This is a genomic window from Enterobacter sp. Li2LvB3 (genome assembly GCF_056156645.1).
This window is the reverse complement of record NZ_JBSICG010000006.1, coordinates 1-192248: the sequence shown is the minus strand read 5'-3', so window position 1 is coordinate 192248 and position 192248 is coordinate 1. Positions and strand designations below refer to the sequence as shown.

Annotated in this window: 172 protein-coding genes, 7 tRNA genes, 1 other RNA gene and 1 pseudogene; 64 read left to right on the top strand and 117 right to left on the bottom strand. The window is 53.8% G+C overall.

Annotated features, from left to right (window positions below):
- Positions 1 to 94 (top strand): phosphate acyltransferase (locus ACS603_RS07540; protein ID WP_474944044.1); only part of this gene is annotated, 94 nt, incomplete at its 5' end.
- A 107-nt stretch (positions 95 to 201) separates the two neighbouring features.
- On the opposite strand, the gene ACS603_RS07535 is transcribed toward ACS603_RS07540, so the two are convergent.
- The 5 genes from ACS603_RS07535 to ACS603_RS07515 form a co-directional block, all read right to left on the bottom strand.
- Positions 202 to 1155, bottom strand: coding sequence for a transketolase family protein (locus tag ACS603_RS07535; protein ID WP_166716418.1), 954 nt, complete (start codon positions 1153 to 1155; stop codon positions 202 to 204).
- Positions 1148 to 1978, bottom strand: a complete 831-nt coding sequence (locus tag ACS603_RS07530; protein ID WP_182061870.1) for a transketolase — start codon at positions 1976 to 1978, stop codon at positions 1148 to 1150. Before ACS603_RS07530 ends, ACS603_RS07535 begins: the two co-directional genes overlap by 8 nt.
- Positions 1975 to 3366, bottom strand: coding sequence for a PTS ascorbate transporter subunit IIC (locus ACS603_RS07525; RefSeq protein WP_182061871.1), 1392 nt, complete (start codon positions 3364 to 3366; stop codon positions 1975 to 1977). The genes ACS603_RS07530 and ACS603_RS07525 overlap by 4 nt, the downstream gene beginning before the upstream one ends.
- Positions 3367 to 3388: 22 nt before the next feature.
- Positions 3389 to 3661 (bottom strand): PTS sugar transporter subunit IIB, encoded by a 273-nt coding sequence (locus ACS603_RS07520; protein WP_014071121.1) that lies wholly within the window; start codon positions 3659 to 3661, stop codon positions 3389 to 3391.
- 80 nt (positions 3662 to 3741) lie between these two features.
- The gene (locus ACS603_RS07515; RefSeq protein ID WP_315686278.1) at positions 3742 to 4185 is read right to left on the bottom strand and encodes a PTS sugar transporter subunit IIA; all 444 of its coding nucleotides are present in this window, start codon (positions 4183 to 4185) and stop codon (positions 3742 to 3744) included.
- A 236-nt stretch (positions 4186 to 4421) separates the two neighbouring features.
- On the opposite strand from ACS603_RS07515, the gene ACS603_RS07510 reads away from it, so the two are divergent.
- Positions 4422 to 5441 carry a LacI family DNA-binding transcriptional regulator gene (locus tag ACS603_RS07510; protein WP_182061874.1) on the top strand — a complete coding sequence of 340 codons (1020 nt, stop codon included), beginning with the start codon at positions 4422 to 4424 and terminating at the stop codon, positions 5439 to 5441.
- A gap of 3 nt (positions 5442 to 5444) precedes the next feature.
- Here ACS603_RS07510 and yfcD read toward each other — a convergent pair whose 3' ends face one another.
- The 3 genes from yfcD to yfcF are packed head-to-tail and all read right to left on the bottom strand — an operon-like array spanning position 5445 to position 7306.
- Positions 5445 to 5999 (bottom strand): NUDIX hydrolase YfcD, encoded by a 555-nt coding sequence (yfcD, locus tag ACS603_RS07505; RefSeq protein ID WP_182061875.1) that lies wholly within the window; start codon positions 5997 to 5999, stop codon positions 5445 to 5447.
- A 55-nt stretch (positions 6000 to 6054) separates the two neighbouring features.
- Complete coding sequence (gene yfcE, locus ACS603_RS07500) at positions 6055 to 6606, bottom strand: phosphodiesterase (RefSeq protein ID WP_182061876.1); 552 nt, start codon at positions 6604 to 6606, stop codon at positions 6055 to 6057.
- A 55-nt stretch (positions 6607 to 6661) separates the two neighbouring features.
- On the bottom strand, positions 6662 to 7306 hold the full coding sequence (gene yfcF / locus ACS603_RS07495) for a glutathione transferase (protein WP_474944041.1): 645 nt from the start codon (positions 7304 to 7306) through the stop codon (positions 6662 to 6664).
- Between the two features lie 139 nt (positions 7307 to 7445).
- Between yfcF and yfcG the strand changes: the two genes are divergently transcribed.
- The 4 genes from yfcG to ACS603_RS07475 all read left to right on the top strand — a co-directional run bounded on the left by yfcG (position 7446) and on the right by ACS603_RS07475 (position 9962).
- Positions 7446 to 8075: a GSH-dependent disulfide bond oxidoreductase gene (gene yfcG, locus ACS603_RS07490; protein ID WP_182061878.1), complete on the top strand. Its 630-nt coding sequence runs from the start codon at positions 7446 to 7448 to the stop codon at positions 8073 to 8075.
- A gap of 74 nt (positions 8076 to 8149) precedes the next feature.
- Positions 8150 to 8518 (top strand): dihydroneopterin triphosphate 2'-epimerase, encoded by a 369-nt coding sequence (gene folX, locus ACS603_RS07485; RefSeq protein WP_182061879.1) that lies wholly within the window; start codon positions 8150 to 8152, stop codon positions 8516 to 8518.
- A 13-nt stretch (positions 8519 to 8531) separates the two neighbouring features.
- Positions 8532 to 9437, top strand: coding sequence for a TIGR01777 family oxidoreductase (locus ACS603_RS07480; RefSeq protein ID WP_474944040.1), 906 nt, complete (start codon positions 8532 to 8534; stop codon positions 9435 to 9437).
- A gap of 3 nt (positions 9438 to 9440) precedes the next feature.
- Entirely contained in the window at positions 9441 to 9962 is a 522-nt protein-coding gene (locus tag ACS603_RS07475; protein WP_474944039.1) for a GNAT family N-acetyltransferase, read from the top strand.
- 94 nt (positions 9963 to 10056) lie between these two features.
- On the opposite strand, the gene hisP is transcribed toward ACS603_RS07475, so the two are convergent.
- The 15 genes from hisP to pdxB form a co-directional block, all read right to left on the bottom strand.
- Positions 10057 to 10830 carry a histidine ABC transporter ATP-binding protein HisP gene (gene hisP / locus ACS603_RS07470; RefSeq protein WP_182061882.1) on the bottom strand — a complete coding sequence of 258 codons (774 nt, stop codon included), beginning with the start codon at positions 10828 to 10830 and terminating at the stop codon, positions 10057 to 10059.
- An 8-nt stretch (positions 10831 to 10838) separates the two neighbouring features.
- A complete protein-coding gene (locus ACS603_RS07465; RefSeq protein ID WP_182061883.1) occupies positions 10839 to 11555 on the bottom strand; it encodes an ABC transporter permease in 717 nt (238 codons plus the stop codon).
- Positions 11552 to 12238: a histidine ABC transporter permease HisQ gene (locus tag ACS603_RS07460; protein ID WP_182061884.1), complete on the bottom strand. Its 687-nt coding sequence runs from the start codon at positions 12236 to 12238 to the stop codon at positions 11552 to 11554. The genes ACS603_RS07465 and ACS603_RS07460 overlap by 4 nt, the downstream gene beginning before the upstream one ends.
- 88 nt (positions 12239 to 12326) lie before the next feature.
- Positions 12327 to 13109, bottom strand: a complete 783-nt coding sequence (hisJ, locus tag ACS603_RS07455) for a histidine ABC transporter substrate-binding protein HisJ (RefSeq protein WP_182061885.1) — start codon at positions 13107 to 13109, stop codon at positions 12327 to 12329.
- 242 nt (positions 13110 to 13351) lie between these two features.
- Entirely contained in the window at positions 13352 to 14134 is a 783-nt protein-coding gene (argT, locus tag ACS603_RS07450; RefSeq protein ID WP_182061886.1) for a lysine/arginine/ornithine ABC transporter substrate-binding protein ArgT, read from the bottom strand.
- 289 nt (positions 14135 to 14423) lie between these two features.
- The gene (locus ACS603_RS07445; RefSeq protein ID WP_315686290.1) at positions 14424 to 14993 is read right to left on the bottom strand and encodes a UbiX family flavin prenyltransferase; all 570 of its coding nucleotides are present in this window, start codon (positions 14991 to 14993) and stop codon (positions 14424 to 14426) included.
- Between the two features lie 89 nt (positions 14994 to 15082).
- Positions 15083 to 16600 (bottom strand): amidophosphoribosyltransferase, encoded by a 1518-nt coding sequence (gene purF, locus ACS603_RS07440; RefSeq protein WP_182061891.1) that lies wholly within the window; start codon positions 16598 to 16600, stop codon positions 15083 to 15085.
- Positions 16601 to 16780: 180 nt separating this feature from the next.
- Entirely contained in the window at positions 16781 to 17269 is a 489-nt protein-coding gene (gene cvpA, locus ACS603_RS07435; protein ID WP_014071138.1) for a colicin V production protein, read from the bottom strand.
- Between the two features lie 187 nt (positions 17270 to 17456).
- Positions 17457 to 18158 carry a cell division protein DedD gene (dedD, locus tag ACS603_RS07430; protein WP_182061892.1) on the bottom strand — a complete coding sequence of 234 codons (702 nt, stop codon included), beginning with the start codon at positions 18156 to 18158 and terminating at the stop codon, positions 17457 to 17459.
- A complete protein-coding gene (gene folC / locus ACS603_RS07425; protein WP_315686293.1) occupies positions 18148 to 19416 on the bottom strand; it encodes a bifunctional tetrahydrofolate synthase/dihydrofolate synthase in 1269 nt (422 codons plus the stop codon). The genes dedD and folC overlap by 11 nt, the downstream gene beginning before the upstream one ends.
- A gap of 69 nt (positions 19417 to 19485) precedes the next feature.
- A complete protein-coding gene (accD, locus tag ACS603_RS07420) occupies positions 19486 to 20391 on the bottom strand; it encodes an acetyl-CoA carboxylase, carboxyltransferase subunit beta (RefSeq protein WP_182061894.1) in 906 nt (301 codons plus the stop codon).
- Between the two features lie 154 nt (positions 20392 to 20545).
- Positions 20546 to 21205 (bottom strand): DedA family protein, encoded by a 660-nt coding sequence (locus tag ACS603_RS07415; protein WP_014071141.1) that lies wholly within the window; start codon positions 21203 to 21205, stop codon positions 20546 to 20548.
- Between the two features lie 27 nt (positions 21206 to 21232).
- Complete coding sequence (truA, locus tag ACS603_RS07410) at positions 21233 to 22045, bottom strand: tRNA pseudouridine(38-40) synthase TruA (protein ID WP_474944038.1); 813 nt, start codon at positions 22043 to 22045, stop codon at positions 21233 to 21235.
- Positions 22045 to 23058, bottom strand: a complete 1014-nt coding sequence (locus tag ACS603_RS07405; protein ID WP_446493638.1) for an aspartate-semialdehyde dehydrogenase — start codon at positions 23056 to 23058, stop codon at positions 22045 to 22047. The genes truA and ACS603_RS07405 overlap by 1 nt, the downstream gene beginning before the upstream one ends.
- A 67-nt stretch (positions 23059 to 23125) precedes the next feature.
- A complete protein-coding gene (gene pdxB / locus ACS603_RS07400; protein ID WP_474944037.1) occupies positions 23126 to 24262 on the bottom strand; it encodes a 4-phosphoerythronate dehydrogenase PdxB in 1137 nt (378 codons plus the stop codon).
- Between the two features lie 113 nt (positions 24263 to 24375).
- Here pdxB and flk point away from each other — a divergent pair, with 113 nt between their 5' ends.
- Positions 24376 to 25380 (top strand): flagella biosynthesis regulator Flk, encoded by a 1005-nt coding sequence (flk, locus tag ACS603_RS07395; RefSeq protein ID WP_315686298.1) that lies wholly within the window; start codon positions 24376 to 24378, stop codon positions 25378 to 25380.
- 90 nt (positions 25381 to 25470) lie between these two features.
- Here flk and ACS603_RS07390 read toward each other — a convergent pair whose 3' ends face one another.
- Both ACS603_RS07390 and fabB read right to left on the bottom strand, forming a co-directional pair.
- Positions 25471 to 26649, bottom strand: a complete 1179-nt coding sequence (locus ACS603_RS07390) for an arabinose transporter (protein WP_474944036.1) — start codon at positions 26647 to 26649, stop codon at positions 25471 to 25473.
- A 68-nt stretch (positions 26650 to 26717) separates the two neighbouring features.
- Positions 26718 to 27935 carry a beta-ketoacyl-ACP synthase I gene (gene fabB, locus ACS603_RS07385; protein ID WP_182061900.1) on the bottom strand — a complete coding sequence of 406 codons (1218 nt, stop codon included), beginning with the start codon at positions 27933 to 27935 and terminating at the stop codon, positions 26718 to 26720.
- A gap of 158 nt (positions 27936 to 28093) precedes the next feature.
- Between fabB and mnmC the strand changes: the two genes are divergently transcribed.
- Positions 28094 to 30094, top strand: coding sequence for a bifunctional tRNA (5-methylaminomethyl-2-thiouridine)(34)-methyltransferase MnmC2/FAD-dependent 5-carboxymethylaminomethyl-2-thiouridine(34) oxidoreductase MnmC1 (gene mnmC, locus ACS603_RS07380; protein ID WP_474944035.1), 2001 nt, complete (start codon positions 28094 to 28096; stop codon positions 30092 to 30094).
- A gap of 45 nt (positions 30095 to 30139) precedes the next feature.
- On the opposite strand, the gene ACS603_RS07375 is transcribed toward mnmC, so the two are convergent.
- From ACS603_RS07375 to prmB, 6 genes are read right to left on the bottom strand one after another with little or no spacing between them, the layout of a single operon-like run.
- Positions 30140 to 30415 carry a YfcL family protein gene (locus tag ACS603_RS07375; protein ID WP_014071149.1) on the bottom strand — a complete coding sequence of 92 codons (276 nt, stop codon included), beginning with the start codon at positions 30413 to 30415 and terminating at the stop codon, positions 30140 to 30142.
- Positions 30416 to 30428: 13 nt separating this feature from the next.
- On the bottom strand, positions 30429 to 30974 hold the full coding sequence (locus tag ACS603_RS07370; RefSeq protein WP_182061902.1) for an elongation factor P hydroxylase: 546 nt from the start codon (positions 30972 to 30974) through the stop codon (positions 30429 to 30431).
- Positions 30974 to 31783, bottom strand: a complete 810-nt coding sequence (locus ACS603_RS07365) for a sulfite exporter TauE/SafE family protein (RefSeq protein WP_446493642.1) — start codon at positions 31781 to 31783, stop codon at positions 30974 to 30976. The genes ACS603_RS07370 and ACS603_RS07365 overlap by 1 nt, the downstream gene beginning before the upstream one ends.
- On the bottom strand, positions 31783 to 32607 hold the full coding sequence (gene mepA, locus ACS603_RS07360; RefSeq protein WP_182061904.1) for a penicillin-insensitive murein endopeptidase: 825 nt from the start codon (positions 32605 to 32607) through the stop codon (positions 31783 to 31785). The genes ACS603_RS07365 and mepA overlap by 1 nt, the downstream gene beginning before the upstream one ends.
- Positions 32608 to 32609: 2 nt before the next feature.
- Positions 32610 to 33695, bottom strand: a complete 1086-nt coding sequence (aroC, locus tag ACS603_RS07355) for a chorismate synthase (protein ID WP_182061905.1) — start codon at positions 33693 to 33695, stop codon at positions 32610 to 32612.
- 60 nt (positions 33696 to 33755) lie between these two features.
- Positions 33756 to 34688 (bottom strand): 50S ribosomal protein L3 N(5)-glutamine methyltransferase, encoded by a 933-nt coding sequence (gene prmB / locus ACS603_RS07350; protein ID WP_182061906.1) that lies wholly within the window; start codon positions 34686 to 34688, stop codon positions 33756 to 33758.
- Positions 34689 to 34833: 145 nt separating this feature from the next.
- Between prmB and smrB the strand changes: the two genes are divergently transcribed.
- The gene (smrB, locus tag ACS603_RS07345) at positions 34834 to 35385 is read left to right on the top strand and encodes an endonuclease SmrB (protein WP_182061907.1); all 552 of its coding nucleotides are present in this window, start codon (positions 34834 to 34836) and stop codon (positions 35383 to 35385) included.
- A 37-nt stretch (positions 35386 to 35422) separates the two neighbouring features.
- On the opposite strand, the gene sixA is transcribed toward smrB, so the two are convergent.
- From sixA to ACS603_RS07325, 4 genes are all read right to left on the bottom strand, one after another.
- The gene (sixA, locus tag ACS603_RS07340; protein WP_182061908.1) at positions 35423 to 35908 is read right to left on the bottom strand and encodes a phosphohistidine phosphatase SixA; all 486 of its coding nucleotides are present in this window, start codon (positions 35906 to 35908) and stop codon (positions 35423 to 35425) included.
- A gap of 209 nt (positions 35909 to 36117) precedes the next feature.
- Positions 36118 to 38265: a fatty acid oxidation complex subunit alpha FadJ gene (gene fadJ, locus ACS603_RS07335; RefSeq protein WP_182061909.1), complete on the bottom strand. Its 2148-nt coding sequence runs from the start codon at positions 38263 to 38265 to the stop codon at positions 36118 to 36120.
- On the bottom strand, positions 38265 to 39575 hold the full coding sequence (gene fadI / locus ACS603_RS07330; RefSeq protein WP_474944034.1) for an acetyl-CoA C-acyltransferase FadI: 1311 nt from the start codon (positions 39573 to 39575) through the stop codon (positions 38265 to 38267). The genes fadJ and fadI overlap by 1 nt, the downstream gene beginning before the upstream one ends.
- 205 nt (positions 39576 to 39780) lie before the next feature.
- Complete coding sequence (locus tag ACS603_RS07325) at positions 39781 to 40065, bottom strand: YfcZ/YiiS family protein (RefSeq protein WP_182061911.1); 285 nt, start codon at positions 40063 to 40065, stop codon at positions 39781 to 39783.
- A gap of 371 nt (positions 40066 to 40436) precedes the next feature.
- Here ACS603_RS07325 and fadL point away from each other — a divergent pair, with 371 nt between their 5' ends.
- A complete protein-coding gene (fadL, locus tag ACS603_RS07320; RefSeq protein ID WP_182061912.1) occupies positions 40437 to 41783 on the top strand; it encodes a long-chain fatty acid transporter FadL in 1347 nt (448 codons plus the stop codon).
- A 44-nt stretch (positions 41784 to 41827) separates the two neighbouring features.
- On the opposite strand, the gene mlaA is transcribed toward fadL, so the two are convergent.
- On the bottom strand, positions 41828 to 42580 hold the full coding sequence (gene mlaA, locus ACS603_RS07315) for a phospholipid-binding lipoprotein MlaA (protein ID WP_182061913.1): 753 nt from the start codon (positions 42578 to 42580) through the stop codon (positions 41828 to 41830).
- A 314-nt stretch (positions 42581 to 42894) separates the two neighbouring features.
- On the opposite strand from mlaA, the gene ACS603_RS07310 reads away from it, so the two are divergent.
- Both ACS603_RS07310 and ACS603_RS07305 read left to right on the top strand, forming a co-directional pair.
- Positions 42895 to 43824 carry a formate/nitrite transporter family protein gene (locus ACS603_RS07310; protein ID WP_474944033.1) on the top strand — a complete coding sequence of 310 codons (930 nt, stop codon included), beginning with the start codon at positions 42895 to 42897 and terminating at the stop codon, positions 43822 to 43824.
- A 75-nt stretch (positions 43825 to 43899) separates the two neighbouring features.
- A tRNA-Arg gene (locus ACS603_RS07305) sits at positions 43900 to 43974 on the top strand.
- Between the two features lie 71 nt (positions 43975 to 44045).
- Here the strand turns inward: ACS603_RS07305 and ACS603_RS07300 are convergent.
- The 26 genes and pseudogenes from ACS603_RS07300 to ACS603_RS07175 form a co-directional block, all read right to left on the bottom strand.
- Positions 44046 to 45419 (bottom strand): VasL domain-containing protein, encoded by a 1374-nt coding sequence (locus tag ACS603_RS07300; RefSeq protein WP_474944032.1) that lies wholly within the window; start codon positions 45417 to 45419, stop codon positions 44046 to 44048.
- A gap of 240 nt (positions 45420 to 45659) precedes the next feature.
- On the bottom strand, positions 45660 to 46109 hold the full coding sequence (tssE, locus tag ACS603_RS07295; RefSeq protein WP_474944031.1) for a type VI secretion system baseplate subunit TssE: 450 nt from the start codon (positions 46107 to 46109) through the stop codon (positions 45660 to 45662).
- Positions 46102 to 46638 carry a type VI secretion system lipoprotein TssJ gene (gene tssJ / locus ACS603_RS07290; protein ID WP_474944030.1) on the bottom strand — a complete coding sequence of 179 codons (537 nt, stop codon included), beginning with the start codon at positions 46636 to 46638 and terminating at the stop codon, positions 46102 to 46104. The genes tssE and tssJ overlap by 8 nt, the downstream gene beginning before the upstream one ends.
- On the bottom strand, positions 46619 to 47722 hold the full coding sequence (tssG, locus tag ACS603_RS07285) for a type VI secretion system baseplate subunit TssG (protein ID WP_474944029.1): 1104 nt from the start codon (positions 47720 to 47722) through the stop codon (positions 46619 to 46621). The genes tssJ and tssG overlap by 20 nt, the downstream gene beginning before the upstream one ends.
- On the bottom strand, positions 47677 to 49440 hold the full coding sequence (gene tssF, locus ACS603_RS07280) for a type VI secretion system baseplate subunit TssF (RefSeq protein ID WP_315686316.1): 1764 nt from the start codon (positions 49438 to 49440) through the stop codon (positions 47677 to 47679). The genes tssG and tssF overlap by 46 nt, the downstream gene beginning before the upstream one ends.
- Positions 49441 to 49460: 20 nt before the next feature.
- Positions 49461 to 51056 carry a type VI secretion system protein TssA gene (tssA, locus tag ACS603_RS07275; protein WP_474944028.1) on the bottom strand — a complete coding sequence of 532 codons (1596 nt, stop codon included), beginning with the start codon at positions 51054 to 51056 and terminating at the stop codon, positions 49461 to 49463.
- Positions 51056 to 54499 (bottom strand): ImcF-related family protein, encoded by a 3444-nt coding sequence (locus tag ACS603_RS07270; RefSeq protein WP_474944027.1) that lies wholly within the window; start codon positions 54497 to 54499, stop codon positions 51056 to 51058. The genes tssA and ACS603_RS07270 overlap by 1 nt, the downstream gene beginning before the upstream one ends.
- Complete coding sequence (locus tag ACS603_RS07265; RefSeq protein ID WP_474944026.1) at positions 54499 to 55680, bottom strand: BAR domain-containing protein; 1182 nt, start codon at positions 55678 to 55680, stop codon at positions 54499 to 54501. The genes ACS603_RS07270 and ACS603_RS07265 overlap by 1 nt, the downstream gene beginning before the upstream one ends.
- Before the next feature lie 2 nt (positions 55681 to 55682).
- Entirely contained in the window at positions 55683 to 55940 is a 258-nt protein-coding gene (locus ACS603_RS07260) for a PAAR domain-containing protein (protein WP_446493654.1), read from the bottom strand.
- Between the two features lie 233 nt (positions 55941 to 56173).
- Positions 56174 to 56479 (bottom strand): hypothetical protein, encoded by a 306-nt coding sequence (locus ACS603_RS07255; protein ID WP_446493655.1) that lies wholly within the window; start codon positions 56477 to 56479, stop codon positions 56174 to 56176.
- A gap of 101 nt (positions 56480 to 56580) precedes the next feature.
- Entirely contained in the window at positions 56581 to 57546 is a 966-nt protein-coding gene (locus ACS603_RS07250; RefSeq protein WP_474944025.1) for a formylglycine-generating enzyme family protein, read from the bottom strand.
- Between the two features lie 12 nt (positions 57547 to 57558).
- A complete protein-coding gene (locus ACS603_RS07245; RefSeq protein WP_474944024.1) occupies positions 57559 to 57744 on the bottom strand; it encodes a hypothetical protein in 186 nt (61 codons plus the stop codon).
- 9 nt (positions 57745 to 57753) lie between these two features.
- Entirely contained in the window at positions 57754 to 58710 is a 957-nt protein-coding gene (locus ACS603_RS07240) for a formylglycine-generating enzyme family protein (RefSeq protein WP_474944023.1), read from the bottom strand.
- A gap of 12 nt (positions 58711 to 58722) precedes the next feature.
- On the bottom strand, positions 58723 to 59079 hold the full coding sequence (locus ACS603_RS07235; protein WP_446493659.1) for a hypothetical protein: 357 nt from the start codon (positions 59077 to 59079) through the stop codon (positions 58723 to 58725).
- A 3-nt stretch (positions 59080 to 59082) separates the two neighbouring features.
- Entirely contained in the window at positions 59083 to 59979 is an 897-nt protein-coding gene (locus ACS603_RS07230; protein ID WP_474944022.1) for a tetratricopeptide repeat protein, read from the bottom strand.
- Positions 59980 to 60021: 42 nt separating this feature from the next.
- Positions 60022 to 62268, bottom strand: a complete 2247-nt coding sequence (locus tag ACS603_RS07225; RefSeq protein ID WP_474944021.1) for an ATPase — start codon at positions 62266 to 62268, stop codon at positions 60022 to 60024.
- Between the two features lie 12 nt (positions 62269 to 62280).
- Positions 62281 to 64791 carry a type VI secretion system Vgr family protein gene (locus ACS603_RS07220; RefSeq protein ID WP_474944020.1) on the bottom strand — a complete coding sequence of 837 codons (2511 nt, stop codon included), beginning with the start codon at positions 64789 to 64791 and terminating at the stop codon, positions 62281 to 62283.
- A gap of 291 nt (positions 64792 to 65082) precedes the next feature.
- Positions 65083 to 65724 (bottom strand): hypothetical protein, encoded by a 642-nt coding sequence (locus ACS603_RS07215; protein WP_474944019.1) that lies wholly within the window; start codon positions 65722 to 65724, stop codon positions 65083 to 65085.
- Between the two features lie 25 nt (positions 65725 to 65749).
- Positions 65750 to 68383 (bottom strand): type VI secretion system ATPase TssH, encoded by a 2634-nt coding sequence (gene tssH / locus ACS603_RS07210; protein WP_474944018.1) that lies wholly within the window; start codon positions 68381 to 68383, stop codon positions 65750 to 65752.
- A 175-nt stretch (positions 68384 to 68558) separates the two neighbouring features.
- A complete protein-coding gene (hcp, locus tag ACS603_RS07205) occupies positions 68559 to 69050 on the bottom strand; it encodes a type VI secretion system effector Hcp (RefSeq protein WP_001007319.1) in 492 nt (163 codons plus the stop codon).
- A gap of 4 nt (positions 69051 to 69054) precedes the next feature.
- Positions 69055 to 70779, bottom strand: a complete 1725-nt coding sequence (locus ACS603_RS07200) for an OmpA family protein (protein WP_474944017.1) — start codon at positions 70777 to 70779, stop codon at positions 69055 to 69057.
- Positions 70780 to 70782: 3 nt separating this feature from the next.
- On the bottom strand, positions 70783 to 71436 hold the full coding sequence (gene tssL / locus ACS603_RS07195) for a type VI secretion system protein TssL, short form (RefSeq protein WP_474944016.1): 654 nt from the start codon (positions 71434 to 71436) through the stop codon (positions 70783 to 70785).
- Positions 71433 to 72770, bottom strand: a complete 1338-nt coding sequence (tssK, locus tag ACS603_RS07190) for a type VI secretion system baseplate subunit TssK (protein WP_474944015.1) — start codon at positions 72768 to 72770, stop codon at positions 71433 to 71435. The genes tssL and tssK overlap by 4 nt, the downstream gene beginning before the upstream one ends.
- Before the next feature lie 18 nt (positions 72771 to 72788).
- On the bottom strand, positions 72789 to 74336 hold the full coding sequence (tssC, locus tag ACS603_RS07185; protein WP_474944014.1) for a type VI secretion system contractile sheath large subunit: 1548 nt from the start codon (positions 74334 to 74336) through the stop codon (positions 72789 to 72791).
- A gap of 34 nt (positions 74337 to 74370) precedes the next feature.
- Positions 74371 to 74868 (bottom strand): type VI secretion system contractile sheath small subunit, encoded by a 498-nt coding sequence (gene tssB / locus ACS603_RS07180; RefSeq protein ID WP_474944013.1) that lies wholly within the window; start codon positions 74866 to 74868, stop codon positions 74371 to 74373.
- A gap of 799 nt (positions 74869 to 75667) precedes the next feature.
- Positions 75668 to 76631: pseudogene (locus ACS603_RS07175) on the bottom strand (diguanylate cyclase).
- A gap of 165 nt (positions 76632 to 76796) precedes the next feature.
- Here ACS603_RS07175 and ACS603_RS07170 point away from each other — a divergent pair.
- The 3 genes from ACS603_RS07170 to ypdK all read left to right on the top strand — a co-directional run bounded on the left by ACS603_RS07170 (position 76797) and on the right by ypdK (position 78914).
- Positions 76797 to 77273 (top strand): WbuC family cupin fold metalloprotein, encoded by a 477-nt coding sequence (locus ACS603_RS07170; protein WP_474944012.1) that lies wholly within the window; start codon positions 76797 to 76799, stop codon positions 77271 to 77273.
- A gap of 308 nt (positions 77274 to 77581) precedes the next feature.
- Positions 77582 to 78502, top strand: a complete 921-nt coding sequence (gene lpxP / locus ACS603_RS07165; RefSeq protein WP_182063443.1) for a kdo(2)-lipid IV(A) palmitoleoyltransferase — start codon at positions 77582 to 77584, stop codon at positions 78500 to 78502.
- Positions 78503 to 78842: 340 nt separating this feature from the next.
- A complete protein-coding gene (gene ypdK / locus ACS603_RS07160) occupies positions 78843 to 78914 on the top strand; it encodes a membrane protein YpdK (RefSeq protein WP_099458937.1) in 72 nt (23 codons plus the stop codon).
- A gap of 65 nt (positions 78915 to 78979) precedes the next feature.
- Here ypdK and alaC read toward each other — a convergent pair whose 3' ends face one another.
- Entirely contained in the window at positions 78980 to 80203 is a 1224-nt protein-coding gene (alaC, locus tag ACS603_RS07155; protein ID WP_182061918.1) for an alanine transaminase, read from the bottom strand.
- Positions 80204 to 80589: 386 nt separating this feature from the next.
- On the opposite strand from alaC, the gene ACS603_RS07150 reads away from it, so the two are divergent.
- Complete coding sequence (locus tag ACS603_RS07150) at positions 80590 to 82287, top strand: sensor histidine kinase (protein WP_182061919.1); 1698 nt, start codon at positions 80590 to 80592, stop codon at positions 82285 to 82287.
- A gap of 13 nt (positions 82288 to 82300) precedes the next feature.
- The gene (locus ACS603_RS07145; protein WP_166716470.1) at positions 82301 to 83032 is read left to right on the top strand and encodes a LytR/AlgR family response regulator transcription factor; all 732 of its coding nucleotides are present in this window, start codon (positions 82301 to 82303) and stop codon (positions 83030 to 83032) included.
- Positions 83033 to 83069: 37 nt separating this feature from the next.
- On the opposite strand, the gene glk is transcribed toward ACS603_RS07145, so the two are convergent.
- Positions 83070 to 84035, bottom strand: a complete 966-nt coding sequence (gene glk / locus ACS603_RS07140; protein WP_474944011.1) for a glucokinase — start codon at positions 84033 to 84035, stop codon at positions 83070 to 83072.
- A 204-nt stretch (positions 84036 to 84239) separates the two neighbouring features.
- Between glk and ACS603_RS07135 the strand changes: the two genes are divergently transcribed.
- Positions 84240 to 85475, top strand: a complete 1236-nt coding sequence (locus tag ACS603_RS07135) for an ion channel protein (RefSeq protein ID WP_474944010.1) — start codon at positions 84240 to 84242, stop codon at positions 85473 to 85475.
- On the opposite strand, the gene ipdC is transcribed toward ACS603_RS07135, so the two are convergent.
- Positions 85476 to 87134 (bottom strand): indolepyruvate decarboxylase, encoded by a 1659-nt coding sequence (gene ipdC / locus ACS603_RS07130; RefSeq protein ID WP_474944009.1) that lies wholly within the window; start codon positions 87132 to 87134, stop codon positions 85476 to 85478.
- A 184-nt stretch (positions 87135 to 87318) separates the two neighbouring features.
- On the opposite strand from ipdC, the gene ACS603_RS07125 reads away from it, so the two are divergent.
- Together ACS603_RS07125 and ypeC are read left to right on the top strand one after the other, a co-directional pair.
- The gene (locus ACS603_RS07125) at positions 87319 to 88317 is read left to right on the top strand and encodes an aldo/keto reductase (protein ID WP_474944008.1); all 999 of its coding nucleotides are present in this window, start codon (positions 87319 to 87321) and stop codon (positions 88315 to 88317) included.
- A gap of 126 nt (positions 88318 to 88443) precedes the next feature.
- Positions 88444 to 88779 (top strand): DUF2502 domain-containing protein YpeC, encoded by a 336-nt coding sequence (gene ypeC / locus ACS603_RS07120; RefSeq protein ID WP_182061924.1) that lies wholly within the window; start codon positions 88444 to 88446, stop codon positions 88777 to 88779.
- 34 nt (positions 88780 to 88813) lie between these two features.
- Here ypeC and ACS603_RS07115 read toward each other — a convergent pair whose 3' ends face one another.
- A complete protein-coding gene (locus ACS603_RS07115; RefSeq protein ID WP_182061925.1) occupies positions 88814 to 90052 on the bottom strand; it encodes an Nramp family divalent metal transporter in 1239 nt (412 codons plus the stop codon).
- Positions 90053 to 90402: 350 nt separating this feature from the next.
- On the opposite strand from ACS603_RS07115, the gene ACS603_RS07110 reads away from it, so the two are divergent.
- Entirely contained in the window at positions 90403 to 91590 is a 1188-nt protein-coding gene (locus ACS603_RS07110) for a NupC/NupG family nucleoside CNT transporter (RefSeq protein ID WP_182061926.1), read from the top strand.
- A gap of 43 nt (positions 91591 to 91633) precedes the next feature.
- Here the strand turns inward: ACS603_RS07110 and ACS603_RS07105 are convergent, their stop codons facing one another.
- From ACS603_RS07105 to ACS603_RS07095, 3 genes are all read right to left on the bottom strand, one after another.
- Complete coding sequence (locus ACS603_RS07105; protein WP_474944007.1) at positions 91634 to 93823, bottom strand: sensor domain-containing phosphodiesterase; 2190 nt, start codon at positions 93821 to 93823, stop codon at positions 91634 to 91636.
- Positions 93824 to 94037: 214 nt separating this feature from the next.
- Positions 94038 to 94113: transfer RNA gene (locus tag ACS603_RS07100), tRNA-Ala, on the bottom strand.
- 41 nt (positions 94114 to 94154) lie between these two features.
- A tRNA-Ala gene (locus ACS603_RS07095) sits at positions 94155 to 94230 on the bottom strand.
- A gap of 217 nt (positions 94231 to 94447) precedes the next feature.
- Here ACS603_RS07095 and ACS603_RS07090 point away from each other — a divergent pair.
- Positions 94448 to 94804, top strand: coding sequence for a YfeC-like transcriptional regulator (locus tag ACS603_RS07090; protein WP_182061928.1), 357 nt, complete (start codon positions 94448 to 94450; stop codon positions 94802 to 94804).
- A gap of 1 nt (position 94805) precedes the next feature.
- Complete coding sequence (locus ACS603_RS07085) at positions 94806 to 95201, top strand: YfeC-like transcriptional regulator (protein ID WP_182061929.1); 396 nt, start codon at positions 94806 to 94808, stop codon at positions 95199 to 95201.
- Positions 95202 to 95244: 43 nt separating this feature from the next.
- Here ACS603_RS07085 and gltX read toward each other — a convergent pair whose 3' ends face one another.
- Positions 95245 to 96660 (bottom strand): glutamate--tRNA ligase, encoded by a 1416-nt coding sequence (gene gltX / locus ACS603_RS07080; protein ID WP_315686368.1) that lies wholly within the window; start codon positions 96658 to 96660, stop codon positions 95245 to 95247.
- A gap of 258 nt (positions 96661 to 96918) precedes the next feature.
- Between gltX and ACS603_RS07075 the strand changes: the two genes are divergently transcribed.
- The 5 genes from ACS603_RS07075 (at position 96919) to ACS603_RS07055 (ending at position 97453) form a co-directional block, all read left to right on the top strand.
- Positions 96919 to 96994 (top strand) — tRNA-Val (locus ACS603_RS07075).
- 42 nt (positions 96995 to 97036) lie between these two features.
- Positions 97037 to 97112, top strand: a tRNA-Val gene (locus tag ACS603_RS07070).
- A 30-nt stretch (positions 97113 to 97142) separates the two neighbouring features.
- Positions 97143 to 97218, top strand: a tRNA-Val gene (locus ACS603_RS07065).
- Positions 97219 to 97222: 4 nt separating this feature from the next.
- Positions 97223 to 97298: transfer RNA gene (locus ACS603_RS07060), tRNA-Lys, on the top strand.
- Between the two features lie 29 nt (positions 97299 to 97327).
- Positions 97328 to 97453: non-coding RNA, RtT sRNA (locus ACS603_RS07055), on the top strand.
- Between the two features lie 84 nt (positions 97454 to 97537).
- Here ACS603_RS07055 and ACS603_RS07050 read toward each other — a convergent pair.
- The 3 genes from ACS603_RS07050 to xapA form a co-directional block, all read right to left on the bottom strand.
- Positions 97538 to 98425: a LysR family transcriptional regulator gene (locus tag ACS603_RS07050; RefSeq protein ID WP_182061931.1), complete on the bottom strand. Its 888-nt coding sequence runs from the start codon at positions 98423 to 98425 to the stop codon at positions 97538 to 97540.
- Positions 98426 to 98493: 68 nt separating this feature from the next.
- The gene (locus ACS603_RS07045; RefSeq protein WP_474944006.1) at positions 98494 to 99750 is read right to left on the bottom strand and encodes a nucleoside permease; all 1257 of its coding nucleotides are present in this window, start codon (positions 99748 to 99750) and stop codon (positions 98494 to 98496) included.
- 52 nt (positions 99751 to 99802) lie between these two features.
- On the bottom strand, positions 99803 to 100627 hold the full coding sequence (xapA, locus tag ACS603_RS07040) for a xanthosine phosphorylase (protein ID WP_182061933.1): 825 nt from the start codon (positions 100625 to 100627) through the stop codon (positions 99803 to 99805).
- A gap of 204 nt (positions 100628 to 100831) precedes the next feature.
- On the opposite strand from xapA, the gene ACS603_RS07035 reads away from it, so the two are divergent.
- On the top strand, positions 100832 to 101176 hold the full coding sequence (locus tag ACS603_RS07035; RefSeq protein ID WP_474944005.1) for a FlxA-like family protein: 345 nt from the start codon (positions 100832 to 100834) through the stop codon (positions 101174 to 101176).
- Here ACS603_RS07035 and ACS603_RS07030 read toward each other — a convergent pair.
- On the bottom strand, positions 101167 to 102108 hold the full coding sequence (locus ACS603_RS07030; protein WP_474944004.1) for a LysR family transcriptional regulator: 942 nt from the start codon (positions 102106 to 102108) through the stop codon (positions 101167 to 101169). The two genes, ACS603_RS07035 and ACS603_RS07030, sit on opposite strands and share 10 nt — an antisense overlap.
- An 89-nt stretch (positions 102109 to 102197) precedes the next feature.
- Between ACS603_RS07030 and ACS603_RS07025 the strand changes: the two genes are divergently transcribed.
- A complete protein-coding gene (locus ACS603_RS07025; RefSeq protein ID WP_315686371.1) occupies positions 102198 to 103193 on the top strand; it encodes a bile acid:sodium symporter family protein in 996 nt (331 codons plus the stop codon).
- On the opposite strand, the gene ACS603_RS07020 is transcribed toward ACS603_RS07025, so the two are convergent.
- The 3 genes from ACS603_RS07020 to zipA form a co-directional block, all read right to left on the bottom strand.
- Positions 103190 to 103405, bottom strand: a complete 216-nt coding sequence (locus ACS603_RS07020; RefSeq protein ID WP_182061937.1) for a DUF3820 family protein — start codon at positions 103403 to 103405, stop codon at positions 103190 to 103192. The genes ACS603_RS07025 and ACS603_RS07020 overlap by 4 nt on opposite strands.
- Position 103406: 1 nt before the next feature.
- On the bottom strand, positions 103407 to 105422 hold the full coding sequence (gene ligA, locus ACS603_RS07015) for an NAD-dependent DNA ligase LigA (protein WP_474944003.1): 2016 nt from the start codon (positions 105420 to 105422) through the stop codon (positions 103407 to 103409).
- 69 nt (positions 105423 to 105491) lie between these two features.
- Positions 105492 to 106460, bottom strand: a complete 969-nt coding sequence (zipA, locus tag ACS603_RS07010) for a cell division protein ZipA (RefSeq protein WP_474944002.1) — start codon at positions 106458 to 106460, stop codon at positions 105492 to 105494.
- Positions 106461 to 106690: 230 nt separating this feature from the next.
- On the opposite strand from zipA, the gene cysZ reads away from it, so the two are divergent.
- From cysZ to crr, 5 genes are all read left to right on the top strand, one after another.
- The gene (cysZ, locus tag ACS603_RS07005; RefSeq protein WP_182061940.1) at positions 106691 to 107452 is read left to right on the top strand and encodes a sulfate transporter CysZ; all 762 of its coding nucleotides are present in this window, start codon (positions 106691 to 106693) and stop codon (positions 107450 to 107452) included.
- 163 nt (positions 107453 to 107615) lie between these two features.
- Positions 107616 to 108587 carry a cysteine synthase A gene (gene cysK / locus ACS603_RS07000; RefSeq protein ID WP_182061941.1) on the top strand — a complete coding sequence of 324 codons (972 nt, stop codon included), beginning with the start codon at positions 107616 to 107618 and terminating at the stop codon, positions 108585 to 108587.
- A gap of 317 nt (positions 108588 to 108904) precedes the next feature.
- Complete coding sequence (gene ptsH / locus ACS603_RS06995; protein ID WP_000487600.1) at positions 108905 to 109162, top strand: phosphocarrier protein Hpr; 258 nt, start codon at positions 108905 to 108907, stop codon at positions 109160 to 109162.
- A 44-nt stretch (positions 109163 to 109206) separates the two neighbouring features.
- The gene (gene ptsI, locus ACS603_RS06990; RefSeq protein WP_182061942.1) at positions 109207 to 110934 is read left to right on the top strand and encodes a phosphoenolpyruvate-protein phosphotransferase PtsI; all 1728 of its coding nucleotides are present in this window, start codon (positions 109207 to 109209) and stop codon (positions 110932 to 110934) included.
- A gap of 40 nt (positions 110935 to 110974) precedes the next feature.
- On the top strand, positions 110975 to 111484 hold the full coding sequence (gene crr, locus ACS603_RS06985; protein ID WP_003861316.1) for a PTS glucose transporter subunit IIA: 510 nt from the start codon (positions 110975 to 110977) through the stop codon (positions 111482 to 111484).
- A 44-nt stretch (positions 111485 to 111528) separates the two neighbouring features.
- Here crr and pdxK read toward each other — a convergent pair whose 3' ends face one another.
- The 10 genes from pdxK to ACS603_RS06935 form a co-directional block, all read right to left on the bottom strand.
- Positions 111529 to 112365 carry a pyridoxine/pyridoxal/pyridoxamine kinase gene (gene pdxK / locus ACS603_RS06980; RefSeq protein ID WP_474944001.1) on the bottom strand — a complete coding sequence of 279 codons (837 nt, stop codon included), beginning with the start codon at positions 112363 to 112365 and terminating at the stop codon, positions 111529 to 111531.
- A 5-nt stretch (positions 112366 to 112370) separates the two neighbouring features.
- The gene (gene cysM, locus ACS603_RS06975) at positions 112371 to 113282 is read right to left on the bottom strand and encodes a cysteine synthase CysM (protein WP_315686377.1); all 912 of its coding nucleotides are present in this window, start codon (positions 113280 to 113282) and stop codon (positions 112371 to 112373) included.
- Between the two features lie 115 nt (positions 113283 to 113397).
- Positions 113398 to 114492: a sulfate/thiosulfate ABC transporter ATP-binding protein CysA gene (cysA, locus tag ACS603_RS06970; protein WP_474944000.1), complete on the bottom strand. Its 1095-nt coding sequence runs from the start codon at positions 114490 to 114492 to the stop codon at positions 113398 to 113400.
- A complete protein-coding gene (gene cysW / locus ACS603_RS06965) occupies positions 114482 to 115357 on the bottom strand; it encodes a sulfate/thiosulfate ABC transporter permease CysW (RefSeq protein WP_182061946.1) in 876 nt (291 codons plus the stop codon). Before cysW ends, cysA begins: the two co-directional genes overlap by 11 nt.
- On the bottom strand, positions 115357 to 116190 hold the full coding sequence (gene cysT / locus ACS603_RS06960) for a sulfate/thiosulfate ABC transporter permease CysT (protein ID WP_315686378.1): 834 nt from the start codon (positions 116188 to 116190) through the stop codon (positions 115357 to 115359). Before cysT ends, cysW begins: the two co-directional genes overlap by 1 nt.
- A complete protein-coding gene (locus tag ACS603_RS06955; RefSeq protein ID WP_474943999.1) occupies positions 116190 to 117203 on the bottom strand; it encodes a sulfate ABC transporter substrate-binding protein in 1014 nt (337 codons plus the stop codon). Before ACS603_RS06955 ends, cysT begins: the two co-directional genes overlap by 1 nt.
- A 154-nt stretch (positions 117204 to 117357) precedes the next feature.
- Positions 117358 to 118257, bottom strand: coding sequence for a Dyp-type peroxidase (locus ACS603_RS06950; RefSeq protein WP_182061949.1), 900 nt, complete (start codon positions 118255 to 118257; stop codon positions 117358 to 117360).
- Between the two features lie 92 nt (positions 118258 to 118349).
- Entirely contained in the window at positions 118350 to 118925 is a 576-nt protein-coding gene (locus ACS603_RS06945) for an RpoE-regulated lipoprotein (RefSeq protein WP_182061950.1), read from the bottom strand.
- Between the two features lie 62 nt (positions 118926 to 118987).
- The gene (locus tag ACS603_RS06940) at positions 118988 to 119437 is read right to left on the bottom strand and encodes a DUF2919 domain-containing protein (RefSeq protein WP_315686381.1); all 450 of its coding nucleotides are present in this window, start codon (positions 119435 to 119437) and stop codon (positions 118988 to 118990) included.
- Entirely contained in the window at positions 119424 to 119849 is a 426-nt protein-coding gene (locus ACS603_RS06935) for a GNAT family acetyltransferase (protein WP_014071258.1), read from the bottom strand. Before ACS603_RS06935 ends, ACS603_RS06940 begins: the two co-directional genes overlap by 14 nt.
- Before the next feature lie 213 nt (positions 119850 to 120062).
- Here ACS603_RS06935 and amiA point away from each other — a divergent pair, with 213 nt between their 5' ends.
- Positions 120063 to 120938, top strand: coding sequence for an N-acetylmuramoyl-L-alanine amidase AmiA (gene amiA / locus ACS603_RS06930; RefSeq protein WP_315686383.1), 876 nt, complete (start codon positions 120063 to 120065; stop codon positions 120936 to 120938).
- Positions 120938 to 121837, top strand: coding sequence for an oxygen-dependent coproporphyrinogen oxidase (gene hemF / locus ACS603_RS06925; RefSeq protein ID WP_182061954.1), 900 nt, complete (start codon positions 120938 to 120940; stop codon positions 121835 to 121837). The genes amiA and hemF overlap by 1 nt, the downstream gene beginning before the upstream one ends.
- A 77-nt stretch (positions 121838 to 121914) precedes the next feature.
- On the opposite strand, the gene maeB is transcribed toward hemF, so the two are convergent.
- The gene (maeB, locus tag ACS603_RS06920; protein ID WP_182061958.1) at positions 121915 to 124194 is read right to left on the bottom strand and encodes an NADP-dependent oxaloacetate-decarboxylating malate dehydrogenase; all 2280 of its coding nucleotides are present in this window, start codon (positions 124192 to 124194) and stop codon (positions 121915 to 121917) included.
- Positions 124195 to 124487: 293 nt separating this feature from the next.
- On the opposite strand from maeB, the gene tal reads away from it, so the two are divergent.
- Together tal and tkt are read left to right on the top strand one after the other, a co-directional pair.
- Positions 124488 to 125438, top strand: coding sequence for a transaldolase (tal, locus tag ACS603_RS06915; RefSeq protein ID WP_474943998.1), 951 nt, complete (start codon positions 124488 to 124490; stop codon positions 125436 to 125438).
- Positions 125439 to 125457: 19 nt separating this feature from the next.
- Positions 125458 to 127446, top strand: coding sequence for a transketolase (tkt, locus tag ACS603_RS06910; protein ID WP_182061960.1), 1989 nt, complete (start codon positions 125458 to 125460; stop codon positions 127444 to 127446).
- Between the two features lie 49 nt (positions 127447 to 127495).
- Here tkt and ACS603_RS06905 read toward each other — a convergent pair whose 3' ends face one another.
- Positions 127496 to 127828 (bottom strand): tRNA-binding protein, encoded by a 333-nt coding sequence (locus ACS603_RS06905; protein WP_182061961.1) that lies wholly within the window; start codon positions 127826 to 127828, stop codon positions 127496 to 127498.
- A gap of 138 nt (positions 127829 to 127966) precedes the next feature.
- On the opposite strand from ACS603_RS06905, the gene ebgR reads away from it, so the two are divergent.
- The 6 genes from ebgR to ygjK all read left to right on the top strand — a co-directional run bounded on the left by ebgR (position 127967) and on the right by ygjK (position 137595).
- Complete coding sequence (gene ebgR / locus ACS603_RS06900; RefSeq protein ID WP_182061962.1) at positions 127967 to 128950, top strand: transcriptional regulator EbgR; 984 nt, start codon at positions 127967 to 127969, stop codon at positions 128948 to 128950.
- 155 nt (positions 128951 to 129105) lie between these two features.
- Entirely contained in the window at positions 129106 to 132189 is a 3084-nt protein-coding gene (gene ebgA, locus ACS603_RS06895; RefSeq protein WP_474943997.1) for a beta-galactosidase subunit alpha, read from the top strand.
- Positions 132186 to 132635 carry a beta-galactosidase subunit beta gene (locus tag ACS603_RS06890; protein WP_315686393.1) on the top strand — a complete coding sequence of 150 codons (450 nt, stop codon included), beginning with the start codon at positions 132186 to 132188 and terminating at the stop codon, positions 132633 to 132635. Before ebgA ends, ACS603_RS06890 begins: the two co-directional genes overlap by 4 nt.
- A gap of 57 nt (positions 132636 to 132692) precedes the next feature.
- Positions 132693 to 134129: an amino acid permease gene (locus ACS603_RS06885; RefSeq protein ID WP_446493690.1), complete on the top strand. Its 1437-nt coding sequence runs from the start codon at positions 132693 to 132695 to the stop codon at positions 134127 to 134129.
- 38 nt (positions 134130 to 134167) lie between these two features.
- On the top strand, positions 134168 to 135226 hold the full coding sequence (ygjJ, locus tag ACS603_RS06880) for a protein YgjJ (protein ID WP_315686397.1): 1059 nt from the start codon (positions 134168 to 134170) through the stop codon (positions 135224 to 135226).
- Between the two features lie 17 nt (positions 135227 to 135243).
- On the top strand, positions 135244 to 137595 hold the full coding sequence (gene ygjK / locus ACS603_RS06875; RefSeq protein ID WP_474943996.1) for an alpha-glucosidase: 2352 nt from the start codon (positions 135244 to 135246) through the stop codon (positions 137593 to 137595).
- Here ygjK and ACS603_RS06870 read toward each other — a convergent pair.
- From ACS603_RS06870 to aegA, 3 genes are all read right to left on the bottom strand, one after another.
- Positions 137592 to 138635, bottom strand: a complete 1044-nt coding sequence (locus ACS603_RS06870) for a DUF1176 domain-containing protein (protein WP_182061968.1) — start codon at positions 138633 to 138635, stop codon at positions 137592 to 137594. The genes ygjK and ACS603_RS06870 overlap by 4 nt on opposite strands.
- Before the next feature lie 109 nt (positions 138636 to 138744).
- Positions 138745 to 139335 (bottom strand): GDP-mannose pyrophosphatase NudK, encoded by a 591-nt coding sequence (nudK, locus tag ACS603_RS06865; RefSeq protein ID WP_474943995.1) that lies wholly within the window; start codon positions 139333 to 139335, stop codon positions 138745 to 138747.
- A gap of 67 nt (positions 139336 to 139402) precedes the next feature.
- Complete coding sequence (aegA, locus tag ACS603_RS06860) at positions 139403 to 141379, bottom strand: formate-dependent uric acid utilization protein AegA (protein WP_182061970.1); 1977 nt, start codon at positions 141377 to 141379, stop codon at positions 139403 to 139405.
- 194 nt (positions 141380 to 141573) lie between these two features.
- Here aegA and narQ point away from each other — a divergent pair, with 194 nt between their 5' ends.
- Positions 141574 to 143268 (top strand): nitrate/nitrite two-component system sensor histidine kinase NarQ, encoded by a 1695-nt coding sequence (gene narQ / locus ACS603_RS06855; RefSeq protein ID WP_474943994.1) that lies wholly within the window; start codon positions 141574 to 141576, stop codon positions 143266 to 143268.
- Between the two features lie 201 nt (positions 143269 to 143469).
- Positions 143470 to 146583 (top strand): multidrug efflux RND transporter permease AcrD, encoded by a 3114-nt coding sequence (gene acrD / locus ACS603_RS06850; protein WP_182061972.1) that lies wholly within the window; start codon positions 143470 to 143472, stop codon positions 146581 to 146583.
- A gap of 189 nt (positions 146584 to 146772) precedes the next feature.
- Here acrD and ypfM read toward each other — a convergent pair whose 3' ends face one another.
- Positions 146773 to 146832: a protein YpfM gene (gene ypfM, locus ACS603_RS06845; RefSeq protein ID WP_015572204.1), complete on the bottom strand. Its 60-nt coding sequence runs from the start codon at positions 146830 to 146832 to the stop codon at positions 146773 to 146775.
- Between the two features lie 385 nt (positions 146833 to 147217).
- Between ypfM and ACS603_RS06840 the strand changes: the two genes are divergently transcribed.
- Genes ACS603_RS06840 through ACS603_RS06830 form a run of 3 tightly spaced genes read left to right on the top strand, consistent with a single transcriptional unit; the run spans position 147218 to position 148928 of the window.
- Entirely contained in the window at positions 147218 to 147574 is a 357-nt protein-coding gene (locus ACS603_RS06840; protein ID WP_182061973.1) for an ArsC family reductase, read from the top strand.
- A 3-nt stretch (positions 147575 to 147577) separates the two neighbouring features.
- The gene (dapE, locus tag ACS603_RS06835) at positions 147578 to 148705 is read left to right on the top strand and encodes a succinyl-diaminopimelate desuccinylase (protein ID WP_166716562.1); all 1128 of its coding nucleotides are present in this window, start codon (positions 147578 to 147580) and stop codon (positions 148703 to 148705) included.
- Between the two features lie 25 nt (positions 148706 to 148730).
- Positions 148731 to 148928: a YpfN family protein gene (locus ACS603_RS06830; RefSeq protein WP_059179411.1), complete on the top strand. Its 198-nt coding sequence runs from the start codon at positions 148731 to 148733 to the stop codon at positions 148926 to 148928.
- Positions 148929 to 148976: 48 nt separating this feature from the next.
- On the opposite strand, the gene ypfH is transcribed toward ACS603_RS06830, so the two are convergent.
- The 6 genes from ypfH to dapA all read right to left on the bottom strand — a co-directional run bounded on the left by ypfH (position 148977) and on the right by dapA (position 155489).
- Positions 148977 to 149672, bottom strand: a complete 696-nt coding sequence (gene ypfH / locus ACS603_RS06825) for an esterase (RefSeq protein ID WP_182061974.1) — start codon at positions 149670 to 149672, stop codon at positions 148977 to 148979.
- A 73-nt stretch (positions 149673 to 149745) separates the two neighbouring features.
- Positions 149746 to 151746 (bottom strand): tRNA(Met) cytidine acetyltransferase TmcA, encoded by a 2001-nt coding sequence (locus ACS603_RS06820; RefSeq protein ID WP_474943993.1) that lies wholly within the window; start codon positions 151744 to 151746, stop codon positions 149746 to 149748.
- A gap of 3 nt (positions 151747 to 151749) precedes the next feature.
- Entirely contained in the window at positions 151750 to 152616 is an 867-nt protein-coding gene (gene ypfJ, locus ACS603_RS06815) for a KPN_02809 family neutral zinc metallopeptidase (RefSeq protein WP_182061976.1), read from the bottom strand.
- A 120-nt stretch (positions 152617 to 152736) separates the two neighbouring features.
- Positions 152737 to 153450, bottom strand: a complete 714-nt coding sequence (gene purC, locus ACS603_RS06810) for a phosphoribosylaminoimidazolesuccinocarboxamide synthase (protein WP_474943992.1) — start codon at positions 153448 to 153450, stop codon at positions 152737 to 152739.
- Between the two features lie 109 nt (positions 153451 to 153559).
- Positions 153560 to 154594, bottom strand: coding sequence for an outer membrane protein assembly factor BamC (gene bamC / locus ACS603_RS06805; protein ID WP_474943991.1), 1035 nt, complete (start codon positions 154592 to 154594; stop codon positions 153560 to 153562).
- 16 nt (positions 154595 to 154610) lie between these two features.
- Positions 154611 to 155489 (bottom strand): 4-hydroxy-tetrahydrodipicolinate synthase, encoded by an 879-nt coding sequence (gene dapA / locus ACS603_RS06800; RefSeq protein WP_182061978.1) that lies wholly within the window; start codon positions 155487 to 155489, stop codon positions 154611 to 154613.
- Between the two features lie 145 nt (positions 155490 to 155634).
- On the opposite strand from dapA, the gene ACS603_RS06795 reads away from it, so the two are divergent.
- Both ACS603_RS06795 and bcp read left to right on the top strand, forming a co-directional pair.
- On the top strand, positions 155635 to 156204 hold the full coding sequence (locus ACS603_RS06795; RefSeq protein WP_182061979.1) for a glycine cleavage system transcriptional repressor: 570 nt from the start codon (positions 155635 to 155637) through the stop codon (positions 156202 to 156204).
- Positions 156204 to 156674, top strand: coding sequence for a thioredoxin-dependent thiol peroxidase (bcp, locus tag ACS603_RS06790; protein WP_182061980.1), 471 nt, complete (start codon positions 156204 to 156206; stop codon positions 156672 to 156674). The genes ACS603_RS06795 and bcp overlap by 1 nt, the downstream gene beginning before the upstream one ends.
- An 85-nt stretch (positions 156675 to 156759) precedes the next feature.
- Here bcp and ACS603_RS06785 read toward each other — a convergent pair whose 3' ends face one another.
- Positions 156760 to 157824: an AI-2E family transporter gene (locus tag ACS603_RS06785; RefSeq protein ID WP_182061981.1), complete on the bottom strand. Its 1065-nt coding sequence runs from the start codon at positions 157822 to 157824 to the stop codon at positions 156760 to 156762.
- 221 nt (positions 157825 to 158045) lie between these two features.
- On the opposite strand from ACS603_RS06785, the gene bepA reads away from it, so the two are divergent.
- Both bepA and arsC read left to right on the top strand, forming a co-directional pair.
- Positions 158046 to 159509: a beta-barrel assembly-enhancing protease gene (bepA, locus tag ACS603_RS06780; protein WP_182061982.1), complete on the top strand. Its 1464-nt coding sequence runs from the start codon at positions 158046 to 158048 to the stop codon at positions 159507 to 159509.
- Between the two features lie 18 nt (positions 159510 to 159527).
- Positions 159528 to 159884 (top strand): arsenate reductase (glutaredoxin), encoded by a 357-nt coding sequence (gene arsC / locus ACS603_RS06775; protein ID WP_182061983.1) that lies wholly within the window; start codon positions 159528 to 159530, stop codon positions 159882 to 159884.
- On the opposite strand, the gene ACS603_RS06770 is transcribed toward arsC, so the two are convergent.
- Positions 159881 to 160705 carry a transposase family protein gene (locus ACS603_RS06770; protein ID WP_474943990.1) on the bottom strand — a complete coding sequence of 275 codons (825 nt, stop codon included), beginning with the start codon at positions 160703 to 160705 and terminating at the stop codon, positions 159881 to 159883. The genes arsC and ACS603_RS06770 overlap by 4 nt on opposite strands.
- A 159-nt stretch (positions 160706 to 160864) precedes the next feature.
- Here ACS603_RS06770 and celB point away from each other — a divergent pair, with 159 nt between their 5' ends.
- From celB to ACS603_RS06755, 3 genes are read left to right on the top strand one after another with little or no spacing between them, the layout of a single operon-like run.
- On the top strand, positions 160865 to 162184 hold the full coding sequence (gene celB, locus ACS603_RS06765) for a PTS cellobiose transporter subunit IIC (RefSeq protein ID WP_182061985.1): 1320 nt from the start codon (positions 160865 to 160867) through the stop codon (positions 162182 to 162184).
- A gap of 3 nt (positions 162185 to 162187) precedes the next feature.
- Positions 162188 to 163141, top strand: coding sequence for a glycosylasparaginase (locus ACS603_RS06760; protein WP_474943989.1), 954 nt, complete (start codon positions 162188 to 162190; stop codon positions 163139 to 163141).
- A 2-nt stretch (positions 163142 to 163143) separates the two neighbouring features.
- A complete protein-coding gene (locus ACS603_RS06755; RefSeq protein ID WP_474944043.1) occupies positions 163144 to 164568 on the top strand; it encodes a leucyl aminopeptidase family protein in 1425 nt (474 codons plus the stop codon).
- A gap of 95 nt (positions 164569 to 164663) precedes the next feature.
- On the opposite strand, the gene ACS603_RS06750 is transcribed toward ACS603_RS06755, so the two are convergent.
- The 5 genes from ACS603_RS06750 to bglK form a co-directional block, all read right to left on the bottom strand.
- Positions 164664 to 165365 (bottom strand): DnaA inactivator Hda, encoded by a 702-nt coding sequence (locus ACS603_RS06750; RefSeq protein ID WP_217187534.1) that lies wholly within the window; start codon positions 165363 to 165365, stop codon positions 164664 to 164666.
- A 96-nt stretch (positions 165366 to 165461) separates the two neighbouring features.
- A complete protein-coding gene (uraA, locus tag ACS603_RS06745) occupies positions 165462 to 166751 on the bottom strand; it encodes a uracil permease (RefSeq protein WP_315686423.1) in 1290 nt (429 codons plus the stop codon).
- Positions 166752 to 166838: 87 nt separating this feature from the next.
- Entirely contained in the window at positions 166839 to 167465 is a 627-nt protein-coding gene (gene upp, locus ACS603_RS06740; protein ID WP_014071296.1) for a uracil phosphoribosyltransferase, read from the bottom strand.
- Positions 167466 to 167689: 224 nt separating this feature from the next.
- Entirely contained in the window at positions 167690 to 169120 is a 1431-nt protein-coding gene (locus tag ACS603_RS06735) for a 6-phospho-beta-glucosidase (RefSeq protein WP_474943988.1), read from the bottom strand.
- Between the two features lie 10 nt (positions 169121 to 169130).
- Positions 169131 to 170024, bottom strand: a complete 894-nt coding sequence (bglK, locus tag ACS603_RS06730; RefSeq protein WP_446493706.1) for a beta-glucoside kinase BglK — start codon at positions 170022 to 170024, stop codon at positions 169131 to 169133.
- Between the two features lie 259 nt (positions 170025 to 170283).
- Here bglK and purM point away from each other — a divergent pair, with 259 nt between their 5' ends.
- From purM to ppx, 4 genes are all read left to right on the top strand, one after another.
- Positions 170284 to 171321 (top strand): phosphoribosylformylglycinamidine cyclo-ligase, encoded by a 1038-nt coding sequence (purM, locus tag ACS603_RS06725; protein WP_182061991.1) that lies wholly within the window; start codon positions 170284 to 170286, stop codon positions 171319 to 171321.
- Positions 171318 to 171959, top strand: a complete 642-nt coding sequence (gene purN / locus ACS603_RS06720; RefSeq protein WP_474943987.1) for a phosphoribosylglycinamide formyltransferase — start codon at positions 171318 to 171320, stop codon at positions 171957 to 171959. Before purM ends, purN begins: the two co-directional genes overlap by 4 nt.
- A 205-nt stretch (positions 171960 to 172164) precedes the next feature.
- Positions 172165 to 174225 carry a polyphosphate kinase 1 gene (gene ppk1, locus ACS603_RS06715; RefSeq protein ID WP_182061994.1) on the top strand — a complete coding sequence of 687 codons (2061 nt, stop codon included), beginning with the start codon at positions 172165 to 172167 and terminating at the stop codon, positions 174223 to 174225.
- A 3-nt stretch (positions 174226 to 174228) separates the two neighbouring features.
- Positions 174229 to 175776 carry an exopolyphosphatase gene (ppx, locus tag ACS603_RS06710; RefSeq protein ID WP_474943986.1) on the top strand — a complete coding sequence of 516 codons (1548 nt, stop codon included), beginning with the start codon at positions 174229 to 174231 and terminating at the stop codon, positions 175774 to 175776.
- A gap of 4 nt (positions 175777 to 175780) precedes the next feature.
- Here ppx and ACS603_RS06705 read toward each other — a convergent pair whose 3' ends face one another.
- Positions 175781 to 178021: an EAL domain-containing protein gene (locus tag ACS603_RS06705; RefSeq protein WP_315686426.1), complete on the bottom strand. Its 2241-nt coding sequence runs from the start codon at positions 178019 to 178021 to the stop codon at positions 175781 to 175783.
- Between the two features lie 353 nt (positions 178022 to 178374).
- Between ACS603_RS06705 and ACS603_RS06700 the strand changes: the two genes are divergently transcribed.
- Positions 178375 to 178563 (top strand): YfgG family protein, encoded by a 189-nt coding sequence (locus ACS603_RS06700; RefSeq protein WP_182061997.1) that lies wholly within the window; start codon positions 178375 to 178377, stop codon positions 178561 to 178563.
- Here the strand turns inward: ACS603_RS06700 and ACS603_RS06695 are convergent.
- Positions 178560 to 179450 (bottom strand): LysR family transcriptional regulator, encoded by an 891-nt coding sequence (locus ACS603_RS06695; RefSeq protein ID WP_474943985.1) that lies wholly within the window; start codon positions 179448 to 179450, stop codon positions 178560 to 178562. The genes ACS603_RS06700 and ACS603_RS06695 overlap by 4 nt on opposite strands.
- A 97-nt stretch (positions 179451 to 179547) precedes the next feature.
- Between ACS603_RS06695 and ACS603_RS06690 the strand changes: the two genes are divergently transcribed.
- Positions 179548 to 180777, top strand: a complete 1230-nt coding sequence (locus ACS603_RS06690; RefSeq protein WP_474943984.1) for an MFS transporter — start codon at positions 179548 to 179550, stop codon at positions 180775 to 180777.
- Positions 180778 to 180833: 56 nt separating this feature from the next.
- On the opposite strand, the gene ACS603_RS06685 is transcribed toward ACS603_RS06690, so the two are convergent.
- On the bottom strand, positions 180834 to 181277 hold the full coding sequence (locus tag ACS603_RS06685; RefSeq protein ID WP_474943983.1) for a winged helix-turn-helix transcriptional regulator: 444 nt from the start codon (positions 181275 to 181277) through the stop codon (positions 180834 to 180836).
- A 115-nt stretch (positions 181278 to 181392) separates the two neighbouring features.
- On the opposite strand from ACS603_RS06685, the gene ACS603_RS06680 reads away from it, so the two are divergent.
- Positions 181393 to 182607, top strand: coding sequence for an MFS transporter (locus ACS603_RS06680; protein WP_474943982.1), 1215 nt, complete (start codon positions 181393 to 181395; stop codon positions 182605 to 182607).
- Here the strand turns inward: ACS603_RS06680 and iolB are convergent.
- The 8 genes from iolB to iolG are packed head-to-tail and all read right to left on the bottom strand — an operon-like array spanning position 182573 to position 191957.
- Entirely contained in the window at positions 182573 to 183397 is an 825-nt protein-coding gene (gene iolB / locus ACS603_RS06675) for a 5-deoxy-glucuronate isomerase (protein ID WP_474943981.1), read from the bottom strand. The genes ACS603_RS06680 and iolB overlap by 35 nt on opposite strands.
- 9 nt (positions 183398 to 183406) lie before the next feature.
- The gene (gene iolE, locus ACS603_RS06670; protein ID WP_315686432.1) at positions 183407 to 184297 is read right to left on the bottom strand and encodes a myo-inosose-2 dehydratase; all 891 of its coding nucleotides are present in this window, start codon (positions 184295 to 184297) and stop codon (positions 183407 to 183409) included.
- Positions 184298 to 184308: 11 nt separating this feature from the next.
- Positions 184309 to 186213, bottom strand: coding sequence for a bifunctional 5-dehydro-2-deoxygluconokinase/5-dehydro-2-deoxyphosphogluconate aldolase (locus tag ACS603_RS06665; protein WP_315686433.1), 1905 nt, complete (start codon positions 186211 to 186213; stop codon positions 184309 to 184311).
- Between the two features lie 12 nt (positions 186214 to 186225).
- Positions 186226 to 187359 (bottom strand): Gfo/Idh/MocA family protein, encoded by a 1134-nt coding sequence (locus ACS603_RS06660; protein ID WP_474944042.1) that lies wholly within the window; start codon positions 187357 to 187359, stop codon positions 186226 to 186228.
- A gap of 8 nt (positions 187360 to 187367) precedes the next feature.
- Complete coding sequence (locus ACS603_RS06655; protein ID WP_028014045.1) at positions 187368 to 188396, bottom strand: ABC transporter permease; 1029 nt, start codon at positions 188394 to 188396, stop codon at positions 187368 to 187370.
- An 11-nt stretch (positions 188397 to 188407) separates the two neighbouring features.
- Positions 188408 to 189955, bottom strand: a complete 1548-nt coding sequence (locus tag ACS603_RS06650; protein WP_182062005.1) for a sugar ABC transporter ATP-binding protein — start codon at positions 189953 to 189955, stop codon at positions 188408 to 188410.
- 54 nt (positions 189956 to 190009) lie between these two features.
- Complete coding sequence (locus ACS603_RS06645; protein WP_014071315.1) at positions 190010 to 190939, bottom strand: sugar ABC transporter substrate-binding protein; 930 nt, start codon at positions 190937 to 190939, stop codon at positions 190010 to 190012.
- A 31-nt stretch (positions 190940 to 190970) separates the two neighbouring features.
- A complete protein-coding gene (gene iolG / locus ACS603_RS06640) occupies positions 190971 to 191957 on the bottom strand; it encodes an inositol 2-dehydrogenase (protein WP_182062006.1) in 987 nt (328 codons plus the stop codon).
- Between the last annotated feature and the right edge of the window lie 291 nt (positions 191958 to 192248).

The window sequence follows — 192248 nt, the reverse complement described above, 5'->3', positions numbered from 1 at the left end:
CAAACCTGTGAACGACCTGTCTCGTGGCGCGCTGGTAGACGATATCGTCTACACCATCGCTCTGACCGCGATCCAGTCTTCACAGCAGCAGTAAGATAAAAAGCCCGGTGGCGCTAGCGCTTACCGGGCCTACGGTTTTGTAGGCCGGATAAGCGAAGCGCCATCCGGCAAGAAAGGCGACTACAGAGTCGCCTTTTTTATTTACAGCAGCTCTCTTGCCGCCGACACAATGTCATGTGCCGTCAGGCCGTACTCTTTTTGCAGGAAATCCTGCGTACCCACCTGGCCGTAACGTTCCTTCACGCCCACGCGCCGCATCGGCACCGGACACGTCTCTACCAGCACTTCCGCGACGGCTGAACCCAGCCCGTTATGAATACTGTGGTTTTCGCAGGTGACGATACGCCCGGTTTTCTCTGCATAATTCTTCACTAACATGCGGTCAATGGGCTTGAGGGTAAACATGTCGATGACCGCAGCGCTCACCCCTTCCTGCTCAAGCTGACGCGCGGCTTCCAGCGCTTCTGCCACCATAATGCCGTTGGCAATCAGAGTAATGTCGGTTCCTTCACGCAGCACGTTGCCTTTACCGATAGTAAACGTCGAGCCCGGCGCATAGACGCTCGGTGCCTGCTTACGGATGGTGCGCACCCAGTAAAAGCCTTCGAGGTCGATAAGCTGGCGCAAAACATCTTCGAACATCACTGCATCGGTGACTTCCAGCACTACCGAATGGGCAAGGCCACGCACAATGCCCATATCCTCAAACGACATATGCGTGCCACCGTTGTGACAGGCCGTCACGCCGGCATCAGATGCGATAACTTTCACGTTATTACGCTGGTAGTCCAGGGACATAAACAATTGGTCAAAACAGCGGCGGCTGGCGAACGCGGTAAAGGTATGCACGAAGGGTTTACGTCCGGTGAGAGACAACCCAGCCGCCGTACCAATAACGTTAGCCTCCATAATGCCGCAGTTAATCACATGCTGCGGGTAATCGCGCGCCACGCCGTCCATTGCCATAGAGCTCATCAGATCGGCTTCCAGGGCGATTATCTTGCTCCCGGCCTCAATCTGTTTTGCCACAAAACCGGCGTAGACTTTACGCATCTCTACGGCATCTTTTTGTCCTGCGGGTGCAACCTTAATCATGTGAAGCCTCCAGTTGGCGGATTGTCTCGTTGAGTGCCGCTTTGCTCTCTTCGGTCAATCGCAGGTGGTGCGAATTGCTAAGCTGCTCCAGATACGGCACCCCCTGCCCTTTGATGCTGTCGAGGATCACCACCCGCGGACGCGCATCGGCCTGCGGTATCAGGGATGTCACCTCCAGCAGCGCCGGGATGTCGTCACCTTTTACCGTCACCACGTCAAAGCCAAAGGCGCGGAATTTCCCTTCCAGGTCGAATGCGCTGATGATTTCGTCCAGCTCGCCATCAAGCTGCTGTTTGTTCCAGTCAACGAACACCGTCAGGTTGTTCAGGCGATGGTGGGCAATAAACTGGAACGCTTCCCAGCACTGCCCTTCGTTCAGCTCGCCGTCACCCACGATGCAAAATACCCGGTTCGGCCTGCCTGACAGCTTGTGCGACAGCGCCATTCCGCCTGCGATGGAAATCCCCTGCCCCAGGGAACCGGTGGTAGCGTCCACACCACGCGTTTTCAGCCTGTCCGGGTGGCTTGGCAGACGCGTTCCGTTCTGGTTCAGGGTGCTCAGCTCTGCAACCGGGAAGTAGCCCTTAATCGCCAGGGTGCTGTACAGCGCCGGGCCAGCGTGTCCTTTCGACAGCACAAAGTAGTCACGCTCTGGCCAGTCGGGGTCGGCCGGGTCAATTTTCATTATCGCCCCGTACAGAACGGCCAACGTTTCGACCACCGACATACTGCCGCCATAGTGACCAAAACCCAGCTGCGTCAGTGATTTCAGGGTTTCAACGCGGATTTCACGCGCCAGTTGGGTGATTTCAGTGACATTCATGATTTGGCTCCGGTGTTTTCCTGCGCATTACCGCCCGCAGATTTGTTTTTAGCGAACACGTTGTACGCCACCAGCAGCGCGAACAACGCAACAACAAGCCCGGTGATCGCCATTGGCGACAGGAAGCGTGCGAGGTTGCCCAGCACAATCCCGACTGCGCCGAAATCAGCATCCGAGAAGGTGGTGTTGGCAAAACCAATCGCCCCGAGAACCGGCAGCAGCAGTACAGGCAAGAAGGTGATCAGCAGGCCGTTGGCAAACGCGCCAATCATGGCCCCGCGACGCCCGCCGGTTGCATTACCGAACACACCAGCCGTTGCGCCAGTAAAGAAGTGCGGCACCACGCCCGGCAGGATAAGCACCCAACTGAACTGACCGCAGATGAACAGCCCGACCAGACCGCCGAGGAAGCTGAACAGGAAGCCAATCAGCACCGCATTTGGCGCATACGGGTAGACCACAGGGCAGTCCAGCGCCGGGCGCGCATTCGGCACCAGTTTTTCAGAGAAGCCGGTAAAGGCCGGAACGATCTCCGCCAGAATCAGACGCACACCTTGCAGGATAATGAACACGCCAGCCGCAAAGGTAATCGCCATGATGATGGCATACACCAGGTAGTTCTGGCCGCCGCTGAAGGTCGCCTCTACATATTCACGCCCGGCACTTACTGCCATGATCAGATAGATAATCATCATGGTCAGGGAGATAGAAATGGAGCTGTCGCGCAGGAAGCTAAGGTTCTTCGGCAGATTCATCTCTTCGGTTGAACGCGAGCCTTTGCCGCACTTGCTGCCAATCCAGCCTGAAAGCACATAACCAAGCGTGCCAAAGTGGCCGAAGGCGATCTCATCGTTGCCGGTAATGCGCTTCATGTAACGCTGCGCAATCGCCGGGAAGAACGCCATGATCAAGCCCAGGATCAGTGAGCCGGTGAACACCAGGCCGACACCTTCAAACCCTGCCACTGTCAGGATCACGCCAATCATGCACGCCATATAGAAGGTGTGGTGTCCGGTCAGGAAGATGTACTTCAGGCGGGTGAATCGCGCGACAATAATATTTGCCACCATCCCGAAGGCCATAATCAACGCCGTGGATGCACCGTATTTCTCCAGCGCAATAGACACAATCGCTTCGTTATTAGGGATGATGCCCTGAATAGTAAAGGCATGTTCAAACATTCCACCTAACGGATTTAAGGAGCCCACCAGTACCGTGGCGCCGCCGCCCAGAACAATAAAACCCAGAATGGTTTTAATTGTGCCTTTAACGACATCGGAAAATGCTTTTTTCTGCGCAACCAAACCGATTAACGCAATTAAGCCAACCAGCACCGAAGGGACTTTTAAAATATCAACAACAAAATTCAGCGTTTCAAGGATAAACATATCCACCTCGCCTCTTCAGGGTTTATTGTTTTGCGAACCAGGCACGCAGTTGCGTTTCAAGTTCGTTGATATCGATGATGTTATTGATCACCACCAGTTGGCTTTCTGGCACGCTGGCGCTGGCCGCAATGTCTTTTGCCATCACAAAGAGATCGGCGGCACCCGGCGTGGCTGATGAGAGATCGGAGTGTTCGACATCCGCGTCAATTTCCAGTTTTTTAAGCACCTTTTTAATATTCATTTCGACCATAAAACTACTGCCCAGGCCAGAACCGCAAATAGCCATGATTTTCATTGTTATCCCCTTTTTTGAGTAGAGTACGTCGCATCACGCTTTCGCGTAATGTTGAGACCAATCGGTTTAAAGTAATTAAATCAGAAGCGGTCGATAATCTTTTTAATATCCTCCAGCGTATTCGCCTGATGCAATTCAGCCATATCTTCGTCACTGGAAAATAACTCTGCCAGCGCAGATATCATTTCAATATGACTATGCTTATCGGGGGCCGCCAGCATAACGATCACATCAACGGGATCGAATTCTCCGGCACCAAAAGACACTCCGTGTTTCAGTTTTAATAATGACAGGCCAAGTCCTTTTGCCCCCTCTTCTGGCCGCGCATGTGGCATAGCCAGCCCTGGTGCCAGCACATAATACGGCCCGAGCTTATGGTGCTGCTCAACGATTGCCGTCACATACTCTGGCGCGATCACCTGCATGTCGAGCAACGGTTTTGCACACAGCTCCAGCGCCTGAGGCCAGTTCTCTACGCTGTCCTGAAGGGTGATGGTTGTATCATATATCCAGCTTTTGAGCACTTTGCTCTCCCGGTGTTACGCAAAAGATGAGCAAACTTTATTCAACACCTGAATACTTGACTGCGATCATGATCACAAAGATAGCGCTACCAATCACTAACATTCAGAATTGTGATAGCGCTATCAAATTGTAATCAATGTGTGAAATCACAGAAAATAAAGGGATTTAAGGCGTATACTGCCTGTCACGTGAAGCGAAGGATGAAATGAGTCGCGACTGGTCAGCAGGAAGGTGTATGTCTCTAACCCGAAAACGACGTAGTACCGGTAAAGTGACACTTGCCGATGTTGCACAACTTGCTGGTGTGGGCACGATGACCGTGTCCCGTGCGTTACGCACACCCGAACAGGTTTCCGATAAACTACGTGAGAAAATTGAAGCCGCTGTGCAGGAACTGGGGTATATGCCCAATCTGGCCGCCAGCGCGCTGGCATCGGCCTCCTCATGGACGATCGCAATGGTTGTTCCCAACCTTTCCGAAGCAGGTTGCTCGGAAATGTTTGCCGGTTTACAGCAGGTACTGCAACCCGCGGGCTACCAGATAATGCTGGCAGAATCTCAGCATCGTCTTGAACAAGAAGAGAAACTGCTCGAAACCTTGCTGGCATCAAACATTGCCGCCGCGATTTTACTCAGCGTCGAACATAGCGATACCGTGCGCCACTGGCTGAAGAATGCCTCAATTCCGGTGATGGAAATGGGGGCAATGCGTGCCGACCCTATCGATATGAATATCGGGATCGACAACGTGGCCGCCATGTATGAGCTGACGGAGATGCTTATCCAGCGCGGCTACCAGAACATAGGCCTGCTGTGCGCTAACCAGGAACAGTGGATATTCCAGCAACATTTGCAAGGTTGGTACAAAGCCATGCTGCGCCACCATATGTCGCCTAATCGGGTGATTAATGCCGCCATGCCGCCTAATTTCTCCACCGGCACGGCGCAACTGCCGGAGTTTTTACTGGCCTGGCCTGAGCTGGATGCGCTGGTTTGCGTCTCGGACGAGATGGCCTGCGGGGCGTTGTACGAATGTCAGAGACGTCGCATCAAAGTGCCGGACGAGCTTGCGGTGGTCGGGTTTGGCGATAGCGATGTGAGCCGTGTCTGTCAGCCGCCGCTGACCACAATGGCCGTGCCGCATCGTAAGATTGGTATTGAAGCGGGAAAGGCGCTGCTGGAACGTCTTAATGACGGAGACTGGAGCGATCATAAACCTATCGCCTCCAGCCTGTGTTTGCGAGAGAGTTGTTAAGGCTTATTCAGCCTCTTCCTGTTTCTCGGGTTTTGCGGATTCGTTATTGGCGTTGCGACTCATCCACAGCGCCAGCGCTTTTAACGAATCTGGGGTGAATTCATCGCAGCGAGCGGTGATCTCTTCAGGGGTCATCCAGCTCACTTCGCTGACTTCTTCTTCCTGAAGCGCAAATGGCCCATGGGATACGCAGCTAAACAGCCCGCCCCAGACGCGGCAATTTTCGTCTTCAAAATAGAACTGACCGTGCTCGGCAAACGGTACGCCCGCAATACCTAACTCTTCTTCGGCTTCACGACGTGCTGACTCCAGCAACACTTCGTCTGCCTGAACGACGCCGCCCGCAGTGGCATCCAGCATCCCGGGGAGAAAATCTTTGGTGTCAGTGCGACGTTGTACCAGGATTTTGCCCATACCATCATGAACCACGATATAGGTTGCACGGTGGCGCAGACGCTCTGCACGCATTTGCGCGCGGCTTGACTGCGCGATCACTTCATTGTCTTCGTTGACAATGTCTACCCACTCTGTACTTGCCAAATGACTCTGCTCCACCATCGGGAAACCTTTTCGTCTGAGCGCTCTTACGGCGCGTTTGCAGTTGAGGTGTAACTTACGGATTAATCGTTACCTGCGCAATAACTTGCTGATCATTAAGTGCGATAACGCTTAACGTATTCTCATCCAACAACCCGTAGCTCGCCGGGTATCCGCCTTTCGGTATGCTCACTGAACCGGGGTTAAAGTGATAAATCTCCCCACGTTTTTCCGCCACAGGAATATGAGTATGACCATAAACCAGGACATCGCCAGCGGCGAGCGCAGGGAGATTGTCCGGGCTAAAAAGATGACCGTGAGTCAAAAAGAGACGGCATTTTTCCAGCACAACCTGCTGCCAGGGTGCCGTCATGGGGAAATGCAGCAGCATCTGGTCAACTTCACTATCGCAATTACCGCGCACGGCAATAATGCGCTGTGCAACCGTGTTGAGCTTCTCAGCAACCTGCGCCGGGGCGTACCCTTCCGGTAACGCATTGCGCGGGCCATGGTTCAACACATCGCCCAGAATAACCAGCCACTGCGCCCGGCTCTGTGCGAACAGAGATAACACCTGCTCTGTTGCGGGCAGCGACCCGTGAATATCCGACGCAAACATAAGTTTCATCAGCCACTCCTCAGGAAAACAGACTGCCCTATCATACCTGAAGCCTCAGGGCTTATCAGCACGCACGCTTAGCGGAGAGTGCCACAAAGCGCTGTACTGACGCGCGCTGCCACTGGAATGTCGCATAATCGACCAGCAACTGAGGAACTTCGTCGCCGTTGAGAATAAGACGGTTCAGCATCAGCGCCAGGTCGATATCGGCAATACACCATTCACCAAAAAGATTCGGATTACCGTGGGCCAGCAGCGATGATGCGGTATCAATGAGTTTACGCGCGCTGGCAAGGCCTTCCTCACTGAGCGGCGGTTTTTTCACCCCGGCAAAAACAACATCGGTGGAGCGTTCCACACGGATCGGCACCAGGTCACTGCGTAACCACGCCTGGATCTGACGCGCCCGCGCACGTTTCTGGAGATCGTGCGGGTAGATGCGTTCCCATTCCGGCGGCGCAAACCGCTCTTCCAGGAATTCCGCAATCGCCGACGATTCGCTGAGCTCGAACCCGTCAATTTCCAGCACCGGCACGCGGCGGGTCAGCGTGTAGCCCTGCCATTCTGGTTTCAGGTGAGAGCCACTGTTCAAATCAACGGTTTTAAGCGTAAACGACAGCCCTTTTTCGGCCAATGCGACGTACACGCTCATGACATATGGGGAAAAGAAATCGGCATCGGACCATAACGCAATTGCAGGTTGGTTCATAATTTCCTCATCGACTGACTGGTTTTCACTCAACATATAATCTCTTTGCTTCCCTGTCACTTGATGAAAACTCACGATTTACAACAAGCACCTATACTCGTTTTTATCGCCCGGCACTTTGTCATAACAGGAGATGAGAATGATAGACCTCTACTATGCCCCTACCGCGAATGGTCATAAGGTCACCCTCTTTCTGGAAGAAGCAAAACTGGATTACCGGATCATCCGTGTCGATATCAGCAAGGGCGACCAGTTCAGACCGGATTTTCTTGCCATCTCACCCAATAACAAAATTCCTGCCATTGTTGATAACGCGCCAGCGGACGGCGGTAGACCGCTTAGCCTGTTTGAATCAGGCGAGATTTTGCTGTATCTGGCAGAGAAAACCGGCAAGCTTCTCAGCGGTGAATTGCGTGAACGCCACCACACACTGCAATGGTTGTTCTGGCAATCAAGTGGGCTCGGGCCCATGCTGGGGCAGAATCACCATTTTAATGCCTTCGCGCCGCAGCTGATCCCCTACGCGATAGAGCGCTATCAGGTTGAGACACAAAGACTTTATGGCGTGATGAATCGTCGGCTGGAAAAATCACCCTGGCTCGGAGGCGATCATTACAGTATTGCCGACATCGCCTGTTGGCCGTGGATCAACACCCACGAACGGCACCGTATTGATTTAGCCACTTACCCTGCGGTGAATAACTGGTTCGAGCGCATCCGTACGCGCCCGGCCACCGAGCGCGCCCTGCAAAAAGCGCAACAGATTTAAACACCTGCCCCTCTTGGGCAGGTGTTATATCCTCATGTATCATAGAGGAAATAATGACACGGAGAAGACCTGCAATGTCGCAACATGACGCTATTATTCGCATCAAAAACTTACGCTTACGCACCTTCATCGGTATCAAGGAAGAAGAGATCGCCAACCGCCAGGATATCGTCATCAATGTGGCAATCCACTACCCGGCCGACAAAGCGCGCGCCAGCGAAGACATCAACGATGCGCTGAACTATCGCACCATTACCAAAAGCATCATCCAGTACGTTGAGAACAACCGCTTCTCTTTGCTGGAAAAATTAACTCAGGATGTGCTCGATATCGCACGCGAACATCATTGGGTCACTTATGCTGAAGTAGAGATCGATAAACTTCACGCCCTGCGTTACGCCGACTCAGTCTCCATGACGTTAAGCTGGCAACGCCAGGCATAAACCTGGAGGTTGTATGAAGATTCTGCTGACTGGCGGCACTGGTCTGATTGGAAGCCATCTCATTCCTCGCCTGCAAGCATTACACCACGAGATTACTGTTGTCACCCGCAGCCCGGAAAAAGCACGTCAGGTGCTCGGAACAGGGGTCGACATCTGGAAAAGTCTGGCAGAGCAGCAGAATCTTGACGGTTTTGATGCCGTTATCAACCTTGCCGGCGAACCCATCGCCGACAAACGCTGGACAGCAGAGCAAAAACAGCTGCTGTGCAGCAGCCGGTGGAATATCACTGAAAAGCTGGTTGAGCTATTCCGTAACAGCCATACCCCGCCAGCGGTGTTCATATCCGGCTCTGCTGTGGGATATTACGGCGACCTGGGTGAAGTGGTGGTTACCGAAGAGGAACCACCGCATAACGAATTTACCCATAAACTCTGCGCTCAGTGGGAACGCATCGCCTGCGCCGCGCAGAGCGATAACACCCGCGTTTGCCTGCTGCGAACCGGCGTGGTACTTGCGCCAAAAGGCGGCATTCTGGCGAAGATGCTCCCCCTCTTCAGGCTGGGACTGGGCGGACCGATCGGTAATGGCCGTCAGTATCTTGCCTGGATCCATATCGACGATATGGTCAACGGTATACTCTGGCTTCTGGATAACGATCTGCGCGGGCCGTTTAATATGGTGTCTCCATATCCGGTACGTAATGAACAGTTTGCTCATGCGCTGGGTCATGCGCTTCATCGCCCGGCGATATTGCGCGTGCCTGCAACGGTAATCCGGTTAATGATGGGCGAAGCGTTTGTGCTGGCGCTCGGCGGGCAGCGCGCGCTGCCAAAAAGGCTGGAAGCGGCGGGATTTGCGTTTCGCTGGTACGACTTAGAAGAGGCGCTGGGGGATGTGGTGGGTCATTCTCACCCGTAGATTATGGCAACTATCACCACACCCCGGCTTCACCTGACTCCTTTCGAACCCTCTGACTGGGCGTTTTTCCGCACCCTGCGGGAAGACCGCGCCATCATGCGCTATATGGCTGCCATCGCACCGGAAAAAGAGACGCGTCGCGTGTTCGCTGCGCGCCTGACCGCGCCGCATATTTTTGTTATTCGTATGCATGATGATGATACCCCGCTTGGTGATATTGGCCTGCAAATCAGCGCGGTAAACCGCGAAGAAGCGGATATTGGTTATACGGTGGTGCCCGCAGCGCAGGGAAAAGGGATCGCCAGCGAAGCGCTTTGTGCGATGTGTGAGTACGCGTTTAACCAGACGGGCGTGAAGGCAGTTAACGCCTACGTGCTTGCGGATAACGGCGGGTCGGTGCGGGTGTTAGAAAAAGCGGGGTTTGTGCGTACCCAAGTGCTGGAAAAGGCGTATGAGATTGACGGGGTTCGGTATGACGACTGGGTTTATCGACTGGAATCTACCGGACGGCAACAGACTTTGTAGGCCCGGTAAGCGAAGCGCCACCGGGCGAATTGGCGGTACTGCGGCCTGATGCCCTCACCCCGTCCCTCTCCCACAGGGAGAGGGAGAACTCCAGTTACTTCAGAGAGCCTTTCAGGAACTGTTGCAAACGCGCGCTTTGCGGGTTCGCTAACACCTCATCCGGGTGTCCTTGCTCTTCGATTTTCCCCTGATGCAGGAAAATCACGTGGTTCGACACGTTACGGGCAAAGCCCATTTCGTGCGTCACCACCACCATCGTTTTCCCCTCTTCGGCCAGCTTCTGCATAATGCGCAGTACCTCGCCAACCAGTTCAGGGTCCAGCGCAGAGGTCGGTTCATCGAACAACAGCACTTCCGGCTCCATCGCCAGCGCGCGGGCAATAGAGACACGCTGCTGCTGACCACCGGAGAGATGCACCGGGTACTTCATCTGCTGACGCTCATCAATACCCACTTTCGCCAGGTATTTGATCGCGCGTTCGCGTGCTTCCTGCTTGCTTAAGCCCAGCACCTGAACCGGCGCTTCCATCACGTTCTCCAGCACCGTCATATGGCTCCAGAGGTTAAAGTGCTGGAACACCATTGTCAGGCGGGTACGCAGCAGGCGCAGCTGGTTTTTATCCGCCACTTTCAGCTGACCGTCTTTATCTCGCACCAGGTTGATGTTCTGGCCGCTTACCACGATGGAGCCTTCGCTCGGCTTTTCGAGGAAGTTAATGCAGCGCAGGAAGGTACTTTTACCCGAGCCAGATGAGCCGATAATACTGATCACATCGCCCGCATTAGCCTGTAGCGACACCCCTTTCAGCACTTCATGTTCGCCGTAGCGTTTGTGCAAGTCGATAACGTTTAGTTTGTTCTCAGCCATCATAATTCTCAGTGCGTCGAAGAAGGTTTTATATGCTGCAACCAGCGTTTTTCAGCCTTGCGGAACAGGCTAATCAGGACATACGAAATAATCAAATAGAGTACTGCCGCAATGCCAAACGCGGTAAACGGCTGATAGGTCGCGGAGTTAATATCACGGGCGATTTTGAGCAGATCCGGCACAGTGGCAGTAAACGCCAGCGCGGTAGAGTGCAGCATCAAAATCACTTCGTTGCTGTATGCCGGCAGTGCGATACGCAGTGCCGATGGCAAAATAATGCAACGGTAAAGCTTCACAGAAGAGAACCCGTAGGCACGCGCGGCTTCGATTTCACCGTACGGCACTGAGCGAATAGCACCGGCGAAAATCTCGGTGGTATAGGCACAGGTATTCAGCGTTAAGGCCAGCACCGTACAGTTCAGACCGCTACGGAAGAAGGCATTCAGCATTTCAGTGCCTTTTACTATCTCCAGGGTGTACATACCGGAGTAGAACACCAGCAGTTGCACGTACAGCGGCGTGCCGCGAAAAACATAGGTAAACAGCCAGATAGGGAAACGAATAAATTTGTTATTCGACACGCGACCAATGGCCATAAAGATCGCCAGAATGCCGCCCATCGCCACCGACGAAATCAGCAGCCACAGGGTTATCGCCACACCGGTGAAGCGATAACCATCTGTCCACAGCAGCGATTTCCAGTATTCCTGAATAATCTCAATCACAGGTCAGCCCTCTTCACACCCACGGAGTAGCGACGTTCGAGCAGAAGCAGCACACCATTGGAGACGGTCGTAAAGACCAGATAGATAACGCCACATACCACAGCAAAGTAGAACGGCTCCCAGGTACTCTTACCCGCAAGCTGCGTCGCTTTAACCACGTCTTCCAGGCCGAGCAGAGAAACCAGCGCGGTCGCCTTGAGGATAACCTGCCAGTTGTTACCGATGCCCGGCAACGCGTAGCGCATCATGGCCGGGAACATGATCCGGCGAAATGTTTGTGAGGAGGTAAAACCAAACGCGGTCGCTGCTTCAATATGCCCTTTCGGCACAGCCATGTAAGCACCGCGGAAGGTTTCCGTGAAGTACGCACCGTAGATAAAGCCGAGGGTAATAATACCGGCCACCATTGGGTCGATATCAATTTGCTCCATGCCGATGGCGTCTGTCAGGCTGTTCAGCGCAATCTGGAGGCCGTAAAAAATCAGCAACATCAACACCAGATCAGGAACACCGCGAATCAGCGTGGTATAGCCTTCAAACAGCAGCGCCAGAGGTCTGTTTGCTGAAAGCTTTGCCCCTGCACCCGCCAGGCCTATCAGCACCGCCAGCACCACGGAGCTGATAGCCAGCTCAAGGGTGACCAGCGCGCCTTGTAAAATAACGCCAGAAAATCCGTACAGCATACCGCGTGCCCTGTCGTATCGTGAGTAGTGAAACCGTGTCTTTTCCCCTCCCATATCAGGAGGGGGCGCACGTTATATGACGGGGTGATTAGCCGCCGTACACGTTGAAATCAAAGTATTTTTTCGCCAGTTTTTCGTAAGTACCGTCAGCACGCATTTCTGCAAACGCTTTATTCAGTGCTTCACGCAGTTCGTTGTCTTCTTTGCGCAGGCCCATACCGGTACCCACACCAAAGAGTTTCACATCCTTAATGGACGGACCACCGAACTTGTAATCTTTACCCACAGGCTGTTTCAGGAAGCCTTCGCTTGCGGCGACTTCATCCTGGAATGCGGCATCAATACGGCCAGCCGTCAGGTCAGCGTAGATATTTTCCTGGCCCTGATAAGAGACAATTTCAATCCCCTTTGGCGCCCAGTGTTCGTTACCGTAGGTTTCCTGAGTGGTCCCCTGCAACACGCCCACGCGTTTGCCTTTCAGTGATTCAATCGTTGGCTGGATATCAGAAGTTTTTGCCACCACCAGGCGAGAATCCGCAGCGTAGAGTTTGTCCGTGAAGGCAATTTCCTGCTGGCGTTTTTCGGTGATAGAGAGAGAGGACATAATCACGTCGATTTTTTTCGCTTTCAGCGACGGGATCAGCGCATCCAGTGGGTTTTCAACGTAGGTACATTGCGCTTTGATACGTTTGCACAGTTCGTTGGCCAGATCGATGTCAAAACCGATCAGTTCCCCTTTCGCATTCTTCGATTCGAACGGGGCATAGGTTGGATCAGTACCAATACGAATTTTTTGCGGAATGGCAGCGAAAGCCGCGGTTGTGCTGGAAACGGCCAACACCAGAGAAAGTGACAATATCAGTTTTTTCATATCTATCCTCAACAGACTGGATTCTTACGGGATTTTTTACTACGACGGGGTGGCCTTAATGTGCCATTAATCCCCTCCGCAAGGCAAAAGATAATGCCCCACCGGTGGGATTTTTTGCATCATGAGTGCTTAAGTATGCATTAAGAGGCCATTTACTGACCGCCAATGCACCATAATGGTTCACCAACACCCGTAAAGCACCACGACAGCCCCCTGCCATGGTGCATTCCCGCCAGCAGCGATTAGTCGCCGTATACGTTGAAGTCGAAGTATTTCTTCGCCAGTTTGTCGTAGGTACCGTCTTTACGCAGCTCTGCAAATGCTTTGTCGAACGCTGCTTTCAGCTCAGTATCGTCTTTACGCAGGCCAATACCGGTGCCGTCGCCAAAGTATTTTTTGTCTTTAACAGACGGGCCAGCAAACGCATAATCTTTGCCCGCAGGTTGTTTCAGGAAGCCTTCGCTTGCGGCCACTTCGTCCTGGAACGCAGCATCAAGACGGCCTGCCGCCAGGTCAGAGTAAATCAGATCCTGGTTCTGGTAAGCCACCACATCCACGCCTTTTTCACGCCAGGTCGCATTGGCGAAGCCTTCCTGGGTTGAGCCCTGAAGCACGCCCACGTGCTTACCTTTCAGCGAGTCGATGGTTGGCTGGATTGGGGAGCCTTTCGCGGCAATCAGACGAGAGTCTGCGGCGTAGAGCTTGTCAGAGAAGGCAATCTCCTGCTGACGTTTTTCGGTGATGGAAAGAGAGGAGATAATGGCGTCAATTTTCTTGGCTTTCAGTGACGGGATCAGCGCGTCGAAGTCACTGCCCACCCATGTGCATTTAACCGCAATGCGTTTGCACATCTCATTTCCCAGATCGATATCAAACCCAACGAAATCGCCTTTCGCATCCTTGGAAGAGAATGGCGCGTAGGTTGCGTCTGTACCGATACGTACTGTCTGTGGAAGCGCTGCGTAGCTACCTGCTGCTGCACTTAACCCCACGAGCAAAGACAGAGCCAAAACCGTCTTCTTCATACATTTACCCTCAAGTACCGTGATTTTATTATGTATTGTGTTGTGTGTTGTGTTGCAGGCTTCTCTTGCAGGTCTTATGCCACATTGCCGTCTGGTCAAAAAATCGACGTTAAATATGTTAATAAAACGTTGCATATTGCCTTAATGGTGAAAGATAGCAGGTCTGCCGAACGAACCGGAAAGAGAAAAAGGGAAAAAGCGAATTAAATGTTGAGGATATGATCGCGGTTGCAGTTTTGCCCTGAAACAGGGCAACTTGTCTTTTCATGCACACATCTGGTGCACAGATTCAGGCACCTTGCCAGCGCGTGAAAAGGTCTTCAGGCAGGTCGATATCAAACTGATCCAGCACGCGGTTAACCGTCTGATTAATCACATCATCCAGCGACTGAGGCCGGTGGTAGAACGCCGGCACAGGCGGCATGATAACGGCACCCAGCTCTGCCGCCTGGGTCATTAAGCGCAGATGCCCCAGGTGCAGCGGCGTTTCGCGCACGCATAATACCAGCGGGCGGCGCTCTTTCAGCACCACATCCGCAGCGCGCGTCACCAGCGTGTCGGTATAGCTGTTAACAATGCCTGAGAGGGTTTTAATTGAGCAGGGCAAAATCACCATTCCCGCCGTTTTAAACGAACCCGAAGAGATGCTGGCCGCGATATCACGGGCATCGTGAACCACATCAGCCAGTGACTGAACATCGCGCAGGGAGAAATCGGTTTCGAGGGAGAGTGTCTGACGCGCCGCCTGGCTCATCACCAGATGGGTTTCCACTTCTGCCACATCACGCAGTATCTGCAACAGACGAACGCCGTAAATTGCGCCGCTGGCACCGCTGATCCCTACAATGAGTCGTTTCATGATTTTTGCCCTTGCTGAATTCAGGGCTGACTGTGCAGGATTTTATGGGGAGTTGCAAGTGAGGGCGAACGCCCTCACTTGCCGAAACATCAACCTTCGTTGTGCATCTCTAAGCTTTCGAGATCGTTTTGCAGCTGGACGGCTTTCGCATCGTCGTTGCGCAGCGAGTCAAGGTAGTCGAGATACTGCTGGTCAACGTCTTTAGTTACGTAGATACCGTTGAATACGGAGCATTCGAACTGCTGAATATCCGGGTTCTCGGCGCGTACGGCGTCGATCAGATCGGTCAGGTCCTGGAAGATCAGGCCGTCGGCACCGATTATCTGGCGAATTTCGTCCACTTCGCGACCGTGAGCAATCAGCTCATTGGCGGTTGGCATATCGATGCCATACACGTTCGGGAAGCGGATTTCCGGTGCTGCAGAGGCCAGATACACTTTCTTCGCACCAGCTTCACGCGCCATCTCGATAATCTGCTCAGACGTCGTACCACGCACGATGGAGTCATCCACCAGCAGCACGTTCTTGTCGCGGAACTCAGCACGGTTGGCGTTCAGCTTACGGCGCACCGATTTACGGCGCAGCTGCTGGCCCGGCATGATAAAGGTACGGCCAACGTAACGGTTTTTCACAAAACCCTGACGGTATGGCTTATCCAGAATGCGGGCGATTTCCAGTGCGATATCGCAGGAAGTTTCCGGGATTGGGATAACCACGTCGATATCAAGATCGTCCCACTCGCGGGCAATCTTCTCACCCAGTTTGGTGCCCATGTTCACGCGTGCGCTGTACACAGAAATCTTATCGATGAAGGAGTCAGGACGGGCGAAATAGACGTATTCGAACAGGCATGGGTTGCTGACCGGGTTGTCGGCACACTGACGGGTAAACAGCTGGCCCTTCTCAGTGATGTAAACCGCTTCGCCTGGTGCGACGTCGCGCAGGAACTCAAAGCCCAGGGTATCCAGCGCCACGCTTTCAGAGGCAACCATATATTCAGTACGGCCATCGCCAAGATCGCGCTTGCCGAGCACCAGCGGACGGATACCGTTTGGATCGCGGAAGGCAACCATTCCGTGACCGATAATCATCGCCACACAGGCATACGCGCCACGGATCTGGCGGTTAGTCGCGGCAACGGCGGCAAAGATGTTGTCTGCTTCCAGCGGATAATGGCGGAAGTTATCCAGCTCACTGGCGAAGATATTGAGCAGGATTTCAGAATCAGAAGTCGTGTTAATGTGGCGACGTTTCTCTTCGAACAGCTTTTTACGCAGCTCATGGGCGTTGGTCAGGTTGCCATTGTGGGCAAGCGTGATGCCGTATGGAGAGTTAACGTAGAAAGGCTGAGCCTCAGAGGCGCTGGAACTGCCAGCAGTAGGATAACGAACGTGACCAATCCCCATATTACCTTGCAGGCGCTGCATATGCCGGGCTTCAAACACATCGTTTACCAGGCCGTTTGCTTTACGTAAACGGAAGCAGTTGTTTGCATCAATGGTGATGATGCCTGCTGCATCCTGTCCACGGTGCTGAAGCACCGATAATGCGTCATAAATAGACTGGTTTACCGGCATGAAACCGGCGATACCGACAATACCGCACATTCGTCTTTTCCTCGTTAAGAGTTTGGTTTAGTAGGCGTAATTGTCGCAGACAGTTTGAACACGGACAGCGCGCAACAACCGGAGCGTACACGTAGTACGCGAGGATTGTGAGCACTGCCCTGGTTCAAAATGGCAAGTAAAATAGCCTAATAAACCAAACTCTAAGCCACATCTCAGAGCTTATGCCCTGGGCAAGAAACTCGACGAGCTTTGCAGATAGTCAAAGAACCATCTGATGATGAAGCTGAACTCTGGAATGAGCTGCGACTTCTGCCAGTCTTCACTTTTTGAGAACCCGGTAAAGGTATCAAGGAAGAACAGTATCGCAGCTACAATCAGCACGCCACGCAACGCCCCGAAACAGATCCCGAGCACCCTGTCCGTTCCTGACAGACCGGTTTTCTCGACCAGCTGACCTATCACGTAATTCACGATAGCGCCGACTAACAGCGTCGCGATAAACAATACCGCGATGGCGATTCCATTTCGGACCAGTTCATCTTCAAAGCCCGTGAACCAGACAGACAGGTAAGTGTAGTAATGACTGGCAACAAAGAAAGCACAACCCCATGTCACCAGCGATAACGCTTCACGTACAAAGCCACGGATCAGGCTAACCAGACAGGAAAAACCAATCACCGCAATGATGGCGTAATCAATCCAGACCATATGTGTCCCACGATTAAACGCCCTGTCATCCAGTTCGGGGCGAATTCTAACAGAAAAAGAAAACGTTTGCGTAGGGATTTCCTTCCCGCGCGTAAATAAAAAAGGCGCTGAAAAAATGTTCAACGCCACAGGCTTTTTACGTCTCTGCGGACGTATGTTTCCCTCACCCCAGGGGGAGAGAGGAAGATCAGTTCGCGCTGTAATTCATCACCACACCGCTCAGACCAGAGATTTGCTTCAGTTCGCCAAGCGATCCTTTCAGCTTATCTTTAGATGCTTCCGGCCCCACGAGAATACGGGTGATTTTACCCTGTACAGGCGTGGAAGGTGAAGTGTAAACCCGATAACCCGCACTGCGCAGTTTACCCACTACCTCATTGACTTTATCGGCATTTTTTAGCGCACCGAGCTGCACAACGTAGGCTTTACCGGTTGGGGCAGCATCCTGCTGAGCCGGTTTTGCCGGAGGCGGTGTTTCTGACGCAGCCGCAAGCTGATCGGTGGTTTTATCACGCTGCGGTTTTGGCTGTGGTTTCTCGACAGGTTTCGGTTTTTCAACAGGCTTAGGCTGCTCAACCGGAACAGGCACAGGATCGATTTCACTGTTGGTGTTCACTGCCAGACGAGAAGGATCGAGCGACGGTGCCGCAGCATCCCCTGCCCGCACCTCTTCAGCCGCACCTTCCGGGGGCTGAGCAGGCAGAGCCTGAGTGGCAGCAGGAGACATATCAGGCTCGTCACGGTCGCCCGGTTTAGGGACCAGCGGGATTGCCGCGAATTCGTCCTGATAATGCTTTTTCTGCCCGTCGAGCAAACCGGGGAGAATAATCACCCCCAGCGCAACAAGCACAATGGTTCCTGTTAAACGGTTCTGAAACTTACTCGCCACCGGTTCTCCCCGCGTCCATCACTTCCATGACATGTGCTACGGTGTGGAACGACCCACACACCAGCACGGTATCTTCTGGGTTAGCATCTGCCATCGCAGCTTCCCAGGCCAGCGCCACGCTTTTATAGATTTCGCCTTTGCCGAGATGTTCCATCAACTGTTCGGCAGTGGCGCCACGTGGCCCCTCCAGTGGAGCACAATACCAGCAATCGACCACAGTCTCCATGCAGGCCAGCGTGCCAGCGATATCTTTATCATGAAGCATACCGATAACCGCCAGGACGCGCCCGGTTTTTGGTAACGATTTAAGACGTCCGGCAAGATATGCTGCCGCATGAGGGTTATGCGCCACATCCAGGATCACGCGCGGTGACTCACTGACAATCTGGAAACGCCCGGGCAGAACCGCATTCCGGATGCCATCGCGAATCGCCTGTTCACTAACGTTCAGTCCACTGGCACGCAGCGCTGCCAGTGCGGTTGCCGCATTCGGCTGCGGCACCTGCGGCAGCGGCAGGTTTTCCAGCGCACCCTGAGCATCGCTGAAACGCCAGCCGTTTTCCTGCACCTCGTACTGCCAGTCAACCCCGCGACGCAGTAGCACAGCGCCCTTCTCTTTCGCAACGTCAGCAATGGTGTGCGGCATATCCGGCTCGCCTACTACAGCAGGCCTGTTAGCGCGGAAAATACCGGCTTTCTCGCGGCCAATGCTTTCCCTGTCCGGCCCCAGCCAGTCGGTATGATCCAGGGCAATACTGGTCACCACGGAGACATCAGCATCCACCATATTGGTGGCATCAAGACGCCCGCCCAGGCCAACTTCCAGAATCACGACATCAAGCTGTGCCTGCTTAAACAGCCACAATGCAGAGAGCGTACCGTATTCAAAATAAGTTAATGAGATCTCACCGCGCGCGGCTTCGATTTCGGCAAAGGAGGCGGTATGGGCAGATTCCGGCAATTCGCTGTTCTGTACGCGCACACGCTCGGTATAACGCACCAGATGCGGAGAGCTGTAAACGCCAACCTTAAAGCCCGCGGCCATCAGTATCGATTCCAGCGTGCGGCAGGTGGTACCTTTACCGTTAGTGCCCGCAACAGTAAACACGAAAGGTGCCGGTTTTAACACGTCCAGACGCGCGGCGACCTGGCTTACGCGCTCAAGCCCCATATCAATAGTTTTACTGTGCAGGTTTTCCAGATAAGAAAGCCACGCGGCCAGGGGCGACGTGGCTTGGGGAATGCTGTTATTTTCCATGATGCCCGGTTGTCATTAACGATTAGAAAGAAAAAGGGCAGCGCCAACCGGCCCTGCCCTTTTCAGTTATCAGGCTTCGGGTTCCTGATCCGGTACGACCACGCCTTCGCGCGGCTCATCCGGGTTAGGCGCTGGCAGATTCATCAGCTTCGCCAGAATGCTTGCCAGTTTCAGGCGCATTTCCGGGCGGCGAACGATCATGTCGATAGCGCCTTTCTCGATAAGGAATTCACTGCGCTGGAATCCAGGCGGCAGTTTTTCACGTACGGTTTGTTCGATAACGCGAGGGCCCGCAAAGCCGATCAGCGCTTTTGGCTCAGCGATGTTCAGATCGCCCAGCATCGCGAAGCTTGCAGAGACACCACCCATGGTTGGGTCGGTCAGTACAGAAATGTACGGCAGACCGCGTTCCTGCATTTTCGCCAGCGCAGCAGAGGTTTTCGCCATCTGCATCAGGGACATCAGCGCTTCCTGCATACGTGCGCCACCAGAGGCGGAGAAGCAGATCAGCGGGCAGTTGTCTTCCAGCGCCTGCTCTACAGCACGAACGAAACGCGCCCCCACTACGGAGCCCATTGAGCCACCCATAAAGGAGAACTCAAACGCTGCGGCAACAACCGGCATCTCGTGCAGAGTGCCTTTCATCACGATCAGCGCGTCTTTCTCGCCAGTCTCTTTCTGAGCAGAGGCCAGACGATCTTTGTATTTTTTGGAATCGCGGAACTTCAGCACGTCTTTCGGCTCGAGTTCGCTACCCAGTTCTACCAGAGAACCTTCGTCCAGCAGACTATGCACGCGGTTACGCGCCGACATGCGCATGTGGTGGTCACACTTAGGACACACCTCAAGATTGCGTTCCAGCTCCGCGCGGTACAGAACCTGGCCGCAGCTATCACACTTCGTCCATACCCCTTCTGGAATACTCGCTTTACGAGTCGGGGTTATGTTGCTTTTAATTCGTTCAATCCAGCTCATTGATAACCTTTCTGCCTGAACCTGGTCGGATGCCAGTTTTGCTATAAGAGGCGAATAATGCCATTTTTGCCTCCAACAGACCATGAATGTTGCACATTAAAACATAACAGCCCGAAACTTTGGATAAAAAAGTGGTCGAACCGCCGATGTGCATTTACTTCGCTTGTTTTGCCGCCGCGCGTCTGTGGCGAATAATTTCGATAACGCCTGGCAGGATTGAGAGCACAATAATGGCTACAATCAGCAACTTAAGGTTTTCCTGCACCACCGGAAGGTCACCAAACAGGTAACCTGCGTAGGTAAACAGCAGTACCCACAGCAGTGCACCAACAACGTTGTACGCCGCAAAGTGACGATAGGACATATGGCCCATTCCTGCCACAAAGGGGGCAAAAGTACGAACAATTGGCACAAATCGCGCAAGGATAATAGTTTTGCCGCCATGACGTTCGTAGAACGCGTGCGTTTTGTCTAAGTAGCTACGGCGGAAAATCTTCGAGTCAGGGTTGCTGAATAATCGCTCACCGAACACCCGACCAATGGTGTAGTTGAGGGCATCACCCACAATCGCTGCGACAACCATCAGCGCCACCATCATATGTACATTCAGATCATTCGTTGGCAGCGCCGATAACGCCCCGGCAACGAACAGCAGCGAATCTCCCGGCAGGAAAGGTGTAACTACCAAGCCGGTTTCACAGAACAGGATCAGGAACAGAATGGCATATACCCACACGCCATATTGTGCGACCAGCTCCGCCAGGTGAACATCGATATGCAGAATGAAATCAATCAGAAAACGTATTAAGTCCATATTATCTAAGCCTTAATTGCACCTTGTTTAGTCCGCTAAAAATAGCGGGCCCATTGGCGGTTTAGGAAGGTCAAACCGTTCCGGATAATCGACTGATACCAGATACAGCCCTTCAGCTTTCGCCGTTGCTGCCGCAAGCGTTCTGTCCTTAACTGCCAGCAGTTCTGCAATCCAGCTCTCCGGCTGGTGTCCGGCGCCCACTTCCATCAGGCTGCCAACAATATTCCTGACCATATGATGTACAAAGGCATTGGCTTTGATATCTACCACCACATATGCGCCATAACGACTGACGTTAATGTGCATGACGTTACGCCACGGCGTACGGGACTGACACTGCACCGCACGGAACGACGTAAAGTCATTTTCTCCTAACAAAGACTGCGCCGCACGGTGCATACGTTCTGCATCCAGCGGTTCATAAAAATGGGTCACGCCCTGGCTTAACACCGCAGGACGCAGGCGCTGGTTATAGATGACATAGCGGTAGCGGCGTGCGGTGGCGCTGAAGCGCGCATGAAAATCATCCGGCACAGCTTTCACCCAACGAACCGCAATGTCTCCAGGTAAATTCGCATTTACGCCCAGCGTCCATGCGGCGTCTTTACGTTCAGCGGTGGTTTCGAAATGAACCACCTGCCCGGTGCCGTGGACACCGGCATCCGTGCGGCCAGCGCACAGGACGTTGATCGGCTCATTCGCCACCTGAGAGAGCGCTTTTTCCAGCTTTTCCTGGACGCTGCGCACTTCATTCTGACGCTGCCAGCCATAGTATTTACTGCCATCGTATTCGATACCGAGGGCAATTTTATGAACTGGCTTTTGTTCCACTTCCGACATTAGTACAGGTACTCCTGCACCAGTTTTTCAGCAATTTTTACCGCCATCAGCGCGCCGCCAAAGCGCACGTTATCGGCAACGGACCAGAACTGAACTTGCTCCGGCATCCCGTAGTCGTTACGCACACAGCCAACGGAAAGGTGTGCGCTACCGGTGGCATCGCCAACCTGGGTCGGGAATTCGCTCTCTTCAGACAGCGCGATATCGTCACCACGACCAAACGCATCGCGCGCTTCTTCCGCCGCCAGCGGGCGCAGTGCTTCAAAACTCACCATCTGCGCATGACCATAGAAAACAGGTGACTGCACCACGTTTGCGGAGATCATCAGGCCATCGTCCTGCATAATTTTGCGGGTTTCATCAACGATACGGCGTTCTTCGCGCACTGAGCCTTCGCGGTCTGGCAGCAATGGCAGCATGTTGAAAGCCAGCTGACGACCAAAGAAATCGTCTTCGTCAATCGGGATGCCGTTCAGCAGCTTCGCACTCTGCCCCGCCAGCGCATCGACGGCCTTTTTGCCGTTCGCGGAGGCGGACAGCAGGCTGGTCACGGTGATACGTGACAGGCCGCCATCGTCGATCAGCGGTTTCAGCGCGGTAAGCAGCTGGCTGGTCAGGCTACCTGGAACCGCAATGATATTGCGGTTACGGTAGTCAGCCAGAACAAACGGGTTCACATCCGGCACAACCAGCGGAACATCAGGCTCCATTGAGAACAGGCCGCTCAGATCAATCACCAGGCAGCCGGAGTTGGTGGCGTCTTCAATGTAAGACGCGGTGGCTTCAACGCCAGCTGCGAAAAACGCCAGCTGCGCCTGCGTCCAGTCGAATTCGGCCGCATCCTGAACCATGACGGATTTACCGGCAAAACGCAGATGTTCGCCTGCGCTGTCGGTACGCGCCAGGGCGTAAATCTCTCCCACCGGGAACTGACGCTCAGCAAGGGTTTCAAGCAGGGCTTCGCCCACGGCGCCAGTGGCACCTAAAATGGCAATGTTCCAGCCTTCAGACATGGTGGTTTACTCCAGAAATAAAAAAGCGTCCCTGCCGGAGTATCCGACAGGGAGCATTAAGAAGACATTAACGCGCCGGGTTATGTGTGGCGTTAAAACCCAGTCGATGCAGCAGCGTCGCCGCCGCTGCGTCGTCGCACATTACGTACAGGGAAGACCATTCACGACGCTCAAGATAGTTCTTGCGCAGCTTGTCAAATTCACCCGGAATACCTGCGACTTTTCGCAGCAGCGCGTCATCGCGGCGCACATCATACACCAAATGCACCAGTCTTTTCAGCGTAGCCTCATCAAGCGGGCCATGCAGCGTGATGCGACCAAATTCCGGTGCAGGCAGCAACATATCCAGCGCGACCTGCTGCGGTTTGCCAATAAAGGCGCTATAGGCTTCAAAGACCTGCGTGGTACCACGCGCTTTGCCTTCAAGGGTATAGCCTGCAATATGCGCGGTGGCCACATCGGCCCTGTTGAGCAGCTCAACATTAAGTTCCGGTTCAGGCTCCCACACGTCCAGTACGACGCTCAGTTCCTGCCCTTCTTTCAGGCATTTCAGCAGCGCCGCATTGTCAACAACCGGGCCACGGCAGGCATTTATCAGAATAGTGCCAGGCTTCAGACGGCGGATAAGGGTTTCATCAACCAGATGCAGCGATTTATACGGGCCATCTTTGAAGAGAGGCGTATGGAAGGTGATGACATCGCACTGCGCGACCAGCTCGTCTAGCGTGCGGAAATCCCCCTCATCACCCTTATCTTTACGCGGCGGGTCGCACAGCAGCGTACGGATGCCCAGCGCTTCAAGGCGCTTTTGCAGACGTCCGCCGACGTTGCCCACCCCCACAATTCCCACCGTGCGGTCTTTCAGAGCAAAACCATCGCGCTCGGCCAGCATCAGGAGTGAGGAGAAAACATATTCCACTACAGCAATGGCATTGCAACCCGGTGCGGCAGAGAAACCAATCCCCGCCTGGCTGAGCCATTGGTCATCCACATGATCGGTCCCTGCAGTTGCCGTCCCGACAAATTTCACTGCTTTGCCGGAAAGTAACGACTCATTTACTTTGGTCACCGAACGCACCATCAGCGCGTCAGCATCATCCAGCTCGTTGACTGGAATTGGGCGACCCGGGACAGCCTTAACCTCACCCAGGCGGCTAAACAGCTCACGGGCGTAAGGCATATTTTCATCAACGAGGATTTTCACGTCTGAGTACCTGTTTGAGAGGAAGAAAACCTGCCAAGTGTGCCATAATCTTGCCGCCAGGCATACACGAAACCCTAGTTTAGGCAGAGTTTTGACTTTAAGGATTTTTGACGATGCAGCCCATTTCAGGTACGCCTCCGCGCCCTCCCGGTGAAGGCCCCGTAACCCCCAATGTCGCAGGTGAACAACCGCTATCCACGCAACAGCGTACCGTGCTGGAGCGCCTGATAACACGCCTGATAGCCCTCACTTCCCAGCAAAACGCAGAGGTATGGGCCGGGGTGAAGCATGATTTAGGAATAAGAAACGACGCGCAGCTCCAGTCGCGTCACTTCCCTGCTGCAGAGCAAAACCTGAATCAGCGCCTGAATTCGGCACAACTTAACCACAATACTCGCCAGATTATTGCGCAGTTGACTGAGCTGTTGGGCCAGGGCAATAACCGCCAGGCGGCGAGCGATTTCATTCGCCAGCAGTACGGCCAGACCGCGCTCAGCCAGCTCACACCAGAACAGTTAAAGACCGTGCTGACGCTTTTGCAAACCAATCAGCTTGCTATCCCTCAGCCGCAGCAGCGCCCGGCGACCGAACGCCCGCTACTGCCCGCAGAGCACAATACGCTTAAGCAAATGGTGACAAAACTGGCGGCCGCGACGGGCGAACCGACGAAGCTAATCTGGCAATCGATGCTGGAACTTTCTGGTGTGAAAGCCGGAGAGATGATCCCGGCAAAACAGTTTACCCATCTGGTTACGTGGCTCCAGGCGCGCCAGACACTCAGCACCCAGAGCGCCCCGACCCTGCAAACGTTACAGGCAGCACTAAAACAACCGCTTGAGCCGCATGAGTTTGAGGCTGTTCAGGATTACGCCCAACAAACCTGGCAGGCAACGCCGCAAACGATACTGACCACGCCGCAGGTGCAGGATTTGCTGAATCAGATCTTTGTCCGCCGCGCAGAACGCGAAGGCGGTATACCTGAAGCGCGCAACATTCAGCCGATCTACAGCCCGCTGTTTGCGCCGGTAGTGGAGACGTTCAGAACCTTGTCTGCCCGCCCTGGGTTGATGTTTATTGCGCTGTTGGTGGCACTGGCGATTTTCTGGCTGGTTGCGTGATGTTTTGCCCGGTGGCACTTCGCTTAGCGGGCCTACAACGACTCGAACCGTAGGCCGGGTAAGGCGCAGCTGCCACCCGGCAACAATGGCTCAAGACCTGCGAAACGCCACCAGTGTCACCACGATCCCAACAACCGCGGATACCGCACCTGCCAGGAAGACGGACGGATAACCAAAGGATGTGGCAAGCACTCCCGCCAGTGGTCCGGTCACCCCGTAGGAGATATCCTGAAACGCGGCATAACCGCCAAGAGCAGTCCCTCTGACCTGCGGCTGAACACGTTTAACCACCTCGACGCCGAGCGCCGGGAAAATAAGCGAGCAACCGCAGCCGGTCAAAGCCGCGCCAAGCAGAGCAACAGACGCCACAGGTGCCTGCCAGAGCATGACCAGACCGATGGCCTCAATCACCAGCGATACCACCGCCACTTTCACCCCACCGAAGCGATCCGGCATCCAGCCGAACAGTACGCGCATCAGCACAAAGGCACCACCAAAGGCCGTCAGGGTAAAACCGGCCATCGCCCAGCCACGGCTTATAAAGTAAAGCGAGACAAATGTGCCAATCACCGCAAAGCCGACGCCCTGCAAGGCTAATCCCAGCCCGGGTTGCCAGATTTTCCCGACCACACTCCACAGGGACGGACGTTCACCTTTATGAGCAGGCACTTTACGCACCGAACCGTTGAACGCCCACGCCAGCAGTGGCAGCACCATGGTCGTACCCGCCAGCGCTGCAAAACCAAACTGACTGTTGATCAGCAGCCCTAATGGTGCCCCCGCGGCCAGTGCGCCATAAATGGCCATCCCGTTCCAGGACATCACTTTACCCGAACACGCCGGGCCAACCAGCCCCATTCCCCAGGTCAGGGTGCCGGTCAGGAGCTGGCTTTCACCAAACCCCAGAATCAGACGCCCCACAATCAGCAGCGCAAATTTATACAGGGGCTCCACAGGCAGGAGTGCCGCCACTAGCCAGGCGCCACCTGCCAGCCCGCAGGCGAACATGCCCTGTAGCGCAGAACGTTTAGCCCCGTGCTGATCGGCCAGCCGTCCGGCATAACCACGCGTTAATACCGTGGCTAAAAACTGGATACCGACGGCAATGCCGACCATGGTGTTGCCATAGCCCAGCTCCTGATGAACGAACAGCGGGATCACCGGTAGCGGCAGGCCAACGGTCATGTAGGTCAGGAATACTGCAAAGGCGATGCGAAACAGAGACACGTTCCCGGAGGAGGCATTTTTTGCTGAGGTAACGGCCGTCATGCATAACTCCATGTTCAGGCATAAAAAAAGGGAGCCATCAGGCTCCCTTCTACTATACATTCAAAAACTTATGCTTTCAGCTTACGCATAACCAGGGTGGCGTTTGTGCCGCCGAAACCAAAGCTGTTGGACATTACGGTAGTCAGTGTCGCTTCAGTTGGTTTGGTTACGATGTTCAGGCCAGCAGCCTGCTCATCCAGCTCTTCCACGTTGATGCTTGGGGCGATAAAGCCGTTTTCCAGCATCAGCAGAGAGTAGATGGCTTCCTGCACGCCAGCCGCACCCAGAGAGTGACCGGTCATCGCTTTAGTTGCAGAGATTGCCGGACCGTTGTCGCCAAACACTTCACGGATCGCACCCAGCTCTTTCACGTCGCCTACCGGAGTAGAAGTACCGTGGGAGTTCAGGTAGTCGATTGGGGTATCAATGCCATGCATTGCCATCTTCATGCAGCGCACTGCGCCTTCGCCAGATGGTGCAACCATGTCAGCGCCGTCAGACGTTGCGCCGTAACCCACGATTTCAGCATAGATGTGAGCACCACGAGCCAGAGCGTGTTCCAGCTCTTCAACCACAACCATACCGCCACCGCCAGCGATAACGAAGCCGTCACGGTTCGCATCATAGGTACGGGAGGCTTTGTCTGGCGTTTCGTTGTATTTGGTGGACAGTGCGCCCATCGCATCGAACTCACAGGCCATTTCCCAGCCCAGCTCTTCGCCGCCGCCAGCAAATACGATGTCCTGTTTGCCCAACTGGATCTGCTCAACCGCATTACCGATACAGTGCGCGGAAGTCGCACAAGCGGAGCTGATGGAGTAGTTAACGCCGTGGATTTTAAACGGCGTTGCCAGGCACGCGGAAACCGCTGAACCCATCGCTTTGGTCACAACGTAAGGACCCACAGCTTTCAGGCCGCGCGGGCTACGCATCGCGTCAGCACCAAATACCTGGGCTTTAGAAGAACCACCGGAGCCTGCAATCAGACCAACACGCGGGTTGTTCTGGTAAACTTCTTCGCTCAGACCGGCGTCAGCAATGGCTTCCTTCATAGAAAGATAGGCGTAAATAGAGGCATCGTTCATGAAACGAACCACTTTACGGTCGATCAAACCGGTGGTGTCCAGTTTGACGTTACCCCATACGTGGCTACGCATTCCCGAATCTTTAAACTCTTCAGAGAAAGTGATCCCGGAGCGTCCTTCACGCAGAGATGCCAGGACTTCCTGCTGGTTATTACCGATGCTGGAAACGATGCCCAGGCCAGTAATCACTGCACGTTTCATTCAATACCTCTGTAAGTCGCACTATATTAAGTTTCGAGTCGCACAATAGCGTACACTTGTACGCCGAACAAGTCCGATCAGCCAATTTCTGCGGAAATTTGCGCCGATGGGCTCACATCGTTAAGATCGTGCCACTGCCTGCCAGACGAGTAACTTACGTGAAACAAAACGCCATACAACCCGCCAACCTCGAATTCAACGCTGAGGGTACACCTGTTTCCCGAGATTTTGATGATGTCTATTTTTCTAATGATAATGGACTCGAGGAAACCCGGTATGTTTTCCTGGGCGGAAACCAGCTTCCCGATCGTTTCCCTTCGCATCCGCGCAGCCAGTTTGTGGTAGCGGAAAGTGGTTTTGGTACCGGGCTTAATTTCCTCACCCTCTGGCAGGCGTTTAACCAGTTTCACGCGACGCATCCTGAGGCTACGCTACAAAGATTACATTTCATCAGTTTCGAAAAATTTCCGCTGACCGCGCACGATCTGGCGCTCGCGCATCAGCACTGGCCAGAACTTGCCCCCTGGGCCGGGCAGCTTCAGGCGCAGTGGCCACCGGCCGTTGGTGGCTGCCATCGCCTGTGGCTTGACGGCGGGCGCGTGACGCTGGATTTATGGCTTGGCGACATCAACGACCTGACCGATAAGCTCGACGATACACATAATCAGAAAGTGGACGCCTGGTTCCTGGATGGTTTCGCTCCCGCCAAAAACCCGGATATGTGGAGCCAGCATCTGTTTATGGCAATGGCGCGACTGGCACGCCCAGGTGCAACGCTTGCTACCTTCACCTCAGCAGGTTTTGTCCGCCGCGGGTTACAGGAAGCAGGCTTTACCATGCAGAAAACCAAAGGATTTGGCCGCAAACGTGAAATGCTGACGGGCGTGATGGAGCAAACTCTGGAGCAACACGCTCAGGCCCCCTGGTTTGCCCGTTGCGCCAGCACATCCCACGAGACCGCAATTATTGGCGGGGGCATTGCCAGCGCCCTGCTCTCTCTCGCGCTTTTGCATCGGGGCTGGAAAGTGACGCTTTACTGCGCTGATGACGCCCCGGCAACAGGCGCATCGGGTAATCGTCAGGGCGCGCTCTACCCGCTGTTGAGCGCACACGATCCAGCGCTGAGCCAGTTCTTCCCGGCGGCATTCGCCTTTGCCCGCCGCCTGTACGACAACCTGCCGGTGTCATTCGATCATGACTGGTGCGGCGTCACGCAACTCGGATGGGATGAAAAGAGCCAGCAAAAAATCATGCAAATGCTCTCTCTGGAATTACCACCCGAGATAGCCCGCCCGGTAACGGCGCAACAGGTCCTGGAAAGCACCGGCCTCAAAACCGGTTGCGATGGCATTCAGTATCCGCATGGCGGCTGGCTATGCCCGGCAGAACTGACCACTGCGGCAATCAGCCTTGCCCAGTCACGCGGATTGACGGTGCACTACTCCCGTGAGATTGCGTCATTGAGCCGGGACGACGAGCATTGGTCCCTGCACTTTACCCAGGGTGAGCACGCGCAACATGCCAGCGTGGTGCTGGCGAACGGGCACCACATCAACCAGTTTAGCCAGACGAAAAACCTGCCGCTCTATCCGGTCGGCGGTCAGGTCAGCCATATTCCCGCAGCGCCTGAACTGAGCAAACTGCGCCAGGTACTGTGCTATGACGGCTATCTGACACCGCAAAACCCGTCTAACGGGCATCACTGCATCGGTGCCAGCTACCATCGTGGCGCGACGGAGATGCACTACAGCGAAGAAGACCAGCACCAAAATCGTCAGCGCCTGATTGACTGCTTCCCGCAGGCTGGCTGGGCGAAAGAGGTGGACATCAGCGCCGGAGAAGCGCGCTGCGGCGTGCGCTGCGCCACCCGCGATCATCTGCCAATGGCAGGTAATGTGCCGGACTATGATGCAACCCTTGAGGCTTATCGGGATCTCGCCGAAAACAGGGAAAACGCAGTCAGTGCTCCGGTGTACCCGGATCTGTTTATGCTGGGCGGATTGGGATCCCGCGGATTGTGTTCTGCGCCGCTGCTGGCTGAAGTGCTGGCCGCGCAGATGAGCGACGAGCCAATTCCGCTGGACGGGGTTACGTTGGCGGGGCTCAATCCGAATCGCTTGTGGGTGAGAAAATTGCTGAAGGGAAAGATGGTTAAGTAAGGTGCGGTCTGGTGCCCTCTCCCACAGGGAGAGGGGATCCACGACTTAACGTTTGGCCTGCTGGAACAACGTGTCCCACATACCCAACACTAGCGTCTGGTCGCGCGGGGAGAGTTCACCCGCCTGAATGGCTTTCTCAAGGCTGCGAGTCACTTCCTGATGCACGGCTTCAGCAGAGTGATCGTCCCCTGCTTCCAGCTCGGCAACCGCCAGCGTCAGGTGACCACGCAGATAACCGCTGGCGAACAGCTCATCATCACTGGCGTGTTCCACCATGTCATCAATTAACGCCAGAATGCGTGATTCAAATTCTGCGATCATCTTATTTCCTCAGTTAAAGATCTTCCGGCCACGGGAAGCAATCCGCCGTCATCTCCGGCGTGTGGTAATAATTCTGTAAAGCCCTGATGAGAGTCGCCGGACGTGCCGGGATCCCTTTTTCAAGATATTCCATCACCTGCGCATGCACACGGCGCTGGAAGACAATGCGGTCCGGCTCGAAGTCACCTTCGAGGTTGTCACAGCTGACATTAAACGGAAATCCTGCCGCTACGCACAGCAACCATTCCAGCGCCTGCGGTTTCACTTCTACGTCTTCAAACTGCCCCTGGGTCGCGGCGTCGCGTCCGTCCGGGCAGTACCAGTAACCGAAGTCCACCAGCTCACGACGCGCTTTTCCCGCAATACACCAGTGAGAGATCTCATGCATCCCGCTGGCATAAAAGCCGTGCGCAAACACAATTCGGTTGTACGGGATCTCTGCATCAGCAGGAAGATAGATCGGTTCGTCGTCGCCTTTAATCAGACGTGTATTAAAATCAGCGGCAAAACAGCCATCAAAGATCTCAATCAGCTGTTCGTAATTATGCTTACTGTCCATTAGTTCATCCCCAACCAGTGGAGGATCTCCTGTCCATGGCTATCATAAAGAAGCTTGGAACTCATCACCGCCGACACCACAACAATCATCGGACGGATCAGTTTCTGCCCTTTGCTTAACACCAGACGCGAGCCTGCGCGCGCACCCAAAAATTGCCCCGCCATCATCACAAACCCGGTCGCCCAGATAACTTTTCCACCAATGATGAACAACAGCAAGCCGCCTACGTTGGAGGTCGCATTGAGTACTTTGGCATGAGCAGTCGATTTGGCGAGGTTAAACCCGGCCAGCGTCACAAACGCTAAGGCATAAAATGAACCTGCACCTGGCCCGAAGAAGCCATCGTAAAAACCGACGCAACCACCCGCGATCAGTGCAAACGGCAAACCATGCAGGCGACGCTGTCTGTCTTCTTCGCCAAGCCGTGGCATCAGTAAAAAGTACAGGCCAATACAGATAACCAGGATGGGCAGGATCTGACGCAAAATGTCGGACTGCACGTGCTGAACCAGCAGTGCGCCAGACGTAGAGCCGATAAAGGTCATCAGGATATTCAGTTTCTGATCGGCAAGATTAACCACCTTACGGCGGATAAAATAGAGCGATGCGGATAGAGACCCGCCACAAGCCTGAAGCTTATTGGTTGCCAGGGCCTGTGCAGGGTTCATGCCAGCGGCCAGCAGGGCCGGAACAGTCAGCAAACCGCCCCCACCCGCCAGCGCATCAATAAATCCGGCTAACATAGCGACAAAAAACAGCACCACCAGCAGCGTGGGTGACACCATAAACAGATCGACGAAATTATCCATTAGAGTACATGCTCATCCAGTAGCGCCTGGCAGGAAGGCGGCAACGGAGGCGGTGTCTTCTTCTCAGGCTTAGAGGTTCCAGGTTTTGCAGGTTCAAACCAGCTTTGCAGTTCCGCGCCACAGCCATCGCCTGGCGGCGGTAACGGCTGATCTTCGCATTCAAGACTGTTTGCCGGGCAACGCAGACGAACGTGCATATGCGCACGATGCTGGAACCACGGGCGCACTTTGCGCAGCCAGTCGCGATCGGTGCCGGCATCCTGGCAGAGCTGCTGTTTAATGGCCGGGTTCACAAAAATCCGCGTGACGTCGTTATCTTTCGCCGCCAGCTTGATCATGCTGGAGACATCCTGCGACCAAAGTGAGGGCACAACGTTTTTACCGTCGCCCGCGACCAGATCCAGCGCCTGCGGTTTCAGTAGTTGTGAGGAACTCCAGCGCGCTTTCGGCAGTTGCAAGAAGATATCGACATCCAGTCCGGTCTGGTGGCTGGCGTGTCCACTGTTGAAACGCCCACCGGCAGGCATTCCCATATCGCCGATGAGCATGGTCCCCAGCCCCAGATTGTGCACCTGGTTGCCCAGACGCTGAATAAACAGCACCAGGTCCGGGTGACCAAAATAGCGGCGCTGGTCAGTGCGCATCACCTGATAGGTGTCTGATTGCAGCGGCAACTCTTGTGCGCCAACGATACAGCCGTTCGAAAATGCACCAATAGACTGCGCACTCCCCGCTACCGGATGGCTGATTTTTTGCCACGGTGTAGCAGCCAGACTGGCTCCACTGGCGAGTAACGCCAGCAGAGCAATTGCGGTTTTTTTCATGTTTACCAGCGTGGAATGGTGGTCGTCACATCCGCATTCTGCGCGCGCTGGCGCAGGAAGTGATCCATCAGCACAATCGCCAGCATCGCTTCAGCAATCGGCACTGCGCGGATCCCCACGCACGGATCATGACGGCCTTTCGTGATCATCTCGACTTCTTCACCAGAGCGGTTAATCGTATGACCCGGTACGGTAATGCTGGAGGTTGGTTTCAGTGCGATGTTAGCGACAATCTGTTGCCCGCTGCTGATCCCGCCAAGAATACCGCCCGCGTGGTTGCTCTGGAAACCGTCTTTGGTAATTTCGTCACGGTTCTGGCTACCACGAAGCTGAATCACGCCAAAACCGTCGCCAATCTCAACGCCTTTCACCGCATTGATGCTCATCATCGCGTGGGCAATATCAGCGTCAAGACGGTCAAAGACCGGCTCGCCCCAGCCTGCGGGAACGCCATCTGCCACAACGGTCACTTTGGCACCGATGGAGTCGCCCTCTTTCTTCAGGCCACGCATCAGTTCGTCCAAAGCCTCCAGCTTATCGGCATCGGCGCAGAAGAACGGGTTTTGTTCAACCTGGTCCCAGTCTTTAATCGCCAGCGGAATGTCGCCCATCTGGGTCAGACAACCGCGGATAACGATGCCAAATTTTTGCGCCAGGTATTTTTTCGCGATCGCGCCTGCGGCTACACGCATGGCAGTTTCACGCGCGGAAGAACGACCGCCACCGCGATAATCACGAAAACCGTATTTTTGCTCGTAGGTGTAGTCAGCATGACCCGGACGGAAGACGTCTTTGATGGCACCGTAGTCCTGCGAACGCTGATCGGTGTTTTCAATCAGCAAGCCAATGCTGGTACCGGTGGTACGGCCTTCGAACACGCCAGAGAGAATTTTGACCTGGTCCGGCTCGCGACGCTGCGTGGTGTAGCGAGAGGTGCCAGGGCGACGACGGTCGAGGTCGTGCTGTAAATCAGCTTCGGTCAGCTCGATGCCTGGCGGGACGCCATCAACGATACAACCCAGTGCCAGCCCGTGCGACTCACCAAAGGTGGTCACGCGGAATAATTGTCCAATACTGTTTCCTGCCATCACGGCTCCGCTGTCGTTATTTGTGTTTGAGCGTTGTGAAACGGGCCGAAGCCCGCTGGATTAATCTTTGTAAATGCTGAAGTGTTCACGCGCGTCGAGAAGCTGCGCTTTGGTCAACATAAAGACGCCATCACCGCCGTTGTCGAACTCGAGCCAGGTGAACGGCACATCCGGGTACTGCTCTATCAGATGTACCATGCTGTTGCCGACTTCACAAATCAGAACGCCATCGTCGGTCAGATAATCCGGCGCGCAGGCCAGAATACGACGCGTCAGTTTCAGGCCATCAGAGCCTGATGCCAGCCCCAGCTCCGGCTCGTGGCGATACTCATTTGGCAGATCGGACATGTCTTCCGCATCTACATACGGCGGGTTAGTCACGATCAGATCGTACTGGAGCACAGGCAGATCGCGGAACAGATCAGAGCGGATCGGCGTAACGTGATGGATAAGCCCATGCTCTTCAATGTTGTGTTCAGTCACGGCCAGCGCATCGGTGGAGATATCCACGGCATCCACTTCCGCTTCCGGGAAGGCATAAGCACAGGCAATAGCGATACAACCGCTGCCGGTACACATGTCCAGAATATGCTGCGGCTGGTGATTAATCAGGCCATCGAAGTGGTTGTTGATCAGCTCACCGATCGGCGAGCGCGGTACCAGAACACGTTCATCAACATAGAATTCGTGGCCACAGAACCAGGCTTTGTTGGTCAGATAGGCAACAGGAATACGTTCGTTAACGCGACGGATCACGCGCTCAACGATGCGATGTTTTTCGCTGGAGGTCAGGCGCGCACTGCGCATGTCTTCAGGGATATCCAGCGGCAGATAGAGTGACGGCAGCACCAGCTGAACAGCCTCATCCCACGGGTTATCGGTACCATGACCGTACCAGATATTCGCGGCGCTGAAGCGGCTAACCGACCAGCGCAACATGTCCTGTATGGTATGCAGCTCGTTTACTGCTTCATCGACAAATATTTTATCCACTCTTTCCTCCAGGGCACGCTCGCATAATTTTCGGCGGCTAGTTTGCCATGAAGACGGCGATAAATCAGCAATGACGCTTACTGCTTGAGGTTAAAAAATGCGTTTAGTCAGGTACACTATTGGAAATAAGAGATGAGACAGGCTAATGAAAAAGAAAACAACGCTCAGCCAGGAGGATCAGTCGCTCTTCCGTCAGCTCATGACCGGAACGCGTCAAATCAAGCAGGACACCATTGTCCAACGCCCGATTCGTAAGAAAATCACTGAAGTACCGGTTAAACGTTTATTGCAGGAACAGGCTGATAACAGCCACTATTTTTCGGATGAATTCCAGCCGCTGCTCAATACCCAGGGCGCAGTGAAGTATGTACGTGAAGACGTCAGCCACTTTGAGCTGAAAAAATTACGTCGGGGAGATTATTCGCCGGAACTGTTTCTCGATCTGCACGGGTTAACCCAGATGCAGGCGAAGCAAGAGCTGGGGGCATTAATTGCCGCGTGCCGTCGGGAACACGTTTTTTGTGCCTGCGTGATGCACGGCCACGGTAAACATATTCTGAAGCAGCAAACGCCGTTATGGCTTGCCCAACACCCGCACGTGATGGCATTTCATCAGGCACCAAAAGAGTACGGCGGAGATGCCGCATTACTGGTGTTGATTGAAGTGGAAGAGTGGCAGCCACCAGAACTGCCCTGACAGACTGGCGGGTGGCCCCGCCAGAATGCAAGTCAGGTCAAATAGCTTTCGCCATCTTCAGATTGCACGGACTCATTTGCCAGTTAAAGACCCCTTTGCCCGTTTCGTCGAGTGTGACGTTAGCAATGGCAGAAGTCGTAAACATCGGTGGCGTTTCGCCCGGGCACAGTTCAGATACCAGATAGCCAACCAGTGGCAGGTGGGAAATGACCAGTGCAGAGGAGACTCCCTCATTGCACAGCGCCTGAAGATACGCGCTCACAAGGCCAACATCGCCGCACGGCGTGAGTTCTGGGAGAACATCGACGTCGGAAGGCAGGATCATACACTCACCCACCACTTCAAGGGTCTGTTCTGCACGCAGGAACGGACTCACCAGAACACGTTCGATGTCCACTTTTTGACCTTCAAGCCAGGTAGCCATTTGACGGGATTCGTCGCAGCCACAAAGGGTCAAAGGACGTACTGAGTCACTGGCGGCATCGAGTGCCGCGTCGCCGTGACGCATGATAAAAACTTGCATATTGCACCGCTTTTGTTAACCAGAATCACCAGCGCTGACTACCTGGGATGATGCCATAGAGGTAGAAAACCTGGTGGCCGGGCATTGTGCCTGATCCATTCGGTGAATGAAACGCTGTTTTTTACCTCAATGGCGTAAGTATAGTCAATCTTTGTTTACAAATTCGCCAAAACAGGTTCGCTCAACTCAGGATTTACCCTTCTTTGACCTCAACTTACGAGGCCAGTTTCCCTTGCAGACCAAAAAGTTTGGCCGCGTTCCGCCATTTGCAATAATTCGTCACAGGGCGTAAACCGCGGACCAAATTGCGTGGCAAGACGTTGCAGAGTGGCAACCACTTCACCCGCTCCCAGTGTATCCATGTAACGGAACGGGCCGCCAAGGAACGGCGGGAAACCGATACCAAAAACAGCACCTATGTCACCATCGCGTGCGCTTTTGATTACCTGCTCGCCAAAGCAGCGCGCTGCTTCGTTAAGCATCATCATCACACAGCGTTCAGCACACTGAACCGCCGACAGTTTTCCCTGCCCGGTTGCTGAAATAAGCCCATAAACCGAAGGGTCGACCTGTTTCTTGCTTTTACGCCCTTTCTGCACGTAAAGATAGAAACCGCGTTCATTTTTTCTGCCTTTGCGATCGTCCTTCAATATTGCTGAAACAATGTTTGCAGGCGGGCTAAAACGATCTCCATATGCGGCCTCCAGCACTGGTATAATTTTAGTGCCGGTATCTATTCCTACCTCATCCAAAAGTTGGATTGGGCCAACCGGGAAGCCAAACTTAACCAGTGCCTCGTCTACATGTTCGATCTTCTCCCCTTCCGTCAGTAGCCGCATCGCCTCATTTATATAAGGCGCAAGAATACGGTTAACGTAAAAACCGGCTTTATCGGCCACCACAACCGGGGTCTTGCCCTGCATTTTGGCAAGCTTCACTACGGTTGCGATGGTCTGCGGGCTGGTCGTGGCGTGTGGAATGACCTCCACCAGCGGCATTTTTTCGACCGGGCTAAAGAAATGCAGGCCAATCACCTGTTCAGGACGCGCCGCGTGCATCGCAATATCACCAATCGGTAACGATGAGGTGTTAGAGGCAAAGATGGTATGGGGTGCGCAATGCTGCTCGACATCCGCGACCATCTTTTGCTTCAGCGCTAAATCTTCAAATACCGCTTCAATAACAAGGTCACGATGGGCAAAACCGCTATAGTCAGTCGCACCCGAAACCAGCGCCAGCGTTTTGTCTCGCTCACTTGCCTTTATATGGCGCCGTTTGACCTTTTGATCAAGCAACTGCCAGCTGTATTGCAGCGCATGATTAATCCCTTTCGGATTGATGTCTTTAATACGCACGGGCAATTTGCCCTTGCTGGCGGTCACAAAGGCAATACCGCCGCCCATCAGCCCGCCACCCAGTATTCCCACAGCGCGCAAAGATGCAGGTTCTGCGTCACTGCCCGGATCTTTTTTAACATCGGTGCTGGCAAAGAAGATGCTACGCAACGACTGAGACTGCGGCGTCATAGCCAGTTCACCAAAGGCCTTTGCCTCAGCGGCATATCCACTGCTGCTGCCGTGCGCCAGACCGGTTTCAATCACCTCCAGAATGCGCGTGGTTGCCGGGTAATTGCCCTTCGCTTTTTGCTCTGTTTTTTTACCGACCATACTGAAAAGCAGCGCGCGTCCAAGTGGCCCCGCCAGGATACGCTCGCGTACCGGCAGATGCCGTTTGGCCTGGCGCCCTTTCAACGCCCGCTCAACTGCGGCTTCCAGCAATATCGAATGCGGCACAACCTCATCCACCAGACCCGTCCTCAGCGCCTGACGCGCACGAAGTTGTTTGCCGGTTAAGATCATCTCCAGCGCCGTACTGACGCCAACCAGTCGCGGTAAACGCTGCGTGCCACCCGATCCTGGTAGCAGTCCAAGTTGTACTTCGGGTAAGCCTAAAACGGTTTTCGCATCGTCGGTACATATCCGGCTGTGACAGGCCAGGGCAAGTTCCAGCCCGCCACCGAGACACGCTCCGTGAATAGCCGCAATCACCGGAACAGGCAACGCGTGGATCTCAGCCATCACCTGCTGCCCCTGCCGCGCCAGGTCTTCCGCCTCCTGGGCGCTTTTTGCACGGGCGATCATGTTGATATCCGCCCCGGCAATAAAGTTATCTGATTTGGCCGAAATAAAGACCAGCCCACGAAGGTCTTTATTTTCGCGGATCTGCTTTAACATCGCCCGCACCTGAACACCAAACTCGGCCTTCAGGGTATTCATCTTTTCGCCAGGGACATCAATAGTGACAACAGCGACGTTATCGGGGCGAACATTCAGCGTAAATGCCGATGTCATGTCCATTATTCAGCCTCCACAACCATTGCCGCACCCAGCCCACCCGCCGCACAGGCGGTGACCAGCCCAAATCCGCCGCCGCGGCGACGCAGTTCATGTAATGTTTGGGTTATCATTCGCGCGCCCGTGGCCGCGAAAGGATGGCCGTAAGCGATAGAGCCACCCAATACGTTAAATTTGCTTTCGTCCACTTCACCGGTGGCGTTTGCCCGCCCCAGAACTTCGCGTGCGAATCTGTTGCTTGCCAGAAGCTGCAAGTTTGCCAGTGTTTGTGCGGCAAAGGCTTCGTGCATATCAATGAGCGTCAAATCAGCCAGCGTTAACCCGGCGCGCTCCAGTGCCAGTGGCGTAGACCAGGCAGGGCCTAACAGCATGTCCTGCCAGACATCAATAGCCGTAAACGCGTAGCTGCGCAGATAACCCAGCGGTTTTATGCCCAGCTCTCTGGCGCGGGATTCGGTCATCAGGATCACAGCGGCGGCGCCGTCCGTCAGTGGCGTACTGTTGGCGGCGGTAACGGTGCCATGTTTGCGATCAAATGCCGGGCGTAGTTTTGCATAATCCGCCAGCGTCGACGTGCCACGAATATTGTTATCTTCCACAAGCGGTTCACGGTAAGGGGGAACATAGGCGGTCATCACCTCGTCGGCCAGTTTGCCTTCAGACCAGGCTTTTGCGGCGAGCTGGTGCGAACGGTGTGCCAACGCATCCTGCTGTTCACGCGTGATGCCATAGGTTTTCGCCATCTGCTCGGCGGTATCGCCCATGCGCAGACCGGTCGAATACTCTGCCACGGCGGGCGGTACAGGCATCAGGTCGCGTAAACGCAGGCGTGAGAAGAGTTTGAGTCGCTGCCCGGTGGTACGGGCTTTATTGACGTCCACCAGAATGCGGGCCAGCTTTTTACTAACCCCGATTGGCAGTACGGAAGAGGAGTCGGCACCGCCGGCAATTCCCGCGCGGATTGTACCGGTCATCAGGCTTTCCGCCACGTTGGCAACCGCCTGAAAACTGGTGGCACACGCGCGGCTGACGCTATAAGCATCGGTATGCACGTTCATGCCTGTACCCAGAACAATTTCACGCGCAATGTTGGGCGCTTCCGGCATTTGCACGACCTGGCCGAAAACCAGCTGTTCAATGACCTCAGGTGGTATTTCGCTGCGAGCCAGCATCTCTCCCACCACCATTTTTCCCAGATCGACCGCCGGGATGCCGTGAAACGCCGTTGCCTGACGCGCAAACGGCGTGCGCAACCCGCTGACAATGGCGATGCGGTCACCTTGTCGGGTGATAAGCGGTAATGCCTGACTCATAACACTCCCCTGTAAAATTCATGCTCAACGCAAAGTGGTCTGACCTGATAACAGTCTTAACCATTTTTTTACATTCAGCCAATCGGGGAAACGAAAAAGTGCGAGCTAAAACACAGAGAGGAAAAAGAAAATGCCCCTGCAAAGCAGAGGCATGGTGCGAGTTATTACGCCCTCTCTTGTGGGAGGACGCATCAGACCGCAGAGATTAGCGCAGACCCAACTGGAAGATCAGGGTTTCTGCTTCACAGGCGAATACAAAATCGATATCCAGCTGCACGCCGCCTTCAACCTCTTTGAAGGTCGATTTGATGTCGCACGGTTCGGACTCAACATCACGCGCACGCTTAGTCAGCGCTGCCAGGGTTTCGTCAGCGTCGGCACGGTTAGCGAACACACGGCTGTAGGACGCGGTGCAATCGGTGTTGTCCATGATGGTACCAACATCCATACAGCAGCAAACCGGGGTTTCATCAGCACTGCATTTACTCATAGTAGCTTTCCTCTGTATTCGCGCCGGGCGCGAGATAAACACGTTGCCGATATTTTACGCCCCGATGACCAGGTGCTCCAGCCGTTAATGGCGCAAAATGGGATAAGTGACCAATATCACGCTTAAAAATGATCTAAAACAAAAATCACCCTTTCGGATGAGATGCGATGGTCACATTTTTGCCAAGCAGATCTCGTTTCAAGAAACATATTGGAAAAACTTAATAAACAAACTTGCAACATTACATCTGGTCAGACCTATACTCACGCCACTGGTCTGATTTGTATGTTTTAACACAGACCCTACACTTCGCGCTCCTGTTACGGTATGTAACAATTTTTGAATAAAAATAACTCAATGAGGTTATGGTCATGAGCCAGAAAACCCTGTTCAAAAAGACTGCGTTAGCAGTTGCAGTGGCAATCGTCTCAACGTCCGCCTGGTCAGCGGGCTTTCAGCTTAACGAATTTTCTTCCTCTGGCCTTGGCCGCGCGTACTCCGGGGAAGGTGCAATAGCTGATGATGCAGGTAACGTGAGTCGTAACCCTGCGCTTATCACGATGTTTGATCGTCCTGCCTTCTCTATCGGTGCGGTTTATATCGATCCTGATGTTAACGTCACCGGTAATTCAGCCTTAACCGGCCAAAGTGCTAACCAGGACAACATCGCGCCAAGCGCGTGGGTTCCTAACATGCACTATGTTATGCCAATCAACGAGCAGTTTGGTTGGGGTGCATCCGTGACCTCAAACTATGGTCTGGCAACTGAATTTGGTGAAAACTACGGTGCCGGTATTTATGGCGGTAAAACCGACCTGCAAACCGTTAACCTGAACCTGAGCGGTGCCTATCGCCTGGATAGTAACTGGAGCTTCGGCTTAGGCGTTGACGCCGTTTATGCAAAAGCGAAGATCGAGCGTTATGCCGGCTCTCTGGGCCCACTTCTGGCAGGGCAGCTCAATGGCAAGGTTCCCCCTTCTTATCTGGATGGGATCAGCTCCCCGGACGACCAGATCGCGCACCTGAAAGGTGACGAATGGGGCTTCGGCTGGAACGCGGGTATCCTGTATGAACTGGATAAAAACAACCGCTGGGGTCTGACCTACCGTTCTGAAGTGAAAATCGACTTCGACGGCGACTACAAAAGCTCCATCAACCCGAACCTGAGCACCATTCTGGGTAATATGGGTATGACTGGCCTTCCTGCTGGTACCGGCGGGCGAACCGAGAACGGTTCTTTGTCGTTGCATCTGCCAGAAATGTGGGAAATCTCCGGTTATAACCGTGTAGCACCACAGTGGGCTATCCACTATAGCCTGACTTACACCAGCTGGAGCCAGTTCCAGGAACTGAAAGCCACCGGTGATAACGGCCAGACACTGTTCTATAAAGATGAAAGCTTCAAAGATGCGTATCGTATCGCACTGGGTACAACCTATTACTACGATAAGAACTGGACTTTCCGTACCGGTATCGCATTTGATGATAGCCCGGTTCCGGCCGACAAGCGTTCTATCTCCATCCCGGATCAGGACCGTCTGTGGCTGAGCGCCGGTGCGACTTACGCATTTAACGATGACGCCTCAATCGACGTTGGCGCATCTTATATGCACGGCCAGAAAGTGAACTTCACCGAAGGTGAAGGCGCGGCGGCTTATACCTTCCACTCAGAAGGCAAAGCCTGGCTGTTCGGTACGAACTTCAACTACAAGTTCTAATCGCACAGAGATCAAAAAAGGTGAGCATTGCTCACCTTTTTTATTTACTGCGAATCGATATCTTTTAATTCGTTTTCGATTGCCTTCGCGTTTGGATTCTCTTCCGGCTTCAGCTTGCCGCCATTAGCAATAAAGTCGTGATTCTGGAAGTACGCTTCACGAACCATGATGTACGGATCGGAAGACTGGCGCAGCAGACCGTCGGAATCCAGCAACTGGGCACGGGTTTCAATACCTTCAACCGTCCATTTCCCAATTGATAGTGGCCACGTCAGCCACGACAGCACCGGATACAGCGTATCGACCATATCGCCGCCATCATCACGGACAGTAAAGCTGCCGTAGAATGGCAACTGCATATACGGACCATAACCCACGCCGTAACTGCCCAGGGTACTACCAAAACGGTGTGGTTGTTCACGTTGCAGTTTCTGGTTCGCCATACCTGCAACATCAATAAAGCCGCCCATACCCAACAGGGTGTTCAGGAAGAAGCGGGTGAAGTGCACCATGCCCTGGTAAGGATCGCCTTGCAGGAAGTAGTTCACCATCACCGCAGGCTCTTCCAGGTTACTGGTGAAGTTGCTCAACCCGTTACGTGCAGGCTGTGGAACATAATCGCGCCACGCAACCGCCACCGGACGGACCACATAGGGATCCAGCACGTTGTAGTTGAAGTTGTACATGGTGCGGTTAAACCCTTCTAAAGGATCAGAGCGCCCAGTTTGCTCGCCCGAGCTTGCACAGCCCACGAGCAACGTAGTGCCCAGCGCAAGCGCCGACAGCCGAAGTTTCATAAATATCTCCCTGTTCAGTATGGCTATCGTTGATTGCCATCCGTAACGGAGCGTCTGACGCCCCGTCTGTAAACGTGCAAGTGATTGTAACAGCACGCTTACCGATGTCCACGCACACAATTACGGGCAGTAATCACCGTCACTCTGATCTCAGCATAGCCTGGCTTTTTGATTTCGTTTCGCTGGCAATTTTATATTGGCTTTGAAAGAGATGTATCACCTTTGTTGCCATTGTCTGGATTTTAAGAGCATCCCCACGGGTAAACCATAAAAAATCGCTACCCTTAACATAAAGACCCTTATCCGGAGCGGCTATGAAAGAAATTGGCGAAGAAAAAATCGGTGATCAGAATGGCGACCATGAAGTCGACAGCGAGGAAAAACGTCGGGGAGAGAAGATAGAAGTCGATGAAGACCGTCTGCCTTCCCGGGCGATGGCAATCCACGAACATATTCGCCAGGACGGGGAAAAAGAGCTCGAGCGGGATGCCATGGCCCTGCTGTGGTCAGCTATTGCCGCAGGTTTATCGATGGGCGCATCGCTGCTGGCGAAGGGGATTTTTCATGTCCATCTGGTGGATGTGCCCGGCGGTTTTTTACTGGAAAACCTCGGGTACACCTTTGGCTTTGTTATCGTCATTATGGCCCGCCAGCAACTGTTTACGGAGAACACCGTTACGGCTGTGCTCCCGGTGATGCATAACCCTACCTCCGGGAATGCCATCCTGCTGATGCGCTTGTGGAGCGTGGTGTTACTCGGAAATCTTATCGGCACGGGCGTCGCGGCCTGGGCCTTTGAGTACATGCCAATTTTTGATGAAGCCACCCGGGACGCGTTTGTGAAAATCGGTATGGATGTGATGAAAAACACCCCTGGTGAGATGTTTGCTAACGCGATTATCTCCGGCTGGATTATCGCGACGATGGTCTGGATGTTTCCCTCTGCGGGCAGTGCGAAAATTGTGGTGATTATCCTGATGACCTGGCTTATCGCACTCGCAGACACCACGCATATTGTGGTGGGCAGCGTCGAAGTTCTTTATCTGGTCTTTAGTGGCACGCTGCACTGGAGCCATTTTTTATGGCCTTTCGCCCTCCCGACGCTGGCAGGCAATATCTGCGGCGGGACGTTTATTTTTGCCCTGCTGAGCCACGCGCAAATCCGCAATGACATGTCCAACAAGCGCAAAGCCGAGCTTAAGGCTCGGGAAGATAATGAAAAATCGGCAAAAAAAATGGACTGAATGGCGACTCTTTGAGCAGTCAGGCGGCGATGAGCTTAACGCAAAGTGTAAATAAGGCTATACTCGTGCCGCTTCGTCCCCTTAGTTAAATGGATATAACGAGCCCCTCCTAAGGGCTAGTTGCAGGTTCGATTCCTGCAGGGGACACCATATAGACCTCATCTGACATCTACCAAAATCAGCATTAGTCTTCCCAATATCGCCAATTCAGGGTCACATTATTATTCAGATGCATTCTGCTTTATTTCAGCATAGCGAGCGGCTAATTGTTTGAGGTGCATCTCCAGTTGAGTCCTGGCAGCCACAGGTAAAGGTGCCCCAGCAGGATTTTCTGACAATACCCGTAATTGTTCTTCAGCCGGTAAGGATTTATTAAAAGATTGCATGGCGTAAAAAACCACTGACTTCAGCTCGCTGACAGTCATGTATTTCCCTTTCTGCTCATCAAGCCCGTTAAGCCTGTCGCTCAGTTTTCGTAACGTTGTCATTCCCTCATACCAGCCATTCAGATTTTCTGTGGGGATACTTGCAGCATTCATCTGTCGTAGCCACTGCTGTGCCAGAGGTTTAGCTTGTTCTGGCCACAACGCCTGAGCCTGCTCCAGGAGTTGTCGACTCAAAACTATATTCCAGTCAGGAGGCAATTTATCCAGCCGGTCAAGCTGCTGCTGTGTTTGTGTTATCACTGTGTGTGATGACGGAGATTGCTGGCGCAACACATCCAGCTGTTCAGGCTCGAGAGTGACAGGTAAAGGAGCCAGAGATGCTGCAAACTGAGTGTGTAGCGAGTCAGGGCGGTGAAGATGCTGCCAAACCCATATCGCTGCTGTGCTTATCACCAGCATGGTACACATCCCGGATGCGAAAGATTTCCACTTATTAGCCGGAGTGGGCATAGCCGCCAGTACGTCCACATTTGACTGGTGTTCCATCTGTGCAACATAAACCCACTTTACTGTGGCACTATTCTCTTCAGATGAGGTACCACTCGCTGTTGGTGCGGCACTATTCATCATTGTGGCAGGCAATACGACATCAGACTTAACGCTCATCCCGGAGCTGAGAGTGCCATCACTGTTTTCCAGCCTGATAGCATTGTTGTGCATCAGGGTACGCAGCGTATCGAGCTGGCTCAGATGCTTAAGCTCCAGACGCTGCAATACCGCCCCCAGACAGGTAAGCAATTGCTCTGCCTGATAAAGCTGGCTGAGGTTACTAAAATTCAATGGAAACATACGCATTAGTTGCTGCAAACGCTGACTCAGACTACTGAGGATTTCCATTCGGGCATGGACAGGCTGCGGCCAAAGCGCGTCCCACTGATGGCTTATCAGAGCCTCCACTATCGCCATACCTTCATTGAGACCGAATAATCCGGCCAGTTGTGCACGAGCCAACGTATACCAGGCCGCTGTCTGTAGCTCTACTCCATTCTGTTCAAACAGTGAGAGGCAGAGTTTTTCCACATGACCCCAGTTAACATCCGGGCGTGCCGGATGGTTCAGCTTACTCAGTTCATCGCGCAGGGCTGCATAATCCGGTAGCGTGCGCGGGTCGCCACCGGTTTTGATTTTACGTGTGGGGATGTCATTCATGACCAGGTATCCATCTGACGTGTCTGAAGCTATGGGAGACTATCGTTTATGCTGCTTCGCTTTCTGCATCTTCAATCTGGCCTCCGTAAGCCACTCGTCCATCCGCTCCTGCTGCTGCACCATTCGCAGGACAAATCCTGCAATTTCAATCCGATGTTAACCTCCAGGTGAAAACGAAGCAGGTTGTCTGGACCGCAATTTTTAAGGGTCTGTAATTTTACAGGCATGGTGTTCCATGACTTATATACGGGTTGTTGTGTCAAGATATTGTTGTTTGAGATGTCTCAACAGAACCCGGCCTTCAGGCATAAACTCTGTGCCGTAGCGCACCTGACCAATACCTTTGAGTTCAGCGTCGATGGCATATTGCAACTCGCCAGGAACTTTCTGTTCCAGCAGGACAACGGTTATCTTTTTCAGGCGTGGCTCATATCTGAGTAGTACGGCGGATAATGTCCCCATCAGCTCATGTGCCGTACCTGGCATCCCCTGGAGAATTTTGGTCATATCAGGCAGACCGTAGTCCGGCAGGTGCGCCAGTGTGCCGGCGCGACAGTTAAGAATGCGCTGCATGTTGTCGAGTACCGAGAGGATGACCTGATTTTCTTCACTGACCAGATGTAAATCCAACCCACCGGTAAAGTTGCCGAAGAGAGTCTCATACAACGACGGACGGGATGATTCATTCATTTTTCAGCACCTTCAGAGTCAGCTGGTTGTTTCTCGCTTCGATGACGCGGGCTTTATCCGGATCGAGGTCATCACGGCTCAGTACTACCCGCCAGGTGTTATTTGCCTGATCCGGAGACATAAACATGCCGGCCACAGCAACATACTGCGCGTTCTCCTCCATCGGCATATCAACTATCACCGCACCACCTGGCTGCAGGCGGATGTCTTTTTCCGCCACCAGGTCAGCCTGAATAGCCTGGCTGTCTGCCTTAAACAATGATGGATAGTCCGTACTGTCGAAGGTTTTGCGGTCCTTGAGCTGATAAATACGCACTACGGTGGACAGGGCTACCCCACTGGCATTGTGGTTCACTGCTTCACGGGCACGAATGTCGAGATGTAGGGTTTTCACTTGCTTATAAAATATCGATTTGGTGACGGCGACGGTGCCGTCTGTGACGCTCTGGGTCAGCCCACAGCCTGCCAGTATCAGTGCAATACCTGCGGCCAGTGCAACATGGGGAAATTTACCAGCGGTAATCGCCATCTTCATCGGTCTCCCTACGGTGAATATTTTCCTGTACACGCTCATAGCGGCCAAGATTGATGGTTATTGTTTTGGTGTATGAGGTGGTGTTTGCCACACTCAGCGGTCGCATCACAGCGGTTCGCCCCAACTGCACCGCACCTGCTTTGGGCTTAGCATTCATCGTCGCGTCGGGAAGCAGGCTGCGGTCGACACACAGCTGCAGGCGAACATCAAGGCGCGAGCCAAGATACACGTGCAAGAGTGCCATTAAATCCGTATGCAGCACCCCGCCTGGGAGCCAGCCCTGTACTTCAGACAGATTTGAGGTGGTAAGACGCATCAGCACCTGACTGTTCACATCAGTGGCATAGTTCCCCATCACCGGGCGATTTGTCAGGGTGACAGGATGGCTGACACTCATGGTCAGGGGCTTCTTCAGCGGAACACGGCGTTTGTCATGGTTCCAGATTTTTGCCTGCGTATTAGGTGCAAGCAGGCGGACCAGGGATGTCATGCCTTCGGCAGTGCGTCCTGGCAGCAACATCACCGGCAGCAGCGCCAGAAAGCGTGAAGCCGGTGCTGCGATAGTGTCCGTACAACCATCTATTCCGAGTCCTGCCAGCCCCAGCAGATACTGCGAGGTTTTATCCTTACCTCCGTCTTCAAAAGTCGCCGGATATGAGTATTTACGCCAGATACGATAGTACTGGGCAATCAGCCTATGGTTGAAAATATCGAGAAAATCGGTGGTGGCTTCGCACCCTTCGCGGCGCTGTGTAATGTCATCGATATAGTGCGTTGGCAGTGGCGACTCCACGCCGTAAAGCCCCATAAAGGTGATCCGAACCGTTGGCGGTAGGTGTGAATGCTCCGCAAGCTCCACCCCTTTGATTTCGGATACCGGGAAACCCATCCCTGGATGTGGCCGGAAACGCACCGGCTCCTCTCGAACCTGCCAGGTGCTGCCCGTTGCCGGTTTATCCGGCTGGCTCTGCTCCAGTAACTGGCAGAAGCGATAAAAGTTAATGTATGGCAGCTGATCGCCCAGCTGCGCTATCAGCCGGGCAGGCGCGGACTGTGGTTCTCTTTCCACCTGATGCATTTTCCTTCTGGCTGAATAATGAGGGTAAGTTGGTTGAACTGGTTCATGTCGGCATAGAGCGCGAAGAAGCGATTGAGCATTTCGCCGAACAAGTGAATATCGCCTTCCCCCGTAAACCCGTTGCTGTCCAGGGTCACTTCAATATCGAGACCGCGCAGCAGGAAGCCCTGCTCGAACCGCTGCAAGCGATGGTGTTTCACATGCTGAATCGCCTCCAGGCGGCGAGCATTCAATTCATCCTCTTGCCAGTTATATAGCGCAAGCGTCCCACGCAGCACTTCGGCGGTGCTCATCATGTTCAGGAACCCTGATCCCAAATGGCTTAGCACCCGCCAGTGGAAACGGTCTTCCGCAGGCGGATAAACCGGCAGCGTCGGCTTACAGAGGTTTCTTACCGACAGTGGCGTCTGGACCACCTGTTCACAGCGGTCCAGCAGCGTGCTCTGCAGTGCACGGCGCGGCAACTGGCCGTTAGTGCCGGTGATTTGCAGCGAGACAGCTTCGCGCCCAAACAAACGGTCATCTTCCCACTGGTGGCCGCCAAGGATAAGCCAGGTGTCATACAAACCGGTGACGCCACGCTTAACACGCGTATGGTAGTAACGGGGTGGCGCATGGCGGCGCATCATCCCGCCTTTATGGCGAAAACTGCTAAAAGGCACATATTCTGCGTCATTAGTCCGGTTTGAGCCGGTGACCGAATCCACGGCATAAATCTCGGTGTGTCCGTCCTGCAGTCGCTTAGGGCGCAGCAGGTACTCGCTTTCAAGCCCCGTAATGGTGAGAGGGTCAGCTTCCAGGGTGAACAGGTTAATCACCGGTACGCAATGGAGGCGAACGGCATCATCGGTGACCGGCAGGTCTGATGGCCACGGTGTACTGAACACCACTTCGATGTCGAAGTACTCTGCTCCGGCAGGCGGCGTAATGCCGTCCAGGCCGTTGAGGTGGACAAACATAAACTTGTCGCGAAAGGTGAAGTACTCCAGCAGCAACTGGTAACCACTGAAGGCGGTATCGCCCTTCGGCCACAGCCCGTCTTCTTCCGCAAATCCACCCGGCGAGAAGTACCCGTCGAGGCGAATACGGTCAGTCTGCCCGGGCAGTCGCATATACAGTGCCGACTGTCGCCTGGTCAGCATCAGATGCAGTTGGCTGCTGACGGGCGCATCCGCGCCGAGATAGAGACTCAGGTGACTGAGGTCAGCATGGGACCAGTCCGTCTGGGTGCTGCAGGCAAAACGCATCCGCAGCAGCGAGCGCCCGTCAGGCTCCGTGGTCATGGTTACCCCTGAAATATTCAGCGGGTTGAGCATCACATCGCGGGTTGTGCGATAACGGCAGACCGTGTTTTTCGGCCCCACCGGGCGGGAGTACACTTCCAGACCCACGGGCATCACTTCAGCCATTTTAACGGCCTGAAGCGCAGGCGTGAACGCTACCACCGAGAGTGACGGAATGGTACGCAGATAATGGGGCCAGAGCATGCTGACCAGCCCTTCGGTGAACTCAGGCAGGTCGTCGTCTATCTTTTCGCGTAGCCGCCCCATAGAGAAAGCAAAGCCTTCAAACAGGCGTTCGACATAGGGATCGGGTGTACCGGCCTTATCCAGATCCAGCATCGCGGCCCGATCCGGGTGGGTCTGGGCGAATTCTTTGGCGGCTTCACGGAGGTAGCGCATTTCCGCGTCGTAATAACGCAGGGTCAAATCTTCCATTTATTCATTTTCCTGTGGCTCTAACCGCAGAGTACGGCGGCACGGGCGGGGTCAACGGCAATCAATCCAGCCAGTAACTGGTCCATTACTGGCGTCAGGCGGGCTTTATCGGCCTCACTACGACCGGCTTTCAATCTGAGGAGTTTGAGGTGGCGAGCATGGACTTCAAACAAGAGTTCCGGCTCCCAGTCTGTAAGCGTCACCGTATCGGCACGCTCACCCAGTTCAGCAAACAGGTGCACGGCCAGTTCATTTTTACCGTACTGCTCAGCAATGCGCCCCATCAACAGACGCAACAGCCACTTCTGACGATCGGTGGTCATACCCGGCCGGGTCTGTAACCAGCCCAGCGCCGCATCTGGACCCTCACTGTCGGCCAGTGCCACGGCTTCAGGCTCCAGCGCCAAAATGTCATCGTTGCCATCGGACAACTGTGCAGAAGACGTGTCATTGCCCCACTCGCCTGTACTAACCAGCACGCTCTGCTGGATCCAGTTCAGCGTCACTTCATCCGCAAACGGCGTACCGTCGCTGAACGCCAGCGTCTCGAGCCCAGAAAGACGGGTTAGTAGTCCTTTCAGGTCAGCGGCAATAATATCGGCTAACGTGATCTGTCCGGACTTTGTCAGCGCCTGATGGATATACCATTGCAAATCCAGCCACAGATGATTGGCACCACGGGAAAAGGTGCTATCCGCCGTCTCCAGCATTTCAGCCCAGTTCTGCTGCAGGTAGAGACGTTTGAGTAACGCGCGTTGATCCGCCCTTGGCGGCTCGATGCGTGTACGCCCCTGAGCATCCGGGGCCGGGATGGCCCGCAGGGTGTCGTGACGCAGGCTCTTCATCAGATGGTGTGCTGACAGCCAACCATCTGGCTGCTCGCGCAGGTATTCGGTGAGGGTGCGGGCCTGAGCCAGCAAATCCTGACCCGAAGTAATTCGCCCGATTAACGGCGCATCGCTGTGACTCGCCGGAAGAGGTGTTTCACCTGAACTGGCGTTCTGCGGTACCACCGCATCCACACCTCCCGCTTTCTGCAGACGACTTTCCAGCGCACTGTACAGCGCATTGAGTTCGGGACGGGTTTCATCCGGCTCATTCTCAATAAGCTGTGATATCAGCAGCAGCGCACCAGTGGTTCGCATCGCATCGATCCTGACCACTTCCGGGTACAGAGAAAGCGAGTCAGTCATACGCGATCCTGCCAGCCATTCCAGTGCAGCCTTACGGCTGCGGTCACGCTGCGGATGCAGCTGTGTGCCAAAGCGCTCCAGCAGACCGGCCAACAACTCGAGTCCTTCGGCCAGCCCCTGCTCACCTTCGCCGTGCAGCTTCGCCCAGCAGTAGTAGGTCGCCGCACGGATATCTTTGGCGGTCGTGGTCAGCAGCTTCTCTGCCAGCCGGCAGATGAGTTCAGAATCCGCACCGGAAAGTTTGTTGACTTCCTCGCGCATCTGCTGGAAGTCATCGTCATAGCCTGGGTCTTCGCCAGCGGGCGATTGCCCGGACAGCGGCTGGAGCCAGCTGTCCCACTGCGCCACACGCTCACGGGTTGCTACAAGTAATGGTTCCTGTTCTGTCTGGCAGGCACTGAGTAAGGCATTGAGCGTGCTCATCAGTAGACCTCCTCTGCATCACTGTTCGCACTGGCGACCTGGTCCGACGGTGAGATACCGGTGGTGCTGAAGATGGTTTCCGGCAGACGTAAATTACGCAATTTCAGCAGCGCCAGAGGACCCTCGCCAGATTCGGTACGCAGGGTGTAATTAAGTGTGCGGCCATCCTGCGCCTTCCAGCTCAGGCTGTAGCTGCTTCCCACGCCTGGGTAGGCACTGACGGCGGCCTTATCGAGCAGCCGGATCCAGCCCCAGGCACCGGGAATATCGGCGTACTGGCGCGTACCCGCCTGCGTGCTAATCCAGCTCAGGTTGGCCCCCGGGGCTTCAGTATCAGCAGGCCAGGTGAACCGTTTCCATGCCGGCATCTGGTTCACATAGGTCAGCTTCTGACTGTCGATAATCATGTCGGTCTGCATAACCCCATCGGCGGTGCCCGGGCGCAGTTCGAAGTTCATCCCGGCATTGCCTTCGGTGAAGGCCACATCCGATATATGACTCAGGGTGTTGATGGCGTTGAGGAATGCCGGGTTAAAGGCGAGGCCCTGCGAGTTGATGCTGTCCGGTACCCAGTGGTTGCCCTCTTTGTGCAGCACGCCTTTGAGACGGGTCTGCAGGAACTGAGTGATACGCCCTGAATCAGCATTGAGGTATTTGGCCAGCAATGGCAGAGAAGCATCGCTGCTGGAATTGCTAAACGGATAACGGCCTCCAAAGGCACTGTTCCACTCGGCAACCACCGCCTGCTGCCACTGAGCATTGAGGCTGTCGGCCGCCGGGGTCAGTACCTGCTGCCAGGCCTGTTCCATCGGGTTCACAAAGACCGTACGGCCAAAGCCGCTCCACTCCTGCCCCAGACCGGCGGCAATCAGGCTGCCGTAGTCGCGGGTTTCCGTCAGGTCAACCGCTTTGCCCTGGAATACGGTCTGGGCAATGGTCTGGGTCATCGCCTGCGGGTCGGCAGCATTAGTCACCTGCTGCAGACGCAGGCGCACCTGCGTTACACGGGTAAGGTATGACTGCAGACTTTGCTCCTGCGCACCGGTACGATTCTTGTCCATCAGTGCCAGAACCGGACCAAAGGTTGCATCCAGCGGACCGTGAACGCCGGCACTCTGGTCAATGGCATCCTTGTTGTCATCACCGAGCAGTTTTTTGGCTGATTTCACCAGGGAGTCTGAAATCGCCTCGCCAGTCTGCCCGGTGCGCCCCTGCACGTTCAGGGTGTTCATTAGCGCTACCAGAGGTGACTGACGCACATCGGCCATCAGGGTCAACTGGTCAATGGAATCCGACAGTGTGGCGGCCTGGTTCCAGCGCATGCTGTTGAGAAATGCCAGCCAGGCGCCGCCAAAGTCAGCAAAGTAACGCTCCGTAAGGCGCTTTTTCAGCGCCTCCGGCGAGGTCTCATCCTGTTTATTTACCTGACGCTTGCTGTCGGTCAGCACCCAGTCGAGCTCGTCCCGGCGTGCTTTCACCACCTTATCGATAGCGGGCTGCACGGCCTGCTCCCAGGCCTGACGGGTAAACATACCTGGCACAATTTCGGTGGTGCTAAACAGGCGGGATGCATCGGTGTCGCCTGTCATATCTTCAAGGCGCATGTCGACATACAGGTGCGCCACCTGCGAGAGCATCTTCTGGTACTGCGTCGATTCACTGTTACGCACGCCCATCAGGCGGACCAGCAGGGAGCGCGCCTGACTGACCATGTTCTCATCGACACGGTGTTTCCACTCAGGATGCGCAACCAGTTGCGCGCCATAGAACGACAGCAGAGACGGAGCCACGCCCTGCCAGACACCGTCTTTCACGCCATCACGCTTCGGCCAGTCGTGCAGCAGCGCAGAACTGAACCAGGCCGCGTCCATGTGTTCCGGACGGGCCAGCATCAGGTAGAGTTTGAGCTGGTCATAAGTAGTTTTTGCCATCTGCTCACGCAGCGGGCTGCCCGGCGGCAACGCATTGAAGGCACTGAGCTGAGTCTGCAGATGGTCCGCTGCCGCATCGCGCAGCAGAGGCTGGGCGCTGTCCTGATAGCGCGGCCAGAGTGCCGCCAGCAACGCATTGTTCTGGCTCAGCCCGGCCTGCTCATACCAGGGCACACCGTGCTCAGCGCGGTACTTCAGACGGGCAAGGGTTTTCTGGAGTTCAGACAGCGCGTGCAGGCGCTGTTCCAGCGGTTGATTCTGTCGGGCGGCAAGTGCGGCCTGGGCATTAGCCCCATCAATCTGGCTGCGGTTGGTGACATACGCGATGCTCATCCATGCAGCCCAGCCCACCATCCCCAGGGCCACAACCGACGCAAACTGTTTGCGCCATGGAATGCCCGGTTTGCGCGGACGTAGTCCGGCAGGAAGCGTGCGGACAGACTCAGGCAAAACATCCCAGCGTTTATCCATGCCCCAGTGGTGCGTTACGGCACGTTCGGCACCGGCAGAGGGCTGACTGAACACCACACCAGCCAGCGGCAGCGGGCGGTACGGATTAAGCATCACCGCCAGCGGCGCGGTCACGCTTTCCGGCTCACGAATGAGCTGGTCAGCCAGCGTCAGCAGGAAGTTATGTTTCACCTCACCGCAGGTCTGCTGCAGGCCCTGTGAGGTCAGATTTGGCGTCAGGGCGGAGAGTTGCTCTGCCAGTCCTTCGGTACGACAACCGGCAGACAGCAGACAACCGGTCGCCTGAGTAATGCGCCCTTCCGGCTTACCGGCGCGCGGGTGCAGGGACCAGACATACAGCGGGAGCTGCCAGCCAAGTGTATCCATACGCGCGCTGATGGCATGAGACAGGGAATCCATGGTGCTTTCAGACGGAACCGGCAGCGGCTGCTCCAGCCCTGGCGCTGAGAGTTGGTCAAAGGCTGAAGTCACCCACACCAGACCATCCACCGGACGGCGGCGCAGCTTACGCAGCGCGGTCAACCAGGCACTGTCGGCTGGCGTGTTGAGGTCTCCGCCCCACAGCAACAGCGTGCCCCGGTCTTCCTGCCATAGCTGAGCTGTAAGACCCGGAGTCAGTTGCTCTACTTCAGAGGCAGTACCGGTTATCAGCAGGATGCGCGTTTTACGTCCCCAGCGCCGACCGTAGAGGTTACGCATGGCGAGGCGGATGATTTTGACCGTTTCGCTACATTTGTCCAGGTCAGCACGCGATGTATTTTCCTGTCGATGATTTTTCCCCGCTAATTCTCGCAACTGCTGAATAAAGCTCAGAGATATAAACCATTGCCACAAGCGGACAAATAAATCATCACAGAGCAAAATGAATAAACATAGACCGGCAACTGCCAACGAAACCGCCAGCTTTTTCTCGGAAGTACGCAGATGAACAAGGGGATTCTCAGTCCAGATAAGCCCGCCAGCTACAGCCGCAATCAGCAGGACGAGTAACCAGGCACTGAGACGTTTTTTCTTTTTCACATCACTATCCTTTGAAAGCATTATGCAGGACGAACAACTGTCATCTGAGTTGTTCGAGCACCAACGAGCAGCCACTGAGTCAATCCCGAACTAACGGCACTTTCACAAGCACAAATCAGAGTGATATTGCCCACTGCAGCCGCTGGCCTGCCAAAAGCATCATCCAGAATCTGCTCTCCTTTTTTTGCAGGTAAATACCCTGACTTATCCATCACCTGAAGAACGGCTGCCAGCGCATCGCTTTTCACCTGCGCACGCCACAAATACCAGGGTAATTCTGTGGTTACTTCCCCCCAATTCGCCACATCCGCAACTGCATCACTAGCATCCTTTACAACAACCGGACGATGTATCCACATTTTCGGCTTGATATGTTGTCGTTCCAGCCAAGCGGGAGAAGCCAATAACAGGGCGGATACAGATTCAGCCTGTCGGTCGCGGGCCAGCAGAAATAAATTAACCTCAATGGAAAGGAACAGCGTGTCATCCTGCCTGTCGAGCCATTCATCAATCCACATTAATCCATCACTTTCAGTACTGACGTTAATCTCACTAACAGCATATGAATCAGGAATAATGCTTCGCCAGGCAGTGATAATCTGCTCATCATTCAGCACACCATCATGATTAAGGCGAACGACGAGCTTCCCGGTAAATTGTGTAAGTTCGGTGTGTAACTGCCTGATGACACTACCTAAAACAGCTTCGAGCCGTGACTGATGTTCTACTTCATTAGAGCTTATTAATACCGGAGAGAGCGAAGCCGAAGTCACTACAGACTGAAGGGCTTGAGAATAGTGCGACTGAAGCGCATTCGCTCCCTGTAAAAGCGCAGCAGCGAGTTTGTTGCTGGCAACGGGTGTGGTGTAACTTATCCCGAGTACGCCAAGGGCTTGTCGACCCAGTGAAACCTGTTCGTCATGCTGCGTTTGATGTAAATGGTTCCACCACATTACGCGATCGCGTTCGTTCTCATAGTGCCGTAACCTGGCAATATAGGCAGCCAGCCCCGCAGAGAACGGTATGAGAAGCGTACAGAACCAGAACCAAGTGGAATGTGTGGTCAATCCCTTTGGCCAAAGCGAAAGTACCAGCACTGCTCCCACAATCACAATCAGAGCAATCACGAGAAACCAACGAGATCTGTCAGGTGGAACAGGTAATGGCTCTGCCTTAGGGATCTGTTTGAGATCAACTGGCATGATTAGCGTTTTCCGGCATGAGGTAATGAAGAAATCAATGTGCAGCCGCAACCACAGTGGTGGCCATGCAGTGCAATTGGTTTGCCATTAATTTTTGAACCTTCATCACCCTCTGCAATAAATGTTTGACCATGCTCAGGGCAGGTTACTTTATCCATCAGACAAGCGACCTCTAACCCCATAAATATCACACCGGAGCTTCCTTCAATTACAGTGCCGCCGTGGGTCGTTTTATCATTAATGCGAATTACACCCTGCATAATCATTCCTTTAATCCAGATAACACATAGCCACAAGTAACACCATCGCTATAAAGATAAGTAAAAGAAAAGGGGAACCATATTTATCCACCATATTTTCAAGCTCCCAACCTGAGTTATTGATAATACCAAATACAGGGTTCTTTATATCTGACGTACTAAACTTATAATAATACTGCTCTCCAATAGTGCCATCCGTTTTTATCCTCCAGGATTTTCCAAAATTAAATTCTTTACGACCACCCCATTGAACTTTTTTTAAAACCCACTCTCTCTGTGCTTAGCTCAGTTTCAATATCGATTGATTTTTCTCTGTAACTCACTCGATTCTTTGCTTCATTAAAGAGCAGTGTCAGTTCGTATTGCTTCTTCAGGCCACCAACTCCGAATAACTCGATCCATTTCGCATCCACAATCTTCCATGAAGCAATTAGTTTATCTCCTTGCTCAATTACAGAAAACGGAATGTCGCTATCCTGATTCAATTCCATAAGCCGAGATTTTAATTGCGAGAGAGGAATCGGTCGTTCACAATTCATATGACATCCTGTCATAACTAATTTAAATATCCAAAACAATTATTGATAACATATTAATAAAAAACAACCACCATCAAATGTGTTAAAAAATAAAACGAAAATTATTTATTTATCTCCGCAGAATTTACCACACAACGTGCCGTTTGACTGGATGGGATACTGTCTTTCGGTACACGAGGAGAACGAAAGGTTCGTCCTACTGTAGAACCCGTTATTCCGTTATAGCTGTTTAAAGATCTCATTACTTTCTGATACCCCTTTCCATCATGTTTGAATTCAGGTTTTTCAGGTCCCTGAGGGTCTTTGTAAGGTGAGTTATTATAATAATCAGGATCATACCAGTCGTTGACCCATTCGAAACCGTTTCCGGCCATGTCATAGATCCCTATAGAGTTAGGGGGATAAATATCTCCTGGCACACTTGATAATTCTTCTAGATGCGTACCATTTTTTCTCGCAAACAATTTTCGATCATAACTGGTACTTATGTTAATACCACGTTCTTTTCCTCCGCCGTGAAATTCAATTTCAGCTTTACCTGTATTGGTAGGTAAAACTATAAATTGTCCGCGACTTCTGGCGGCGTACTCCCACTGCGCTTCGGTTGGCAAGGAGAATGGAAGGCCCGTCATTTTCCCAAGCCAGGCACAATAATCCGCCGCCTCATACCAGTCAATTCTGGCGGGCGTATCGGGGGTGCTGTTATATTCTGCCCATTTATCCTTTAGTGAATCGCGAACGTCTCTTACAGGCCGGTGATGGTAATCCAGAAAAAGATGATAATCCCGGTTGCTGATTTTGAACTTGCTCATCGAGTAACTGGTCAGTTCCACCATATGCAGGGGTTTGCTGTCCGGATAAGGATCAATCTGAGCACCATATAACTTCTCGCCAAAGTCACCCATTTCAAAATCACCGCCTTCGACATAAACCAGGTTTGCTTTTATATTTCTAATAAAAACATTTAATTCTGTCTGACTAACCTTTTTATCATCTTTCGATGATTCCGGTTTATCACAAGCAGTTAACAACAACACAGTCATTATTATGATAAGTAACTTATTCATAGGTATCATTCCTCAGGCCAGAGCCTGATTATCAGACAGTGGAGCAAATTCTCCCATCCGGGGATATAACGGGTTAGTGCCCTGCACCAGTTTATAATCGTAGGTATTGTTCATTGCAAGAGCATAGCCCAACGCGACCTGATCACGAATGCGGGACTTAATGATGTCCAGATCATCATCACGGTTGAGTCCTTCCAAAAAAAGACCTTAGTTATTGACGATAATCGGAGCATTAACAACACACCTTGCAGTCATATCCCCCAGAAAGTAATCATCTTCTGTAATTCTTGGATGTCTGAAAGATCTGTCCACAACAGAACCGACAATTCCGTTATAGCGATCAGAGGAGCGAACAACTTTTTGGTACCCATCGTCTTTATATTTATAGGTCGGATGAGTAGGCCCTTGGGGATTCTTTGATGGGGAATTTTTGTAATAATCTGGATCGTACCAGTCTTTGACCCATTCATAACCATTCGCAGACATATCATATACTCCTAGCGGGTTCGGAGGGAAATTATCACCTGGCAAATTTGACGCGGAGCGAAGAATAGTTTTTACTTTCTTTGAGTACGATTCCCTGTCAAAACCAGTAGCTATATTTATACCTTTACCCTTTCCTCCGATACCATGTTCAATCTCCGCTTTTCCTGTATTTGTCGCTACACTAATAAATTTCCCACGGCTTCTTGCAGCATATTCCCATTGAGCTTCGGTAGGTAAGGAAAATGGTTTTTTGGTAATTTCACCTAACCAATTGCAATAACTTTCCGCTTCATACCAATCTATATGTGCGGGCGTATTTGGTGTTACATTTAAGTCATCGTACCATTTTTGTAAACTTTTTTTGACCGCCCGTCTCTTTAAGTTATTACTGGTTAGATAAAAATCATACTCTTTATTTGTGATTTTAAACTTACTTATTAAAAATCTACTCAATTCAATTGAGTGCAAAGGCTTGCTATCAGAATCAGGATCTATTTGCTCACCAAAGTCCCCCATTTGAAAATCACCGCCGTCTACATAAACCAGGTTTGATTCTATATTTTTAATAAAATCATTTAATTCTGACTGGCTAACACTTTTATCATCTTTCGATGATTCCGGTTTATCACAAGCAGTTAACAACAACACAGAAATTATTATGATAAGTAACTTATTCATAGATATCATTCCTCAGACAAGAGCCTGATTATCAGAGAGTGGACCAAATTCACCCATCAGGGGATATAACGGGTTAATGCCCTGCGCCAGTTTATAATCGTAGGTATTGTTCATTGCCAGAGCATAGCCCCACGCGACCTGATCAAGAATGCGGAACTTAATGATGTCCAGATCATCATCACGGTTCAGGCCTTCCTGTAAAAATGTCTGAAGCTCAGATTCCTTGCATGTTAATATGGCTTCTTCACTCATAGGGGGTGACAATATCAAGTCTTCTCCATCACTAGAGCAGTGCGTCATCACTTTGATCCATTCACTTTTTGTCTGAATGCTGGACAGGATATATACGTGTTGAAATGTTTTGAGCATGCATTAATTCATACAATTATTTTCTCTCTTCAGAAAACAAATGTTTTTTATGACGGCTTTAGCTTTCATTTCATCTTTATCAATGCCATACCCACCATTTTTATATATAGTTAGTAGCATTTTTTGATGTTTTATTGCATCTCCATCAACCATTTTCAATTTTTGAAGGGGAACATTAAGTAATTTTTCCGCCATCTGATAATTTTTATTTACCCCTCCCTCTCCTTCAAATATCAATTCGCCTAAACGAAGGCAAGGTGTAGATGGAGTACCTGCATTATTGCCACACGCTTTTTGATACCACTTTGCAGCAATTACTTTATCAACAGCAACACCATGACCATCCCGATAAATATCTCCCAAATCAATTTCGGCCATAAGCGAAGAATTCACTTGAGCAGAAGATGACCGTTCAAAATATTCTCTGGCGAGAGTGTAATTCCTTTTCGCTCCTTGCCCGGAATAATACATTGACCCTATGAAATAAAGAGTGTTCATGTCACCTCCTTTTAATCTCTCTTGTAATGAATCCATAACTGATAACGGTTTTCTATAACTTTCTATCTTTTCATTTAAGGATGCAATATCATTAGGTGAGTGAGAGGCTCTATTTGCCATTACGTAAGCAAGAATTCCCAATTGATTAATTGCTTCATTATTTCCTTGGTCAGCAGATTTTATCAGCCAATACTCAGCCTTCTTGTAATCCGGACTAACAATTTCACCTGATAAATATATTTTACCCAATAATAGTTGTGATTTAGCATTTCCTTTCTCGGCTTGAGTGATGATGCGCTGGATATAACCATTTTCTTTATTGGACTGTTTCCAGCCGAAAAAAAACACAAGCATGAATAAGGCTAACACAATAGTTAATGTTTTTTTTGCATTGATTTTCATTTTTTACTCCAAGAGATATAATTATCTTTTATATATAATTAATCAGGTAAGTGATTGATTATTAGATAATGGACCAAACTCTCCCATCCGGGGATATAACGGGTTAGTGCCCTGCGCCAGTTTATAATTGTAGGTATTGTTCATTGCCAGAGCATAGCCCCACGCGACCTGATCACGAACACGGGACTTAATGATGTCCAGATCATCATCACGGTTCATGCCTTCCTGTAAAAATGTCCGAAGCTCAGATTCCTGCCAGACTACCAGTGCGTCCTCGCTCATCGGATGCGACAACGCCAGATCCATTCCATCCTTCGAACTGTGGGTCATCACTTTTATCCATTCACGTCTTGTCTGGACACTGGATAATATATTGATAATGGCTTTCTTGCGGTCGTGATAAATATCTGGAATGATACCATCACCGCGATTGTCAAGATCCATGTGATCCCAGAAATCGTGGCGGGTAAGCAAATACAATAGGTTCCCCTTCGCTTCGGGTGTGAAATTCAATAGTTTTTCAGGTCTGGTGTTTAATTCTTTTGCAAGTTGGTTTCGCTTTGAAGATGCATTGATTCCATCCGTCGTGTCTTTCTGGAATGTATCAAATATACCGCTAATAGTGGTGACCGCTGTACCAGCTTTATCAAGCGCTTGAATAACCTTTTCTTTCATATCTGAGAGAAGCATGACACATATTTTGTTATACGCGTTAAATGCATATTCATCAATCATTTCAAAGAAATGATAATCCAGCCCATATAGCTGATAGGCCAGCCAGGCACCGAAATCGGCCAGCTTTTCGTAACCCACCTCGCACAAAAACGCCCCTCTGGCCCCGAGACCACAACACAGGCTGGCGGCGATTTTAAAGCAAAACTTACCGTTCAGGAATGTACAATAAAAGGTTGCCCCTCCCCCCAGGCCAGCCATACCGGTAATGCTGGAGCCTATGGTACAAAAATCAACGTATTCAGCGGCAGCTTTTGCTTCCTCTCCCGTTTTTCCCTGGTACGCTGTTGCGGCAACAGGCTGTAACCACTGAACGCCGCCCTTCAGACTCGCTTCTACTTTCGCCCCCCCAAACAGTTCAGCGCTACTGGTTACCCCCCCATCACCTTCCTCCATCGCCTTGTGGAATGTCCTCCCGGAAACACGACGCTCATTAAAACGGGGAAGTGTATTTTCTGGATCCCGTTTTCCCATCAGAATTTGCTTTGCACCGATGGTGGTGACCTGTAACTGACTTTCTATCTGCGCTGAAGCACCGACAAAACCAATAAGTTCGGATTCTAAATAAAGGCGAAGCATTCCCATATTCAGAATATCAGCACCTTCAGGTGTGTACGCCAGCGGCCAGCCCACGCGGTCAGGAAGGTAATAGGTTGCACTGGCGGAACCTTGTGCAATAACAAGAACAGCGGAAGCCTCTCCTTTTATCGATAACTTTCCATCTTTGGCATCCCATTCTCCGCTGGCACCAGCATTGGCAGAAAAGCGCATGAATTGTGCACCGGCAGAAACGTCAATGTGGTTATCAATTTCTTTCCCGTCAACAATCAGGCTGTTATTCCAGCAATCCGCCCAGTCTGTCAGCGTTTTATCGATTTCTCCGATATCTTCTTTATCCAGACTGAATAACTCAACGCTGGTATCAGGTTTGGGGAGTTCGGCTTTCGTAAGTTGTTCTTTAAGTTTTTTGGTATCAATACCTTTTCGGTTACCATTTTTATCATAAACAAAAAAGCTTTCGGCAGCAGAAGCTTTGTCTTTTGCCTTGAGTGAAACGGTATGTTTCTGTCCGGCCCCCAACTGATCGTAGTATCCCTTTTTTACGTACACATACTTACTGCCAGAACCTGAGCGCCGCCCGTGTTTATTCTTTGTGATAACAGGTATCAATTCGACAACGGATTCATAGCCTGCAGGAGTGAAGTCTCCCAGTTTCTCCCGCAGAGCCGCTTTTTTCTCATCCAGAATTTTTTGCTGCGTTGTTGCACTGTTCTCAAGCTCAAATTCTGCAGCATTTTCGGAAGGGGTACTGAATGCATTACCGTAATTTTCAACAGCTGAAGAGTAGTTTTTACCAGCCTCATGCACATCATTCACTGCTGTCAGTAACTCCCCCCAGTGGCGATCAAAATCATCACAAACTTCTTCTGCAAGGATTATCAGCTCTTCAGTGTCCGGTCGGAAATAAACAGTGGCAGAGGCGTGGTATACATCCACTGAATTGCCATCTTGCTTACTCAGTGTATTTTTTGCGACAGGCATATTTTGTCCGTTCAATTTTCAGTCCCTTTACTCAAAAAACAGATTAAATGAGTCTGGATCGAGTCCATAATGCGATTGCGTTATGCCATTTTCGTTCGTTACACCCTTGATAATTTTTCCTTCAGCAGTTTCGATGCGATAAGGCACATAAGGCTTAGGCTGTTTCGTGGACTTATCCAGCACCCTGAAACAACCGTTCATAGAGTTATGATATTCCGGATCGCTCACTGATGGCGGAGAAAGTGCCTGCTCCAGTGAAGCACTTCCTCCCCACAGAATATTTGAGCTTTTCAGGTCTATTTTGCCAGGAGCTCCAATTTCTACCATACCGTCTTTAATTTTAAGGTAAGCCCCACCTTTGCTTGTCAAGGTGATCCCATTGGCCGCATTCAGTACAATCTCCCCATCCACACTGTTTATGGTCATCGCTTTACTGGACTGCAAACGCATCTCATCCGTCTGAGCCTGAATATCGACCATGCCTCTTGCGGCAAATATTTTCATTCCCATCTTTTGCGCAAACAGACTTATCGCTTCGCCAGCGGCAACCGTCAACCGTTTGAAAATTGTCATATCGACATTTTCACCGGCGGTGGCGGTAAGTGAATGACCTGCCGACAACTGAATATTCTGCGGGGTCGTGGCCGCAATGCCAGCAGGAGCAGTCATCAGCAAACCGGCCTCTTTGAGTTGATTCAGCGTCTGAGCCAGTTGCTGCTGTGACTCCATATCGGCGTCCAGGGCCCCAGATGTGCCGGCGCTTTGGGCAAGCGCAGTAACCAACTGCAATGCGCTTTGTAACTGGGCGACTGCCGCACTCACATCAAGCATTTCGCCTTGAGCTTTTGGTTGATTATCCGCGCTGATAAGTACCCCCGCACCACCACGAATGGCGACATGTCGGTCGGTGCGTAGCTCCGCCCCTTCGCCACGCAACTCCCTATCAGCATCAACGTTGTGGCCTAAATTAAGTTGGGACTTGCCCCCATACTCCGTACTGAGCTTGACGTGCTCTTCGCCGCGTTTGTCTTCCATTCGTAGCTTGTTCAGCCCGGCAGTGCGGATCACATTGCGCGTGCTGTTGGTCTCAGTGACGTGGTCCACGTGGCGGGAGTCATGAAGTGCATGGGCAATATACGGACGGTCCGGATCGCCCTCATGAAACGCAATGGCGACTTCAGTACCCTGTATAAGGGGGAAGTGGAACCCGTACTTGTCACCTCCGTAAGGTTTGGCAAAACGTACCGGCATACTTTCCATACCCTGACGCTTCTCATCACGGTCAGCATCGAATTTTACCCGGTACATGCCGGATGCATCCTGCCAGGCGTAGATGTCGTTTTCCTTGGCGCTGGTCACTCGGGCCGTCATAGTACCGCTGACCACCGGGCGATTTTTCTCGGCAGGACGCCAGCACCGGTTCTCGTAGTACGGCATCGCTGCCCATGTCACTTTCAGTGCATTCCTACGGCTGGCGTAGTAGCCAGTGCGGATAATAACAACGCCGTTGTCCGTTTCACGGGGCAGTGTTGGCGGGATAGCCATTTCGGTAATAGTCAGTACCTGCGCCGGACCGAGGGTATGGTCGGTGCTGCTGCCGGTCACCGTGCACTGGGTAGACAGGAAGCGTTCATGCTCCAGACGCGCCCAGAAGTTACCAGTTTCTGCCGTTGGTATAATTTTGTCGCCACGTTCAAGGTGACGCGGGCGATAATGGTACACATCGCCGTAGGTGTTCCCCTCTCCGTCGCCACGGGTCATGTCAGCCGGTACGGACATAAGGACGTTCTGTGCTTCACGGTGGTTGTAGTCACTGGCCGTAACCGAACGCTCCACCACGTTATGCCGGACTTGCACACCCCACACCGAGTCGGCCGCATTATCATTCGCCCCTGACGGGCTGTTCAGAGGCAGCTTTTTACCGAACGTCCAAGCGCTCTGCTTGTCCGCAAAGTGCACCACTTCAGTTTGCGTGTCCGGATGCAAAGTGAAGAAGTAGAAAATCCCCACCTCGGCCAGCAGGCGTTCGATAAACGCGAGGTCACTTTCCTGGTACTGGTTTATCTGTTCCCGTTTTGGATAGGTTTGTTTAAGCTTGAATTCATATTCCCACCCCTTTAAACCATGCTCGCCAAGAATTTGTGCTACCACTTCCGGCACTGATTTGTTGACGAAAAAACGGTGAGTACGAAACTGCTTATCCAGTAAGGAGATAAAAGGTTCCAGAATAATTTCATACGTAACCTGATCGCGAGAACCGGTCAGGCGTCGGAAATTTGTCACCACACCATGAACAATTTTACCGACAGCAGAATTAAATAGTTCCCCCTCCCCCATGCTCAGCGTAGCGGTTTTGCTTAACATCATTTCAGCCGTAAGGCCCGTATGTGAACTGGTAAAACGAATGGTGTAATGATAGAGCCCACTCATTTGTTCTAATCCGTCAAAACGTTCCACATCCAATGGATAAGGACAGGAAGGAATATCTAATTTATAGCGATTAAGAATACCCTCTGTCATTTTAAATACACTTCCCATTTCTATAACTCCCACCCTGGGTCAGAATGATATTAAATAAAATAAAACCCAACAGATATAATGAACTTCACCTATAATGATCCCACTCATCATAAATATATTTTAGGGCAATTTTATAAAGTCCATAACCTATAACAAAGGCTACTATACCTACCCCACCTAGAATAAAGCGGCAAGGGTTGATAGAAAAAAAGAAGCAGTAGAACGTGTAAAGCATACTGATAATCCCCAGTGTCATCCCGATACTGGCCAGGATCCGTGAAATAATGATAAGTATAAAATCTTTTATATTCATAAACCTCCAAAGAAGTATTTGCAGATATTATCAAACTCTTCAGGATGTATCCTTGCAATTTCACAAGCCGCCTCATAAGGTCTAACAACATCCTCAATAAGATAATAAAAAAGATCAAAGTCACCCATGCTTTTTAATTTTTCATAAATTATAGGATTTCTTTCACGTAAGTATCGTGATGTATAAATAGCTCTTGATGCTTCAGCACCAATTCCCAAAACACCACCAGCAACAGAACCAGATAAAAAAGCACCAACCCCCTGAGATATAATAACCCTTCCAATGTTAACACCTGTAAGCTGTGAGAACATTACTTTTCCTATAACACTCCCAGATATATTTTTTGAAAAACGTTCAATTTTATCCATGTCTACATGAGAAACAAAATCATCTATAAATGGTTTAATAACCTTATAAATAATTTCATCGTTAAAGGCCACTTTTTTAATCAGGGCTGCTAACCGATATTTATCATCCTGATTCTCTCTGCGGTGTTCAGTGTCTATAAAGTCATAGCCAAGATAGGCAAGGCTGACGGGTAAGGAAATAACACCTTTCGCCACGGCGCCGATAAACCCGGACCCATCGATATTAATGGCTTCAAGCATATCTCTGGCAATCTCTTTTGCGCTGTCCATAATTGTTACCCTTTAGAAAAACCTGTTAATCAAACTTCAGCCCGATGCCCTCTTCCTCACTCCAGCCCAGTGTCAGGCTGTGCAGCTTCTGCTTCGCCGCCATATGGGTCAGCAGTTGCTGACTTAACACCGGCAGGATTTGCTGATTGAGCAGGCTGTCGACGTTGCGCGCCCCTGTATCCGGCAGCAGGCAGGCTGCAGTCAGCGCATCGTAAAGGCTTTCATCAATGTGCGTGGTCAAACCGTAGTGACGGTTCAGACGCTTGCTGACCTGTGACAGCTTCATTTCCACGATGGTACGCATGGCTGCTTCTGCCAGCGGGCGGTAAATCACGGTCTGGAAGCGGGCCAGCAGCGCCGGCTGGAAGTGGTCGCGCAATATCGGGCGCAGCAGCTCGTGCAGGTCGCCTTCGGTGGCCTCCGGCTGTTCATCGAGCAGTTGCATCAGGTGGTCACTACCGAGGTTCGAGGTCATCAGAATAACGGTGTTACGGAAGTCGATTTCACGCCCCTCTCCGTCGCGCATAAAGCCACGGTCGAACACCTGGTAGAACAGGTTCATCACGTCGCGGTGCGCCTTTTCCACTTCATCGAGCAGCACCACGCTGTACGGACGCTTGCGCACCGCTTCGGTGAGGATACCGCCCTGGCCATAACCGACGTAACCCGGAGGTGAACCTTTCAGTTGGGAAACGGTGTGCGGCTCCTGGTATTCGGACAGGTTAATGGTAATCAGCGATTTTTCACCGCCATACATCACATCGGCCAGCGCCAGCGCGGTTTCGGTCTTACCGACGCCGCTCGGACCTACCAGCAGGAACACACCCTGTGGACCGTTCTCTGACGTCAGTCCGGTCTTCGCCGCGCGCAGGCGCTGAGCGATAGCCTCAAGGGAAATATCCTGACCGACCACGCGTTTGCCGATTTCGTTTTCCAGGGTCAGCAGTTCGGTCTGCTCGTCTTTCATCAGGGAAGAGAGCGGCACGCCGGTCCAGTCGGCAATCACGTTGGCAATCGTGCGTGTGTCCACATCCACCTGAACCAGCACATCGCCCTGGTGTGCCTGCTCCAGTTGCCGTTGCAGGTCAGTAATTTCAGCCTGCTGGCTGATATCCTGGCGACTGGCCATTAGCTGCTCTGCCAGCGCCTTTTCGTTGCTGAAACGTGCTTCCTGCTCCCCAATACACGTTTCCAGTTCAGTCCGCTGCTGCTCAATCACACCCAGGCGGTCACCATGACGGTTGCTGCCGGCGGCAATGTCTTCCAGCAGCGCCTGCTCTTCCAGCGCCAGTGCATTCAGCTGCGCTTTCAGGCGCACAATTTGTTCCGGCACCGTGTCGAGGCACATGCGCACGCGTGCCGCGGCAGTATCCAGCAGGTCAACAGCCTTGTCCGGCAACTGACGACCGGTCAGGTAGCGACGTGACAGGGTGACCGCCGCTTTGACTGCGTCGTCGGTAATGTGCACGTTATGGTGCCCGGCGTAACGGGATTTAAGGCCACGCAGCATCAGGCACGCGGTGTCGTCGTCCGGCTCGTCCACTTTCACCATCTGGAAGCGGCGCTCCAGCGCAGCATCACGCTCGAAGTACTGCTTGTATTCGGACCAGGTGGTCGCGGCGATGGTGCGCAGTTCGCCGCGCGCCAGCGCCGGTTTCAGCAGGTTGGCCGCATCGGCCCCGCCCGCCTGGTTACCCGCGCCGATGATGGTGTGCGCTTCGTCGATAAACAGTAGAATGGGAACAGGTGACTGCTGCACGGCATCAATCACGTTTTTCAGACGCTGTTCGAATTCCCCTTTCACGCCTGCGCCCGCCTGCAACAGGCCCAGGTCGAGGGTGCGCAGGCTAACCGGCTTAAGGGATTCCGGCACGTTGCCTTCGGCAATGCGCAGCGCCAGGCCTTCGACCAGCGCCGTTTTCCCGACGCCTGGTTCACCAACCAGGATTGGGTTGTTCTTGCGACGGCGGGAAAGAATGTCGACCATCTGGCGGATTTCGGTGTCACGGCCGAACACCGGGTCAATCTTGCCTTCTTTCGCTTTGGCAGTGACATCGAGCGTGAATTTATCCAGTGCGTTCTGTAGGGCCGGGTTCAGCTCACCCTCTTTCAGTTCTGTGCCAATCGGACGGCCCACAAACTCCACTTCACCGCCGTGGTTCTGCGCCAGTTCGGCTTCCTGGTGCAGTTCCGGGCGTTCATCTGACTGTGAATCAAGTAGCGGACGCAGGCGCTCCAGCTGGCTCTGGCCCAGCGTCAGCAGCGGCCACAGCCCGTCGCAGCGCATCAGGTTCTGTTTTTCAACCAGGGCCATCAACAGGTGCTGGCTCCGGATGTGTTCTTCACCGTTAAGCGAAGCAATCAGCCACGCTTCCTGTATCAGGGTCTGAAGGCTGTCAGACAGCTGCGGACGGTGGCGAACCGAGCGCGGCTGTTTATCCAGCCAGCCCAGCAAATCCTGCCAGATAGCATCCATGTCCCATTCGTAGCGACGAGCGAGCACCGTCAGGTCACCTTCGCCCTGCTCCAGCAGTTTCAGCAGCCAGTGCTCCGGCAGAATTTCCGCATGGGCGCGGGTCTGACAGAGCGAGGCCGCCCCTTCCATCGCACGGGCACAGTAAGGGTTCAGACGTCGCAGCAGGATGGCTGGATTTTCCATGAGATTCTCTCTTTGTCGGTTCCTGGACACGCTACCGCCCCTCACTGTTTCCCGTGAAGGAGACCAAAGCGCATACGGTCGGCTGGCAGATTGTGGGTTCTTTGCTGAAAGCCCGCACAGGCAGACGTTCAGCAAAAGCAAAAAAGCGGGCAGAGAAACTCTGCCCGCTCGTGACTTAGGCGGTGGCGCGTTCGTTCCAGGAATCGGAATGAATAATGTTGCCGTCTTTGTAGGTCCAGGTAATTTTTTCGTAACGCAGCTCGATCTGCTCGAGATGGTTATGTTTCTCGAAAGAAGGATCCTTGATGTCATGCATCACTGGATTCACCTTCACCACTTTTACGTTTTCGAGCTTGGTGTTGAAGTATTCAACTTCCTGGCCCGCGTCGTTGATCTTGTACCACTTGAATTCCGCAGACTTGAGGGTCTGACCGGTGGTCACAGCCTTGTACAGGTACGGGCTGGACGAGTCGATTTCCTTGGTGAACAGGAACGGGGTGTGGATACGGGTACCGGTCAGCTTGCCGGTGTTATTGTCGGTCGGGATGTACAGGTTATGCTCCTGCGCCACCACTTCGATGCTGCCTTCACGATCCTGAACGTCCACAGAACCTTTAATGTCCGCGCCGCCGTCGTCTTTCAGCCAAAGATAAACAGGAATTGCCATGGAATTACTCTCCATTGTGTTGTGATGCGCCATCATCCTGCGATGACGCCTGGGTGTGGCCCGGTATCTGGCAGGCACTGGCCTGCGGTACCAGACTGATTTCGACACGGCGGTTGAGCGCACGGCCCTCCGGGGTGTCGTTAGTTGCGATCGGGCGACTTGCGCCATAACCCTGCACCGCAAAACAGCTTTCCGGCACGTCACCGGTGTCACGCATCCAGTCGCGCACCGCTTCGGCACGTTTCTGAGAGAGCGTCTGGTTCAGTTGCGCATTGCCGGTGTTATCGGTGTGACCAGCGACCACAATCAGCCAGCCCGGCTTCGCCTTAACGCCAACCAGTGAGTTCACCAGCATTTTGGTAGACCCGGCTTTCAGCGCCGATTTGCCCGAATCGAACAGCGACATGCTGTCGAGGCGAATGGTTTTCGGACCCTGAATGATTTTCTTAATGACCGGTGGAGGGGGCGGCGGAGGTGCCCAGTCGCTGATGGCAGCCTCAACAGGTGGAACCAGACGCAGCCCCTGATACAGACCCAGGCGATAACGCAGTGGCTCCCCGCGACGCTGCCAGTCGTCCAGCAATGCACCATCGGCTCTGAGGCGCTGCTGTGCACGCAGTTTCGGGGCAACAGGCTTACCCGTCAGCTGGTGATATAACGCAAGGTGATCGCCAACATTGCGAATGAGACGCTGGTTGTTCATCCAGGACGCCAGCATAGCCAGGGCCAGGAAAATCCCGCCCAGTAATCCGGCATAACGCCAGAACACCATTCTGCTGCTGACACCGCGTCTGCGCGGTAACGCCGGCAACAACAGTTCAGGCAGCGGCAATGGCTCAGTGCTCACGACGACGTCCGGTGGCAGCGCAGTCACGGAAGTGATGTGCTGTTGCCAGAGATTTCCCGCAATACCGCTCACCGGCACCATACACATACCCTGCACGCAGGGTTTCATCACCGGCAGTTCGCCCTGTCGTACCGACAGAAGGTCATTCACCGCACTGCTCTGCCAGGCAAGCAGGCTGTCCAGCCACAGGCCCTGACTCAGACGCGAAAGACGCCCGTCTGAGCAGGTCTCCCGGGTCCACTCCGTCAGTGACACATTACCCTGACCTGGCTGATACACCTGAATACCGCTTCGCTGGCTGACCGTGGTAAACCAGACCGGCTCTGCCTCAGCACAGGCCACGGGGGGAGATACCCAGGTCACGGTCCACAGCGGGGGGATAGTGCCAAATGCCGCACGGCACTGGACGACAGCACGCTGCCAACCCCGAAGATTCTGGGTAAAATCATCGCCGGAGGTGTGCTGTTCAGGTACCACCGCCAGCATGACGGAGATTTGCGACACCAGAGCCGGGCGCACCAGGCTCAGGTGCTGTGCCAGGAGTGGCAGCTGTTCCGCATCCTTCACCCACAGATACCAGCCTTGCCGGGTTTCCCGATGACGGGAACCGGACACAAACAGCGGGGTGTTGTCGCCACAGACGAGGCTCACCGCCCCCTGAAAATCTTCCGGTGGCAGGTTCTCATCCACAATCTCACGGACAGCTGTCGCCCGTGCCTGAGAAGCCTGGCGCTGACGCCAGAACATCATCCCGGACACCAGAACAACCAACAGACTGAGTGCCACACGGCTGCCCGTGGACAATGGCCAGAATCCCAGAATGAGCCACAGCGCCAGTACGGCACCCAGGGCTGTCAACAGACTTCGGTACGCATCCCGCATTGCTTACCCCTGCCTGACGGTCTGGCTTACCAGTTCAGTAAGCGAACACGAAAGGAAGAACCAGAGCGCCACCAGGGCGACAGCGGCCACAACCCAGGTCAGCCAGTACCAGCGACGACCGCTGCGCAAGCGTGAGGCCCGGGCAACAATGGGCGCGTCCTGGGCAAGCAAAAAGGCCGGTACCCGTTCCGCGAGCGCGCGAACGATATCTTCCCGGCGTTCATCATCCTGCGCGCGATATTGCCCCACGAACCCCAGTTGCAGGGTCCGGTACATGCAGGTCAGGACGGCAGCGTCAGGGGCGGTTTCTTTCAGCAGGTTACGGATCCGTTCCCACAGCTCCTCACCGGCATTGAGGGTGCCAAAGAAGTGGGCCTGTAACGGATCACGGCGCCAGGTCAGGTAACCATCATCGGTGGTTCCCCGGTTCATCACACTCTCATCAAGCAGTGCGCACAGGGCATACACCATATGATCCCGGCTGATGTCGCTGTAACCGGCCTCCGTGAGCGCCCCTTTTGCCTCCTGCACCAGACGGCAGGCCCGACGATAGAGCTCTTCCCCGTCACGGACCTCCTGTCCGCCCCGCAGTTGGCTGACCATCAGCCAACCGGGGTAGAAAATACGCTCAATTTGACTCATTTCTGATGTATTCATGTGCGTAGCACCGCAAAGAGTTCAAGACTCACATCCCCCAGTGAGCGCGGGGTATAGAAGGTGCAGCTTCCCGCTTCCAGCATCGCCCGCGCCGCCTCACTACTCAGATCCAGCGAGAAATACTGGTTCTCAAGACGTAACGGGATAGCGGCCGGCACATGGGTCAGCGGCTTGATAACCATCCCGCTCAGGGCCACATTCACCACATCGGACACATCTTCAAAGCTGCCCGCTTTACACAACTGCGGGAATTTCTTCTGTAGCTCATGATTCGGCATGGAGGAGCGTACGGAAAGGTAGAAGTCTGCCCCTTCGCGCAGGCGCGCATCGTGCAGGGCACCTTTCCAGATCTGGTCCTGGTGCTCCAGGTGTATACTCACCACCCGTGACGGCAGGCTCGCTTCCAGCAGCTTATCGAGCAGTGCCAGCAGCGGCGGGAATACCCGTTCCGGTGCATCGTGCTGGTATGCAGGAATATCGCCGGCGTCGTGCTCAAGTGAGAAAGTCAGCAGGCTGCCGGCCAGACGGGTCAGTTCGCGGTACAGCAGTTCCGGGTGACGCTCAGGCGTCTGAAGCAGTTCAGTTAGCACCGGCTCGGCGCTGTTCAGGGCATTGAGCAACCAGAACAGGGAGACATCCGCAACCGCAAAGTCGGCCATACGCTCATTACTTTCACGGCGCATGGCCATCAGGCGACGGCGACGGGCCTGCAGACGGACCAGCAGGTCACCCAGTTCGGTGGCAAGCCACGGACTGGCAGCAACGGACAGCATTGGCGGGATAAAGGATGGGTCCCGACTCCACTGCCCCTGCGCATTACGCACCAGACGGGCTACCGGACAGGTCAGGTATGCCGTGTTTTCCTGGCTGGACAGACGCAGGGTCAGCGCATGACGCAGGATCGCGAGTTCCCCGCTTTCATGGCCGGCCAGTTCCTGCACCACCACACGCTCAGCTTTCCAGCGACGCGGGCGCTCACTGTCCTGTCCGTTATCGAGGTTGCCACCACTGGCGCTCAGCAGCGGCAATGCGGCAACCACCTCAACAGCCTCAGAGCCGTTTGCGGCAGACAAATCACAGACCGGCGGAATATTATCCGCCAGATCCGTATCAACAATCGTGCCATCCTGGAAACGTACGACCAGACGGATGGCATTCAGGCGCGCGAGCGCCAGTGCGGCATCATCAAATTCTGCCGCAACCACGCCCCAGGGATGAGAAACCCCCATCCGGGCGACCATCTCGGCAACGTATTCACTCCAGCGGGCCTGCTGCTGGAATTGTTGCGGGGCCAGAGCGGCCCCATCCTCCCAAAGTGGGCGGTAAATTTTCATCCCTGATTTCCCCTCGCCTTAGGATTTGGCTTTCGGCATCTGGGAAACCAACGACAGATTGACATCCATCCCTTCCACCTGGAAGTGCGGCACGGCGTACAGCTTCACACGGAAGAAGCCCGGGTTGTCCTCAATATCTTCCACCACCACTTTCGCGTCGCGAAGCGGGTGAGAGGCCTGCAACTCATCGCCCGGATCGGTCATTTCAGTCACCAGACTGCGAACCCAGGTGTTCAGCTCCAACTCCAAAAGACGACGGTCCTTGGTGGTACCGATGTTTTCACGCTGAATCAGCTTCAGGTAATGCGCGATGCGCGACAGCAGAAAGATGTAAGGCAGACGCGCGTTGATGCGGCTGTTTGCCGTCGCATCGGCGGTGTCATACATAGCCGGCTTCTGAGTGGAGTTAGCGCTGAAGAAGCAGCTGTAATCGCGATTTTTGTAGTAGGACAGCGGAATGAAACCGAGGTTGGCGAATTCAAACTCGCGGGTTTCAGGGATCATCACTTCAGATGGGATCTTCACCTGATTGCCAGTACCGAGGTCATAAAGATGGATAGGCAGATCCTGGACGGCACCTCCAGCCTGTGGGCCACGGATTTGCACACACCAGCCGTTGTTGATGAAGCTGCGAACCATGTTAGAAGCGAACGCAAACGAGGCGTTAGTCCACAGGTATTTATCGTGATCGGGTCCTTTCACTTCTTCGACATAATTGAAGCTGCGTACCGGTACAGTGTCCGGGCCATATGGCAGACGACCCAATACGCGCGGCATCACCAGGCCTATGTAGCGCGAGTCATCTGTTTCGCGGAAAGATTTCCACTTAATATATTCAGCGCGATCAAAGTAGTTTCCGATATCTTTGATGGCAGCAACATCTTCCATTGAGTCTTTGTGGAAGAATTTTGGACCCGCTGAACCGATAAATGGCATATGCGCAGCAGCAGAAACTTTAGAGATATTGCGCAGTAGGGCGACATCCTGTGCTGATGCATCAAACTCATATGCAGAAATCAGCGCAGCAAGAGGTTCTCCGCCCGGGGTATCGTACTCATCAATATAAGTCTGTTTATACAGCCCACTTTGGACAATTTCCGGACTGTCTTCGAAATCCTGACGCAAATCCTCTTTGGACATATCAAGTAATTCGATTTTCACGTTCTGACGAAAATCAGTTTTATCTACCAGCGACTTCACGCCTCGCCACAGACTCTCTACAGCCTGAAACTCTTCATGGTGCATGACTGCATCAAGCTGGCGACTAATCTGGTAGTCCAGCTCAGCGATATGATGGTCAATCAGGTTTTTATCGAGTTTTTCAACTTTTGAGCCCGATTTTGTCAGGCACTCAAGAAATACCTGCATACTGGCCGTTAAACGTTCATCCGCAGTCGCATCCGACATCGCCTGCACGTCCTGCCAGATGTCCAGCGCACTCAGCTCAGAGACCGGCTTCAGATTGATTTTTTCAAACAGGGACGCGTAAACACCACCCGAGACAGGGTGTTCAAGCACCACACTCTCGCCACCAGCGGCATTCTCATTTTTTACAGACATCAGCATATTCCTTTATTAATCCGTTAAAACATCGTGACCGTTATGGCTGTTTCGGGGAGAGGGCTGTCAGTTCGGCCCTGAGTTCTGCGCTTAATGCCGGATCCAGCAGAATTTTTTCCAGCTCTTTTCGGAAAGCCTGGTTGTCCAGCAGATTCGCTTTTAAATCACGCAGCAAATTACGCATGGAAAGCATGGCCTTTAACTGTGGTATTTGCCGGGAGACATGTTCTGGGGAGAAATCCTTCATGCTCTGGAATATCAGATTGACGCTTTCTTCGCTGCCGTCGCCAGCAAGAGTGTTCTTAACGGTAAGACTTACATTTGGGGAATATTCGGAAAGCACAGCATCAAAGTTATTTTTATTCAGATTAACTTTTTTACGCTCTGATATTGGAGCGGACTCCTGACTATTACTGAAATCGCCCGCAACAAGTAATTTCAGAGGAAGTTCGGTTTTCTTGCTTGCTCCGCCAGTGTGCAGATCAAGTTTTAGGTTAATACGTGCCTTTGGCACTTCATTCTGGAAACTGTCAGCCATCTCATCATCCCTCGATTTATAGCTGTTCACACGTTGAACTTTACAGCTATTTATACTCGATAACGGGATAATGATCGAATTAATATCAAATTAACCGATCATTAGTCCGAAATAAGAAATTACTTAAGAATTTTCTGCTAGTGACGAATGGTGAATATTGCTGACAAGCTAGCAAAAGCAACCACCAGAAATGCCATTAGCAATTATTTATGTCGGCGAAGTTAAAAAATCCGAGCAATTTATTACGAAGTCGCATTAATTTGATTTAAATCAATATAAATTAATTAGGTACGCCAAGTGGATTTTCAAAGATATAGATTAAAAGCGGCATGAGATAAAAAGAAATGTCCGGGAAACTGAATTCATGATCGTTAAGCCAACGATAATTTCCTCACACCGTATTCCACAGAAAGATGTACGGGTATCGGTCCAGGAAGCCTGTTAGCCATGACCTTGCTTTATATAAGCGACATAATAATAGTGATGGAGAAAGCGTAAGAAATATCGTCGGGGTTATGTCTCGTTAAAATACTGGAGAGCTAATAGGCTCAAGCTGGAAGTGTACGAGGTTAGGCAATTGCCAATAGTCAATATTTCACGCGATGCAATCCGTTTTCCCGCATCCGATAACCTATAACTTTCTTATCCGCAGCGCATCTGTCTCGTTTGCCATAACATTACTCGAGCCCTGCGATTTAAGCTGCTCAATTGCATAAATCCTGGCCTGTCCATGATCCATAGATTCATCATCCAAACATCTTTCCACCCATCACGGCGCTTTCCACGACTCCACGCAATTTCACCCGCGTCGTTTCGCGCCATACAGCGCTTCATCCGCCGCCTGAATCAGACATTCGTAATCAGGGTGCCCGTTGAACATCGCCGCGCCAATGAAAAGAGAAAGCGGGATAGTCTCGCCCGTGGTGCGTTTACCTTAATTTTCTCCACGCGCCGGCGGATCCGCTCGACAAAGCGTATCGGCCTCGGTTATCTCGGTCAGCACAATGAGGAATTCGTCGCGGCCATAGCGAAAAACGTAATCGCAGGTGCGGACGTTATCGTAAAACGCACCCACCACTTTGCGCTGTATCTCATCCCCCGTGTTGTGCCCCCAGGTACCATTGATTTGCTTGAACTTATCAACATCGATAAGCAGCGTTGACAGGAGTGTACCGGCGCGGCTGGCGAATTTCATAAAATGTCTGGTCAAACTTCTGGATCAGGCGGGAGATATGGCCCGCCTCAGCAATTCCGCTGAAGTAATGGCGTCCTTTGTGGCTAAACTATAGCCCGAAGTCAGACCACCCGAGTGGTCGGCTGTTGCCCATACTGGAAACCAGCATCTCTTTACAAAGAAGGGTCATCTCCCAGGTCAACAGTGCGGCGGTCTGGCGTTCTTTCTCTTCTTCAGCATTCTCCATCAACGAGAATATCCGATAGTTTTCGTCATCTTTTGCAGCGCTGTTCTCACTGAAAACATAGGCATGCTGCTACGCTCGCATCTGCTCCTCAACCTGTTATGTCGTGCAGGATAGAACATCGATAAGCCAGAGGCTAAGTGCCTCACGCAGCTGTTTTTCAACTTGATCTGTGATTAAAAACTCAGCGACGTTAGGATCTGCCAGAACAATGCTATAGAACTCCCTGCTCAATATTAACGCGTGTTCACTGGCTATGTCCGTTGCAAGCTGATGTAACCGAGGGTCAGTGTCATTAATAAGCTGGATCCACTCATCCCTCACTATTTGTAGATAAGTTTCCATATTTCTGGCCTCTCAGGGTAAGTCGTGACCGAAATCCGCTATCGCAGTAGCATTCAGGTATGTTTTGATAATTAGACAGGAATACCTTCCCCACCAATATCCCCTTCACTTACACTCTTCAGCACTTTCCAGACTCTGTTACTGAACTCACCTCAGGCGACTTAAATGAAACAAATCACCGTCAGCGATTTGAAGCAACAAAGTGAAGCGGCTGCAAACTCCCCCCGCTTACGTGCCCACCGCAATTTTCATCCGGAGCTGATCGACCCCGTACAGCGTCTGGCCATTGCGATGGAGCCAGGCACTTACGTGCGTCCTCATCGTCACCCGCATACCTTTGAGCTGCTGATTCCACTCAGCGGGCGGTTTGTGGTGCTGAATTTTGACGACAACGGAAACGTCACGCGCCGCGTGGTTTTAGGCGAAGAGTGCATGGCACTGGAGATGGAAGCCGGTACCTGGCACGCAGTGCTGTCGCTGGATAATGGCGGAGTGATCTTTGAAGTCAAACACGGTGGCTATCAGCCGGTTGCCGCTGAGGATTTCGCCGCCTGGGCCCCCGCAGAAGGCGAAGCCGGAACTGCGGAACTGATGGAATGGTATAAGCACGTACAGCCCGGTGCGAACGCGTTTAACCAATAATCCCGCAACAAGAAATAGCCCGCATGAATCTGAAAGTTATGTTACTGCGGGCTATTTTATGAACAAAAAATGCGCCCCTTGCCCAGTCAAATCAAGCACGTCCAGATTTGCCGCTTTTTTAATCAAAAACGATCAATAGCACATATCGTATAAGGGTGCTACATTACGCCGCCAGCCAACATCGGCAGTGGACAGGTGACGCCGTAAAGATCGGTAAAGCCTGCAACCATCACCTCAATATATGGTCTTATAGGCACGACGTATCGCGATGTCTGCGCTACCTTTACTGGCTTCACATAGGTTTCACTATTTTGTCTCAATCCAAATTCGAACGCGCGTTTTTACACCCGCGTTACTGGTTTACCTGGTTTGGTCTTGGCGTCCTCTGGCTGTTGGTTCAACTTCCTTATCCGGTACTTCGTTTACTGGGTTCGAAACTGGGCAGCGCATCACGTCACTTCCTTAAGCGCCGTGAATCCATCGCCCGCAAAAATATTGAGCTGTGTTTCCCTCAGTACAATGCGCACGAACGCGAAAAACTGATTTCCGAAAACTTCAAATCCATTGGTATGGCGTTGCTCGAAACGGGTATGGCCTGGTTCTGGCCCGACGAGCGTGTCCGCAAATGGTTTGACGTTGAAGGTCTGGAAAACCTGAAGCGCGCGCAGGCGCAGAACCGTGGCGTAATGGTGGTTGGTGTGCACTTTATGTCACTGGAGTTGGGTGGCCGCGTAATGGGTCTTTGCCAGCCGATGATGGCAACCTACCGTCCGCACAACAACCCGCTGATGGAGTGGGTACAAACTCGCGGGCGTATGCGTTCCAACAAAGCGATGATCAGCCGTAATAACCTGCGTGGTATGGTTGGCGCACTGAAAAAAGGCGAAGCCGTCTGGTTTGCTCCCGATCAGGATTACGGGCGTAAAGGCAGCAGCTTTGCACCATTCTTTGCGGTTAAAAACGTAGCGACCACCAACGGTACGTTCGTGATTTCACGTTTGTCAGGCTCCGCCATGTTAACCGTGACGATGGTGAGAAAAGCGGATAAGTCGGGCTATCGTCTGCACATTTCCCCGGAAATGGCTAACTACCCGGAAAACGAATGCGAAGCCGCTGTGTTTATCAACAAAGTGATCGAAAAAGAGATCATGCGTGCGCCTGAGCAATATCTGTGGATGCACCGCCGCTTCAAAACCCGCCCGCTTGGCGAATCTTCGCTCTATATCTAAGCCCTTTTTGAAGGTTAGTTTCGCTAAGAAACTAACCTTTTCAATCACCTGTAATTACCCTGAGTAACTGTTTTTTTCTTACGTCGCTCAACGGGAATTTATTGCGTGTTGAAATCAAACTGTCGCCGTTCCACGACACTCGTAAGTGTCGGAAATTATTTAAAAAAACCCCTCTTGTCACCCCCCATATTTAGGCGTACATTAGCGCCGTCTGGCAACAGGAAGGCGCAGAATTCTGAGCTGAAGTTAGCGGCTTTGTGAGCAGCCCAATTTCAGTTCTCTAACATCAGGTGGACTCTGTTTTTCAATGCGTACCATAAGATACGCGGAGCGATGAAACGTGAAATATTTCTTTATGGGCATTTCGGTGATTGTTTTAGTCTGGGCCGGAACCTTTGCTCTCATGATCTAGCAAAGTGAATGCAGTCAAAAAAAAAGGAGCCGTTGGCTCCTTTTTTTATGTCATGACAACGCGGCTTACTCGCTGCCGCCCTTCGATGTCAGCAGCCCATCAGCACGGAACATGCTCTTAATCCCTCTCACCGCCTGGCGAATACGATCGCTGTTTTCGATCAGTGCAAAACGCACGTGGGTATCACCATAATCACCAAAGCCGACGCCCGGGGAAACACAGACTTTCGCGTCGTGTAGCATCTTTTTAGCAAACTCCAGCGATCCCATCGCCGCATACGGCTCAGGGATCTTCGCCCAGACATACATTGATGCCTTCGGCATTTCTACCATCCACCCCGCCTCATGCAGGCCTTTGACCAGCACATCGCGGCGGCGTTTATACTGCGCGGCAATGTCTTTCACACACTGCTGGTCGCCTTCCAGCGCGGCAATTGCCGCCACCTGCAACGGGGTAAAAGTACCGTAGTCGTGGTAGCTCTTAATGCGGGCCAGGGCACTCACCAGCGTTTTGTTACCGACCATAAAGCCAATACGCCAGCCGGCCATATTGTAGCTTTTGGAAAGAGTGAAGAACTCGACTGCCACATCGCGCGCACCAGGCACCTGCATAATTGAAGGTGCTTTCCAGCCATCATACACAATATCGGCATAGGCTAAATCGTGAACCACCAGCACGTCGTAACGTTTTGCCAGGGCGACCACTTTCTCAAAGAACTCAAGTTCAACGCACTGCGCCGTTGGGTTTGACGGGAAACCGAGGATCATCATCTTCGGTTTTGGGTAGCTTTCGCGGATAGCGCGTTCGAGTTCATTGAAAAAGTCTACGCCTTCCACCAGCGGCACAGAGCGAACCTGCGCGCCGGCAATCACGGCCCCGTAAATATGAATGGGATAGCTTGGATTTGGCACCAGAACGGTATCACCGTGATCCAGCGTTGCCAGCATCAGGTGCGCCAGCCCCTCTTTTGAACCGATGGTCACAATGGCTTCGCTTTCAGGATCGATATCGACCTGATAGCGATCCTGATACCAGCGGGAGATCGCACGACGTAAACGAGGAATACCGCGGGAAGTCGAGTAGCCATGCGTATCAGGACGCTGGGCAACCGTACATAATTTCTCGACAATATGCGGTGGTGTAGGGCCGTCAGGATTACCCATGCTGAAATCGATAATGTCTTCGCCACGCCGACGCGCAGCCATTTTCAGTTCAGCAGTGATATTGAAAACATAAGGGGGTAAACGATCGATACGCGTAAAACGGCGTTCAGGACTGGAGTCAGCCATAGGTTCCTCAGATTCACGTTAGCGCCCGGACCGTCCGAGCGACGCTGCCACGTATGTGGCGTGCTTAGAAAATAACCTGAAAAAAAACGTGCTGTCGAGAGGGAAAATAAAAAAAATATTTCGCGCTAAAACGGGAATGCTGCTGCGCATAAAAGCGGAACAGCAAAGTCTAAATGCGCATTTTTAATACCTGTTATTTAACACAATGATATCAAATACGTTACCTTAACTCTGCCGCGTGCGATAAACCCGGCCCGATTCAGGAACCCTCTCATAATCCCCTTTGGAAATTATGGTTTTTCCTCATTTGATAAAGCAGATGGATAGCTGGTCATTAGGTGCCAGGTTTTTTATCATAGCTTTTTCCCGATTTCCCAGGTTCACCCGTGCACGAAATATTCGATATGCTCCTGGCGGTTTTTGACCGCGCGGCATTAATGCTGATCTGCCTGTTTTTCCTGATCCGCATTCGCCTGTTCCGCGAGCTTTTACATAAATCCGCCCACTCGCCCAAAGAGCTGCTGGCCGTCACGGCCATCTTCTCGATGTTCGCCCTGTTCAGCACCTGGTCCGGCGTCCCGGTTGAAGGCTCACTGGTGAACGTGCGCATCATCGCCGTCATGTCCGGCGGGATCTTATTTGGCCCGTGGGTGGGGATTATCACAGGCCTCATCGCAGGGACACATCGTTACCTGATTGATATTGGCGGCGTCACCGCCATTCCCTGCTTTATCACCAGTATTATCGCCGGAGTGCTTTCCGGCTGTATCAACCGCAAAATACCGAAAAAGCAGCACTGGCGCGCAGGGATCATCGCCGGCATGGCGTGTGAAACACTGACCATGATCCTGGTGGTGGCCTGGGCGCCCACCACGGATCTTGGGCTGGATATTGTCTCGAAAATTGGTATTCCGATGATTCTGGGAAGCGTCTGCATCGGCTTTATCGTGCTGCTGGTGCAGAGTGTTGAAGGTGAGAAAGAGGCCAGCGCGGCGCGCCAGGCTAAGCTGGCGCTCGATATTGCCAACAAAACGCTGCCACTGTTCCGCCATGTCAACGCCGAGTCACTGCGTCAGGTCTGCGATATTATCCGCCGCGATATTCACGCCGATGCCGTTGCGATCACCAATATCGATCATGTGCTGGCCTACGTAGGTGTGGGCGAGCATAACTATCGCGATAACGATGACACCGTTAGTCCTACCACACGACAGGCGATTAATTACGGGAAAATCATTATTAAAAACAATGATGAAGCCTACAGAACTCCTGAAATTCACTCCATGCTAGTGATCCCGCTGTGGGAGAAAGGTGTGGTGACCGGCACGCTGAAAATTTACTACTGTCATGCGCACCAGATAACCTCGTCGCTTCAGGAAATGGCTATCGGCCTGTCGCAAATCATTTCGACCCAGCTTGAAGTCTCTCGCGCCGAACAACTGCGAGAAATGGCAAATAAGGCAGAGTTGCGCGCGCTGCAAAGTAAAATTAATCCCCATTTCCTGTTTAACGCGCTGAACGCAATTTCCTCGTCCATCCGGCTGAATCCAGACACCGCGCGCCAGCTGATTTTCAATCTGTCACGCTATCTGCGCTACAACATCGAACTGAAGGACGATGAGCAGATAGACATCAAAAAAGAGCTGTATCAAATTAAAGACTACATCGCCATTGAGCAGGCACGCTTTGGTGACAAGCTGACGGTCATCTACGATATCGATGAAGAGGTTAACTGTGTGATCCCAAGCCTGTTGATTCAGCCACTGGTCGAAAACGCCATTGTCCACGGTATCCAGCCGCGCAAAGGCAAAGGCGTGGTGACAATTAGCGTGGCCGAGAGCGGAAATCGCGTCCGCATTTCGGTTCGCGATACCGGCCACGGCATCGATCCCAAAGTCATTGAGCGCGTTAAGTCCAACGAAATGCCCGGTAATAAGATTGGGTTACTGAACGTGCATCACCGCGTCAAACTGTTGTATGGCGATGGGCTGCACATTCACCGTCTTGAGCCTGGCACTGAAATCGCTTTTTACGTCCCGAATGAACGCTCACCCGTTCATGCGCCGACATCCCTGTTGCCGTAGGCAGGAGTAACGCATGAAAGTCATCATCGTAGAAGATGAATTTCTGGCTCAACAAGAGCTGAGCTGGCTGATTAAAACCCACAGCCAGATGGAGATCGTGGGCACCTTTGAAGATGGCCTCGACGTACTGAAATTTTTGCAGCACAACCGGGTCGACGCGATTTTTCTGGATATCAACATCCCTTCGCTGGACGGCGTGTTGCTGGCGCAGAACATCAATCAATTCGCCCATAAGCCGTTTATTGTGTTTGTCACCGCCTGGAAAGAGCACGCTGTAGAAGCCTTTGAACTGGAAGCGTTTGACTACATTCTCAAACCTTACCAGGAGTCACGAATTGTGAGTATGTTGCAAAAGCTGGAAGCAGCATGGCAGCAGCAGGCGGCACCCGTGAACACAAGCCCGGCAACGCGTGAAAATGACACCATTAATCTGGTCAAGGATGAGAGGATAATCGTGACGCCGATAGACGATATCTACTATGCCGAAGCGCATGAGAAGATGACGTTTGTCTATACCCGGCGCGAATCGTACGTGATGGCGATGAACATCACCGAGTTTTGCAGCAAACTGCCGGCCGCGCACTTTTTCCGCTGCCACCGTTCGTTTTGCGTGAATTTAAATAAGATCCGCGAGATCGAACCCTGGTTTAACAACACCTATATTTTGCGTCTGAAAGATCTCGATTTTCAGGTGCCGGTGAGCCGCAGCAAAGTGAAAGAGTTTCGCCAGCTCATGCACCTGTAAGGGCTTTCCCCTCTCCCGCCGGAGAGGGGAACACGACTCAGAGCACCTGGCCGAGAACCTGACGCAAATGCGCGCCAGAACCCAGCAGGCCTGGGTTATCGTGCACAATCAGGTACACCGGAATGTCCTGAACGTAGCTTCTGAAACGACCTTTGTCTTCAAACCCACCGCGGAAGCCAGAGGCTTTAAAGAAATCGAGGAAGCGCGGCACGATGCCGCCCGCAATGTACACGCCGCCGAAGGTGCTGAGATTCAGCGCCAGGTTGCCACCAAAACGCCCCATGATGACGCAGAACAGCGACAGCGCACGACGACAGTCGATGCAGGTGTCTGCCAGCGCGCGTTCGGTGACATCTTTCGGTTGCAGGTTTTCAGGCAGACGACCGTCAGACTTCACAATCGCACGATAGAGATTCACAAGCCCGGGACCAGAAAGCACACGCTCAGCGGACACATGACCAATCTCAGCACGCAGTTCTTCGAGAATAATGCCCTCTTCTTCGCTGTTTGGCGCAAAATCAACGTGACCACCCTCGCCCGGCAGGCTGACCCAGCGCTTATCAACGTGCACCAGATGCGACACACCCAGACCGGTTCCTGCGCCATAGACGGCAATCGGTTTACCTTCGACTGGGGCGGTGCCACCGAACTGAATCAGGTGTTCTGGCTTTAACATCGGGATCGCCATCGAAACCGCAGTGAAATCATTAATGATTTCAAGATGTGAAAAACCGAGGTTCTTTTTCATTTCTGCGATAGAGAATGCCCAGGTATGGTTGGTCATTGCCACCCAGTCGCCAGTAATCGGGCAGGCAATGGCAATACAACCGTCCTCAACGCTTATCTTATGCTCATCAAGATAGACGCGTACCACGGCCTCAAGGCTTGGATAATCCAGCCCTGAATAGGTCTTCGCCTGGGAAATCTCACCGGTGTTTACATCGCAGAGTGCAAGACGTGCGTTGGTCCCACCCACATCACCTACTAAAGCATACTTTGTCATTCTTCTACTGCTCCGCTAAAGTCAGAATAAATCTTTGGGACACTGTAAATTCAAGGCTGAATAACAACAACGACCTGAAGGCGGGCGCCCCAGGATTATCGATCTTCGTCACAGAATAACTTTACCGTTTCAGCATCTTTTGCACTATTGCCACAAAGTTGATTGTGCAAAGTAACACCATACGTTTTGTACAAGGAAATCATCATGCTCCACCCGCGAGCCAGAACCATGCTGCTATTGGCTATCCCGGCGCTCATCATTGGTATTGCCTCAAGCCTTGTGCTCATCGTCGTGATGAAGGTCGCGTCGGTGCTGCAAACAATGTTATGGACTACTATCCCGGCACAATTCGGCATCAACATCGACTCCCCTGTGTGGATAGTATTGATGCTGACGCTGACCGGTATTGCTGTAGGCCTGGTGATTCGGTTTAGCCCGGGTCATGCGGGGCCTGACCCGGCTCTGGAGCCGTTAATTAGCGCGCCCGTCAACCCATCGGCGTTGCCGGGGCTGCTCATTGCGCTGATTACTGGCCTTGCGGGCGGCGTTAGCCTGGGGCCAGAACATCCCATTATGGCGGTGAATATCGCCCTGGCGGTGTTTCTTGGCTCGCGTATCCTTCCTCGCGTTGGCGCGCTGGACTGGACTATCCTTGCTTCCGCAGGCACCATTGGCGCGTTGTTTGGTACTCCCGTTGCCGCTGCGCTGATTTTCTCTCAGACGCTCAGTGGCAATAGCGATGTGCCTCTCTGGGACAGACTCTTTGCCCCATTGATGGCCGCCGCCGCAGGCGCGTTAACCACCAGCCTGTTTTACCACCCGCATTTTTCACTCTCGTTGCCCCACTACGGGCAAATGCAGATTGCCGATATTTTCAGTGGCGCCATCGTGGTTGCCATTGCCATTGCACTGGGGATGGTTGCAGTGTGGTGCCTTCCACGCCTGCATCGCCTGATGCATAAGCTTAAACATCCGGTGCTGATGCTGGGTGTCGGCGGTCTTATTCTTGGCATTCTTGGCGCTATCGGCGGACCGGTAACGCTGTTTAAAGGTCTGGATGAGATGCAGCAGCTGGCCTTCAGTCAGGTGTTTAGCGTGTCAGATTATCTGCTGTTTGCGCTGGTGAAACTGGCCGCGCTGGTTGTGGCGGCAGCGTGTGGTTTTCGTGGCGGGCGTATCTTCCCGGCGGTATTTGTCGGCGTGGCGCTGGGGCTGATGCTGCACGAGCACGTGGATGCTGTTCCGGCAGCGATTACGGTGTCGTGTTCTATTCTGGGGCTGGTTCTGGTTGTGACGCGCGATGCATGGCTCAGCCTGTTTATGGCCGCCGTGGTGGTGCCAGACGCCACGCTTATCCCGCTGTTATGTATTGTGATGTTGCCCGCCTGGCTCCTGCTGGCGGGCAAACCGATGATGATGGCCTGGCGAAACGACAAATAATCAGGCTCTGTTGCGCGCCTCCAGGGCCTTAGTGATTGCACCAAGCAGCGGCGGGATATCGGCTTTCGGTAGCATGACCTCAATCAGCGAAAGCCGCTCGTGGTGCGCCACTTTTTCCAGCACGTCCGCCAGTTGTTCAACCTCGCTCACTCTCCAGCACTCGGCCTGCGGATTCAGGCTGAGTGCCTGCGGGATCTGCGTCCAGTTCCACAAGGCAATATCGTTGTACCGCTGCTCTGGCCCGTGGATCGCCCTTTCCACCGTATAGCCTTCGTTGTTTAACACCAGAATGATGGGCCGCTGTTTATCGCGCAGCATAGAGCCCATCTCCTGAATGGTCAGTTGTGCGGCGCCATCACCCGTAAGCACAATCACGCGGCGCTGAGGGCAAGCCGTCTGAGCACCAAATGCGGCGGCCAGCGTGTATCCAATCGATCCCCAGAGTGGCTGAACGATAAAATTCACATCAGAAGGTAAGCGCAACGAGAATGCACCAAAGGCAGAGGTCCCCTGGTCGGCCAGGATGATGTCACCGGGCCGGATAAAGGTTTGCAGCGTGCTCCAGAAACTTTCCTGGGTCAGTTCACTGCCCTGCGCCGTCGGTGAAAATGAATGATGAATAGCAGGCGCAACCGGCCCGGAAATGTGCTGTTTGCAAAGCTCGGCCAGCGTTTCTATCGCCTGGATCATCGGAATACCAGTAAACCAGATATCCCCCACGCGTGAAGCATGAGGCTGAACTTCGATGGTTTGCGCCGGAGTAAGCTGATGCGTAAATCCGGCGGTCAGCGTATCGGTAAAACGCGTGCCGATGCACAAGACCGTATCCGCGCCTTCAATTGCCTCTTTCGCGGCATCAGCACTTGCCGACCCGCTGTACGTACCGTAAAAGCCCGGCTGGCGCTCGTCAAAAATCCCCTTGCCCATCAGCATGGTTGCGTGCGCCATCGGTACCTCTTTCACCCACTTCTGAAGCGAGTGCTTCAGCCCGTGGCGCAGGACCAGAAAATCTGCCAGCAGAGCCGTTCGTTTGCTGCAGGCAAGCCGGTTCTGGGCAGCCTCACGAAATGCTTTAAGACAGCCATTATCCGCATGAGCAGGCTTAAAAGTGAGAGCGGTTACAGGCGGGGTGGCCGCTTTTTTTGCCACATCAGCGGGTAACATCAGATAGCCTGGACGGCGTTCACGCAGCATCGTGGTGAGTACCCGGTCTATTTCGTAACAGGCATTTTGTTCGGTAAGGATCGCCTGGGCGACAGTGACAGGCTCACTCATATGGTAAAAATGACGGAAGTCTCCATCACCCAGAGTGTGATGTAACAACTCACCTCGTTGCTGAGAAGCCATGCCAGGCGCACCCACAATGTGCAACACCGGAACATACTCAGCAAAGCTGCCAGCAATGCCGTTCATGGCACTTAACTCGCCGACGCCAAACGTCGTCAGCAGCGCGGCAAAACCCTTACATCGGGCATAGCCGTCAGCGGCGTAAGATGCATTCAGCTCATTTGCACAGCCCACCCAACAGATATCCGGGCTGTCTATCACGTGGTCGAGAAACTGCAAATTATAGTCGCCTGGCACGCCAAACAGATGATCGGCTCCACAATCTGTAAGACGGTCCAGCAGGTAATCGGCGACGCAGTATGGGGTACGCATGACAGGTATCCTTCTTATGTTGACCTCACTTTGAGTATTAAAGAAGCGTGATGGCTGTCCAGAATTGGCAATAAGATGGACATGGAAAGAATGCTTTACAAAAAAGGCTGCGTTATGCTCTTTTTCTTCACGCGAATGTAAACGTATACACTCGTTTATCTTTTTAGCACCAGAGGTCACGAGAATGGGTTATCAGCCTGACAAAAATCGTTATCAGTCAATGCAGTATCACCGTTGTGGACAGAGCGGGCTTAAATTACCGGCCATCTCTCTGGGGCTTTGGCATAACTTTGGTGACACCACGCTCATTGAAAACAGCCGCCAACTTTTACAGCGGGCCTTCGATTTGGGCATCACCCATTTTGATCTTGCCAACAATTACGGACCACCTCCTGGCTCAGCCGAGCGCAATTTCGGGCGCATTTTGCAGGAAGATTTTTTGCCCTGGCGTGACGAGTTAATAATTTCCACCAAAGCAGGCTACACCATGTGGGACGGCCCTTACGGCGACTGGGGCTCACGCAAATATCTGATTTCAAGTCTGGATCAAAGCCTTAAGCGTATGGGGCTTGAATATGTCGATATCTTCTATCACCACCGCCCTGATCCTGAAACGCCACTTCAGGAGACAATGAAAGCACTTGATCACGTGGTGCGTCAGGGGAAAGCACTGTACGTTGGTTTATCGAACTATCCGGCGGAACTGGCGCGTAAAGCGATCGATATTCTTAACGATCTCGATACGCCTTGTGTTATCCATCAGCCTAAATACTCCATGTTTGAGCGCGCGCCGGAAGAGGGATTACTGGACGTCCTGAAAGAGAAAGGTGTCGGGTGTATTCCCTTCTCGCCGCTGGCAGGTGGCCAACTGACTAACCGCTATCTGCACGGAATTCCACAGGATTCACGCGCGGCGAGCGGCAGTAAGTTCCTTAACCCCGACCAGTTAACCGAAGAAAAACGGTTAAAGGTCGTCGCGCTGAACACGCTGGCGGAAAACCGCGGCCAGAAACTCTCGCAAATGGCACTGGCGTGGGTATTGCGCCACGATGCGGTAACGTCCGTACTGATTGGCGCGAGTAAAACGTCGCAAATTGATGATGCGGTCGGGATGCTCGAGAATCGTCATTTCTCCCCACAAGAGCTGACCACCATCGACGATATTCTGAACCGGTCAAATTAAAACCATTTTTAGCAAAACGTGCTCTCATTTGTGATTTAGGAGTTGAGGCGATGAAACGGGGCTTTACCGCCCCGTAATATTGCGTTAACAGGCCGCACGACGGCCCCGATCGTGAAGGAGAAGAGTATGTTCAGGTCACTGATTCTGGCTGCGGTTTTAATGGCTGCGGCGCCGCTGGTTGCAAATGCGGGCGAAATCACCCTGTTGCCATCAGTAAAATTACAAATTGGCGATCGCGATAATTACGGTAACTACTGGGACGGTGGCGGCTGGCGTGACCGTGATTACTGGAATCGTCATTATGAATGGCGTAGAGATCGCTGGTGGAGACATGATAATGGTCGCCATCGTGGCTGGGATAACCGTAAAGCCTACGAGCGCGGCTATCGCGAAGGGTGGGACGACCGTGACGATCGTCGCGGAGGATGGGGTCGTGGCCACGGCCATGGTCACCACCACTAAAACAGAAAGGAGCCTGTTGGCTCCTTTCTTATTTCTATAATCCCAGTATCGTCCCGACCAACAACCACAGGTTGAGCGCCACCACCACAACCACAATGGCCCAGCCAGTGCGTTTCACAAGCGTAGTGTTCACCAGATCGCCCATCAGGGATTTGTCGCTGGTAAAGATCAGCAGCGGAACCAGTGCCAGTGCAATACCAAAGCTCAGCAATACCTGGCTCATTACCAGGATACGCGTTGGATCAAGCCCCATCAGGATAACGATAAATGATGGCAGCATGGTGACTGAACGGCGCACCCACAGCGGGATGTGAAAGCGCACGAACCCCTGCATCACCACCTGCCCTGCCAGGGTTCCCACCACGGTCGAAGACAGGCCCGCAGCAACCAGACTCAACCCAAATACCGTGGCAGCCGCATGGCTCAGCAAGGGTTCCAGCGTCAGATACGCCTCATCAAGATCGGCAATGCCCGTGTGCCCGTTAAAATGAAACGCGGCGGCGGCAGTTGCCATCATCGCCAGATTCACAAAACCGGCAATCGTCATTGCGATACCAACATCCCATTTGGTTGCGGAATAACGCTGCTGGCGCGTCCCGCCGTGCAGGTGCTGCGTTAAAGAAGAGTGAAGGTAAATCACGTGCGGCATTATAGTAGCGCCCAGAACGCCCGCAGCCAGGAATACGGCTTCAGAGGTTGGCAGGCTTGGGATAACCATCCCTTTACTTAACTGCGCCAGGTCAGGCCGCGAAAAAATTAACTCAACAATATAAGCCGCAGCCACAAACAACAGCAGACCACCAATCACTTTTTCAAGCGGCTTTTGCCCACGACGCTGCAACATCAGGATAAGGAAAGTCGCAATCCCGGTCAGCACCGCGCCCTGTAACAGAGAAACGCCCAGTATCAGTTTGAACCCGATAGCCGCCCCGATAAATTCAGCCAGATCCGTTGCCATTGCAATGATTTCAGCCTGGATCCAGTAAAGCCAGACGGCGGGACGCGGATAATGGTCGCGGATCTGTTCTGCCAGGTTTTTACCCGTGGCGATCCCAAGCTTTGCGGAAAGCATCTGAATCAGCATTGCCATCAGGTTCGCCCAGACGACAACCCACAGCAACTTATAGCCGAAGCTCGCCCCGGCCTGAATATTGGTCGCAAAATTACCCGGATCGATATAGCCAATGGCAGCAATGAACGCAGGTCCCATTAATGCGAACCGCAACTTGCGCGCTGCTCTGCCACTGCTACCCTCTACGCGACTGTTTGTCATTTCTGCCTCTGGAAATATAGCCTTTGCTATGTTTGATGCTAACAAAATGAGAATGATTATCAAGATCATTTAAAACGTTTTGAGTGATTTCTCTGATAGCTTTGAACGATAGAAGGGCAGCTTCGCTGGTGCGACCCCACAGAATGTGGATTCGCGCAGTCTTTTGTGAAGCGTAGCACACAAACTTAACTTTTCACTAATTTACTCAACATAACAAAAATGTATTGTTGATCACTATTTTTGAGACTCGTCACAGGATGTGACTATAGTGTGGCTTTGATCTCGTTTTCTTTACGCTTGTTACATAGAATGTGCACGGAAATTAAACCTGCCTCAAATTTGGAGCAAATATGGACCGCGTCCTTCACTTTGTCCTGGCACTCGTTGTCGTTACTGCGCTTGCATTGCTGGTCAGCCATGACCGCAAAAAAATCCGCATCCGCTATGTTGTTCAGCTTCTCGTCATTGAAGTTTTACTCGCGTGGTTCTTCCTGAACTCCAACGTGGGGCTTGGCTTCGTGAAAGGCTTCTCCGAAATGTTCGAAAAACTGCTCGGATTCGCCAACGAAGGGACTAACTTTGTTTTCGGTAAAATGAACGACGAAGGCCTGGCATTCTTCTTCCTGAAAGTGCTGTGCCCTATCGTCTTCATCTCTGCGCTGATTGGTATTCTGCAACACATCCGTGTTCTGCCTGTCGTTATCCGCGCTATTGGTACTGTACTGTCTAAAGTCAACGGTATGGGCAAACTGGAATCCTTCAACGCAGTAAGTTCCCTGATCCTGGGTCAGTCTGAGAACTTCATTGCGTATAAAGACATTCTGGGCAAAATGTCCCGCAACCGTATGTACACCATGGCAGCCACGGCAATGTCTACCGTTTCCATGTCTATTGTGGGTGCGTACATGACGATGCTGGAACCGAAATACGTTGTTGCAGCTCTGGTTCTGAACATGTTCAGCACCTTTATCGTGCTGTCTCTTATCAACCCATACCGCGTTGAAGAGGGCGAAGAGAACCTCCAGATGGCAAATCTGCATGAAGGTCAGAGCTTCTTCGAAATGTTAGGTGAGTACATCCTGGCAGGTTTCAAAGTTGCGATTATCGTTGCAGCTATGCTTATCGGCTTTATCGCGCTGATTTCTGCATTGAACGCACTGTTCGCTGCGGTTCTGGGTATCTCCTTCCAGGGTATCCTCGGCTACATCTTCTATCCGATTGCGTGGGTAATGGGTGTTCCGGCAAGCGAAGCATTACAGGTTGGTAGCATCATGGCCACCAAACTGGTTTCCAACGAATTTGTTGCGATGATGGATCTCCAGAAAATTGCCGGCACGCTCTCTCCGCGCGCTGAAGGTATTATCTCTGTGTTCCTGGTTTCCTTCGCCAACTTCTCTTCTATCGGCATCATCGCGGGTGCGATTAAAGGTCTGAACGAAGAGCAAGGTAACGTGGTTTCTCGCTTCGGTCTGAAACTGGTTTACGGTTCTACCCTGGTGAGCGTACTGTCTGCTTCTATCGCAGCACTGGTACTGTAATCCGGATCGAAAACAAAACCGGGAGCCTGTGCTCCTGGTTTTTTTATGCCTGCAGTTCGCTAAGCGCCAGAGGTTTACCCAGCAGATATCCCTGCAAATAGTCCACGCCAAAGCGGAGCAACATCTCGCGCTGTTCCGGCGTTTCAACAAATTCGGCAACCACACATAACGACTTCGTTTTCGCCAGATTGCAAATTGACTGCACAATCATTGCATCCATGCTGTCGCTACAGATATCTTTTACGAAACAGCCATCTATCTTGATGATATCGGCCTGAAGTCGCTTGAGGCGCTCGTAATTGGCATATCCTGTGCCAAAGTCATCAATCGCAATACGGAAACCGTAGTCCCTCAGTTGCTGAATGTTCTTGATACTGGTTTCTGAATTCGAGAACGCCTGCTCTTCGGTTATCTCAATCACAACAGCATGAGGCGGAACCAGATAGTGTTCGAAGAGCGAGATAATCTCGGTCGCGACCTCTTTTTGCATCAGCGTCAACGGCATGAGGTTAACGGAAAACCGGGTTTTGTCATGCAATACCGGGTTATCACGCAGCCATGCCAGTAAGTTCTCAACCACGCTCAGGTCGAACCGATGACTCAGGTTGAACTGGGCAATCAGCGGGATAAAACGGTCAGGCGTAATGATTTCACCATCACTCTCGAGCCGCGTCAGGATCTCGTGATAGCCCTTTCCGGCAGCATTCTGGATCGGCTGGGCGTACAAGCGGATACCGCCCGCGTCGAGGGCGCGTTTGATACGCCCCAACATCAGCACTCTATCGGTGGTTTGCCCTGAAACAGTTTCAAGGCTGTTGGTCAGGGCCAGCACATTATGCGTTGCACAAGACTGTTCAGAGAGCCAGCTTAGCTGCCCCAGGGTGTGATGGAGTTTTTCACCGTTTTCAATTTCGCCCCATGATGCACCAAACTCAATATCCAGCCCGGTGTTGTTCCAGAAAATTTTACGGCTGTTCAGCTGATCAACCATATGCTGCAAGCGTTCAGCCGTTCCCGGCCCCAGCAGAACCAGCACCAGTTCGCTGCCTGGCAGTTGGAACAGTTGTTCATCTTTCTGCATTAGCGGCTGGAGGGAGGCCGTAATCATGCGCTTGCAATGCACACGCATGAGAATGCCGTAGTGGCGACTCAGGAACTCCAGGTTGTCCATCCGCAGGCAGCAGATCTTCGCATCAGGATGGAGATACAGGTAATCCTCAAGCGCACGAATGTTGGGCAGACCCGTTAGAGGATCGGTTAATGCCCTCTTCTGCCAGCCTTGTTTCATCCATTCACTGTGTCGATAAATCCTCGACATATAGAGCAAACAAATAGCAAAAGAGATCAGCACCGACAGGATAAAGGAGAGGGAGTATCCCGATTCCACCCCATTGAGGAAGTTATAATTGTACGTTAGCAGTAAGAGTGCCGATGTCGCCCACAGCAGCGAGATAACCGCATAGCTCATGCGGCTGATCCCAAGCGTAAAGAGGATAAAGATGATTGGCATTAAATATCCCGCAATTATCGGTGACTCCAGTGGAGCACACAAAACTGCAACAATAAACATCAAAACCATTAGCCAAATTACTCTATAAATAGGTTTTTTATTCAAGAGTAATGGTTTAAGACTCTGCCGCCAGAATGCTACTGCATACCGGGGACTAATTATCATTCTTAAGGGGTAATAGAACATCATTGTAAATATGAGCGCCGCACATATCAGACTTTGAATATCAACAACGTTATAAATTGCACTACCTTCGCCGAAGTAGGTGGAGATAGTCACAGGAAAATCAAATAAGTAGCCAGCCAGATACATCGATAGCTTAATGCCTACCGGAACCATAAATCCGAGCCAGAATATACGAAGACCGATGTACTTATTGGGCACACTGTGGCGCCAGCGCTTGCCCAGCACCAGACGGATCACACCACAAGCGGCAAAGACGGAGAAAGTCTGACAAAACAGCAAAACTAAATATTGTAGCGGTGCTAAATTAATACTGTAAATATTAGTAGCAGTAAAACTTAACAGGATGGGAATAATTGCGCGGCGGCCAAACAATAAAATCACGGCCAGCATTACACTTAATGGTAACCATGCCAAATAAACATCATGACCGTTAACTATTGCTCGCGGTGAGATATAACGAGAAAACGGAACCGCAATCAGACAAAGCAGCAACGCTATCATAAATATCTTTACATTATTGACATTTTTACTGTTCATTAAGGTGAATAAACTATTTTCCGCTATTATTCATTGACCGGACGGATAATAGGTTTATTAATTGCGCGAAGCAAGATCAAGTCTATAAATAGACCGCTTTCTTAAGCTGGATTGAGGCGAAGTATAGGAAAACACCATCACTTGCAACAAAAGCCGTGCGTGGATGTTACAAAAGCATAAAAAAACCCCCGTCTTTCGACGAGGGTTTAAATTTTGGTGGAGCTAAGCGGGATCGAACCGCTGACCTCTTGCATGCCATGCAAGCGCTCTCCCAGCTGAGCTATAGCCCCACATGTTACTTTACATACCGCACTCTGTTGGGTTCAGAGTTTGGTGGAGCTAAGCGGGATCGAACCGCTGACCTCTTGCATGCCATGCAAGCGCTCTCCCAGCTGAGCTATAGCCCCATCGTAAAGCTGTCATGTTGACGGGCGGCATAATATGAATTCCGCCGCGGAGTGTCAACGGCAAAATCGATCGCTTTGAACCAATCGTCGAAAAATCATGCAAATGAATCACTTTGCGTACCTGCTCGCAGTCAGGAGTTAAGCCTGTCACGTTTTCACGTAAAACGGTGCTATAAAATGAACCACTAATTAACCCTACTATTATTCAGGCAATTGCATGATCAAGGAACGAATGACGCCAGAAGAGTTAGCCCTGCTCACTGGCTATAGCCGCCAGACCATCAATAAATGGGTACGCAAAGAGGGTTGGATTACATCGCCTAAGCCAGGAGTACAGGGTGGCAAGGCGCGGCTGGTGCATGTCAATGAACAAGTTCGGGATTTTATTCACAGCGCTCGCCGGGCGTCGGACACACCTGATATGCCTGAAAACCATGACCGTTCGCTGCACACGTTACTTCTGACGCTGGCAAATGAAATGACGCCGGATGAGCAAAAGCAGCTAACATCTCTGTTACTGCGGGAAGGGATTACCGGATTATTGCAACGTTTAGGGATACGCGAACAGAGCTGATATGAAAAGATTACGCAGTAAAATGACGACCGAAGAGTTGGCCGATAGTTTAGGTGTTGCCCGGCAAACCGTTAATCGCTGGATTCGGCAACAAGGATGGAAAACGGAAGGCATTAACGGGGTAAAAGGCGGACGCGCACGGTTAATTCATATTGATGCCCGCGTTCGCGAGCATATCATGAGCATTCCAGCCATCCGTAACCGCCAGGCTATCTATCAACTGGCAGAAGCGCCCTCTTTATACGGGGAACCAAAATCGTCTGGCTTACTTCCCCAAATCATCGACTCTCTTGAAAATTTAACGCTGATTGAGCAAGAACGACTTCAGGTATTATTGACCCGGGAAGGTCTTCAGGGATTTCTTACCCGCCTCGGAATTACTGAATTGCACGCATAAAAAACGGCAGGTTTCCCTGCCGTTTTTCTTACCTTACGCGCAATTACTGCTGGCTTTCACGCTCAGCAATAAAGCCCAGTGCTTTGTTAATACGCGCGACGCTGCGTGTTTTACCAATAGCATGAACGGTGACATCCAGTGCAGGTGACTGACCAGCGCCTGTTACTGCCACGCGCAGAGGCATCCCCACTTTACCCATGCCCACTTCCAGTTCATCGGCGGTCGCCTGAATCGCGTGGTGAACATTTTCAGCGGTCCACTCGGTAATCGCCGCCAGTTTGTCACGCACGACTTCCAGTGGCTGACGCGCAACCGGACGCAGGTGTTTCTTGGCCGCATCGGCATCAAACTCGTCGAACTCTTCATAGAAGTAACGGCAGCTTTCGGCGATCTCTTTCAGTGTTTTGCAACGCTCGCCAAGCAGTTTCACCAGTTCCGCCAGCTCAGGGCCAGTGCGGGTATCGATGTTTGCCTGTTCGATGTGCCATTGCAGGTAAGTCGCAACGTACTCTGGCTGCATGGTGTTGATGTAGTGGTGGTTCAGCCACAGCAGTTTATCGGTGTTGAACGCACTGGCGGATTTGCTGACCGCGCCCAGGGAGAACAGATTGATCATCTCTTCACGGCTAAAGATCTCCTGGTCACCACTGGACCAGCCCAGGCGAACCAGGTAGTTCAGCAACGCTTCCGGCAGATAGCCGTCATCACGGTATTGCATTACGCTAACCGCACCATGACGTTTAGACAGTTTTTTACCGTCGTCACCGTTGATCATAGAAACGTGCGCATATACCGGGACAGGCGCATTCAGTGCTTTCAGGATGTTGATCTGACGTGGGGTGTTGTTGATATGGTCTTCACCACGGATAACGTGAGTGATTTCCATATCCCAGTCATCTACCACAACGCAGAAGTTATAGGTTGGCGAGCCGTCGGTACGACGGATGATCAGGTCATCCAGCTCCTGGTTGCTGAATTCGATCGGACCACGGATCTGATCGTCAAAGATAACAGAACCTTCCTGCGGGTTGGCAAAACGCACAACACAAGGCTCATCCACAGCATGTTCGCTGTGGTCGTGGCGGCAACGGCCGTCGTAACGTGGTTTTTCGCCATTCGCCATTTGCTCTTCACGCAGAGCATCCAGACGTTCTTTAGAGCAGTAGCATTTATATGCCGTGCCCGCGACCAGCATTTCATCAATCACGGCGTTATAGCGGTCAAAACGTTTGGTCTGGAAATACGGGCCTTCATCCCATTCCAGATTCAGCCAGTTCATCCCATCCATAATGGCTTCGATTGCTTCCGGCGTGGAGCGCTCGAGATCGGTGTCTTCAATACGCAGCACGAACTCGCCCTTATTGTGGCGTGCGAAAAGCCAGGAATAGAGAGCAGTACGTGCACCACCGACGTGCAGATAGCCTGTCGGGCTGGGCGCGAAGCGAGTTTTGATTTTCATGAAATGGCCTTACGTTATAAAGATGCCGGCAATCGGCAAATCCTGGGAAAAAAACAATGGGCAATATTCTATCACTGTGGGGCGATTCCTCAATGTTGATCCCTGTATCGGGTTCGAGTTTGCTGTTTTTGTTTAGAAATCATGCGCAATAGTCCATTTCGCGATCGTTTTGTTTAATTTTACGACGAACGAATAAAAACTTTAGAAAATGCGTTGACTCATTTTCAACTCTCCCTATAATGCGACTCCACACAGCGGGGGTGATTAGCTCAGTTGGTAGAGCATCTCCTTTACACGGAGGGGGTCGGCGGTTCGAGCCCGTCATCACCCACCATCTACTTCACGTAGACTCGCAGTGTAGATAAGAATTGAGAATGGGCGATTAGCTCAGTTGGTAGAGCATCTCCTTTACACGGAGGGGGTCGGCGGTTCGAGCCCGTCATCGCCCACCATTCTCACCTTATCGATAGCAGTTCCGAAATGGGCGATTAGCTCAGTTGGTAGAGCATCTCCTTTACACGGAGGGGGTCGGCGGTTCGAGCCCGTCATCGCCCACCATTTCGGGTCGTTAGCTCAGTTGGTAGAGCAGTTGACTTTTAATCAATTGGTCGCAGGTTCGAATCCTGCACGACCCACCAATGTAAAAAAGCGCCCTAAAGGCGCTTTTTTGCTATCTGCGATTTGAACGATTCGAACCTGCCGCAGGTTCGAGCCGAACAACGTGAGGCAGCGGAGCCGTTTACGGCGACGACCCGAAGGGCGAGCGAAGCGAGTCATCCTGCACGACCCACCAATGTAAAAAGCGCCCTAAAGGCGCTTTTTTGCTATCTGCGATTTGAACGATTCGAACCTGCGATTCCGGCCTAATACAAATTCTTTATCCTTCAACCAGTGTGGCGACTAACCTCTCCACCGCCGGTGTTGCCTGCTTCTCGTCATACACCACGTATAAATCTGCCGGTATACGCTCTTTCAACGGGCGAAATACCACACCGGGCCACTGCATTTGCGCGTAACTGTCTGCCGCAAGCGTAATCCCCATACCCATACTGACCATCGCCAGAACCGTCTGCGGCTCAACGGCCTCACGGACAATCATCGGCGAAAATCCCGCCTGTTGACACACTCGCTGGAGAAAGGCCCAGTCTGAATGCGCCGACGGCATGGTGACAAAATATTCATTTTGCAGCTCTGAAAGTGAGATCGCCGAGCTGCTGACTAACCGGTGATCTTCCGGCATCGCCACCAGAAACGCGGCATCACGCAGGCGAATACTGGTAAACCCCGGGGCAGGTTCCGTGGCCATACGCCAGATCCCCACATCCAGCTCACACCGTTCAAGCAATGCCATCTGCATAACCGGTGATTTCTCGCGAAAAACCACGTCCACGTTCGGGTGCTCTTTTAAAAACGTTCGCATAACTGAACGCACTTCACTCCACATTGCCGTTCCCACAATGCCAAGCTCGATGCGCCCTGCCTCACCGCGACCAATTTGTTCGACCCGGGCCAGCGCCTGATTCGCACTGGTAAGCAGCCGACGTGACTCCTCCATCAGCACTTTCCCGGCATGGGTCAACGCAACGCTGCGGGAGTGACGAATAAAAAGCAGTGTTCCGAGCTGGCTTTCCAGCTCCTTGATATGCAGGCTTAACGGAGGCTGCGACATATTCAGGCGAGCCGCTGCCCGCCCAAAATGCAGCTCCTCCGCCACGGCCAGGAAATAGCGCAGGAGTTTAAGGTCGGTTCGGTAGACGCGTTCCATCAAAACATATCCCGGAGAAAGCACTGAATACCTCACCTTAAATCTTTTCGCGTCAGTAACAACCCGTTTTAATGCGTCGCTGTGCGCAACGCGTTGTTTTTACCCGCGTGTCGATAGTTAAAACTCAGAAAAAACACCACCGCCAGGATCAATGCGTAAGCCGCAAATACCAGCCAGATGGTCTGCCAGTCTTTCACGCCATCAACGGAGAAATAGTCCACCGCCATCCCGCTCAGGATCGACCCCACGTACGCCCCAACGCCGTTCACCATGGTCATAAACAAGCCCTGGGCGCTGGCGCGGATGTCCGGCGTCACCTCTTGCTCCACAAATACCGAACCTGAGATGTTGAAGAAATCAAAGGCGCAGCCATAGACAATCATCGACAACATCAGCAAAACAAATCCCACCGCAGACGGGTCGCCAAAGGCAAACAACCCAAAACGCAGCATCCAGGCCACCATGCTCATCAGCATTACGGTTTTAATACCAAAGCGTTTCAGGAAAAACGGAATTGTCAGGATGAAGAAAACTTCAGACATCTGCGAAACAGAGAGCAATATCGACGGATATTTAACGATAAAGCTGTCCGCATACTCCGGGTTACGCGCAAAATCGTGCAGGAAGGGGCTGCCGAAGGTATTGGTGATTTGCAGCACCGCACCTAGCAGCATCGCGAACAAGAAAAAGATGGCCATTCGCGGCTGTCTGAACAACACAAAAGCATTCAGGCCCAGTTTGCTTGCAAGCGTCGGGGCTGATTTGCTCTTCACTACCGGGGTTTTAGGCAATGTCAGGGAGTAAAGGGCTAGCACCAGTGAGGCCCCCGCAGCAATGTAGAGCTGAACATTACTGAGCTCAACCCCCATCAGGCTGATTGCCCACATCGCTACAATAAAGCCCACCGTGCCGTACACGCGTACCGGTGGAAAATGGCTCACCGTATCTAGCCCGGCCTGCTCAAGACAGGAATAAGAGAGCGTATTCGACAACGCAATCGTGGGCATAAACGCCATCGCATTGACCAGCATCACCCAGAACATCAGGCCGGGTTCGTTGACATGCGCGGCATAGCAGAGTGCAACCGCACACACGAGATGGCAAATCATATAGGCCCGGTCTGCACGCAGCCATTTATCGGCAATAATGCCCACCAGGGACGGCATAATGATCGCCGCAAGCCCTTTGGAGCTATAGACCAGCCCCACGTCTGAGCCGGTAAAATGTAGGGTATTAATCATGTAGGAGCCCAGCGTGACCAGCCAGCTCCCCCAGATAAAATATTGCATAAAGGACATCATCTTTAATCGGGTCGTGATGTTCATAACCTGTTCCTTTTCGCAGGGTGTGGCCCCTTTTCAGAGCCACGTATTTTTATCAGGCGATTTTGCGCAGGAAGCCGCAGATAAGATTGATGAAATTCTGCCGCGAGAGTTCAGCAGCCGCCAGCGTCTGCTCGTGGGACAGTTTCACATCGCCCAGCCCTTCGGCCAGATTCGTAATTGCCGACACAGCAACTACTTTCAGGTCGCAGTGTCGCGCGGAAATCACTTCCGGGACCACCGACATGCCCACGACATCACCGCCGATAATCTGCATCATGCGGATCTCTGCCGCCGTTTCGAAATTTGGGCCTGGGTAGGAAACAAATACCCCCTCGCTCAGCGGGAAGCCCTCTTCAGCCGCGACGGTTTGCAGCACAGCACGGAATTGCGCGTCATAAGCATTTGCCAGGGTGAAAAAGCGCTCACCGAAACGCTCATCGTTTAACCCCACCATCGGCGTGCCGGGCATGGTGTTGATGTGATCATTCAGGGCAACAAGGCTACCAGGCCCGACTTCCGGGCGAAGAGAGCCTGCCGCATTGGTACAAAACAGCAGCTCGCAGCCCAGCAGTTTGAAGGTGCGGATCGCGTCGGTCATGATGGTCATTCCACGGCCTTCATAGAAATGACCGCGACCTTTCATACAGACAACCGGAACTCCGGCAAGATGGCCTAATACCAGTTCCCCCGCGTGCCCATGTACAGTACTGACCGGGAAACCGGGTAATTTCGCATACGAGATAGCCACGGCATCTTCAATTTGTTCTGCCAGCGCGCCCAGGCCAGAGCCCAGGATAAAAGCAACGCGTGGCGTGAAATTTGGTTTGTGGGCGTGAATGATATCCGCACAGTACCAGGGATTATTTGAGAGGGTCATAGAGGCTCCTTCAGGACAAAGATTGCGATAGCAGATCGCATGACCTTTGTCTTATATCTGGAGCCTGGGGTGTATCACCAATACACTTTTGCAGGGTTATCAATACTGTTTCAGTATCGATATCTTCGGCCACGTCCTCCGGCTGGCCTCAAGCTATTGCTCACCGTGCCGATATCCCTTATTTATGGCGAAAAGGATCTTTATATGACAACCCTCAAGGCAGTATCTTTGTCAGCGATGGAAATCGGCAGCGCTGATAATAGCTCCGGTGGTAATGACATTGCTTCTCAAATTTCGCGTCTGGCCAAACAGATAACGAAAGCCACCCAGCAGTTAAAAGAGGTGGCATCGGGTGATGGCACCACGGAAGAAAAACAAAAGCAGCAGGAGATGCTTGAGTCGCAACTGGCGATGTTACAGGCTCAGATGGAGGCACTTCAGCGCCAGCAAGCTGAAGAGTCCGCTCCGAAGCAAAGCCCGGTTCAGCAGGCCGTTGAAGAAGGCGTGAATAAACCGTCCGCAGAACATCAGATTGATATCTACATCTGATAATCGGTTGGGTTAAACAGTGGGTCGCGTATCCGTGCTGCGGTTAATTGCTGAGCCTGCATACGCACCACTTCCCAGATGGCGAGTGCCGCACCGGAGATAGAGCGATTTTTACGCCTGACCAGCATCAGTTTTCGGTCGATAGTCGGTGTAAACCGTTTCACTGTCAGATGGCTTCCCTGAGGCAGCGGCAGCGCAAGTGCGGGTAACACACTAATACCTATCCCCGCCTCAACCATCGGAAACAGCGTGGCAGGATGACCGATTTCCTGCACTATCGTTGCGTTGATGCCCTGCTCCGCAAGCGCCGCATCAATCAGCGGTCGACTCCCCGACGCATAGTCCTGAAGCACAAGATCCGCCCCTTCCAGCGCCTGCCATGTTACCTCCGCCAACGATGCCAGCGGATCGTCGTCCCGGCATAACAGCAAAAACGGCTCCGAAAGCACGACTTCGCTTTCAAGATCGCTCACGGCACCGGGATCGATAACGATCCCAAAATCCACCTCCCCCTGGCGAATGCTTTCCAGTACCCACTGCTGTGGGCGGTCATGGAGAACAAAATCAATATCCGGGTAGAGATGATTACTTTCGGCAATGCACTGCGGAATAAGATGTGCAGAGATTGTCTGGCTGGCCGCCACTCTTACGGTGCCGGAAAGTTGTTGCCCGAGCCGGCCCACATCCCGCAGCGTGGTGTTCAGTTCGTCCAGTAACCTTTCCAGCCGGGAAGCCAGTTGTTGACCGGCATCGGTGAGCACCACTTCTCGCGTGGTTCTGTCGAGCAGTCGCACTCCGGTCTGCATCTCAAGCTCTTTCACGCTATGGCTGACCGCCGACTGGCTCAAACCGATTATTTCTCCTGCCCGGCTAAAGCTACGGGCATGTGCCACGGTCACAAAGACACGAAGCTGACGTAAGGAATAATTCATCTTTTTTTTTCATGAATGGATGCAATAAATCAATTTTATTTCTCAAACAGAAAAAAGCACAATAGCGAAATCTGTTTTCAGGAGTCATTATGAAACTCTTTCGTATCCTTGATCCGTTTACGCTTACCCTTATCGTCACCGTCTTACTGGCCTCTTTTTTCCCGGCACGCGGCGGCTTCGTCCCTTTCTTTGAGGGTTTAACGACCGCAGCTATCGCCCTGCTGTTCTTTATGCATGGAGCCAAGCTGTCCCGTGAAGCCATTATCGCCGGCGGTAGCCACTGGCGGCTTCACCTGTGGGTGATGTGCAGCACCTTCATTCTGTTCCCGATCCTTGGCGTGCTGTTTGCCTGGTGGGCACCTGTGAATGTCGATCCTGCGCTGTATACCGGTTTCCTGTATCTGTGCATTCTGCCCGCGACTGTACAGTCTGCCATTGCGTTTACCTCGCTTGCTGGCGGCAACGTCGCCGCGGCAGTTTGTTCTGCCTCGGCATCAAGCCTGCTGGGGATTTTTGTCTCCCCGCTGCTGGTCGGTCTGCTGATGAATATGCACGGTGCGGAAGGTAACCTGGAACAAGTGGGTAAAATCTGCTTGCAACTGCTGCTGCCGTTTGTGCTTGGGCATCTTTCTCGCCCGTGGACTGGCGCGTTTGTGGCGAAGCACAAGAAATGGATCTCGAAAACCGACCAGACCTCGATTCTGTTGGTGGTCTATTCCGCATTCAGTGAAGCCGTTGTGAACGGCATCTGGCACAAGGTTGGCGTGGGGTCGTTACTGTTTATCGTTGTTGTCAGCATTGTGCTGCTGGCGATTGTGATTGTCGTCAACACCGTCGTCGCACGCAAATGCGGCTTCAATAAAGCGGATGAAATCACGATTGTCTTCTGTGGATCGAAAAAGAGTCTGGCGAACGGTATCCCGATGGCCAACATTCTGTTCCCGACATCAGTCATTGGGATGATGGTGCTGCCGCTGATGATTTTCCATCAGATTCAGCTCATGGTCTGCGCTGTGCTGGCGCGTCGCTACAAGCATCAGGCAGAAAAGCAGGCGCAGGAAGAGACCCGCGCCGCGAAAGCTTAAGGGCGTTTCAGGGGCTGAACCAATTGCGTCAGCCCCTCGGTTTTGATCAGTAATGTGATGGACATCAGCTCACCCAGCCGCCCTGCCGGGAATTGGTCCTTACGGGCAAACCACAGCAGATACTCCTCCGGCAAATCAATCAGCCTGCGGCCTTTATACTTGCCGAACGGCATCTCGGTGTTGGCGATCTCAATAAGCTGTTCTTTTTCCACATTACTCTCCTAACAGGCGCAGCATTTCGGCTTCGTCGATAACCGCAATGCCCAGCTCCTGCGCTTTGGCGAGCTTCGAGCCCGCCGCTTCTCCGGCAATCACCAGGTCGGTTTTCTTCGACACACTGCCCGCCACTTTTGCCCCCAGCGCCACCAGACGCGCTTTGGCATCATCACGCGACAACTGGCTCAGGCTACCGGTCAGCACGACCGTTTTACCGGCGAATGGGCTGTCTATCTCTTCTGCATTCACCGCCACTGGCGCAGGCCAGCGAATACCCTCTTCCAGCAGCTTGCCAATCACCTCACGGTTGCTCTCTTCGGCAAAGAAGTTAAAGACGTGCGTGGCAACCACAATGCCAACATCCGGGACTTTTTGCAGTTCGTCGAGAGTCGCTTTTTCCAGCGCCTCCAGCGTACCGAAGTAGGCCGCAAGCCCTGCTGCTGTCGCCTCGCCCACTTCACGAATGCCCAGTGCATAGAGGAAGCGCGCAAAGGTGGTTTCTTTTGCTGTTTCCAGCGCATTCACCACATTTTGCGCCGACTTTGGCCCCATGCGATCAAGGCCGGTCAGCTTACCTGCCGTTAGCTTAAACAGATCCGCCGGGGTGTGGACATACTCTTTCTCGACCAGCTGATCGATAATTTTATCGCCCATGCCGTCAACATCCATCGCCCGACGCGACACGAAGTGTTTCAGCGCTTCTTTACGCTGGGCACCGCAAATTAGTCCGCCGGTACAACGCGCCACCGCTTCGCCTTCCACACGCTCAACGTCCGATCCACACACCGGACAATGGGTTGGAAATTCAATGGCGCGCGTATCGTCAGGACGCTCTGATTCGACAACGTTCACCACCTGCGGGATCACATCACCCGCGCGGCGGATGACCACTTTGTCGCCAATACGCAGACCCAGACGCTCAATCTCATCGGCGTTGTGCAGCGTGGCATTACTGACCAGCACCCCGGCAACCTGGACCGGCTCAAGACGTGCCACAGGCGTGATCGCCCCGGTACGGCCCACCTGGAATTCCACATCGCGGACAAAGGTCATTTGCTCCTGCGCCGGGAATTTGAAGGCCACCGCCCAGCGCGGCGCACGGGCCACGAAACCGAGCTGTTCCTGCAATTCGAGTGAGTTGACCTTAATCACCACACCGTCGATATCAAAGCCGAGCGTTGGGCGGTCTTCTTCCACCTTGTGATAAAACGCCAGCACCGCCTCGGGGGAGTCGCAAAGCTGCACGCGATTGCTCACCGGCAATCCCCACTCCCTGAATTGCAGCAGACGCCCCAGATGGGTATCAGGCAGTTCACCGCCTTCCAGAATTCCCACGCCATAGCAGAAGAAAGTAAGCGGTCGCTTCGCGGTGATACGGGAGTCCAGCTGGCGCAGAGAGCCTGCGGCTGCGTTACGCGGGTTTGCAAAGACTTTGCCCCCGGTGCGACGCGCCTCTTCGTTGATCTTTTCGAAGCCTGCCTGCGGCAGGAATACCTCTCCACGTACTTCCAGACGGGCCGGGATGTTCTCGCCCCGCAGCTTTAACGGAATGGCGCGGATGGTACGGACGTTAGTGGTGATGTCCTCACCGGTTGTACCGTCGCCACGGGTGGCAGCTCGTACCAGCAAGCCGTTTTCATAGAGAATGCTGACGGCAAGACCATCAAGCTTCAGCTCACAGCACCAGCTCAGGGTATTGCTGCTTTTCAGCCTGTCCTGCACGCGCTTGTTGAACGCCAGGAAGCTCTCTTCATCAAAAACGTTATCCAGCGACAACATTGGCACTTCATGGCGTACCTGGCTGAACGCACCCAGCGGCTCAGCGCCCACGCGTTGCGTGGGGGAATCTGGCGTAATGCGGTCCGGGTGCTGCGCTTCCAGTTCACGCAGCTCGCGCATCAGGCGGTCGTACTCCGCATCCGGGATCTCCGGTGCGTCCATAACATGATACAAATATTCATGATGGCGAAGCGTGGTTCGCAGTTGAGTCAGTTGTTGTTCGATTGAGTCCATATCGCACCATCAATGAGAAAAAACCCCCGACATGCGGGGGTTGAGGAGGAGTTGAAGTTAACGCAGAAATTACGCGTTGGCTTCCTTAACTTCGCGGATGCGGTCCTGATACTCGCGCAGTTTCTGCGGCGTCATCATGCGACGCTGGTCGTCAAGCACCACACCACCCACTTCGTCGGCAATGTGCTGAGCAGACTGGAGCATCAGCTTAAAGTTTTGCAGTTCGTCACCGTAAGCCGGCACCTGCATAAAGATAGTTACGCCCGGCGTCACGAAATCACCGGTCATTTCCGGGTCAAACGTGCCAGGGTTCACCATGTTAGCCAGGCTGAACAGCGCAGGGCCGCTACCGTCCGGGCTCAGGTGGCGATGGAAAATATTCATATCGCCAAATTTGAAGCCAGCCTGTTGAATGCTGTTAAGCAGCACATCACCATTCAGGTGACTGCCATGATGCGCGGCCACGTTCATGATGATAACGGCTTCTTTACGCTGCGGTTTTTCAACCACAGGGGCTTCTTCAACAACAGGTTCAGGCTCAACGTGTGGCGCGGGTTGCGGCGCAGGTTGCACATGAACAGACTGCTGCTGCGGTTGATGTACCGGCTGCTGAGGCTGTTGCACAGATTGCTGTTGAACTGGCTGCGGTGCTGCAGGCTGCTGATGGACAGGCTGTTGCGGCGGCTGACGTACCGGCTCTTCTACAGGCTGCGGCGCGTGCTGGCGCGGCTGTGCAGAAGCATACGGCGGTTGATACTGGTGCTGCGCGGCGCGAGGTGCTTCATGCTCCCCATGGCCTGCGCCGGGCGCAGTAGTATTGACCCGATGAACGCGAACTTCACCCACGCCGTCGTCTTCGCTATCGTCGATGTCGTCTTCACCGTCATCTTCGTCACGACTGGACTTCATGCGCTTCAGTGGGCGATCGCGAAACATAGAAGAACGTTCTTTACGGCTGGTCCAGAAACCATGTACCAGTAAAGCGATTATGGCGATCGCGCCAACAATGATTAATATCAGACGCAAATCCTGCATCATTATATTCTCTGTTGTTCTAACACCTTGCCACCACGGCAAACATTTACTCACTAAGAGTATTTGCCGTTGACGTCAAGTGCAAGTGCGTGCAGAGCATTCACAGCATAAAGATGAGTTAAATCGTGCTTTTTGCTGTTTTTTCGAACATTTCCGAACTGGTCATTGGTCCGTAACTGGATAATATAGTCGTGCAATTCCACTGGTTGTGAAAAAAGGAGTACAGCCTGGTCATGGTTTCAACATCAACATCCGCCCCTCGCAGCGGCGTTCACTATTTTTCTCAGGGCTGGAAACTCGTTTCTCTGCCTGGCATCCGCCGCTTCGTGATTTTGCCTCTGTTAATCAACATCATTTTGATGGGCGGCGCGTTCTGGTGGCTGTTCACGAAGCTGGAAAGCTGGGTTCCGGCCATCATGGGCCACGTCCCGGACTGGCTACAGTGGTTAAGCTATCTGCTGTGGCCTATTGTCGTTATCTCGGTGCTGCTGGTGTTTGGCTACTTCTTCTCGACAATTGCCAACTGGATAGCCGCGCCTTTTAATGGCCTGCTGGCAGAACAATTAGAAGCGCGTCTTACCGGTGCCACACCGCCAGATACCGGCGTGCTGGGAGTCATGAAAGATATTCCGCGCATCATGAAGCGCGAGTGGCAGAAACTGGCCTGGTATCTGCCGCGCGCGATTGTGCTGCTTATCCTTTATTTTGTACCTGGCATCGGCCAGACGGTGGCCCCGGTACTGTGGTTCCTGTTCAGCGCCTGGATGCTGGCAATCCAGTACTGTGATTACCCGTTCGATAACCACAAAGTGCCATTTAAAGAGATGCGCACTGCCCTGCGCACCCAGAAAGTTGCGAACATGCAGTTCGGGGCTCTGACCAGCCTGTTTACCATGATCCCGGTTCTCAACCTGTTCATCATGCCGGTGGCCGTCTGTGGCGCAACGGCGATGTGGGTGGACTGCTATCGCGCTAAACACGCGTTATGGAAGTAATGCAAAAATGTGTAAACAAGGGGTGGCTTATGCCACCCCTTATTCCATACTGGATGGCATTATTTCTCATCAGCATATAGATATGCGAATTCCTTACTTCCCCATACTTATTCAGCAGGTATGCTGGGTCGGTATCCCAATTTCATACAGTTAAGGACAGGCCATGAGTAAGATTTATGAAGACAACTCGCTGACTATCGGTCATACGCCCCTGGTTCGACTGAACCGTATCGGTAATGGACGCATTCTGGCGAAGGTCGAATCCCGTAACCCAAGCTTCAGCGTAAAATGCCGTATCGGTGCAAACATGATTTGGGATGCTGAAAAACGTGGCGTTCTGAAGCCGGGCATTGAACTGGTTGAGCCAACCAGCGGCAACACCGGTATTGCACTGGCCTACGTTGCAGCCGCGCGCGGCTACAAGCTGACGCTAACCATGCCTGAAACCATGAGTATTGAACGTCGCAAGCTTTTGAAAGCGCTGGGCGCAAACCTGGTTCTGACCGAAGGCGCTAAAGGTATGAAAGGCGCCATCCAGAAAGCTGAGGAAATTGTCGCAAGCGATCCGGCAAAATACTTGCTGCTTCAGCAGTTTAGTAACCCGGCCAACCCTGAAATTCACGAAAAAACCACCGGCCCGGAAATCTGGGAAGATACTGACGGCCAGGTTGATGTGTTTATCTCTGGCGTGGGTACCGGCGGTACGCTGACCGGTGTTAGTCGCTACATTAAAGGCACAAAAGGTAAAAAAGACCTGATTACCGTTGCTGTAGAGCCAACCGACTCCCCTGTTATTGCCCAGGCGCTGGCGGGTGAAGAGCTCAAACCTGGCCCACACAAAATTCAGGGTATCGGTGCAGGCTTTATTCCAGGTAACCTGGATCTGAAGCTGATCGATAAGGTTGTTGCCATTACCAACGACGAAGCCATCTCTACCGCCCGTCGTCTGATGGATGAAGAAGGTATTCTGGCTGGTATCTCTTCCGGTGCCGCTGTTGCGGCTGCACTCAAACTTCTGGAAGATGAAACCTTTACCAACAAGAATATTGTGGTTATCCTTCCTTCCTCAGGTGAGCGTTACTTAAGCACTGCACTGTTTGCCGATCTCTTCACTGAGAAAGAGCTGCAACAGTAATGCCAGCATGTTAAAAACGCGTAAAAAAGCACCTTTCTGGGTGCTTTTTTGTGGCCTGCTTCAAACTTTTACCCCTCCTGGCATTGATTCACCTCGTTGGGTCTGGTATTTAAACCAGCAATTATTTTGATGCGTGAAATTAATCGGTGAACGAAATAGCCTTGCTGAATCGATTTTATGATTTGGTTCAAGTCTTGCTTTCACTGCATAATGTTTAATGACGATCGAAACGTCAGCGCTAACAATACAGGCTAAAGTTCAGTCGCCAGGCTAGACTTTAGTTCCACAACACTAAACCTATAAGTTGGGGAAATACAATGTTCCAGCAAGAAGTTACCATTACCGCTCCGAACGGTCTGCACACCCGCCCTGCTGCTCAGTTTGTTAAAGAAGCGAAAGGCTTCACTTCTGAAATCACTGTGACTTCCAACGGCAAAAGCGCTAGCGCAAAAAGCCTGTTCAAACTGCAAACTCTGGGCCTGACTCAAGGTACCGTAGTCACCATCTCTGCGGAAGGTGAAGACGAGCAGAAAGCAGTTGAGCATCTGGTAAAACTGATGGCTGAGCTCGAGTAAGTTTCCGGGTTCTTTTCAATATCAGTCACAAGTAAGGTAGGGTTATGATTTCAGGCATTTTAGCATCCCCGGGTATCGCTTTCGGCAAAGCACTGCTGCTGAAAGAAGACGAAATCGTCATTGACCGGAAAAAAATTTCTGCCGACAAGGTTGATCAGGAAGTTGAACGTTTTCTGAGCGGTCGTGCCAAGGCATCTTCGCAACTGGAAGCGATCAAAACTAAAGCTGGCGAAACTTTCGGTGAAGAAAAAGAAGCCATCTTCGAAGGGCACATCATGTTGCTCGAAGATGAGGAGCTGGAGCAGGAAATCATAGCCCTGATTAAAGATAAAGGCATGACGGCCGATGCGGCTGCACATGAAGTTATCGAAGGTCAGGCGACTGCCCTGGAAGAACTGGATGACGAATACCTGAAAGAACGTGCGGCTGACGTACGTGACATCGGTAAGCGCCTGCTGCGCAACATCCTGGGTCTGGCCATCATCGATCTGAGCTCCATTCAGGACGAAGTTATCCTGGTTGCCGCTGACCTGACGCCGTCTGAAACCGCACAGCTGAACCTGAAAAAGGTGCTGGGTTTCATCACTGACGCAGGCGGACGTACCTCCCACACCTCTATCATGGCGCGTTCACTGGAACTGCCAGCCATCGTGGGCACCGGTAGCGTCACTGCGCAGGTGAAAAACGACGACTATCTGATTCTGGATGCCGTAAACAACCTGGTTTACGTCAACCCAACTAACGAAGAGATCGAGCAACTGCGTGCCGTTCAGGAGCAGGTTGCCACCGAGAAAGCGGAACTCGCTAAACTGAAAGACCTGCCAGCCATTACGCTGGACGGCCATCAGGTAGAAGTGTGCGCAAACATCGGTACCGTACGTGACGTTGACGGCGCTGAGCGCAACGGTGCGGAAGGTGTAGGTCTGTATCGTACTGAATTCCTGTTCATGGACCGCGACGCGCTGCCAACTGAAGAAGAGCAGTTTGCTGCGTACAAAGCTGTTGCTGAAGCCTGTGGCTCTCAGGCAGTTATCGTCCGTACTATGGATATCGGTGGCGACAAAGAACTGCCGTACATGAACTTCCCGAAAGAAGAGAACCCGTTCCTGGGCTGGCGTGCAGTGCGTATCGCCATGGATCGCAAAGAGATCCTGCGTGACCAGGTTCGCGCTATCCTGCGTGCTTCCGCTTTCGGTAAACTGCGCATCATGTTCCCGATGATCATCTCTGTTGAAGAAGTGCGTGCACTGAAGAAAGAGATCGAAATCTACAAACAGGAACTGCGTGACGAAGGTAAAGCCTTTGATGAAACCATCGAAGTTGGCGTGATGGTGGAAACACCTGCTGCGGCGACCATTGCGCGTCATTTAGCCAAAGAAGTTGATTTCTTTAGTATCGGAACCAATGATTTAACGCAGTACACCCTGGCAGTTGACCGTGGTAATGATATGATTTCACATCTCTACCAGCCAATGTCACCGTCCGTACTGACGCTTATTAAGCAAGTTATTGATGCTTCTCATGCAGAAGGTAAATGGACTGGCATGTGTGGTGAGCTTGCAGGCGACGAACGTGCTACACTTCTGTTGCTGGGTATGGGTCTGGACGAATTCTCTATGAGCGCCATTTCCATCCCACGCATTAAGAAGATTATCCGTAACACGAACTTCGAAGATGCGAAGGTATTAGCAGAGCAAGCTCTTGCTCAACCGACAACGGACGAGTTAATGACGCTGGTTAACAAGTTCATTGAAGAAAAAACAATCTGCTAATCCACGAGATGCGGCCCAATTTACTGCTTAGGAGAAGATCATGGGTTTGTTCGATAAACTGAAATCTCTGGTTTCTGATGATAAGAAAGACTCCGGAACTATTGAGATTGTTGCTCCGCTCTCCGGCGAGATCGTCAACATCGAAGACGTGCCGGATGTAGTGTTTGCTGAGAAAATCGTTGGTGATGGCATTGCTATCAAACCAACTGGCAACAAAATGGTTGCTCCAGTTGACGGCACCATCGGTAAAATTTTTGAAACCAACCATGCGTTCTCTATCGAATCTGATAGCGGTATCGAACTGTTCGTTCACTTCGGTATCGACACCGTTGAACTGAAAGGCGAAGGCTTCAAACGTATCGCGGAAGAAGGCCAGCGCGTTAAAGTTGGCGACCCGGTCATTGAATTCGATCTGCCTCTGCTGGAAGAGAAAGCCAAGTCTACCCTGACTCCGGTTGTTATCTCCAACATGGACGAAATCAAAGAACTGATCAAACTGTCTGGCAGCGTTACCGTGGGTGAAACCCCGGTTATCCGCATCAAGAAGTAATTCTTGCCGCACAGAAAAATGGCGCCTTCGGGCGCCATTTTTGTTTATGCAGGTAAGATAAGCTCGTCGTACCCTTTCGACTGCGTCCAGGTCATCACGTCCGTGACGCGATCGCCCGCACGGCGAATTGCATCCGCCACCGTTTTGCCTTCGACAATGCCGCTCACCAGTTCAGAGCAGAACAGATCCCCTGTACCTTTCAAATCGGTCTCTACGCGCGGGTGCGCGCTTACCGTTACGCTCTCTTTGGTCACCAGCACAACATGAATGTTTTCAGGATCGCCAGCCACCGGGGCGCTGGTGATAGCCACCCATTTCAGGGTCTCTGACAACAGCCCCTGCGCAGCCTCAATGGCGCTTTCAGGCGTCCGGCACGGTTTACCGCTTAAGATTTCAAGCTCAAACACGTTTGGTGTGATCCCCTGCGCCAGCGGCAGCAAATGCTGACGATAGGCGTCTGGAATGTCGGACTTAACATAGATACCGCTATCTGTATCGCCAATCACAGGATCGACCAACACCAGTAAATCAGGATGCTGCACCTTAATGGCGTTGAGCCACTGGGCCAGCAATGCAATCTGGCTGGCGCTGCCCATATAACCGGTGGTAACCGCTTTTAACTCGCGCAGGATGTCACGCTCTTCCAGCGCTTTAAGATAGCCGCTAAACCACTCGTCGGGGATCACTCCGCCGTAGAAGGTATCGTAGTGCGGCGTGTTGCTGAACAGGACCGTCGGTATAGCGGTGACGTTTAGCTGATGCGTTCTGATGTTCGGCACCGCAATGCTGTTACCCACGCTGCCGTACACTACCTGTGACTGCACCGCGACAATATCGGTTTGCTGCGCCCGGGATGTGTCCCGAAATAAAACCATCTCCATGATGCTTAAATCCCCGCCCCCTGCGAATAACTCTCTTCGCCAAAGACACCGGTAGACAGATAACGATCTCCGCGATCGCAAATAATCGCCACCACTACTGCGCCCGGATTTGCCTGTGCAACCCGGATCGCGCCCGCTACCGCGCCACCAGAACTGACACCGCAGAAGATACCTTCACGGACAGCCAGCTCGCGCATGGTATTTTCCGCCTCGCGCTGGTGAATATCCAGTACCTGATCCACAAGCTGCGCGTTAAAAATCCCCGGCATGTATTCAGCAGGCCAGCGGCGAATACCGGGAATACTGCTCCCCTCTTCCGGCTGCAGGCCAACAATGGTAACGGGTTTAGCCTGCTCACGCAGAAAACGGGAAACCCCCGTAATGGTGCCCGTAGTCCCCATGCTCGAGACAAAATGGCTGATGCGCCCGTCGGTTTGCTGCCAGATTTCCGGGCCGGTGGTGGTGTAGTGTGCGTACGGGTTATCCGGGTTATTGAATTGATCGAGCAGCTTTCCTTCGCCGCGTTCGGCCATCTCCAGCGCTAAGTCACGCGCCCCTTCCATCCCCTGCTCTTTGGTCACCAGAATCAGCTCCGCGCCATAGGCTCGCATGGCGGCCCGGCGCTCCTGGCTCATGTTGTCCGGCATCAGCAGCTTCATGCGATAGCCTTTCAGCGCGGCGATCATCGCCAGTGCGATCCCCGTGTTTCCGCTGGTCGCTTCAATCAGCACGTCACCGGGCTTAATCTCGCCGCGTTTTTCCGCCTGGACAATCATCGACAATGCCGCTCTGTCCTTGACAGAGCCCGCCGGGTTATTGCCTTCGAGTTTGACCCAGATTTCGCTGCCGTTGTCCGGCCCCATGCGCTGAAGTTTGACCAGAGGAGTATTGCCGATGGTATGTTCTAATGTACTCATGCTCGTTGCCCAATAAAAAGCCCGGTGGCGCTTTCGCTTACCGGGCCTACAGAGAGCATGATTGTAGGCCGGGTAAGCGCAGCGCCACCCGGCAAAACTACGTGACCTTAACCTATCAGGCTGACTCCGCCAGAGCAATATCCTCGCGCGTTTCAATACGTTCATTACCGTGGTAAATCCGCGCATGTTGCAAGCCAACAAACAGACGCTCGCCCCGGAACGGCGGCTCTTCATCACGCATAACCACAGTCAGAGGTTCGGTGTACCAGCCCAGTGGCTGTACTACCAATTGGGTGTAGTGACCTTTAGGGCTAGCTTCCAGAACCTGCACCGGCAGCGGTGAGTCGAGACTGGTGCGACGGCTCACATCCACTTCCCACGGGCGCAGGAACAGATCGACCGGCCCCTGATGCGCAGAGGTATAGCCCAGAGACCAACGGTGCGCACCCACATGGAATTGTCCCCCGCGAATGGTGCCCTGTAAGCGGTTCACTTCGCCCATAAACTCCAGCACAAAACGGGTCGCCGGTTCACGCCAGAGCTGTTCTGGTTCATCAACCTGCTCAATGTTCCCCTGGCTCATCACCACTACGCGGTCGGCCACTTCCATCGCCTCTTCCTGGTCGTGGGTCACGAAGACGCTGGTGAACTTCAGCTCTTCATGCAACTGACGCAGCCAGCGACGCAGCTCTTTACGCACCTGCGCATCCAGCGCGCCGAAGGGTTCATCCAGCAGCAGAATTTGCGGTTCAACAGCTAATGCACGCGCCAGCGCGACACGCTGCTTCTGCCCGCCAGACAGCTGAGCCGGGAAGCGGTCTGCCAGGTGGGCAAGCTGTACCATCTCCAGCAGTTTGGTGACTTTCGCCTTAATGGTGGCGGCATCCGGGCGTTCACGACGCGGCAACACAGTCAAACCGAAAGCGATGTTATCGAACACCGTCATATGGCGGAACAGCGCGTAATGCTGGAACACAAAGCCAACCTTACGGTCGCGGGCATGAAGACGGCTCACGTCAGTGCCGTGGAAACGGATGTGCCCGCTGGTCTGATGCTCAAGCCCGGCGATAATACGCAGCAATGTGGTTTTACCGGAACCAGACGGCCCCAGCAGAGCCACCATTTGTCCGGAAGGGATATCCAGCGAGATATCATTCAGCACCTGGGTGCGACCAAAAGACTTCTTAATATTGGCAATCTCAATGCTCATGATTTCCCTCCTGATGCTGACGTTTTTCCTGATTCTCTAAACGCCACTGCACCACACTCTTCAAAAACAGGGTCAAAATAGCCATCAGCGTCAGTAACGCTGCGGCGGTAAAGGAACCGACGGTGTTGTAGTCCTGTTGCAGTAACTCAATCTGTAACGGCAGCGACAAGGTTTCGCCGCGGATAGAGCCGGATACCACCGACACCGCGCCAAACTCGCCAATCGCACGGGCATTGGTCAACACCACGCCGTAAAGCAACGCCCAGCGAATGTTTGGCAGCGTGACGCGACGGAACATCTGCCAGCCAGATGCGCCCAGCAGTACCGCCGCTTCGTCTTCATTGCTGCCCTGGCTTAACATCACTGGCACCAGCTCGCGCACCACAAACGGACAGGTCACAAACACCGTCACCAGCACCATGCCCGGCCAGGCGAACATGACTTGCAGGTTGTGTTCATCAAGCCAGCCACCCAGCGGGCCATTGGAGCCGTAAAACAGCAGATAAACCAGACCGGCCACCACAGGTGACACTGCAAACGGGATATCCAGAAGGGTCAGCAGCAGCTGACGTCCCGGGAAGTTAAAGCGCGTCACCAGCCAGGCCAGCAGCGTACCGAACACCAGGTTCACCGGCACGGTGATCAATGCAATCAGTACGGTCAGCCAGATGGCATGCAGCATATCCGGGTTCGCCAGGTTTTCCAGCGCAGGCATCAACCCCTTGCTGAACGCCTGAACGAAGATATAAATCGTCGGCACGACGAGAATAAAGGCGGAAACCAGCACGCCCGCCCCAATCAGAAACCATTTACCCCAGTTGATACGGGGTGCATCGTATCGCTTCAATTGCGTAACTTCCGCCATCAGTGACCTACCACACGTCGACCAAAGCGACTTTGCAGAGTGTTAATCGAGTACAACAGCAGCAGCGAGGCCGCAAGGATCACCGAAGCAATCGCGCTCGCCGCCGGATAATCGAACTCCTGCAAACGCACAAAAATCATCAGCGAGGTCACTTCTGTTTTCCAGGCGATGTTCCCGGCGATAAAAATCACCGCACCGAACTCACCGAGGCTGCGGGTGAACGACAGCGCCACACCCGCCAGCAGCGCCGGAGACAGCTCTGGCAGTACCACTTTGCGGAAGCTCTGCCAGCGCGTAGCGCCCAGCGTTTCTGCCGCTTCTTCGTATTCCGGGCCTAACTCTTCCAGAACAGGCTGAACGGTACGCACCACAAACGGAATACTGGTAAAGGCCATCGCCACGGCAATACCAAGCCAGGTGTAGGTCACTTTGATATCAAACTTCGCCAGCCATTCGCCGTAAAAACCGTTCACGGAAAAGAGCGATGCCAGGGTTAAACCGGCTACCGCCGTCGGCAGGGCAAAGGGCAAATCCATTAACGCATCGAGCAACGTGCGGCCCGGGAAACGGTAGCGGGTTAAAATCCACGCCATCAGCAGGCCAAACACGCCGTTAAAAATGGAGGCGACAAACGCTGACAGCAGCGTCACTTTATAGGCCGCCACCACCTGAGGGTTGGTGACCACTTCCCAGTACTGCGCCCAGCTCATCTGCGCAAGCTGCATCACCAGCGCGCTGAGCGGCAAAAGCAAAATCAGGCAGACGTACAGCAGGCTGGTTCCGAGGCTTAAGGTAAAGCCCGGCAGCACGCGTTTAGTCGATACTGCAAACATTACTTATGCCCCGCCGCCAGCAATTTGTCTAACTCACCGCCACTGGCAAAATGTGTTTTCATCACATCAGGCCAGGAGCCGAAATGGTCTTCCACGCGGAACAGTTCGGTCTGCGGGAATTTGTCCTTCAGTTTGTTCATCACTTCCGGGTTATTCACACGGTAGTAGTAATCAGTAATAACAGTCTGCGCCTGCGGGCTGTACAGATAATTGAGGTAGGCTTTCGCCGCTTTCTCTGTACCGTTGGCTGCAACGTTTTTATCCACCCACGCTACCGGGAACTCGGCCAGGATGTTGGTTTTCGGGATAACAACTTCAAAGCCCTGCGCTTCGTACTGTTTACGGATGTTGTTCACTTCCGATTCAAAGCTGATCAGCACATCGCCCAGACCGCGTTCCGCGAAGGTGGTGGTCGCGCCGCGACCGCCGGTATCAAACACTTCGACGTTTTTCAGGAACTGGGTCATGAACTGCTCGGTTTTGGCTTTATCGTTACCGTCAGCTTTGTCCGCTGCGCCCCACGCCGCCAGATAGGTATAACGTGCGTTGCCGGAGGTTTTCGGATTCGGGAAAATCAGTTTTACGTCAGAACGCACCAGGTCGTTCCAGTCGTGGATATTTTTCGGGTTGCCCTTACGCACCAGGAAACCCATGGTGGAGTAGAATGGGGAACTGTTATTCGGCAGACGGCTCTGCCAGTCCGCCGGGAGCAGCTTGCCTTTGTCATGCAGGATCTGCACGTCCGTCACCTGGTTATAGGTCACCACATCCGCTTTCAGGCCCTGAAGGATCGCCAGCGCCTGTTTGGACGAGCCCGCATGAGATTGTTTGATGGTCAGCTTGTCGCCGTTGTTCTCTTTCGCCCACTGCTGTTCAAACGGTGGGTTCAGGGCGGCAAACAGCTCGCGAGACACATCATAAGAACTGTTCAACAGCTCAGTTGCCTGCGCCTGTGCCACCAGCAGTAAACCTGCCAGCGCCAGAGTTCCTTTTTTCAGTACAGTAACGGCCATTGAGCACCCTTATAAATGTGATGACTATCTAATGGTCATAATATTTATAACGAGTACGAAAGGAGTAACGGTTTTATATACCGTTTGGTGATTTACAAGCAGAAAAGAGAATAAGGGGAAATCCCCTCTCCCGGCGGGAGAGGGAGAAAGGCAATTACAGCGCCAGCAGACGCTCCACGGACGGAGCGAAGTAGTAACCACCAGTCACCGGTTTGGTGAAACGCAGCATCGCATCGCGCTTGCCGTCGGTATCACCAAACATGCTCAGTAGTTGCTGTTCGATATTGTACAAACGCGCGCAGTACGCGCAGAAGTACAGGCCATGCGTGCCGCTCGCTGTGCCATACGGCAGGCTCTGGCGAACAATTTTCAGGCCTTTACCGTCTTCTTTCAGGTCAACACGAGTCAGGTGAGACGTAACCGGACGGTCGTCGCCGTCGATCTCTTCGTTGGCTTCTTTGGTACGACCGATCATCATCTCCTGGTCGTGCACGCTCATGCGGTTAAGCTGGTTGAGGTTGTGCTCCCAGCGCTGCACGAACACATAGCTGCCGCCTGCGTCCACACCGTCTTTGATCACCGCCACTTCGCGGCGCGTTTCTTCACCCGCCGGGTTTTCAGTACCGTCGACAAAGCCGCTCAGATCGCGCTCTTCTACCCAACGGAAACCGTGCACTTCTTCCTGCACGTCGATGCTGTCGCCAAACGCTGCTACCGCCGCCTGTGCAACAGAGAAGTTCACGTCATGACGCAAAGAGAGAATATGAATCAGCACATCGTACTGGGTCGCTGGCGCAAGACCTTTACCGTAAGGGATAAAGTCTTTCAGCTCTTCAGCCCCTTCGCCGCCGCTCAGCTGATGCCAGGCGTTATTACCGAAAGCAACAACGGCGCCCAGGTGGGCGTCAGGGAATTTGGCCTGGAAGGAAGCCAGTTTATCGACGAATACTTTGCTGGCCGCACGCAGGGCATCCACATCCCCTTTTACATTGGCTTCAATCCAAATCGCCGCGCGGCAATGTTCTGGCAAAATGCCACTCTGAACCTGAGACATCGCTCCTCCTGAAATAAAGATGCCACGACAACGTGGCATTCATGGCGGGTATTATACCTGGATTTCAGCGAGTCGGTTTGTTCAGACGCAAATTACTGCTTCCAGATAATTTTGCTCACTTTCCAGTTTTTCAGCGTATCGTCTGACGGCATTAACCCTTCCGGGCCGCTCCAGGTGCCGGTAAAGAGGTAACTGATGTGCTCGCTGCCTTCTGCTTTACACTCCACCGCCACGCTGTCGTCGGATGGCACGCTGGTGCAGTTGCCGAAGGCCTGTTTGTAGAGCGCGCTAAATGGTGTGCCCACTTTTACACCGCTTGTGGTCGGGATATCTTCGTCCATTACCGCAACCCGGTTTACCGTACCTTTATCGCCGTTAATCACCAGCGCCAGCGTGTCGCCTTTCAGCGCTTCGAAATAATGCACGATGGTGCCATTTTCCGTTTTCATACCGCTACGCAAGCGATAGTCACTACTCAGCGCAGACTGAATAGCGTCCTGATCCAGCGCCGTCGACGCGGTGATTTTGCCCACGCCCTGCTCGGTCACTTCCGTTGAAGAACCAAACCAGTTCCACGGATAAGCAGCCGACCAGTTAATTGAGGAGAGCGTTGAACAGCCGGTTAATGCCAGCGGGAGAGCGCATAAAAGTAAACGCAGCGATTTCATTGAAACGTCCTTACTTGTTAAATCAACGCTTGTTGGAGTGCAACATCGGCAAAAAGTGCCGCTTAATCTTTTTCAGGCGTAAAACAGGCGCGAAGACGGGGGTTAGTTAACAGCCACATCAGCGCCACGATATCCGCCACCAGCAACCCAATCCCCAGCCCGGTGAGCGGCTCGCCATAGAGCCAGAGTACAGGCTGCCAGCACAGCAGCGCAATTTGCGCCACAATCAGCAGCCAGCGAAGCGCCTGCCAGATTCGCGGGATAAGATGGCGTCGCCCACTGCACAGAAACGCCACGACCGCCGGCACGCCCGGTAGCAACCCCAGCCAAAAGGCGTCGTGATCGGGGTAAAAAAGCGTCAGCAGCGTATCGCCCTGCCCGCGTGATGCCGCGGCCATAACAAACAACACCCAGGTGCGTGCCTGCAAGAGCAAAACGCACCAGAACAAAAACGGCAGCCTGACACGCCCTTGCGCATCATAGTCTGCCGGATGGATCTCAGTACTCTTCATCTTCTATCAGGCGCTTACCTAAACTCAGCACATCAGAATGCTCGTAACCCAGGCGCTCATACATGCCCAGCACCACGTCGTTATCTTCCCGCACCATGATCTGAATTTTCGGGCAGCCTCGGGCGATCAATTTCTTTTCCAGGCGATTGAGCAGCGCATTGGCGATACCGCGACCGCGGTATTCCGGGTGCACGCCCAGATAATAAGCTGAGCCGCGATGACCGTCGTAACCGCCCATCACCGTGCCAACGACTTCGCCGTTCACTTCGGCAACCAGGAACAGACTGACGTCGTGATTCACCTTACGTTCAATGTCCATTTCCGGATCATTCCACGGACGCAACAAATCGCAGCGCTCCCAAAGGGTGACCACCTCTTCGAAATCTTCCTGGCGAAAAACGCGTATCTCCATGGTATTAACCGCCTTTTCAGGTTTAAAAACAGTGATTATGGCGCGAACGCCGTCAATAGCCAATAACCGGCGAAAATCCCACTAAAATTTGGCATAATGTCACTCTGTCACGTATTGAAATGAAAAGTAAAACAATTCTCAACAAGGACTGTCGTATCGTGAAACGCGATACGATATAACACCAGGACCCCAATTTTTTACAATTCAGGCCGCATGAGCACATTCAAACCATTAAAAGCACTCACATCGCGTCGTCAGGTTCTCAAAGCGGGGCTGGCGGCCTTAACGTTAACGGGCATCGCTTCACAGGCGCAGGCAAAAGAAGAGACCGCGCTGAAAACCAGTAACGGACACAGTAAGCCAAAAGCTAAAAAAGCGGGCGGGAAACGCATTGTCATGCTCGACCCGGGCCACGGTGGTATTGATACCGGCGCCATCGGTAAAAATGGCTCTAAAGAAAAACATGTCGTACTGGCGATTGCAAAAAATGTACGCGCAATTTTACGCAGCAACGGCATTGACGCCCGTCTGACGCGCTCTGGTGACACCTTTATCCCGCTCTACGATCGCGTAGAGATTGCCCATCAGCACGGCGCAGATCTGTTTATGTCGATTCACGCTGACGGTTTTACTAATCCCACTGCGGCCGGGGCGTCGGTGTTTGCGCTCTCTAACCGTGGGGCCAGTAGCGCTATGGCGAAATACCTCTCAGACCGCGAAAACCGCGCGGATGAAGTCGCCGGGAAAAAAACCACTGACAAAGACCACCTGCTGCAACAGGTGCTGTTCGATTTAGTCCAGACCGACACCATTAAAAACAGCCTGACGCTCGGGTCGCATATTCTGAAAAAGATTAAGCCCGTCCACCGTCTGCACAGCAGTGGCACGGAACAAGCCGCGTTTGTGGTGCTGAAATCGCCGTCAATTCCGTCGGTGCTGGTCGAGACATCTTTTATTACTAACCCGGACGAAGAGCGTCTGCTTGGCACCACGGCGTTTCGCCAGAAAATCGCCAACGCGATCGCCTCCGGGATCATCAGTTATTTCAACTGGTTCGATAACCAGAAAGCGCACTCCAGGAAACGTTAATGAAACCCAATGCTGAGCGGGTAAAAGAATTTCTGCTGCACTTGCAGGATGAGATTTGCCAGAAACTGGCTGCCGTTGACGGCGGTGAATTTCAGGAAGATAACTGGCAGCGAGAAGCCGGTGGCGGCGGGCGCAGCCGCGTGCTGCGTAACGGCAGCATCTTTGAACAGGCGGGCGTCAATTTTTCTCACGTTCACGGAGATGCTATGCCCGCTTCTGCCACAGCGCATCGTCCTGAACTGGCAGGCCGCAGCTTTGAAGCGATGGGCGTTTCTCTGGTAGTGCATCCGCTTAACCCCTTTGTCCCGACCAGCCACGCTAACGTGCGCTTTTTCATTGCCGAAAAACCCGGTGCCGACCCGGTGTGGTGGTTTGGCGGTGGTTTCGACTTAACACCATTCTACGGTTTTGAAGAGGATGCCGTACACTGGCACACCACCGCACGCGACCTGTGCCTGCCGTTTGGCGAAGACGTTTACCCGAAATACAAAAAGTGGTGCGATGACTACTTCTACATCAAGCATCGCGACGAGCAGCGCGGCATTGGCGGGTTGTTCTTTGACGATCTGAACACGCCTGATTTTGACACCGCATTCCGCTTTATGCAGGCTGTCGGCCAGGGTTATACCGATGCCTATCTGCCGATTGTCGAACGCCGCAAAAACACCGACTACGGCGTACGCGAACGCGAGTTCCAGCTCTATCGGCGCGGGCGCTATGTGGAATTCAACCTGGTCTGGGATCGCGGTACGCTGTTTGGCCTGCAAACGGGCGGACGCACGGAGTCGATTTTAATGTCGATGCCGCCGCTGGTGCGCTGGGAGTACAGCTTTGAGCCAAAAGAAGGCAGCCCGGAGGCCGCCTTGCGTGAGTTTATTCAGGTTCGGGACTGGGTGTAAGCCGGATGGCGCTAAGTTCATCCGGCCTGCAAGCTTTGTAGGTCGGGTAAGCGAACGCGCCACCCGACACACCACAATTACAGAGGCTGCGTCTGCGCCTCAACCACCGCCAGCGCCACCATGTTCACAATACGACGCACGGACGCAATCGGTGTTAACACATGCACCGGTTTCGCCACGCCCATCAGTACCGGCCCCACGGTCACCCCTTCAGAGCTGGACACGCGCAGCAGGTTGTAGCTGATTCGCGCCGCTTCCACGTTTGGCATAATCAGCACGTTTGCCGAGCCTTTCAGCGGGCTGTCCGGCATCCGCTCGTTACGAATACTCTCCACCAGCGCTGCATCGCCATGCATCTCACCATCAATCATCAGCTCCGGCGCACGCTCGCGCACCAGCTCCAGTGTCTGGCGCATTTTGCAGGCCGCCGGGGATTTAGATGAACCAAAGTTGGAGTGCGACAGCAGCGCCACTTTTGGCTCAATGCCAAAGCGGCGTACGGTTTCAGCCGCCATCACGGTGATCTCCGCCAGCTGTTCCGGGGTTGGATCGTCGTTGACGTAGGTATCGGCAATAAAGGTGTTACCGCTTGGCAGCAACAGCGCGTTCATCGCCCCGGCGGTGTGTACCCCTTCGCGATAACCGAAGATCTCCTGCACGACGCTGAAATGCTCGTGGTAATCACCGATCGTACCGCAGATAAGCGCGTCGGCCTCACCGCGATGCACCATGATAGCCCCGATCACCGTCGTATTGCTGATAACCGCCCGTTGCGCCTGCTCCTGGGTGATGCCGCGGCGCTTCATGATGGCATAGTACTCGTTCCAGTACTCTTTAAAGCGCGGATCGGATTCGTTGTTTACGATTTCAAAATCCACACCTGGCTTGATTTGCAGACCCAGTTTCTGAATACGCATTTCGATAACGCTCGGGCGACCAATCAGGATTGGCTTCGCCAGCCCCAGTGAGATCAGCTCCTGCGTGGCGTGCAGCACGCGCGCCTCTTCCCCTTCGGCCAGCACCACGCGTTTCGCATCCGCACGTGCCTGAGAGAAGATAGGTTTCATGAACAGGTTGGTTTTGTAGACAAACTCAGTGAGCTTATCGACGTAAGCATCGAAATCCTTAATCGGACGCGTTGCCACACCGGAATCCATCGCCGCTTTCGCCACGGCAGGAGCGATTTTAACAATCAGGCGCGGGTCGAACGGTTTTGGAATGATGTAATCCGGGCCGAAGCTCAGATCCTGGTCGCCATAAGCGGAAGCCACCACTTCGCTCTGCTCAGCGTGAGCCAGCTCGGCAATCGCGCGAACGGCCGCCAGTTTCATCTCTTCGTTAATCGCCGTTGCGCCCACATCCAGCGCACCACGGAAGATGAACGGGAAACACAGCACGTTGTTCACCTGGTTCGGGTAGTCAGAGCGCCCGGTACAGATAATGGCATCTTCACGCACCGCTTTCGCCAGCGGCGGCAGAATTTCCGGTTCAGGGTTAGCCAGGGCCAGGATCATTGGCGCGCGCGCCATCTTCTGCACCATCTCCTGGGTCAGCACTTTCGGGCCAGAACAGCCAAGGAAGATATCCGCACCGTCGATCACATCGTCCAGGGTGCGTTTACCATCGTCTTCCACCGCGTAGGCCGCTTTGGTTTCTACCATGTTTGGTTCACGGTTTTTGTAGATAACGCCTTTAGAGTCACAGACCACAATATTGTGCTTCTGCATCCCCAGCGCCACCAGCAGGTTCATACAGGCAATGGCTGCAGCACCCGCACCGGACACCACCATGCGTACGTCAGAAAGATTTTTTTCCACCACCCGCAGGCCGTTCAGAATGGCCGCGGTGCTGATAATCGCCGTACCGTGCTGGTCATCGTGGAACACAGGAATGTTCATACGTTCACGCAGTTTCTGCTCAATGTAGAAACATTCCGGCGCTTTGATGTCTTCCAGATTGATACCGCCAAACGTTGGTTCAAGTGCCGCCACCACGTTGATAAATTTATCGGGGTCGAGCTCATCGACTTCGATATCGAACACGTCGATACCGGCGAATTTCTTGAACAGCACCCCTTTACCTTCCATGACCGGCTTACCGGCCAGCGCGCCGATGTTACCTAAGCCCAGCACCGCCGTGCCGTTAGAGATTACGGCAACCAGGTTACCGCGCGCAGTGTATTTGTAGGCCGCCAGCGGATCTTTTTCGATTTCAAGGCATGGCGCGGCAACGCCTGGCGAATAAGCCAGCGCCAGATCACGCTGGGTCGCCAGCGGTTTGGTAGGGGAAACCTGGATTTTGCCCGGAACAGGAAACTCATGAAAATCGAGGGCACTCTGTTTTAACTGATCGTCCATCTTATCGTTCCTTTCACGTATCGTTCATAAAGGGTGGCGTAATAACTCTCCTGATGCTCACCCAGGAATGCCGGCTAGTATCGCCAATGCAGGCGCGACAAACTTTGAAGGCTGCCAAACTCTCGCCATCAGAAAGCAAAAATTGTTATCAATTTATAACGACCATGTTACCCGTCGCAGAAAGCAATGCCTCCCTCGTCTGCTATGCTTTTTTGTTAAGTACCTCTCGTATTTCGCAGAAGTGTGAACTAACGCACTCATCTAACTCTTTTATTCCAAAGGAGTAATTTTCAATGAACCAATTAGACGGCATCAAACAATTCACCACCGTCGTCGCCGACAGTGGTGATATTGAATCTATTCGCCATTATCAGCCTGAAGATGCGACCACCAACCCTTCACTGCTGCTAAAAGCAGCCGGGCTTGCGCATTACAGCCACCTGATCGATGACGCCATCACCTACGGCAAGCAGCGCGGTAAAACCCAGGAACAGCAAGTTGCCGAAGCCAGCGACAAGCTGGCGGTCAATTTCGGTGTGGAGATCCTGAAAAGCGTCCCGGGCCGGGTTTCAACCGAGGTGGACGCGCGCCTCTCTTTTGACCAGCAAAAAAGCATCGCCAAAGCCCGCAGGCTGGTTGAGCTGTATCAGGAACAAGGCATTGATAAATCCCGCATCCTGATTAAGCTGGCCTCAACCTGGGAAGGCATTCGTGCGGCGGAAGTGCTGGAAAAAGAGGGGATCAACTGCAACCTGACGCTGCTCTTTTCCTTTGCTCAGGCGCGTGCCTGCGCTGAGGCCGGTGTATTTCTGGTCTCGCCGTTTGTCGGGCGCATCTACGACTGGTATCAGTCCAGACAGCCCATGGATCCGTACATCGTTGAGGAAGACCCCGGCGTGAAGTCCGTGCGTAATATCTACGACTACTTCAAACAACACCGCTACGAAACCATTGTTATGGGCGCCAGTTTCCGCCGCACCGAGCAGATCCTCGCGCTGGCAGGCTGCGACCGCCTGACCATTTCTCCGGCTCTGCTAAAAGAGCTTCAGGAAAAAGAAGAACCCGTCGTCCGTAAGCTGATACCGACATCAACCCTGTTACCGAAACCAAAAGCAATGACGGAAGCGGACTTCCGCTGGGAGCACAATCAGGACGCAATGGCCGTCGACAAGCTGGCGGAAGGCATCCGTCTGTTCGCCGTTGACCAGCGCAAACTTGAAGATCTGCTCGCCGCCAAACTTTAACCTTGCCATGGAGTGAATTATGTCCCGTAAAGAGCTCGCCAATGCCATACGCGCCCTCAGCATGGATGCCGTGCAAAAAGCCAATTCCGGCCACCCTGGCGCCCCTATGGGCATGGCAGATATTGCCGAAGTGTTGTGGAATGACTTTCTCAAACACAACCCCAATGACCCCACCTGGGCCGACAGAGACCGCTTTATTCTCTCCAACGGCCACGCGTCTATGCTGCTCTACAGCCTGCTGCATTTGTCCGGCTACAACCTGCCACTCGAAGAGTTGAAAAACTTCCGCCAGCTGCACTCGAAAACGCCAGGACATCCGGAAATTGGTTATACGCCAGGCGTGGAAACCACCACCGGCCCACTCGGGCAGGGGCTGGCGAATGCCGTGGGAATGGCCATCGCGGAACGCACGCTGGGCGCGCAGTTCAATCAGCCAGGGCATGACATTGTCGATCACTACACCTGGGTGTTTATGGGCGACGGCTGTCTGATGGAAGGCATCTCGCATGAAGCCTGTTCGCTGGCGGGCACCTTGGGTCTTGGCAAGCTGATCGGCTTTTACGATCACAACGGCATTTCTATCGACGGCGAAACCGAAGGCTGGTTTACCGACGACACGGCAAAACGCTTCGAGGCATACCACTGGCATGTGGTACATGAAATTGACGGCCACGATCCTGAGGCGGTGAAAAAAGCGATCCTCGAAGCCCAGAGCGTGAAGGATAAACCGTCGCTGATTATCTGCCGCACGATTATTGGTTTCGGCTCCCCGAATAAAGCCGGGAAAGAAGAAGCGCACGGCGCGGCGCTGGGCGAAGAGGAAGTGGCCCTTACCCGGCAAAAACTGGGCTGGAAATACCCGGCATTCGACATTCCAAAAGAAATCTACAAGGCCTGGGATGCCCGTGAAGCAGGTGAAAAAGAGCAGCACGCCTGGAACGACAAATTTGCCGCCTATAAGCAGGCACACCCGGACCTGGCCCGCGAGTTTTCCCGCCGCATGAGTGGCGGGTTACCGGACGACTGGGAAGCAAAAACCCAGGCATTAATTGAAAATCTGCAATCTAACCCGGCTAAAATTGCCACCCGTAAAGCATCGCAAAACACCCTCAACGCCATTGGCCCCATTCTGCCGGAACTGCTTGGCGGCTCTGCGGATCTGGCACCCAGTAACCTGACTATCTGGTCGGGCTCTAAATCGCTGAAAGAAGACATCTCCGGAAATTACATTCACTACGGCGTACGTGAGTTCGGGATGACCGCAATTGCCAACGGCATCGCACATCACGGCGGATTTGTGCCCTACACCGCCACCTTCCTGATGTTTGTGGAGTATGCCCGCAACGCGGCGCGTATGGCGGCGCTGATGAAGGCGCGTCAGATCATGGTCTACACCCATGATTCCATCGGGCTTGGCGAAGACGGGCCAACGCACCAGGCGGTCGAGCAACTGGCAAGCCTGCGCCTGACGCCAAACTTCAGTACCTGGCGTCCGTGCGATCAGGTTGAAGCGGCGGTGGGCTGGAAGCTGGCTGTGGAGCGCCACAACGGACCAACCGCGCTGATTTTGTCACGGCAGAATCTGGCACAAATTGAGCGTACGCCAGAGCAGGTGAAAAACATCGCGCGCGGCGGGTACATCCTGAAAGACAGCGGCGGCAAGCCTGATGTTATTCTGATTGCGACCGGCTCAGAAATTGAAATCACGGTTAAAGCCGCAGAGAAACTGACCGCCGAAGGACATGCGGTGCGCGTGGTTTCCCTGCCCTCCACGGATATTTTTGATGCCCAGGATGAGGCATACCGCGAATCGGTTCTGCCATCGAATGTGGCCGCCCGCGTGGCCGTCGAGGCCGGGATCGCCGACTACTGGTACAAATATGTCGGGCTGAAAGGCGCGATTGTCGGGATGCACGGCTATGGCGAATCGGCCCCGGCCGACAAACTGTTCCCGTATTTCGGCTTTACCGTTGAGAACGTGGTGGAGAAAGCGTTGAGCATTATTTAACGCACAAACCATGCAGGCCGGGTAAGGCGTAGCCGCCACCCGGCTTTTTTCAAACCACTCTTACCCCTGCCGGCATCACCCGCTCCGGCGTCAGTAACACGCTCTCGCTGGCGTCATCGGTTTCCGCGCACAGCAACATGCATTCGGACGTTTCACCGCGCATTTTGGCTTTCGCCAGGTTGCACAACACCACGACCGTTTTCCCCATCAACTCTTCTTCCCGGTAATACGGCACCAGGCTGGTGACAGTTTGCAGCGTTTTACCGCCCACCTCTATCTGCGCGATGTAGAGTTTATCGGCGTTAGCATGGCGTTTAACGTCGATTATGGTCCCTACGCGGATCTCAAGCTTTGCAAAATCATCGTATGCTACCGTTTCCATATTTCCTCCTGGGTAAAATTTTACTAAATACTAGCACGGTATTTACGATCAACAACAGGTTGGATATTTACTAAAAACGGATGCATGTGCGAACGCATCCTTTACAATGGGCACATCACGTGGGGAAAAAGGACAAACATGGCAACGCTCAAAGATATTGCAACAGAAGCGGGTGTCTCGCTGGCGACGGTATCCCGGGTATTAAACGACGACCCAACGCTTAATGTAAAAGAAGAGACTAAACACCGTATTCTGGAGATTGCCGAAAAGCTGGAATACAAAAGCAGCACCTCCCGCAAGATGCAGTCGGGAGCCGTGGGACAGCAGCATATTCTGGCGCTTTACAGCTATCAGCAAGAGCTGGAAATCAACGATCCTTACTACCTTGCTATTCGCCACGGCATCGAAACTCAGTGTGAAAAGCTCGGCGTTGAGCTCTCTAATTGCTACGCCAATGCCACGCTACCAGAGACGAAAAAACTCACCGGCGTGCTGATTGTCGGTAAACCCTCCCCCGCCGTACGCCGTGCCGCCACCGCGCTGAGCGACAACGTCTGCTTTATTGATTTTCACGAGCCGGGTAGCGAGTACGATGCGGTTGATATCGATCTTTCGCGTATCAGCAAGCAAATTGTCGATTTTTTTATCCAGCAAGGCGTTGAGCGTATTGGGTTTATTGGCGGCGAAGATGAGCCCGGTAAAGCAGATATTCGTGAAGCTGCATTCGTTGAATACGGGCGTCTCAAGAACGTAGTGTCTGAAGACGATATCTGGCGCGGCGGATTTTCCAGTTCCTCTGGCTACGAGCTGGCGAAAAAAATGCTCTCACAGGCAAGCTGGCCTTCTGCGCTGTTTGTGGCGTCAGACTCTATTGCCATTGGGGTTTTGCGGGCCATACATGAGAAAGGGCTGGCTATCCCGCAGGATATTTCGCTCATTAGCGTCAACGATATCCCGACCGCCCGCTTTACCTTCCCACCGCTTTCCACCGTGCGCATTCATTCCGAAATGATGGGCAGCCAGGGCGTAAACCTGCTGCTGGAAAAATCCCGCGATGGCCGCGCCCTGCCGCTTCAGGTCTTTGTTCCCAGCGTGCTCAAACTGCGCGGCACCACGCGCTAACTCCCCACTTTTCGTCCTGCCCCACACACTGCCGGGTTCTCCCGGCAGAGATTTATTTCGTGATCGAGTTAAAGCAAATAGGTTTTACTGATTTTATTTAGTAAAACTTTTACTAAAATACTCAGCAATGATGTTTTACCCCACAGGGAGATAACATGAATCGCTGGGAAAATATTCAAATCACGCATGAGAACCGGCTTGCGCCGCGTGCGTACTTCTTTTCGTATGACGATGTTGCACAGGCGCGAACCTTTGCCCGCGAAGCCAGTAGCCACTTTTTGTCATTAAGCGGCCAGTGGAATTTTCGCTTTTTCACCAACCCGCTGCTGGTACCTGAAAACTTCACTTCTGAATATATGGCCGACTGGGGCGCTATCGCCGTGCCAGCCATGTGGCAGATGGAAGGTCACGGCCACCTGCAATATACCGATGAAGGATTCCCCTTCCCGGTTGATGTGCCCTGGGTGCCCAGCGATAACCCCACCGGAGCCTATCAGCGCTTTTTCACCCTGTCTGACGGCTGGCAGAACAAACAGACCCTGATTAAGTTCGACGGCGTAGAAACCTATTTCGAGGTTTACGTTAATGGCCGTTATATCGGCTTTAGCAAAGGCAGCCGGCTAACCGCCGAGTTCGATATCAGCGATGCGGTGGTGACCGGGCAAAACCTGCTGTGCGTGCGCGTCATGCAGTGGGCAGACTCAACCTACATTGAAGATCAAGATATGTGGTGGACGGCGGGTATTTTCCGCGACGTCTATCTGGTCGGCAAAAATCAGGCCCACGTGCAGGACTTCACGGTCAAAACCACGTTTGATGAAAACTACCAGGATGCAACCCTCGCCTGCCAGCTTGTGCTGGAAAACCTGGCCACACAGCCGGTTAATGTGTCGCTGGAATATGCTCTCTATGACGGTGACGTGGTCTTGCACCAGGGCGCAACCCGCAGACTTGCACTCACCCATACGGCGGAAACTGGATTTAGCATCGCAGTTAAGCAGCCGCAGCAGTGGTCAGCAGAATCACCGTACCTGTATCACCTGGTTATCACGCTAAAAGATGAACAGGGGCAGACGCGGGAAGTGATCCCTCAGCGCATTGGTTTTCGTGATATCACCGTGCGAAATGGCCTGTTCTACGTCAACAACCATTACCTGAAGCTGCACGGCGTCAACCGCCATGACAACGATCACCTCAAAGGCCGTGCCGTGGGGATGGATCGCGTCGAGCGCGATATCGTCCTGATGAAGCAACACAACATCAACTCGGTGCGAACTGCCCACTACCCGAACGATCCGCGCTTCTACGAGCTGTGCGATATCTATGGCCTGTTTGTAATGGCAGAAACGGATGTTGAATCCCACGGCTTTGCCAACGTAGGCGATTTGAGCCGCATCACCGACGATCCGGTGTGGGAGCATGTTTACGTCGAGCGCATCGTACGCCACATCCACGCCCAGAAAAACCATCCGTCCGTCATCATCTGGTCACTCGGCAACGAATCCGGCTACGGCTGTAATATCCGCGCGATGGCGCGTGCGGCGAAAGCACTGGACGATACCCGCCTGCTTCACTACGAAGAAGATCGCGATGCCGAAGTGGTGGATATTATTTCCACCATGTATACCCGCGTGCCGCTGATGAATCTGTTTGGCGAATTCCCGCACCCGAAACCCCGCATCATCTGCGAATACGCACATGCGATGGGGAACGGTCCTGGCGGGTTGACCGAATACCAGAACGTGTTCGATCGCCACGATTGTATTCAGGGGCACTATGTCTGGGAGTGGTGCGACCACGGTATTCAGGCAACCGATGCCAATGGCAGGACGTTCTACGCCTACGGCGGTGACTTCGGCGATTACCCAAACAACTACAATTTCTGCCTCGATGGGCTTATCTATTCAGATCAATCCCCGGGGCCGGGCCTTCGCGAGTACAAACAGGTTATCGCACCGGTGAAACTGGCATGGCACAACGGCGCGCTGCGGGTTGAAAACAGACTGTGGTTCACCACCCTGGATGACTACAGCCTGCATCTCGAGGTGCGCGCAGAGGGAGAAACGCTGCACAGCCAGCAGCTGAGCCTGGCCGGGATTGCCCCGAACAGCACGCACACCCTGGCGGTCACCTTGCCGGCGCTGGATGAACGGGAAGCTTTTCTCACCGTTCACGTTCGCAAGAACAGCCGCACGCTTTACAGCGAGGCCGGGCATGAAATCGCTACCTACCAGTTCCCGCTAAAAGCGCGTACCGCCAACGCAACGCCATTTATCGACCGCAACGCCACCCCGCTGACGTTTAAAGAGGATCGTCTGAGCTGCACGGTTACCGGCCACAACTTCCGCGTGAGCTTCTCAAAACTGACCGGAAAGCTCAGCGCCTGGCAGGTAAACGGGGAAGAAAAACTGACCCGCGAACCGAAGATTAATTTCTTCAAGCCGATGATTGATAACCACAAACAAGAGTACGAAGGACTGTGGCAGCCCAACCATTTGCACATCTTACAGGAGCATCTTCGCGGCTTTGAGGTAGACACCTGCGACAGCGAGGTGGTGATAACTACCCGCACGTTGATTGCGCCACCGGTGTTCGATTTTGGGATGCGCTGCACCTACCGCTGGCGGGTTGCGGCTGACGGGCAGATCAACGTCGAGCTGAGCGGGGAGCGCTACGGTGACTACCCGCACATTATTCCGTGCATCGGCGTCACCCTCGGCATCAACGGGGAATTCGACCAGGTAACCTGGTATGGCCGTGGGCCGGGCGAAAACTACCCGGACAGCCAGCAGGCCAGCACCATCGATCTGTGGCACGCCACGGTGGATGAGATGTTTGAAAATTATCCCTTCCCGCAGAACAACGGCAACCGACAGCAGGTGCGCTGGACATCCCTGGCGAACCGTCAGGGCAGCGGAGTGCTGGTGGTTCCCGAGCAGCCTATTCACTTTAGCGCGTGGCACTACACCCCGGAGAACATTCACGCGGCACAGCACTGCAATGAACTGCAACGTAGCGAAGACATCACCCTGAATCTTGACCACCAGCTGTTGGGGCTAGGCTCAAACTCCTGGGGCAGTGAAGTGCTGGACTCCTGGCGCGTCTGGTTCAGGCCGTTTAGCTACGGATTTACCCTGCTGCCGCTGGAGGGCGGGCAAACCGCATCACGCGCCCTGGCGCAGCATCAGTTTGGCGCAGGTTTCTTTTCGACGAATTCGCACAACGAGGCAGACCAATGATCGTTCTCGATAGCCTGGAACAGTTTAAGCAGCTTTATCGCGCAGGCCGCAAATGGCAACGCTGCGTGGAAGCCATTAATAACATCGACAACATCCCGGCAGGCGTTGCCCACTCGATTGGGGATTCGCTGGCCTACCGTGTGACCCGCGATACCACCACTGACGCATTATTCGTAAGGCATCGCCGCTATTTCGAGGTGCATTACTACCTGCAAGGGAGACAAAAGATTGAGTATGCCCCCCGGCAGGAACTTCAGCCCGTTGAATGCTATCGCGACGACACTGACCGCGAGTATCTGAAAGGTGTCGGCAAGACCCAACAGGTGCACGAGGGACAACTCGTTATCTGTGAAAACCATGAAGCCTACCGCTTCATCAGTGAAGAGCCAGTTAAAAAAGTCGTCCTCAATGTGACCATTGAAGACGGTTACTTCCATAACAAATAAAAAACACGAGCGGTGCCAATGCAGCACCGCTATCCTCCTCGTACCCGGAGAAACGTTATGTCTGAAACAACCAAGCGCAATACCATCGGCAAATTCGGCCTGCTGTCGCTGACGTTTGCCGCCGTTTTTAGTTTTAACAACGTTATCAACAATAATATCGAACTGGGGCTCGCCTCGGCTCCGATGTTCTTTTTAGCCACGCTGTTCTACTTCATTCCGTTTTGTTTAATCATCGCGGAGTTTGTGTCGCTGAATAAAAACTCCGAAGCCGGGGTGTATGCCTGGGTGAAAAGTTCGCTTGGCGGACGCTGGGCATTTATCACCGCCTACACCTACTGGTTTGTTAACCTGTTCTTTTTCACCTCATTATTACCGCGCGTTATCGCTTACGCCTCTTACGCCTTTCTGGGCTATGAGTACATTCTTACGCCGTTTGCCACCACGGTACTGAGCATGGTGCTCTTCGCCTTCTCAACCTGGGTGTCCACTAACGGGGCGAAAATGCTGGGGCCTATTACCTCTGTGACCTCCACGCTGATGTTGTTGCTGACGCTCTCCTATATCCTGCTGGCCGGTGCGGCGCTGATGGGCGGCGTGCAGCCTGCCGATCCGATTACCGTCGATGCGATGATTCCCCATTTCAACTGGGCATTCCTCGGCATTACCACCTGGATCTTTATGGCCGCCGGGGGCGCTGAGTCCGTTGCGGTATACGTTAACGACGTGAAGGGCGGCTCAAAATCTTTCGTTAAGGTCATCATCCTGGCGGGGATCTTTATCGGCGTACTGTACTCCATCACTTCTGTGCTGATTAACGTCTTTATCAGCAGCAAAGAGCTGAAATTTACCGGTGGTTCAGTGCAGGTGTTTCACGGCCTGGCGGTCTGGTTTGGTCTGCCTGAAGTGCTGATGAACCGTTTTGTGGGCCTGGTCTCCTTTACTGCGATGTTTGGCTCGCTGCTGATGTGGACTGCCACGCCGGTAAAAATCTTCTTCTCTGAAATTCCAACCGGGATTTTTGGCCCGAAAACCGTGGCCCTGAACCAGAACGGCGTACCGGCTCGCGCGGCCTGGATACAATTTCTGATTGTCATCCCGCTGATGATTATCCCGACTATGGGCTCGAATACCGCGCAGGATCTGATGAACACCGTCATTAATATGACCGCCGCAGCCTCTATGCTGCCACCGCTGTTCATCATGCTGGCGTACCTGAACCTGCGGCGTAAGCTCGATCATCTGCCGCGCGATTTCAAAATGGGGTCACGTACCACGGGCATGGTGGTGGTGTCGATGCTGATTGTTATTTTCGCCATCGGCTTTGTTGCCTCAACCTTCCCGACCGGCGGCAATATTCTGACCATTATTTTCTATAACGTCGGCGGTATTGTTTTATTCCTCGGCTTTGCCTGGTGGAAATACAGTAAATACGTAAAGGGATTATCAAAAGAACAACAAGAAGTTGAAGCATCACCCGCCTCAAATATTACCTGATACAGCAGGCAGGGATTTTATTTCTTTGGGATGAGTTTATGAAAATTAAAGCAAATTATGCTGGGGCACTCGCTGCCCTCTCTTTCTGCTGCCCGTCATTTGCCGCAGAGGACGCGCGGCCGGCAGAGCACGATGACACGAAAACACCGCAGATAAGTTCTCCGTCATACCGCTTTTATGGCGAGCTGGGTGTCGGCGGATATATGGATCTGGAAGGCAAGGAAAAACACAAATACAGCGACGGGACCTATATTGAGGGCGGTCTGGAAATAAAACAGGGCAATTGGTTTGGGCTGATTTACGGCGAAGGCTGGACGGTGCAGGCCGACAGCCAGGGCAATGCCTGGGTCCCCGATCACAGCTGGGGCGGTTTTGAAGGCGGGCTTAACCGTTTATACGGCGGTTATAAAACCGATAACGACACCGAAATCATGCTCAGCGTGCGGCAGGACTCCTCGCTTGATGACCTGCAATGGTGGGGCGACTTCACGCCGGACATGGGGTATGTGATCCCCAATACGCGCGACATCATGTACGCCCTCAAGGTGCAGAATCGTTCGGGTAACCTGCGCTACAGCGTGACCGCCACGCCTGCGGGGCACCATGACGAAAGCAAGGCCTGGCTGCATTTTGGCAAATACGATCGCTATGACGATAAGTACACCTACCCGGCAATGGCGAACGGCTATATCCAGTATGACATCGTTAAAGACGTCACCTGGATGAATGGACTGGAACTTACCGATGGCACCGGCCAGCTCTTTCTGACCGGCATTTTGTCCCCGAACCTGGCCGCTCGCGCCTGGCACCATACCGGGCGCGCCAGCGGCAAGGACACCTCCGGTACGGAATCGGGGTACATGGTCAGCGCCATGGTAGAGGCGCTTAAGGGTGTCTATCTCTCCACTGCCTACAGCTACGCCCGGCATCGCCCGGACAACGCGGCCGACGAAACTACGTCGTTTATGCAGTTTGGTATCTGGTACGAATACGGCGGCGGGCGCTTCGCCACCGCTGCCGATAGCCGCTTCTATATGAAAAATGCCTCAGGCGATCCGAGTGACCGGGTCTTCCTGATGCAATATTTCTACTGGTAAAAAGAGAACCACCGCCAATGAAAATATCGACCTGTCTGACCCCGCTGGCCTGCGTGCTCGCGTTGAGTTTCTCCGCACACGCCGCCACGGCTGACGCGTTTAAAAATGTCATAAACCGTACCGGCGCGCCGGCATACATGCACGATTTCGATGATGATGACCACCAGCGTTTTAACCCCTTTTTCGATTTGGGTGCCTGGCATGGTCATCTGTTGCCGGACGGGCCGCAGACCCAGGGGGGATTTCCCGGCGTCGCGCTGCTCACCGAAGAGTACATCAATTTTATGGCGACCAATTTTGACCGCCTGACCGTCTGGCAAAACGGCAAGAAAGTGGACTTTACGCTTGAGGCTTACAGTCTCCCCGGCGCGCTGGTGCAAAAGCTCACCGCCAAAGACGTGCAGATTGAGATGACGCTGCGCTTCGCCTCTTCGCGTACCTCGCTGCTGGAAACCCGAATTACCAGCAGCACCCCACTCGACCTGGTGTGGGACGGCGAACTGCTGGAAAAACTGGAAGCCAAAAGTGGCAAGCCACTCTCAGATAAAACCATCGACGGTGCGTTCCCGGATTATCAGCGCCAGATTGTCCCGACCCGCGATGGGCTGAAAGTCACCTTCGGCAAAGTGCGTTCAACCTGGGATCTGCTGACCTCCGGCAGTTCGGAATATCAGATCCATAAATCGATAGCCACACAGACCAGCGTGGATGGCCACCGCTTTATCAGCAAGGCACACATTTCCGGCAGCACCACGCTCTACACCACCTATTCCCATCTGCTGAATGCCGATGAAGCAAAACGTGAACAGCCGCAAATCCGCGATATTCTGGCGCGCCCCGCCGTCTTTATGAGCGCCTCAAAAACGCGCTGGGAAGAGTATCTGCGCAAAGGATTAAGCAATCCGAACGCCACGCAGGAGCAGACTCGCGTGGCGGTAAAAGCTATTGAAACCCTCAACGGCAACTGGCGCTCACCGGGCGGTGCAGTGCGCTACAACACGGTTACGCCGTCCGTGACCGGGCGCTGGTTTTCTGGCAACCAGACCTGGCCGTGGGATACCTGGAAGCAGGCCTTTGCCATGTCGCACTTCAACCCAGACATTGCCAAAGAGAACATCCGTGCGGTCTTCTCCTGGCAAATCAAACCCGACGATCCGGTACGCCCGCAGGACGCCGGTTTTGTGCCCGACCTTATTGCCTGGAACCTGAGCCCGGAACGCGGCGGCGATGGCGGTAACTGGAACGAACGCAACACCAAACCGAGCCTGGCGGCATGGTCAGTGATGGAGGTTTACAACGTCACTCACGACAAAACCTGGCTTGCCGAGATGTACCCAAAACTGACGGCGTATCATGACTGGTGGCTGCGTAACCGTGATCATAACGGCAACGGTGTGCCGGAATATGGCGCAACCAGGGACAAAGCCCATAACACGCCCGGCGGCGAGATGCTGTTTATGGTCAAAAAAGGCCAGAAAGAAGAGTCGCTTTCTGGCCTCGATAAGTACGAAAACGTGGTCAGCAACGGGCATTACGACAGCCTTGAAATTCCGGCGCAAGTGGCCGCTTCCTGGGAATCAGGACGCGATGACGCCGCCGTGTTCGGCTTTATTGATAAAGAACAGCTGGATGCGTACGTGAAAAACGGCGGGAAACGCAGCGACTGGACGGTGAAATTCGCAGAGAACCGCAGTAAAGAAGGGACACTGCTGGGCTATTCCCTGTTGCAGGAGTCGGTCGATCAAGCGAGCTATATGTACAGCGACAATCACTATCTGGCGCAAATGGCGACCGTGCTTGGCAAAACCCAGGACGCAACTCACTATCGCCAGCTGGCAGATAAGCTCGCGAACTATATCAATACCTGCATGTTCGACGCCGCCAGCGGCTTTTACTATGACATTCGTATCGAAGACAAACCGCTGGCAAACGGCTGCGCGGGGAAACCTATCGTCGAGCGTGGTAAAGGGCCGGAAGGCTGGTCACCGCTGTTTAACGGCGCGGCAACGCAGCAACATGCTGATGCCGTAGTGAAAGTGATGCTGGATGAGAAGGAGTTCAATACTTACGTGCCGCTCGGGACTGCCGCACTGACAAACCCGGCATTCGGCCCGGATATTTACTGGCGTGGCCGCGTCTGGGTAGATCAGTTCTGGTTTGGTTTAAAAGGGATGGAGCGCTACGGTTATCGCCAGCAGGCGCAGCATCTGGCGCAGGCGTTCTTTACTCATGCGAAAGGGCTCACGTCAGACGGCCCGATTCAGGAAAACTACAATCCACTGACAGGGGCACAGCAAGGCGCACCTAACTTCTCGTGGAGCGCGGCGCATCTGTACATGCTGTATAACGACTTTTTCCGTAAAGATTAACGCGTGATCCACAGCGTGGGCCAGGCATCTGGCCCATGCCAGTTATCGCAGCTTGGCTCTTCTGCATACCGCACCAGGCGAAAATGCTGGCCGTCAAAACGCCAGCGGGTCTGAATGCCGCAATCCGCAATCCCCCGCCCTAACGACAGCGTGCTCAGCTCCCGGGTTTTCTCATCAAAGCTGGCATTCATCAGCTCCATTTCACTGCTGTCGCTCGACGGCGTAAACGGCAGTCGCAGCCTGACGCTTCTGGCGGCAAAGGGCTTTTTACGTGACACCAGCCATGCCAGGTCGACGGTGTTGTAGGCTCCAGCTTCACAGCTGATCATCAACAGCGCCTTGTCGTCGGTTAATGCCGTTACCCGCACTTCCCGGCGATTAGGATCAAGAGAGCACTGGCTGTTGTTCATCCGCCAGCTGCCGTAATCCAGCAGATCGTTGAGTTCATCATGGGAAAGCGGCGTCGGCGTGGGGTTCACGACCGCCACCTCTTTCAGGGCAGGTGCAGGCGGCACGCTCAACGGCGGCTCGCCACCTTTTTTAATCCACGCGGTTTCGCTGCCCACGCGCTTTTGCTGGGCATCAATAAACAGCAAAGCGGCCTTCAGCCCGTCCAGGGAGATAATTTGTCTTCCCCCTTTCAGGGTCAGCGCTTTGCCTTCCTGAATGCTTTTCAAAAAGGCGGTAATGGTCGTGGCGTCATCCGTCATTAAATGCCACGCAGTGACCTGCCAGTGCAGTGGATCCAGCTTTAACGGGGCGTTATCCAGCAGAAGGCGCGGCGCGATGTCAGGCTCTTTAACCGACGGGGAATCAAGCCCTCCCAGGTCGATACGCAGCGTGGCGTCTGTTTTCGCACCGGCACTGCGGCTGAGCGTCATCACCAGCCCATGATGTTCACCGGTATTGCGTGCAACGCAAAAGTTTTGGTTGTTACAGGTTACCTGCCAGTCAGAGAAAGACTGCTGTGCAGGCGCAGCCCACACCAGAGGCGCACGTAGCACGCAACATAACGAGAGAATAAAAACGCAATAGCGCATGGATGGCACAATCCCGGAAACAAAAACGTAAATCTGGGCAGTATCTTCGTGTTACAACCAGGCGGGCTCAATCGGATTTATCGGATAGATTTATCCGAAAGTCATCAGACTACCGTTCGAAAGAACCGTTCATTAACCCGGTTGTTTGCAAATACTGCAATAAGATCACCGCTTTACCGTCCTTGATCTCCCCTGAACGCAGCATTGCTAATGCCTGAGAAAAAGGGATTTCCAGCACTTCAATATCTTCGTCATCCACGCCGCCGCCCCGGTGAGTGCGCTGCGCATCGCTGTATTCCGCAATAAAGAAGTGCACTAATTCCGTTACGCCGCCTGGCGACATAAATAACTCAAAGACTTTTTTCACCCTGCCCACTTCAAAGCCCGTCTCTTCGATGGCTTCTTTGCGGATACAGACTTCTGGTTCGTCGTCATCAAGCAGACCCGCGCAGGTTTCGATGAGTCGTCCGTCCGGATTGCCGTTTACCCATGTCGCAACCCGGAACTGGCGAATTAACACCACGCTCTGTTTTTCACGGTTATACAGCAGGATGGTCGCACCGTTACCGCGATCGTAGACCTCACGCTTGTGACGGATCACCTCACCGTTTTTACGTGTTAAATCATAAGTAATGTTACGCAGGACAAAGTAATTTTCAGAAAGAATTTTGTCTTTGATAACGTCTATTTTCAGGGTCATACGGGCTCCACGGCGCAATGAATGTACTTATACTACGCCGCGAAACCCGCTTTGTCGCCCGCCTGATTTAGTGCGTTTTGGGTGCGCGAACTCCAAGCCAGTCCATCATCCCTTGCGCCGCATGACGCCCTTCCGCCATCGCGGTGACCACCAAATCCGCACCGCGCACCGCATCGCCACCGGCGAAAATTTGCGGGTTGGTTGTCTGGTAGCGATAAGGACTGTCAACAGAAGCCACAATGCGCCCCCAGTCGTCGGTGTTGACGCCGTGGGCCTGCAACCACGGCATCGCGTGCGGGTTAAAACCAAACGCCATGATGACCGCATCCGCAGGCATCACGAACTCACTGCCCGCAACCGCAACTGGCCGACGCCGCCCCTGAGCGTCAGGCTCGCCCAGTTCAGTGCGCAGCATTCTGATCCCGTTCACCTGTCCGTTTTTCGCCAGCGTCAGCTCAACCGGCTGCACGTTAAATTCAAACCCGGCGCCCTCTTCCTTCGCATTTTTCACCTCTTTTTTCGAGCCAGGCATATTGGCCTCATCACGGCGGTAGGCGCAGGTCACTTTCGCCGCACCATGACGTAATGCAGTACGCACGCAGTCCATCGCCGTATCGCCCCCGCCAAGCACCACCACGTTCAGCCCCTGCGTGTTGATGTATGGCTCGGCGGTTGTCGGCTCAAGCCCCATCACCTGACGCGTGTTGGCCACTAAAAACGGCAGGGCATCGTACACACCAGGGGCATCCTCATGAGGAATACCCGCTTTCATCGAACGATAGGTGCCCACGCCGATAAACAGGGCATCGTAGTCAGTCAGCAACTGAGACATCGACACGTCTTTGCCCACCTCGCAGTTCAGCTCGAAGTGGATCCCCATGGCGGTAAATATCTCCCGGCGGCGTGCCAGCAGTGATTTGTCCAGCTTGAAGGCCGGGATACCAAAGGTTAGCAGCCCGCCAATTTCCGGGTGTCGGTCATACACGGTGACGTTCACCCCGTGGCGCACCAGCACATCTGCGCAGGCAAGCCCGGCCGGGCCAGCGCCAATAATGGCGATGCGTTTATCTACCGGGACGACCCCAGTCATATCTGGTGTCCAGCCCATGGCCAGCGCCTGATCGGAAATATAACGTTCGATATTGCCAATCGTCACTGCACCAGATTCATCCCGCACCGTGCAGGCACCTTCACATAATCGGTCCTGCGGGCAGACGCGGCCGGTAATTTCAGGTAAACAGTTGGTCTGATGAGAGAGCGCCACCGCACCGGCGATGTCCCCCTCTTTCACGCGCTCAATCCACTGAGGGATGTGGTTATGCAGCGGGCATGTCCATTCGCAGATGCTGTGTTCGCCGCATTTCAGGCAGCGTGATGCCTCGCGATGCGCCTGCTCTGCCCGGAATGGCAGGTAGATCTCGTTAAAATTGCAGCCGCGGGCTTCAGGGCTAAGCTTGTCCGGCTCACCGCGGGGTACCAGCGCCTGCATCTGCTGCAATTTTGTTGGTGGCGTTTGGCGCGGTGCCGCCTCGCTATGCCAGGGCTGCGCTTCAAGCCTTGCGGTGCGCTGGCGGCGTGATTTTGCCAGGTTATCCAGTACCCCGGGCGTGGCGAGCGTCAGGACTTCCGCCGGGCAGTTTTCGATGCAGGCCGGGCCTTGCGGGCGCTGCACACAGAGATCGCACTTGTGGGCCGTGGCCTTCACGCTACCGTTGTTCAGCGGCGTAACGATGATTTCCATCGTGCCAAACGGGCAGGCCACCACGCAGGCTTTGCAACCAATGCATTTTTGTTGATTCACCTGTACGCTGTCATTGTTTTTGCTAATAGCACCGTTAGGGCAGCTCTGCGCACAGGGCGCATTCTCACAATGATGGCAGGTGACGGGGCTTTTTCTGGCACCCGACCGGAGTACCGTAATGCGGGGATGAAAATGGCGCTCGCTCAGGACATGTTGCTCGTCGTTGTGCGCCATGACACAGGCGACTTCGCAAGCACGACATCCGATACATTGCTGACTGTTGGCCATAATAAAACGATTCATAACTACACCTGTTTTGGCTTCAATAACCTTATTCTTTATATGAATATTGTATTTACCGAGTGCGGTGTTATCAGGCAATGTTCAAATGCCCAGGAAGCCAAACTATTTACAGTGAACCTGTGGCAGATCAATTTATTTCATTCGGGATGAAATTGCGTTTCATCTGATTACCTTTATTTTCAGGAAGCTGTTTTGTGACCGTTAAACGACCTGTTTCCAGAAGCCTGGCTCGGGCTTTTTTTTCGATAGTGTTGTTGTCCGTTTTCACCAGCGCTATCGCGCTGCTGACGCTCGCCAGCAGCCAGCGTGACGCTGAGGCCATTAACATTGCAGGCTCCCTGCGAATGCAGAGCTATCGCCTGGGCTACGAGATGCAGCGGGCAAGCCCGGAGCTGCAAAAACACCGCCAGACCTGGCAGCAAACCCTGAGCGCACCCGCGCTGCAAAAGCTCGACCGCTGGTATGTGCCGGACAACGTTAAACAGCGCTACCAACAGCTGCACCTTGCCTGGCAAGAGATGGACAGGCAGATAGCAAAAGGGGACATCGCCTGGTATCAGACGCATATTCAGGACTTTGTCGGCCGTATCGACGCCTTTGTGCTGGCGCTTCAGCACTATACGGAACACAAGATCCAGCTGGTTATCCTGATTTCGCTCGCCGGTGGGCTGGGTATTTTACTGCTCGCCCTCATTACCTTGCGGGGCATCCGCCGTCAGGTTGTGGCACCGCTGAACCATCTGGTTGAGGCGAGTGAACGTATTGAACAGGGCGATTTTAGTACCCCGGTCCCAAATACCCACCTGCCTAATGAACTGGGCCAATTATCCCGCGCGTTCAACCATATGTCGGCAGAGCTGCACTCGCTGTATCGTTCTCTGGAACACTCCGTTGCGGAAAAAACCCAACATCTGAACGAAGCCCATCAGCAGCTCGACATGTTATTCAAGTGCTCGCAGGCGCTGAATACCGGACAGATAGACAGCCACTGCTTCCGCCATATTTTGCAGATTGTGCATGAGTACACGCAGATGAGTTATCTGGAGCTGCGCACCAGCGACGACTGGCAGCTTTGCGAAGGCAGTGAGCAGGACGCACTGAAGATGCAAAACCTACCGGTACTGATGCAGGACACGCTTTACGGCGAGCTGCGCTGGCAAAGTGAAACGGGGACGGTTCCGGTTCCGCTAATGAAAAGCGTGGCCACGATGCTGGGTCGCGGGCTTTACTTCAACCAGGCACAAAAACATTATCAACAGCTGCTGTTAATGGAGGAGCGCGCCACCATCGCTCGCGAGCTGCACGATTCGCTGGCGCAGGTGCTCTCGTATTTACGTATCCAGCTTACGTTGCTCAAACATGCCGTGCCGGAAGAGAACGCTGCGGCGCAAACCATTATTACTGACTTTTCCCGCGAGCTTAACAATGCGTGGCATCAGCTGCGCGAGCTGCTTACCACCTTCCGCCTGACGCTTAACCACGCCAACCTGCCGGGGGCGTTACAGGAGTCGCTGGATAGCTTACAAAGCCAGACGCAGGCCAGACTGATCCTCGACTGCCGTCTTTCTTCGCTGGCGCTGGATGCGCAAAAGCAGGTGCACCTGTTACAGATAGTCCGTGAGGCGGTACTGAATGCCATTAAACATGCCCAGGCGAGTGAGATAACCGTCAGCTGTATTACCTCTACTGACGGGACGCACAGCGTGAATATTCGCGATAACGGGATTGGTATTGGCGAGGCAAGCGAGCCGCCAGGACACTACGGGCTGAACATTATGCGCGAGCGCGCAGGCAGGCTGGGCGGCACTCTGCACTTTTCTCAGCCGCCGAATGGCGGAACCCAGGTCAGCGTAACATTCAGAACGCCGATGAGCCTGGCGGGTAAATAACGGTAAATTAACGACTAATGTCACCCTCACGCCACTGCCATGCGTGATACTTCCCGTTACGCCTGCGGGGAGGAACGCTGTAAAAGGGCATGATAATTTACAATATCTCCTTTATTTCTCCACGTTTGGCCCTCGCCTTACCGCTAGAGTGATGCGGGCAATATACAATAATGACGTGCTGCAAAAAGAGGTCACATTTTCATGGCGAATTTCTTTATCGATCGCCCCATTTTTGCCTGGGTGCTAGCAATTATTTTGTGTCTGACTGGCGTCCTGGCTATTACTTCACTTCCTGTTGAGCAATATCCCGACCTGGCACCGCCAAACGTACGTATCACGGCAAACTACCCTGGTGCGTCGGCACAGACGCTGGAAAATACGGTAACGCAGGTCGTCGAGCAGAACATGACCGGGCTCGATAACCTGATGTACATGTCCTCGCAAAGTAGCGCCACCGGGCAGGCGACGGTCACCCTGAGTTTTACCGCCGGTACTGACCCGGATGAAGCTGTACAGCAGGTACAAAACCAGCTGCAATCGGCCATGCGTAAGTTGCCTCAGGCGGTCCAGAACCAGGGCGTCACGGTACGTAAAACCGGTGATACCAACATTCTGACCATTGCGTTTGTGTCCACCGATGGTTCAATGGATAAGCAGGATATTGCAGATTACGTTGCCAGTAATATTCAGGATCCTATCAGCCGTATCAACGGTGTCGGCGATATCGATGCCTACGGCTCGCAATATTCCATGCGCATCTGGCTGGATCCCAACAAGCTGAACAGCGTCCAGATGACCGCGACAGACGTGACTGACGCCATCAAATCCCAGAATGCCCAAATCGCCGTCGGGCAACTGGGCGGTACCCCTTCCGTTGATAAGCAGGCGCTGAACGCCACCATTAACTCGCAGTCGCTGCTGCAAACGCCTGACCAGTTCCGCAATATTACGCTGCGGGTGAATCAGGACGGCTCTGAAGTACGCCTGGGGGATGTCGCCACGGTAGAAATGGGGGCGGAAAAGTATGACTACCTGAGCCGCTTTAACGGCAATCAGGCGTCCGGTCTGGGGATCAAACTGGCGTCCGGGGCGAACGAAATGGCCACCGCGAAGCTGGTGTTGGATCGTCTGGACGAGCTTTCGCAATATTTCCCGCACGGGCTGGAGTACAAAGTCGCCTACGAAACCACCTCCTTCGTGAAGGCCTCAATTGAGGACGTGGTGAAAACCCTGCTCGAAGCAATCGCGCTGGTGTTCCTGGTGATGTATCTGTTCCTGCAAAACTTCCGCGCCACGCTTATCCCGACCATTGCGGTGCCGGTGGTGCTGCTGGGCACTTTCGCGGTGCTTTACACGTTTGGCTACAGTATCAACACCCTGACCATGTTTGCGATGGTGCTGGCGATAGGCCTGCTGGTGGATGATGCCATAGTGGTGGTCGAAAACGTCGAGCGAATCATGAGCGAGGAAGGGCTATCGCCGCGTGACGCAACGCGTAAATCGATGGGACAAATTCAGGGCGCGCTGGTGGGTATCGCGATGGTGCTCTCGGCGGTATTCATTCCGATGGCGTTCTTTGGCGGCACAACCGGCGCGATTTATCGCCAGTTCTCCATCACCATAGTGTCGGCAATGGTGCTTTCGGTGCTGGTGGCGATGATCCTCACCCCGGCCTTATGTTCCACGATCCTTAAACCGCTGCATAAGGGTGAACAGCACGGCCAGAAAGGTTTCTTCGGCTGGTTTAACCGCATGTTTAATCGTAACGCGGCGCGTTATGAAGCGGGCGTTGGCCGGGTGCTGCACCGAAGCCTGCGCTGGATGATGATTTACGTTGTGCTGCTGGGCGGAATGGTCTGGCTGTTCCTGCATCTGCCTACGTCATTCCTGCCGATGGAAGACCGCGGTATGTTCACCACATCCGTGCAGTTGCCCAGCGGGGCAACGCAACAGCAGACGCTGAAAGTGGTCGAGAAAGTTGAGCACTACTTCTTCACCAAAGAGAAAGACAACGTGGTGTCGGTGTTTTCAACCGTCGGTTCCGGGCCTGGCGGCAACGGTCAAAACGTGGCGCGCATGTTCGTGCGCCTGAAAGACTGGGATGAGCGCGACACGAAAACGGGCACCTCGTTTGCCATTATCGAACGCGCCACCAAAGCGTTTAACAAAATTAAGGAAGCGCGCGTCTTTGCCAGCAGTCCGCCGGCCATCAGCGGGCTGGGTAGCTCCGCCGGTTTTGATATGGAGCTTCAGGACCATGCCGGTGCCGGACACACGGCCTTAATGGCGGCGCGCGACCAGCTGCTTGACCTGGCAAGCAAAGACGCCACTCTGACCCGTGTTCGTCATAACGGCCTTGATGACAGCCCACAGCTACAGGTCGATATTGACCAGCGTAAGGCGCAGGCGTTGGGCGTTTCTATCGATGATATTAACGACACGTTGCAAACGGCGTGGGGCTCCAGCTATGTGAATGACTTTATGGACCGGGGGCGTGTGAAAAAGGTTTACGTCCAGTCCGATGCACAGTTCCGAATGCTGCCGGATGATATCAACCGCTGGTTTGTGCGTAACAATGCGGGCAGCATGGTGCCCTTCTCTGCGTTCTCCAGCTCGCACTGGGAAAGTGGTTCTCCACGTCTGGAGCGTTATGATGGCTATTCTGCGGTAGAAATCGTCGGTGAAGCCGCGCCGGGCATCAGTACAGGGACCGCGATGGACACTATGGAAAAACTGGTGCAGCAGTTGCCGAACGGATTTGGCCTCGAATGGACGGCAATGTCTTACCAGGAACGGCTCTCTGGTGCCCAGGCTCCTGCCCTTTATGCCCTCTCACTGCTGGTGGTCTTCCTTTGCCTTGCTGCGCTTTATGAAAGCTGGTCTGTGCCGTTCTCCGTCATGCTGGTTGTGCCGCTTGGCGTGATCGGCGCGCTGCTGGCGACCTGGATGCGCGGGCTGGAAAACGATGTTTACTTCCAGGTCGGGTTGCTCACCGTAATTGGCTTGTCAGCAAAAAACGCCATTCTGATTGTTGAGTTTGCCAACGAGATGAATGCGAAAGGTCACGATCTGATGTCGGCCACGCTGCACGCCTGCCGTCAGCGTTTACGCCCGATCCTGATGACGTCACTGGCCTTTGTGTTCGGCGTCTTGCCTATGGCGACCAGCTCAGGTGCAGGTTCAAGTAGCCAACATGCGGTTGGGACAGGCGTAATGGGGGGTATGATTTCAGCCACCATTCTGGCCATCTATTTTGTTCCGTTGTTCTTTGTGCTGGTGCGTCGGCGCTTCCCGCTGAAGGAGCGTCCTGAATAACGCACTGAAATATACCCGAAATAATTCGGGTTGCATGACGGGGGGTGTGCAGGCCAGGCCATCGCCCGGGCAATCTGGCGTATAACGGGTATAAAAAAGGCGGCTCTTAAGGCCGCCTTTTTATTGTGTGATTACTTCACACTATGGTTATTCTAGTTATTTTAGTGCTCTTGCAATTTCTACTGAAAGTCATTTACGAAGCATACCTTCGATAAAATCTTTCCAGTTCCCCAGTTCACGTTCAATCATAACGACCTCTCTTATTATTATGCGCATTCTACGTAAACCCATCATCACTGTGAAGACATTTTAACCAATTACTGTGATTAGGCCCGCTTCTCATCGGGATTTAAACTAAATATGGGCGCAGACTCTTAAATTTTATGTGACCAATAGCAATATTTTGAAATAACCATGCGGGCGAATGAGATTTAAATTAAACACTGACTTTATTAGGAATTTAAACAATATGGACATCTATGCTTAAAAGATGAAAGAATATTCAGCTTACAGGTGTGCGTTGAATTAAGAAGAATTGTAAATCAGCGATTCCCTGAATGTGTTATATTCCATTTAAGGATATATCTTCGAAATAATTGAATGTTTAACCATCATAAGAACAAAAGGATTCAACATGGTTGTGATGTATGGCATTAAAAATTGCGACACCATCAAAAAAGCGCGTCGCTGGCTGGAAACGCACGGTGTGGAGTATCGTTTTCATGATTACCGTGCCGACGGTCTTGATGCAGAATTTCTGCATACTGCTATCGCTGAACTGGGCTGGGAAGCGCTGCTGAATACCCGGGGCACCACCTGGAGAAAACTGGACGAATCGCTTCGCGCCAGTATCAACGACGCGACCAGCGCAGCTAAACTGATGCTGGAAATGCCAGCAATTATCAAACGCCCATTGCTCTGCGCGCCCGGTCAGCCTATGCTGCTGGGCTTTAGTGATTCTCTTTATCAGACTTTTTTCGTTGAGGTGTAGTCTATGTCATGCCCGGTCATTGAGCTGACTCAGCAGCTTATTCGCCGTCCTTCCCTCAGCCCGGACGACGCAGGTTGTCAGGCATTAATGATTGAGCGCCTGCGTGCGATCGGTTTTACCGTCGAACGTATGGATTTTGGCGATACACAGAACTTCTGGGCCTGGCGTGGCCAGGGTGAAACGCTGGCCTTTGCCGGGCATACCGATGTGGTTCCCGCCGGGGATGCAGACCGCTGGATCAACCCACCGTTCGAACCCACTATCCGCGACGGAATGTTGTTTGGCCGTGGCGCGGCTGACATGAAAGGCTCGCTGGCGGCAATGGTCGTTGCAGCAGAGCGCTTCGTTGCCCAGCATCCAGACCATAAAAACCGCCTTGCGTTTCTGATCACCTCTGATGAAGAAGCCAGCGCGCACAATGGTACCGTGAAGGTCGTTGAAGCGCTGATGGCGCGTAACGAGCGCCTGGATTACTGCCTGGTGGGTGAGCCATCCAGCACCGAGGTGGTCGGTGATGTGGTGAAAAATGGCCGTCGTGGCTCGCTGACCTGTAATCTGACCATTCATGGCGTACAGGGGCACGTTGCCTATCCGCACCTTGCAGATAACCCTGTTCACCGTGCCGCACCAATGCTGAATGAGCTGGTCGCGATTGAGTGGGATAAAGGCAATGAATTCTTCCCGCCGACCAGTATGCAGATCGCCAACGTGCAGGCTGGCACGGGCAGCAACAACGTCATTCCGGGTGACTTTTACGTGCAGTTCAACTTCCGTTTCAGCACCGAGTTGACCGACGAGATGATCAAAGCCCGCGTTGTGGCGCTGCTGGAAAAATATTCACTGCGCTACACCGTCGACTGGTGGCTTTCTGGTCAGCCATTCCTGACGCAGCGCGGGAAACTGGTGGACGCGGTGGTGAATGCTATCGCGCACTATAATGAAATAAAGCCACAACTGTTGACGACCGGCGGAACATCAGACGGGCGCTTTATCGCTCGTATGGGTGCGCAGGTTGTAGAACTGGGCCCGGTGAATGCCACCATTCATAAAATTAATGAATGTGTAAATGCGGCAGATTTGCAGCTGTTGGCCCGCATGTATCAACGTATCATGGAGCAACTCGTCGCCTGACGAATGCTCTGAGAAGGAATAGCGAATGGATTGGCTGGCGAAATATTGGTGGATTCTGGTGTTGGTTTTTTTGGTCGGCGTGTTGCTCAACGTCATTAAAGATCTGAAACGTGTTGACCATAAAAAGTTCCTTGCCAACAAGCCGGAACTCCCGCCACACCGTGATTTTAACGACAAATGGGACGATGACGACAACTGGCCAAAGAAAGACCAGAAGAAGTAATCCTCTCTATCTCAGCCCTCTTCCCTGTGGGGAGAGGGCTGAATTTCATCACATAAACTCGACAATATTATCGTCATTCGGCTTACCGCCGCTTAGCGCTTCATCGAAGTAGTGCTTCGGCACGGTATAGCGCAAATGGTCAAGCGCAAACTGCATACTGCGATCGTCGATGGCGTGTCCCAGATCATCAACAATATCCAGCGTCACATCACCACCACCGCGAATCAGGGCTTCCTGAGCGGCAACCGCATGAGAAAGCTCAATCACCCGGTCTTCACCACCGTGAATAAGGTGGATGGTGGTCTGCGTGGTTGCACTTTGCGGTAAGGTGGCAAAGCGGCCGTTAAAGGCTATCACGCGGGATACCAGCCCGGGCTGCGCTTTGACGCTTTCAAGGGACATAATCGAGCCCTGGGAGAAACCGATAAGCGCGGTGGCCTCCGCGCCCACACCGCTCTCTTGCTGCCAGTAGCGAACCGTTTCAATAAAGGTTGGCATAATGGCATCAATACGCGCCTGACGATTCTCTTCGGTCACGCCCTGCACGGAAAACCACTGCCGTCCGTTCGGGCCGCATGGCTCTACTCCACCGACACTGACAATCATCGCGTCCGGGAAAAGCGGCGCGAACCAGCTGCCAATCTGACCCATATTGACGGCATTATCACCAACACCATGAAACAGAAGCAGTAACTGTTTAGCAGGTTTGTCAGGACGTTGAACAACAAAATGGTCGTGTTTCATGGCGGTCTCCTTAATTGATGACCTGGATTCTACGCCTCTCCGGGGTAATGACCATGCCACTTTACTGAAGAAGTCATTGAAAAAATTGCCATTGCAAAATGTCGCGCTTCAGCCGCTGACAGCGGTCGGAGTCCAGATATTCCAGCATCTGCGCCGTTTCAGCACGAAGCATGACCAGCAGCGCTTTTCGCCCGCTGAGCGCCAGTTCAGCACTGAGTGTTGTGTCATCCTTATCCCCTTCGATTTTGCCGCGCAGTGCCGGGAGCGGAGCCTCCACCGTCAGCAACAGACGCGTTAACGCGGCCACTGATGTGGAAAATGGCCGATGTGCAAAGGCGAACCCTGCCAGCTCAAGCCAGTCGTCATTATTAAGGGTAGCTTCCCAGCTATCTTCCACTGGGATCTTTTCTGCATTCCAGGCCGACAACACGCGCGCATCCCGGCAAAGCTGCTGGTGCGCCTGCGCGCAAAGCTGATGCCCCGCATCACTTAGTGGCAGTAATGCCATCGCCGTATAACAGCCGCTGCTGGCCTCGCGATGGCTGCCCATTCGTACCAGTACAAAACCGCACTGCCGCCAGAAATGCCAAAGCTCATCGGTATAACCAAAACTCACCGACAGGTAATCCTGTTGCGCGTACTGTTTTGCGCTGTGAATGAGCGCATGTCCTGTACCTTCGCGCTGGCGAGCCGGATGAACGGCAATACGGGTGACTCTTCTGCCCGTGAGCGTGGCGGCCAGAGGAGAGCCTCCATGTGCGGCAAGAGACTGGGCGACAAGGTTACCGCGTGGGCGACGATATCCCGCCCAGACGGCCTGGCTCAGCCCAGCCGTTAACCCGCCCTCTTCCACCAGCCACAGCGCCCCGGCGATGGCATCATCGGTTTCTGCCACTGAAAAATGCTGGCCTGGCGCGTCCATCATGCGGCGTAAATCAAGCGGAGAGGTGCGGTAATGTGCCGCGCATAATAGCTCATACACACTGGCGGTTAATTCCGGGTGGCTTTCCCACGCCTGAGGCTCTAACGCCCTGATGCGTATCTCGCCCTGGGGAATACAATCAATAAGCGCATCATCAAACAGCAACGCTTTCGCGACGACTCGCTCCAGTGGGCAGCCTGCCGCCCAGCGGATCGGGGCGGATAACGTAAAGCGCTGCAACCCGCTAAACCGGGCGCAGAATTTCAGTAAAAAGCCCCTGCCCGTCCCTTCGTAGCCCTGAACGGTGGTGGTGAGCAATACACGGGGGAAACGTCTCACCAGCTTTTCAAGGAGTGGACCCGGGATGGCCGCTGCTTCATCAACGATCAGCCAGTCAGCCTGAACGCTGGACGCCAGCAGTGCATCCGGGGCCATAAAGCGATAATTTTCACCGGCAAAACGGGCAATGACATCCGTTGCCCCTTTGGCTGGTGCGGTTACAACGGCACTGCCATCTATGCTATTCAGAAGCATCCCCGCAAGGGCGGATTTCCCGCGCCCGCGCGCTGCCGTTACGGCAGCAACACCCTGTTGCATAGCCAGAAGCTGCGCAAGGATCGCAGCCTGCTCACGCTGCGGCTCTCCGTTAGCGGGCTGCCAGTCGTGCGACGGGGGAAGTGGCCTGAGATGCAATGGCGAGTGCTGCTGCCATAACACCACATCCGGGTCGGTCGCGATAACACGGCAAAAATGGTGAACAAAATGCGGAGTGGTAATAGGCTCTGCGCTGTCGCTCCAGCGCAGGGAGTCGGTGTCAGGTTGATTAGCCCAGGTGGAAAGCGGAGGAAGAAGCAATACCAGCAGGCTGCCGGCACGTAAGGTGCCACTCACTGCGGCAAAGGCCGAAACGTCAAAGCCACTGCGGGCATCAAAGATGGCATGAAGGAACTCACGCCCCAACAGCCCGCTTAACGCCTTAGGTGCGCTATGTGGCTCAACGGGATCGTGCTCCCCCACCCACAGCCAGTCTCCCCGCAGCTGTTCGCGTAAGGCCAGCGCCTGCTCCTTCGCCCAGCGTCCATCACCGCTCAATACCACCAGATGACGATACCCTCTGCGCTGTAACTGGCCAGTCAGACGTTCAAAAGGCATGTCTTACAGTGCTTTGCCGAAGGTGTTGCATTGCGCCGGATCGCCGCTGGCGAAACCGCGTTTAAACCAGGTGTAGCGTTGTTCGGATGTTCCGTGCGTGAAGCTGTCCGGCACGACGCGGCCCTGGCTTTGCTGCTGGAGACGATCGTCACCAATAGCCTGCGCGGCGTTTAATGCCTCTTCCAAATCACCGGTTTCCAGCACACCTTGCTGCTGCATACTGTGGCCCCAGACGCCCGCAAAGCAGTCTGCCTGCAACTCCATACGCACGGAGAGACGATTCACTTCTGCCTGAGAGGCATTTTGTTGCAGCTGGCGTACTTTCGGTTCAATTCCCAGCAATTTTTGCACGTGATGCCCCACTTCGTGAGCAATGACATAGCCCTGGGCAAAATCGCCATCCGCGCCCAGTTTGCGTTTCATGTCATCGTAGAAAGAGAGGTCAATATAGACGGTGCTATCAGCCGGGCAGTAGAAAGGCCCCATCACTGACTGGCCGGTGCCACATCCGGTGCGGGTCGCACCGCGGTACATCACCAGTTTTGGCTGTTGATAGGTTCGCCCCATCTTGTCGAAAAGCTGGCCCCAGGTATCTTCCGTGGTCGCCAGAATAACAGAGGTGAATTTAGCGGCTTCATCTTCATTCGGGCTGATGGAGCGCTGAGTTTGTTGCTGCTGTTGTAGCGGTTCTCCGGTCATTAAACCGGTTAGATCGACGCCGTAGTAGCCCGCGATCAGCACGATGACCAGCAAAATAATGCCGCCCTTCCCGCCCGGTAAACGGAAACCGGGGCCGCCCATCATAGGGCCGCCGCCGCTGCTGCGCCTGTCTTCTACATTGTCACTTTCACGACGCCCTTGCCAGCGCATAACTACCTCGAACTATTCCATTAACAATAGATATGATCGTAGGCGGTTAACGGCAAGATTACCATAGGAAACAAAGGTAAGACGCCAAAGGATGCGTACATCCTTTGGCAGAGGCTGGACTTAGTCGAGCTTAACGCCTAAACGATGAGCAACCGCTTCATAGGCTTCAATCAGGCCACCCAGGCTCTGACGGAAACGGTCTTTGTCCATTTTATCCAGCGTTTCTTTGTCCCACAGACGGCTGCCGTCCGGAGAGAACTCATCGCCGAGCACCACTTCACCTTTGAACAGACCGAATTCCAGTTTGAAGTCGACCAGGATCAGACCGGCATCATCAAACAGTTTTTTCAGCACGTCGTTGGCTTTGTAGGTCAGCTCTTTCATGCGAGCCAGGTTCTCTTTGTTCACCCAGCCGAAGGTTTCGCAGTAAGAGTCGTTAACCATCGGGTCGTGCATTGCATCGTTTTTCAGGAACAGGTCAAACAACGGCGGGTTCAACTCGATACCTTCTTCAATGCCAAGACGCTTCACCAGGGAGCCCGCGGCACGGTTACGTACAACACACTCAACCGGCACCATATCCAGTTTTTTCACCAGACATTCCGTGTCGGACAGTAACGCTTCCATCTGAGTCGGAATGCCCGCTTCGGACAGTTTGGTCATAATGAAATGGTTGAACTTATTGTTTACCATGCCTTTACGGTCGAACTGCTCAATGCGCGCGCCATCCCCTGCTGACGTATCATTGCGGAATTCGAGCACCAACAGATCCGGGTTTTCCGTGCTGTATACGGTTTTCGCTTTGCCACGATACAACTCAGCTTGCTTCTGCATCTTCATTACTCCTGGTGTGATGATTTGTGTTCAAAACTGGGGATATTATGCCACGCACACGTTTGCGTGGCACTAAAATAAAAAGGGCTGGATTAACCAGCCCTCTTTTTTATTTGCTGAATGCAGCCTGGAAGACCGCGACCAGCGCATCATTCTGCGACTGGGTCAGCGTGTGACCTTTCGGATCAATAAACTGCAAGCTACTGCGGTTATCGAGGTCGCCTACCTGAATTTTGTAGTCGCCCGAGGCCAGATCTGGATCGTGTGCACCCAGTTCCTGCCATGCGCTATCAGACAGCGGCTTGTAAGTTGCCGTCATGCTACCCGTTGAACGGGTGCTGTCGGTCACTTTCATGCCCACTTTTTCAAGTGTTGCTGGCAGGCGCTGCCAGGTCTGGTTAAACGGTGCACGCACCACCAGCATTGGCAGACCGGTATCATCTGCGGCGCTTTGAACGTCGAAGGTTGCACCGTCGCGGCTCTGCGCAGCGTTTGCAGCGTCAGTCGCATTTTTGTCCAGCCCTGAAGCGATGACGTTCAGCATTTCAGTGCTGTAACGCTGCATTGAGGAAGGATCGGCAACCGGCTTACCAGCCTGCTCCAGGTTCAGCAGTTTAACGGTAACAGCCTGCTGGTAACCCTGAGGTTTAACGGAGACTTGATAACGACCACGGTACTGCTGATCTTCATCCAGGCGGTTCCAGTCAACCCAGTCAGTGGTTAACGTCTGGCTGGCGTCATCGCGTTTCGCAATCGTGTAGTTCTTCGACTGGATCACGCTAACAACCTGCGGCCACAACGTATTGTTACGACTGTTTTCAACCATCAGAGAGGCCGTATCACCAGTAAACTGGGTACGCGCCCCATTCACCAGAGCCAGAGGCTGAGCTGGCGGACGAATATCAAGCGCTTTACCAACCTGACCACTACCGTTGGTCACGGGGATATTATAATCGCCGTTCTGAATCGGCAGGATCATTCCCGCGGGTGCGTGAAGTTCAGCAAGCGGTGTCGCTTCCAGATAGGATTCATCACCGCTCACCTGGCGCTTGTAGCGTGAATCTGAGCTACAGGCAGCGAGCAGCATAACAAGCGAAACACTCGCAACCTTCGCCAGGCGCGACTTCTGTACTGAATAAGCCATCAAATCTCCCTAAACTTTACAGCAAACCGGCATGTTTCAGCGCTGCTGCAACGATTTCACGACCGTGGTCGGTAATCGGTGTCATTGGCAGACGCAACGTGTCGGTTGCTACAAGTCCCAATTCCTTACAAGCCCATTTCACTGGGATCGGATTGGGTTCGACAAATAATTTATTGTGCAACGGCATCAGACGCTGGTTAATCACGCGAGCTTCATCGAAATGACCGGCCGCAGCCAGTTTGCACATTTCAGCCATATCACGTGCCGCAACGTTAGAGGTTACGGAAATCACGCCATGACCACCCAGCTGCATAAAGTCCAGCGCGGTCGCATCATCACCGCTCAGCAGGATAAAGTCATCTGAAACCAGCTCTTTGATCTGGTGAACTCGACTTAAGTTCCCGGTCGCTTCTTTAATCCCGATAATATTTTTTACTTTCGAGAGGCGGCCAACTGTTTCCGGCAGCATATCGCACCCGGTACGGGACGGCACATTATACAGAATTTGTGGCAAGTCAGTATGTTCAGCGATGGCTTTGAAATGCTGGAACAAACCTTCCTGAGTAGGACGGTTGTAATATGGCGTTACCGTCAGACAGCCAACAATGCCGCTGTCGTTAAAACGTTTGGTCAGGCTGATAGCTTCTGCGGTTGCATTAGCGCCCGTTCCTGCGATGACCGGAATACGTCCATCGGCCAGCTCCAGGGTCAGCATAACCACATCGCCGTGCTCTTCATGGCTCAGCGTTGCAGATTCACCGGTAGTCCCTACCGAAACGATCGCCGAGGTTCCATTGGCGACATGGTAATCAATGAGCTTCTTCATGCTTGACCGGCAGACATTACCTTTTTCATCCATCGGTGTAACAAGCGCGACAATACTTCCCGTGAACATGGGCCATCCTCTGTGCGAACAAGAGCCTCAATGTTACGTTTGGAACTGTAATAAAAGCAAGCGACCTGAGGCTCTCAGGCGGTTGTATGCATGTTTTTTTTATGCTTTCCTTAGGAAGACTTAACCAAGCAAAGGAAGAACGGGTTTGACAACCTCATCACAACATTACCTGGTTATCACTGCGCTGGGTGCTGACAGGCCGGGTATCGTGAACACCATCACCCGCCACGTAAGCAGCTGCGGCTGTAATATCGAAGACAGCCGCCTGGCGATGCTGGGCGAAGAGTTCACATTTATTATGTTGCTTTCAGGGACATGGAACGCCATCACGTTAATTGAATCGACCCTGCCGCTAAAAGGCGCGGAGCTGGATTTATTGATCGTGATGAAACGCACCACGGCACGCCCGCGTCCTGCTATGCCTGCGACCGTGTGGGTGCAGGTTGAAGTACCTGACTCACCACATCTTATTGAACGCTTTACCGCGCTTTTTGACAGCCATCAGATGAACATTGCTGAGCTGGTTTCCCGTACCCAGACCGGCGATGACAGCGCCCTTCCAATGCTGTTTATTCAGATTACGGCGCACAGCCCTGCCTCGCAGGATGCGTCAAATATTGAGCAAGCGTTTAAAGCCCTCTGTACAGAATTACACGCGCAAGGCAGTATAAGCGTCGTCAATTATTCGCAGCATGAACAAGATGGAGTTGATTAATGAATCCACTGAAAGCCGGTGACATCGCACCGAAATTTAGCCTGCCGGATCAAGACGGCGAGCAAGTAAATTTAACCGACTTCCAGGGACAGCGTGTTCTGGTCTATTTCTACCCGAAAGCCATGACGCCGGGCTGTACCGTACAGGCCTGCGGTTTGCGTGACAACATGGACGAGTTGAAAAAAGTCGGTGTGGAAGTGCTGGGGATCAGCACCGATAAACCAGAAAAACTGTCACGTTTTGCTGAGAAGGAGCTGCTGAACTTCACGCTGCTTTCCGACGAAGAGCACCAGGTGTGCGAGCAGTTTGGTGTCTGGGGCGAGAAAACCTTTATGGGGAAAACCTACGACGGTATTCATCGCATCAGCTTCCTGATCGACGCTGACGGTAAAGTTGAGCATGTATTTGATGACTTCAAAACCAGCAATCACCACGACGTGGTGTTGAACTGGCTGAAAGAGAACGCCTGAGACTTTTGTGCCGGGTGGCGCTGCGCTTACCCGGCCTACATTCCGTGTGTAGGTCGGGTAAGGCGAAGCCGTCACCCGACAAAACCTACTTCTCTTCCACCGCAGGCACATCCGGCCATGCGTGAACCACCGCTTTAATCAGCGTCGCCAGCGGAATGGCAAAAAACACGCCCCAGAATCCCCACAGCCCGCCAAAAATCACCACCGATAAGATAATCACCAGCGGATGCAGGTTCACGGCCTCAGAGAACAGCACCGGCACCAGCAGATTACCATCCAGCCCCTGAATGATCAGGTACACCGCGAAACAGCTCCAGAACTCCGTGCCCAGACCAAACTGGAACAGCGCAACGCCCACCACCGGGATCGTCACCACAAAAGCGCCGATATACGGGATGAGCACCGAAAACCCTACCAGCACCGCCAACAGCAGCGAGTAGTTAAGGCCGAAGATCAGGAAGCCAATCCAGGTCGCCACACCCACCACAATCATCTCCAGCACTTTGCCGCGAATGTAGTTGGTGATTTGCTGATTCATCTCTTCCCAGACCTGCCCGGCCAGACCGCGATTGCGCGGAAGAATGCGCCGCACCGCATTCAGCATCTGCTCTTTATCTTTAACCAGGAAGAAAACCATTAACGGAACCAGAACCAGATACACCGCCAGCGTCAGCAGCCCGACCAGAGACGCCAGGGAATATTTCACTACGGAATCCCCCATCGTCATTATCCGGGCGCGCATATTTTCGGCCATCGCATCGATAATCCCGGCGTCCATCAACGCGGGATAACGACGCGGTAGCGTGGCGGCAAAATCGGAGAGTTTATTCAACATGCCGGGCATATCACGGATAAGGTTAATGCCCTGCTGCCAGGCAACCGGCATCACCACAAAAGACATCAGCAACAGAATACCGACAAACAGCACCAGCACGATGCTGGTCGCCCAGCGACGTGAGCAGCCGATATTTTCCAGGCGCACCGTTGGCCACTCCAGCAAATACGCCAGAACGATGGCCACCAGCAGCGGAGCCAGCAGGCCGCTAAAGAAGAACAGAATACCGAATCCGGCAACCAGAATGACGAGCAAAGCAATGGCTTCCGGGTCGCTAAAACGACGCCGGTACCACTGCATTAACATTTCGAGCATACAACCCTTCCCTGAATCGAATGGCGGGAGTGAGAATGTGAATTGTATCTAACTGTCACAAAAAAGACTTTCGCTTTTTGTATCACGGTAACGATCCGCAAAAGCCTGATGAATGGGATTTTCTTCACGCTGCAACACGGCTACACTCGCAGGGCAGTGGTGATGAACGAAGTACGGGTTCGTCGGTCAAATTAGCACACCCAAAATACAGGACAGTGGTTATGTTCAGGCAGTTGAGAAAAACACTGGTTGCGACACTTATCGCCGCACTGACAGTCGGTCAGGTCATGCCTGCTTTTGCTGACTCTGCCGATACTTTGCCGGATATGGGCACCTCAGCAGGAAGCACGCTCTCCATTGGACAGGAGATGCAAATGGGTGATTACTACGTTCGCCAGTTGCGTGGCAGTGCTCCGCTCATTAATGACCCGCTGCTGGTGCAATACATCAACGGCCTGGGGATGCGCCTTGTCGCGCACGCCAACTCGGTGAAAACCCCGTTCCACTTCTATTTAATTAATAACGACGAAATCAACGCCTTCGCCTTCTTCGGCGGCAACGTGGTGCTGCATTCGGCGTTATTCCGCTACTCCGATAACGAAAGCCAGCTCGCTTCGGTAATGGCGCACGAAATCTCCCACGTAACGCAGCGCCACCTGGCGCGCGCGATGGAAGACCAGAAACGTAATGCCCCACTCACCTGGGTTGGCGCACTGGGCTCTATTTTGCTGGCAATGGCCAGCCCGCAGGCCGGGATGGCAGCGTTAACCGGTACGCTGGCCGGCACGCGCCAGGGCATGATCAGTTTTACTCAGCAGAACGAACAAGAAGCGGACCGAATCGGTATTCAGGTGTTGCAACGTGCAGGCTTCGATCCCCAAGCCATGCCAACCTTCCTGGAAAAACTGCTCGATCAGGCACGCTATTCAACACGCCCACCTGAAATCTTACTGACTCACCCCCTGCCGGAAAGCCGCCTGTCAGATGCGCGTAACCGTGCCAACCAGATGCGTCCGGTGGTAGTGCAGTCGTCGCAGGATTTCTACATGGCGAAAATCAGAACGCTGGGGATGTACAAATCCGGGCGTAACATGCTTACCAGCGATCTGCTGGATGCGCTGGCCAAAGGCAACGTCCGCGAGAAAAACGCGGCGCAGTATGGCCAGGCGTTGCAGGCGATGGAAGCCGACAAATATGATGAGGCGCGCAAAGCACTGCAACCTCTTCTGTCGGCAGACCCGAATAATGCGTGGTATCTCGACCTTGCCACCGATATCGACCTGGGGCAGAAGAAAGCCACCGATGCCATTAATCGCCTGAAGGGCGCAAAAGATGTGCGTACCAACCCGGTACTGCAATTAAACCTGGCGAATGCTTACTTACAGGGCGGCCAGCCAAACGAAGCAGCAAACATTCTTAACCGCTACACCTTTAATAATAAAGACGACCAGAACGGCTGGGATTTACTGGCACAAGCGGAAGCACAGCTGGGCAACCGCGATCAGGAGCTTGCTGCGCGTGCTGAAGGTTTTGCACTGGTCGGCCGTCTCGATCAGGCTATTTCGCTGTTAAGCAATGCTAGCTCGCAGGTTAAGCTCGGCAGCCTGCAACAGGCTCGCTACGATGCCCGAATCGATCAGCTGCGCGGTTTGCAGCAGCGCTTCAAGCCGTATGAAAAGATGTAATAAAGGAGAGATCAGGTCATGACAGACGCGGTAAAAATCTACCACAACCCTCGCTGCTCCAAGAGCCGCGACACCCTCAGCCTGCTGAAGGCTAACGGCCTGGACCCGGACGTAGTGTTGTATCTGGAGACACCGCCGGATGCACAGACTATCCGCCAGCTGCTGCACATGCTGGGAATGGGCAGCGCAAGAGAACTGATGCGCCAGAAAGAAGACCTGTATAAGTCGCTCAATCTGGATGATTCACATCTTACTGAAGATCAGTTGGTTCAGGCGATGGTTGAAAATCCAAAGCTGATTGAGCGCCCGATAGTCGTGGCTAACGGCCAGGCGCGTATTGGTCGCCCGCCGGAAGACGTGCTCGAAATCCTCTAATCCTTACGCCGCAGTGCTTCGAGAAAGGCCTGCGGCGTACAATCCCCCAGCTTTTTCTGCGTTTTTCCCTGGTTGTAGAAATCACACATCTGGATCAGAAGCTGCCCGGCAGGTTCAACATTCACACGCGGAATAATCTCCCCTAATGGAACAGCCACCTGGACGGCATTGTGTTTAGCAGCATGGACCTTCACCGCGATATCGCGCCCTGGCAGAGCGACGTCAAAACCAAAAGTCTCAAGAGATTGTATATCAGCCGGACAGGCATCCAGCAGCGCCTGCGTCCAGTTCGTCAGCAGCTGGGGTGAAACACCGGCATAAAGACGGGCATACAGCCATCCGCTTACAGGCTCACGCGCCCACAGCAGATGTTGCTCTCCGCCATCATCCATATGCAGTGATAACGGCTGATGGTGCAACGCAAGCTGGCGGGGCACAACACCTGCCTTTAACGCCTTTTTACCCTGCACTGGTGCGTTTCTGGTTTTTGCAGACGCAGGTTTCAGGTAGCGGTTCAGCGTGGCGCGTGAAACGGCAATGCCCAACCCTTCATTGACCAGCAGGAGTAATTCATCCAGCGGCGCGCCAGTGGTATCGCGAAGGTGATTCACCAGTGAAACCTGCTCTTGTCTCATCGCTTTGTGTATCATTTTTGGCGTGGTGTGATTATCTGAAACCTGTTCGCGATTGCGCCAGCGCCTGACGGTTGTCACAGAGATACCAAGCTCTATAGCCAGCTCCCTGTCGCTCTTATCAGACTGCTGAAGATAGCGACGAATACGCGGCGTGGTTGTAGCGTTGGCGTGCAGTTTGATTTCCATCGCGAGTGTTCCAGTTAATTTTATTATAACCAATCTTATGAGATTTATAGTATCTAAGCGAATACAATGTGACCAATTTCACCTTTCAGCCACCCCGCTTCACTGATAATCCACAGACATAACATAAACAACACCACTCAATCTTGTACGGAGTTCACAATGAACAATGTTCTGGGATTTCTTGAAGCAAAACTGATGCCGCTGGCAGCGAAAACGGCGCAACAGCGTCATCTTGGAGCCATTCGCGGTGCCTACGTTTCATTCATGCCATTTATCATCGTTGGCTCGATACTGCTGGTGATCTCGTCGTTCCCGAATCAAACCTATCAGCACTTTATGGCGCAAGCCTTTGGCGAGAGCTGGAGCTCAATTATCGAAATCCCGTTCAATGCGGTGTTCTCGACCATGTCGTTGTTCATTAGCTTCCTGGTCGCCTTCCGCCTGGCCGAACATTACGGTGAAGACCGCATCTCCTGCGGCATTCTTGCGCTGGTGGCATTCTTGATCCTGACCCCGTTTATCAAGGTGGCCGAAAACGGGGGTATTACCGTGATGCCGGTAGAATGGATAGGCAGTAAGGGGCTGTTTGTGGCAATGATTGGCTCTCTGCTGTGGACAGAGCTGTTCTGCTGGCTGAAACGCAAAAATCTGGTCATCAAAATGCCGGATGGCGTACCGCCTGCGGTGCAGGAGTCGTTTGCGGCGCTGATCCCGGCGCTGCTGGTCATGATTCTGGTGCTGGTTATCCGCATTGTCTTCGAAAACACCCACTACCACACCATTCACCAGTTTATTTACGAGGTCGTCGCCACGCCGGTGCGCCACTATGGCACGTCCTATTTTGGCGCGCTGATGACGGTGTTCAGTATTACCATTCTGTGGTCAGTGGGCATTAACTCCGGCTCGATGATCAACGGCATTATCCGCCCGCTGTGGATGGAGAACCAGACCGATAACATCGCCGCTATCCAGGCGGGTACAACCCCGCCGCACATTATCACTGAACAGTTTTTTGACATGATCTGGATGGGTGGCGCAGGTGCAACCCTGTCGCTGGTGATAGCCATGCTGATTTTCGCCCGCAGTAAAAATATGCGCGAAGTGGCCCGGCTTGGCGCAGGAGCATCGGTGTTCAACATTAACGAACCGATCCTGTTTGGCCTGCCAGTTATCATGAACCCCATCATGCTTATCCCCTTCAATCTTGTCCCGCTGGTGCTGGTCACCGTGCAGTATGCGGCGATGAAAATCGGTGCAGTTGCTGTCACCACCGGGGTCTTTATTCCCTGGACTCTGCCCCCCGTCATCAGCGGTTTCATCGTCACCGGACACCTCAGCGGTAGCGTCATGCAGCTTATCAATTTGCTGATCGGCGCGATGCTGTACCTGCCTTTCATGCGTATCGTGGATAAACAGTACCGCGCGGCGGAAATTGCCACCCTTACGCAAACCGAAACCACGCTGGCTAAACAGGAGTAAAGCATGTGGGGAATTATCGCGACCTGGCGAATGGCGCTTGAAGGGGTAACGGAGTCTGCGTCTGCACTGGCTGCGGGGAAACCGGTGGCAACAGCAGTTGTGGATGCTGTCGCCACCGTAGAGGACTTCCCGTTGTATAAATCCGTCGGCTATGGCGGGCTACCCACGGAGAATGGAGAAGTCGAACTCGACGCCGCTTACATGGACGGCGATTCGCTGGCCTTTGGCGCCGTGGGTAATCTGGTGGATATTGCCAACCCGGTGCGTGTTGCCCACGCATTAAGCCGCCAGCGCTATAACAGCCTGCTGGTTGGCCAGGGCGCGCGCGAGTGGGCGCTGAGCCAGGGCTTTGCCGACAAAACCATGCTGACCGACCGCGCCATGCAGCACTACCGTAAGCGATACCGCGAAACGCTGGATAAAGGCTTAAGCCCGTACGATGGTCACGATACCGTCGGCATTATCGGCCTGGATAAACAGGGCTCGATGAGCGTGGCGACCTCTACCAGCGGCCTGTTTATGAAAAAGCGTGGCCGCATTGGTGATTCACCCATCATTGGCTCCGGCTTTTACTGTGACAGTGAAACCGGCGCAGCCACCGCCACCGGCGTGGGTGAAGATCTGATGAAAGGCTGCACCAGCTACGAAATTGTGCGCCGGATGGCGCAGGGAATGTCACCGCAACAGGCGGCTGACTCGGTGGTTTTTGAGCTGGAAGATAAGCTGATGTCCCGCTTTGGCCGCGTGGGGGATCTCTCCGTTGTCTGTATGAATAACAAAGGCGAATTCGGCGCGGCGACTAACATCAAAACCTTTTCGTTCGTGGTGGCCACCGCCCGTCAGCCGCTCACGGTGTTTCGCACTGAGCGGTTGCGGGAGAAAACCCATTATCAGGCCGTCGATGATGACTGGATGCAGGCTTATGCCGCACGTATTCGCGCCCCGATTGAGGAATAATGATGATTACCTGGCAACTCATAACCACCCTTTCACAGGCTAAGCCGCAGAGTCACCTGATTGCCTGTACATCCTGCTCACAGCTGCCGGACACCGCGCTTATCGCCGAAATGCGTGAACACAAAACCGTTGCCGATACCCGTTTTGGCTGCGCCCCGTTTTCCCGGATAACCCTGCTGCCAGAGCCTTTGTGGCACGACACGCTGACCGGGGGCTTACTTGCCGCACTGCGCCCCCTGTTCGCCGCCCACGTCAGCCATGAGGTCATCCTTGATGTGACGAACATCCACGATACGGTCCTGGCACAGGTGCTGCGGCTTCTCTTTAATCAGGCCCATTCCCTGAGCGATTTACAGCTGAAGAAAACCGACGAAACCGCCGTCCGGCTTTGCCACATTACCGCCCTCTGTCGGCCGGAACAGCAGGCACGCCTGGAAACGTTCTTCCACCAGCAGCAGACCATTGCACATGGCATGGTCGCAGCAAGACGCCTTGCCGATCTGCCTTCCGATCGTTGTACCCCACAGTTTGTGGTCGAAGAGGCGCAAAAACTGTGTGCCGCATTCCCTGCCCTGCACTGCGAGGTGCTTGATGAACGGCAGATCGTAGCGCAAAGTCTGGGGCTGCTGCACGCCGTTGGCAAAGGTGCCACCTGCCCACCGCGCCTGCTGGCCATCCACTATAACGGTGTACCTGATGGCCCGGTGCGCTGCTACGTGGGCAAAGGCATTACGTTTGATACCGGCGGTCTGTGGCTGAAAGAAGGCGCGGGCATGTACACCATGAAATATGACATGTGCGGCGCGGCAAACGTGCTGGGTTTGATGCTCAGCGTTGCAGAGCAGGGTCTGCCCGTTCGGATCATGGGTGTGCTGGCCCTGGCAGAGAATGCGATTGGCCCGGATGCCATGCAGCCAGGCACAGTGGCGACGGCCTGCAACGGGACCACGGTTGAAATCAACAATACCGATGCTGAAGGGCGGCTGGTGCTGGCAGACGCTATCGCCTGGACCAGCAAGCGCCATCCGCAGGCGCGCTATATTATTGATATGGCGACGTTAACCGGTGCAGTGGTGAAAGCACTGGGGTATGAGCTAAGCGGACTGATGACCCAGGATGAGCCATTACGCCATGCGCTTACCCGGGCAGGCCAACAGAGCGGCGACGAAGTGTGGTCACTGCCTCTGGATGCGCGGCTGAAAAAACAGACCGACAGCGCTATCGCCGATCTGTGCAACACGCCCACCAACAACGCGGCGATTAGCGCGTCGGCAGCCTGGCTACTGCATCACTTCTGCCCACCGACGATCCCGTGGGCACATCTGGATATTAGCGGTACGGCATTGTGGCGTGAGAATGGACGCAGCGTGGCGTCGGGCAGACCGATTCCGCTGCTGATGGAGCACCTGATGGGGGATGATGCCTGAATGTGTTGCCGGGTGGCGGCTGCGCCTTACCCGGCCTACAGATCGTGGCGGGTTTTCGTAGGCCCGGTAAGCGCAGCGCCACCGGGCGAGCAAACTCAAAGCTTGAGAATATCTTTCACAAACGGAATGGTCAGCTTGCGCTGGGCAGTAATGGAGGCGCGATCGAGCTGGTCGAGCGTATCAAACAGCGTGCGCATTTCGCGGTCCAGGCGCTTGAGCAGGAAGCGCCCTACGTCTTCCGGGAGTTCAAATCCACGCAGTCTTGCCCGCAATTGCAGCGCCTGAAGTTTGTCTTCATCAGACAGCGGCTGCAATTTGTAGATTTGCCCCCAGTCCAGGCGTGAAGCCAGATCCGGTAGCCCCAGATTGAGCTGACGCGGGGGGCGATCGCCGGTGATCAGCAGCCGGGTTTTGCCCGATTCCAGGATCCGGTTGTAGAGATTAAACATCGCCATTTCCCACGGCTCATCTCCCGCAACGCATTCGATATTGTCGATGCAGACCAAAGAGAGGTGTTCCATTCCCTCCAGCACTTCAGGTACGAACCAGGTACGCTTATCCAGCGGCACATAGCCTACTGCATCACCACGCGCAGACAGCTCCGCGCAGGCAGCGTGCAAAAGATGGCTGCGCCCCGCGCCTTCGCGTGACCAGATATAGATGTATCCGCTGTGTTCCTGGCGCAACACGTTTTGCAGTGCGGCCAGTAAAGAGGGGTTATCACCCGGCCAGAAACTCGCGAAAGTTTCGTCGTCAGGTAGATAAAGTGGCAGAGAGAGCTGTGCCGGTCCGTTCAGAAATACCTCAACCAGAGATCCTACATATAATCGGCATGAAGTTTAACACGGAACCTGCAAGGAGAGAACCGGGCGATCCTTCGCCCGGTTAAACGATCAGTGTGACGCTTTTCCGCTTTCGTCAGCGTCCAGTATCTCTTCTTCCGGGCGGATCACAGAGATCAATTTGAAGATAAGGCTCAGCGCCACACCAACGATGGTCGCCAGCGCCATGCCTTTCAACTCTGCCGCACCAATGTGTACCTTCGCACCGCTCACGCCGATGATCAGGATAACGGAGGTCAGGATCAGGTTTTGCGCTTTGCTGTAATCCACTTTGGACTCAATCAGTACGCGAATACCGGATGCACCGATCACCCCGTACAACAGCAGAGAGACACCGCCCATGACCGGGACCGGGATAATCTGAATGGCCGCAGCCAGTTTACCCACACAGGAGAGCAGGATAGCGATAATCGCCGCACCACCGATAACCCAGGTGCTGTATACGCGGGTGATCGCCATTACGCCGATATTCTCACCGTAAGTGGTGTTAGGCGTAGAGCCGAAGAAACCGGAGATAATCGTAGAGAGGCCGTTAGCAAACATCGAACGGTGCAGACCCGGGTCGCGGATCAGGTCACGCTTAACAATGTTGGCCGTCACCACCAGGTGACCCACGTGTTCCGCGATAACTACCAGTGCCGCAGGCAGAATGGTGAAAATGGCAAACCATTCGAAACGCGGTGTGTAGAAGGTTGGCAGCGCGAACCAGTGCGCCTGAGCGATAGGTGCCGTATCCACAACCCCCATCACGAAGGAGAGCGCATAGCCCGCCAGCACGCCGATAAGGATAGGGATAATGGCCATAAACCCACGGAACAACACAGAGCCGAAGACCGTCACACCCAGTGTCACCATCGAGATAATGATGGTTTTGGAATCCGGTGACTGACCGTCAGCAGGCAGCAGACCCGCCATATTTGCTGCAACACCCGCCAGTTCAAGACCGATGACGGCAACGATTGCGCCCATCGCCGCAGGAGGGAACATCACATCCAGCCAGCCCGTACCCGCTTTTTTCACAATGAAGGAAACCAGACAGAACAGCACGCCACACATGATAAAACCACCCAGCGCCACTTCATAACCTAACGGCAGCAGTAGCAATACGGGCGAAATAAAGGCAAAGCTCGACCCCAGATACGCCGGGATTTTACCTTTACAGATAAAGAGGTAAAGCAGCGTACCGACACCGTTAAACAGCAGCACGGTAGCCGGGTTAATGTGAAACAGGATTGGCACCAGCACGGTTGCGCCAAACATGGCGAACAGGTGCTGCAAACTAAGCGGGATTGTCTGTAAAAGCGGCGGTCTTTCACTCACCCCGATAGCACGGCGCGTCATAGTGTTTTCCTCAAGTGTTGTTTGTTGTGGGACGTTTTATTCAAAAAAAAGCCGACTATCAAAGTCGGCTTTTCATTTGTTATTCGATTATTTAGTACCAAAAATCTTATCGCCGGCATCGCCAAGCCCCGGGATAATGTACCCGTGCTCGTTCAGCCCCTGGTCGATAGATGCGGTGTACAGCTCAACATCCGGGTGCGCTTTTTCCAGCGCGGCAATACCTTCAGGTGCCGCAACAAGAACCAGAACCTTAATGCTGCTACAGCCCGCTTTTTTCAGCAGGTCGATGGTGGCGATCATGGAGCCGCCTGTCGCAAGCATTGGGTCAACAACCAGCGCCATACGCTCGTCGATGTTAGACACCAGCTTCTGGAAATACGGAACCGGCTCCAGCGTCTCTTCATTACGGTAGATACCCACCACGCTGATACGCGCGCTCGGTACGTGCTCCAGCACACCTTCCATCATGCCCAGGCCTGCACGCAGGATTGGCACAACAGTAATTTTCTTACCTTTAATCTGCTCGACCTGAACCGGACCGTTCCAGCCTTCGATGGTCACTTTTTCAGTTGCCAGGTCAGAGGTTGCTTCGTAAGTCAGCAGGCTACCCACTTCCGATGCCAGTTCGCGAAAACGCTTCGTGCTGATGTCATGCTCACGCATCAGGCCCAGCTTGTGTTTAACGAGTGGGTGTTTCACTTCCACAATCTTCATTCTCTTTCTCCTCTGAGGTGGCAACCGCAAAAAAATCGCGGGATTATACCGCTTTTTTCGGATTGCGCCACACCCTCTTGCTTGACTACGATCAATCAAAATGATTTAGAGATAAAAAAACCGGAGGCAAGCTCCGGCTTTGGTACGGGGTTCTGTCCGGTGGCGCTACGCTACACGGGCCTACGCAAAGTGTAGGCTGGGTAAGCGTAAGCGCCACCCGGCAACTAAAGGTTATCCCCGTTACTGGCAATAACCTGCTGATACCACTCGAACGACTTCTTCTTACTGCGGTTCAGCGTACCGTTGCCTTCATTGTCTTTATCGACAAAGATAAAACCGTAGCGTTTTTTCATCTCGCCGGTACCGGCGGAAACGAGGTCGATACAGCCCCACGGGGTGTAACCCATCAGATCAACGCCATCTTCCACCACCGCCTTTTTCATCTCGCTGATGTGCGCCGCGAGATAATCAATGCGGTACCGATCGTTCACCGTACCGTCACTCTCCTGCACGTCGATTGCGCCGAAACCGTTCTCCACGATAAACAGCGGCAGCTGGTAGTGATCCCAGAACCAGTTCAGGGAATAACGCAGGCCAACCGGGTCAATCTGCCAGCCCCAGTCAGATTTTTGCACATATGGATTGGACACCAGGCTCTTGCTCTCGTCGTAATCCAGCTGTGGGTTATCTGCCGTGGCTTTGGTGGCGAATGACATGTAATAGCTGAAACCGATGTAATCCACGCAGCCTTGTTTCAGCGCGGCTTTATCTTCGGCGGTAATATCCAGCGCGAAGCCACGACGCTCAAAGTAGTTGAGCAGGTGCTGCGGGTACTTGCCGCGTACGTGAACGTCGGTAAACCAGTAGCGACGGTGCATTGCATTCATCGCCATCATCATGTCGTCTGGCGCACAGGTCAGCGGATAAATTGGGCACATGGCAATCATGCAGCCAATCTGCAAAGACGGATTAATTTCGCGCCCGGCTTTTACTGCCAGCGCGCTGGCCACCAGCTCGTAGTGCGCCGCCTGGAACATTACCGGCTCGCGGTCTTCGCCCGGCTCGTACTTCAGCCCGGAGTTGGTAAACGGTGCGAAGTCTTCGTGGAAGTTTGCCTGGTTGTTGATCTCGTTAAAGGTCATCCAGTACTTCACTTTATGCTGGTAGCGCTGGAAGACCACTTTTGAGAAACGCACAAAGAAATCGATCAGCTTGCGGTTACGCCAGCCGCCGTATTCGGTGACCAGATGGAAAGGCATCTCGAAGTGCGAGAGTGTGATGACCGGTTCGATGCCGTACTTCAGGCACTCGTCGAACAGGTCGTCGTAGAATTTTAGGCCAGCCTCGTTAGGCTCCAGTTCATCCCCTTTCGGGAAAATACGCGTCCAGGCGATAGAGGTTCGGAAACATTTGAACCCCATTTCGGCAAAGAGTCGGATGTCTTCTTTATAACGATGGTAGAAGTCGATGGCTTCATGGTTCGGGTAATTTTTTCCCTGCAACACGCCGTTGGTGATTTCACGCGGTACGCCGTGCGCCCCTGCGGTCATCACGTCGGCGACGCTGACGCCTTTGCCGCTCTCTTTCCAGCCGCCTTCCAGCTGATGCGCTGCAACCGCACCGCCCCACAGAAAACCTTCTTTGAATCCTGACATACTCTTTCCCTCATTCGATGTTGCTGATTGCTGACGGATACTGCTGTCTGAAATGGTAAACCGCGCCAATCAGGCCGGCGCTGTTGCCGTGGCTCACGACATCGGCAATATCTGCGATGCCAAACCACGTAAGATGCGTGCGAAGTAAATCCATGAACCCTGGGCGTTCTGCGATACCGCCGCCGATAAAAATGGTTTGTGGATCGAAGACATTTGCCAGGTTGTAAAGCCCTGTCGCAATGCCGTTAAGAAAGTCATCGACCAGACGACGGCAAACCACATCGCCCGCATCGTAACCATCAAAAATGGTCTCCCCCGTGACATCATCAAGCCCCTGACCGTGATAGTCGGCATAGCGCTTGCGAAGCGTACGCAGGGTGCAGTTTTCATTCATGGAGTGACGGGCGACTTTTCTGGAGTCTGCGCGCTCGGTAAGCATGTAGCCGAATTCCCCGGCACGAAAACGCGCGCCGTGAACCAGCTTGCCGTTGCAGAAAATCGCGCCGCCTATCCCGGTGCCGATGGTCAGCACCAGAAAATTATCAGTACCGGCCGCTTTCCCCTGCCAGCGTTCGGCCAGAAGCACACAGTTAGCGTCATTTTCAACGGTGACCGGTAAACCCGTTTGCGCGCTCAGCCACTCCTGCATCGCAAAGTTATCGAAGCGGCGAATCGCCCCGCCCATTTCGATATAACCGGTATGGGGATTGACGTAGCCCGGCGCGCTGATGGCAATACCCTCAAGGTCCGGGTGTAACGCCACCCATTGCAGCATTTCTGAAAGAATGGCATCACCGTCGCTGTTCTTAATAGCGGCTTTATCCCTGTGCAACAGCTCGCCCTGCGTGGTTACGATGCCCATTTTTAATGCGGTGCCACCAATGTCGAATGCGGCAATGTTCATGACGTTCATCCCTCCTGAATGAAACTGAAACCGGTTTCAGTTTCATGATGTTCATTCAACAAACCGCTTGCAAGCAACTTCCCGAAACCGGTTTCATTTTCGTGAACAGAGTCAAGTTTGAGCGTGAACAATCACCACAGCGCTAAAAAAATCCCTGTGCACATTTCTGTTGCAGAATAGGCTCGCAAACGTTTGCCTGGACTGTTAGAATTGCGCCGATTTTTCTTACTAGCTATGCAATCGCGTGGGGATTTAAGCCGTGACCAACAAAACTTCTCTCAGCTACAAAGATGCCGGTGTTGATATTGACGCAGGTAATGCGCTGGTTGACCGAATCAAAGGTGTGGTGAAAAAAACCCGCCGCCCGGAAGTGATGGGTGGTCTGGGTGGATTCGGCGCACTGTGCGCGCTGCCGCAAAAATATCGTGAACCTGTTCTGGTCTCGGGTACTGACGGTGTGGGTACGAAACTGCGCCTGGCGATGGATCTTAAACGTCATGACACGATCGGTATCGATCTGGTGGCGATGTGTGTAAACGACCTGGTGGTTCAGGGCGCAGAGCCGCTGTTCTTCCTTGACTACTACGCAACCGGCAAACTGGATGTGGATACCGCAGCCAGCGTGATTAACGGCATTGCCGAAGGCTGCCTGCAATCCGGCTGTTCCCTGGTTGGTGGCGAAACGGCTGAAATGCCGGGTATGTATCACGGTGAAGATTATGACGTCGCCGGTTTCTGCGTCGGCGTGGTAGAAAAATCAGAAATTATCGACGGCAGTAAAGTGGCTGACGGCGATGTGCTGGTTGCGCTGGCTTCCAGCGGCCCGCATTCCAACGGTTATTCTCTGGTGCGAAAAATCCTTGAAGTCAGCGGTTCTGACCCACTGACCACTGAACTGGATGGCAAACCTCTGGCCGATCACCTGCTGGCACCTACCCGCATCTACGTGAAAAACGTGCTGGAGCTTATCGAGAACGTCGACGTTCACGCGATTGCCCACCTGACCGGTGGCGGCTTCTGGGAAAACATTCCGCGCGTACTGCCGGATAATACCCAGGCCGTGATCGACGAATCCTCCTGGCAGTGGCCGTCCGTATTTAACTGGCTGCAAACCGCAGGAAACGTCAGCTCTCATGAAATGTATCGTACCTTCAACTGCGGCGTGGGCATGGTCATCGCACTGCCTGCAAGCGAAGCTGATAAGGCCATTACGCTTCTGAATGAGAAAGGTGAAAACGCGTGGAAAATCGGTATCATCAAAGCATCTGATTCCGAACAGCGTGTGGTCATTGAATGAAAAACATCGTGGTGCTCATTTCCGGTAACGGAAGCAATTTGCAGGCGGTCATTGACGCCTGCAAACAGAAGAAGATAAATGGCACCATACGTGCAGTTTTCAGCAACAAGGCCGATGCATTCGGCCTTGAGCGTGCCCGCGATGCAAATATCCCGGCGCACGCGCTGGAAGCCAGCCAGTTCTCAGGGCGTGAAGCCTTTGACCGCGAACTGGTGCAAGAAATAGACGCTTATGCGCCGGATGTTGTGGTGCTGGCAGGTTATATGCGTATTCTCAGCCCGGCGTTTGTTTCCCACTATTCCGGGCGTCTGCTCAATATCCACCCTTCTCTTCTGCCTAAATACCCAGGCCTGCATACTCATCGCCAGGTGCTGGAAAATGGCGATGAAGAGCATGGGACATCCGTACACTTCGTCACCGACGAACTCGACGGCGGGCCTGTTATTTTACAGGCGAAGGTTCCGGTATTTGACGGCGACACCGAAGAAGATGTCACTGAGCGCGTGCAGGCGCAGGAACACGCTATTTACCCGCTGGTGGTGAGCTGGTTTGTTGACGGGCGTCTGAAGATGCGCGACGGCACGGCCTGGCTGGACGGCGTTCAGCTTCCTGCACAAGGTTATGCGGCTGACGAGTAGTTTGTTATGTCGGGTGGCACTGCGCTTACCCGACCTACACATTGCATTACCCGATATTCCCTTCCCCCAAGCCTCTAAAATCCCCCAGAAAAAAAATAACTGTCATACTTTTCTGGCACTGTTGGACATATCGTGGAAATGCTCGCCATAATAAGGACGAGACGGATTTACCACGTCCTGTGATTGAACTGGAGTGTGAGCTGTAATGGGTCAGGAAAAGTTATATATCGAGAAAGAGCTGAGCTGGTTAGCATTCAACGAGCGTGTCCTTCAGGAAGCGGCAGATAAAGGTAACCCGCTGATTGAGCGTATGCGTTTTTTGGGTATTTATTCCAACAACCTGGATGAATTCTATAAAGTTCGCTTTGCAGAGCTGAAGCGCCGAATCATCATCAGTGAGGAGCAAGGCTTAAACTCGCACTCGCGGCATCTGCTTGGCAAAATCCAGGCCCGCGTGTTGAAAGCCGATCAGGAATTTGACGGTCTGTACAACGAACTGCTGCTGGAAATGGCACGCAACCAAATCTTCCTGATTAATGAACGCCAGCTCTCCGTCAACCAGCAAAACTGGTTACGTCACTACTTCAAGCAGTATCTGCGCCAGCACATTACCCCGATTCTGATTAACCGCGAAACTGACCTGGTACAGTTCCTGAAGGATGATTACACCTATCTGGCGGTTGAGATCATTCGCGGTGAATCTATTCGCTACGCGCTGCTGGAAATCCCGTCTGATAAGGTACCACGTTTTGTGAACCTGCCGCCGGAAACGCCGCGCCGACGCAAACCGATGATCCTGCTCGACAACATTCTGCGTTATTGCCTGGATGATATCTTCAAAGGCTTCTTCGATTACGATGCGTTAAACGCTTATTCCATGAAGATGACCCGTGACGCCGAATATGACCTGGTGCACGAGATGGAAGCCAGCCTGATGGAGCTGATGTCATCCAGCCTGAAACAGCGTCTGACGGCAGAGCCGGTGCGCTTCGTTTATCAGCGTGACATGCCAGATGCCATGGTTGAAATGCTGCGCGAAAAACTGACGATTTCCCGCTATGACTCCATCGTACCAGGTGGTCGCTACCACAACTTTAAAGACTTTATTGGCTTCCCGAACGTCGGCAAAGCCAACCTGGTCAACAAACCGCTGCCGCGTTTACGCCATATCTGGTTCGATAAATTCCGTAACGGATTCGATGCCATCCGCGAACGCGATGTGCTGCTTTACTACCCGTACCACACGTTTGAACACGTGCTGGAACTGCTGCGCCAGGCCTCTTTCGACCCGAACGTACTGGCCATCAAGATCAACATCTACCGCGTGGCCAAAGATTCACGCATCATCGATGCCATGATCCATGCCGCGCACAACGGCAAGAAAGTGAGCGTGGTCGTTGAGTTGCAGGCGCGTTTCGACGAAGAAGCCAACATTCACTGGGCTCGTCGTCTGACAGAAGCGGGTGTGCACGTTATCTTCTCGGCTCCAGGCCTGAAAATTCACGCCAAGCTGTTCCTTGTTTCCCGTAAAGAGGGTGACGACGTGGTGCGTTATGCCCATATCGGTACCGGTAACTTTAACGAGAAGACCGCTCGCATTTATACCGACTACTCGCTACTGACCGCCGATGCGCGCATCACCAACGAAGTGCGCCGGGTGTTTAACTTCATTGAGAACCCGTACCGTCCGGTCAGCTTCGATTATCTGCTGGTGTCGCCGCAGAACTCGCGCCGCCTGCTGTACGAGATGATCGACAAAGAGATCGCCAATGCGCAAAAAGGGTTGTCTTCCGGCATCACGCTGAAGCTTAACAACCTGGTGGATAAAGGACTGGTTGACAGACTTTACGCTGCGTCCAGCTCGGGCGTACCGGTCAATCTGCTCATTCGCGGCATGTGTTCCCTGATCCCGGAACTGGAAGGCATTAGCGAAAATATCCGCGTAATCAGCATCGTTGACCGCTATCTGGAACACGACAGGATCTACATTTTCGATAATGCGGGAGATAAACAAGTTTATCTTTCATCTGCGGACTGGATGACACGCAATATTGATTACAGAATTGAAGTAGCGGCTCCGCTGCTTGATCCTCGACTGAAGCAGCAGATCCTCGACATTATCGAGATTTTGTTTAGCGATACGGTGAAAGCACGCCATATCGATAAAGAACTCAGTAACCGCTATGTGCCGCGCGGCAATCGCCGCAAAGTGCGGTCACAGCTGGCGATTTACGACTATATCAAATCACTCGAGCAACCCGATTAACCTATGCCGATAAATGATCAGACCCCACGACCGCAGGAATTTGCCGCGGTCGATCTTGGCTCTAACAGTTTCCACATGGTCATCGCCCGTGAGGTGGATGGCGCGTTGCAGATAATCGGTCGTCTGAAGCAGCGTGTACATCTGGCGGACGGTCTGGATGAGAGAAGTATGCTCAGCGAAGAAGCGATAGAGCGCGGCCTAAACTGCCTGTCTCTGTTCGCTGAACGCCTGCAAGGCTTTTCTCCGTCCAGCGTTTGTATTGTGGGAACACATACCTTGCGCCAGGCGCTGAATGCGCCGGAATTTCTCAAGCGTGCTGAAAAAGTGATCCCCTACCCGATTGAAATCATCTCGGGTAACGAAGAAGCACGTCTGATTTTTATGGGCGTAGAGCACACGCAGCCCGAAAAAGGCCGCAAGCTGGTGATTGATATCGGCGGCGGCTCGACGGAGCTGGTGATTGGCGAAGACTTTGAACCCCGCCTGGTGGAAAGCCGCCGCATGGGGTGTGTCAGCTTCGCGCAGCTCTACTTCCCTGGTGGGGCAATCACCCGCGAAAACTTCCAGCGTGCGCGCATGGCAGCTATTCAAAAGCTGGAAACGCTTTCCTGGCAGTATCGCATTCAGGGCTGGAACGTTGCACTCGGGGCATCCGGCAGCATTAAAGCGGCGCACGAAGTGCTGCTGGCTTTGGGTGAAAAAGACGGTTTTATTACCCCGGAACGCCTGACAATGCTCACCGAAGAGGTGCTCAAGCATAAAAGCTTTAATGCACTAAGCCTGCCGGGGCTTTCTGAAGAGCGAAAAGCGGTGTTTGTGCCGGGCCTTGCTATCCTGTGCGGCGTGTTTGATGCGCTGGCCATTAAGGAGCTGCGTCTTTCCGATGGCGCGCTGCGTGAAGGTGTTCTGTATGAAATGGAAGGCCGCTTCCGTCATCAGGATATCCGCAGCCGCACGGCACAAAGCCTGGCCAACCAGTACAACATTGACCGTGAACAGGCCAAACGCGTGCTGGATACCACGACCCAAATGTATGACCAGTGGCAAGAGCAGAATCCTAAGCTTGCGCACCCGCAGCTGGCCGCGCTGCTGAAATGGGCCGCCATGCTGCACGAAGTGGGTCTGAATATTAACCACAGCGGAATGCATCGCCATTCTGCTTATATTCTGCAAAACAGTGATTTACCTGGTTTCAACCAGGAACAACAGACCATGATGGCGACGCTTGTGCGTTACCATCGCAAAGCCATTAAGCTTGATGAGCTGCCGCGCTTTACGCTGTTTAAGAAAAAGCAGTTCCTGCCGTTGATTCAGCTACTGCGTTTAAGCGTGCTGCTGAATAACCAGCGTCAGGCGACCACCACGCCGCCAACGTTACGTCTGAAAACGGACGATCATCACTGGACGCTGAGCTTCCCGCATGACTGGTTTAGCCAGAATGCGCTGGTGCTGCTGGATTTGGAACGCGAGCAACAGTACTGGGAAGCGGTGACCGGCTGGCTACTTAAAATTGAAGAAGAGAACTCGCCCGACGCGAACGTTGCGGCCTAATGATTCAGGCGCCCTCACAGGGCGCCTCCTCTTCGAGTAATGATTCCAGCGCCACCGGTTTACCTATCAGATATCCCTGAACATAATCGATACCTAGCGCGTGCACAGCGCTACGTATCTCTTCGCTTTCCACATATTCCGCCACCACCAGCATTTTCTTCATCCGGGCCAGATGGCAAATTGACGCCACAATCTGATAATCCAGACTGTTGCTCACAATATTGCGAATAAAGCTGCCATCAATCTTCAGAATATCGGCATCGACGCTTTTCAGACGCGCATAGCTGGCATATCCCGTACCAAAGTCATCAATGGCAATGCGCACGCCCATCTGCTGTAACTGCCTGAGAGTGTGCGCCGCCAGCGGCGAATTGCCGAAGCAGCTGCTTTCAGTGATTTCAAACACTAACTGCCAGGCTTCAACACTGTACTTTCTCAGCAGGCGGCTGACCTCCAGCGGCAGTTGCGCGCGGCACACCGTCGACGGCGCCAGATTAATGGCAAAACGCTTGCCTGGTAGTTTGTCGCGATGCTCAGTAAGAAAACGCAGCGTACGTTCCAGTACCCACAAATCAACGCGCGACGACAAGCCAAACTCCTGAGCCACCGGCAGGAACAGATCAGGTGAGATGAGCTCACCCCGTTCATCGGGCATCCTCAGCAACACTTCATGGTAATGATCACCACGCAGTCCCCGCACTGGCTGGACCATCAGGGTAAATTCATCCTGCTCCAGCGCACGCTGTAGGCGATTCATCATGGCCACTTTGCCCTTCAGATCCCGCTGTAAATTCACGGCGCCGCGCTGCTGAAGATTTTCAGGATGGTTGGTTGACAGCGACAGGTCAGCAATGACCCCCAACTCACCCAGAACGAGATAGAGATGATTAACCGGCGACCGGACAAAACAGTAACTGACCCCCACCTGGGGCTGCAACGGCATTCCATCCCAGATGAACCGGAACTGTTTAATATGCTCATCCAGCGTGTCGATGCGCTGCTGGTGCGACTCGGTATTCAGACGCACGGCCAGATCGTAGCCGGTAAGATGGTAGACCCGTTCATTGGGCTGGAGCGTGCCATTAATCCATTCCGCCAGCTTTTGTTTGTACTGAATACGCAACAGCACGCCATAGTTACGCCCTAATACTTCAAGTTCAGGGATACGCAACAAACAAAGCGCCGACCACGGATTTTTGGCCAAATCGCGCGACAACGCCCGCAGGTTTGGCATATGCACCACCGGGTCGAGTAGCGCCAGCCTGCGCGAGCGGATATTAATAGCCCGCTGGCGTGTTGCCAGCATGGACATGTAAGTCACCACAAACGAAAAGACCAGATAACTGGACGAAGTAATTGCCAGCTGCACGTCATATCCCTGATGCAGCGGAATGTAGCGGTAATAGTAGTGAATGGTTACCAGCAGTACCGGCGTCCAGATAATCGACATCAGCTTATAGCCAAACCGCATTGCGCCCCAGAGCATTACCGGCATCAGCAGCGATAAGGTGTAGTTGGTACTGAAGATGGAGCTGTTTTCGTTCATCGGGAGCAACAACAAAGAGAGCAAGCCACCTAACATCGCAGCCCAGATCAGGAACTCCATGACGCTGACTTTCTTATCTATCTGCGCACGTACCTGAGAGATCAACGCTTTGATGTAGCGCGGGTTACGGATAAGGCGAATCAACAGATAGCTCAACGGTACGCCCGTCAGCCCGCTGACCAGCAGCGCCTGATAATTGATAAGCGTTCGGATATTCAGGGGATTCAGGCCTGCCATGCTCTGACGGCTTTCATACACCCCCAGATACACCGCGAACTGAAACAGCGACAGAAACAGCGTCGCCGGGCAAAAGACCTGCCAGAAAATGCGCTGCGCCATCAGACGCACATCCCCGTATGCTGTCATATTACGTCTGGGGGTAAACACGCGATAGCCCCCCCAACTGAGCACCAGCGGGACGATAAAATGCAGAATACCTGCGCCGGTTTCAAACAACCCGACCGAAGGGTAGTAGCGGAAAAACAGCGCCAGAATAACCCCGGGGATCGCCGCCAGGCCAAAAAACAACATCATGGCAAGCAGGAAAAAGAGGGGAAGATAATAGAGCGCAGCCAGTCCATCGCCCAGTTGCGAAAAGGTGTTCACCACACTGAGCAACGGCAACAAGATGCTGGGTAAAATTAGCGGAAGCGCCCACCAGCGATCTTTGTTGTTTTTCAGGAAGATGAGAATGTTCATAGATGCCCGATTAAAAACCCATTCGATCCTGTGGGTAAATTAAGACAGGCATCCAACCTGACGAAGATGCCCGCCAGTCAATTTCTGCGCGAGCATATTGGAGGATGGATTTTAGTTCGAGGCTCAGGGAATCCGTTGACTTAAATCAAACTAATTTATTCGAATAATGCTTTCTTACGAAATTCGGAACTCATTTTATTTATTTTATCAAAGCGGTAAATGCATAAACCATGTTTAATAACATTAGTTAATGTAAACGTTGACGGTTTTTTACACATTCCAGAATTGACCCCCTCTTCCCACTGTGCCTTAATATCCGTATCGCCCAAAAGGGTATGCCCAGGATAAACACAGTGAGTCAGGCCACGCGTATGCACAAACGACATCGATTTAACACTCGGATGACCCGCATCATACTGCTTATCAGTTTTCTCTTTTTCTTTGGCCGCTTTGTTTATTCTTCCATCGGCGCCTGGTATCACCATCAGGATAAAATGCAATCTCAGCAAACCAGTCTGTCCGTCTATACTTCCGAACGCTAAACCAGCGGCTTATTTTGCAGCATCCGTATAATGGCAGAGATCCCTTTGCTCAGGATTTTATCCTGGCGCATCACTACAGCCAGTTGGCGCTGCAAAACCGGCGTCAGCGAATGCACGCTTAACCCTTCGCAATCGGCTGGGTTTTCCACCGCCATTCGCGGCACGATGCTGTATCCAAGCCCTGCACGCACCATACGTTTGATAGCCTCGATGCTTCCGAGCTGCATGACCGGCGCTATCGCGATCCCGCAGGCCTCAAACCAGCTGTCAATCAACGCGCGTGTACCGCTTCCCGATTCGAAAGCAATCAGGGGCTGAGCGTGCAGAACCTCTGGCGTCAGCAAATGCCACGCGTCGGGCTGCTCCTGAGAAACAATAAAGACGAACTCTTCGTTCATCACCGGCATAACATCCAGCGCGCGCCCGCTGACAGGCAGCGTGACCAGCCCCACGTCCAGACGATTTTCTTCAATCGCGCGCACAATATCGAGCGTATTCCCGGTGGTGACGCCCACCTTTAACAACGGGTAGTCGTTTCGTAGCTGCTGCAACAGCGGAGGCAAAAGATGGATACAGGCCGTTGCCCCAGTCCCGAGCGTGATTGTGCCGCTCACCTCGCGGTTAAACTCGCTGACGGAACGAATAGCCTCATCCACCACTTGTTCGATACGCTCCCCGTGGCTTAACAACGCCAGCCCGGCTGCAGTGGCTTTAATGCCGCGCCCAGTGCGCTCAATTAATCGCGTCTGGAGAAATTGCTCTAGCTGGCGGATTTGCAGACTAACCGCAGGCTGAGAAATACCAAGCACATCCGCAGCGGCGGAAAAGCTGCCCCGCTGTACCACCAGGCGAAAAGTCGCCAGATTGCCCAGATTTAGCGTCGTCATTCAAAGTTTCTCTTATACAGGTCATAAGGTCGCGAGCCTGCCTGCACAATACCGCGCCCGTTATGCTGAGGACAACTGCATAACGGAATGAAAAATAATGGAAACACCTGCCCTGCCTCGCCGACTCGCCCTGACGGCGGGATGCAATCAACTCATCAACTGGGGAATTTCGTTTTATATGCCCGGCACCCTTGCGCGATCGATTTCAGCTGACCGGGGTTGGTCATCACCACAGATTTACCTCGGCCTGACGCTGGCGATGCTGGTGATGGCGGCGGTTTCTCCGTTCGTCGCCCGCCTGCTGGCACGCTTTGGCGGTCAGAAAGTGGTGATGGGCGGCACGTTACTGATCGCCATAAGCTGCGCGGGGATGGCGTATACCCAGACGCTTTTTGGCTGGTACTGTGCCTGGCTGGTCACCGGCGTCGGGATGCGCCTGTCGCTGTACGATGCGCTGTTCGCCGCGCTGGTGAACCTGTACGGGCAGCAGGCGCGAAGAACCATCTCGCGCGTCACGCTGGCGGGCGGGCTGGCCTCAGCCATCTTCTGGCCGCTGGGTGATGGCCTGCTTCACGTCATGGGCTGGCAGGACGTGCTGCGCGTCTATGCCCTCTTTGGTCTGCTGAGCGCGGCACTGATACGTACGCTTCCCCGGCAGCGGCTGACGGTGACGACAAAGGTCAGCGCGCCGCCGCTGAATAACGAGCGGCGTAACGGCTGGCTTTATGCTGTCTTTATTGCCCTTATCACCTTCGTCTCTAACGGAACGTCCACCCACCTGCCAGAGTTTATCACCCACTTTGGGCTGCCGGTGGCCGTTGGCATGCTGTGGGGATTCGGCCAGACCGGCGCGCGCGCGATGGAAGTGATGGCGGGCACCCGCATAACGCCGTTCAATCTGACCCTTTTCACCGCGATCGCTATGCCGATCTGCTTTCTCGTCGGGTTAAGCAGCGCCCTTTTTGTCTGGTGCGCCGCCGGGTTCGTGCTGGGATACGGTGCGATAAACGGGCTGGTCACCCTCGTCAAAGCCACCCTGCCGCTGGAACTGTTTAGTCCCGAAAGCTATGCCGCCCGCACCGGTATACTGCTTATTCCCGGTCAACTGATGGCGGCGGCGTCGCCGTTTGCCTATGCGTGGCTGAATAAAACGCTGGGGATTGTCGGCGCAATGTGGGTCTCAGCGGGCCTGACGCTGGTGATTGCCGGGCTGGCGATAGCGATTGTCCGTCTTCCCGGCAGGCTAACTGCATCACACTGTATCCAGCGCGCCACGCTGACTAACGGGTACAAAACGGCACCTCCGGCAAATCTCTCTGATACATAAATACGGTTATCTGTGTCCGACATCATTCAGAACCGATGGTTTGCTGAAAAGGCGGCTCATTTGACTTTCTGCACTTTCGTATCCCCCGGCAGCAGAGCAGTGCCGTCCTGCGCTGCTGGCGCCATAAAGGGAACCGGCTTGCCCGTCCGCCTGTCGACCAGCAGCGAGTGGCGCTCGCCCTGCGCAAAAAGATGCTGTTCTCCCCACTGACGCAGTGCCACGACCACGGGAAAAAGACTCTCACCTTTATCGGTCAGCACATATTCCTGATACGCCGTGCCGTCTGATGCCCCCTGTAACGTCAGGATGTCCGCATCAACCAGCTTGCGAAGCCGGTCAGAAAGAATGTTGCGCGCCACTCCGAGGCTCCGCTGAAAATCCCCGAAGCGCGTCATGCCGTCAAACGCATTACGCACAATAAGCAGCGACCAGCGATCCCCGATCGCCTCGACGCTGCGGGCAACGGGACAATATTCCTGTTTAACCGTCTTTTGGGACATCTCGTTTTTTCCTCACAAAGGCCAGCCATAACCAGTTGCATTTTAAAACCACATAACCTAGCATTCAACCAGTTTCATTTTAAAACCAGGTTAACTCAGGCGAGGAATAGTAAATATGTCACTGACATCAGCCCCTCTTTCAGCCGATATGCCGCGCAGCATGGTCTGGCTGTTCGCCATCGCCAGTGGTTTAAGCGTGGCTAACGTCTATTACGCACAGCCTTTGCTTGATGCGCTGGCGAACGATTTCGGTATCAGCCATGCGGCGGTGGGTGGCGTGGTGACCGCGACGCAAATGGGCTGCGCACTGGCTCTGTTGCTTGTGGTTCCTTTGGGTGACAACGTTGATCGCCGGCGACTAATGGCAATACAACTGGTGGGGCTGGTAGTCGCGCTGTTTTACGTCAGCATGGCGCAGACCTCCTCCGCCCTGCTCGCAGGTATGCTTGCGACCGGCATGCTGGGTACGGCAATGACGCAAGGGCTGATTGCCTATGCCGCCAGCGCCGCGTCGCCGCATGAACAAGGGCGTGTTGTCGGTGCGGCGCAGGGGGGCGTGTTCATGGGTCTGTTGCTCGCGCGCGTCTTTGCTGGCGGCATCAGCGATATCGCTGGCTGGCGTGGGGTCTATCTGTGTGCCGCCGCGCTGATGCTCATCATTGCATTACCACTGTGGTGGAGGCTTCCCGCTCTGCCAGCCGTCTCTGCCAGGATAAGCTATCCGCGCCTGATGGGCTCAATGCTGACACTGCTGCGCCAGGAAAAAATCCTGCAGATACGCGGCGTGCTGGCGCTGCTGATGTTTGCGTCGTTCAACATTTTCTGGAGCGCGCTGGTGCTGCCGCTGAGCGCCCCGCCCTTTAGCTTCTCGCATGCCGCGATTGGTGCGTTTGGACTGGCTGGCGCGGTGGGGGCACTGGCGGCTGGCCGGGCAGGACGATGGGCCGATCGGGGCTATGCTCAACGCACCAGCGCGGCGGCACTGGTGATTCTGCTGTTGGCATGGTGGCCGTTGTCGCTTATGGACCGTTCACTCGGGATCCTGCTTATCGGCATTATCCTGCTCGATTTGGGCGGACAGGCACTGCACGTCACCAACCAGAGCATGATTTTTCGCACTCGTCCCGAGGCGCACAGCCGGCTGGTCGGCCTTTACATGCTGTTTTATGCCGTCGGCAGTGGACTCGGCGCGCTCGGCACGACGATGATGTATGCCTTTGCTGGCTGGCCGGGCGTCTGCCTGCTTGGCGCCTCGGTCAGCCTGCTGGCGCTGGTGTTCTGGTGGTTAACCCGCTTCAGCGCCCACTCTCAGCGGGATAATCGCGATTAATCCACGCGTGATCGTCTTCCCAGGTGAACATCCATTTTCGCACCGGCCCGGCCATCACGTTGAGGTAATAGCTGTCATACCCGGCCATCGTCGCCACCGGGTGATAGCCCTTCGGCACCATGACCACATCACGGTTGTAGACCGCCATACACTCATCCAGCGTTCTGTCGTCGGTGTAAACGCGCTGCATACAAAACCCCTGCTCCGGGTTCAGACGGTGATAGTACGTCTCCTCAAGATAGGTTTCGTTCGGCGGATTATCCGTGTCGTGCTTATGGCTCGGGTACGAGCTGGTACAACCTTCGTTGGTCCAGACCTCCACCACCAGCAGGCTGTCGGCCTGTTTGTCTTCCGGAAGAATATTATGCACGTAGCGCTGGTTATTACCCTTGCCGCGCGCTTCGCCGTCGATATCCTGCGGGGCAATTAGCCGCGTAGGGTACGTGCCTTTGCCGGGAGCGGCGCAGACCGCCAGCTCCAGTTTTGTCAGCGCCTTCACCTGCACCGTCTCCTGCGGGGTGACGTAAACCGACCACGGCTTGATGCGTTCGAACGGGCTCATCCGCTCACCGATGTCGTTAAACTGCGCGGAAGGCGTGCTGATGGAAGCGCGTCCGGCCACCAGCACCAGACAGCGCTCTTCGCTCACGGCGGACAGCGTCAGCTGCTGCCCCTCCTGTAGTTCATACACCTCAAAGCCGACATACCCCCAACCTGCGCTTTCCGGCGTGACCGACTGGGTGCGCCCCTCGCCGTTCGGCTGCTGCCAGCGTGATAACAGACGTGACATGTCACCTCCTCAAATAAGTCCGGCATCGCGCGCCAGGCGGCTCAGATTGTTATACCCCAGACGGGCGTAGGTCAGCGGATGGGCTATCGCCGGATCCTGTTCGGCCTCCACCACCAGCCAGCCGTGATAGTCCTGCGCTTTCAGCAGCCGCATGATCGGCGGGTAATCCACGCAGCCGTCGCCCGGCACGGTAAACACGCCGCTCAGCACCGCATCGAGGAAGCTGGTTTTACGGTTTTTCACGTCAGCCAGTACGTCGGCACGCACGTCTTTGCAATGAACGTGGTTGATACGCGACGCCCAGCGCTGCGCCACCGCCAGCGGATCGGCCCCGGCAAAGGTCAGATGCCCGGTATCCAGCAGTAACCCCACCGCGTCGCCGGTGTGGGTCATCAGGTTGTCCACGTCGTCAGCGGACTCAATCACCGTACCCATATGGTGATGGTAGGCAATCTGCACTCCCTGCTGCTGCGTATAGCGGGCAAATTCGGTGAGTTTCTCGCCATACTCTTTCCAGCGCTCCTGCGGGAAACGCGGGCGCAAATGCACCGGGGTCTGCTGCTCGCCGTGAATGCAGCCGCTCACTTCCGCAAAGACCAGCACCTTCGCGCCCAGTTCGCGCAGCAGCGTCAGGTGCGGCTGCACGGCGGCGATCTCCTCCTCCACGCTGCGCTCCAGCAGGCGGCCAGAATACCAGCCGGAGACCAGTTGCAGGTCATGGCGCTGCAAGATGGGGCCGAGCAGACGCGCTTCGCGCGGGAATTTATTGCCCAGTTCAAAACCGGCGAAACCGGCCTCTTTACCTTCGCTCAGGCAAGTATCCAGCGACGTCTCCGCGCCGAGTGAAGGCAGATCGTCGTTCGTCCACGTCAGCGGGTTAATGCCCAGTTGTACACTCATTGTCGTCTCCATTATGCGTGTCCGCGCTCGCGCCACCAGGCGATAAGCTGCAGGTAGTTGTCCCGAATACGCGTCACAAGCTGCGCATCGTCAATATCGTGTTTCAGCCATGCGCGCGAGGCATCGCCAAACAGCGTGCGTCCCACGGCGAAGCCTTTGACCAGCGCCTGCCCCGAGGCCGCTTTGAAGTCAGCGCGCAGCTGTTCTGCCGGGGCGTCCAGACCCAGGATCACCACCCCACGGCAGTGCGGGTCGCGACGTTCGATGATTTCGCTCAATGCCGTCCAGCCCTCGGCTGAGAGCGGCGGCAGTTTCCACCAGTCGGGGTAAATGCCCAGGTTGTAGAAACGGGAGATAGCACGCAGGTAAAGTTCGTCACTGCGCGGCATGGTCGCGGGCAATATCACCTCCAGCAGCAGCTCATGCCCGGACTGACAGCAGGCGTGGTACACCTCGGCGATTTTCTGCTCCTGCTCCAGGCGCAGGCCGTGGGCGTCTTCCGGGTGGAAGAAGACCAGGCACTTCACCACGTGTTCCTGCGGCCAGCTGATAAGCTGGGTGCCGATGTTGCCGTGCTCCATCTCCAGCGGCCGGGAGCCCGGCAGCTCTATAGGGCGGCCAATCCACCACCCTTCGCCGGTTATCGCGTTCAGCGCGTCCTGACCAAAGGTGCCGTCGCACAGCAGACCAGCTTTGCCCTCCAGCCCGGCGCGGCTCGCCGCCTCACGGCTGGCTTGCAGGATCAGCTGTTTCAGCGCCGAAATGCGCTTGAGCGACGCACCGCACTGCATTGCCATATCTTCCAGCTGGCTGCGGTGGTCGAAGGCCATCACGCACAACTCCGGCCATTCGCGGCGGCGGGTCGTGACGCGATGGAGATGGTTAAGACGCGGGTCAAGATCCGGGCGCGGAACGAGGGCGGCGCGGGAAAGATAATCATCCAGTTCAATTTTGCTCGGCATCGCCGGGGCGCAACCGTGGCGCGAGACCACCAGCGCGCCGCAGGCGTTGGCATAGCGACACGCCTGCTCCCAGCCCTCGTCGTTCAGGTAGCCGCGCAGCAGACCGGACATAAACGCATCCCCCGCGCCGAGGACGTTCAGCACCTCCACGCGCACGCCGGTCACCGTCAGGCCGTCGTCCAGCCGTGGCGGAATGGCGTCGGTATAGACCGAACAGCCAAGCGCACCACGTTTGCAGACCAGCGTGGCCTGACTCACACCACGCACCTGCCCCAGCGCCTGTAGGGTATCCGTGCTGCCGCCCGCAATGTGGAACTCCTCTTCGGTGCCGACAATGACGTCGAAGAGGTGCAGCACCTCCTGCAATTCGCGGGTGACCTTATCGGCGGCGATAAAGCGCGTTTCGCCATCGCCTAAGGCGGTCAGCCCCCACAGCACCGGACGGTAGTCGATGTCCAGCACCGTGCGAACGCCGTGACGGCGGGCATAGCCCAGCGCCGTTAGCACCGCCTCGCGGGTCTGTGGGTGAGAAAGGTGAGTCCCGGTGATGGCAAGACAACGTGCAGAGGCAATGTAGCTTTCATCCACATCGCTGGCGGTAATCGCCATATCCGCGCAGTTATCGCGATAAAAAATCAGAGGAAAAGTGTCCCGGTCTTTAATGCCGAGTAACACCAGCGCCGTGAGGCGGTCTTTATCGGTTATCAGATGGCTGGTATCGCAGCCCACCTGGTTGAGCTCTTCGCGCAGGAAGCGGCCCATATGTTCATCACCCACGCGCGCCAGCATCGACGAACGTAAACCCTGACGCGCGGTGCCGTACGCCACGTTGCCGGACGATCCGCCGAGATATTTGGCGAAGCTTGACACATCCTCCAGGCGGGCACCAATCTGCTGACTGTAGAGGTCTACCGCCACGCGGCCCATGCATATCACATCAAACTGCTTTTCCACGTTGATACCTCATCAGACAATGTCGTTCACGTTCAGCCAGCGGCCCTGTAGATGCGAGAGTGCAATCGCGTCCAGCACGCGAGACACTTTCCAGCCCTCTTCGAAGTCCGGCCACATCGGCGCGTCGGCGGCAATCCCGTCTACCAGGTCGCGCACCTCCACCGTTTTTTGATCGTTAAAGCCAATACCATGGCCCGCGCCCATGCAGAACGCGGCGTAGTCCGGGTGTGACGGGCCAACGAGCAGCGTGCGGAACCCCTGGCGGTTCACCGGATCGTCATGCAGATAGAGCTTCAGCTCAGCCATGCGCTCCTGGGTGAAACTGATAGCGCCTTTGGTCCCGGTGATGACGTACGACAGCCCCATCTTGCGGCCGCAGGCGACGCGGGAGGTTTCAATAACCCCCTGCGCCCCACCCGCAAATCGCACCATCGCGTGGGCCTGATCCTCGTTTTCGACAGTAATCATGTCCGACGATCCGGCCTTTGCAGGGCGTTCCGGGACCACGATCTTCAGGTCGCCGCAGACCTGCTCAATCTCCCCCACCAGGTACTGCGCCATATTGACGATATGCGCAGCCAGATCGCCCAGTACCCCTAGTCCGGCGGTCTCTTTAAAGCAGTGCCAGTGGATCGGAGAAAGCGGGTCGGCCATATAATCTTCGTTGTGGGTGCCGTAGAAGTGGATCACCTCGCCAATCTCGCCGCGCGCAATAATCTCTTTTGCCAGCTGCGCCGTCGGGTTTTTCATGTAGTTGAACCCCACCAGCGTTTTCACCCCTGCCCGCTTCGCGGCGTCGACCATCTCGCGCGCGTCGTGGGCGTTCAGCGCCAGCGGCTTCTCCGAGTAGACGTGCTTGCCGTGACGGATCGCCTCCAGCGCCATCTCTTTATGCAGATGGTTAGGCGAACAAATATCCACCACGTCAATGGCCGGGTCGGCCACCAGCGCCCGCCAGTCCCCGGTTGAACGGTTGAAGCCAAACGCCTGCGCCCGCTCTGCCGCCAGCGTCGGGTTCACTTCGGCCACCATCTCGCGCACCAGCTTGCCGCGCAGGTTGAATACCGTCGGGGCCTGGGCATAGGCGATGGCATGTGCCTTGCCGATATACCCGGTGCCAATCAATCCAATACGAACCTCTTTCATCATGATCCTCACAGTGCGCCGCGACGGCTTTTGGCGTAGGTATCAAACGCCACCGCCAGAACGATAATTAATCCAGTGATAATTTGCTGGTAGTAGGCCGAGACGTTCATCAGCACCAGGCCGTTAATCAGAATACCCATGATGATGGAGCCGATAATGGTGCCGCCAATGCGCCCGTAACCGCCCATCAACGAGGTGCCGCCAATCACCACCGAAGCGATGACGCGCAGCTCAAAGGAGATCCCGGCGACTGCCTCGGCGCTCCCCAGACGCGCGCTCAGAATGAAGCCCGCCAGCCCCGCCAGACAGCCAATCAACACATACACGCTGACCAGCACGCGCTTCACGTTCACCCCCGCCAGGCGCGCCGCCTCCGGGTTACCGCCAATGGCGTAGACGAAGCGGCCCCAGCGGGTTTTGTGCAGCGCCAGATAGCCGCCGACAGCAACGATGGCGAAGATCCAGATAGGAATGGAGATGCCGAGCAGCTCCCCGCGTCCCCACCAGCGGTAGCCAGGATCGAAACCGGCAATCGGCGCGCCATCGTTAATCACCAGCGTGAGGCCGCGCCAGATGGTCATCCCGCCGAGGGTCACGATGAACGGCGGCAGGCGCAGGCGAGTCACGCCCAGACCGTGCAGGAAGCCAATCGCCGTGCCCATTGCCAGACAAATCCCCAACCCAATCAGCCAGCTCATGCCGCCCCAGGCGTTCGGGTCGACGGTGGTGAAGTTGTCGCCCTTAATCACGTACGCCGCGGTCATGGCGCACACTGCCAGAATGGATCCCACGGAAAGGTCGATCCCGGCAGTCAGGATGACGAAGGTCATCCCCACGGCCATGATTCCGTAGATAGAGACTTCGGTCAGAATGTTGAAAATGTTGCGTTCAGAGAAAAAATTGCTGTTCTGCGACTGGAAGAAAATCAGCAGCAGGATCATGAAAATCAGCACCCCGAAGCGCTCGAAGAAGGCGATGGGATCGATGCGTCCGGCGCGTTTGACCGGGGCCTGTGTTTTAGAAATCATCTGCGTCATGAGAAACTCCGTTATGCCGCGTTCAGGGCGTTGTGGTTGATGGCCATCATCGTCATCAGCCGTTCTTCGTTAGCGTCGTCGCCGTGGATCTCGCCGGTCACCCGGCCTTCACTGAGCGTGATGATCCGGTCAGACACCGCCATCACTTCAGGCAGATCGGAGGAGATCACGATCACCGCCACGCCCTTTTTCGCCATATCAAACAGCACCTGGTGCACTTCTGATTTGGTCCCCACGTCGATGCCGCGCGTCGGTTCATCGACGATCAGCACCCGCGGGTTGAGCGCCATGCAGCGCGCGAGGATCACTTTTTGCTGGTTGCCGCCGGAGAGCTTGCGCACTTCCTGCTCGCTGTTGACCATTTTTATCTGCAGCGCTTTGCGGTAGGACTCAATCAGGTCGTCCTCTTTGCGGGTGTTCACGAACCAGCGCCACTGCAGAAGCGAGGAGAGGCAGGAGAGCGACAGATTGTCGCGAATCGACAGCCCCAGCACCGCCCCCTCTTTTTTGCGGTCTTCCGGTACCAGCGCCACGCCCTGATCGAGGGCATAAAGCGGGTCGCGCGGCTGGTACGGCACGCCGTCCAGCTCAAAGCTCCCCGAGGTAAAGGCGTCTGCGCCAAACAGGCAGCGCGCCACTTCGGTGCGCCCTGCGCCCACCAGCCCGGCAATGCCTAAGACTTCCCCGGCGTGGACGTGGAAGCTGATGTCATGCAGGGCGATGCCGTGCGGATCCAGCGGCGGCTTTTCGCGGCTCAGCCCCTTCACTGCCAGGCGGACGGGTTTATCTTCATGATGGGTTTCGCTGGCCGGACGGCGATTAAAGGCCACGTCGCGCCCGACCATCAGGCGGATCAGCTGTTCAACGTTGGTCTCAGCCACTGCGCCGGTGCCGGTGAAACGGCCATCCTGGAAAACGGTGAAGCGATCGCAAAGCTGGAAAACTTCATGCAGACGGTGGGTGACATAAATAATGCTCACACCACGGTTTTTAAGCTCACGCACCACGCGGTGCAGGCTTTCCACCTCGCTGTCGCTCAGCGCGGCGGAAGGTTCGTCCATAATGATTAACCTGGCGTTCAGGGTCAGCGCCCGGGCGATCTCCACCATCTGCTGCTGGGCCACGCTCAAACGGGCGACAGGCGTGGTTGGGGCGACGTTCAGCTGCAGGTAATCGAGAATGACCTGCGCCTCCTGATTAACCGCCTTTTCGTCAACGATCAGGCTACGCCTGCGCGGCTCGCGCCCAAGAAACATGTTTTCTGCAACGGTCATATTGGGCAGCAGGTTAAATTCCTGATAGATGGTGATAATGCCCTTGTTCTGCCGCACCACCGGGGAGTCGTCCACCGGCAGCGTTTCACCGTTGAACCAGATATCGCCGCGCGTTTGCGGCTGCGCGCCCGCGAGCGCTTTCAGCAGCGTGGATTTTCCTGCCCCGTTTTCCCCCAGCAGGGCGTGAATTTCTCCGCTGCCGACGGTCAGTTGAGCGCTGCTCAGCGCCCAGACGCCGGAAAAGCTTTTGGCCAGGTCGGTCACTTTCAGTAAGGGTTGCGACATCAGTCTGCTCCTCCTTTAGAGTGAGCCGCCGCTTACGCGGCGGCTGCGGACATATCAATTGCCAGCTTCGCCGATACGCTCAGCCTGTTGCAGGTTCTCTTTGGTGATAAGCGTCGGCGGGTAATCCGCACCAGTGATGGCTTTCTTCTCACGCACGCTGGCCACCAGCTGGCTCATCGCCGTCTGCACCGCAAAGCCCGGACGCTGATCCGCCGTTACCGCCAGCCAGCCGTCTCGCACGCGGGCCAGCGCCTCAGGAACGGCATCAAAACCAGTGACCAGAATTTCGCCCGGTTTCACGCCCTGGCTTTGCAAGGCTTCAATCGCCCCCAGCGCCATATCGTCGTTGGCAGAGAGGATCACCTGCGGACGTTTCGGCAGTGAAGGCAGAACGCTTTCAACGATGCGCATCCCTTCTGAACGCATCCAGTTTCCGGTCTGATCGGCGACGATCTTGTACTTATCCCCGCCCGCCTTCAGGCTGTCGCGGATCCCTTTGGTGCGTTCAATATTGGAGGAAGAGCCTGGCTGACCGGTGAGCAGGATAATGTCCGCGCCGTTGGGGAATTTGGTTTTGACGAAGTCACCAATCGCCTGGCCGCCTTTGTAGTTGTTGGCGCCAAAGTGCGGCACTTTTTTCTGGCTATCGACGGAGCGGTCAAGGGTGACGACCGGCAGCTTCGCATCCTGAATTTCATCCACCGCACTGGAGACCGCGTTCACATCGTTCGGGGAGACGATAAAACCTTGCGCCCCACGAGTGATGGCGTTTTCCAGGTCAGCCACCTGTTTCGGTGAGCTGCCCTGCCCGTCCAGCACCTGAAGCTTCACGCCCATCTCTTTTGCGGCTTTCACCGCCGTGCGCTGCATGTGAACTTCAAACGGCATGGCCAGGTTCGGCGTACTGAAAACAATTTGCTCGTTTTCGGCGAGAGCGGCCCCGGACGTCATGGCGATGAGGGCGGCTAAGATCAGTTTTTTCATTATTATGTCTCTCTGTGTAGGGTTGTTGTGTTTAGAGGACGATCTCGCGCTGGCTACGCAGCGATTCCAGCGCTTTATCCGCAAGGTACAGCGCACGTTCACCATCATCGCCGCTGCAATCAGGCACCGCTTCGCCGCGCAGAACCGCAACAAAGTGTTCCCATTCCGCGGCGTAAGCGGATTTGTAGCGTTGCAGGAAGAAGTGTTCCGGCAGCGCACTGGTGCAGCCCTGTTTGCCGAAGTGCTGCACCTGGTTTTCAAGAATGTTGCCTGCGCACAGCAGCCCTTCGGAGCCGTGCAGTTCAAGGCGCTGGTCATAGCCATAAGAGGAGCGGCGGCTGTTAACAATGGTGGCCATCGCGCCGGAAGCATATTTCAGAACGATAAACGCAGTATCAATATCCCCCGCCTCGCCAATCGCCGGATCCACCAGGTTGCTGCCCTGGGCATATACCGACACCGGCTCTTCACCCATGATGAAGCGCGCCATATCAAAGTCGTGAATGGTCATATCGCGGAACATACCGCCGGAGACGCGCACGTACTCCGCAGGTGGCGGAGACGGATCGCGTGAGATAATCAGCAGTGATTCCGGTTTGCCGATGCGCCCGGCCTGGACGTCGGTTTTCACACGGCGGAACTGCGGGTCAAAGCGACGGTTAAAGCCGATGAACAACGGCACGTCGTACTCTTTGACCACTTTCAGGCAGTCGCGCACGCGGGCGAGGTCAAGGTGTACCGGCTTTTCACAGAAAATGGCTTTGCCGTGGCGGGCGGCCATTTCAATCAGGTCAGCGTGAGTATCGGTCGCGGAGGCGATCAGCACGGCGTGAACGTTAGGGTCGGTCATCGCTTCGTCAAGGCTCTGCTGGCGGGCCTGATACTGCGTCGCGAGGCGAGTGGCAAATTCCTGATTAGGGTCAACCACGGACCAGAGCGTGGTCGCGCTGTGGCTGGCGATGTTAGCTGCATGTACCTGGCCAATTCGGCCAGCGCCCAGTAAAGCAATGTTAAACATAACGGCTCCCGGTGTTGGTGAATGCTGTGAACTAACGACCCTATAAATAAAACATTTATTTCATTTTTATAAATAGTGAAAATTATATTTTTGAGTGCGAGTTAACACTTTTGAGATGAATGAGATAAATTCTGTTATCAATCTCACAACATAGAAGGGAGGACATCTTCCCCTCACCCCGGCCCTCTCCCCAAAGGGGCGAGGGAGAAAAGACAGCCCCAAGCCGTCCCCTCTCCCCAAGTGGGCCAGGGAGAAAAGGCCGCACCGAACCATCCCCTCTCCCCTTTGGGG

Coding starts and splice junctions, on each gene's coding strand:
- ACS603_RS07535 (WP_166716418.1), bottom strand. CDS start 1,155: ATGATTAAGGTTGCACCCGCAGGACAAAAAGATGCCGTAGAGATGCGT.
- ACS603_RS07530 (WP_182061870.1), bottom strand. CDS start 1,978: ATGAATGTCACTGAAATCACCCAACTGGCGCGTGAAATCCGCGTTGAA.
- ACS603_RS07525 (WP_182061871.1), bottom strand. CDS start 3,366: ATGTTTATCCTTGAAACGCTGAATTTTGTTGTTGATATTTTAAAAGTC.
- ACS603_RS07520 (WP_014071121.1), bottom strand. CDS start 3,661: ATGAAAATCATGGCTATTTGCGGTTCTGGCCTGGGCAGTAGTTTTATG.
- ACS603_RS07510 (WP_182061874.1), top strand. CDS start 4,422: ATGTCTCTAACCCGAAAACGACGTAGTACCGGTAAAGTGACACTTGCC.
- yfcD (WP_182061875.1), bottom strand. CDS start 5,999: ATGGTGGAGCAGAGTCATTTGGCAAGTACAGAGTGGGTAGACATTGTC.
- yfcE (WP_182061876.1), bottom strand. CDS start 6,606: ATGAAACTTATGTTTGCGTCGGATATTCACGGGTCGCTGCCCGCAACA.
- yfcF (WP_474944041.1), bottom strand. CDS start 7,306: ATGAACCAACCTGCAATTGCGTTATGGTCCGATGCCGATTTCTTTTCC.
- yfcG (WP_182061878.1), top strand. CDS start 7,446: ATGATAGACCTCTACTATGCCCCTACCGCGAATGGTCATAAGGTCACC.
- folX (WP_182061879.1), top strand. CDS start 8,150: ATGTCGCAACATGACGCTATTATTCGCATCAAAAACTTACGCTTACGC.
- ACS603_RS07480 (WP_474944040.1), top strand. CDS start 8,532: ATGAAGATTCTGCTGACTGGCGGCACTGGTCTGATTGGAAGCCATCTC.
- ACS603_RS07475 (WP_474944039.1), top strand. CDS start 9,441: ATGGCAACTATCACCACACCCCGGCTTCACCTGACTCCTTTCGAACCC.
- hisP (WP_182061882.1), bottom strand. CDS start 10,830: ATGGCTGAGAACAAACTAAACGTTATCGACTTGCACAAACGCTACGGC.
- ACS603_RS07460 (WP_182061884.1), bottom strand. CDS start 12,238: ATGCTGTACGGATTTTCTGGCGTTATTTTACAAGGCGCGCTGGTCACC.
- hisJ (WP_182061885.1), bottom strand. CDS start 13,109: ATGAAAAAACTGATATTGTCACTTTCTCTGGTGTTGGCCGTTTCCAGC.
- argT (WP_182061886.1), bottom strand. CDS start 14,134: ATGAAGAAGACGGTTTTGGCTCTGTCTTTGCTCGTGGGGTTAAGTGCA.
- ACS603_RS07445 (WP_315686290.1), bottom strand. CDS start 14,993: ATGAAACGACTCATTGTAGGGATCAGCGGTGCCAGCGGCGCAATTTAC.
- purF (WP_182061891.1), bottom strand. CDS start 16,600: ATGTGCGGTATTGTCGGTATCGCCGGTTTCATGCCGGTAAACCAGTCT.
- cvpA (WP_014071138.1), bottom strand. CDS start 17,269: ATGGTCTGGATTGATTACGCCATCATTGCGGTGATTGGTTTTTCCTGT.
- folC (WP_315686293.1), bottom strand. CDS start 19,416: ATGGAAAATAACAGCATTCCCCAAGCCACGTCGCCCCTGGCCGCGTGG.
- accD (WP_182061894.1), bottom strand. CDS start 20,391: ATGAGCTGGATTGAACGAATTAAAAGCAACATAACCCCGACTCGTAAA.
- ACS603_RS07415 (WP_014071141.1), bottom strand. CDS start 21,205: ATGGACTTAATACGTTTTCTGATTGATTTCATTCTGCATATCGATGTT.
- truA (WP_474944038.1), bottom strand. CDS start 22,045: ATGTCGGAAGTGGAACAAAAGCCAGTTCATAAAATTGCCCTCGGTATC.
- ACS603_RS07405 (WP_446493638.1), bottom strand. CDS start 23,058: ATGTCTGAAGGCTGGAACATTGCCATTTTAGGTGCCACTGGCGCCGTG.
- flk (WP_315686298.1), top strand. CDS start 24,376: ATGCAGCCCATTTCAGGTACGCCTCCGCGCCCTCCCGGTGAAGGCCCC.
- ACS603_RS07390 (WP_474944036.1), bottom strand. CDS start 26,649: ATGACGGCCGTTACCTCAGCAAAAAATGCCTCCTCCGGGAACGTGTCT.
- fabB (WP_182061900.1), bottom strand. CDS start 27,935: ATGAAACGTGCAGTGATTACTGGCCTGGGCATCGTTTCCAGCATCGGT.
- ACS603_RS07375 (WP_014071149.1), bottom strand. CDS start 30,415: ATGATCGCAGAATTTGAATCACGCATTCTGGCGTTAATTGATGACATG.
- ACS603_RS07370 (WP_182061902.1), bottom strand. CDS start 30,974: ATGGACAGTAAGCATAATTACGAACAGCTGATTGAGATCTTTGATGGC.
- ACS603_RS07365 (WP_446493642.1), bottom strand. CDS start 31,783: ATGGATAATTTCGTCGATCTGTTTATGGTGTCACCCACGCTGCTGGTG.
- mepA (WP_182061904.1), bottom strand. CDS start 32,607: ATGAAAAAAACCGCAATTGCTCTGCTGGCGTTACTCGCCAGTGGAGCC.
- aroC (WP_182061905.1), bottom strand. CDS start 33,695: ATGGCAGGAAACAGTATTGGACAATTATTCCGCGTGACCACCTTTGGT.
- smrB (WP_182061907.1), top strand. CDS start 34,834: ATGAAAAAGAAAACAACGCTCAGCCAGGAGGATCAGTCGCTCTTCCGT.
- sixA (WP_182061908.1), bottom strand. CDS start 35,908: ATGCAAGTTTTTATCATGCGTCACGGCGACGCGGCACTCGATGCCGCC.
- fadJ (WP_182061909.1), bottom strand. CDS start 38,265: ATGGACATGACATCGGCATTTACGCTGAATGTTCGCCCCGATAACGTC.
- fadI (WP_474944034.1), bottom strand. CDS start 39,575: ATGAGTCAGGCATTACCGCTTATCACCCGACAAGGTGACCGCATCGCC.
- ACS603_RS07325 (WP_182061911.1), bottom strand. CDS start 40,065: ATGAGTAAATGCAGTGCTGATGAAACCCCGGTTTGCTGCTGTATGGAT.
- fadL (WP_182061912.1), top strand. CDS start 40,437: ATGAGCCAGAAAACCCTGTTCAAAAAGACTGCGTTAGCAGTTGCAGTG.
- mlaA (WP_182061913.1), bottom strand. CDS start 42,580: ATGAAACTTCGGCTGTCGGCGCTTGCGCTGGGCACTACGTTGCTCGTG.
- ACS603_RS07310 (WP_474944033.1), top strand. CDS start 42,895: ATGAAAGAAATTGGCGAAGAAAAAATCGGTGATCAGAATGGCGACCAT.
- ACS603_RS07300 (WP_474944032.1), bottom strand. CDS start 45,419: ATGAATGACATCCCCACACGTAAAATCAAAACCGGTGGCGACCCGCGC.
- tssE (WP_474944031.1), bottom strand. CDS start 46,109: ATGAATGAATCATCCCGTCCGTCGTTGTATGAGACTCTCTTCGGCAAC.
- tssJ (WP_474944030.1), bottom strand. CDS start 46,638: ATGGCGATTACCGCTGGTAAATTTCCCCATGTTGCACTGGCCGCAGGT.
- tssG (WP_474944029.1), bottom strand. CDS start 47,722: ATGCATCAGGTGGAAAGAGAACCACAGTCCGCGCCTGCCCGGCTGATA.
- tssF (WP_315686316.1), bottom strand. CDS start 49,440: ATGGAAGATTTGACCCTGCGTTATTACGACGCGGAAATGCGCTACCTC.
- tssA (WP_474944028.1), bottom strand. CDS start 51,056: ATGAGCACGCTCAATGCCTTACTCAGTGCCTGCCAGACAGAACAGGAA.
- ACS603_RS07270 (WP_474944027.1), bottom strand. CDS start 54,499: ATGCTTTCAAAGGATAGTGATGTGAAAAAGAAAAAACGTCTCAGTGCC.
- ACS603_RS07265 (WP_474944026.1), bottom strand. CDS start 55,680: ATGCCAGTTGATCTCAAACAGATCCCTAAGGCAGAGCCATTACCTGTT.
- ACS603_RS07260 (WP_446493654.1), bottom strand. CDS start 55,940: ATGCAGGGTGTAATTCGCATTAATGATAAAACGACCCACGGCGGCACT.
- ACS603_RS07255 (WP_446493655.1), bottom strand. CDS start 56,479: ATGAATTGTGAACGACCGATTCCTCTCTCGCAATTAAAATCTCGGCTT.
- ACS603_RS07250 (WP_474944025.1), bottom strand. CDS start 57,546: ATGAATAAGTTACTTATCATAATAATGACTGTGTTGTTGTTAACTGCT.
- ACS603_RS07240 (WP_474944023.1), bottom strand. CDS start 58,710: ATGAATAAGTTACTTATCATAATAATTTCTGTGTTGTTGTTAACTGCT.
- ACS603_RS07235 (WP_446493659.1), bottom strand. CDS start 59,079: ATGCTCAAAACATTTCAACACGTATATATCCTGTCCAGCATTCAGACA.
- ACS603_RS07230 (WP_474944022.1), bottom strand. CDS start 59,979: ATGAAAATCAATGCAAAAAAAACATTAACTATTGTGTTAGCCTTATTC.
- ACS603_RS07220 (WP_474944020.1), bottom strand. CDS start 64,791: ATGGGAAGTGTATTTAAAATGACAGAGGGTATTCTTAATCGCTATAAA.
- ACS603_RS07215 (WP_474944019.1), bottom strand. CDS start 65,724: ATGGACAGCGCAAAAGAGATTGCCAGAGATATGCTTGAAGCCATTAAT.
- tssH (WP_474944018.1), bottom strand. CDS start 68,383: ATGGAAAATCCAGCCATCCTGCTGCGACGTCTGAACCCTTACTGTGCC.
- hcp (WP_001007319.1), bottom strand. CDS start 69,050: ATGGCAATTCCTGTTTATCTTTGGCTGAAAGACGACGGCGGCGCGGAC.
- ACS603_RS07200 (WP_474944017.1), bottom strand. CDS start 70,779: ATGCGGGATGCGTACCGAAGTCTGTTGACAGCCCTGGGTGCCGTACTG.
- tssL (WP_474944016.1), bottom strand. CDS start 71,436: ATGAATACATCAGAAATGAGTCAAATTGAGCGTATTTTCTACCCCGGT.
- tssK (WP_474944015.1), bottom strand. CDS start 72,770: ATGAAAATTTACCGCCCACTTTGGGAGGATGGGGCCGCTCTGGCCCCG.
- tssC (WP_474944014.1), bottom strand. CDS start 74,336: ATGCTGATGTCTGTAAAAAATGAGAATGCCGCTGGTGGCGAGAGTGTG.
- tssB (WP_474944013.1), bottom strand. CDS start 74,868: ATGGCTGACAGTTTCCAGAATGAAGTGCCAAAGGCACGTATTAACCTA.
- ACS603_RS07170 (WP_474944012.1), top strand. CDS start 76,797: ATGAAACAAATCACCGTCAGCGATTTGAAGCAACAAAGTGAAGCGGCT.
- alaC (WP_182061918.1), bottom strand. CDS start 80,203: ATGGCTGACTCCAGTCCTGAACGCCGTTTTACGCGTATCGATCGTTTA.
- ACS603_RS07145 (WP_166716470.1), top strand. CDS start 82,301: ATGAAAGTCATCATCGTAGAAGATGAATTTCTGGCTCAACAAGAGCTG.
- glk (WP_474944011.1), bottom strand. CDS start 84,035: ATGACAAAGTATGCTTTAGTAGGTGATGTGGGTGGGACCAACGCACGT.
- ACS603_RS07135 (WP_474944010.1), top strand. CDS start 84,240: ATGCTCCACCCGCGAGCCAGAACCATGCTGCTATTGGCTATCCCGGCG.
- ipdC (WP_474944009.1), bottom strand. CDS start 87,134: ATGCGTACCCCATACTGCGTCGCCGATTACCTGCTGGACCGTCTTACA.
- ACS603_RS07125 (WP_474944008.1), top strand. CDS start 87,319: ATGGGTTATCAGCCTGACAAAAATCGTTATCAGTCAATGCAGTATCAC.
- ypeC (WP_182061924.1), top strand. CDS start 88,444: ATGTTCAGGTCACTGATTCTGGCTGCGGTTTTAATGGCTGCGGCGCCG.
- ACS603_RS07115 (WP_182061925.1), bottom strand. CDS start 90,052: ATGACAAACAGTCGCGTAGAGGGTAGCAGTGGCAGAGCAGCGCGCAAG.
- ACS603_RS07110 (WP_182061926.1), top strand. CDS start 90,403: ATGGACCGCGTCCTTCACTTTGTCCTGGCACTCGTTGTCGTTACTGCG.
- ACS603_RS07105 (WP_474944007.1), bottom strand. CDS start 93,823: ATGAACAGTAAAAATGTCAATAATGTAAAGATATTTATGATAGCGTTG.
- ACS603_RS07090 (WP_182061928.1), top strand. CDS start 94,448: ATGATCAAGGAACGAATGACGCCAGAAGAGTTAGCCCTGCTCACTGGC.
- ACS603_RS07085 (WP_182061929.1), top strand. CDS start 94,806: ATGAAAAGATTACGCAGTAAAATGACGACCGAAGAGTTGGCCGATAGT.
- gltX (WP_315686368.1), bottom strand. CDS start 96,660: ATGAAAATCAAAACTCGCTTCGCGCCCAGCCCGACAGGCTATCTGCAC.
- ACS603_RS07050 (WP_182061931.1), bottom strand. CDS start 98,425: ATGGAACGCGTCTACCGAACCGACCTTAAACTCCTGCGCTATTTCCTG.
- ACS603_RS07045 (WP_474944006.1), bottom strand. CDS start 99,750: ATGAACATCACGACCCGATTAAAGATGATGTCCTTTATGCAATATTTT.
- xapA (WP_182061933.1), bottom strand. CDS start 100,627: ATGACCCTCTCAAATAATCCCTGGTACTGTGCGGATATCATTCACGCC.
- ACS603_RS07035 (WP_474944005.1), top strand. CDS start 100,832: ATGACAACCCTCAAGGCAGTATCTTTGTCAGCGATGGAAATCGGCAGC.
- ACS603_RS07030 (WP_474944004.1), bottom strand. CDS start 102,108: ATGAATTATTCCTTACGTCAGCTTCGTGTCTTTGTGACCGTGGCACAT.
- ACS603_RS07025 (WP_315686371.1), top strand. CDS start 102,198: ATGAAACTCTTTCGTATCCTTGATCCGTTTACGCTTACCCTTATCGTC.
- ligA (WP_474944003.1), bottom strand. CDS start 105,422: ATGGACTCAATCGAACAACAACTGACTCAACTGCGAACCACGCTTCGC.
- zipA (WP_474944002.1), bottom strand. CDS start 106,460: ATGATGCAGGATTTGCGTCTGATATTAATCATTGTTGGCGCGATCGCC.
- cysZ (WP_182061940.1), top strand. CDS start 106,691: ATGGTTTCAACATCAACATCCGCCCCTCGCAGCGGCGTTCACTATTTT.
- cysK (WP_182061941.1), top strand. CDS start 107,616: ATGAGTAAGATTTATGAAGACAACTCGCTGACTATCGGTCATACGCCC.
- ptsH (WP_000487600.1), top strand. CDS start 108,905: ATGTTCCAGCAAGAAGTTACCATTACCGCTCCGAACGGTCTGCACACC.
- ptsI (WP_182061942.1), top strand. CDS start 109,207: ATGATTTCAGGCATTTTAGCATCCCCGGGTATCGCTTTCGGCAAAGCA.
- crr (WP_003861316.1), top strand. CDS start 110,975: ATGGGTTTGTTCGATAAACTGAAATCTCTGGTTTCTGATGATAAGAAA.
- pdxK (WP_474944001.1), bottom strand. CDS start 112,365: ATGGAGATGGTTTTATTTCGGGACACATCCCGGGCGCAGCAAACCGAT.
- cysM (WP_315686377.1), bottom strand. CDS start 113,282: ATGAGTACATTAGAACATACCATCGGCAATACTCCTCTGGTCAAACTT.
- cysA (WP_474944000.1), bottom strand. CDS start 114,492: ATGAGCATTGAGATTGCCAATATTAAGAAGTCTTTTGGTCGCACCCAG.
- cysW (WP_182061946.1), bottom strand. CDS start 115,357: ATGGCGGAAGTTACGCAATTGAAGCGATACGATGCACCCCGTATCAAC.
- cysT (WP_315686378.1), bottom strand. CDS start 116,190: ATGTTTGCAGTATCGACTAAACGCGTGCTGCCGGGCTTTACCTTAAGC.
- ACS603_RS06955 (WP_474943999.1), bottom strand. CDS start 117,203: ATGGCCGTTACTGTACTGAAAAAAGGAACTCTGGCGCTGGCAGGTTTA.
- ACS603_RS06950 (WP_182061949.1), bottom strand. CDS start 118,257: ATGTCTCAGGTTCAGAGTGGCATTTTGCCAGAACATTGCCGCGCGGCG.
- ACS603_RS06945 (WP_182061950.1), bottom strand. CDS start 118,925: ATGAAATCGCTGCGTTTACTTTTATGCGCTCTCCCGCTGGCATTAACC.
- ACS603_RS06940 (WP_315686381.1), bottom strand. CDS start 119,437: ATGAAGAGTACTGAGATCCATCCGGCAGACTATGATGCGCAAGGGCGT.
- ACS603_RS06935 (WP_014071258.1), bottom strand. CDS start 119,849: ATGGAGATACGCGTTTTTCGCCAGGAAGATTTCGAAGAGGTGGTCACC.
- amiA (WP_315686383.1), top strand. CDS start 120,063: ATGAGCACATTCAAACCATTAAAAGCACTCACATCGCGTCGTCAGGTT.
- hemF (WP_182061954.1), top strand. CDS start 120,938: ATGAAACCCAATGCTGAGCGGGTAAAAGAATTTCTGCTGCACTTGCAG.
- maeB (WP_182061958.1), bottom strand. CDS start 124,194: ATGGACGATCAGTTAAAACAGAGTGCCCTCGATTTTCATGAGTTTCCT.
- tal (WP_474943998.1), top strand. CDS start 124,488: ATGAACCAATTAGACGGCATCAAACAATTCACCACCGTCGTCGCCGAC.
- tkt (WP_182061960.1), top strand. CDS start 125,458: ATGTCCCGTAAAGAGCTCGCCAATGCCATACGCGCCCTCAGCATGGAT.
- ACS603_RS06905 (WP_182061961.1), bottom strand. CDS start 127,828: ATGGAAACGGTAGCATACGATGATTTTGCAAAGCTTGAGATCCGCGTA.
- ebgR (WP_182061962.1), top strand. CDS start 127,967: ATGGCAACGCTCAAAGATATTGCAACAGAAGCGGGTGTCTCGCTGGCG.
- ebgA (WP_474943997.1), top strand. CDS start 129,106: ATGAATCGCTGGGAAAATATTCAAATCACGCATGAGAACCGGCTTGCG.
- ACS603_RS06890 (WP_315686393.1), top strand. CDS start 132,186: ATGATCGTTCTCGATAGCCTGGAACAGTTTAAGCAGCTTTATCGCGCA.
- ACS603_RS06885 (WP_446493690.1), top strand. CDS start 132,693: ATGTCTGAAACAACCAAGCGCAATACCATCGGCAAATTCGGCCTGCTG.
- ygjJ (WP_315686397.1), top strand. CDS start 134,168: ATGAAAATTAAAGCAAATTATGCTGGGGCACTCGCTGCCCTCTCTTTC.
- ygjK (WP_474943996.1), top strand. CDS start 135,244: ATGAAAATATCGACCTGTCTGACCCCGCTGGCCTGCGTGCTCGCGTTG.
- ACS603_RS06870 (WP_182061968.1), bottom strand. CDS start 138,635: ATGCGCTATTGCGTTTTTATTCTCTCGTTATGTTGCGTGCTACGTGCG.
- nudK (WP_474943995.1), bottom strand. CDS start 139,335: ATGACCCTGAAAATAGACGTTATCAAAGACAAAATTCTTTCTGAAAAT.
- aegA (WP_182061970.1), bottom strand. CDS start 141,379: ATGAATCGTTTTATTATGGCCAACAGTCAGCAATGTATCGGATGTCGT.
- acrD (WP_182061972.1), top strand. CDS start 143,470: ATGGCGAATTTCTTTATCGATCGCCCCATTTTTGCCTGGGTGCTAGCA.
- ACS603_RS06840 (WP_182061973.1), top strand. CDS start 147,218: ATGGTTGTGATGTATGGCATTAAAAATTGCGACACCATCAAAAAAGCG.
- dapE (WP_166716562.1), top strand. CDS start 147,578: ATGTCATGCCCGGTCATTGAGCTGACTCAGCAGCTTATTCGCCGTCCT.
- ACS603_RS06830 (WP_059179411.1), top strand. CDS start 148,731: ATGGATTGGCTGGCGAAATATTGGTGGATTCTGGTGTTGGTTTTTTTG.
- ypfH (WP_182061974.1), bottom strand. CDS start 149,672: ATGAAACACGACCATTTTGTTGTTCAACGTCCTGACAAACCTGCTAAA.
- ACS603_RS06820 (WP_474943993.1), bottom strand. CDS start 151,746: ATGCCTTTTGAACGTCTGACTGGCCAGTTACAGCGCAGAGGGTATCGT.
- ypfJ (WP_182061976.1), bottom strand. CDS start 152,616: ATGCGCTGGCAAGGGCGTCGTGAAAGTGACAATGTAGAAGACAGGCGC.
- purC (WP_474943992.1), bottom strand. CDS start 153,450: ATGCAGAAGCAAGCTGAGTTGTATCGTGGCAAAGCGAAAACCGTATAC.
- bamC (WP_474943991.1), bottom strand. CDS start 154,594: ATGGCTTATTCAGTACAGAAGTCGCGCCTGGCGAAGGTTGCGAGTGTT.
- dapA (WP_182061978.1), bottom strand. CDS start 155,489: ATGTTCACGGGAAGTATTGTCGCGCTTGTTACACCGATGGATGAAAAA.
- bcp (WP_182061980.1), top strand. CDS start 156,204: ATGAATCCACTGAAAGCCGGTGACATCGCACCGAAATTTAGCCTGCCG.
- ACS603_RS06785 (WP_182061981.1), bottom strand. CDS start 157,824: ATGCTCGAAATGTTAATGCAGTGGTACCGGCGTCGTTTTAGCGACCCG.
- bepA (WP_182061982.1), top strand. CDS start 158,046: ATGTTCAGGCAGTTGAGAAAAACACTGGTTGCGACACTTATCGCCGCA.
- arsC (WP_182061983.1), top strand. CDS start 159,528: ATGACAGACGCGGTAAAAATCTACCACAACCCTCGCTGCTCCAAGAGC.
- ACS603_RS06770 (WP_474943990.1), bottom strand. CDS start 160,705: ATGGAAATCAAACTGCACGCCAACGCTACAACCACGCCGCGTATTCGT.
- celB (WP_182061985.1), top strand. CDS start 160,865: ATGAACAATGTTCTGGGATTTCTTGAAGCAAAACTGATGCCGCTGGCA.
- ACS603_RS06760 (WP_474943989.1), top strand. CDS start 162,188: ATGTGGGGAATTATCGCGACCTGGCGAATGGCGCTTGAAGGGGTAACG.
- ACS603_RS06755 (WP_474944043.1), top strand. CDS start 163,144: ATGATTACCTGGCAACTCATAACCACCCTTTCACAGGCTAAGCCGCAG.
- uraA (WP_315686423.1), bottom strand. CDS start 166,751: ATGACGCGCCGTGCTATCGGGGTGAGTGAAAGACCGCCGCTTTTACAG.
- upp (WP_014071296.1), bottom strand. CDS start 167,465: ATGAAGATTGTGGAAGTGAAACACCCACTCGTTAAACACAAGCTGGGC.
- ACS603_RS06735 (WP_474943988.1), bottom strand. CDS start 169,120: ATGTCAGGATTCAAAGAAGGTTTTCTGTGGGGCGGTGCGGTTGCAGCG.
- bglK (WP_446493706.1), bottom strand. CDS start 170,024: ATGAACATTGCCGCATTCGACATTGGTGGCACCGCATTAAAAATGGGC.
- purN (WP_474943987.1), top strand. CDS start 171,318: ATGAAAAACATCGTGGTGCTCATTTCCGGTAACGGAAGCAATTTGCAG.
- ppk1 (WP_182061994.1), top strand. CDS start 172,165: ATGGGTCAGGAAAAGTTATATATCGAGAAAGAGCTGAGCTGGTTAGCA.
- ppx (WP_474943986.1), top strand. CDS start 174,229: ATGCCGATAAATGATCAGACCCCACGACCGCAGGAATTTGCCGCGGTC.
- ACS603_RS06705 (WP_315686426.1), bottom strand. CDS start 178,021: ATGAACATTCTCATCTTCCTGAAAAACAACAAAGATCGCTGGTGGGCG.
- ACS603_RS06695 (WP_474943985.1), bottom strand. CDS start 179,450: ATGACGACGCTAAATCTGGGCAATCTGGCGACTTTTCGCCTGGTGGTA.
- ACS603_RS06690 (WP_474943984.1), top strand. CDS start 179,548: ATGGAAACACCTGCCCTGCCTCGCCGACTCGCCCTGACGGCGGGATGC.
- ACS603_RS06685 (WP_474943983.1), bottom strand. CDS start 181,277: ATGTCCCAAAAGACGGTTAAACAGGAATATTGTCCCGTTGCCCGCAGC.
- ACS603_RS06680 (WP_474943982.1), top strand. CDS start 181,393: ATGTCACTGACATCAGCCCCTCTTTCAGCCGATATGCCGCGCAGCATG.
- iolB (WP_474943981.1), bottom strand. CDS start 183,397: ATGTCACGTCTGTTATCACGCTGGCAGCAGCCGAACGGCGAGGGGCGC.
- iolE (WP_315686432.1), bottom strand. CDS start 184,297: ATGAGTGTACAACTGGGCATTAACCCGCTGACGTGGACGAACGACGAT.
- ACS603_RS06660 (WP_474944042.1), bottom strand. CDS start 187,359: ATGAAAGAGGTTCGTATTGGATTGATTGGCACCGGGTATATCGGCAAG.
- ACS603_RS06655 (WP_028014045.1), bottom strand. CDS start 188,396: ATGACGCAGATGATTTCTAAAACACAGGCCCCGGTCAAACGCGCCGGA.
- ACS603_RS06650 (WP_182062005.1), bottom strand. CDS start 189,955: ATGTCGCAACCCTTACTGAAAGTGACCGACCTGGCCAAAAGCTTTTCC.
- ACS603_RS06645 (WP_014071315.1), bottom strand. CDS start 190,939: ATGAAAAAACTGATCTTAGCCGCCCTCATCGCCATGACGTCCGGGGCC.
- iolG (WP_182062006.1), bottom strand. CDS start 191,957: ATGTTTAACATTGCTTTACTGGGCGCTGGCCGAATTGGCCAGGTACAT.